Below are 226,979 nucleotides of genomic sequence, written 5' to 3'. Positions count from 1 at the left end.
GCAGCTCGTCACGATCGTCGTCCGGGACTACGACGAGGCGATCCGCTTCTTCGTCGACGCGCTCGGCTTCGACCTCGCCGAGGACTCCCCGGCGTCGACGGACGACGGGCGCCCGAAGCGGTGGGTGGTCGTCCGGCCGCCGGGTGCCGGGACCGGCCTCCTGCTCGCCCGCGCCGACGGCCCGGAGCAGGATGCGGCCGTGGGGAACCAGGTGGCCGGCCGCGTCGGGTTCTTCCTCGAGGTGAGCGACTTCGACGCGGCGCACAGCCGAATGCGCGCCGCCGGCGTCGAGTTCCTGACCGAGCCCCGCGACGAACCGTACGGGCGGGTGGCGGTCTTCCTCGACGTCGCCGGGAACCGGTGGGACCTGCTGTCGCGCTGACAGGCGACGCACAGCCGCCGCACAGGTTCCGTTCCTCGCGTCGAGCGGGTCGGTGCCAGTACCGGAGGCGTGATGGGATTCGAGCGACGGCGCGAGCGCGCGGCGACCTACGAGGCCGCGTCCTGCCCCGGCCCGACGAGGAGGTCGTCGACCAGGGACCGGGACGGCCGTCCGGACGAACGGCACTCTCGTCGGTACCTAGCCGACGAACGTGCCGTTCGTCACGCGAAACGTTCTCGTCCCCACAGGCCTGGGCCACGTCGGGGACGGCCGCCCGCCCGGACACAATATTCGGTATCGACCGGCCATGATCAGCAGGAGTGGTGTGAGGGCGACAGATCTGTCGCCGTGACACCACTCCTGGCGATCGCCCTTCAGGAGTGCGGTCGCGGGGACCTGGGGTGCGCGCAACCGCCGGCCTCCGTGTGATCGAGCCGGCGAACACGTGTCGTCGACGCGCGCATCACGCCACCGGGGGCCGACGCGCCCCTCGGCGTCCGTGACGGCGCGCTCCCGTCCGGGTGATGGATCGTCACGCTCGGTGGTGGCCGTGGCCGAGATCGGCGGCGGGGCCGGGGTGCAGCATTCTCGAAAGAAGGCGTAACCAATCGCGGAGTAATCGACACACACGATAGGAGTAGTCGGTTTGTCTCGCCGCGGTGGCGCTGGATACCTTTTCCGTAGTCAGCGAAGCTCCCCGTTCGTACGCGCTGACTCTGAAGGGAATCGGCTCCGGTCGACCCCGATCCCTCGACAGGAGATGAACTGTGCTGAAGAAGGCTGGAATCGTTGTGGCCGCGGCCGCTGCTGGTCTGCTCGCGGTGAGCCCGCTCGCCTTCGCCGGTGACGGCGACGACGACCACGGCAGCAAGACGAAGGTCGAGGACGTCAACAGCATCGACGGCTCGGCCAGCGGCGGCCTGCTCAACCTGGGCGGCAACAACGTCACCGCTCCGGTCAACGCCTGTGGCAACCACGTGCCGGTGAACGTCCTGGGCGTCCAGGTGCCGCTCAACGGCACCACCGTCCTCGCCGAGCTGTCGGGCGCGGCGAGCGGCCTGATCGGTGGCGAGTCGGAGTCCGAGAGCGAGAACTCCGGCGACAACACGATCGACGACTCCTGCAAGGCGGCAGGCGACGCGGGCGACAGCGCCGAGATCGACGACTGATCTGTCGGGATCGACCGGAACGGCGTCGGGCCTTCGGGCCCGGCGCCGTTCCCGTGTTTCGCCCGCCGGTATCCGTGGACCGGACGGTCGCACACACCTCCCGCACCTGGCACACACGTCCTGGCATGTGTGCGGGGTTGTCGGGATGTGTGCGACGCGTCATGGCGGGTCGCCGTGCTCGAGGTAGACGGTGTCGTCGGCAATGGACCGGAGTGCGGACCGGATGCGCCGGGACAGGCGGGGGATCAGGTGGTCGTCGAAATCGTCCGGGTCCACCCACTGCCAGCGGTCGATCTCCTCGCCGTCGACGGCGATACGACCCTCGTCGGCTCCGAGCGGCCCACAGTCGAACAGGAACAGCAGCTTGTCGCCGTCGCGGTCGTTGGGCGCCCAGTCGACGGCGATGAGGCGTTGCGGCACGCGATCGAGGTCCAGTTCCTCGCGGAGCTCGCGGCGGCACGCCGCGGCCGGGGACTCGCCGGGCTCGACGCAGCCGCCGGGGACCTCCCAGGTGTCCTTGTAGGTCGGGTGCACCAGCAGTACGCGGCCCCGGTCGTCGACGAAGAGCGCTCCGGCGGCGACGCGCGGGGTGGCGACGCCGGCCTCGGGGAATCCCATACCGGCACCGTACGAGCGGTGCGCCTCGGGCCGCACCAGCACAACCCGAGGCGCACCGCCGGTCAGGGCCGGGTGGAGGGATGCGGATCGGGCTCCTCGGCCAGTTCCTTGATCCGCAGCAGGCGCGTCTCCCAGGAGCGGCCGATCCGCTCGAGCTCCCGGGCCAGCGCGCCCAGCCGGGCCCCGACCGCGACGTAGACGACCTCGCGACCGCGCTGCTCGGACTCGACCAGCCCGACCTCGCGCAGCACCTCCAGGTGCTTGCCGATCGCCTGACGGCTCACCGGCAGCACCTTGGCCAGCGCGGACGCCGACATCGGGCCCTCGCCGAGGCGGGTGAGGATCTCCCAGCGCGTCGTGTCACCGAGCGCGGCGCACACGGTGGGAAGGGCGGCGGTCACGGCTGCGTCGTCGGGACGGCCGCGTCCTCCTCGACGAACGCCTTCGCGGCCTCGAGCTCGGTCAGCCAGCCCTTGTCGTTGCCCTCGCGCTCCTTCAGCCACACGGCGGGGTCCTCGGCGAGGCCGGAGAACCCGGTCTCGACGACGCGGAGGGTCACGCCGCCCGCACGCTCGTCGATCCAGAACTCGACCAGCGTGGAGCCCGTCGACTCGCCGCGGGACGGGGTCCCGATCCAGCGGAACGCGGCGTAGCGCGGCTCGTCCAGCTCCACCGTGCGGAACCGGAACTCGCCGAGCGACGGGTGGCGCACCACGGCCACCTCGCCCTCGTAGCGCAGGTCCGGCTCGGCCTCGACCACGCCGTCGTTGATGTACCAGCCGGGCCGGGTGACCAGCTGCCACACCCGCTCGGCCGGGGCGTCGATGTCGATCTGTCGGGCGATGCGGTCGAGCTCGTCCAGCTCCGGCTGGGTGTACGTGGTGGTGTTGTTCACGGCTTCCTCCTCGAGTTTCCTGCAACCAGAGGATTGCACACGGCTGCTTCACGTGCAACCTCGCTGTTGCAGAAATCTGGAGGTTGGCCGCTCAGGGCGCGAACAGGCCGTCGACCAGTACGCCGACGATCCGCCGGCCCTGCTCGCAGCCCCGTCCGGGCACGGGCTGGCACAGCTGGGCGATCGCGTGCAGGAGGTCCTCGGCGTCGATGTCGTCGCGGATCGCGCCCGCGGCTGCGGCGGCGTCGAGCAGTGCGGAGAGGGTGGGGCCGAGCCGTTGCACGAAGTAGTCGGGCAGTCCGGCGAACGCCGGGTCGCCCGAGTGCAGGGCCGAGGCGAGTCCGCGTTTGGTGCCGAGCAGTTCGGTGTAGCGGTCGACCCACCGCCTCAGCGCATCCGCCGGTGTGCAGGTGGCCGCCAGTTCCGGGCCGGCGTCGGCGACGGCGTCGATCCCGCTCTGCACCACGGCCTTCACCAAATCCGAGCGCTGCGGGAAGTGCCGGTACAGCGTGCCGACCCCGACGCCGGCCAGGTCGGTGATCACCTTCGCCGGGGCGTCCACGCCCGCGGTGTCGAAGACGGTCCGTGCGGCCTCGAGTAGGGCGTCGACGTTGCGTCGCGCGTCGGCGCGGGGCCGACGGGGTGCAGGGTGCCGGGTCACCGTGGTAACACCTCCGCTTGCGTAACCGGAAAGCTCTTCCGTATAGTTCCGGAAAGCTATTCCGCTTACGGTACGGCACTCCGGCCGCGCCGACCAGCACGAAGGGGAGAGCTCCCATGCGGTACCGCACCCTCGGACGGACCGGGATCCAGGTCAGTCCCTACGCGCTCGGCGCGCTGATGTTCGCGACCTCCATGGGCAACGACCCCGCGGACTCGGCCCGGGTCATCCACAAGGCGCTCGACGCCGGCATCAACGTCATCGACACCGCCGACGCCTACGGCGACTCCGAGGAGGTGGTCGGCAGAGCGTTGGAGGGGCGCCGGGACGGCGTCGTGCTCGCCACCAAGTTCGGCCGCCCCACCGGGCAGGACCCCAACCACCAGGGGGCCTCGCGACGCTGGATCGTCACGGCCGTCGAGAACTCGCTGCGGCGGCTGCGGACCGATCACATCGACCTCTACCAGCTGCACCGTCCCGACCCCTCCACCGACGTCGAGGAGACCCTCGCCGCGCTGACGGACCTGGTCCGCAGCGGGAAGGTCCGCGCGATCGGCGCCTCCGGGACGCCCGCCCCCGCCATCGTCGAGGCGCAGTGGGTGGCGCAACGGCGCGGCCTCGCGGGGTTCCACACCGAGCAGCCCGTCTACTCGATCCTCAACCGCGGCATCGAGCGCGAGGTCCTGCCCACCACCCAGCGGTTCGGCATGGGCACCCTGGTCTGGGGCCCACTCGGGCAGGGGCTGCTCACCGGCCGCGTCCGTCGCGACCACAACGACCTGAAGCGCGCCGGGCTGGTCCGGCACCTCACCGACGAGCGCCGCCTCGCGGTGGTCGAGGAGCTCGTGCCCCTCGCCGCCGAGGCGGGCCTGCCCATGACCCACCTCGCGATGGCGTTCACCACCGCCCACCCCGGCGTCACCTGCGCGCTCCTCGGGGCGCGGACCGAGCAGCACCTCGACGACCTGCTCGCCGGCGTGGAGGTCACCCTCTCCGACGACGTGCTCGACCGCATCGACGAGATCGTCCCGCCCGGTACCGACGTCGGCGTCCTCGACCAGAGCTACCGGCCGCCTGCCCTCGAGGAGGCGAGCCTGCGACGCCTGCAGGCTCCCATCCGGACGAACGGCACTCTCGTCGGTACCTAGCCGACGAAAGTGCCGTTCGTCATGCGAATCCTGCTTCCGGAGCCCTTAAGCCAGCCGTCCCACCGCGCGCGACCGCAATCGGCAACAGGCTCCGACGGCAGCGGTCACATCGGCGCCTCCCCATCCGTCAACGGCATGACGGACCACAACCGGAGCCTGCAACCGGATGGCGAGTTGCATGCCGCGCGACGGCCGCCGCGCGGGCGTGGAGGACCGGCGAAGGGTGTGATCCGAGGGTGGCGGGCCGGTCGGGGTTCTCTCCGACGTTGGCGATGGCCCGTGAGACGGCGGCTTCGTTCTCGGGATCGAGCGCGGAGCCGGCCTCGCCGACGAGCACGATGCGCGCCCTCGTGCCGACCTGCCCCTTGACTGCGGCCCCGAACGCATTGTTGCTCGCAGTCCAGGAGAGCTGCCCTTGCGCACCGTGCGTTCCAGTGACTCTCGGTGGAGCAGCGGAGGTCGATCGACACGGGCCCCCGTCACCACGAGGGAGATCGATCTCCTGGGGCGGGCTGCCAGCCGCGTTGCTGACGGCACCGTCGACGGGGATGAACGAGCACTCTCGTCGGGAAGTGATCAGCCGTCGGTGGGGCCGCCTCTTCAGAGGCGTTCGACGCGGTCGGCCTGCGGGCCCCGGTCGCTCTGACGCACCGCGTACCGGACCCGGTCACCCTTCTGCAGCGGCTCCGACCCCATGATCACGGACACGTGGACGAAGAGATCGTCGCCGCCTGCGTCCGGGGTGATGAAACCGAAGCCGCGGTCGCCGTCGTAGCGCGCGACGACGCCCTCGCCACCTCGTGCGGGCACGTCCCGCGTCGGCGGCCCTGCGGCCGCGGCAGGTGCCGACCGCTGCGGCGCCGTCTGGGGCTCGGCGCCCCGGACCAGGTGCACGTCGCGGGCCTGCGGGCCCTTGTCTCCACTAGCCACCTCGTAGGCGACGCGGTCGCCCTCCGTGAGCCACGTCAGCCCCTCGGCCAGGGCCCGGGCGTGAACGAAGACGTCCCCGGCGCCGGAGTCGGGGTTGATGAAGCCGAATCCCTTGTCCTCGTCGTACCAGGCCACCGTGCCGTCGGCTCCGTCCGCGGTGCCGGCCGCAGCGGGTAGGCCTGCCCCCGCTCCCAGCGGGATCACGTGCGCGGCCTGCGGGCCGCGCTCGCCCTCGACGACCAGGAAGGCCACCCGCTGCCCCTCGGTGACCACGCCGCCGGTCACGATGGCGGAGCTGTGCACGAAGATGTCGGCGCCGCCGCCGTCGGGCGACGCGAAGCCGTACCCCTTGCCCGGCTCGTACCAGTTGACGGTGCCGAGCAGGCCCACGGCGCTGCCGGTGGCCGCGTCGGCGGTGACGCGAACGCGCAACGCCTGGGGACCGCGGTCGTTCTCGCCGACCTCGAACTCGACGGCCTGGCCCTCGCGGAGCACTTTCGCGCCGCCGTCCCCGACGATCTCGGATGCGTGCACGAACACGTCCGGCGAGCCGTCCTCGGGCGCGAGGAAGCCGAAACCCCGTTCGGCGTCGAACCAACGGACGGTTCCCTGCGGCATCGAAGGCTCCAGGTCGGGAGGGCGGGCACTGGCCCCAGTCTCCCCGACGGACCTCGCGGTCCGTTGCGCCGGGCCCACAGGCGGGCGGTGCGTGGCCAAGGGCGGGCCGTCGGTCCAGCACGGCGGCGTCGGACAGCTCGTCGAGCACGGGTCGGTGCAGGCGGTCCCACACACGCCGGCGTCCTGCCAGGCGCGCAGGCGCGGGCAGGACCTCGCTCCTCCCGCGGGCGCGCCGTCAGGGCCATGTGGCGGCGGTCATACATCGACGGTCGAGAGGCTCGCACCACGTAGCGCCACGAGGCTCTTGATCAAGCGCCGCGCAATGCTCTGACCTGCGTGCCCCCGGCAGGACTCGAACCTGCGACCTAGAGATTAGAAGGCTCTTGCTCTATCCAGCTGAGCTACGAGGGCGGGCGGCCGCAGGCGGCCGTGGCCACGAGCTTAGTGGGCTCCTCCGCGACCCGTGTGGGTGAGCGTCACCTCGCGTTCTGGCCGATCGTCCGGGCCGGCTGAGCGGTCAGGGGGCAGCGATGCGCATGCGGCCTGCCGACGGCCCCGGGGTGGCCGGAGCGCGCTGAACGGCGCGGGCGTCGTCGTCACCGTGAGCCACCGGTGGACGCCAGGTCGCGATCCTGACGATGAGCGCTCGCGCCGGCCGGCCCGGCGAGGCACCGGCAGGTCGGGTGTCCGGGCGACGTGATCGGCGTACGCGGCGCCAGAACCGCACCGCTGCGTCTCTGCGACCGCAGACGCTGATCAAGCCGGTGGCACCGCCGCCCACCCACGTCGTCGGCTGTTCTGCGCACCCGGCCGCCCGCGGTCGGCAACGGGCCATGATCTGCGGTATCGGGTGCTGATGGCTGTGTCCACGACCATGAGCAACCGAAACCGGCAATCATGACCCGGACTCGCCGACGACGAGCCCCTCTTCGCCGCCGGGCTCGCGATGGTCCTCGACGCCCAGCCCGACATGCGAATCCTCTGGCAGGCCGTCGACGGCGCGGACGCGATCCGCCGACACCGGCGTGTGCAACCCGACGTGCTCCTGCTCGACATCCAGATGCCGGGCACCGACGGGCTCGCCGTCACCCGGCAGCTCGTCGCCGGTGGCACGCCCAGCCGGATCGTCGTCCTCACCAGGTTCGACGCTGCCGAGTACGTACGCACCGCCGTCGAGGCCGGCGCCGCCGGGTTCCTCCTGAAGAACACGCCGCCCACCCCGCTCATCGAGGCCATCCGCACCGTCCACCGCGGCGACGCCGTCCTCTCACCGGGCCCACCCGCCGGCTCTTCGCGAGCTACCGCCGCAGGCCACCCGGCAATGAGCAGGCACGGGAGCCAGGAGGTGACCCGCCCGCCGACCTCACCGCGCGGGAACGCGACGTGCTCACACTCGTCGCCGAAGGGCTCACGAACTCCGAGATCTGCGACCGCCTCTGGCTGTTCATGCCCACGGTCAAGACGCACATCGCCAACTCGCGAAGACCCGCTCCCGCGACCGCGTCCAGCTCGTCCTCCACGCCCTCAGGACCGGGGTCGCGACCATCGACGGGTGAGCCGGTCAGAACGTGGCGATCGGGTTGACCGGGCTGCCGGACGTGCCGGCGAAGCGGACCGGCGCAACGGCGAGCTGGAAGTCCCACTGGCCGAGCTCGGCGGCGGTGGTCGCGCACACCTCGAGGTCGCAGTTGTCGAGCAGCCACAGGCCCATCGCGACGAGGCCCACGGCGTGAACCGGCATCAACACGTCGTCGTACCCCGACGGCTGGACGTCCTGGGGCGTGTCGGAGCCGATCAGCGCGACCTCCCGTTCGTGCAGCCACGGCAGGCAGGACGCGTGCCAGCCGGTCTGCGTGAAGCCGTGCGCCACACCGGCCTCGTGGCGGACGCGGCCGTGGCCGGTCCGCAGCAGCACGGCATCGCCGGGCCGCACCCGCACACCCTGGCGACGCTCGGCCTCCTCGAGATCGTCGGGGAACACTCCCTGCCCCGGTTCCAACCACGGCACGTCGCGGACCCGCGCGACGTCCAGCAGGACACCACGCGTGACGATCCCGCTCGCCGCCGCCGTGACGGCCGCCCACGCCGATCCCGTGGCGGGGTCGACCAGCGAGTGCGAGCGCCCGTTGTACATCGTGCCGTCCCAGAAGAGGTGGCAGGGCGAGTCGACGTGGGTGACGGTGTTGCCGTGGAACGAGATGCCGAGCCGCTCGGACGAGAAGCCCCAGCGCCGGTCGGCGTGGAACGCGGCAGGCATGTTCTCGGCGCCCGGCATCTCGGCCGCGCACGGGCACGCCGTCGTCGACCGTTCCATCTCACCCGGCACGGCGATCTCCCAGGCGCACGACACGCTCCTGCCGTGGCGCACGGCCCGCGACGCCGCCAGCCGGACGTCGTCGGTGATGTGGTTCAGCGTGCCGAGCTCGTCGTCGTCACCCCACCGCCCCCAGTTCGACAGCGTGTCGAAGTACCCGAGCACGTCGTCCTGCGTCGGCATCGATCGTCCTGGCGTCATCCCAGCATCGACTCCTCCGGTCACGCGGTTCGAGGCACGCTATAGCAGCCCTCCGCCTCTGACCGATCGGTCAGGTAACCTACCTCTCGGTCAGGGAGGTGGCGATGATCGGCGCACCGGGTCTCACCACGCGCTGCGGCGACGTGCTCGCGGTCGACGACATGCGGGTCGGGGCGATCGCCCTCCGGCGGAGCCGCGATGTCTGAGCGGCCCCGCACGTTCACGGAGGAGGCGCGGCGGCGCCAGATCGTCGAGTGCACGATCGCGCTCGTCGCCGAGCGCGGGCCGGCGGCCGCGTCGCTGTCGGCCATCGCGGCCCGCGCCGGCATCTCGAAGGCGGCCGTGCTCTACCACTTCTCGACGAAGGACGCGGTCCTCGACGCCACCGCCCGCCACGTCATGACCTCGTTCGCCGCGGCGGTGGGGGAGCGGGTCGACGCGGCCGACGGCCCGGAGGCGATGCTCGTCGCGTTCCTCCGCGGCGCCGTCGGCCACCTGCGCGCCCACCCGGCGCAGGTGCGCGTGCTCGTCGAAGGCCTGGTGCGCGACCGGGACGACGCGCGGGAGCTGGCGCCGGGCTCGCCTGCGGGGACGAGCCGCCGGCAGGGCGTGGCGTCGATCCTGGAGGCGGGGCAGCGCGCGGGGGTGTTCCGCGCGTTCGACCCCCACGCGGTCGCGGTGATGATCAACGGTGCCCTGGACGGCCTCGTCGCGGAGTGGGTCGGCGACCAGGGGTTCGACCTGGCCGGGGCGGCCGAGGAACTGGAGCGCTGCGTGCTGCCGGCCGTGCGGGCCGCGCCGTGATCGGGCACTTCGCCGACGCCGCGGCGCAGGCGCGGTTCGACGATGCCTACGCCCGCGCGCTCGCGCGGCTGCCCGAGCCCGCCGCCGTCCACGACGTGCCCACGGCGTTCGGCCGCGTGCGCGTCCGCCGGTTCGGGACCGACGGGCGCGTCCCGCTGCTCCTGCTCCCGGGCCGCTCGGGAAGCACCGCCATGTGGGAGCCGAACCTGGCCGCGTGGGCCGCGGAGCGCAGCGTCCACGCCGTGGACGTGCTCGGCGAGGCCGGCTCCAGCGTGCAGGAGCGACCGATCCGCGACGCCGACGACCAGGCCGCGTGGCTCGCGGCCACCCTCTCCGGGCTCGGGCTGGAGCGGGCGCACCTCGTCGGTGCCTCGTTCGGCGGGTGGCTCGCGGTCAACCTCGCCCTGCGGGACACGAGGGCCATCGCGTCGCTGAGCCTGATCGACCCGGCGTGCGTCTTCGGGCGCATCCCGGTGCGGATGGTCCTCGCGTCGCTCGCCGCGCTCCCGGCGTCGCCGGAGTGGCTGCGCGACCGGATGCTGAGCTGGATCTCCGGCGGCGTGCCGGTCGACGACGAGCCGATCGCGCGGCTGATCGCGACCGCGATGCGGGAGTACCGCCTCGGCGTGCCCCCGCCGGCCTACCCCCGCGACGACGCCCTGCGCGGCCTGCACGTGCCGACGCTCGCGCTGATCGCCGGGCGCAGCCGGGTCCACCACGCGCCACGGGCGCTCGCCCGCGCCCGCCTGCTCCCCGACGTGCAGGCGGAGCTGTGGCCCGCGGCATCCCACGCGATCTCCGGCGAGCGCGCCCGCGAGGTGAACGCGCGGGTGCTGGAGTTCGTGACCGGTGTCGAGGGAAGGTAGGGACCCATGACGACCATCACCGAGGACCTCGTCCTGCTGCTGCTCGACCCCGGGTCCGGACGTGCGGTCGTGGACGGCACCTCGCTCGACCGCGCGATCGGCGGGGCGCTCCTGCTGGACCTCGCGCTGCGCGAGCGGATCTCCGCCGACGGCGACGGCGCGAAGGCGCGGCTGCGCGTCCTCGACCCCGCCCCGACCGGTGACGCGCTGCTCGACGAGGCCGCCTCGCGGCTCGCCGGCAACCCGGTGCGCGCGCAGAAGGCGGTGGAGCGGCTCGCTCGGCGGACCCGCACGCCCGTGCTGGAACGGCTCGTGGAGCGCGGGGTGGTGCGGCGCGAGTCGTCCCGCATCCTCGGTGTCTTCCCGTCCACCACCTGGCCGTCGACGGACGGGGCGGGGAAGGAGCTGCGCGGGCGGATCGCCGCGGTGCTGCGGGACGGGGCGCGGCCCGACCAGCACGTGGCCCTGCTGATCTCGCTGGTGCACGCCGTCAAGGCCGAGCACAAGGTCGTCGACGGGCCGCGGCGGCAGCTGCGCGCCCGCGCCGCGGAGGTCGCGGAGGGCGACTGGGCCGGCGTCGCGGTGCGCAAGGCCGTGCAGGCGGTGCAGACCAGCGTCATGGCCGCGGTGACGGCGTCCACGGTCGCGGCGAGCTCGTCGAGCGGTTCCTGACGCTCAGGGCGTGCGGCTCCAGACGCCTGCGTAGCGCCGTCCCGGTCCGGCGTCCGGGGCGAGGAACCCCGGCAGGGGCGGCAGGTCGACGGCGAGGGGCGCGAGCCGGTCGTGCAGCACCGCGGCGTCGGCCGGGCGGTCGGTCGGGTCCTTGGCGAGCAGGTCCTGCACCAGCCGGTCCAGCGCAGCCGGCGCCGCGGGCAACGGCGCGGGTGGCTCGCGCACCTGCCGCTCGAAGATCGTGAACGCGGTGCCGCCACCGAACAGCTGTACGCCGGTGAGCAACTCGTGCAGCACGCAACCCAGCGCGTACAGGTCGGTGCGGGCGTCGGCCACGCCGTGCTGGATCTGCTCGGGCGCCATGTAGGACGGCGAGCCGAACATCTGGCCCATCCGCGTGAAGCGGACGGCTCCGGCGAGCACCGCCAGCCCGAAGTCGAGCACGACCACACCGCCGTCCGGGCGCAGCATCAGGTTGGACGGGGTGAGATCGCGGTGCACGATCGACAGCTCGTGCGCGGCCGTCAGCACGGCCGCGGCCTGGGCCCCGATCGCGGCCACCCACGCGGGCGGGAGCGGCCCGTGCTCGGCGACGACGTCGGCCACCGTGACGCCGTCGACGAACTGCATCACCTGGAACAACCGGTGCTCGTGCGTCCCCAGGTCGTAGAGGATGGGTGCGCCGGGGTGCTCCAGCCGCGCGAGGATCCGCGCCTCCCGCACGAACCGGCGGCGCTGCTCGTCCGAGCCCGACGGGAGGTGCAGGAACTTGACGGCGACGCGCCGCCCGAGGTGGGTGTCGAGGCCGTGGTGGACCGCGCCCATCCCGCCGCGCCCCACCGGGAGGTCCTCGATCTCGTAGCGATCGGCGATGAGCAACGTCCCCTCCTGCTCCCTCACCCGGGGCGCAGCCAGCCTTCCACGAGCCCCTCACCGCCGAGCCGCAGCAGGGTCTCCGCCCGCTCCGCCGCGGCGCGCGCGGTGTCGGCGGCGTCGAGCAGACCGCGGAACGCCGCACCCAACGCACGCTGCTCGGCGATCGGCAGGAGCCGGACGCGCACCCGCTGGCCGTGCCGGCTGGAGGCGCCGGTCGGCGCGGGCGCCGCGCGGAGGGTGCCGGCGAGGTACTCCGGGTCCAGCTGCTCGGGGTCGAGGCGGTAGGCGGTGAGGCCCGGGCCGAGGACGGCGGCGCGGTCGGCGACCCGGGCCCGGCCCATCGGCGCACCGACGACGTCACCCGGCCGCACCCGCACCCGGCCGGCAGCCGTGCTCGTTCGGCCGGTCGCAACGGTGCCGGTGGCGAGGTCGGAGACGGTCAGCACAGGGACGGTGCCCTCGTCCGCCGCGTCGGCGTCGCGCGCGGCGTGGCGCACGGTCAGCATCCCGCGGCGGGCCAGCTCGCCGACGGTGACGGCTGCGGTCCCCTCGTGCGCGCCGTTGCTGACGCGCAGGTCCGGGGTGCCTGCCGGGGCGTTCGCGAGGAGCTCGGCCACCCGGGGCCCGGCATCGGCCGGTGCCCGGCGGTGCAGGTGCCGCTCGGGGCTGAGGTCGACCTCGTCGTCGAGCAGCTCGACCACTCCGACCGCGCGCGCACCCGTGCCCGTCGGCCGCCCGGAGGCGAAGCGCTCCCACAGCTCCGCCGCGGCGTCCGGCGCGGTGCGGGCGAGCAGGAGCTCGGACGGGACCGGCTCGCCGGGCAGCGGCCTGCGCAGCACCCAGACGTCCGCGGCGCGCGCCTCGTCCTCGATGGTGAGGACGGCGCGCAGCGCGCCGGCGCGCAGCAGGTTGGCCCGGATGCGCCGGCCGGGGCGGCGGGAGGTGACGGCCGCGGGCAACCGCAGCACGACGCGCCCGCCGGGACGCACGCGGGCGAGGCCGTGCTGCACCCAGGCCAGCTCCGGTTCGGTGCGGGGCGGCAGGCCGTGGGCGAACCGCGGGTCACCGACGAGGGCGTCGTGCGGCCAGCCGCGCTCGGTGACGGGCGGCGCGGACACCACCGCGTCGAACTCCGCACCGGCGAACGCGTCGCGACGCAGGGCGTCGCCGAGCGCGACCGGTGCGCTCCGGGCTCCGGCGAGCAGCAGCCGGGAGGCGGCGATGCACGCCGCGGCCGGATCGGTCTCCTGCCCGCGGGCGCCGCCCGCCCCTGCGACCAGCAGCAGGCCACCGGTGCCGCAGGCGGGGTCGACGACGCGGCCGCCGCCGTCGGGCAGCGCGATGCGGGTCATGGCAGTGGCGAGCGCGTCCGACGGCCGGCCCGCCCCGCGCTGGTGGCGGCCGCACAGGTCCTCGAAGGCGGCCGCAGGCCCTGCGGTCGCCGCCACCTCGTCGAGCAGCGCCGCGAGCTCGGGGTCGTCGACCGCGGGGGCGTCCTCGGGCAGGAGCTGCAGGAGGTCCGGTGCGTGCCGGGCGAGCAGGTGGGCGCCGGCGGCGGCGAGCCGGTGCGGGAGGAGCAGCTCGGGGCCGTCGGAGAGCAGGTGCTGCCAGGCCCGGTCGGCGGGCGAGAGCCGGTAGCGCTTCCCGTTGCGGCGCAGCCACGCCTCGACGTCGGCCAGCGCGAACCGGGGGTTCGAGGAGGTCCCGGACACCGGCGCGGGGAAGTCGTCGTAGCGTCTGCGCCAGTTGCTGACGGCAGCGCGGCCGACGCGACCCAGCCGGGCGATGTCACCCGTGCTGACGGTCGTGTCCCCGGCCACGCTGCTGAAACTAGTTCACGACCCCCACCGTTGTGAAGCGTGTTCACAACATGAGAGGGTGGCATCATGTCACCGACGCTGCGCTCCGCGGCCGGCTCCGACGTCGGCCGCCGCAGGGAGACCAACCAGGACTCCGCCGTCACCACCCCGCGGATGCTGGCCGTGGCGGACGGGATGGGCGGGCACGCCCACGGCGAGGTGGCGAGCATGGTCGCCGTCACCGCCCTGCTCGACCTGGATGCGCAGCTGCGCGGCAGCGACCTCGGGGAGCTCGATCTGCTCGCCGCCTTGCGCGGGGCGGTCGAGGACGCGGCGGCCCGGCTCACCGACATGGCGGAGCAGGACCCCGACCTGCGCGGCACGGGCACCACGGTGGTGGCGTTCCTCGTCGACGGCACGCGGATCGGCGTGCTGCACCTCGGCGACTCGCGGGCGTACCTGCTGCGCGACGGCGAGCTGCGCCGGCTCACGCACGACCACACCCTCGTGCAGTCGCTCGTCGACGAGGGCCGGATCTCCGAGGCGGAGGCGGCCACGCACCCGCGTCGCTCCTGGCTGGTGAAGACCCTGCAGGACAGCAGCAGTCCCGAGCCGGACCTGTTCGCGCTCGAGGGCAGTCCCGGTGACCGCTACCTGATCTGCTCCGACGGGGTCACGGCCGTGCTCGCCGACCCGCAGCTGCACGAGGTCCTCGCCGCGGCCGCGGACCCCGCGGCCGCGGTGGCGCAGCTCATCGAGCACGCCAACGCGGGCGGCGGGCCGGACAACATCACCTGCATCGTCGCCGACCTGCTCGAGGACGCCGAGCGCGCCGACGACACTCCCGTGGTCGTCGGCGCCGCGGCCACCACCGACGACTGACGCGCGGCCGGGAGCCTCAGCGGCGCGCGACCAGCCTGCGCAGCGGCACCGGGAGCGTCCGGCCCGGTCCCGCCCGGCGCACGAGTCCCTCCTCGGCCCGCCGGGCGACGGCGTCGGGGAGCTCTGGCCACAGACCCGCGCGCGGGAGGTCGGACGCCAGCGCGCGAGCCGTGCCCGCGTCGGGCAGGGGGAGGGTGAACGCCGCGCGGTCGTCGCCCAGCACGGCGAAGTCCGCCGCGGCGAGCAGCCAGCCCGCGCCGTCCAGCGCCGATCGGTTCGTCCACCCGCCGCGGTGGACGCGGCCGAGGACCGGAGCCCACCGCAGTTCCGCGATCGAGCGCGGGCTCGCCGCCGGGACGACGACGACGAGGGTGCCGCTCGGCCGGAGGACGCGCCGCAGCTCGGCGAAGGCGGTGTCGACGTCGGGCAGCCGGGGGAGGGCGAGGAGCAGCACCGCGCCGTCGACGGCGTCGTCCCGCAGCGGCAGCGCGGTCGGGGTCCCCGTGACCAGCCCGTACCCCGGCACGGACCCGACGCCCACCCAGCGGTCGCCGAACTCGCCGGCCAGCGCCGGGGCGCCGCAGCCGAGCTCGAGCACGCGTCGCGCACCGGCGAGCGGGGACGCGGCCCACGCAGGCGGCCGGCTCCCGTCCGGAGCGGTCGCGGTGCGCAGCAGCCGCACGGCGGCCGCCGGGTCGTCCTCGGCCGGCATCTCCACGGGCGGCAGTCTGGCAGCGCTGCCCCGGCCGCCCGCGGCGAGCATCCGCGCGCTGCGCGAACGGCTTAGCCTGGGAGCATGGCGCACGCGACCGTCGAGCCCGCCCCGCCGCCGCCCGGTCGGCCGACCGCGGGGGTGGCGAGCGTCGCGGGCCTGGGCGCCCTGGTCGCCGTGCTCGTCGCAGGCGGGCTGACAGCCCTGTCGGGAGCCTCGCCCGCCGAGGCGCTGGGGCTGCCCGACCCGGGCGTGCTCACGACCGTGGGCCTGCCCGCGGTGCGCGCGTTCGCCGAGGTCTGCATGGCCCTGACGATCGGCTCGGTGCTGCTCGCGGCGTTCCTCGTGCCCCCGCAGCGGTCGGGCTACCTCGACGTGGCGGGCTACCGGGCACTGCGGGCCGGGTCGTGGACCGCCGCGGGCTGGGCGGCCGGCGCGCTGCTCATGGTGCCGCTGAGCCTGGCGGACACGTTGGGCAGGCCGGTCGGGCAGGTGCTCGATCCGGGGCTCGTCCTGGACCTGCTGCCCCGGGTGGCCGGCGCGACCACGTGGACGTTGACCGCGCTGGTCGCCGTGCTCGTGCTCGTCGGTTGTCGCACCGTCCTCACCTGGGGGTGGACGGTCGTGCTGTTCGCCATCGCGCTCGCGGGCCCGCTGCCCGTGACGTTCACCGGCCACTCGGCGAGCGGCGGAGCGCACGACATCGCCACCGACAGCCTCGTCCTGCACGTCCTCGCGGCCTGCCTCTGGGTCGGCGGGCTGGTCGCGGTGCTGACGCAGGCCGCGGCGCGCGGGCCGGACCGGGCCACCGCGCTGGCGACGGCGGTGCCGCGCTACTCCCGGCTGGCCCTCGCCTGCTGGCTGGTGCTGGCGGTCACGGGCACGGTGAACGCACTGGTCCGGATCCCGTTGTGGGCCCTCGTCGGCTCCACCTACGGCGCGCTCGTGCTGGCCAAGGCGGCCGCACTGGTCGCGCTCGGCGTGCTGGGCGCGGTGCACCGCCGCGCGTCGGTCCCAGCCGCGGCACGGGGTGATGCGGGCGCGCTGCTGCGCCTCGGCGGCGTCGAGGTCCTCCTGATGCTCGCGACGATGGGCCTGGCGGTCGCGCTGGGCCGCACCCCCACCCCGGACACGGGCGCGGGCGTGCCCTCCCGCGTCGAGACGCTGATCGGCTACGACCTCGCGGGGCCGCCCACGCTCGCGCGGCTCGCCCTCGACTGGCGCTTCGACCTGGTCTTCGGCACGGCCGCGCTCGTGCTCGCGGCCGCGTACCTGCTCGGCGTGCGCCGGCTGCGGCGGCGCGGTGACGCGTGGGCGCCGGGCCGCACGGCGGCGTGGCTGCTCGGGTGCGCCACCCTGCTCGTCGCGACGAGCTCCGGCCTGGGGCGCTACGGACCGGCCATGTTCAGCGTGCACATGGGCCAACACATGATCCTCGGGATGCTCACCCCGATCCTGCTGGTGCTCGGCGCCCCGGTGACGCTGGCGCTGCGGGCGCTGCCCGCCACGGGACGCGCCGCGCCTCCGGGGCCGCGCGAGTGGCTGCTCGCGGGCGTGCACTCCCCGCTCGCGCGGTGGCTGACCCACCCGCTCGTGGCGCTGGCGCTGTTCGTCGGGAGCTACTACGCCCTGTACTTCTCGGGTCTGTTCCCCGCTGCGCTGCCCGAGCACTGGGCGCACAAGGTGATGAACCTGCACTTCCTGCTGGTCGGGGCGCTGTTCTTCTGGCCGATCGTCGGTGTCGACCCCGCGCCGCGCCGCCTGCCACCCGCCGCGCGGATGGGCCTGGTGTTCGCGTCGGTGCCGTTCCACGCCTTCTTCGGGGTGGCCGTGATGAGCGCGAACACCGCGTTCGGCGGGGACTTCTACCGGAGCCTGGCCCTGCCCTGGGTGCCCGACGTGCTGCGCGACCAGCAGCTGGGCGGCGGCCTGGCATGGGCTGCGGGCGAGGTGCCGCTCCTGCTGGTGGTCCTCGCACTGCTCGTCCAGTGGTCGCGCCAGGACGAACGGTCGGCGCGACGCGCTGATCGACATGCCGAGACGCACGGCGATGCCGACCTGGATGCCTACAACGCGATGCTCCGCCGCCTGGCGACGGAGAAGGCGCCGTTCGTCGCGGAGGGCGACGAAATCCGCGATGAGGCAGGTCACACGGAAGAGGTGCGTGGAGACGCCGCAGCGCCGGGTGAACGGGGGACGACCGGCGGGACAACAGCGGTCGTCGCAGGTCAGCGGCCGGACGGTGGTGCCGATGAGCGTGCCGGAACCGCCGCGGAGCGCCGACCGTTCGTCGCGCCGAGGGACCGCCGCGACGACGGTGAGTGACATCCAGAGGCGCGTTTGGGCAGGTCAGGGCCACAACGGGGGGCCGGTTTGACGGGCTGTCAACCCCTCGCGTAACTTTCTCGTTGTCAGCGAGACACCGGACAGAACGAAGGCCTCACCGCCTCGGTCAACAGGGCCCGCTGACCGCCCTCCACGGGGGCCCCCGGATCCGCAAGGAGCCGGCGGGTGTACAGTGGAGGAACAAGCCCCAGAAGATGCCTAACGGCAGACGATGGTGTGCGGGTGTCTCTTGAGAGCTCAACAGTGTGTCGAGCTTTATCATGAATTGGTTTATGCCAGTTTGTTTTAGCCGAGACCCCGTCTCGGTTTTGCTAGAGCCAGATTTAGTTGGAGAGTTTGATCCTGGCTCAGGACGAACGCTGGCGGCGTGCTTAACACATGCAAGTCGAGCGGTAAGGCCTCTTCGGGGGTACACGAGCGGCGAACGGGTGAGTAACACGTGGGTGACCTGCCCTCAGCTCTGGGATAAGCCCGGGAAACTGGGTCTAATACCGGATATGACCTGGCCTCGCATGGGGTTGGGTGGAAAGTTTTTCGGCTGGGGATGGGCCCGCGGCCTATCAGCTTGTTGGTGGGGTGATGGCCTACCAAGGCGACGACGGGTAGCCGGCCTGAGAGGGCGACCGGCCACACTGGGACTGAGACACGGCCCAGACTCCTACGGGAGGCAGCAGTGGGGAATATTGCGCAATGGGCGAAAGCCTGACGCAGCGACGCCGCGTGGGGGATGACGGCCTTCGGGTTGTAAACCTCTTTCGACCGGGACGAAGCGTGAGTGACGGTACCGGTAGAAGAAGCACCGGCCAACTACGTGCCAGCAGCCGCGGTAATACGTAGGGTGCGAGCGTTGTCCGGAATTATTGGGCGTAAAGAGCTCGTAGGCGGTGTGTCGCGTCGGTCGTGAAAACTTGGGGCTTAACTCTGAGCTTGCGGTCGATACGGGCATCACTTGAGTTCGGCAGGGGAGACTGGAATTCCTGGTGTAGCGGTGAAATGCGCAGATATCAGGAGGAACACCGGTGGCGAAGGCGGGTCTCTGGGCCGATACTGACGCTGAGGAGCGAAAGCGTGGGGAGCGAACAGGATTAGATACCCTGGTAGTCCACGCCGTAAACGGTGGGCGCTAGGTGTGGGGGCCATTCCACGGTCTCTGTGCCGCAGCTAACGCATTAAGCGCCCCGCCTGGGGAGTACGGCCGCAAGGCTAAAACTCAAAGGAATTGACGGGGGCCCGCACAAGCGGCGGAGCATGTGGATTAATTCGATGCAACGCGAAGAACCTTACCTGGGTTTGACATGCACTAGACGCGTCTAGAGATAGGCGTTCCCTTGTGGCTGGTGTGCAGGTGGTGCATGGCTGTCGTCAGCTCGTGTCGTGAGATGTTGGGTTAAGTCCCGCAACGAGCGCAACCCTCGTTCCATGTTGCCAGCGGGTTATGCCGGGGACTCATGGGAGACTGCCGGGGTCAACTCGGAGGAAGGTGGGGATGACGTCAAGTCATCATGCCCCTTATGTCCAGGGCTTCACACATGCTACAATGGCCAGTACAGAGGGCTGCGAGACCGTGAGGTGGAGCGAATCCCTTAAAGCTGGTCTCAGTTCGGATCGGGGTCTGCAACTCGACCCCGTGAAGTTGGAGTCGCTAGTAATCGCAGATCAGCAACGCTGCGGTGAATACGTTCCCGGGCCTTGTACACACCGCCCGTCACGTCACGAAAGTTGGTAACACCCGAAGCCGATGGCCTAACCCCTTGTGGGAGGGAGTCGTCGAAGGTGGGACTGGCGATTGGGACGAAGTCGTAACAAGGTAGCCGTACCGGAAGGTGCGGCTGGATCACCTCCTTTCTAAGGAGTCCACCGTGTTGGTGGGGTTGACCGGTCTCGAGTGTTGGGGTTGGTTCTCCTTTCTTCGATAAATGTCGCGCCTGCTGGTTGTGGGGTGTGGCGCTGGGTGGAACATAGTGCTGGTTCATGAGTGCTTGGCACGCTGTTGGGTCCTGAGGGGACACTCGTTGTGGGGTGTGTCTTCTGGCTCCTGACCCGGATCGTCTAACGCATTCCTCGTGGGTGTGGTGGTGGTCGGTGGGGGTTGGGGTGTGGTTGTGTGTTGAGTGTTGCATAGTGGATGCGAGCATCTTGTTGTGAACAAGTGTTTAAGGGCACATGGTGGATGTCTAGGCATCAGGAGCCGATGAAGGACGTGGGAGGCCGCGATAGGCCTCGGGGAGCTGTCAACCGAGCTGTGATCCGAGGATGTCCGAATGGGGAAACCCGGCACCCGTCATGGGGTGTCACCGCCAGCTGAATACATAGGCTGTCGGAGGGAACGTGGGGAAGTGAAACATCTCAGTACCCACAGGAAGAGAAAACAACCGTGATTCCGTGAGTAGTGGCGAGCGAAAGCGGATGAGGCTAAACCTTGGTCGTGTCAAGCCGGCAGGCGTTGCGGCTGGGGTGTTGTGGGATTTTCTCGTGGTGGTGCTGCCGCGCTGCCGAGGTCATTGATTCGTGTTAGTGGAAGACTTCTGGAAAGGGTCGCCGTAGCGGGTGAGAGCCCCGTACATGAAAACACGTTTCGTGGTCTGGAGATTGTTCCCGAGTAGCAGCGAGCTCGTGGAATTTGCTGTGAATCTGCCGGGACCACCCGGTAAGCCTAAATACTCCCTGATGACCGATAGCGGACTAGTACCGTGAGGGAAAGATGAAAAGTACCCCGGGAGGGGAGTGAAATAGTACCTGAAACCGTGTGCCTACAAGCCGTCAGAGCCTCTTTGGGGTGATGGCGTGCCTTTTGAAGAATGAGCCTGCGAGTTATGCTTCGTGGCGAGGTTAACCCGTGTGGGGTAGCCGTAGCGAAAGCGAGTCTGAATAGGGCGTCGAGTCGCGGGGTGTAGACCCGAAGCGGAGTGATCTACCCATGGCCAGGGTGAAGCGTCGGTAAGACGTCGTGGAGGCCCGAACCCACCAGGGTTGAAAACCTGGGGGATGAGCTGTGGGTAGGGGTGAAAGGCCAATCAAACTCCGTGATAGCTGGTTCTCCCCGAAATGCATTTAGGTGCAGCGTCGTGTGGTGGATGCCGGAGGTAGAGCACTGGATGGGCTAGGGGGCCGACAAGCTTACTGAACTCAACCAAACTCCGAATGCCGGTATTTCTAGCGCGGCAGTGAGACTGCGGGGGATAAGCTTCGTAGTCGAGAGGGAAACAGCCCAGATCACCGGCTAAGGCCCCTAAGCGTGCGCTAAGTGGGAAAGGATGTGGGATCGCCCAGACAACCAGGAGGTTGGCTTAGAAGCAGCCACCCTTTAAAGAGTGCGTAATAGCTCACTGGTCAAGTGGTCCTGCGCCGACAATGTAGCGGGGCTCAAGCGCACCGCCGAAGCCGTGGCAACATCACATGAGATCCGCTCATGCTCCTCGGGGTGTGGGTGTAGTCGTGGTGTTGGGTAGGGGAGCGTCGTGCATCCGGTGAAGCGGCCGAGTGATCGAGTCGTGGAGGGTGTGCGAGTGAGAATGCAGGCATGAGTAGCGAATGCAGAGTGAGAACCTCTGCCGCCGAATGACCAAGGGTTCCTGGGCCAGGTTAATCCGCCCAGGGTGAGCCGGGACCTAAGGCGAGGCCGACAGGCGTAGTCGATGGACAACGGGTTGATATTCCCGTGCCCGTGATAGTGCGCCCGTGCTGAGGCCGGTGATGCTAACCATCCGAACCCGCTTTCCGGCCTTCGGGCTGGGTTGTCGGGGGAGCGTGGGACCCGATCCGGTAGTAGGCAAGCGATGGGGTGACGCAGGAGGGTAGTCCCGCCAGGCGGTGGTAGTCCTGGTGTAAGCCTGTAGCCCGACATCCAGGTAAATCCGGGTGTCATCAAGGGTGAGAGGTGATGCGTAGCCGATTGAGGCGAAGTAGGATGATCCCATGCTGCCGAGAAAAGCCTCTAGCGAGTGCTGTTGCGGCCCGTACCCTAAACCGACACAGGTGGTCAGGTAGAGAATACCGAGGCGATCGAGTGAACTGTGGTTAAGGAACTCGGCAAAATGCCCCCGTAACTTCGGGAGAAGGGGGGCCGGTTGCTCTGAAGCCCTTCGCGGGCTAGGGGTGGCCGGCCGCAGAGACCAGGCCCAAGCGACTGTTTACTAAAAACACAGGTCCGTGCGAAGTCGCAAGACGATGTATACGGACTGACGCCTGCCCGGTGCTGGAACGTTAAGAGGACCTGTTAGTCCCTTCGGGGGCGAAGCGGAGAATTTAAGCGCCAGTAAACGGCGGTGGTAACTATAACCATCCTAAGGTAGCGAAATTCCTTGTCGGGTAAGTTCCGACCTGCACGAATGGCGTAACGACTTGGGCGCTGTCTCGACCACAGACTCGGCGAAATTGCACTACGAGTAAAGATGCTCGTTACGCGCGGCAGGACGGAAAGACCCCGGGACCTTTACTACAGCTTGGTATTGGTGCTCGGTTCGGCTTGTGTAGGATAGGTGGGAGACTGTGAAGCGGCCACGCTAGTGGTGGTGGAGTCGTTGTTGAAATACCACTCTGGTCGAATTGGGTGTCTCAACCTCGGGCCATGATCTGGTTCAGGGACAGTGCCTGGTGGGTAGTTTAACTGGGGCGGTTGCCTCCCAAAGTGTAACGGAGGCGCCCAAAGGTTCCCTCAGCCTGGTTGGCAATCAGGTGTCGAGTGTAAGTGCACAAGGGAGCTTGACTGTGAGACTGACAGGTCGAGCAGGGACGAAAGTCGGGACTAGTGATCCGGCACCTCCTGGTGGAAGGGGTGTCGCTCAACGGATAAAAGGTACCCCGGGGATAACAGGCTGATCTTGCCCAAGAGTCCATATCGACGGCATGGTTTGGCACCTCGATGTCGGCTCGTCGCATCCTGGGGCTGGAGTAGGTCCCAAGGGTTGGGCTGTTCGCCCATTAAAGCGGTACGCGAGCTGGGTTTAGAACGTCGTGAGACAGTTCGGTCCCTATCCGCCGCGCGCGCAGGAGACTTGAGGAAGGCTGTCCCTAGTACGAGAGGACCGGGACGGACGAACCTCTGGTGTGCCAGTTGTCCCGCCAGGGGCACGGCTGGTTGGCTATGTTCGGAAGGGATAACCGCTGAAGGCATCTAAGCGGGAAGCTCGTTCCAAGATGAGGTCTCCCACCACCTTGCGTGGTTAAGGCCCCCAGCAGACCACTGGGTTGATAGGCCAGAGATGGAAGCCCTGTGAGGGGTGGAGTTGACTGGTACTAATAGGCCGAGGGCTTGTTCATGACGAGTTGTTTGCATCCACTGTGCGACCCTGAGCGCATAATCGCATCCACTATGATTCACATAATTTGATAGTGTTGTCGGTGGTTATGGCGGAGGGGGTACGCCCGGTCCCATCCCGAACCCGGAAGCTAAGCCCTCCAGCGCCGATGGTACTGCACTCGTCAGGGTGTGGGAGAGTAGGTCGCCGCCGACATTCAACGTGTTCAGAGGAGCCCCGCCGAACGGCGGGGCTCCTCTTTTTTGCGTTGTCGGCGCTCCCGCGCCGGGGCTACCGTCGCCGCTGTCCGATGGTTTCCCGAGCAGAGGCAGCACCGTGGCCAAGGCCGTACTCACCCCGCAGGCGGAGGACTTCCCCGCCTGGTACCAGGACGTCATCGCTCGAGCCGAGCTGGCCGAGAGCGGTCCGGCGCGGGGGAGCATGGTGATCCGACCGTGGGGCTACGCGGTGTGGGAGCTCATGCAGGCCGACATGGACCGCCGGATCAAGGCCACCGGGGCCCAGAACGTCGCGTTTCCGATGCTGATCCCGATGAGCTTCCTGGAGAAGGAGAAGCAGCACGTCGAGGGCTTCTCCCCGGAGCTCGCCGTGGTGACCCACGGCGGTGGTGAGGAGCTCGCCGAGCCGCTGGCGCTGCGCCCCACCTCCGAGACGGTCATCAACCACTACTTCGCCAAGTGGGTCCAGTCGCACCGGGACCTGCCGTTGGCGCTGAACCTCTGGAACAACGTGGTCCGTTGGGAGCTGCGGCCCCGCCTGTTCCTGCGCACCACCGAGTTCCTCTGGCAGGAGGGCCACACGGCCCACGCCACCTACGAGGACGCGGTCGAGGAGACCCGGCGCATGCTGGGCGTGTACCGGCGGTTCATGGAGGAGTCGCTGGCGATCTCGGTGGTGGCCGGGGAGAAGTCGCCGGGCGAGCGGTTCGCCGGCGCGGATCACACCTTCACCTGCGAGGCGCTCATGCGTGACGGCAAGGCGCTGCAGATGGGGACGAGCCACAACCTGGGGCACAACTTCGCCCGTGCGTTCGGCATCCAGTACCTCGACCCCGCAGGCGAGCGTCGCCACGCCGCCACGACGTCGTGGGGCACGTCCACCCGGATGATCGGTGGACTGATCATGGTCCACGGCGACGACCACGGGCTGCGGCTGCCGCCGGCCATCGCGCCGCACCAGGTCGTGGTCCTGCAGTTGGACGAGGACGCCGAGGTCGCCGGGTCGGCGAGGCGGATCGAGGCGGAGCTGCGAGGCGCCGGCGTCCGCGCGCACGTCGACGACCGCACCCACACCTCGTTCGGCCGCCGGTCGGTCGACTGGGAGCTGAAGGGCGTCCCGGTCCGGATCGAGGTGGGCGCGCGGGAGGTGGCGTCCGGCCGGGCCACGCTGGTGCGCCGCGACGACCGCAGCAAGAGCGCCGTGCCGCTGGCCGGCGTGGCGGGCGCCGCCGCGGGCCTGCTCGCGGAGATCCAGCAGGCACTGCTGGAGCAGTCGCGCCGCTTCCGGGAGGAGCACACGCAGCCCGTCACCGACTTCGACGAGTTCGCGCAGCGGGTCGGCGGCGGCGGGCTGTTCCTCGCGGCCTGGTCGGGCGCGGAGGAGTCGGAGCGGGTGCTCGGCGAGCGGACCGGCGCCACGATCCGCTGCATCGTCGACGCCGAGCCGCCCGCATCCACCTGCCTGATCACCGGCGAGCCGGCCAGGCACACCGTGCTGATCGGCCGCGCCTATTGAGGGGTTCGGCGGTCGGCCGCGGCCGTGACGGCGGGCGCAAGCCGCTCGATCACCTCGAACTCGCCCGGCCCGGCCGCGGTGGGGAGGGGTGAGACCACGACGTGGTCGGCGCCCGCGGCCACCTGTGCCTGCATGCGGGCCGTCACGGCGTCGACCCCGCCCCACGCGACCACCGCATCGACCAGCCGGTCGTCCAGGTCGCGGATCTGGCGGTCGTCGAACCCCATCCGGGAGAAGGCTGCCGCGTAGCCGCCCACCGTGGACAGGAACCCCAGCGGCCCGCGGGCGGCGGTGCGGGCGGTGTCGGCGTCCTCGTCGAGGACGACCATCTGCTGCACGGCGAGGGTCGGTGTCGCGCCGAGCCGCTCGCGCGCCCACCTCGTGTACTCCGGGTCGACCAGTAGCGTGACGGCGCCTCCGAACCGGTCCCGCGCCAGGTCGAGCTTGCGCGGCCCGAGGGCGGCCAGCAGCCTCCGGGCCCGCGGCGCGGCCGCGCCGGCGTCGAGCTCGTCGAGCGCGTGCTCCACGGCGGCCAGCGCGCCGGTGCGCAGCCGCTGCGGAGCGCCGATGCCGACCACGAGCCGGCCCGGCGCGATCCGCTCCGCCTCCGCGTAGAGCGCGGCGATGTCCGCAGGCCCGTGCAGGTCCAGGGGGATGATCCCGGGGACCACCGCGATGCGCGTGGTCGCGCGCAGAATCCGCAGCAGCGGGTCCAGGCTCTCCAGCTGCCCGCCGGCCACCCAGACCGCCGAGTACCCCAGCTCCTCGGCGGCGGCCGCTTGCGCCTCCAGGGAATCGGTCACGGTCAGCGCCAGGCCGTACCGGCCCAGTCCTTCGATCATCGTTTCGCTCCATCCGTACATCGGTCCGGCCGACCGTAGGAGTTGAAGTCCGCTTCAGGGCAAGTGCCGGCCCGGCCGGGCGGGTCCCCCGTGACAGCTGTCACCGCGGACGGAGGCCACCTGTCAACGCGGGACGTGACCGGCGGGACTACTGCCGGCAGGCCCGGACCGGACACAGTGGTTCCACGACAGGGCACCTGACCGAACGGAAGCGCACATGATCCAAGCTCTCCAGGACTTCACGGCCACGCTGCCGCCGGTGCTGCAGTGGCTGGGGGTGGCGCTCGCCGGTGCCATCCCGTTCGTCGAGTCCTACTTCGGGTCGGTCATCGGCGTCCTCGCCGGGCTCCACCCGGTGGTGGCCGTGACGGCCGCGGTGGTGGGCAACGTCGTCTCGATGGCCGTGCTCGTCCTCGGTGCCCACGGCCTGCGGGGGAAGTTGGCGCGCGGCGGGCGCGCGGAGACGCCCAAGCGGCAGAAGCTGCGCAGGGCCTTCGACCGGTACGGGGTGGCCGGGGTGAGCCTGCTGGGGCAGACGATCCTGCCGAGCCAGGTGACGTCCGCGGCGATGGTGTCGTTCGGCGCCTCCCGCAACGCCGTCCTCTTCTGGCAGGCCGTCTCCATCGTGCTGTGGGGTGTCGCCTTCGGGGTGCTCGCGACGCTCGGGGTGGGGCTGCTCGCGAGCTCGTGATCCCGTGGGGGGAGCGGCGGACGGCCCGGGCGGGGGGATGCCCGGGCCATCCGCCGTACGCGGGGGGGCCTTCACACCGGGAACTCCTCCCCCGTTCGGGGATGCCGCGCAGCGGCGTGTCGCCGTGCGACACCGATGATCACGGGTGCGGGCCGAGCGTCGCGGTGGACACGCAGCGTGACGGTCGGCGGCCGGTGTCCTCGGACCCACTGGTTCTCGATCACGGGGGGTGCCGGTGCGCGACCGCGTTTCCCAGCCTCGCGCGTGCCCAAACACATCGTTTTCGCGCTCCGCGACGGGCTCCACCCGATGGGAGGACAGCCGTGGAATGAGTGACGGGTGCGAGGTTAGCTTTCTGTTTGCCAGTGGCGACCGCTTCGACGTGCTGGCCCCCGTAGGGATCCGGTCGAGGCCGTGCTCACTCATTCAGGAGACGAAGGTGTGGAAGAAGGCTGGAATCGTCGTCGCCGCGAGCTTCGCGGCCGTGCTGGCGTTGGGTCCCGTGGCCTACGCCGATACCCCACCCGAGGGTGTGGACCGCGCTGACGACGCGGAACAGGTCATCACCGGCGACGACGCGCCTCAGGACGGGTTGCTCAACCTCGGCGATCTCAACCTGTTGAACGGCGTGAACGTCTGTCCGGACGTGACGGCGGCCGTCGGGCTGGGCAATGTTCTGGGCATCCTCGGGGCCGGTTCCTCGGATCCGAGTGCCGCGGATGCGCCGCTCAGCTGCGAGACCTCGGCGACCCGCGAGAAATAGGCGCTCGCGCAATTCGTGAGCAGTCCGCGAAACGGCACGCTCGTCCGCGTCATGCGGGGGGCGTGCCGTTTCGCGGACTCATGCGGATCAGCGGTCGCGCCCGGGGATCCAGGCGGCGATCGAGGCACGCCGGCCCCACGCGACGACCGCGGCCAGCACGAAGAGGATGACCGGGCTGACGAGCATCTCGGGTGCGTCGAGCACGACCGCCTGGGTGTAGCCGGCGCCGATCATGAGGCCCATCAGGCCCACCGCCGCGGGGCCGGCCAGCCGCGGGACCATCAGGCCGACTCCGCCCGCCAGCTCGATGGCGCCGACGACGTAGCGGAACCACTGGCCGGCGCCGATGTCGGTGAAGATCGCCACCGCGTACGGGTCGCCCAGGAACTTCGGCGCCGCGGAGGCGACCACGAAGAAGACGCCCACCAGGACCTGCAGGACCCACAGGGCCCGGTGTCCGGCGCGCGAGGTGGGGCGGGTGGTGGCCGGGGCGGCGGGGGAGGCGGTCATCGGTCGTCCTTCCGGGGGTGGTCCGTGCGTTCGAGGAAGGGACCACGCCTCGCAGGAGAACTCATCGCGCCCACCCATCCTTCCGTTGAACGGAAGCACGCCCTGACGCCGCCGGGAACGCCACCGATACTGCCGCGCAACGTCCGGCAGGAAGGTGGGGACATGTCCGCGGATCCATCGACGAATCCGATCGAACCCCGGGAGCGGGGGGCGGGCTGGGTGGCGCCGCTGTGCTGGTCGGCCGTGGCGCTGGAGGGGTTCGACCTCGTGGTGCTGGGCGTCGTCCTCTCCCCGATGCTGCGCGACGGGGTGTGGGGCCTGACGCCGGCGACCGGATCCCTGATCTCGGTGGTCGGCCTGCTCGGCGTGATGGTCGGCGCACTGGCGATCGGCACGATCACCGACATCATCGGCAGGCGGCGCACCATGCTGCTCACCGTCGCCGGGTTCTCGGTGCTCACCCTGCTCTGCGCGTTCGCGCCCGACCCGTGGACGTTCGGCGTGCTGCGCTTCCTCGCCGGTCTCGGGCTCGGCGGGGTGCTGCCGGTGGCGATCGCGCTGGTCAACGAGTACGCCCGGCAGGGCAAGGGCGGCAGCGCCACCACCGTCCTCATGACCGGCTACCACGCAGGCGCGGTGCTGACCGCGCTGCTGGGCATCGTCGTCATCCCGGCGATGGGGTGGCGGGCGATGTTCGTGATCGGGGCGCTCCCGGCGCTCGTGCTGGTGCCGCTGATCGTGCGCCACCTGCCGGAGTCGGCGTCCTTCCTGCGCGAGCAGGCCGGGGGCGGACGCACCGCGCACGAACGCAACCCGGTGACGATCCTGTTCCGCGGCGGGTACCTGCGCGCCACGATCGCGTTCTGGGTGACCTCGTTCATGGGGCTGCTGCTGGTGTACGGGCTGAACACCTGGCTGCCGGAGATCATGCGCTCTGCCGGGTACCCGCTCGGTGCCGCGCTGGCGCTGCTGCTCGTGCTCAACGTCGGCGCGGTCGCAGGCCTGCTCGTCGCCGGACAGGTCGCCAACAGGGTCGGCACGCGGCGCGCGGTGATCGCGTGGTTCGCCGCCGCCGCGCTCTTCCTGGCCCTGCTCAGCGTCCGCCTGCCGGGGATCGGCGTGTACATCAGCGTGCTGCTGGCCGGGGTGTTCGTGTTCAGCGCGCAGGTACTGGTCTACGCGTACGTCAGCCAGCTCTACCCGGCGGCGGCGCGCGGCACCGCGATCGGGGCGGCCAGCGGCGTCGGGCGGCTCGGCGCGATCAGCGGGCCGCTGATCGGCGGGGCCCTGCTCACCGCCGGCATCGCCTACCCGTGGGGCTTCTACATCTTCGCGGCGGTGGCGGCGATCGGCGGGATCGCGGTCGCGGCGGTCGCCGTCAGCGACACGAAGGCCGCGGCATGACGGCGATGAAGGAGGCTGCGTGACACGCACGGTCCGCGACGCGACGTTCGACGTCCTGCGCCGCCACGACCTGACCACGATCTTCGCCAACCCCGGGTCGACGGAGGTCGCGTTCCTCACCGACCTGCCCGACGACCTCACGTTCGTGCTCTCCCTCCACGAGGGTTCGGTCGTCGGCACGGCCACCGGGTTCGCGACCGCGCTGGACCGGCCCGCCCTGGTCAACCTGCACACCACCGCCGGGCTCGGCAACGCGGTCGGCGCACTGGCCACGGCCCGGGTGAACCGGGTGCCGCTCGTGGTGCTGGTGGGCCAGCAGGACCGGCGCCACCTCGCGGCGATGCCGTTCCTGGCCGGTGAGCTGGACGGTCTGGCGGGGCGCTACCCGGTGTGGGTCGGCACGCCCGCGCGGCCGCAGGACGTGCCGGGCGCGGTCGCCCGGGCCTGGCACGAGGCGCGCGACGGCCGCGGCCCCGCCCTGGTGATCGTGCCCAGCGACGACTGGTCCGCGCCGGCCGACGACGCACCGCTGCCGGCACCCGTCGTGCTGCGCCGGGCCGCGTCGGTCGATCCCGCCGCGGTCGACGAGCTCGCCGCGCTGGTCGGCGACGCCGCGGCCCCGGCGCTCGTCGTCGGCGCCGACGCCGACGACGAGGCGGCGTGGGCGGCGCTGGTGCGCCTGGCGGAGCGGCTGCGCTGCCCGGTGTGGCAGGAGTCGTTCGCCGCGCGCGCCGGGTTCCCGCAGGACCACCCGCAGTTCGCCGGGCACCTGCCCGCCGGGCGCGCCCGGTTGCGGCAGGTGCTGGCCGGCCACGACGTCGTGCTCGTCGTGGGCGCGCCGGTGTTCCGCCAGTACCCGTTCGAGCAGGGCCCCTTCGTCGAGCCGGGCACCGCGGTCGCGCTCGTCACCGACGACGTGGAGGACGCGCACCACAGCCCGGCCGACCTCGCCGTGCTCGCGAGCCCGGCCGAGGTCTGCCGCCTGCTCGCCGAGCGCGTTCCCGACCGTCCGGACGCGCCCCTGCCCGCGGTGTCGCGCACGCCCGCGCCGGCGCCGCCCGGGGCGGGCGAGCCGCTGCGGGCCGCGCACGTCATGGCCGCGCTGGCCGCGCGGGTGGCACCCGAGACCGTGGTCGTCGAGGAGACGCCGTCGAGCCGCCCGGACCTGCACCGGCTGCTGCCTGCGCGCCGCCCGCTCGGGTTCCTCAGCGCCGCGATGGGCGGGCTGGGGTTCGCGCTGCCCGCGGCGATCGGGGTGCGGATGGCGTCGCCCGAGCGGCCGGTGGTCGCGGTCGTCGGTGACGGGTCGTCGCTGTACGGGATCCAGGCGCTGTGGAGCGCGGCGCACTACGGCGTGGGGGCGCTGTTCGTCGTGCTCGCCAACGGCCGGTACGCGATCATGGATCGGCTCGCCGAGCAGCGCGGCGGCAAGCCGCCCTGGCCGGCGTTCGAGGAGGTCAGCGTGAGCGGGCTCGCGCAGTCCCTCGGCTGCCCGGCGCGCCGGGTGCTCGACCACGACGCGCTGCTCGCCACCCTCGACGAGGTCGTGCCCACCCTCTCCGCGCGGACCGAGCCGCTGGTGCTGGAGGTCGTGGTCGAGCCCGACCCGACGTTCGCGCCCTGACCCTGGAGTCCCCCACCGCGATGAGTTCGGCCGCCGCGGCCGGTCTCATGGAGGTGACCACCACCGCGCCCGCCGGGCAGTACGCAGACGTCAACGGCCTCCGCCTGTACTACGAGGTGCACGGCCAGGGCCGGCCCCTGGTGCTGCTGCACGGCGGCCTGCACACGATCGACCTGTCGTTCCGCGACCTGATCCCGCTCCTGCGCGGCTCCCACCGGATCATCGGGGTGGAGCTGCAGGGGCACGGCCGCACTGCCGACGTGGAGCGGGAGCCGACCTACCCCGCCATGGCCGACGACGTCGTCGCGTTGCTGGACCACCTCGGTCTCGCGCGCGCCGACGTGCTCGGGTTCAGCCTCGGCGGCCTCGTGGCGCTCGAGATGGCGATGCGCCACCCCGGGCGGGTGGACCGGCTCGTCGCCGCGGCCACGCACTTCCGCCCCGAGGGCTACCACGACCTGAGCGACCCGGCGTCGGTGCGGATGCCCACGCCCGCCGAGTTCGCCGAGATGCGCCAGGAGTACGAGCGGGTGGCGCCCGACCCCGGGCACTTCGACGCCTTCGCGGAGCGGCTCAACGTACTGGTGCACGGCCATCCCGGCTGGTCGGCGGAGGAGCTGGGCAGCATCGCGGCGCCCGTGCTGCTCGTGATCGGCGACACCGACTTCGTCCGCATCGAGCACGCCGCCGAGATGCTCGGGCTCATCCCGCACGCGCAGCTGGCGGTGCTGCCCGCCACCCGCCACACCGAGGTGGTGCAGCGCACCGACGTGCTGGTCCCCGCCCTGACGCGGTTCCTCGAGCGCTAGGTCCGCACCCCGAAGGGCTCGGTCCCGGGTACGAGCGCCACCCGGCCGATCCCGCCGTAGGCGTTGGCGTAGGCGAGGGCGTGGGCGAGGTCGGTGACGCCGTTGGTGCTGCTGCCGTCCAGGAACAGGGTGCTGAGCACGCCGAAGGCGTCGCCGTCCCCGTCGACGTAGCCGCTGCCGGAGTCGCCGGGGCGGCCGGGCGGCACGGTTTCCACCCGGTGGAAGAGCCCGCCGGCGCTCACGCCGAGGCTGCGGCCCTGCTTGACGACGGTGCCGCCGCCCCGGGGCTGGTAGCTGTACACCGGCTCGCCGCGGCGGGTGCCGTCGGTGTCGAGGGCGGTGGGCCCGCCGAACACCGGCACGCTCGGGTTGACGCGCTCCACGTCGGCGGGGTCGAGCTCGACGAGGGCGAAGTCGTTGGAGTAGCAGCGCGCCCCGTCGGTCTCGCCGCGCTCCTGCATCGTGCCCCACGAGGTGTAGGCGAGCCGGCCCGCGGTGCGGGAGCCGTCGTTGCCCTCGATGACGACGTCGGTGCCCAGCGGCAGGGCCGGTTCCTCGCACCCGGACAGGCCCATCGACTCGCCGGACCCGGCGCAGTGCGCGGCGTACCCCAGGTAGGTCGTGTCCCCGCCGCGGAAGACGAACGCCGCCGTGCACGTGCTGACCGCACCGTCGCCGACCGGGCTGAGCATGCGCACACCGGGCGTGATGGCGGCGTCGGCCGCCGGTGCGAACGGGGGCGTGCCGGCGGGGGCCGGCGCTGCCGCCGCGGCCGGTTCCGCGAGCACCGCGAGCACCGCGACGGCGGCGGCGAGCACGGCGGAACGGCAACGGGACACGGCTGCGGAGCGTAGGTCGCGGTTCCCCCGCCCGCCCTCCCAGTAGCGCGAGGGGGTGACACCCGGACGGTGTCGGGGGGTAGCGTGAGCGGTTCGCGGCGTCTGGAAGCCTGGGGTGTGCTCCCCGATCGGAACCCCGGTCGACCGGCGTGAGCGCGACCGAGAGGACCTGCACTGTTGGACGTCCTGGCCGTGTGCGACGCGGTCCTGCGCAGTTCCTGGCTGTTGCCGCTGCTCGTCGTCATGATCGCAGTGGATGCGCCGTTCCCGGTGCTGCCGAGTGAGACCATCCTGATGTCGGCGTCGACCACGGCGTTCGGCGGGTGGAACGCGGGCATGGTCGCCGGGTTGTTCGTCGCCGCCCTGGTCGGCTCGGTGCTGGGTGACCTCGTCGTCTTCTGGCTCGGTCGCTGCTCGCACCGCTTGCTGGCGCGCTCCACCGACGCCGAATGCGCGTTGTCGGCGTGGGTGCGCCGGCACATGCTGCGACGTCCGGGCGTGGCGCTCGTCGGTGCGCGGTTCGTGCCGGGCGGCCGGCTGGTGAGCACGGCGGCCGCCGGCCGGTTCGGCCTGCCGCTGCGCCGCTTCCTGCCGTGGACGGTGGCCAGCTCGGCGGCGTGGAGCACCTACATGCTGCTGGTCGGGCTCGCGCTCGGTCCGCTGACGGGCGGCAACCCGCTGCTCAGCCTGCTGGCCGGGGGCGTGATGGCGCTGCTGACGGCCGCGGGTTTCGCCGTGGTGGGCCGCGTGCGGGCGGCGCGTGCCGAGCCCCCGGTGGCGCCCGAGCTCGTGGCCAGCCGCTGACGCCACTCTAGAACGAGAGCAGTGCTCTTGACTCGGGCGCTGCCGCCTGGTTGACTGGTCCTAGGTCAGAGCGGTGCTCTCGAAAAAGATGGGCGATCTCATGAGTGGGAACCAGCGTTACGTCGAACCCGGCCGCGCCACCGGCCTGTCCAACCGCGTCGTCGGGTGGTTCACCGGCCTCGGGATGAGCGTCTGGGGTTCGCGGATGCTCGCGGTGCGCGGCCGGCGCAGCGGGGAGTGGCGGACCGTGCCGGTCAACCTGCTGACCCACGACGGCGCGCGCTACCTCGTCGCGCCGCGCGGTCACACCCAGTGGGTGCGCAACCTGCGGGCCGCCGGGGGTGCGGGCGAGCTGCGGCTGGGCCGGCGCGCCGAGGCGTTCGGCTCCGACGAGGTCGGCGACGCCGAGAAGCCCGAGATCCTTCGGGCCTACCTGCGGCGCTGGAAGTTCGAGGTCGGGGTGTTCTTCGACGGCGTCGACGCCTCGGCCTCCGACGAGGAGCTGCGCGCCATCGCGCCGGGCTACCCGGTGTTCCGCCTCCGGTGAGCGGCGGGAAGAAGATCAACCGGTGCCGGCGGAGGCTCCCCCTTCCGCCGGCCCCGGTCATCGGGCACAACGGGCGATCCCGGACGGAGATTCGCGGAAATCTCCGAGTCCGTCGAGTGGGCGATCACCATCGGTGATCGGCAACGGCTCGCGGTCACGGCGAGCGGTCGCCGTCGAGCGACGGACGGGCACCATCCGGCGCCGCCGCCTCGGCTCGATCGTGATCGTCGGTGTAGTGCGGGAGCGCGCACCGGCACGATCACGGGAGTCGGCCGGGGACCCCGGTGGTGCGCAGCCGTCGCAGGCGCAGTGCGAGCTGCAGCTCCAAGGCCCGGTCGGGGTTCTGCCAGCCGGTGCCCAGCAGGCTCGCCACCCGGTCCAGCCGCTGCGCGACCGTGTTGACGTGCACGTGCAGCGCGGCGGCGGCGCGGCTCGGGCTCGCGCCGGCCGCGAAGTACGCCTCGAGCGTGCCGAGCAGGTCGGTGCCGCGCTGGGCGTCGTACGCGGCGACGGGCCCCAGCACCCGCTCGAGGTACCCGTCGATCTCGGCGGCGCCGCCGCCCACCAGGCCTGCGAAGCCGAGGTCGCGGGCCGAGCCCGCGGACATCCCGAGCGCGGTGAGCGCGTCGGCGGTGCGGCGGGCGTCGGCGTGGGCGTCGCGCAGGCCGGCCGCGGGCAGCACCGGGCCCGCGGCGCCCACGGTGACGGGCGCGCCGTCGCCGCCGAGGCGGCGGGCCAGGCCGGCCGCCACGGCCGAGGGGGCCCGGCCCGGCACGACCGCGACGACCTCGCCGTGGTGCTCGCCGGCCAGCCCGCGCCCGTCGCCCGCGGCCGCGGCGGCCAACGCGCCGCCGCGCCGCCTGCCCCGGCAGACGGCCACGACGTGCGGGGTCTGCAGGCGCAGCCCCAGCAGCCTCCCCCGCTCGACGAGCGTGGGGTCCAGGTCCGCCGCGGGGCGGGCCAGCAGCTCCGCGAGCAGGTCCGTGCGCACCCGCTGGTCGGCCTCGGCCTCGCGCAGCCGGAACAGCAGCACCAGCGCGGTGACCATCGCGGCGCGCTCGACGGTGCGGACCTGCCCGTCGTCGAGCTCCGGACGGCCGCCGAGGACGAGGGTGCCCAGGCGCTGCCCGACCGCCCGCACGGCGACCGCGCAGACCCCGTCGCTGCTCACGAGGCGCCCGGAGTCGGCCGCCCGCCGCACGGCTGCGGAGTCGGCGGCGCCCTCCGGCACGCCGCCGTGCGCCCCGAGCCGCTGGCCGTCCTCGTCCAGGACGAGCACCCAGCAGGCCAGCAGGTCGCCCAGCGCCGCGGCGATGTCGTCCACGCCGCCGCCGGACAGCACGACGCCCGCGAACCGGTCGTGCGCCGCGGCGGCCTGCTCGATGCCCTCGTGCGCGTTCGACAGCGCGGCCAGCGCACCCGCCGTCTCGGCGGCCCGGCGCGACTGCAGCAGCGAGACGGCGGCCAGCGCCGCCAGCGAACCGAGCAGCGCCACCTCGGCCCGGGCGAACGGGCGGCGGCTGCGGTGCGCCGCGAACAGCACCCCGACGAACTCCCCGTCCACGAGCAGCGGGGTGCCGCAGATCGCGACGAGGCCCTCCTCCTCGACGGCCGCGTCGATCTCGGTGGTGTGCTCGTAGCGCGCGTCGCCCGGGTAGTCGGCCGTCCAGTAGGGGCGCCGGGTCTGCGCCACCAGGCCCCCGAGGCCTGCCCCGAGCGGCAGCCGCAGGGCCTGGAAGCGCGCGGAGACCGACCCGGCCGTCGCGCGCATGAACGTGTCGCCGCGCCGCGCGTCGGCCAGCGTCAGGTAGGCCACGTCGGCGCCGAGCAGGCCGCGGGCGCGGCGCACGATCGTGTCGAGCACACCGGCAGGCTCCGGGTGCGACGCGAGGTCGCGGGCGATGTCCACGAGCGCCGTGAGCTCCGCCTCCCGGCGGCGGTGCGCGTCGATCCCGGCCCGGACGCGCAGCGCGAGCTCGCGGGCGACCGCCCCGGACCCGGGGTCGGCCGCCGCGAGCAACTGCGCCTGCTCGTCGATGCGCTCGGCCGGCGCATCCTGTGCGAGCAGGCGCAGCAGCTCCAGCGCCGTCCGCGACACGGCGGTGATGATGCCACCGTCCTCCGCCGCGCGAGCTCCGGTCAGCGGCTCGTGCCGGGGCTGATCGCGTGGTCCTCGGCGAGGTCGCGCTTGCTGGTCTCGCCGTAGCTGGCCACCGCCACGATGGTCAGCACCGCGCTGAGCGCCACGTACACCGACACGGCGTAGCCGGAGTCGAACGTGGTGTAGAGCCACACTGCGATGAGCGGCGCGATCCCGCCCGCCACGACCGACGCGAGCTGGTAGCCGACCGACACGCCCGAGTAGCGGACCTTCGTGCCGAACAGCTCGGACAGGAACGCCGCCTGCGGCCCGTACATCGCGGCGTGGAACACGAGCCCGCCGACGACCGCGAGCACGGTGAGCGCGAAGTTGCCGGTGTCGACGAGCGCGAAGAACACGAACGCCCATACCCCGACGCCGGCGGCCCCGAGCAGGTAGATCGGCTTGCGGCCGAACCGGTCGGACAGCGCGCCCCAGACGGGAATGACCACCACGTGCACCGCCGCGCCGATGAGCACCGCCCCGAGCACGAACGAGCTGGGCAGGCCGAGCCGCTGCGTCACGTAGCTGGTGATGACGATCGTGAAGACGTAGTAGCAGACGTTCTCGACGAACCGCGCGCCCATCGCCGTGAACACCTCACGCGGGTAGCGGCGGAACACGTCGACGATCGGGACGACCTCCTTCTCGCCGGCCGCGGCGAGCTCGGCGGCGCGGGCCTGGGCGGCCTTGAAGATCGGCGACTCCTCGATCGACAGCCGGATGTAGAGCCCGATCAGCACCAGCACCGCGGAGAGCAGGAACGGGATCCGCCAGCCCCACGACTGGAAGTCCTGCTCGTTCTGCACCGCGGCGAGCAGGAACAGCAGGCCGTTGGCGAGCAGCTGCCCGATCGGGACGCCGGCCTGCGGCCAGCTCGCCCAGTAGCCGCGCCGGGCCGGGTCGCCGTGCTCGGAGACGATGAGCACGGCCCCGCCCCACTCGCCGCCGATCGCGAAGCCCTGCACGAGACGCAGGACGGTCAGCAGCACCGGTGCCGCGAACCCGATGGTCGCGTAGCCGGGCAGCAGCCCGATGGCGAACGTCGCGACGCCCATCCCGACGAGGCTGATCACCAGCAGCTTCTTGCGGCCCAGCTTGTCGCCGTAGTGGCCGAAGACCAACCCGCCGATCGGCCGGGCGACGAACCCGATCGCGAAGGTGCCGAGCGCGAGCAGGGTGCCGACCGCGGGGTCGTCCGACGGGAAGAACACCGCCGGGAACACGACGGCGGCGGCCACGCCGTAGAGGAAGAAGTCGTACCACTCCACGGTGGTGCCCGCCATGCTGGCGGCGACCACCTTGATGATCCCGGCGCGCGATGCCCCGGCGGACTTGTCGGTGACCACGTTGTCTCCCTGTTGTTCCTAGTGGGCGGTCCAGCCGCCGTCCATCGACAGTGACGCGCCGGTGATCGACGCCGACGCCGGGCCGTAGAGCACGGCGGCCAGCTCGGCCACCTCCTCGGGCTCGACCAGCCGCTTCACCGCGGCGGGCGCGAGCATGACCTGCTCCACCACGGCGTCGGCGTCGATGCCGTGGGACCGGGCCTGGTCGGCGATCTGCCGCTCGACGAGCGGCGTGCGCACGTAGGCGGGGTCGAGGCAGTTGCTCGTGACGCCGTGCGCGGCGCCCTCGAGCGCGATGACCTTGGACAGGCCCTCCAGCCCGTGCTTCGCGGCCACGTACGCCGCTTTGAACGGGCTCGCGCGCAGGCCGTGCACGCTCGAGACGTTGACGACCCGGCCCCAGCCCTGCGCGTACATGTGCGGCAGCGCGCGGCGGGCCAGCCGGAACGGCGCCTCCAGCATCACCCGCAGGATCAGCGAGAACCGGTCGGGGTCGAACTCCGGGATCGGGGCGACGTGCTGCAGGCCGGCGTTGTTGACCAGCACGTCGACCTCGGCGGGCAGCGCGTCGACGGCGGCGAGGTCGGACAGGTCGCACGGCACGGCTTCCACACCGGTCGTCGCCCGCGTGAGCTCCGCCAGCCCGGCCTCGTCGCGGTCGACCGCGAGCACGGCGGCACCGTCGGCCGCGAGCCGCCGCGCGAGTGCCGCCCCGATGCCGGACGCGGCCCCGGTGACCAGCGCGCGGCGGCCCGCGAGCGGGGGTGCGGAGGCAGCGGTCATGGTGCAGGACGGTACGACCCACCCGGCCGATCCGACGCGTGTGCAGGCCCCATTGATCCGCGACGGCATATGTGCGGGCTCCACATGGCGGTATCGGGACCGTGCCTGTCTGAGGAGTTGCTAGCCTGATCCTCGGCCGGGGCCGCCCCGCGCGTGCGGAACCGCAGGCCCACGGCGTCGTGGCAGGGCAACCCGGAGGGCGTCGTGGACCTCGTCGGAGGAGGAGGCGGTCGAGCAGTGAGCACCGCGCGACCCGCGGACACCGGACCGGTGCTGCGGGTGCTGGACGTGGACCTCGTGCGCGAGGGCAACCACCTGCTCCGCTCGGTGTCGATCACCGTGCAGCGGGGTGAGCACTGGGCGCTGCTCGGTGCGAACGGGGCGGGCAAGAGCACGCTGCTCGGCCTGATGGGGGCGGTCACGCACCCGACGCGGGGCGAGGTCCACGTGCTGGGCAGGCGCCTCGGCCGCGTCGACGTCCGGGAGCTGCGCTCCTACCTCGGGCACGTCAACCCGCGGCACCCGCTGCAGTCGCCGCTGACGCTGCGGCAGGTCGTCCTCACGGGCGTGACCGGCACCACCGAGCCCGTGCCGCGGCACGCGCCGAGCGGGGAGGAGTTGGCCGAGGCCGACCGGCTGATCGACCTGCTCGGGGTCGGCGCCCGCAGCGAGGCGCGCTGGCCCACCCTCTCGCAGGGCGAGCGGGGCCGCGCGCTGATCGCCCGCGCGCTCATGCCCCGGCCGCGGCTGCTCCTGCTCGACGAGCCCGCCACCGGCCTGGACCTCGCCGCCCGCGAGCAGCTCATCGACAGCCTGGACGTGCTGCGCGCCGAGCACCCGTCGCTCGCGACGGTGCTGGTGACCCACCACCTCGAGGAGCTGCCGGCGAGCACGACGCACGCGATGCTGCTGCGCGCCGGCGAGTGCCTCGCCACCGGGCCGGCCGACGAGGTGCTGACCACCGAGCAGGTCAGCCGGTGCTTCGGGCACCCGATCGCGATCAGCCGGAGCGCCGGGAGGTGGAGCGCGCGCACGCGGCCGGTACCGCTCGCGCAGGCCGGCCAGTAGGACCAGGACCCGCTCAGCCCGCTCGGTACTCCGCCAGCGCCGAGCAGAAGGCCGCCACGTCGGAGCCGTCGTTGTAGTAGTGGAACGACAGCCGCAGGACGTGCCCGCGCGGGCTCGTCACGATCCCGCGCCGCGCCAGCCACCCGGCGAGCCGGTCGGGGTCGGGGTCCACCAGCGCCACCACGGGGCCCCGCGCGCCGGCGTCCGCCGGGAGCCACAACCGCTCGCCGGCTTCGGTCAGCCGCGACGCCGTCTCGTCGACCAGGCCGGCGACGTGCCGTTCCACCGCCGCGGGGTCGGCGCCGGCGAGCACGCGCATGCCCGCGACCGCGCCGTAGGCCGACGGGATCGACGGGGTGCCCACCTCGAAGCGGCGCGCGTCGGCCGGGTGGTCCAGCGACCGGGGATCGAACGAGAACGGGTCGACGCGCCCGAACCAGCCGGTCAGCTGCGGTGCCACGTCGTCACGCACCCCGTCGCGCACGTACAGGAACGCGATGCCGGGCAACCCGAGCAGGTACTTGAGGGCACCGGCGACCAGGTAGTCGCAGTCCAGGGCGCGCACGTCGATCGGGATGACGCCGGCCGCCTGGTAGGCGTCGACGAACACCTTCGCGCCGACCTCGCGGGCCCGAGCGGTCACCTCCGCGACCGGGAGCCGGGCCCCGTTGCGGTAGGAGACGAGGGGGCAGGAGACGAGGGCGGTCCGCTCGTCGACCGCCGCGACGAGGTCCTCGGGCGGCACCCCGCCGTCGCGCTCGGCGACGTGGTGCACCTGCGCGCCGCGCGGTCGTTGGCCGAGCCAGACGTGCGCCACCGACGGGAACTCCATGTCGGTGCAGACGATCCGGCTGCGCCGCGACCAGTCCTGGGTGGACGCCACCTGGTAGGCGCATTCGGAGGCGTTGGACAGCACCGCGACCTCACCGGGCCGGGCCCCGATCGTCTCGGCGAACGCTGCCCTGGCCTCCTCGACCTTGCCGACCCAGCGGTCCCACGGCGCCCCATGGGTCCGCATGCTCCAGAGCAGCTCCTCGGTCTGGGCGACGAGGTCGGTGGACAGCGCGCCCTGGCTGCAGCTGGCCAGGTGGACGGACTCCGTGAGCGCCGGGAACTGGCTGCGGAAAGCGGCGGGGCTGCGCACCCGTTCACTCTAACTAAAAGCTGGGCGGGGTGATGGCCACCAGGAAGACCGTGCGGCGCTCGGTGGGGTTGACGTAGCGGTGCGGGGAGCGGGAGTCGAAGTAGCAGCTGTCGCCCGTCTCGAGATCGTGCCGGGCACTCCCGATCTCCACCAGCAGCTGCCCCGACAGGACGGTCACGCACTCCTCGGACGGGTGGCTCCACGGCTTCGCCGACGACGCCGCGCCCGGCTCGAGCGTGCCCTCCAGCAGCTCCAGCTTCCCGGACCCGGGGGACAGGCGCTGGTAGGAGATCCCGCCGTGCGGCGAGCTGACCTGCATCCGACGGTCCCGGCGCACCACCACGGCATCGGAGTCGGGCTCCGCATCGCGGAAGAGGCTGAACAGCGGCACGTCCAGGACCCGGGCGATCCGGCGCAGGGTCTCCAGGCTCGGGTCGGTCAACCCCCGCTCGACCTGGCTGATCAGACCTGCCGACAGGCCGGTGGAGCGAGCCAGCCCGGTCAGGGTCATGCCCCGGTCGCTGCGCAGTTCGCGGATGCGGATCCCGACCATCCCGGCCTCCTTCGTTGACACCCGGCACGGCCGGTTCTATGTTCGCAGTCCGTTCAGTGGGGGTGAAGGACCGGTGGCCGAGGGGAACCCGATGTCACGTCCCGTCGCTCCACCCCGGCTGCAGTTGCGCGGCGGCGTCGCCGCGCTGTTCGTCCCGTTCCTCGTCATGCTCGCCGGGATCCTGGTCCTCGGCGCGAACGGGCTGGCGCTGCCGGAGGCGTTCTGGCCGATGGTGCTGCTGGGGCTCCTGGTCGGCCTGCTGCTCGCGCGCAGCCAGAAGGAGTACGTCGACGCGTTGATCGCCGGCATCGCGTCCCCGATGCTCGCGGTGATCCTGCTGGCGTGGTTCCTCGCCGGCGTGTTCGGCACGATGCTCAACACGACGGGCGTCATCGAGGGCCTCGTGTGGCTCGCCGTCTCGGTCGGGTTGACCGCGGCGTGGGTGCCGCTGGTGACCTTCCTGTCCGCCGCGGTCCTGTCGCTGTCCACCGGCACCTCCGTGGGCACGATCCTCGCGGTCACCCCGATCCTGTTCCCCGCGGGCTTCGCGATCGGGGCCGACCCGCTGTTCGTGGTCGGCGCGATCATCGGCGGTGCGTTCGTCGGCGACAACCTCGCCCCGGTCTCGGACACCACGATCGTGTCCGCGTACTCGCAGGGCACGGACGTGCCCAAGGTCGTCCGTTCCCGGCTGAAGTACGCCGCCGTCGCCGGGGCGGCGACGCTGGCCGTCTACGTCGTGGTGGGCCTGGCCGGTTCGGGCGGAGCGGGGCGCGGCGACGTGGACGCGGCCCCGGACGGGCTGGTGATGCTGCTCGCGCCCGCGTTGCTGGTCGTGCTGATGGTGCGGCAGTGGCACTTCGTGTCGGCACTGCTGCTGAGCACCGCGTTCGGGCTCGCGCTCGGCCTGGTCACCGGCCTGCTCGGCTGGTCGGACCTGCTCTCGGTCGACGCCTCGACGTTCACCGCGAGCGGCGTGGTGGTCGACGGGATGACCGGGTTCGTCGGCATCGCGGTGTTCACGATCTTCCTGATGGGCATGATCGGCACGTTCCGGGCCGGTGGACTCATCGACTGGCTGATCGTCCGGTCCCGTCGGCTGGCGCGCGGCCCGCGCAGCGCCGAGGTGACCATGTACCTGCTCGCGCTCGGCGTCAACGCGCTCACCACCGCGGGCACCCCCACGATGGTCATGCTCGGCCCGTACGTCCGCCGGCTCGGGCACGCGTTCCGGATCGCGCCGTGGCGGCGGGGCAACGTGCTGGACGCCGCATCGACCACGATCATCGGCATCCTGCCCTACAGCGTGGCCGTGCTCATCCCGTTCGCGCTGGTCGCCGACACCGTGCGGGGCGCGGACCTCGCCGGCTTCGACGCCCTCCACCTGGTCCCCTACGTCGTGTACTGCTGGGCGCTGATGCTGGTGTTCCTCGTCGCCGTGGTGACGGGCTGGGGCCGGGAGTCCATGGACGAGGCCGGCTGGGAGGCGGAGCGCCGGGTGCTCGAGGCCGAGGACCAGGGGGAGCCGACAGCGCCGCCCGCCGCGGAGCGCTGACGGCCGTACCGTGCACGGAACGAGGTAGTTCGCGTCGCGAACTGCTACTCTGCCGCCATGGGTGAACGCCATGACGGCCGCATCGGGGTGGTGGCCGCCCTGGTGCGTTCCGCGTTCTTGGTGAATGCCGTGTACGCCGAGTCGGGCCGGGAGCGCGGCCTCACCCCGCAGCAGGGGCAACTGCTGTGCGTGCTGATGGCGCAGCCGTACGGCATGGGCGAGCTCGGCGCGATGCTCGGGCTGGCCAAGTCGAGCCTCACCGGGCTGGTGGATCGCACCGAGCGCAACGGCCTGGTCCGGCGCGAGCCCGACCCTCGTGACCAGCGCGCCGTCCGTGTCGCGCTCACTGCGCGGGGCAGTGCTCTTGCTGAGGAGTTCTACGTCGAGACCTGCAGGCGGGTCGAGGAGCTGTCGGCGGGCCTCAGTGCCGCCGAGCGCGACACACTGGCCGCCCTGCTCGGCCGCGTGGTGCAGGACAACGAAGTCCCGGTGGTCTTCGTGGAACCGGATGGCGCCTCCCGCCCCGGTTGAAGTTCGTAGTACGAACCAATATAGTTCGTGCAACGAACCAGTGGCGCGTGCCAGGCTGCGCGCCGGACGGGAGACACGACAATGTCCGCACCAGAGGTCGTCTTCGGCTTCGGAGCCCACAGCGACATCGAGGACGGCCCGGAGCTGCTGCGCATGGTCCAGCAGGCCGACCGGGACGGCCTGGACGTCTTCTCGCTGTCCGACCACCCCTACCTCGGCGCGCGCTTGGACGCCTACGCCGCGATCGGGTTCATCCTCGGGCAGACGCAGCGCATCGCGGGTCTGGCCAACGTCACCAACCTGCCGACCCGGCCCGCTCCCGTGCTGGCGCGGACCGTGACGTCGCTGTCGGCGCTCTCGGGCGGGCGCGTCGTGCTCGGCATGGGCGCGGGCGGGCTGTGGGACCGCATCGCCGACATGGGGGCGCCGCGGCTCTCCCCGGCCGACGCCGTGAGCGCCTTCGAGGAGGCGATCGTGCTGATCCGGAAGCTGTCCGGGGGCGGCGAGCCGATCACCTTCGAGGGCCGCCACCACCGGGTGCGCCGGATCGATCCGGCTCCGGTCTCCGCGCCGCCCGTCTGGACGGGGTCCGTCGGACCGAAGTCGCTGGCCGCCACCGGTCGCGTCGCCGACGGCTGGATCCCGGGCCATGCCGCGGACTGGCTCAGCGAGCGGTACCGGGCGTCGCGGCCGGTCGTCGACGACGCGGCGGCCGCAGTGGGGCGCGATCCGGCGGAGGTTCGCACGATCTTCAACTTCCCCGGGCGCATCACCGAGCGCCCGCTCGCCTCGACGCGGGGCGCTGACGGCCGCTGGATCGGCGGTTCCGCCGACCAGTGGGTCGAGGAGCTGACCGGAGCCGTGCGGGAACACGGGGCCTCGGGGTTCATCCTCTTCTCGCCCGACGGCGGAGCGCAGGACCCCGTCTCGCTGGGGCGCTGGGGTGCGGAGATCGTCCCGGCCGTGCGGGAGGCGATCGCGAAGGAGAGCTAGGGCCCCCTCACCCGCGGAACCGGGTCAGAGCCGCCGGTAGCCGGGGTGGATGCCGGGGGTGAGGCCCTGGTCGTCGGCCGGGGGCCCGAAGGCGCTCGAGCTCGCCGCCCGGACCGCCGACATCGTCACGCTTGCCGCGCCCCCGCTCGCGGGGCGCGGACGACCTCGCGGGGATGGCCACGCAGCTGCGGGACGCGGCAGGCGACCGCGCCGACCGCATCGAGATCGCGATGAACCTCTTCGCCGTCGGCGACGAGCTGCCGCCCTGGACGCAGCGCTTCATCGGCGTCGACCACGCGACCCTCGTGGCCCACGACTCGCAGACCCTGCTCCGTGGCACACCGGCCGAGATGGCCGACGAGCTGCAGCGGCGCCGGGACGCCTACGGCGTGAGCTACGTCAGCGTCAACGGCGCGTTCTCCGCGCAGTTCACCCCGGTGGTGGAGCTGCTCGCGGGACGCTGAACGCGGAACGGGGGCGGTGCGTACGCAAGAGCGTCCGCACCACACCTGGAGGAAGGACCCCCGTGCGCCGCACCGCCACCCGGATCGCGACCCTGACGGCCCTCACGACGGCCACCGCGGCGCTCGCCGCGGGCCCGGCCTTCGCGCAGGACGCCGACGTTCCCGAGCCCGGCTCCTTCACCAGCATGTTCACCGCGATGGCGGTGCCCGACACGGTGGTCGGCCCGAACGGGCCCGCCCCCGGCGAGCCCGGCGCGACGGGCACCTTCGACCTGCGGATCAACAGCGACGAGGAGATCATCTGCTACGAGATCACCCTCGACGGCGTCACCCCGCCCTACCAGAGCCCCGCGCGCACCGCCACGCACGTGCACGAGGCCGCCGAGGGCTCGGCGGGTCCGCCGCGGCTCGCGTTCCCGAACCCCGAGGACGACGGCAGCGGCACCATGCGCAGCGAGGGCTGCCTGCAGGGGCCGTTCACCACCGGCGTGATGGCCGACGGCACCGACACCGGCGAGGGCTTCTCCCTGGCGCAGATCGAGGCCGACCCCGCGGCGTTCTTCGCCGACACGCACACCTCCGCCTTCACCGCGGGCGCCGTGCGGGGGCAGCTCACGCGGGTGCCGATGGGCGGGGTCGACACGGGAGCGGGCGGCGCGGCGGGTGACGCCGTGCACCCGGTGCTCGGTGCGGCGCTCCTGGGCGTGGCCGGCACCGCCGCCGCGGGGGTCGCGATCGCGCGCCGGCGTGCCCGCGGCTGACGGGCGAGGGGTCCTGGTGCCGGCGCTCGTCCTGGCCGCCCTCGCGGTGGCCGGCTGCGCGCCGGCACCGGGCGGTCCCGGGACGCCCGCCGGCGCCGTGGCGACGTCCGCACCGACGCCGGTGGCCCCGGGGCGGGCGGTCGTCGCGTCCGACCCGGTCGCCGTCCGGATTCCCGCGGCGGGCGTGGAGTCCGCGCTGCTGCGGCTCGGCATCACCGCCGACGGAGGGGCCGAGGTGCCGCAGGACTACGCCCGTGCCAGCTGGTTCAGCGGCGGTGGGCGGCCCGGCGGGCCCGGCCCGACGGTCCTGCTCGGTCATGTCGACTCCCGCAGCGGTCCGGCCGTGTTCCACCGGCTGCACGCGCTGCGCCCCGGTGACCCGGTCGAGGTGACCACGGCCGACGGTGCGGTGGCGCACTACCGCGTGCAGGGCAGCGAGCAGGTGCCCAAGGACGCCTTCCCGACGTTCGCGGTGTTCGGGGCCACCCCGGACGACGTGCTGCGCCTGGTCACGTGCGCGGGGGAGTTCGACCGCGGCGCGGGCAGCTACAACGACAACCTCGTGGTGCACGCAGTGCCCGCCTGACGCGACCGCGGGCTCACAGCTCCCCGTGCACCACGACGGCGCCCTCGGCGTCGAGGACGTCGAACCCGGTCGCCTGGGCGCGCAGCACCGATGTGTTGAGGTTGCACCGCATCGGCGCGTCCCCGGTGCCCACGAACTCCCCGGCACCCACCCGGCGACCGGCCTCGTCGAGCACCACGACCCGGTAGACGGCGCCGGGTCGGAACCCGCCGGCCTCGAGCGTGATCTCCACGCCCCAGGTGTGCGGCACGACCGTGGCCGACGCCTCGACCCGCGCGTCGAGGGCCTGCACCTGCACCGGTTCGCGGGGCACGTCCGGCGTCGCGCGCGAACCCACCACGAAGCCGGCGCCGCCGGCCAGGACGGCGGCGACCACCACGGCCGCCGCCGCGACGAGCACACCGCGGCGGGGCGCCGGCCTGCGCTCGCCGACGGCCCGCGCCACGATCTGCTCGCCCAGCCGCGGCGGCGGCACCGGCGTGCGGTCGAGCTGGTCGGGGTCCACCCGGCTCAGCGGGCCGACCACGGGCTCGATCTCCGCCAGCTCGGCGCGGCACTCGGCGCAGCCGTCGAGGTGCGCCCGCACCGCCGTCCGCTCCGCGTCGGGCAGCCCGCCCAGCGCGTACGCGCCCAACGACTCGCGCACCCCGCGGTGCTCGTCCCGGTTCACGGCTCCACACCCATCTCGTCCATCGCCAGGCGCAGGGCCTTGAGCCCGTAGAAGACCCTGCTGCGCAGTGTGCCCACCGGGATGCCGAGCTCGGCGGCCACCTCCGCGTACGGGCGGCCCCGCAGGTAGGTCTGCACGATCGCCGTGCGGTGCTCCTCGCGGATGCGGCGCAGCGCCTCCTCCACCAGCCAGGTGTCGACGAGCGCGTGCTCCGCGGCGTCGACGCTCCCGGTGCGCGCGTCGGCCTCCACCTCGCCGACCAGCCCGCGCCGCCACGGGCGCACGGCGACCCGGCGGACCTCGTCGATCACCGCGTTGCGGGCGAGGGCGAACAGCCACACCCGCAGGCTCGCGATCGACGGGTCGTAGGAGTCGGCGCGCCGCCACGCGCGCAGGAACACCTCCTGCACCACGTCCTGCGCCGCGCCGTCGTCGCCGAGCTGCCGCAGCGCGAAGCGGTACAGCTCCGCGCCGTGGGCGGCGTACGCGGCGCGCAGCGCGTGCTCGGAGTCGAGCCCGCGTGGCTCCGCGTCGCGGACCCGCCGCCCTCGCATCCCCCAGCCACCTCCCGACCGTCGTGTCCGGGATGTGTACGTGCGCCGGGGCCGATCCGTTCAGTCGGTGGCGAGCGCGCCGCGCAGGCCGGCGGGGAGCGGCCCGGTGTGCAGCACGCCCAGGCGCTGGGTGGCGCGGGTGAGCGCCACGTAGAGGTCGGCGGCACCACCGTCCAGCATCCGCTGCGGCTCCACGACGAGCACGGAGTCGAACTCGAGCCCCTTCGCCTCGTGCGGTGCGAGCACGACCGCGCCGGGCACGGCAGGCAGCGGCCGAGCGGTGATCACCGCGACCGTGCCGGGACGCGCGGCCTCCGCGGCCGCGGCCTCGTGGACCGCAGCCACCAGCGCGCCCGGTGTCACCTCACGCGACCACGGGGTGACGCCGGTGGAGCGCACGGCCTCCGGCGGGACGTGGCCGGGGTCGTGGGCATCGAGCACCGCCGCGGCCACGGACATGATCTCGGCGGGGGTGCGGTAGCAGACGCGCAGCACGCGGTGCGTCCATCGGCCGGGTGCGTAGCGCTGCGCCAGATCGGCCCACGAGCGGGCGCCGGCCGCCGAGCGGCGCTGGGCGAGGTCGCCCACCACTGTGAACGAGCGCGTCGGGCAGCGCCGCACGAGCACCCGCCACTGCATCTCCGAGAGCTCCTGCGCCTCGTCGACGACCACGTGCCCGTAGACCCACTCCCGGTCCGCACCCGCCCGCTCGGCGACGGTGCGGTGGTCGCGTTCCTCCTGCCGCTGCGCCAGGGCATCCGCGTCGAGCAGGTCGGCGGCGCGGACCTCGTCCTCGTCGGCCGGCTCGGTGTCCAGGATCTGCAGGACCTCCTCGGCGTAGCGTCGCTCGTCCGTGGCGCGCCGTCGCGCGTCGGCGTCCTGCCGCCGGACCGCCGCCGTGGGTCCGAGCAGCTCCGCGGCCTCGTCGAGCAGCGGCACGTCGGACACCGTCCACGCGATGGCATCCGTGCGCAGCAACGCCGATCGGTCGGCGGGGGGCAGGCCCGCTGCGGCCACCGCGACGCGCTCGGGCGCGGTGTAGAGCTGCGCCAGCAGCTGCCGCGGCGTCAGCTCGGGCCACAGCGCGTCCACGGCGGCGTGCACGGCCGGGTGGCCGCGCAGCTCGGCGCGGGCGTCGATACGCAGGTCCGCCGCCAGCTCGGGCGACTCGCGCGGGGCGAGCCAGCCGGCGCCGATCCGGTCGACGGCCTGCTCGGCGAGCGCGTCGAGCAGCGCCGCGGCGAACGTCGCACGGGCCTCGTTGTGGCGCTGCCCGGTGGCGCGGGCGCGCCCGCGCGCGGCCGCGGCGAGCTCGCGGGTGATCTCGACCGTGACGTCGTCGAGCTCCACGGGAACCGGACCCGCGGGCAGCTCCTGGCGGTCGGCCACGGCGGCGGCGAGCACGTCGACCATCGCCAGGGCGCCCTTCACCCGCGCGACCCGCGGCTCCTCCGCGGCGGTCGTCGCGAGGCCGGGCAGCAGCGCGCCCGGCGTCGCGAACACGACGTCGGTCTCCCCGAGCGAGGGCAGCACCGCCGAGATGTGCTCCAGGAACCGCGGGTGCGGACCGACCACCAGGACGCCGCGGCGCGCCAGGTGCGGGTGCGTGTAGAGCAGGTAGGCCACCCGGTGCAGCGCCACCGCCGTCTTCCCGGTGCCCGGCCCGCCCTCGATCACGACGAAGCCGGTGCGGTCGAGGCGGATGACCTCGTCCTGTTCCGCCCGGATCGTCGCGACGATGTCGCGCATCGTGCCGGTGCGGGGTGCCTCGAGGGCCGCGACCAGCGCGGCGTCCGACCCGTCGGCACCGGCGCCCGTCCCGTCGAGGACGTCGTCGTGGGCGTCGAGCACCGCCCGCCCGCGCGTGCGGTAGTGCCGGCGGCGCACCAGCCCGTCCGGGTGCGCCGCCGTGGCCGTGTAGAAGGGCCGCGCGGCGGGTGCGCGCCAGTCGACCAGCAGCGGCTCGAGGTCCTCGTCGAGCAGCCCGATCCGCCCGATGTGGGTGCGCCCGCCGTCGGCGGCGTCCGTCCGGCCGACGCAGAGCCCGTCGGCGCCGCCCCGCAACCGTCCGATCCGGGCGGTCAGCGACCGCACCGCGGCCTCGCGCAACGACCGCTCCCCGGGGGAGCTGCCGGACGCCCGCTACGCCTCGGCGAGCTCGGCCTCGGCGGCCGCCCGCTCGGCGTCCAACCGGTCGTAGAGCCGGGCGACGTACCGGCGGTCCTCGTCCAGATTCGACAATTCGCGACCCCTTCTGGTAGAATTGCGGCAGAGAATGCATTCCACAGAATCTTCGGAATGCAACTCTCCTGTTTACCAGAAGATTCCGGGTCCGAGGTGGGGGATACCCCCGTCCGGGTCGGGGGCGCACCGGCGCGACCCGTGGCGGCACCGGTCGCAGACTCACCGGCATGACCCTCACCGCACCCCGCGCCGTCCCCGCGCCCGAGTCGGTCCGGCTCTCGGTCCTGCTGTGGCTCACCGCCATCGCGGCCGGCGCGGCCGAGGCCCTCGTCTACCTGCTCCTGCCCGAGCCGCCCACGTTCCCGCAGCTCGGGGCCCGGTTCGCGATCTACGCGGTGCTCACCGCGCTGGTGCTGAGCCTGCGCACCGGCCGCAACGCGGCCCGCTGGGCCGTGGCCGTGCTGCTCGGTGGCGTCGGCACCGCGTCGCTCGTGATCGAGCCGGTGTCCTGGCTGCTCGACGGCGGCTCGCCGGCCGCGTTCCTGGCCGGCGCTGACGTGCCCACGCTGCTCGGCGCCGGGCTGCGGGTGGTGCACGTCGTCGCGGTGCTCACCGCACTCGTGCTGATGTTCCGCCCGGCGGCGAACGCCTGGTTCCGCCGCTGAGAACGAACGAGCGGCACTTTCGTCCACCCCTTCGGACGAAAGTGCCGCTCGTACGGAGCGGTCAGCGGGAGGCGCCCGCCCGGCGCTTGTTGTAGATGTCGAACGCCACGGCGACGAGCAGCACGAGGCCCTTCACCACCGACTGGATCGACTGGTCGATGCCCATGAGCTGCATGCCGTTGCTCATCACGGCCATGATCAGGCCGCCGACCATGGCGCCGACGACCGTGCCGACGCCGCCGGTGACGGCCGCGCCGCCGATGAACGCGGCCGCGATCGCGTCGAGCTCGAACATGTTGCCCGCGCCCGGCTGCGCGCCGTTGATCCGGGACGAGTAGATGATCCCGGCGACCGCCGAGAGCAGGCCCATGTTGACGAAGATCCAGAAGTTGACGCTCTTGACCTTGACGCCCGACAGCGTGGCCGCCGAGAGGTTGCCGCCGATGGCGTAGACCTGCCGGCCGAACACCGTGCGCCGCGTGACGAGGCCGTAGGCCATGACCAGCACCGCGAGGATGATCAGCACGACCGGCAGGCCGCGGGCGTGGGCGATCTGCCACGCGAAGTACATGACGACGAGCCCGACGAGGACGACCCGGGCAACGAACAGCGGGAACGACTCGACCGGCTGCTGGTAGGTGATGCGGGCCAGGCGGGTGCGGAACCCGCTCACGGCGTAGCCCGCCACCGCGATCGCGCCGATGAGCAGCGTGAAGGCGTCGAAGCCGTCCCCACCGAGCAGGCCGTTGAGGAAGCCGTTGGCCACCAGCTGGTACTCCCCGGGGAACGGGGAGAGCGAGATGTTGTCCAGCACCCGCAGCGTCAGGCCGCGGAACAGCAGCATGCCGGCCAGCGTCACGATGAACGCCGGGATGCCGACGTAGGCCACCCAGAAGCCGTGCCACGCGCCGACCGCGAGCCCGACGGCGAGCGCGGCGAGGATGCCCGCCCACCACGGCATCCCCTGCTGGATCACCACGACCGCCGAGACGGCGCCGGTGAGGGCCACCACCGACCCGACCGACAGGTCGATGTGCCCAGCGATGATCACGATGACCATGCCGATGGCCAGCACGAGGATGTAGGAGTACTGCAGGACGATGTTCGTGATGTTGATCGGGGAGAGCAGCACCCCGTCGGTGAGGATCGCGAACAGGGCCACGATCGCCACGAAGGCGACGTAGATGCCGCTCTGGCGCAGGTTGCGGGTGAGCAGTGCGCGGATGTCGCTCGTGCCCGTGTGCAGTGCCGCAGACGTCGAGGCGCCCTCGGGCGCCGTGTCCGGGGGCGCGGTCCTGGTCATGCCGCGGACTCCCTCTCCCTGGTCATGAGGGCCATCAGCCCTTCCTGGGTCGCCTCGTCCACCGGCACCTCACCGGTGATCCGGCCGGCGGACAGCGTGTAGATGCGGTCGCAGATGCCGAGCAGCTCCGGCAGCTCGGACGAGATCACGAGCACCGCCTTCCCGGACGCGACGAGGCGGTTGATGATCGTGTAGATCTCGTACTTCGCGCCGACGTCGATGCCGCGGGTGGGCTCGTCGAGGATCAGCACGTCCGGGTCGGTGAACAGCCACTTGGACAGCACGACCTTCTGCTGGTTGCCGCCCGAGAGCTTGCCCACCACGCTCATCACGGTGGGCGCCTTGATGTTCATGTTCCGCCGGCTCTCCTCGGCCACGCGGGTCTCCTCGTTGCCGTTGACCCAGCCGCGGCGCGAGAGCTTGCGCAGGCCGGCCGCGGAGATGTTGCGGCGGATGTCCTCGATGAGGTTGAGGCCGTAGCGCTTGCGGTCCTCGGTGGCGTAGGCGATGCCGTTGTCGATCGCCTCCGCGACGCTGCGGGCGCGCACCTCCTTGCCGTGCATGAACAGCCGTCCGGAGATGTTGCGCCCGTAGGACCGGCCGAAGACGCTCATCGCGAGCTCGGTGCGCCCGGCGCCCATCAGCCCGGCGATCCCGACGACCTCGCCCGCCCGGACCGTGAACCCGGCGCCGTCGACGACCTTGCGCTCCTGCGTGGGGTGCCAGACCGTCCAGTCCTCGACGCGCAGCACCTCCTCGCCCGGGTGCGACTCGCGGTCGGGGTAGAAGCTCTCGAGGTCGCGGCCGACCATGCCGCGGATGATCCGCGCCTGCGTGGCGTCCGGCTCGCTCATGTCCATCGTCTCGACGGTGCGGCCGTCACGGATGACGGTGGTGCGGTCGGCGATGCTGACGATCTCGTTCAGCTTGTGCGAGATCATGATGCAGGTGATGCCGCGGTCGCGCAGCAGCCGCAGCAGGTCGAGCAGGTGCGCCGAGTCGGTGTCGTTGAGCGCGGCGGTCGGCTCGTCGAGGATCAGCAGGCGCACGTCCTTCGACAGGGCCTTCGCGATCTCCACGAGCTGCTGCTTGCCCACGCCGAGCTGGCCGACCGGGGTGACCGGGTTCTCGTCCAGGCCGACCTCGGCCAGCAGTCCGGCGGCGTCGGCGTTCGCGCGGTTCCAGTCGATCAGCCCGCTGCGGCCCCTGCGCTCGTTGCCCAGGAAGATGTTCTCCGCGACCGAGAGGTGGGGCACCAGGGCGAGCTCCTGGTGGATGATCACGATGCCGACGTGCTCGCTGTCGCGGATCCCGGAGAACCGGACGGGTGAGCCGTCGAAGACGATCTCACCGTCGTAGTCGCCGGTCGGGTGGACGCCGGAGAGCACCTTCATCAAGGTGGACTTGCCGGCGCCGTTCTCCCCGCAGATCGCGTGGATCTCGCCACGGCGCACCGCGAGGGTGACGTCCTCCAGCGCGGTGACGCCGGGGAACGTCTTGGTGATGCCGCGCATCTCGAGGATGTGGTCGGCCATGGGGCCTCCTGAGCAGGAGTGGACGATCGCCGGCCGGCCCGGTGGGTGTCACGGGCCGGCCGGCGGGTCGGGGTGGGACGGTCAGCCGGCCTGACCGCTGGCGACCTCTTCGGCCGTCCAGTAGCCCGAGTCGACCAGCGTGGACTGGATGTTGTCCGCGTAGACCGTCTCGATGGGCAGCAGGTAGGACGGGACGACCTTGACGCCGTTGTCGTAGGTCTCGGTGTCGTTGGCCTCCGGCTGGCCCCCGCCGAGGAACGCCTGCGCCGCGGCGACGGCCTGCTCGGCCAGCAGCCGGGTGTCCTTGAAGATCGTGGAGTTCTGCACGCCGTCGGCGATCAGCTTGACCGAGGCGATCTCCGCGTCCTGCCCGGTGACGACCGGGATCGCGTTGTCCGCGCTGCCGTAGCCGGCGTTCTGCAGGGCGGTGATGATGCCCCGCGAGATGCCGTCGTAGGGCGAGAGGACCCCGTCGAGTCGGGAACCGTCGTTGTAGCTGGCGGTGAGCAGGTCCTCCATGCGCTTCTGGGCGGTCTCCTGCTGCCAGCGCAGGATGGCGACCTGCTCGACCGCGGTCTGCCCGCTCTTGACGACGAGCGTGCCGTCGTCGATCTTCGGCTGGAGCACCGACATCGCCCCGTTGAAGAAGAAGCCGGTGTTGTTGTCGTCCAGCGAACCGGCGAACAGCTCGATGTTGAACGGTCCGGTGGCGGTGCCGGGCGAGCCGTCGGGGTTGAGGACCCCGAGACCGGTCAGCAGGGCCGTGCCCTGCTGCACGCCGACCTGGAAGTTGTCGAACGTGACGTAGAAGTCGACGTTCTCGCTCCCGCGGATGAGCCGGTCGTAGGCGATCACCGGGATGTTCGCGTCGGCCGCGGCCTGCAGCTGGCTCGACAGCGCGGTGCCGTCGATCGCGGCGATGATCAGCGCGTCGGCGCCCTGGGTGATCATCTGGTCGACCTGCTGCGACTGCGTCGGGATGTCGTCGTTCGCGTACTGCAGCTCGACCTGGTAGCCGGCCTCCTGCAGCTGCTGGCGGACGTTGTCGCCGTCGGCGATCCAGCGCTCCGAGGTCTGCGTCGGCATCGACACCCCGACGAGGAGCTCCTCGGCCGGCGCATCGGTGCCGGCACCGCCCCCGCCGCCGGCGCCCTCGCCGGCGCAGGCCGCGAGCGTGAGCGCCAGTGCGGCGCCAGCTGCGGCCAATCCGAGCCTTCTCTGCACGTCTCCTCCTCGAGGTGCGAGCTCCCCGATCCGGGTGAGCCTGCGTCCGGGCCCGCTGTGGGCGGGCCTCAATGTGAGCGCTAACAGGGTGCAGCGTCAACCCTTTGGGCGCACGCGGCCGTTACGGTCGGATAACGCCCCCGCAACGCGCTCCGCCGCTGCTGCGGGCGGCGTTCTGCGGACGTCGAACGGTACGACGAGCGGCGGGGCGGGGGTAGGGACGCCCCCGTTCGATCGGGGCGCCCACCGGCCCGATCTCCGCCGCGCCCGCTCAGGCCGCAACCGGGTCGAACCGGTCCAGGCCCTCGAACCGGGCGAAGCCCCGGTCGGCGGTGGCGAGCCGGCCGCCGTCGGACCGGGTCATCGCCGCCGGCCAGGCGTCCGGGACGAGGCTGCCGCGGACCTGTCGGTCGGTGCGCGCGAAGCTCCCTCGACCAAGCTCGTGAAGGTCCGCCCTTCCGCCTGCGCGCGCGCCTTCAGGGCGTCGACGAGCGCGTCGGGGATGTTCTGCCCATCTGCGCCGGGATTCGGGCTGGTGCCGGCCGCGGTCGAGGAGGACCCTCGTGCGCGTCCGGACCTGGAGCACTACTCCCAGGACAGGCACCAAGGACGTTGCGGCGGAGCGAGGGGGACTTCCATGAGGATCGCGGTCTGGATCGTGTCGGTGCTGCTGGCGCTGGCGTTCCTGTTCATCGGTGGGGTGAAGGTGATGATGTCCGCGGCCGATCTGGCGGCGGGGAGCCAAGGGGTGCCCGTGGTGCTCCTCAAGATCGCGGGCTACGCCGAGGTGCTCGGCGCGCTGGGCCTCGTCCTGCCCGCGGCCACGAGGATCCTGCCCGTGCTCACACCCGTGGCGGCGTCCGGGCTCGTGATCACCATGATCGGCGCGACCATCACCAACATCATCATCGCCTTCTACCCGGTCGCGGTGCAGACGGCGGTGCTCGGCCTGCTGGCCGCGTTCGTGGCCTGGGCGAGGTTCGGTCCGGCCGCGATCGCGCCGCGCGGGACGGGGGAACCGAGGCTGGCCGGCGGCGCCTGACGAACGAACGGCACTCTCGTCGCCACCTAGCCGACGAGAGTGCCGTTCGTCAGGGGAATCTCAGACCAACGGGCGGTCTGTGGGGGCGATGGGCTTCGGGAGGACGTCTCGGCCCGTCAGGTACGCGTCCACGCCGGCGGCTGCCGCTCTGCCTTCGGCGATGGCCCAGACGATCAGGCTCTGGCCGCGGCCCATGTCGCCCGCCGAGAACACGCCCTCGACGCTCGTCATGAACTCGCCGTTGCGGGCGACGTTGCCGCGCTGGTCCAGCTCCACTCCCAGGTCGGTGAGCAGCTTGCCCTTCTCCGGCCCGACGAAGCCCATGGCCAGCAGCACGAGCTGGGCGGGCAGCTCCTTCTCGGTGCCCTCGACCGGCTGGAACCGGCCCTCGGCGTCGCGGGAGACCTCGACGATCCGCAGCGCCTTCAGCTTGCCGTCCTCGTCGGCCACGAACTCGGTGGTGTTCACCGAGAACAGCCGTTCGCCGCCCTCCTCGTGCGCGGAGGACACCCGGTAGACCATGGGGTAGGTCGGCCAGGGCATGCCCTCGGTGCGCTTCTCCGGCGGCGTCGGCATGATCTCCAGCTGGGTGACCGACCGCGCGCCCTGGCGGTGCGAGGTGCCCAGGCAGTCGGCGCCGGTGTCGCCACCACCGATGATCACGACGTCCTTGCCCTCGGCCGTGATCGGCGGGGCGTCGATGTCGCCCTGCTGCACGTGGTTGGCCCACGGCAGGAACTCCATCGCCTGGTACACGCCCTCGACCTCGCGGCCCTTCGCGGGCAGGTCGCGCCACGCGGTGGCCCCGCCTGCGAGCACCACGGCATCGAAGTCCGCCCGCAGCTGCTCGGCCGTGATGTCCGTGCCGACGTCGACGGAGGCGCGGAAGTGCGTGCCCTCGTCGCGCATCTGGCGCAGCCGCCGGTCGAGGCGCTTCTTCTCCATCTTGAACTCGGGGATGCCGTAGCGCAGCAGCCCGCCGATGCGGTCGGCGCGCTCGTACACCACGACGTCGTGCCCGACGCGGGTGAGCTGCTGCGCTGCGGCGAGCCCGGCCGGCCCGGACCCGACGACGGCCACCTTCTTGCCGGTCTTGGCGGCCGGGGGTTGCGGGGCGACCCAGCCCTCCTCGAACGCGTGGTCGATGATCTGCAGCTCGACCTGCTTGATGGTCACGGCGTCGCTGTTGATCGCGAGCACGCACGCGGCCTCGCACGGCGCCGGGCACAGCGTCCCGGTGAACTCCGGGAAGTTGTTGGTGGCGTGCAGCCGCTCCACCGCCTCCCGCCAGTCGTGGCGGTAGACCAGGTTGTTCCACTCCGGGATCAGGTTGCCCAGCGGGCAACCCTGGTGGCAGAACGGGATGCCGCAGTCCATGCAGCGGCTGGCCTGGCGCTCCAGCTTCCCGTCCGGGAACTCCTCGTAGACCTCGCGCCAGTCCATCAGCCGCAGCGGGACGGGACGGCGGGTCGGGGCCTCGCGGGGGACCGTCAGGAAGCCCTTGGGGTCAGCCATGTGCCGCCTCCATGATCGCTTCGTCGATGTCGCGGCCGTCGCGCTCGGCCGCGGCGCGGGCCTGCAGCACCCGCTTGTAGTCCTTGGGCATGACCTTGCCGAACCGGTCGACGGCGACGTCCCAGTCGGTGAGCAGGTCGTGCGCGACCGTCGAGCCGGTCTCGGCGTGGTGGCGCTCGACGGTGGCGCGCAGGAACTCGCGGTCGTCCTCGTCGAGCGGGTCGATGTCGACCATCTCGTGGTTGACGCGGTTGCGGGGCAGGTCGAGCAGGTAGGCGACGCCGCCCGACATGCCCGCGGCGAAGTTGCGCCCGATGCCGCCCAGCACCACGACGCGGCCACCGGTCATGTACTCGCAACCGTGGTCGCCCACGCCCTCGACGACGGCCAGCGCGCCCGAGTTGCGCACGCAGAACCGCTCGCCGACGACGCCGCGGATGAACATCTCGCCCGAGGTGGCGCCGTAGCCGATGACGTTGCCGGCGATGACGTTCTCCTCGGCCGCGAAGGGGGCCGCCGGGTCCGGGCGCAGCGTGAGCCGCCCGCCCGAGAGTCCCTTGCCGAAGTAGTCGTTGGTGTCGCCGACCAGGCGCAGCGTGATCCCGGCGGGCACGAACGCGCCGAAGCTCTGCCCGGCCGAGCCGTTGAGCGTGACGTCGATCGTGTTGTCGGGCAGGCCCTCGCCGCCCCACTGCTTCGTGAGCTCGTAGCCGAGCATCGTGCCCACGGTCCGGTTGACGTTGCGCACCGGGAGCTCCAGGTGCACCTTGTCGCCGAACTTGAGGGCGCCCTCCGACAGCTCGATCAGGGTGTTGTCCAGGGCCTTGTCCAGGCCGTGGTCCTGCGCCCGGACGCGGTGGCGGGCCGCGCCCTCGGGCAGCTGCGGGGTGTGGAAGACGGGGGAGAGGTCGAGCCCCTCGGTCTTCCAGTGCCGCACGGCGTCGTCGGTGTCGAGCACCTCCGCGTGCCCGACGGCCTCCTCGATCGACCGGAAGCCCAGCTGCGCCAGGTACTCGCGCACCTCCTGCGCGATGAAGCGCATGAAGTTGACGACGTACTCCGGGCGCCCGTCGAACCGCTTGCGCAGCTCCGGGTTCTGGGTGGCGACGCCGACCGGGCAGGTGTCGAGGTGGCAGACGCGCATCATGATGCAGCCCGACACCACCAGCGGCGCCGTCGCGAAGCCGAACTCCTCGGCTCCGAGCAGCGCGGCGATGACCACGTCACGGCCGGTCTTGAGCTGGCCGTCGGTCTGCACGACGATCCGGTCGCGCAGGCCGTTGGTCAGCAGCGTCTGCTGGGTCTCGGCCAGGCCGAGCTCCCACGGACCGCCTGCGTGCTTGATCGAGGACAGCGGCGATGCACCGGTGCCGCCGTCGTGCCCGGAGATGAGCACGACGTCGGAGTGGGCCTTCGCCACGCCCGCCGCGACCGTGCCGACGCCGACCTGGCTCACGAGCTTGACGTGCACGCGCGCGGTCGGGTTGGCGTTCTTCAGGTCGTGGATGAGCTGCTTGATGTCCTCGATCGAGTAGATGTCGTGGTGCGGCGGGGGCGAGATGAGCCCCACGCCGGGCGTCGAGTACCGCGTCTTCGCGATCCACGGGTAGACCTTGCCGCCCGGCAGCTGCCCGCCCTCGCCCGGCTTGGCGCCCTGCGCGATCTTGATCTGCAGGTCGTCGGCGTTGACGAGGTACTCGCTGGTGACGCCGAACCGCCCGGAGGCGACCTGCTTCACCGCGCTGCGGCGGGAGTCGCCGTTCTTGTCCGGGGTGAAGCGGTCCGGGTCCTCGCCGCCCTCGCCGGTGTTGGACCGGCCGCCGAGCCGGTTCATCGCGATCGCCAGGGTCTCGTGCATCTCCTGGGAGATGGAGCCGTAGGAGATGGCCCCGGTGCCGAAGCGCTTGACGATCTCCTCGACCGGCTCGACCTCGTCGATCGGCACCGGCGGCCGTGCGCCGTCCTTGAACCGGAACAGCCCGCGCAGCGTCATGAGCCGGCCCGCCTGCTCGTCGACGGCGCGCGTGTACTCCTTGAAGATCTCGTAGCGGCCCTGCCGCGTCGAGTGCTGCAGCTTGAACACCGTCTGCGGGTTGAACAGGTGCAGCTCGCCCTCGCGGCGCCACTGGTACTCGCCGCCGACGGGCAGCGAGCGGTGGTTGGCGCGCACCCCGTCGGGCGGGAACGCGCGGCGGTGCGAGCGCAGCACCTCCTCGGCGAGCACGTCGAAGCCGACGCCACCCAGTCGCGAGGTGGTGCCGGTGAAGCAGGTGTCGATGACCTCGTGACCGAGACCGATCGCCTCGAAGATCTGCGCACCGGTGTAGGACGCGACCGTCGAGACACCCATCTTCGACATGGTCTTGCGCACGCCCTTGCCCAGCGCCTTGACCAGGTTCTTCGCCGCCGTCGCCGGGTCCACGCCGGGGATGTCGCCGCGCAGGGCGAGGTCCTCGACGGTGGCCATGGCCAGGTACGGGTTGACGGCCGCGGCGCCGAAGCCGATCAGCAGGGCGATGTGGTGCACCTCGCGGGCGTCGCCGGACTCGACGATCAGGCCGACCCGGGTGCGGGTGCGCTCGCGCACCAGGTGCTGGTGGACCGCACCGGTGAGCAGCAGGGAGGGGATCGGGGCGAGGTCCTTGGTGACGCCGCGGTTGGACAGCACGATCAGCCGGGCGCCGTCCTCGATGGCCTCCGACACCTCGTTGCAGATCTCCTGCAGCCGCCGCGCCAGCCCGGCCCCGCCCTCCGCGACGCGGAACACGCCCATCGCGGTGACCGACACGAAGCCGGGGAACTCCCCGTCGTCGTTGATGTGGGCGATCTTGGCGAGGTCGTCGTTGCCGAGCACCGGGAACGGCACCGAGATCGTCCGGCAGGTGGCGGGGCTCGCGTCCAGCAGGTTCTGCTCGGGCCCGAGCATCGAGCCGAGCGAGGTGACCAGCTCCTCGCGGATGGCGTCCAGGGGCGGGTTGGTGACCTGGGCGAACAGCTGGGTGAAGTAGTCGAACACCTGCCGCGGCCGCTCGGAGAGCGGCGCCAGCGGCGCGTCGTTGCCCATCGAGCCGATCGGCTCGGCACCGGTGCCCGCCATCGGCTTGAGCAGGAGGTTCAGCTCCTCCTCGCTGTAGCCGAACGACTGCAGGCGGAGGTTGAGCGCAGCGTGGCTGGGCACCTCGCGCTCGCGCGGCGCCAGGTCCTCGAGCCGGATCAGGCCGGCGTGCAGCCAGTCGGCGTAGGGGTGCTCGGCCGCCAGCGCGCCCTTGATCTCGGCGTCGTCGATGACGCGGCCGGCCTCGGTGTCCACGAGGAACATGCGGCCCGGCTCGAGCCGGCCCTTGCGCACCACGGCGGACGGCTCGACGTCGAGCACGCCGACCTCCGACGCCAGCACGACGGTGCCGTCCTCGGTGATCCAGTAGCGCGCGGGGCGCAGGCCGTTGCGGTCGAGCACGGCGCCGATCTGGGTGCCGTCGGTGAAGCAGACGAGCGCGGGCCCGTCCCACGGCTCCATCAGGGTGGAGTGGAACTCGTAGAAGGCCCGGCGGGCCGGGTCCATCTCGTCGTGGTTCTCCCACGCCTCGGGGATCATCATCAGCACCGAGTGCGGCAGGCTGCGCCCGCCCAGGTGCAGCAGCTCGAGCACCTCGTCGAAGGTGGCGGAGTCGCTGGCGTCGGGCGTGACGATCGGCGAGAGCCGGGCCAGGTCACCCGGGATGACGTCGGAGGCCAGCAGGGCCTCGCGCGCGGCCATCCAGTTGCGGTTGCCGCGCAGGGTGTTGATCTCGCCGTTGTGCGCGACGTACCGGTACGGGTGCGCCAGCGGCCACGCCGGGAAGGTGTTGGTGGAGAACCGGGAGTGCACGACGGCCAGCGCGCTCGTCACGCGCTCGTCGGACAGGTCCGGGTAGAACGCCTCGACCTGCGGCTCGGCGAGCATCCCCTTGTAGACGATGGTGCGCGGCGACAGGCTCGGGAAGTAGGCGTCGGTGGCGTGCTCGGCGCGCTTGCGCAGGCAGAACGTGCGCCGCTCCAGGGCGAGGCCCGTCTCGTCCTCGGCGCCCGCCACGAACAGCTGGCGGAAGCGCGGCATGGCGGCCAGCGCGGTGGGGCCCAGGTCGGCCTTCTCCGGGTCGACCGGCAGCTCGCGCCACCCCAGCACCCGCAGGCCCTCCTCGGCCGCGAGCCGCTCGATGTGGCCGACGGCGGCCTCGGCCGCACCGGCGTCGGCAGGCAGGAACGCCGTGCCGACCGCGTAGGCACCCTCCGCGGGCAGCGGGAAGTCCACGACGGCCCGGAAGAACTCGTCGGGCACCTGGAGCAGGATTCCCGCACCGTCGCCGGTGTTGGCCTCGGCGCCGCGCGCCCCGCGGTGTTCCATGCGCAGCAGCGCGGTCAGCGCCTTGCGCACGATGCCGTGATCACGCCGCCCCGCCAGGTCGGCGACGAAGGCGACGCCGCAGGCGTCGTGCTCGAACTCCGGGGCGTACAGGCCCTCCGAGGTACCCGCTGGGTTCGCAGCCAAGAGTGCCTCCATGTGGTCGCATCGCCGATGTCGTCCGGCCGAGGCGATCGTGGTGGGTTCGGACGTGGTCGTGCTGGGAAGGGAGTATCGGGGTGGTCCGTCCGCCCCGCCGGTTCTGGCCCGGGTCGAGGTGCGGCGGCAGCACCGTGCGTCCGGGTGTGATGGCCTCGGACACCGGCACGACGACCGGACACCGTCGTGGGGCGTCGGCCGGCAGAGCGCACGGGCGCGAGCGCACGCGTCGGCGGGTGCGGTTTCGCGGGGGACAATGTCGCACGTGGGAGCGGCCCATCGCCAGTACGAGCCGACGTGACCACGGTGACCGGCCTTCAACGCGCGAGATCGACCGTCCGCCGGGTAATGTGTACGGCCGGTTTCGTCCGGGTGACCGGTTCGTCCTGCAGGACCTGCGGCCAGCCTACCGCGCCGTGAGCGCCCGTGCGCTCGGCGTGAGCAGGGCCGCACCCGCTGCGGGGAACCCCGGGGCGAGCGTGATCGGCGCCTCGGTGCGGAACCGGCCACGCGCTGCCGCTCGTGCACCGGTGCGGCGGTCACGGCGACACACTGGGGGGCACACTGGGGGCGTGGACGTGCCCTCCGTGCTCGCCGACGTGGCCGGGCTCGGGCCGTACTTCTCGGTCGGCACGGGGCCTGCGGCCGACGACGAGCGCCCGGTGGCCGACCTGCACCGCGACCCGCAGCCGCTGCGCGAGCGGATCGCGCACGTCCGCGGGGCACTGGGCGGCGACGAGCGGGTGGCGGCCTCGCTCGCGTTCCAGGGACTGGCGGCGCAGCTGGTCTCCCCGCCGTACGCGGCCGCCGTCCTGCACGGGGTCGTCCCGGCCCTGACCCCCGCCGACCTGCGCTGGCGGCGCACCGCGGACGGGGGGTGGGCGCTGCGCAGCGGCACGACCCGATGCGTCCCCGAACTCGCTCCGCTGCTGGACGACCTGCTCGGGCCTCTGGTCGCGGCGGTGCGCGCGCAGGTCCCGGTGTCCGAGCGGCTGTTGTGGGGCAACGCCGCGTCGACGGTGGCGGCCGCGAAACGGCTCGTCACCGTGCAGCGCCCCGCCTCCGCCGCCCGGGCCGCCGAGGTGGCGCGGGCCGTGCTCACCGCGGGGCCGCTGGCGGGCGCGGGGGAGTTCCTGCCGGCCCGTGCCCCCGACCGCGTCTGGACCTTCCGCAGGCGGAGCTGCTGCCTCTACTACCGCGTGCCCGGCGGAGGCCTGTGCGGCGACTGCGTCCTGGGCGACGGACCGGCTAGTCCAGCAGCACGTCCGCCACGGTGACCGTGACCAGCGCGTCGAGACCCGTGTAGGCCCGTACCCCCGCGGCCACCTCGCGCTGCACGGCCTGGGCGAGGTCGCGGCAGTTGTGGCCCAGGCGGGTCACGATGGTCACCCGGACGTCGGCGTCGCCACCGTGCACCGTGGCCGTGACGCCGTCGGCCGGCAGCCAGGAGCGGTCCTGACCGAGCACCGCCCCGGCGATCCCGAGCAGGGCCTGCGCCAGATCGGCGCGCAGCGCGACCACGCCGGGCACCTCCCGCGCGTGCCGGGCCGCCACGCGGGCCACGACGGCGTCCCCCACGTGCATCCGCACCGGCCCGGTCACGGCTCCTCCTCGTCCACGCCGTTCTCGTTCCCGCCGTTCTCGTCCCCGAACAGGTCCACCACGTCGATGTCCACCCGCCGCACGGGCACCCCCAACGCCTGCTCGCCCGCGGTCACGACCATCTGGCGCACCCGCGCGGTGACCGAGGCCAGGTCGACCCCGAAGCGGGCGGCGACCGTGATGCGCACGTCGACGGCGTGCCCGCCCGCGCCGTCCTGCTCGATGCGGCAGCTGCGGGCCCGCAGCCCGCCCATCCCGTCGACGACGCGGCGCAGCACCGCGGCCGCCGCGGGCGTGCCGATCCGCGCCGGCCCGTGCGGCGAGGGGAGCGTCAGCACCTCCTGCCCGCGGAACTCGGTGAGCACCGCGGTCATCACCCGGTCCAGCACGCTGTCGGGCGGGTCGATCTCCTGCGCGGCCATCCGGTGCACCACGGCGTCGAGGCCGCGGGCATCGGCGTGGGCCGCCCTACAGTGCGGGCAGGCGCGCTCGTGCTCGTCCAGCGGCGTGCCCTGCGCGGCCCGGTCCCACAGCCGTGCCGCGTCCCGGCCGCAGGCCAGCGGCGCGACCGGCTCCTCAGGGGTCGCCTCGGGGTTCACCGCCACGGTCGCATCACCTCCGCCAGCTGCACCCGCGCGCGGTGGATCCGCCCGCGTACCGCATCCTCGCTCGCCCCCGCGATCTGGGCGATCTCCGCGTAGCCCAGGCCCTCCAGCTCCCGCAGGACCCAGCAGACCCGCAGCTCGTCGCGCAGGCCACCCACCGCCCGGCGCAGCGCCGCCATCCCCGCGTCGACCTCCGCCGAGCGCTCGGGGGAGTCGGGGGCCGCGGCCTCCCCGACGGCCTCCTCGACGCGCTCGACGGGCAGCGGCCTGCGCTTGCGCAGCATCCCGAGGCAGCGGTTCGTTACCACGCGGTACATCCACGTGGAGAAGGCGGAGTCGCCGCGGAAGTGCCGGATCCGCCGCCAGGCGTCGAGCAGCGCCTCCTGCAGCGCGTCCTCGGCCTCGGTGGCGTCGCCCATCACCCGTACGGCCAGCCGGTACAGCGCGGCCTGGTGGCGCCGGGCGAGCTCCTCGAACGCCCGGACGTCGCCCTCCTGCGCCCGCACCACGAGCGTGGTCTCGTCGAGCTGGGCGGCGGAGGGCGCGGGCGGGCCCGCGGGCACCGCCTCCCGCCGCACGTCCCGGCTCGCCGACACCGCACTCCCGCCGCAACCCGTCCCGATCCGACCCCGCCACGGTAGCCGGGCCGGGCCCCCCGCGAACGGATAACCTGCCGTCGTGCCCGACGTCCCCGACCGCGCCGCGGACGTGGCCGCCGCCGTGCTCGCCCACCCCGACATCGCCCGGCTCGACGGCGGCCCGTTCGGCACGGTCGCGTCGTACCGCCCCGGCCGGCGCCGGCTGCTCGGTGTGCGCATCGGGGCGGGCGACGAGCCCGTCGAGCTCGCCGTCGTGGTGCGGCTGGGCACCCCGCTGCCGCAGCTGGCCGAGGAGCTGGGCGCCGTCGTGCGCGGCGTGCTCGGGCCGGTGCCGGTCGAGGTGACGTTCTCCGACGTCGTGTCCGCTCCCGGCCCGGCAGCGGCCCGCCCGGGCGGGGACCGGCCGGACCCGTAGACTCGCGAGGACGACCGGCCGGACGCCGCACTGGCATCGCGGCCGGGAGCGCCTGCGGGCCCACCTCGCCGCGGCCCGCGCCGCATCCGAGTACGAATTGCACGTCCAGTACCAATGAGGAGTCATCCCACCGTGAAGAGCACCGTCGAGCGGCTGAGCCCGACGCGAGTCCGGATCAACGTCGAGGTGCCCTTCGACGAGCTGAAGCCGGACTTCGACCGGGCCTACAAGAAGATCGCGCAGCAGGTCCGGGTCCCGGGCTTCCGGCCGGGCAAGGTCCCGGCCCGCATCATCGAGGCGCGCCTCGGCCGGGGTGTGGTCCTCGAGGAGGTCGTCAACGGCGCGGTGCCCACGAAGTACACCGAGGCCATCACCTCCGCCGAGGACGTCACGCCCATCGGCCGCCCCGACATCGAGGTCACCGAGATCGCCGACGGCGACAAGCTGGCCTTCAAGGCCGAGGTCGACGTGCGCCCGACGATCGAGCTGCCCGACCTCGACTCGCTCGCCGTCTCGGTGGACGACGTCGCGGTCACCGACGCCGACGTCGAGGAGGAGCTGGAGAACCTCCGGGCCCGCTTCGGCACCCTCACCGGGGTCGACCGCCCCGCCGCGAAGGACGACTTCGTCCTCGTCGACCTCTCGGCCGCCGTCGACGGGAAGCCCGTCGAGGAGGCCTCCACCACCGGTTTCTCCTACCAGGTGGGCCAGGGCGGGCTGATCGACGGCATCGACGAGGCCATCGAGGGGCTGTCCGCGGGCGAGGAGGCCACCTTCACCTCCAAGCTGGTCGCCGGCGAGTTCGCCGACCAGGACGCGGAGATCACCGTGAAGGTCACGGCGGTCAAGGAGCGCCAGCTCCCCGACGCCGACGACGAGTTCGCCCAGCTCGCCAGCGAGTTCGACACCCTCGAGGAGCTCACCGCCGACCTGCGGGAGCGCCTCGGGCGGGTCCGCCGGATGGAGCAGGTCACCCAGGCGCGCGACAAGGTGCTCGACGCGCTCGTCGACGCCACCGAGGTGCCGCTGCCGGAGAGCGTCGTGCAGGCCGAGGTCGACTCCGTCCTCCACGACGCCGTGCACGGCTTCGACCACGACGAGGAGCGCTTCGCCGAGTTCCTGCAGTCGCAGGGCCGCACGCGCGAGGAGTTCGACACCGAGACCCGGGAGAGCGCGGAGAAGTCCGTGCGCACCCGCCTCGTGCTCGACGCGCTGGCCGACCGCGAGCAGACCACCGTGGACGACCAGGAGCTCACCGAGCGCATCGTCTTCCAGGCGCAGCAGTACCAGATGGAGCCGCAGGAGTTCGTCCAGCGGATCCAGCAGGCGGGCCAGCTGGGCGCCGTCTACGCCGACGTGCGCCGCAGCAAGGCGCTCATCTCGGCGGTGCGGGCGGCCACCGTCACGGACGAGTCCGGCACCGAGGTCGACATGTCCGACCTCCTGGGTGACGACGAGCCGGAGTCGGACGAGTCCGCGGAGACCGCCGCCGAGACGGCCGAGGACACGGCCGGGGACGAGCCGGAGCAGGAGCAGCAGGAGAAGGCCTCCACCGGCTCCTGACGCCCGCCGCGGGCGCGCCACGCCCAGAGCGAACAACCAGGCCGTACGGGGCGGTTCGACGACCCGCCCGCGTAGGGTCGAACTCGATGAACACGCGAGCCGAACCAGCAGAAGGCAGGGTGAAGTGAGGCCAGAGGACACCGGCCCGCGTACTGCGGACCGACTCGCCGGAGAGGCGATGCGGCGGGGCAGCGCGCCCACGTCGATGACGCTGTCCGACTCGGTGTACGAGCGGCTGCTGCAGCAGCGGATCATCGTGCTGGGCCAGCAGGTCGACTCGGAGATCTCCAACCGCATCGCCGCGCAGATGCTGCTGCTCGCGGCCGAGGACGCCGAAGCGGACATCTCGCTCTACATCAACTCTCCTGGCGGGTCTGTCCCGGACGGGATGGCCATCTTCGACACGATGCAGTTCATCCCCTGCGACGTGGCCACCTACGGCATGGGCATGGCGGCGTCGATGGGGCAGTTCCTGCTCTCGGCGGGCACGCCCGGCAAGCGGTACGCCCTCCCGCACTGCCAGATCCTGATGCACCAGCCCTCCGCGGGCGTGGGTGGCACCGAGTCCGACATCACCATCCAGGCGGAGCTGTTCCGGCGCCACAAGCGCGAGATGGCCGAGCTCATCGCCGAGCACACCGGCCAGACGGTCGAGCGGATCATGACCGACTTCGACCGGGACCGGTGGTTCTCCGCGCAGGAGGCGCTGGAGTACGGCTTCGTCGACCACGTGGTCTCCCGCGCCGGCCAGCTGCCGGACGCGGGCAGCGAGAACGGGAGCACCCGATGAGTCAGATGTGGGGTGGACGAGCGCCGGAGCCGGCGCAGTCCCGGTACGTGCTGCCGTCCTTCGTCGAGCGCACGAGCTACGGGGTGAAGGAGTCCAACCCGTACAACAAGCTCTTCGAGGAGCGCATCATCTTCCTCGGGGTGCAGATCGACGACGCGTCGGCCAACGACGTCATGGCGCAGCTGCTGTGCCTGGAGTCGGCCGACCCGGACCGCGAGATCAGCATGTACATCAACTCGCCCGGCGGCTCCTTCACGTCGCTGATGGCGATCTACGACACCATGCAGTTCATCCGGCCCGACATCCAGACGGTCTGCCTCGGGCAGGCCGCGTCGGCGGCGGCCGTGCTGCTGGCGGCGGGCACTCCCGGCCGGCGGCTCGCGGTCCAGAACGCGCGCATCCTGATCCACCAGCCCGCCACGGAGGGCTTCTACGGGCAGGTGTCGGACCTGGAGATCCAGGCCGCCGAGATCTCCCGGATGCGCCGGCTGCTGGAGACCACCCTCGCGAAGCACAGCGGTCGCTCGGCGGAGCAGGTGCACGACGACATCGAGCGGGACCGGATCCTGACGGCCGAGGAGGCCAAGGAGTACGGGATCGTCGACGAGATCATCCAGAGCCGCAAGCTCTCCGCTGTCTGACAACTTCTCCTGGCGCGGTCGGTGCCGGGGCCCGCGATGCGGCGCCGGCACCGACCGTCCGCCGACCCGTCGCCGAATCTCCGGTACGTGAAGCTCCCCGGGGAACGCGTCGGACGGGTACCGTCCAGAGGGCGCGCCCCCCGGACCCGCCGGGGCAGCGCAGAATAGGATTTGGGGTCTGCACTCATGGCACGCATCGGCGACGGCGGTGATCTGCTCAAGTGCTCGTTCTGCGGGAAGAGCCAGAAGCAGGTCAAGAAACTGATCGCCGGTCCTGGGGTCTACATCTGCGACGAGTGCATCGATCTCTGCAACGAGATCATCGAGGAGGAGCTGGCCGAGGCCGGTGAGGTCAAGCTCGACGAGCTGCCCAAGCCCGCCGAGATCCACGACTTCCTCGACCAGTACGTCGTCGGCCAGTCGCAGACCAAGCGCACGCTCTCGGTAGCGGTCTACAACCACTACAAGCGCATCCAGGCGGGCGAGCGCCGCGGCGGCGGCGACAACGGCGACGGCATCGAGATCGCCAAGTCCAACATCCTGATGCTCGGCCCCACCGGCTGCGGCAAGACCTACCTCGCGCAGACGCTGGCCAAGCTGCTCAACGTGCCCTTCGCGATCGCCGACGCCACGGCGCTCACCGAGGCCGGCTACGTGGGCGAGGACGTCGAGAACATCCTCCTCAAGCTGATCCAGGCCGCCGACTACGACGTCAAGCGCGCCGAGACGGGCATCATCTACATCGACGAGGTCGACAAGATCGCCCGCAAGTCGGAGAACCCGTCGATCACCCGCGACGTCTCCGGCGAGGGCGTGCAGCAGGCGCTGCTGAAGATCCTGGAGGGCACCACCGCGAGCGTGCCGCCGCAGGGCGGGCGCAAGCACCCCCACCAGGAGTTCATCCAGATCGACACCACCAACGTGCTCTTCATCGTGGCGGGGGCGTTCGCCGGCCTCGAGAAGATCATCGGTGACCGGGTGGGCAAGCGCGGGCTGGGCTTCGGCGCCGAGATCCGCTCGAAGCGCGACCTCGACACGTCCGAGAGCTTCGGCGACACCCTGCCCGAGGACCTCATCAAGTTCGGCCTGATCCCCGAGTTCATCGGCCGCCTGCCGATCGTCGCCTCGGTCACCTCGCTGGACAAGGAAGCCCTGGTCAAGATCCTCACCGAGCCGCGCAACGCCCTGGTGAAGCAGTACCGCAAGCTGTTCGAGATGGACGGCGTGGAGCTGGAGTTCACCGAGGACGCGCTCGAGGCGGTGGCCGACCAGGCCATCCTGCGCGGCACCGGCGCACGTGGCCTGCGGGCGATCATGGAAGAGGTCCTGCTGCCGGTCATGTACGACATCCCGAGCCGCGACGACGTGGCGAAGGTGGTCGTCACGGGGCAGACGGTGCGCAGCAACGTCAACCCCACGATCGTGCCGCGCACCCCGCCCCGCCGGGAGCGCCGCGAACGCTCCGCCTGAGCGGGGCGCACACGAACCACACCCCACGCGACGCCGGCCCGGACGAATGCGGGCCGGCGTCGCTGTCTGCGCGCCCCCGTTCCGGCCATTCGTCGGCCGTTCGTCGACCGTTCGACGGCGGACGTGCCCGCCGGTCGCCTGGTCCGTCCCGCAGTTGCACGTGCACATACCGGGATCTAGGTTCACGCCGACATGTCATGAGGTCGCGAGGGAGCTGCCATGGCCGCCGGGTTCCTGCAACGTGAGCGGATCATCGCGCCGCCGGGATGGAGCAGGTGGCTGGTGCCGCCGGCGGCGCTCTCGATCCACCTCGCGATCGGGCAGGCGTACGCCTGGAGCGTCTTCAAGCTGCCCCTGGCCAACACGATGCTGGAGGGCAACCCGGCGGCCGGCACGCTGACCGCGCTCCCGTTCACCCTCGGCATCGTGATGCTGGGGGTGTCCGCCGCGGTGTTCGGCACGGCCGTCGACCGCAACGGCCCCCGCTGGGCGATGTTCATCGCCACGGTCTGCTTCTCCACCGGCTTCCTGGTGTCGGCGCTCGGCGTGTGGCTCGGCCAGTACTGGATGGTCATCGTCGGGTACGGGGTGATCGGCGGGATCGGCCTGGGCATCGGCTACATCTCGCCGGTGTCCACGCTGATCAAATGGTTCCCGGACCGGCCGGGGATGGCCACCGGGCTGGCGATCATGGGGTTCGGCGGCGGGGCGCTGATCGCGTCGCCGTGGTCGGCGTCGATGCTCAGCGCGTTCGGCGCCACCGGGGACGACGCGCAGGCGAGCGGTATCGCGATGGCCTTCCTCGTCCACGGGCTCGTGTACGCGGTGTTCATGTCGGTCGGGTGGCTGCTCATCCGAGTGCCCGCCGACGACTGGCGGCCCGCGGGCTGGCACCCGGCCGAGGCGAAGACGGGGTCGCTGATCACCACGGCGAACGTGTCGGCGAACAACGCGATCAGGACGCCCCAGTTCTGGCTGCTGTGGGTCGTGCTGTGCTTCAACGTCACGGCCGGGATCGGCATCCTCGAGCGGGCGTCGCCGATCTTCCAGGACTACTTCCCGGACGCGGGCACCCAGATCGCCGCCGCCGCGGCCGGGTTCGTCGCGATCCTCTCGCTCGCGAACATGCTCGGCCGGTTCGTCTGGTCCTCGACGTCGGACCTCATCGGGCGCAAGAACATCTACCGCGTCTACCTCGGTGTCGGTGCCCTGCTCTACCTGCTCATCACGTTGCTGGGCAACGCGAACCAGGCGGTGTTCCTGATCGCGTCGATGCTGATCCTGTCGTTCTACGGCGGGGGCTTCGCGACCGTGCCCGCCTACCTGCGCGACCTGTTCGGCACCTACCAGGTCGGCGCCATCCACGGCCGCCTGCTCACCGCATGGTCCACCGCGGGCGTGCTCGGGCCGGTGATCGTCAACGCGATCGCGGACGCCCAGATCGCGGCCGGGGTGGAGGGCCCGGGCCGCTACACCCTGGCGTTCTCGATCATGATCGGGCTGCTGGTGGTCGGCTTCATCTGCAACGAGCTGATCCGGCCGGTCGACGAGCGCTACCACGAGCCGGCCGAGGCGGTCGCGGACAGGACGGGGGCGAAGGCGGCATGAGCACCAACGCGGAGACGACGGGCACCCGGTCCGGACCGCCGGCCGTCGCGTGGCTGGCCTGGGTCTGGGTGGTCGTGCCGTTCCTGTACGGGCTGTACAAGCTCGTCGAGCGGATCCCGGCGCTGTTCGGGGGATGATCGCGCCGTTCGCGGCGCCAGGCTCCCACCCGGACGAACGGCACTCTCGTCGGTACCTAGCCGACGAAAGTGCCGTTCGTCATGCGCCCACCCGCCTGGCCCGGCGAGCAACAATCTTGGGCTTGTCGTACTAGGGTCCGCGTGTGGCTGAGAGCAGTGATGCGAGCGCCCTGTCCGAGTGGGTCACCGCGGTGGTGCGGGAGCTGGGGCTGGAGGGGTCGCTGGACACCGGCAGCAGCGTCGACATGGTGCTGGACCTGACCTCCGACGTGGCCCACGGCGTCTCCCGCCCCGGCGCTCCGGTCACGGCGTTCCTGGTCGGCGTGGCCGCCGGGCGCGCCGACGACCCGGCGGTCGCGGCGCGCGACTACGCCCAGAAGATCAGCGCGCTGGCCGACGGCTGGCGGAGCGACGCCGAACGCGGCACCGCCGCCAACGACCAGAGCCGCCGGGCCTGACACCAGGAGCCGACCGGACACCCGAACCGGGCGGAGATCGGTCCGATCGGCACAGCAGGGCGGTCGGGGCAACGCTGGTGTGCGTCTCGGTGTGGTGATCGGTCCGAGACGCGCGTCAGCGCGCGGCGCCCCGCGTCCACGTGCGGCTGGGAACGATCAAGCGCGTCGCCGGGCTCGGAGCGGGGTGTCCGTCGCGGTTGGGTCAGCCGGTCATGTCGAGCTCGGCGATGATGCGGCTCGGGCGCAGGCGGACGACGAGCTCGCCGGGCACCCCGTTGCGCTTCCCGAACTCCTCGGCCCGGTCTGCCCCCATGTAGCGCCCACCGATCGCGGTGGCGGTCGCCACGAGGTCGTCGGGGTCGGTCGAGATCGTGGCCGTGCCCTGGACCTGGACGAACGCGAACGGCGGTTCCTCGAGGTCGACGCAGAGCACGAGCCGTGGGTCCCGGGTGATCGCGCGTCCCTTGGCGGTGCCCGCGCCCGTGTTGAACACCAGCTCGTCGCCGGAGAGGACGAACCACACCGGGGCGACCAGGGGGCGCCCGTCCGCGGCGAGGTACCCGACCTTGCCCGTGCGGGTGCCGTGGGTGAGGAACTCGCGGATCTCGGGCGTGATCTCGACCATGTCTGGACTGTAGCGGCGCGTGCACCACGCCCGCACGTGACGTGACCAGGCGGCTGTTCACCCGCGCACCCGCGTTCGTTCACCCGGATGGGTTAGACCGACCGCATGCACTTCCCTCAGTCCGACCGGCGCGCCTTCCTCCGCGTCGCCGCACTCGGCGGCCTGGCGGCCGCACTCCCCCTCGGCACCGCGACGCCGGTGCGCGCGGCGCCCGGCCTCGTGCGGACCGACCGGCCCGTGCTGACCCACGGCGTGCAGTCCGGTGACGTCGTCCGTGGTTCGGGGCTGGTGTGGACGCGCGCCGACCGGCCGTCGCGGATGGTCGTCGAGGTCTCCGACGAGCCCGGGTTCGCGCACGTGCGCCGCGTCGTCGGCCCCGTGCTCACGCCGGACACCGACTTCACCGGGTCCGTGCGCGTGATCGGCGACGGCCGCACCGTGCACTACCGCGTCACCGCGGAGGACCTCGACGGGCGCACGGCGAGCGAACCGGTGACGGGCTCGTTCCGCACGCCGCCCGCGCGGAGCGAGGGCGTGCGGTTCGTCTGGTCCGGCGACGTGGTCGGGCAGGGCTGGGGGATCAACCCCGACCTCGGCGGGATGACCATCTTCCGGGCGATGGCCGAGCGGGACCCGGACTTCTTCCTGCACAGCGGCGACACCGTCTACGCCGACGGCCCGCTCACCGAGACCGTCGCCCTGCCGGACGGCCGCACGTGGCGCAACCTCGTGACGCCCGAGAAGCTCAAGGTGGCCGAGACGCTCGACGAGTTCCGCGGCCAGTACGCCTACAACCTGCTGGACGCGAACCTGCGAGCGTTCGCCGCGGCCGTGCCGCAGGTCAACCAGTGGGACGACCACGAGGTCACGAACAACTGGTACCCCGGCGAGGTGCTCGCCGACGACCGCTACACCGAGAAGCGCGTGGACGTGCTCGCCGAGCGCGCGTTCCGCGCGTACCACGAGTGGGTGCCGCTGGACCCGCGCCGGACCGTCGACGGGCGGGTGCACCGGCGGCTGCCCTACGGCACGCACGCCGAGGTGTTCGTCCTCGACATGCGCACCTACCGCGACGCCAACGGCGCGAACACCGGGGCGCAGGGGCGGATACTGGGGGCGCGGCAGGCGCGGTGGCTGGTGGACGCGCTGGCCTCGTCGCAGGCCACGTGGAAGTTCGTCGCCTCGGACATGCCGATCGGCGTGCACGTGCCCGACGGGAGCGCGTGGGAGGCCGTCGCGAACGGCGTGGCCGGTCCGCCGAGCGGGCGCGAGGCCGAGCTCGCCTGGGTCCTGTCGGAGCTGCGGCGCCGCGGGGTGCGCAACGTGGTCTGGCTGACCGCCGACGTCCACTACACGGCCGCCTACCACTACGGGCCCGAGCGGGCCGGCTTCACCGAGTTCGACCCGTTCTGGGAGTTCGTCTCCGGCCCGCTGCACGCCGGGGCGTTCGGCCCGAACCCGCTGGACCCCACGTTCGGCCCGGAGGCCGTGTTCGAGCAGGCGCCCCCCACGCCGAACACCTCGCCCGCGGACGGGTTCCAGCACTTCGGGGAGGTCGAGATCGCGCCGGACGGCACGCTGCGCGTCGCGCTGCGCGGGCAGGACGGCCAGGAGCTCTGGGCGACCTCGCTCGCAGCCGTGGCGTGATCGCCCTCCCGCGAGGGAGTATCGACGCATGCGGACCGTGTTCGGAGTGGTGCGGTGGGTGCGGGCGCTCGCCGGGCGAACGCCGCTGCGGCGGGCGTGGGCCGAACCGGCCGCGGTGGCGCGCGTGCGGCCCCTCGCGGGTGGACGGCGCCCGCTGCTCGGTGACGGTCTCGGCGAGCAGCGGCGCAGCGGGGTCCGGCTCGACCAGGTCGACGGCACCACGTGCGGCAGCGCCGTCCTGGTCGCGCTCGCGGCCTGGGCGGACCCGGCGGAGATCGTGCGCCTGGACGGGGCGGCCGCGCCGAGCGCGGCCGTGGGTGGAGCCGCGGCCGGGGCGCGAGCGGGCGTCGTCACCGGCTTCGGTGCCCGCTACGACGCCCGCCAGCGGCAGGTGCACCGCCAGTCCACCCGGTTCTGGCCACAGGCGTTGGGCACCAGCCCGTGGGGGATGGTCGGGTGGCTGCGCCGGTACGCCCCGGGTGCCGGCCCCTACCGGGTGCGCCCGGTGGACGACACCTCAGCCGCGGACCTCGCCGACGCCCTCTCGGCGGCCGGGTCGGCGCTCGCCGCGGGGCGGCCGGTGCCGCTGCTGGTCGGTTCGCTGGTGCCGCGCCACTACGCGCTGGCCCTCGGCGTGCTCGACGACGGCCGGTGGCGGGTGTACGAGCCCACGAGCGCCCAGATCCGCGCCCTCGACCTGCGGCTGGTGCGGGAACGGCGCCTGGCGCGGGTGCTCGGGTTCGACCGGCTGCACGCGCTGCTGCTGCCCGTGTGAGCCGGGCGGCCCTCAGCCGGGGCGGCGGGCCAGGTGCGAGTGCCGCCGGCCGTAGAACAGGTAGATCAGCAGGCCGATCGCCAGCCAGACGGCGAACCGGAGCCAGCTGATCAGCTCGAGGTTCAGCATCAGGTAGAAGCACGCCACCGCGGCGAGGATCGGCACGACGGGTGAGAACGGCACCCGGAACGGCCGTTCGAGGTCGGGGCGCGTGCGGCGCAGCACCGGCACCGCGATCGCCACGATGATCATGGCGCTCAGCGCGCCGATCGAGACCATGTCGGCCAGCTCGGAGATCGGCGTGGTCGCCGCGATCAGGGCGACGACGACGGCGCCGATGATCGTCATGCGGTGCGGGGTGCCGAAGCGCGGGTGGACGGTGCCGATCGGCGTCGGCAGCAGGCCGTCGCGGCCCATGGCGAAGCCGATCCGCCCGATGGTCACGAGCTCGACCATCATCACCGACGTGAGCCCGGTGACGGCGCCGAGCGAGATCAGGGCGGCGACCCAGGGCAGGCCCACGCTCTGGAACGCCGCGGCCAGCGGGGCGCCCGTGTCGATCTGGTCGTAGGGCACCATCGCCGTCAGCACGAAGGACACCGCGATGTAGAGCAGCGCGCACACGGCCAGCGCGCCGAGCAGCCCGATCGGCAGGTCGCGGCGCGGGTTCTTCGTCTCCTCGCCGAGGTTCGCCAGCGCTTCGAAGCCCGTGTAGGCGAAGAACACGATGGCGGCCGCGGTGAGCATCCCGCCGACGCCGAAGAGCGTGGCCGGCATGCCGAGCACGCCCTCCACGACCGGCTGGTTGAGCACCGACGCGTCCTCGGCGGCCGGGACGGACGGCGGCACGAACGGCACGAGGTTCGCGACGTCGATGAAGAACAGCCCGACCGCGATGATCAGCACGCAGACCGCGAGCTTGACGGCGACGAGCACGTTGGTCAGCCGCGAGGACTCCCGGATCCCGACCACCGCGACCACGGTGAGCAGACCGATGATCAGAACTGCCCCTATGTTGATCGTCGCGTCCTCGCCGAACAGCTCCTGCGGCAGCCCCAGGAGGTTGGCCAGGTAGCCCGACCAGCTGCGGGAGACCACGGCGAGCCCGAGGCCGAACTCCAGCAGCAGGTCCCATCCGATGATCCACGCGAAGATCTCGCCGAGGGTGGCGAAGGCGTAGGTGTAGGCCGAGCCGGCCGTCGGGACCGAGGACGCGAGCTCGGCGTAGCAGAGGGCGGCCAGGGCGGCGACGACGGCGCCGATCACGAACGACAGGGTCACCGCGGGCCCGGCGTGCTCCTTGGCCTCCACCCCCGCGAGGGTGAAGATGCCGGTCCCGATGATGATCCCGACGCCGAACCCGACGAGGTCGCGCCCGCGCAGCGTCCGTCGGAGGTTCGCGTCCTCGCCGCGTTTCAGGATGTGCTCGACGGGGATCGTCCGCATGACCGACATCTGCAGGACGCTAGCCCGAACGGCCGTGTTCCGCCGGGCTCGCGCCGAACACCCGGCAGAGGCGCCCGCCCCGCCGCTCGTAGACTTTCCCGGGTGACCGACACCCTCCCACCGCGCACCGCCGACCTGCCCGCCCAGTGGAACCCGGGCGAGGTAGAGGGCGTGCTCTACGAGCGGTGGGTCCAGGGCGGCTACTTCGAGGCCGACGCGGAGTCGAACCGCCCGCCGTTCTGCATCGTGATCCCGCCGCCGAACGTCACCGGCAGCCTGCACCTGGGCCACGCCATGGACCACACGCTGATCGACATCCTCACCCGGCGCCGCCGGATGCAGGGCTACGACGCGCTGTGGCTGCCGGGCATGGACCACGCCGGCATCGCCACCCAGAACGTGGTGGAGCGCCGGCTCGCCGCCGAGGGGCGCAGCCGTCACGACCTGGGCCGCGAGGCGTTCGTCGACGAGGTCTGGAAGTGGAAGGCCGAGTCCGGCGGGGCGATCCTGGGCCAGATGCGCCGCCTCGGCGACGGCGTCGACTGGACCCGCGAGCGGTTCACCCTGGACGAGGGCCTGTCCACGGCCGTCCAGACGATCTTCAAGCGGCTCTACGACGACGAGCTGGTCTACCGGGCCGAGCGGATCATCAACTGGTGCCCGCGGTGCCGCACGGCGCTCTCGGACATCGAGGTCGACCACCATGAGGACGAGGGCGAGCTCGTCTCCATCCGCTACGGGGACGGGGACGACTCGGTGGTCGTGGCCACCACCCGCGTCGAGACGATGCTCGGCGACACCGGCGTGGCCGTGCACCCCGACGACGAGCGCTACGCCCACCTGGTCGGCCGCGAGATCGAGCTGCCGATCGTCGGCCGGAAGATCCGGGTGGTCGCCGACGAGCACGTCGACCCGGCGTTCGGCACCGGCGCGGTCAAGGTGACACCCGCGCACGACCCCAACGACTTCGAGATCGGCCGCCGCCACGACCTGCCGATGCCCTCGATCATGGACGAGGGCGCGGTGATCGCCGGGTCCGGCACCCGGTTCGACGGGATGGACCGGTTCGCCGCCCGCGAGGCCGTGCGCGAGGAGCTGCGCGCGCAGGGCCGGATCGTCGCCGAGAAGCGCCCGTACGTCCACTCGGTCGGCCACTGCTCGCGCTGCGACACCGTGGTGGAGCCGCGCCTGTCGCTGCAGTGGTTCGTCAAGGTCGGGCCGCTGGCGAAGGCCGCGGGCGACGCGGTGCGCGACGGCCGCACCACGATCCACCCGAAGGAGCTGGAGAAGCGCTTCTTCGACTGGGTCGACAACATGCACGACTGGACGATCAGCCGGCAGCTGTGGTGGGGCCACCGCATCCCCGTCTGGTACGGGCCCGACGGCGAGGTCGTGTGCGTCGGGCCGGACGACCAGCCGCCGTCGGGGGAGGGCTGGCGCCAGGACGAGGACGTCCTCGACACCTGGTTCTCCTCCGGCCTGTGGCCGATCTCCACGCTGGGCTGGCCGGGCGACACCGCCGACCTGCGGCGCTACTACCCGACGTCCGTGCTGGTCACCGGCTACGACATCCTGTTCTTCTGGGTCGTGCGGATGATGCTGTTCGGCCTCTACGCGATGGACGGCAAGCCGCCGTTCGAGCACGTGTTCCTGCACGGGCTGATCCGCGACCAGTTCGGCAAGAAGATGTCGAAGTCCAAGGGCAACACGATCGACCCGCTGGAGCTCATCGAGAGCTACGGCGCCGACGCCCTGCGGTTCACGATCGCCCGCGGCGCCAACCCGGGCGCGGACATGGCGCTGTCGGAGGAGTGGGTCGCCGGCTCCCGCAACTTCGGCACCAAGCTGTGGAACGCCACCCGGCTCGCGCTGGCCAACGGCGCGTCCCCGGACCTGGACCTGCCCGCCGAGGCCGACCGCACCGACGCCGACCGCTGGGTCCTCGGCCGCCTCGCCGAGGTGAGCGAGCAGACCGACGCGCTGCTCGAGGACTTCCAGTTCGCCAAGGCCACCGAGGGGCTCTACCACTTCACGTGGGACGAGCTGTGCGACTGGTACCTCGAGCTGGCCAAGGTGCAGCTGCGCGACGAGGCCACCGCAGCCGGCACCCGAGCCGTGCTCGGGCACGTCCTCGACGCACTGCTGCGGCTGCTGCACCCGATCAGCCCGTTCGTCACCGAGGTGCTCTGGACGGCGCTCACCGGCCGGGAGACGGTGGTCGTCGCGCCGTGGCCGATGGGGGCCGGTGCGCCGGTCGACGCGGGCGCGAGCGGCCGGCTGGCCGACGTGCAGAAGCTGATCACCGAGGTCCGCCGGTTCCGCACCGAGCAGGGGCTGCCCGACAGCCGCCGCGTCGCCGCCCGGGTCGAGGGCCTGGACGCCGCGGGCCTCGGCGCGCAGGGCCCGGGCGGGGCGGCCGCCGCCCTGCGCGCGCTGGCCCGCCTCGACGACGCGGGCGAGGGCTTCGCGCCCACCGCCACGCTGGACGTCCTGCTCGCGGGCGGGAAGGTCCACGTCGAGATCGACACCTCGGGCGCCATCGACGTGGCGGCCGAGCGCGCCCGCCTGGGCCGCGACATGGCCGCGGCGCAGAAGGAGCTCGACCAGGCCGACAAGAAGCTGGGCAACCCGAAGTTCCTGGAGAAGGCCCCGGCCGATGTCGTCGAGGGCATCCGCACCCGCCGCGAGGCCGCGGTGGCCGAGATCGAGCGCGTGAACGGGCGGCTGGCGGCCCTGCCGAGCGCCTGAGGCACACACTCCCCGGCCCCCGCACACATGTCCGGGCATGTGTGCGGACGGACGCAGGTCTGTGCGGCGGGCCGGAGCGCGGCGGGCGACCGTGCTCCGCGTCTGGGCGGGGTGATCGCCAGGAGTGGTGTGGGGGCGACAGATCCGTCGCGCTCCCACCACCTCTGCTGATCATGGCCGGTCGCGTTCCGTGGAACGCGCCTGTGCACGACCCGGTCGACGTCATGGGTCTTCGGCCGCGTGTTCAGACCCATGGTGTCGATGTCGTCGTGGGATCTCCTGTGGGCGGGCCGTTCCCGGCTCGAGACCGCTGCCTCTGTGCCCCGTGTGCCGGTCATGATCGAGGTGTCGGCGCGTTATCGGGCGTTTTCAACACGGGAACGCGCCGACTTGCTGATCATGAGTCGTGGCCGCCCGGAAATGATCTGCTGGTGCTGGGCAGGACCGTGTCGAAGGGATTCGGGAACGGCACCACAGCCGGATGAGCCGCACCCGGCGGGGACGGGCTCGTCGTGGACCGGCCGGGGCCATGTCGGGGACGGCCGTCAGGGCGACCACGTCACTCGGTGGTTGTGCCCACCCGGCCACTCTCGCCACCCGGGGGTGGGTAGGGCGCCGGGGTGGCTGCGAGTGATGCCTGGAACGGGGGTGGGGCAGTGGTCTCGAGCCGGGAACGGCGCGGCCACGCCAACCCGCCGCACGGGGCGCCACCACGGGTCCCCGATCGGGCGTGCTCACGCCCCCGTGTCGCGGCGCGCCCCCTGATTCGTCGCGCGCCCCCCCCGTCGACGGGGGGCGTGGGGCGCAGACGGGGGGCGTGGGCGGGTGCGCCGGTGGCCGCGGGCCGTCGCTGCTCAGAGGGTGACCTGGACCTCCAGCGGGGTGCGGCGGCGTTCCCGGAGTGTCAGCTCCTGGATGTGGCCGGCCGCGCGGAGGTCGGCCTCGGCGAGGGTGAGCCGGGCCAGGACGACGGGGTCGGCCGTCACGACCGCGCGCCGGACGTCCGTGCGCATCGAGACCTTGGCCTCGGACTTCGCCCGCCGCACGGCGGTGAGCACCTCGGTGGCGGCGGAGAGGACCTCCGCGTCGCCTGCGTCGCGACGCAGGTCCTCGGCGTCGGGCCAGGGGGCCAGGTGCACCGAGCCCTCCTGCCACCAGGACCACACCTCCTCGGTGACGAACGGCAGGATCGGCGCGAACAGGCGCAGGAGCACCGACAGGGCCGTGGTCAGGCCGGCCCGCGCCGATGCCGCGGCCTCGGACCCGTGCTCGCCGTAGGCCCGGGCCTTGACCAGCTCCAGGTGGTCGTCGCAGAAGTGCCAGAAGAAGCGCTCGGTGACCTCCAGCGCGCGGGCGTGGTCGAGCTCGTCCAGCGCCGCGGTGGCGGCCTCGACGGTGCCGGCCAGCTCGGCGAGCAGGGCGCGGTCCAGCGGCGCGGTGACCGGGCCGACCACGGCTCCCGTCGAGAGCGCGAACCGGCTCGCGTTGAGGATCTTGATGGCGAGCCTGCGGCCGATCTTCATCTGGCCGGGGTCGAACGCGGTGTCGGTGCCGGGCCGGGCGCTCGCCGCCCAGTACCGGACGGCGTCGGAGCCGTACTGCTCCAGCAGCGCCATCGGCGTGACGACGTTGCCCTTCGACTTCGACATCTTCTTGCGGTCCGGGTCGAGGATCCAGCCCGACAGCGTGACCTGGCGCCACGGCAGCTCGCCGTGCTCCAGGTGGGAGCGGACGACGGTCGAGAACAGCCAGGTGCGGATGATGTCGTGCGCCTGCGGGCGCAGCGCGAACGGGAAGACCCGGTCGAACAGGTCGTCGTCGGCGCACCAGCCACCCGCGATCTGCGGGGTGAGCGACGAGGTGGCCCAGGTGTCCATCACGTCGGGGTCGCCCGCGAAGCCGCCCGGCACCCCGCGCCGGTCGGCGGTGTACCCGGGCGGGGCGTCGGTGCCCGGGTCGACCGGCAGCGCCGCCTCGTCCGGGACGATCGGGTGGTCGTGGACGGGCTCGCCGCGCTCGTCGAGGGGGTACCAGACGGGGAACGGCACGCCGAAGAACCGCTGGCGGCTCACCAGCCAGTCGCCGTTCAGCCCCTCGACCCAGTTCTCGTAGCGGGCGCGCATGTGCGCCGGGTGCCAGCCCAGCTCGCGCCCGCGCGCCAGCAGTGCCTCCCGCAGGCCGGCGTCGCGGCCGCCGTTGCGCAGGTACCACTGCCGGGTGGTGACGATCTCGAGGGGCTTGTCGCCCTTCTCGTAGAACTTCACCGCGTGCGTGATCCGCTCCGGCTCGCCGACCAGCCGGCCCTGCGTGCGCAGCAGCGCGACCACACGCTCCCGTGCGGTGTGCACGGTGGCCCCGGCCAGCTCCGCGTACGCCGCGCCGTCGACGCCCGCGGGGGCCTCCGGGGCGAACCGGCCGTCGCGGCCGACGACCGCGCGGGTGGGCAGCGCCAGCTCACGCCACCACAGCACGTCGGTGGTGTCGCCGAACGTGCAGACCATGGCGATGCCGGTGCCCTTCTCCGGGTCGGCGGCGCGGTGGGCGAGCACCGGCACCTCCGCCCCGAAGACCGGCGTGCGCGCGTGCGTGCCGATCAGGTCGCGGTAGCGCGCGTCGTCGGGGTGGGCGACCAGCGCGACGCAGGCCGGCAGCAGCTCCGGGCGGGTGGTGGCGATCTCGAGGTCGGTGCCGTCGGCGCGGGTGAACAGCAGCCGGTGGAACGCGGCCGGGCGCTCCCGGTCCTCCAGCTCCGCCTGGGCCACGGCGGTGCGGAAGGTGACGTCCCACAGCGTCGGCGCCTCGGCCAGGTAGGCCTCGCCGCGCGCGAGCCCCCGCAGGAACGCCCGCTGCGCCGCCACCCGGGCGCGCGTGCCGATCGTCCGGTAGGTCATCGACCAGTCGACCGACAGCCCGAGGCGGCGCCAGAGCTCCTCGAACGCGACCTCGTCGGTCGCGGTGAGGCGCTCGCAGAGCGCGATGAAGTTGCGCCGCGACACCGGCACCTGGCGGTCGCCCGGCTTCTCGGCGGGCTCGAACGTGGGGTCGTAGGGCAGCGCGGGGTCGCAGCGCACGCCGAAGTGGTTCTGCACCCGCCGCTCGGTGGGCAGGCCGTTGTCGTCCCAGCCCATCGGGTAGAACACCGCGCGCCCGCGCATCCGCTGGTAGCGCGCGACGACGTCGGTGTGGGTGTAGGAGAACACGTGCCCGACGTGCAGCGACCCGCTCACCGTCGGCGGCGGGGTGTCGATGGCGAAGACGTCCTCGCGCGGCCGCGTGCGGTCGAACCGGTGTACGCCCCGCTCGTCCCATCGGGGAGCCCACTTCGGCTCGAGGCCGTCGATCGTGGGCCGCTCCGGCAGGGTGGGAACGGGCGGTGTCATGGGGCCACGGTAGCCAGGGCGGTCGAGCGGTTTGCCCGCGTCGTGGCTCGTAGACTCGGGCACGTGACAGAGCCCGACGAGCGCCCCGAAGGTGAGGGCGAGGTCCCCACCGCGGAGGACGCCGTGCTCTCGCACGTCCTCGACGCCATCCGCGGCGGCGACACCCCCGACGTGGTGCCCGCGCAGTCCTCCACGGCCGGCTATGCCGAGTTCCTCGCCGTGGAGGCCGAGCTCGACCGACGGTGGCCCGAGACCGTCATGGAGCCCTCCCTCGAGCGGATCAGCGCGCTCGTCGACGTGCTCGGCGAGCCGCACCGCGGCTACCCGGTCGTGCACCTCACCGGCACGAACGGCAAGACCTCCACCGCCCGGATGGTCGACGCCCTGCTCACCGAGGTGGGCCTGCGCACCGGGCGCTACACCAGCCCGCACCTGCAGCGCGCCACCGAGCGGATCAACATCGACAACCGGCCGGTCACGCCGGAGCGCTACGTGCAGGTCTACCGCGACGTCGCGCCGTTCGTCGACCTGATCGACGCGAAGGAGGGCACCCCCCTCTCGAAGTTCGAGGTGCTCACCGCCATGGGCTTCGCGGCCTTCGCGGACGCCCCGGTGGAGGCGGCCGTCGTCGAGGTGGGCATGGGCGGGCGCTGGGACGCCACCAACGTCGTCGACGGCACCGTCGCGGTGGTCACCCCGATCGGGCTCGACCACGCGGAGTACCTCGGCACGGACGTCGTCGGCATCGCCCGGGAGAAGGCCGGGATCATCAAGCCCGGGGCCGTGGCCGTGCTGGCGGCGCAGGACAAGCCCGTGGCCGACGCGCTGCTGGAGCGCTGCGTGGAGGTCGACGCGCAGGTGGCGCGGGAGGGCGTGGAGTTCGGCGTGCGCGAGCGGGAGATCGCGGTCGGCGGGCAGCGCCTCGTGCTGCAGGGCCTCGGCGGCACCTACGACGACATCTTCCTGCCCCTGCACGGCGAGCACCAGGCCAACAACGCCGCGCTAGCGCTCGCGGCCGCGGAGGCGCTCGTCGGCGCCGGACCGCAGCAGCCCCTCGACGCCGACGTCGTCCGCGCGGCGTTCGCCGGCGTCCTCTCCCCAGGTCGGCTGGAGCGGCTCGCGGCCGGCCAGGGCGTGCCCACCGTGCTCACCGACGCCGCCCACAACCCCGCGGGTGCCCGGGCGCTCGCGGCGGCGCTCACCACCGAGTTCCGCTTCACCCGGCTGGTCGGGGTGCTCGGTGTGCTGCGCGACAAGGACGCGCGCGGCATCCTCACCGAGCTGGAACCGGTGCTGCAGGAGGTCGTCGTCACCGCGAGCTCCTCGCCCCGCGCGATGGACGCCGACGAGCTGGGCGCGCTCGCCGTCGAGGTGTTCGGTTCCGGGCGGGTGAGCGTGGAGCCGGTGTTCTCCGAGGCCGTCGAGCAGGCCAGGGAGCTCGCCGAGGAAGGCGGCGAGTCCGGCGTCGGCGTCGTGATCACGGGCTCGGTGGTCACGGCGGGCGAGGCGCGGGCGCTGTTCGGCAAGGAGCCCTCATGACCGCCGACGTGCTTCCTCCCGCGGAGGCGGCGTCATGACGGCCCCGGACCCGATGAAGGGCCTGCGCGGCGTGTTCGCCGCCACGCTGACCCTCGAGGCGATCGTCGTGGCGCTGTCCCTGCTGGTGCTGGCCAAGTTCGGCGAGGGGGCCACTCCGCTGGGCGTCGGCGTGATCACCGCGCTCGCCGTCGCGATGGTCGTGGCCGCCGGGTTGCAGCGGCGCCCGTGGGGCCTGCACCTCGCGCTCGGCCTGCAGGTCGTGATGATCGCCTGCGGGCTGCTCGTGCCGGCGCTCGGCGTGATGGGTGTCGTGTTCGCGCTGGTCTGGGGCGGGCTCCTGCTGCTGCGCCGGGATCTCGCGGGCAAGATGGCCCGCGGCGAGCTGCCGAGCCAGCAGGTCCGCGATCCCTGACGCCGCACGCCGGACGGCCGCCGATACCCTCGTCCGCGTGACTGAACGCACTCTCGTCCTCGTCAAGCCCGACGGCGTGCAGCGCCGCCTGATCGGCGAGGTCCTCTCCCGCATCGAGCGCAAGGGGCTCGGCCTCGTCGCGCTCGAGCTGCGCACCGTCGAGCGCGGCCTCGCCGAGCAGCACTACGCCGAGCACGACGGCAAGCCCTTCTTCGGCGACCTGCTCGAGTTCATCACCTCCGGACCGGTGCTCGCCGCCGTCGTGGAGGGCCCGCGCGCGATCGCCGCGTTCCGCCAGCTCGCGGGCGGCACCGACCCCGTCGAGAAGGCCACGCCGGGCACCATCCGCGGGGACTTCGGCCTGGAGACCCAGTTCAACCTCGTCCACGGCTCCGACTCCACCGAGAGCGCCGCCCGGGAGATCAAGCTCTGGTTCCCGAACCTGTGACCGCGGCGCCCGGCGCGGTGCCGCCGCTCAGCGGCCCGCGCCCGGTGCGCTCGGGTCGTCCGGTGCCACTCGGCTGATCCCGGCCTCGGGCCGCCGCCGCTGCGCGGCCCGCAGCTCGACGGCGTCGTGTGCGCAGAACACCGTGACCTCGTCGGAACGGGTGTGCGCGAGCTCGCGGAGCCGCTCCTGGTTGGCCAGCCGCAGCCCGTGCGCGACCTCCATCCGGCGCTGCATCACCCGCAGCCCCGGCGGGCAGGCGGGGCCGTCCGGGCGCATCTCCCCGTGGAAGAAGTAGGCGTCGCCCGCGTGCAGCAGCCAGCGATCGCCGTCCCGGACGGCGACGCCGGTGTGCCCGACGGTGTGGCCGGTCAGCGGCACCAGCAGCACGTCCGGCGGCAGGCCGGGCAGCTCGCGCACGGCCTGGAAGCCGAACCACTCCTCGCCCCGCGGGTCGTGCGGGCGCCACCGCGGCCCGTGCGCCCACTGCGCCGACGGGTAGCGCTCCCGCTCCCGGGACGAGCGGGCCGTCCGGGCGGCCTCCAGCTCGGTGCGCAGCACGTGCACCTCGGCGTCCGGGAAGTCGCGCAGCCCGCCCGCGTGGTCGAGGTCGAGGTGGGTGAGCACCACGTGGCGCACGTCCGCGGGATCGTGGCCGAGCCGCTCGACCTGGTGGCGCGCGGTCTCCGCCCGGTCGAGCACCGGGCGGGCCATCAGCCGGAACTGCCGGGTCAGGGTCGCGTCCGGGTCCGTCACGTCGCCGGTGCCGAGCCCCGTGTCCACGAGCACGAGCCCGGCCCCGGTCTCGATCAGCAGGCAGTGGCAGACCATCTCCGCCGTCGCGAGGACGGACCCGGTCCCGCTCGCCAGTCGGCCACCCGCCGGGCGCATCGTGCCGCAGTTGAGGTGGTGGACGGTCATCGGATGCTCCGTTCCGCGTCGAGGAGGGCGCGCAGCCGGGCGCGGACCGCGTGCAGGGGGGCGAGGTCGCGGCGGGTGCGGGCGAGCAGCAGGCCGCCCTCGACCGCGGCGACCAGCACCGTCGCGAGCTCCTCCGGCTCGGCGGCGCCTGCGGCCGCCAACCGGGCGGCGACCAGCGCCTCCCAGTCGGCGTAGACCTCCGCGCACGCCGTGCGGATCGGCTCGTTGTCGGCCGCGGCGTCGAGCGCGACCGTCGCGACGGGACAGCCCTCGCGGAAGCCGGAGGCGGCCAGGTGTTCGCCGAGCATCTCGACGACGCGGTCCAGCGCCGCGGCGGGGTCCGGCGTGCTCGCGAGCGCCGCCTCGATCCCGGTGGTCACGTCCGCGCCCGCCTGCCGCACCGACTCGACCGCCAGCTGCTCCTTCCCGCCGGGGAAGTGGAAGTACAGCGAGCCCTTCGGCAGCCCTCCTGCGGCGAGCACCTGGTTCAGCCCGGTGCCGTGGTAGCCCTGCGCGCGGAACAGTGCCGCGGCCGTGCGCAGCGTCCGTGAGCGCGTCTCTCCCCGAGTGGTCACGGCTCGACTATAGAGACCGGTCTAGTGATTATTCGACCCCGGCCGATCCTCCGCGCCTCCCGGCCGCCTGCGGGTGAGCACCACCGCCAGCGCCACCAGCACGAGACCCACCACGAGCAGGCCGAGCAGCGGGCCCAGCTCGGCGTCGAAGATCTCGGCGACGGCCACCGGCACCGCGACGAACAGCCCGGCCGTGCCGATCGCGAGCAGCCACTGCCGGTGTCCGCGCACGCCGAGCACCACCAGCGCGGCGGCGCTCAGCACGCCGACCACCGCCCAGGCCGAGCGTCCCGTCCCCGCCCCGAGCGGCCCGGCGACCACGGCCAGCGCTCCCAGCACCCAGCCGGCGGGCGCGGGCCGGAGCCGCCCGCTCGCCGCCCCCGCGATCCACGCCAGACCCAACACCCACAGCAGCGGGCCGAGGGAGCGGTAGCGGTCGTCGACCAGGCCGACCACGGCGAACAGCGTGGCGGCCGCGGCGGCGAACGCCGCGACGTGCTGCAGCACCTCGGGCCGGAGCCACCACAGGACGGCCGCGAGCGCCAGCGCGCCCGCCGTGGCGAGCACCGCGCTCACATCGAACGGCACACCGAACAGGTCGGACGCCGCGACGCCGACCGTGCCGGAGAGCGCCACCACCGCGACGGCCCACAGGAAGCCGCCGAGCCGGCCCGCGGGGCCGCTGCGCCCGCCCAGCACGCCCCCGGCCGCGAGGACGGCCGCGGTGACCACGGCGAGCAGCAGCACCCGCACCACGGGGCCGAGCTCGTGCCACACCTCCCGGCCGAGCAGGAGCGCCGCCACGACGGCCAGCGCGCCGCCGAGGTAGCCGAGGACCTCCGGCACGACGCTCCGGCGACCCGGCGTGGCCGGTCCGTCCTCGAGCGCGGCGATCGCCTCGGCCTGCGCCCGCGTGACGATGCCCTCGGCCACGGCCCGCGCGAGGGCCGGGTGCAGCGGGGGCGGAGCGTCCGGCACGGCACTCCCTCCGGGTCGGCGTGCGCAGAACGTACCGCCGCCACCGGCGCCCACGTGCACGTTCTCGTGCCGAACCGGCAACATGGGCGGCATGGACGAGCTGGCGGGTGTGCTGGAAGCGGTCGGGCCGCGGCTGCGGACGCTGCGCCGCAACCGGCGGATCACCCTCGCCGACCTGTCGGCGACCACGGGGATCTCCGAGAGCACCCTGTCGCGGCTGGAGAGCGGCCGGCGGCGCGCGAACCTGGAGCTGCTGCTGCCGCTCGCCCGCGCCTACGGGGTGCCCCTCGACGACCTCGTCGGCGCCCCGCCCACCGGGGACCCGCGCGTGCACATGCGGCCGGTGCACCTGCACGGGCGGACGTTCATCCCGCTGACCCGGCGTGCGGGCGGGGTGCAGGCGTACAAAATGATCATCCCGGGGCGCCGGGAGCCGGTGGAGCCCGATCCGCAGACCCACGAGGGCTACGAGTGGCTCTACGTGCTCGACGGACGGCTGCGCATGGTGCTCGGGGAGCAGGACCTGGTCCTGTCCCCCGGCGAGGTGGCCGAGTTCGACACCCACCTCCCGCACTGGTTCGACGCGGCCGGGAGCACCGCGGTGGAGCTGCTGATCCTCTTCGGAAAGCAGGGCGAGCGCGCCCACGTCCGCGCCCGCCCCGCCTGACGTCACCGTCGTGACGCGATCGGGCGGCAGGACGGACTCGGGTGGCTGGCGGCGCGGTTCGGGGCTGACAATGGAGCGATGACGGTCCTCTCCCCGCACGCCACCCGGGCCGACCTGGTCCGGAACATCGCGGTGGCGCTGCTCGCGATCGTCCAGGTCGTGGTGGCCGTGGTCGCAGGCGACGCGGTCGGACCGGTCGCGCGCGAGTACGCGACCCCCCTGCTCGCGGCCGGCTGGACGTTCGCGGTGTGGCTCCCGATCTACGCCGGGTTCCTCGGCTACGCCGCCTACCAGGCGCTGCCCGGGCAGCGTGCCCGGCAGGTCCACCGCCGTACCGGGTGGTGGCTCGCGGCGTCGGCGGTGTTCAACGCCGCGTGGGTACTGGCGTTCGGGGCCGGCTGGCTGCCGCTGGCCGAGCTGCTGATCCTCGCCCTGCTGGTGTGCGTCGCCGTGGCGTACGGGCGGTTCACCCGCACCCCGGCCGATGGCGTCCTGGAACGGGTGCTGGTGCGCGGCACCGTCGCGCTCTACACCGGCTGGGTCAGCCTCGCCACGGCGCTCGGCACCGCCGCCACCGGCGTCTGGATCGGGCTGCCGGGCGCCGGCCCGCTGGCCGTCATCGCGGCGATCGTCGTGCTGTTGGCGGTCACCGCGGTCGTGTCGTGGGCGGTGCTGGCCGGCACGGCCGTCGTCCCGTTGGCCGCCGCCGTGGTGTGGGCGATCGCAGGCACGGCGCTCAACGACCCCCCGGCCGGTGTGGTCGTCGCGGGCGCGGTCGCGATCGTGGTCGTCATCGCGTCGGTGGTGCGGCGGATCACCACCGCGGGCTTCCCGGTCCGGGCGGCATGGGGCTGACACCGCGGCACAGCGTGACCTGCAGGGACCGTTCGCACCCGGGCGTGTGACGGAGCGTGTGACGACGCGGCTACCCTGGACCGACATGACGGCACCGTCGGTTTTCCCGGAGCTCGAGCCGCTGCTCCCACGCGTCTCGAAGCCGGTGCAGTACGTCGGCGGCGAGCTGAACGCGCAGGTGGGTGAGTGGGAGTCCGCCGCCGTGCGGTGGGCGCTCATGTACCCGGACGCGTACGAGGTCGGGCTGCCCAACCAGGGCGTCATGATCCTCTACGAGCTGCTCAACGAGCGCCCCGACGCGCTCGCCGAACGCTGCTACGCGGTCTGGCCGGACCTCGAGGCGCTGATGCGCGAGCACGGCGTCCCCGCGTTCACCGTCGACGGGCACCGGCCGCTCGGCGCGTTCGACCTGATCGGCGTCAGCTTCTCCACCGAGCTCGGCTACACGAACCTGCTCACGGCGCTCGACCTCGCGGGCATCCCGCTGCACGCGGTCGACCGGGACGCCGACCACCCGGTCGTCGTCGCGGGCGGGCACGCGGCGTTCAACCCGGAGCCGATCGCCGACTTCGTCGACGTCGCCGCGATCGGCGACGGCGAGGAGGTCGTCGGCGAGATCACCGACGTCGTGAAGGCGTGGAAGGCCGAGGGACGCCCGGGCGGGCGCCGGGAGCTGCTGCTGCGCCTCGCCGGGGTCGACGGCTGCTACGTGCCCTCGCTCTACGACGTGGGCTACGGCGCCGACGGCGCCATCGCCGCGGTCACGCCGGTCGACGCGCGCGCCCCGCGCACCGTCACCAAGCGCACCACGAGCGACCTGGACGCGTGGCCCTACCCCAAGCAGCCGCTCGTGCCGCTCGCCGAGACGGTCCACGAACGCGCCAGCGTCGAGATCTTCCGCGGCTGCACCCGCGGCTGCCGCTTCTGCCAGGCCGGGATGATCACCCGCCCGGTCCGGGAGCGGACGCTGCGGGGCATCGGCGAGATGGTCGACGCGTCGGTGCGGGCGAGCGGGTTCGACGAGGTCGGGCTGCTGTCGCTGTCCAGCGCCGACCACTCGGAGATCGCCGAGATCACCAAGGGCCTCGCCGACCGCTACGAGGGCACCAACACCTCGCTGTCGCTGCCGAGCACCCGCGTCGACGCGTTCAACATCGACCTGGCCAACGAGATCTCCCGCAACGGCCGCCGCTCGGGGCTCACCTTCGCCCCCGAGGGCGGGTCCGAGCGGATCCGGCGCGTCATCAACAAGATGGTGTCGGAGGAGGACCTGATCCGCACCGTCTCGGAGGCGTTCGCGCAGGGCTGGCGGCAGGTGAAGCTGTACTTCATGTGCGGGTTGCCCACCGAGGAGGACGACGACGTCCTGCAGATCGCGGACATGGCGCACAACGTCATCCGCGCCGGGCGGGAGGCGTCGGGCCGCAACGACGTGCGGTGCACGATCTCGATCGGCGGGTTCGTGCCCAAGCCGCACACGCCGTTCCAGTGGGCCGCGCAGGCACACCCGGACGTCGTCGACGACCGGCTGCGCAAGCTGCGGGCCAAGGTCAACAGCAACCGCAAGCTCGGCCGCAACGTCGGCATGCGCTACCACGACGGGCAGCCGTCGCTGATCGAAGGGCTGCTGGCCCGCGGCGACCGGCGGGTCGGTCGCGTGATCGAACGCGTGTGGCGCGAGGGCGGCCGGTTCGACGGCTGGAGCGAGCACTTCTCCTACCAGCGCTGGGTCGACTCGGCGGCCGCGGAGCTGGAGCCGTTGGGCGTGTCGCTGGAGTGGTTCACCACCCGCGAGCGCGACCGCGACGAGGTGCTGCCCTGGGACCACCTCGACTCCGGGCTGGAGCGCGACTGGCTCTGGGACGACTGGCAGGACGCGCTCGCCGCCCGCGAGCAGGACGACTGCCGCTGGACGCCGTGCTTCGACTGCGGCGTCTGCCCCGCCACGGGCACCGACATCGAGGTCGGCCCGAGCGGCACCACCCTGCTGCCGCTGACGGTCGTGAACCCGCTCAGCGCGGCTCCGCGGGGCGACCGGGCAGCGCCGACCCGGGGGGACGCAGGCGCGGGTGGCTGACGGCACCGGCAACGGCGGCGCCACCGGTCAGCAGCTCGGCATCCGCGTCGCCGACGAGCGCGACGTCGGCGCGCTGGCCCGGCTGCGCCGCGCCTGGCTGGAGGAGCGCACCGGCCACCCCGTGGAGGACCCGGGGTTCGAGGCCGCGTTCGCGCAGTGGTGGCGGGTCGAGCTGCCCCGCCGCACCTTCTGGCTGGCCGAGATCGGCTCGCCGCGCAGCGGCTACACCGCGATCGGCTCGATCAACGTGCTCGAGATCGTGCACATGCCCCGGCCGGGCGCGCGCGGCGGCCGCATCGGGCACGTCGGCAACGCCTTCGTGCTCGCGTCGTTCGCCGACCGCGGCGTGCCCGGGGCGTTGCTCACCGCGGTGGTCGAGCACGCCCGGACCCGCCGCTACCGGCGCCTGCTGCTGGCTCCGACGGCCGGCAGCGCGCCGTTCTACCGGCGCGCCGGCTTCGTCCCCGCGGGCGACGGCTTCCTGGTGCTGGAACCGGAGCCGGCCGGCACGACCCGATAGCGGGCCGGCCAGCTGCGATCGTGCGGCCGACCCACTCCACACAAGGCCCGCTGTGTGTGGAGTGGACAGCCGGTGTGTGGAGTGCTCAGGCGGACTTCTCCGGGCCGATCTCCTCCGCCCCGGGGACGTTCGCACGTTCGGCCGGCCGGCGCTGGAAGTACGCCACGCGCTCCGGTTCGAGCGCCGGTCGCTCGAGGATCATGTCCGCGGCCTTCTCGGCGATCACCATCACGGGGGCGTAGGTGTTCGCGTTCGTGACCTGGGGCATCACGGAGGCGTCGACGACGCGCAGGCCGTCGAGGCCGTGCACGCGCATCGAGTGCGGGTCGACCACGGCCTTGTCGTCGGTGCCCATCCGGCACGAGCCCGAGTAGTGCATGGCCGACTTCGCGTTCGTGACCACCCAGTCCCAGATCTGGTCGTCGGTCTGCACTCCCGCGCCGGGGGCGGCCTCGCCGCCGTCGTAGCGCGCCAGTGCCGGCTGCTTCATGATCTCGCGCGTGACGCGGATGGCGTCGATCCAGTCGCGGCGGTCCTGCTCGGTGGACAGGTAGTTGAACTGGATGGCCGGCGGCGTGCGCCAGTTCCGCGCGGTGGCCCGGATGGTGCCGCGCGAGTCGGAGTTCATCACGCCGACGTGCACCTGGTAGCCGTGCGGGCCGGTGGGCGAGGTCGGGTAGGACTTCGAGGCCAGGGCGAGGAACTGGTACATCAGGTTCGGGAAGGCGAGCCCGTCGTTGCTGCGCGCGAACCCACCCGCGTCCCAGTGGTTGGTGGCGCCGGGGCCGCTGCGCAGGAACAGCCACTGGGCGCCGATCCACGGCGCGTTCTTCAGGTTCGCGGTGGGCTGCAGCGACACCGGCTTCGTGCAGGAGTGCTGGATCTGCACGGCGAGGTGGTCCTGCAGGTTGGCGCCCACCCCGGGCAGGTGGTGGACCACCGGCACGCCCACGGACTCCAGGTGGTCGGCGTCGCCCACGCCGGAGAGCTGCAGCAGGTGCGGGCTCTTGATCGCACCTGCGCACAGGATGGTGTCGCGGCTGCGCACCTGCTGCACGCGCCCGCGCCGGTCGACGTACTCGACGCCCACGGCGCGGTGGCCCTCGAACACGACCCGCGAGACCGTGACGCCGGTGCGGACCGTGAGGTTCGGGCGCCGCAGGGCCGGGCGGAGGTAGGCGCGGGTGGCCGACCAGCGCCGGGAGCGGCGGATGTTGTGGTCGAGGGGGCCGAACCCCTCCTGCCGGAAGCCGTTGACGTCATCGGTGGCGTGGTGCCCGGCCTGCTGGGCGGCCAGCAGGAACGCCTGCTCGAGCGGGTTGCTGGGCCGGGACCGCTGCACGGTGAGCGGGCCCCCGCGCCCCCGGAACGGGCTGCGGGTCTCGGCGTCCTCCATGCGCTTGAAGTAGGGCAGCACGTGGGCGTAGTCCCAGTCCTGCATGCCCGGCGCGGCGGCCCAGCCGTCGTAGTCCATCGGGTTGCCGCGCTGGTAGAGCATCCCGTAGAGGTTGCTGGTGCCGCCGAGCATGCGGCCCGCGGGAAGGTTCATGCGCCGCCCGCGCAGGTGCGGCTCCGGCTCGCTGCGGTAGCGCCAGTCGTAGAAGCTGCGACCACGGGTGAACGCGATGCCCGCCGGCATGCGCACCAGCACGTCCCATGAGTAGTCCGGGCGTCCGCTCTCGAGGACGAGCACGGTGCGCGCCGGGTCGGCGCTCAGCCGGTTCGCCAGGGCCGAACCCGCGGAGCCACCCCCCACGATGACGTGGTCGAAGAATCCATTCATGACGTCCCCCATCGGCGGCAGCTGGTGCACGAACCACTGCGCGGCCAGTCCGGCTGCCGCTCTGCACCGGTTGTCCGTTTCACCCGATCGGGGATGCAATGGCCGTGGCGACGCAGCACGCTACACGGCGCTGAGCGGGCGTTTCCGGCTGGTCGGCAAGGGCTGTTGCACTGGTCGCAGGGGGTGTCGGGTCACGGGCTAACGTGGTGGCGCCGGGCTGCGATAGGACCATCGCGATACACCGGTTGGCTCGTGGGGGGAGTGGTGACGACCGTGCCGTCACGCCCCGGGGACGCCCCGGTGACAGAGCGCGCTCGCTCGCTCGCGCGTGGTGTGGTCGGCGGCTGGCGCGCTCCCCAGCACCGCGACGGGATGGCGCTCGTGCTGAGCTCCGGCATCTCGTCGGTGATCGGGCTCCTGTTCTGGGTGCTCGCCGCGCGGATGTTCGACCCGGCCGTCGTCGGGGTCGGGTCGGCCGCGCTGTCGGCGATGACCTTGCTCGGCTCCGCCGCCCACCTGAACATGGGCAACGCGATGCTGCGCTTCGTGCCGGTCGCCGGCGGCCGCGCCAAGGCGATCGTCATGGGCTGCTTCGCCGTCGGGGCCGGCGTGGGCACGGTGCTCGGCCTCGGGTTCGCGGCCGGCGCCGGGTTCTGGGCCCCGGAGCTCGTCGAGGGTTTCGGCTACCCGGCGCTGATCGGGTTCTTCGCGGTGAGCACGCCGATCTGGACGCTCTTCGTGCTGCAGGACGCGGCGCTCACATCGATCCGCCGGGCGGACCTGGTGCTGGTCGAGAACGCCGTGTTCGCCCTGCTGAAGATCGGCATGCTGGTGCTGGCCGCCGTCCTCGCCGTGCCCGGCGGGATCGCGGTGTCGTGGGTGGTCGCGACCGTGCTCGTCGTGCTCGTGGTCATCGGGTTCCTGGCCCGGGCGCTCCCGTCGGGAGCGGGACGGCCGGGCGAACCGGTCACGGCGCGGGACCTCGCGGGCTTCGTGCGCGCCGACTACGCGGGAAACATCTTCTGGCAGGCGGCCGTCTTCGGGCTGCCACTGGTCGTCATCGCGCTCGCCGGTGCCGAGGGCGCCGCCACCTACGGCGTCATCTGGCAGATCGGCTTCGGGCTGTACCTGGTCGCGATCGGCATGGGCAAGTCGATGGTCACGCACGCCGCCGGTGACCCCACCAAGGCCGAGCGGGCCCGCCGGGGGATGGAGCGGAAGGCGCTGACGCTCATCGTGCCCGCCGCCCTCGTGATCGTCGTGGCGGCGCACCCGCTGCTGTCGCTCTTCGGGCGCGCCTACGCCGAGAGCGGCTCGGTCCTGCTCGTGCTCCTCGCGCTGTCGGCGATCCCGCACGTCGTCACCGCCTCGACGACCTGGGCCGCGCGCATCCACCGCAACGGTGCGGTGCTCGTCGGGCTGCCCGCCGCCACCAGCGTCTGCGTGATCACCGGCACCGTGGTGCTCGTACCGATGATCGGCGTCGCCGGGGCGGGATGGGCGTGGCTCGGCACGCAGAGCGTGGCCGCCGCCGTGATCCTGCTGCTCCGCGCGGGACGCCGGGGCCGCAAGGCGCCTCCGCGCCACCGGGCGACGCCGCCCCCGCGCTGGGCGAGGGCGGGCGGGACCGCCTCCTAGACTCCCCCCATGGCCCGTGTCCGGCCCGGGGAGGCCGCCAACCCCGCTCCGCCCACCGTGCAGCGCATCCGGCTGCGGTTCGCGAAGCGGGGCAGGCTGCGCTTCCTGTCCCACCGCGACGTCGCCCGCAGCTTCGAGCGGGCGGTGCGCCGCGCCGGCCTGCCGGTGGCCCACTCGCACGGGTTCAGTCCGCACCCGCGGCTGTCGTGGGTCGGTGCCGCGCCGACCGGCACGGCCAGCGAGGCCGAGTACGTCGAGCTGGGCCTGACGCGCCCGGTCGAGCCCGCCGCCCTCGTCGCCGCGCTGGACGCCGCGCTGCCCGACGGCCTCGACGTGCTCGCCGCCGCCGTCGCGGAGCCGCCGGCGCTGGCCGACCGGATCGACGCCAGCCGCTGGGTGCTGGAGCTGCCCGGTGTCGAGCCCGCCGCGCTGCGGGCGGCGGTGGCGGCCCTGCTCGCCGAGGAGAGCCTCGTCGTCGAACGCGTCACACCGTCGGGCCGTCGCAAGATCGATGTTCGGGCCGCCGTCGTACGTGCCGACGTGCAGGATCCCGGCTCCGGGGACCCTGCTCCGACGGGTGGTGCCCCAGTCGGGCCCCCCGATCGGGCGGGAGTCTGTGCGATAATGAGCGCGGTCGTGCGGCAGACGACACCCGCCGTTCGACCCGACGACGTGTTGGGTGCACTCGATGTTGTCGCAGGCCTCAAGCTGCCGGCGCCCGCGAAGGCGACGCGGACGGCTCAGGGACTGCTCGACCATCGAGGCGAAGTGGCCGATCCACTCGGCTCTGCCCGGGTCACCACCCAGGGCTGAGCCAGGCGGGTCGGCACCCGGCACGACGCCGAGGAGGGCCGCCCCCACGGGGCGGAGCGAGACCCGAGGATTGCTCGTCGCGCACCGCGCGGTGAGAGAACTGCACGTGCCCCTGCGCGGCCGCCTCCACCAGAGGCGCCCGGGGGCGGAGGAGCTGGATGTCGAATACTGATTCGCCCGCCGGAAGCCCCGGCGGGCCCGCCGCCGTACCCGCCCTGGACGATCTGCCGGAGAGGATGCGGGTGCACGCGCTCGCCAAGAGGCTCGCACGTACCAGCCGCGAGGTCCTCGCGGCGCTGGCCGCACTGGGCATCGAGGTGCGCAGCGCCCAGTCCAGCGTCGAGCGGAAGGTCGCCGAGCAGGTGGCCACCGCGCTGACGGCGCCGCCCGAGCCGGCCCCGTCCGAACCGGCGGCGTCCGAGCCGGCGCCCGCCGGGAGCGAGGCCGCAGGCAGCACCGCGCCCGAACCGGCCGCCGACGAGCCTGCCCCCGGGCCCGCGGCCCCGCTGGCGCCGGTGTTCGCGCCGCCTGCGCCGCTCTTCCAGCCGCCCACGCGGCGCTCGCGCAAGAAGTCCGCCGAGCAGGCGGAGGACGACCGGGCCGCGGCCCCCGTCACCGACACCCCTGACACGCCCGATACCGCGGAGCCCGCTGCGGCTCAGTCCGCGGCCGACGACGACGGTGACGACGACGACGCCTCGGCCCGCCGCCGCCGGCGCCGTGGCCGCCGGGGCCGCGGCCGCGGCCGCGGTGCGGACGGCTCCGACGAGGAGAACGGCGAGGACACGGCCGACGGCGAGGACCGCGTCGGCGAGAACGGCGGCGAGAGCACCGGCGACGCCGCGTCCCGCGAGGAGGACCGCGAGGCCGGGGACGACTCCGGTGACGAGTCCGACTCCGGCACCGACGACTCCGGAGACGACTCCGGGGACGACTCGGACCGCTCCGACGGCGACGCCGGCGGATCGCGGCGCCGCCGCCGCAGGCGCCGCCGCCGGGGTGCAGGCGACGACGGCGCCGACACCGACGACGCCGACCCGCCGAACACCGTCACGAAGGTCCGCGCCCCGCGCGAGCAGCGTGACGACGAGGGCGACGGCGTCCAGAGCGTCCGCGGTTCCACCCGGCTGGAGGCCAAGCGCCAGCGCCGCCGCGACGGGCGCGACGCGGGCAGGCGGCGCGTGCCGATCCTGTCCGAGGCCGAGTTCCTCGCCCGCCGCGAGTCGGTCGACCGCTCGATGGTCGTGCGTGAGCGCGGCGACCGCGTCGAGATCGCGGTGCTCGAGGACGACGTCCTCGTCGAGCACTTCGTCGCAGGCCGGGACGGCGGCTCGATGGTGGGCAACATCTACCTCGGCCGCGTCCAGAACGTGCTGCCGAGCATGGAGGCCGCGTTCGTCGACATCGGCCGCGGCCGCAACGCCGTGCTCTACGCAGGCGAGGTCGACTGGGACGCCGCCGGGCTCGGCGGCAAGCAGCGCCGCATCGAGCAGGCGCTCTCCAGCGGGGACAGCGTGCTCGTGCAGGTCACGAAGGACCCGATCGGGCACAAGGGTGCGCGCCTCACCACGCAGATCAGCCTGGCCGGCCGGTTCCTCGTCTACGTGCCGAGCGGCGGCGCCGCCGGGATCAGCCGCAAGCTGCCCGACGTCGAGCGCAAGCGGCTCAAGGACATGCTCAAGGAGATCGTCCCCAGCGAGGCCGGGGTGATCATCCGGACCGCCTCGGAGGGCGTGAGCCACGAGGCGCTGGAGCGCGACGTGCGTCGCCTGCAGGCCCAGTGGGAGGTCGTCAAGGGCAAGGCCGAGGTCACCGGCCCGCAGAAGCCCAAGGCGCCCACGCTCCTGTACGAGGAGCCGGACCTGCTCATCAAGGTCGTGCGCGACCAGTTCAACGAGGACTTCTCCCGCCTCGTCGTCGAGGGCGATGACGCGTGGGACACCCTGTCCAACTACGTCGGCCACGTCGCGCCGGAGCTCGCCGATCGCATGCACCGCCACGTCGGGGCGAAGGACGTCTTCGCCGAGTATCGGATCGACGACCAGCTGCTCAAGGGGCTCGACCGCAAGGTGTGGCTGCCCTCGGGCGGCACCCTGGTGATCGACCGCACCGAGGCGATGACCGTCATCGACGTCAACACCGGCAAGTTCACCGGCTCCGGCGGCAACCTCGAGGAGACCGTCACCCGCAACAACCTCGAGGCGGCCGAGGAGATCGTGCGCCAGCTGCGGCTGCGCGACATCGGCGGCATCATCGTGATCGACTTCATCGACATGGTGCTCGAGGCCAACCGCGACCTCGTGCTGCGCAGGCTCACCGAGTGCCTGGCCCGCGACCGCACCCGCCACCAGGTGGCCGAGGTCACCTCGCTGGGCCTGGTCCAGATGACGCGCAAGCGCGTGGGCGGCGGGCTGCTGGAGCACTTCTCCACACCGTGCGAGCACTGCCGCGGGCGCGGCGTCGTCGTCAACGCGGAGCCGGAGGTGGGGGCCGGGCACACCACCGCCCGGAACGACCGCCCCGACCGCAACGACCGCCCCGAGCGGGAGGGACGGCGCTCCCGTGGGCGCGGTCGCCGCGACGGGGAGGACCGCAACGGCCACGACGTGCGCAGGACCGAGCCGGTCCCCGCCGACAACGGCTCCGGGGCGAGCGCGCCGAGCGGCGCCGCCCCGACCCGCAACGGCCGCAGCGCCGAGCCGGTCGACGTCGACGCGTCGGTCGACGTGGGTGCGCCCGCACCCGTCGTGACCCCGGCGGTGCTCGACCCCGCAGGGGAGGCCCCGGCCCGGCAGACGCCCGCCGAGGAGGCCCCTGCCGAGCCGCAGGCCCCGAGCGGGCGACGCGTGCGTCGCAGCGCGCGCCGGCCCGCCGGTCCTTCGGCGGTCGAGACCTCGCCGGCGGACGGGCCCGCCGACGTGGCCGCCGACGCCGTCGAGGAGGTCGTCGTCGAGCGTTCGGTCGCGGCCGCGCACTCGCGTCCCGAGCCGGGCGCGGAGGAGCAGGCGGCGGCGGAGAAGGCCGCAGCTGAGAAGGCCGCAGCTGAGAAGGCCGCAGCTGAGAAGGCCGCAGCTGAGAAGGCCGCAGTGGAGGAGAAGGCGGCGGCCGAGAAGGCCTCCGCCGAGGCGGACGCCGCGGCCGGCGACGCCACCGGGAACGGGGTGTCGGAGCAGGCGCAGGCCGACGGCGAGCAGAACGGCCGCACCCGCGGACGTCGCCGGGGCCGCGTCACGCGCACCGCGGGCGCTCCCACCGCCGCGGCGGGGGAGGCCCCGGTCGCCGCCGTGGTCACCGTCGCGAGCACGCCCGAGCCGTCCGCTGCGGCACCGTCCGGCGCGGGGGACTCAGGCCGGCCCGCCGTGCCGGTGGCCGCGCCGCCGCAGCCGGAGCCCGCCCCGGCCGCACGGCCTCGTCGCAGCCGGCGTGCGGCGTCGCGACCGGCGGGTCCGCCCGTCGCCGACGGTGGGAACGACCCGGCATGACCGGCCTGCCGACCCGTCAGCTATCCTGGGAACCCTGCGCCGCGCTCCGAGCAGTCGCGGCCCGCGCAGGGTCCCCCTGTGCAATGACCCCCGAGCTTCAGGAGCAGTGCGTCGATGTACGCGATCGTCAAGACCGGCGGTAAGCAGTACAAGGTGGCCGTCGACGACGTCGTCACCGTCGAGAAGATCAACGGTGACCCCGGCGCCGAGGTGAGCCTCCCCGCAGTGCTCCTGGTGGACGGCGACGACGTCACCACCGACGCCGCAGCGCTCTCGGCCGCCTCGGTCACCGCCACGGTGGTCGAGCACACCAAGGGCCCGAAGATCCGGATCCACAAGTTCAAGAACAAGACCGGGTACCACAAGCGTCAGGGGCACCGTCAGCCCCTGACGAAGGTCCAGGTCACCGGCATCGCGAAGTAGGAGAGGACGACACCATGGCTCACAAGAAGGGTGCGTCCAGCTCGCGCAACGGGCGCGACTCCAACGCACAGCGCCTCGGCGTGAAGCGCTTCGGCGGTCAGGTCGTCAGCGCGGGTGAGATCCTCATCCGCCAGCGCGGCACGAAGTTCCACCCGGGTCTCGGCGTCGGCCGGGGCGGCGACGACACGCTGTTCGCGCTGGTCGAGGGCTCGGTCGAGTTCGGCTACGCGAAGGGCCGCAAGGTCGTCAACGTGGTGCCGGCGCAGGCCTGAGGCCTGCCCCACCCGCAGAACCGGACAACGGCGGGCCGCCCGAGGGGTGGCCCGCCGTTGTCGTTCGAGCGGAGCTCGCGGAGCGAGCAACCGCACTGAGGAGAGTCGATGTCGAAGTTCGTGGATCGCGTGGTGGTGCACGCCACGGCGGGCGCGGGTGGCAACGGCTGCGCCTCGGTGCACCGCGAGAAGTTCAAGCCGCTCGGTGGCCCGGACGGCGGCAACGGCGGGCGCGGCGGATCGGTCGTGCTGGTCGTCGACCAGGGTGTGCACACCCTGCTCGACTTCCACCACCGCCCGCACGCGATGGCCCGCAGCGGCAAGCAGGGGCAGGGCGGGTTCAAGGCGGGCGCCAACGCCGAGGACCTCGAGCTGCGCGTCCCGGACGGCACCGTCGTGTTCGACGCCCGGGGCGCGATCGTCGCCGACCTGGTCGGGGCGGGCACCCGGTTCGTCGCCGCCGAAGGTGGCCGCGGCGGGCTCGGCAACGCGGCGCTGGCGTCGGCGGCCCGCAAGGCACCCGGGTTCGCCCTGCTCGGGGAGCCCGGGGAGAGCCGCGATCTGGTGCTCGAGCTGCGCTCGATGGCCGACGTCGGGCTCGTCGGGTTCCCGTCGGCCGGCAAGTCGTCGCTCGTCGCGGCGCTGTCCGCGGCGCGGCCGAAGATCGCGGACTACCCCTTCACCACGCTCGTGCCGCAGCTCGGCGTGGTGACGACCGGCGAGGACGTGTTCACCGTCGCCGACGTGCCGGGGCTGATCCCGGGAGCGTCCGAGGGGCGGGGGCTCGGGCTCGACTTCCTCCGGCACATCGAGCGCTGCTCGGTGCTGGTGCACGTCGTCGACTGCGCGACGTTCGAGCCGGGTCGCGACCCGGTGTCCGACGTGCAGGCGCTGGAGGACGAGCTCGCCCGCTACACGCCCGCGCTCGGCGGCGAGCTGTCCGACCGGCCGCGGCTGATCGCGCTCAACAAGATCGACGTGCCTGACGCGAAGGACATGGCGGAGCTCGTCGCGGCCGATCTCGCCGAGCGCTTCGGCTGGCCGGTCGTGCCGATCTCCACAGCGTCCCGGCACGGGCTGCGCGAGCTGACGTTCGCGATGGCCGAGCAGGTGCGCGCGCACCGCGACGCCCAGCCGGTGGCCGAGCCGACGCGGATCGTGCTGCGCCCGCAGGCCGTCGACGACTCCGGCTTCACCGTCGAGCCCGACCCGGAGCTGCCGGACGGGTTCATCGTCCGCGGCGCGCGGCCCGAGCGGTGGATCCGGCAGACCGCGTTCGACAACGACGAGGCCGTCGGGTACCTCGCCGACCGGCTGGCCCGGCTCGGCGTCGAGGACGCGCTCGCCGAGGCCGGCGCGCAGCCGGGCTGCCCGGTCACGATCGGCGACGTCACGTTCGACTGGGAGCCGAGCACCCCGTCCGGGGTGGCGGTGATGATGTCCGGGCGCGGCACGGACCGGCGGCTGGAGCAGAGCTCGCGCATCAGTGCCGCGGAGCGCAAGGCCGCCCGCGCCGAGCGGCGCCGGACGCGCACCGACGACGAGCTGTTCGCCGAGGACCCCGAGGACGCATGACTCCGCGCGCACAGCTCGGCGCGGCCCGCCGGGTCGTCGTCAAGGTCGGGTCCTCCTCGCTCACGAGCCTGGACGGCGGGCTCGACCCGCAGCGGCTGCAGGCGCTCGTCGACGCGCTCGCGGCGCGGTGGGCCGCGGGCAGCCAGGTCGTCCTCGTCTCGTCGGGTGCGATCGCGGCCGGGCTCGCCCCGCTCGGGCTCAGCCGCCGCCCGCGTGACCTCGCCACGCAGCAGGCAGCCGCCGCGGTCGGGCAGCTGCAGCTGGCGCAGGCCTACGCGGCGGCGTTCGGCCGGCACCTGCTGCCGATCGGGCAGGTGCTGCTCACCGCCGACGACATGATCCGCCGCGCCCACTACCGCAACGCGCAGCGCACCCTGGAGCGGTTGCTCGGGCTGGGCGTGCTGCCGGTCGTCAACGAGAACGACACGGTGGCCACCGACGAGATCCGGGTGGGGGACAACGACCGGCTCGCCGCCCTGGTGGCGCACCTGATCGGCGCGGACGGGCTGGTGCTGCTCTCCGACGTCGACGGCCTGTACGACGGTGACCCGCGGCTGCCCGGTTCCCGGCTGCTGCCCGAGGTCGAGGCCCCGTCCGATCTGGAGGCGGTGCGGGTGGCCCACGCCCGGGCCGGTTCGCTGGGCACCGGCGGGATGGCCACGAAGATCACGGCGGCCGCGATGGCCGCCGCGGCCGGCATCCCGGTGCTGCTGGCCGCCGCCGAGGACGTCGCCGCGGCGCTCGACGGTGCCGAGCCCGGCCCGAAGGTCGGCACCGCGTTCCGGCCGTCGGGCAGGCGGATGTCGGCACGCCGGTTCTGGCTGCGGCACGCCGCGGACGTGCGCGGGGCGCTCGACCTGGACGCGGGCGCCGTGGCCGCGGTGATCGAACGCCGCCGTTCCCTGCTCGCGGCGGGGATCCACGGGATCTCGGGCGAGTTCGTCGCGGGCGACGTCGTCGACCTGGTCGGGCCCTCCGGCGGGGTCGTGGCGCGCGGTGTGGTCGGCTTCGACGCGGCGGAGCTGCCGTCCCTGATCGGGCGGCGCTCCCGGGACCTGCCCCCTGAGCAGCGCCGTGAGGTCGTGCACGCCGACGACCTCGTCCCGATGCGCGGCGCCTGACCCCGGCCGCTGGCGGTTGTCCGGGCCGGTTCCGGACGCCAGACTCGTCCCGTGGACGCCGCGCGGGCTCGGACCGGGATGGTCGACGCCCTGCGCGACGGCGGACGGGTGTGCTCGCCCGCTGTCGAGGAGGCGTTCCGCGCCGTCCCGCGCCACCTGTTCCTGCCGGGGCTCGGCGTGGCGGAGGCCTACGCGGACGAGGCGGTGGCTGTCCAGTTCGCCGACGGTGTGGCCACGAGCTCGGCGTCGCAGCCGTCGATGATGGCGATCATGCTCGAGCAGCTGGACGTGCGGCCGGGGCAGCGGGTGCTCGAGATCGGGGCCGGCACCGGGTACAACGCGGCGCTGCTGGCCCGGATCGTCGGCCCGACCGGTGCGGTGACGTCGGTCGACATCGACGAGGACCTCGTCGACCGCGCGGCCGTGCACCTCGCCTCGGCGGGCGTCGACGGGGTGGAGCTCGTCGTCGCCGACGGCGCGCTCGGGCACCCGCCGGGAGCGCCGTACGACCGCATCGTGTTGACGGTCGGCAGCGACGACGTGCGCCCGGAGTGGCTGGCGCAGCTCGCGCCGGGCGGCCGGTTGCTCCTCCCGCTGGCCGTGCGCGGCAGCCAGCTCTCGACCGCGCTCGACCTGGGGCCGGACGGGATCCTGCGCAGCCACTCGGTGCGCAGCTGCGCCTTCATCCGGCTGCGCGGAGCCGCGGCGAGCCCGGAGGCCACCACGCGTCTCGACGGGATCGGGGTCGCGCTGCAGGTGCCCGACGACGGCCCGCGCCCGGACGCGGCGGCCGTGGCGGGCGCGCTCGCCGACCCGCGGGGGCACCGGGACTGCACCGCGGCGTTGGGCCCGGTCGACGTGTGGGACGGGTTCGGGTTGTGGCTGGCGCTGACCGAGCCGGGCGCCTGCCGCCTGCTGGCCGTGGAGCCGGAGACCGCGCTGCCCGACGACCTGCTCCCGCTCGGCGCGAGCAGCGGCACGGTGGGCCTGGTCGCGGCCCCCGGCGCGATCCCCGGGGTGGCCGCGGTGGTGCTCGCGGGCGACGACCACAGCCCGCTGCGGGTGCGTGCCTCCGGCCCGAGCGGGGACGCGCTCGCCGACCGGCTGCTCGACGCACTCGCGCACTGGACCGCCGCGGGCCGCCCCGGTGCACCCGACTGGCGGTTCGTCGCGGTTCCCCGCGGCACCGATGTCGACCTGCCCGAGCCCGCGGCGGTCGTGGAGAAGCGCCATTGCCGGCTGCTGGCCGACCTCCCGGACCGCGCTGCCGGCTGACACACCGACAGTGGCGCTCCCACACCGACTGCAGTCGGTGTGCCAGCGCAGATGTCGGTGTGCCGCGAGTCGACTCAGGGGCGGAGGCGCAGGAGCACCTTGCTGCTGCCGGGAGCGGCCGCGGTGCGCAGAGCCTCGGCCGCGTCGTCGAGGTCGAAGCGGTGCGTGACGAGCGGGGCGACGTCGAGGCCGTCCTGCAGGGCGCGCAGCGCGTCGGAGATCTCCTCGACGAACCGGTACGACCCCACCCAGGTGATCTCGCGGGAGACGAGGTCGCCCAGCTGGGCGGGCGCCGGGGAGCCCGGCAGGTTGCCGACCTGAACCAGCGTGCCGCCCCGGGCCGTGGCCCGCAGCACCGCGCCGAGCGCGGCGGGCGCGCCGGAGGCCTCGACGACCAGCTCGACGTCGGACGGGAGCGGCGCGCCGGCCCCGAGGTCGACGGTCTCGTCGGCGCCCATCGCGGCGGCCACGGCCAGCGACGGCGCCGAGAGGTCCGCGGCGATCACGTGCGTGGCGCCGCGGTGCTTCGCGGCGGCGACGACGAGCGCCCCGATCGGGCCGGTGCCGTTGACGAGCACCGTCCGCCCCCGCACGTCCCCCGCGCGGTGCACGGCGTGCAGCGCCACCGCCAGCGGTTCGGCGAGGGCGCCCTGCTCGGTGTCGACGCCGTGGGGCAGCGGCCGGACCTGGTCGGCGGGCACGACCCGGTACTCGCTGAAGCCGCCGTCGGTGTGCGGGTCGAAGGCGGCGGAGCCGAAGTAGCGCACGTGCGGGTGCAGGTTGGTGCGGCCGGCGATCCGGTCCGGCAGCGCGATCTCGCCCACCAGCAGCGCCGGGTGGACGGTCGCCGGCGTGCCCTCGGGCAGGCCCGTCACGCCGGCCCCGACCGCCGCCACCCGCCCGGCGACCTCGTGCCCCAGCACCAGGGGGTGGCGCAGCACCGCGGTGCCGGACGCGCCGCGGGCCCAGTAGCCGAGGTCGGACCCGCAGATGCCGCCCCACTCCATTGCCAGCAGGACCTCGCCCGGACCGGGCGTCGGATCCGGGATGCGGTCGATCCGCACGTCGCCGGGACCGTGCACGACGACGGCCTTCATGCGGCGTCCTCCAGACGGACCAGGTCGCGCCCGCGGGTCTCGGGAGCGAGCAGCGCGCTGACCAGCGTGATCAGCGAGTACACCACCAGCATCGCGGCGATGGGCCACCAGCTGCCGGTGACGGCGGTGAGGGTGGCCGCGAGGACCGGGCCGATGGCGGTGGTCAGGATGCCGCCGACCTCCTTGGCCAGTGCGAGCTGGGTGAAGCGGGTGCGGGACCCGAACAGCTCGGCCATCGTGACGCTCTCCATCGCGAACAGGCCGAGCACGCCGATGTTGAGCGCCAGGACCATGCCGATGACGAGCGCGACGGTGCTGCCACTGGTGATCATCAGCAGCAGCGGGAAGGCGAGCACGGCGGTCAGCGCGCTGAACGCGACGTACACCGGGCGGCGGCCGAAGCGGTCGCCGAGCAGCCCGACCACGGGCACCGTGACGAAGCCGAGCACCGAGCCGTAGACGATCGCGTCGGTCGGGACGGAGCGGTCCACCAGCAGCGTCGTGGCCACGTAGCCGACCAGGAACGTCTGGACGAGGCCCGAGTTGCCGGCCTGGCCGAGGCGCAGCCCGAGCGCCAGGAAGAACGCCCGGCCCTTGCGCTGGCGCAGGCCCGCCTCGAGCACGCTGCCGGCCTGGTCCTCGGCGAGCTCGCTGCGGGACAGGGCCCGGCCGTCGACGACGTCGGGGCGCTCCTCGAAGACCGGGCTCTCCTTCAGGCTGCGGCGCAGCCAGACCGCGAAGATCATGAGCAGGAAGCTGAGCAGGAACGGCAGGCGCCAGCCCCAGGACAGCAACTGCTCCTCGGTGAGGACGGCCAGCAGGATCGCCCAGATCCCGGACGCGGCCAGCGTGCCCGAGTTGGTGCCGAGCGACACCAGGGAGGAGATCAGACCGCGCCGTCGGACCGGCGCGTACTCGGTGAGCATCACGGTGGCGCCCGCGATCTCCGCACCGGCCCCGAAGCCCTGCACCAGGCGCAGCACGACCAGCAGGATCGGGGCCAGGATGCCGATCGTCGCGTACGTCGGCAGGACGCCGATCAACGTGGTCGAGGCGCCCATCAGCAGGATCGTCAGGTACAGCACGCGCTTGCGGCCGATCCGGTCGCCCATCCGGCCGAAGTAGATCGCGCCCGCGAGCCGCGCCACGTACCCGACGCCGTAGGTCGCCATCGCCGCGATGAGCCCGATCGCCGGGCTGACGTCGGGGAAGAAGAGCTGGTTGAAGACGATGGCGGCCGCCAGCGAGTAGAGCTGGAAGTCCATGAACTCCATCGCCGTGCCGAGCCAGCCCGAGGTGGCGGCCTTGGCCAGGTCCCGCGTCGTCCTGGTCGCCGGGCCGGCCGCCCCGGTGGTCGTGCCGTCGGTCATGGTGAGCTCCGTTGGTCTACCTGTCGAGCAGTGCTGGTATACAAGCACCTGTCGAGCAGGGGTCGCAACCGCTACGCTGCGCAGGTGGCCCGTCCGACGTCCCGGACCAACCGCCGCACCGTCTACGAGACGCTGCGTCGCGAGGTCCTCACCCTCGAGCTCCCGCCCGGCGCCGCGCTGTCGGAGAACGAGCTCGCGGCGCGGCTGGGCGTCAGCCGCACGCCGGTGCGGGAGAGCCTGATCCTCCTCGCCGAGGAAGGCCTGGTGCAGGTCTTCCCGCAGGTCGGCTCGTTCGTCTCGCGGGTGGACCCGGCACGCGTCGCCGACGCGCAGTTCCTCCGGGAAGCGGTCGAGCTCGCGTCGCTGGAGGACCTCCCGGCCCACCTGGACCCGGACCTGGTCCGGGAGCTGCGCGAGAACCTCTCCGCGCAACGGCGCCCGGACCTGGACGTCGAGGAGTTCTTCGTCCTCGACGAGGCCTTCCACCACGCCCTGCTGCGCCTGTCCGGCCACGGCAACGCGTGGACCACCGTGGTGGCGGCCAAGGGGCACCTCGACCGGGCCCGCCGGCTCGGGCTGCAGGCCACCGCCCCGCCCGCCTTCACCGACCAGCACGTCGAGATCCTCGACGCCGTGCTGGCCGGTGACGTCGTCGCGGCGCGGACGGCGATGCGCGCCCACCTGCGCGCGGTCTTCGACGACGTCGAGCAGATCCGCGAGCGCGCGCCCGAACTCTTCGCGCGCGATCCGGCCTCGGCGCCGGTGCGCCGCAACGTGGTGGTGTGGGAGTAGCGGACCTGGCGCTGCGGCAGGAATTCGGGCCGATCGGGGCAGCGTACGTGGTGTTCATGATCATCGCGTCGAAGGGCGCCGCCGGCGGCGTCGCTGTCCGTCTCTGGTCCCCGGTTCTGCGGGTGAACGGAACACCAGGGTTGTTCGATCACGGCTGGACAGCTCTGGTGTTCCGTTCACCCGCGAACGGAAGCCTGGTGCGCCGGTTCTCGCATGCGCCCACAGGAGCGCGTCCATGGCCAGGTAGATGTGAGGGTCGCCCGGACCGCCGGGAACAGCGCTCAGGTCGATGTGATCATTCGTCCACAGCATGCCAGGACAGGTGCCCGCGCACCTGGCGCTGCGGCAGCAATTCTGGTCGGTGAAGGCCGGATTGCTGCGGGGACGCCAGAAGCGTCGCGTCCGCTGCGGGCGACCCGGGCCACGTCCGCGAAGGTGGTGTAAGAGATCGACTCCGCGTGATCTTGGTGAAGGTTATGCGGTGAGTGCTTCGGTTGTCACGACCGGCTCGCTGGTGGTGGGGTCGGGTTCGGTGGTGACGATGCGGATGCGGGATTTCGTGAGCAGTTCCAGGCTCATGTAGCGGCGGCCTTCGGTCCATTCGTCGCTTTGCTCGGCCAGCACTGCGCCGACGAGGCGGATCAGGGCTTCGCGGCCGGGGAAGATCCCGACCACGTCGGTGCGGCGGCGGATCTCCTTGTTCAGCCGCTCCTGTGGGTTGTTGGACCAGATCTGGCGCCAGATCTGACGTGGGTAGGCGGTGAAGGCGAGCAGGTCAGCGCGGGCGGCTTCGAGGTGCTCGGCGGCGTCGCGGAACTTGGGCTCGAGGCCGTCGACGACGCGGTCGTACTGGGCTGCCACGGCGTCGGCGTCGGCCTGGTCGAAGATGGTGCGGACCTGGGTGGCCATGTGCGGCTGCGCGCTCTTGGGTACCTGGGTGAGCAGGTTGCGCAGGTAGTGGGTGCGACACCGCTGCCAGGTCGCGCCGGGCAACGCCGACCCGATCGCGGCGACCAGCCCGGAGTGGGCGTCGGAGATGACCAGCTGGACCCCGGACAGGCCGCGGGCGACCAGCCCGCGCAGGAACGCCAACCAGCCGGCGCCGTCCTCGGCGGAGGCCACGTCGAGGCCGAGGATCTCGCGGTGCCCGTCGGCGTTCACCCCGGTCGCCACGAGCGCGTGCACGTTGACCACGCGGCCGTCCTCGCGGACCTTCACGACCAGGGCGTCTACCCAGACGAAGGTGTAGGGCCCTTGGTCGAGGGGCCGCTGGCGGAACGCGGTGACCTGGGCGTCGAGGTGGGTGGCCATCTCCGAGACCTGCGAGCGGGACAGCGACTTGATCCCGAGCTGCTCGGCCAGGCGCTCCACCCGGCGGGTCGAGACACCGAGTAGGTAGGCGGTGGCCACGACGGTGACCAGGGCCTGCTCGGCGCGGCGGCGGTGGGTCAGCAGCCAGTCCGGGAAGTAGGAGCCCTCACGCAGCTTGGGGATCGCGAGCTCGATCGTGCCGGCGCGGGTGTCCCACTCCCGGGGCCGGTAGCCGTTGCGTCGGTTGACCCGCTCTTGGCTGCGCTCGCCCCAGTCGGCGCCGCAGACTCCGTCGGCCTCGGCGGACATCATCGCGTTCGCGAACGAGGCGACCATCTGCCGCAACAAGTCCGGCGACGCGCCCTGCAGCTGCTGCTCCAACAACCCCTCGACATCGATACTGTGCGGTGCGGCCATCGTGGTGATCCTCTCGGTGAGTTCCTTGGTCGGTACTCATCAAGATCACGCGGTGGCCGTCTCAGTTCACGACGCCACGCCGTTCACCAGCGGGGGACTCGTACACCACCTCCGAGGACGCAGCCGCGACCCGACCCGCCGCCCCCACATCTGGCGCCGCAGCAGGAACCTGGCGCGGTCGAGGCCCGATACCTGCCGGAGCGCCAGATCGGCGCGCGGCTCAGCCCTTCTGCGCCAACGCGAACGGCAGCACGGCCGTGGCGCCCGCGTGCCGCAGCAGCCGGGCCGCGACCGTGGCCGTCCAGCCGGTGTCGACGACGTCGTCCACCAGCAGCACCGGACCGGCCGGCATTCCGAACGCGGGCGGCTCGAACGCCGACCAGACGGCGGCGAGGCGCTGGGCGCTGTTGGCGTGCTCCTCGGGGCGCGGGCCGGTGGGGGCGAGGGTGCCGAGCAGCGGCAGCCGCCCGATGTCGGCGATCCGGCGCGCGAGGTGGTCGAGCTGGTGCGGGCGGGTGCGTGAACCCACCCCGACGACCCCGACCGGCCGCTCCTCCCAGCCCCAGCCGGCCAGCACCCGCACGCAGGCGTCGAGGACGTCCTTCGGGACCGGCGCGTCGTCCGGATCGGTGCCGTCGACGAGCTCGCGCAGGCGGGTGCCCCACCCGATGTCGGACAGCCGCCCGATCACCCGGCCGGGAGCGGCCAGCTCGGCGGCCGGGATCCGGCCGGACACCGGCACGCCCAGCTCGGCCATCCCGCTGGGCCACTGCTTGCGGGGCGCGACCTCGATGCCCGGGCGCGTGATGCGCTCCTGGGCCGCGGCGGCCGTGCCGGCGTCGACGTCGGTGCTCCACGCCGGCGTGGTGCACGTGTCGCACCGGCCGCAGCGCTCCGGCGCCGGGTCGTCGAGCTGGCGGCGCAGGAACTGCATGCGGCACTCGGTGGTGCCGATGTAGTCGAGCATCGCCTGCTGCTCCACCTCGCGGGCCTCGGCGATGCGCTGGTGGCGCTCCCGGTCGTAGACCCACTCCTGACCGGTGGTCACCCACCCGCCCTTGACGCGCCGCGCGGCGCCGTCGCTGTCGAGCACCTTGAGCAGCATCTCCAGCCGGGTGCGGGACAGGTCGACGCGCGTCTCGATGGCGGCGGTGGACAGCGGCTCGTCCCCGAGCACGGCCAGCGTCTGGCGCACGAGCGGCTCGGGCGGGAACGCGAGCGAGGCGAAGTAGGCCCAGATGTCGCGGTCCTCCCGGCCGGGCAGCAGCACCACCTCGGCCCGCTCCACGGCGCGCCCGGCGCGGCCGATCTGCTGGTAGTAGGCCACCGGCGACGCCGGCGCACCCAGGTGCACGACGAAGCCGAGGTCGGGCTTGTCGAAGCCCATCCCGAGCGCGCTCGTGGCCACCAGCGCCTTCACGCGGTTGGCGAGCAGGTCGCCCTCAGCCGCGAGGCGCTCCGCGGGGTCGGTCTTGCCGGTGTAGGAGGCGACGGGGTGGCCGCGCTCGCGCAGGAACTCGGCCACCTCCTCGGCCGCGGCGATCGTGAGCGTGTAGACGATGCCGGCGCCGGGCAACGCGTCGAGGTGCTCGGCGAGCCAGCCGAGCCGCTGCGCGGGCGTGGCCAGCCGCACGGCGGACAGGCGCAGGCTCTCGCGGTCGAGCGAGCCGCGCAGCACCAGCGTGTCGCCGGAGTCGTGGCGGCCCAGCCCGAGCTGCTCGGTGACGTCGACGACCACGCGGTCGTTGGCCGTGGCCGTGGTGGCCAGCACCGGGATGCCCGCGGGCAGCTCGGCGATGAGCTGCCGCAGGCGCCGGTAGTCGGGCCGGAAGTCGTGGCCCCAGTCGGACACGCAGTGCGCCTCGTCGACGACCAGCATCCCGGCGCTCGCGGTGAGCCGGGGCAGCACGCGATCGCGGAAGTCGGGGTTGTTCAGCCGCTCCGGGCTGACCAGCAGCACGTCGACCTCGCCCGCGTCGACGGCGGTGTAGGTGCGCTCCCAGTCGCCGGTGTTGGCCGAGTTGACGGTGGCGGCGCGGATGCCGGCGCGCTCGGCGGCGTCGATCTGGTTGCGCATCAGGGCCAGCAGCGGCGAGACGATGACGGTGGGGCCCGCGCCCGCCTCCCGCAGCAGCGCCGTGGCCACGAAGTACACGGCCGACTTGCCCCACCCGGTGCGCTGCACGACGAGTGCGCGCCGCCGCCCTTCGACCAGCGCCTGCACCGCCACCCACTGGTCCTCGCGCAGCCGCGCCCCCGGCCCGGCGAGGGTGGCCAGCACGGTTTCGGCGCGCTCGCGGAGATCGGGCCCGGTAGCAGTGGTCACGTCCCCATGGTGGACGAGGCCGCCGACAGTTCCGAAAGGGGTGTGGAGCCACCCGGACGGGGAACCCCGGACGCATGAGCAGCGCCGCCCGGAAATGGCCCTTCGTGATCAGACGGTGCACCCGGTGCACCCGGGAAGCCGTCGTCGTGGTCGCTGCGGAGAAGGGATCCGGCAGCGTGGCGGCGTGCGCGGAGCACCTGGAGTGGGCGTTCTTCCTGGGCGTCGACGAGTGGAGCGGGCGGCGCCGCGCGGCGTGACCGGCCCGACCCTGGGCGGATCGCCCGTGCACGAGGCAGGATGGCCGGGTGGACGCGCCCCAGGAACCGCTGTTCGGTTCGGTCGACGACGTCGCCGAGCGCCTCGCAGGCGTCGGGTACCTCGCCTCGACCGGCGTGGCCACCACCGTCTACCTCGCCGACCGGCTCGGCAAGCCGCTGCTGGTCGAGGGCCCGGCCGGGGTCGGCAAGACCGAGCTGGCGAAGGCCGTGGCCGCCTGCACCGGCGCCGGGCTCGTGCGGTTGCAGTGCTACGAGGGCATCGACGAGGCGCGTGCGCTCTACGAGTGGAACCACGCCAAGCAGCTGCTGCGGATCACGGCGGGGCAGGGTCACGAGTCCTGGGACGAGACGCGCGACGACGTGTTCTCCGAGGAGTTCCTGCTGCCCCGCCCGCTGCTCACGGCCATCCGGCGCTCCGAGCCCACGGTGCTGCTCGTCGACGAGATGGACAAGGCCGACGTGGAGGTCGAGGGCCTGCTGCTGGAGGTGCTCTCGGACTACCAGGTCAGCGTCCCGGAGATGGGCACGATCACCGCGTCGCGCCGCCCGTTCGCGCTGCTGACCTCGAACTCCACCCGCGAGCTGTCCGAGGCCCTCAAGCGCCGCTGCCTGTTCCTGCACCTCGACTTCCCGGACGCCGACCTGGAGCGGCGCATCGTCCTGAGCCGGGTGCCGGAGCTGCCGGAGGCGCTGGTGGACGCGCTGGTGCGCACCGTCCGCGTGCTGCGCGGCCTGGAGCTGCGCAAGGCCCCGTCGGTCGCCGAGACGATCGACTGGGGCCGCACCCTGCTCGCCCTGGGCATGGACACCCTCGACGACGACACGGTCCGCGCCACCCTCGGAGTGGTGCTCAAGCACCAGTCCGACGCGGTGAAGGCGGTCGCGGAGCTGCGGCTCAACTAGCCGCTGCGGCCGGGGAAGCTGCCGCCCGGCGGGCCTCGTGATCCGTCCGAGTCGCACACGGCGGTGCCGGCGGCAGCGCTCGCGTCCGTCTCGGACCGATCAACCCGCCATGATCGCCGTGAGCAGTACATGATGGTGGCGCATACCGCTCTCACGTGCGGCTGGGGTCGATCACGGGCCCGGCGTCCGGCGGGGGAGCACGGCAGGTGCTGGGAGGAGGGGGGATGGGGCTGGAGATCGAGAGCCGGCCGTCCGACTCGCCCTACGTCGAGCGGGTGTGGCGCAGCCGCAGCACCGGCGTGGACCGGATGACGTCGGTCGCCACGGCGCACTGGGACCTGGTCGTGTGGGAGCAGCGCGGTCGGATGAGCGTGGGTGTGCAGGGTCCGGAGGCGCGGGCGAACACGGCCCCCGTCCCGGAGGAGGCGGTGTTCTTCGGGATCAGCTTCGCGCTCGGCACGTCGATGCCGCACCTCCCCGCCGCCCGGCTCGTCGGTCGCGGTACCGACGTTCCCGCAGCCCTCGCCCGCTCGTTCTGGCTGCACGGCTCCGCGTGGCACCTCCCGGACTACGACAACGCCGAGGCGTTCGTGCGGCGGCTGGCCGACGAGGGCGTGCTGGTCCGGGACCCCGTCGTCGCCGCGGTGCTCGACGGACGGACGCCGGGCGCGTCCGAGCGGACCGTCCAGCGGCGCTTCCTGGCCACGACCGGCCTCACCCGGGGCGCCGTCCGCCAGATCGACCGGGCGCGGCGGGCGGCGGTGCTCGTCCAGGAGGGCGTGCCGACGCCCGAGGTCGTCCACCGGCTCGGGTACTTCGACCACCCCCACCTGGCCCGGTCGTTGTCCCGTTACGTCGGGCGGACGGCCGGTCAGCTGCGCGCCGGGGAGCCGTCCGAGCCGCTGTCGCTCCTGTACAAGACATGATCGCGCCTGCCCCATAACCTTCCGGCGTCCGACAGACGGAGGGGGAGTCACATGCGCAGGGTCGTCTCGAGTCCGTTCATCTCGCTCGACGGTGTGGTGGAGTCGCCGGACCAGTGGCAGTTCGACTTCGACGCCGAGATGGGCGCCGAGATGGAGCGGGCGCTGGCGAACGCCGACACGGTGCTCCTGGGTCGGGTGACCTACACGGAGTGGGCCGGCTACTGGCCGAACGTCGACGAGGGCGAGGACGCGGGGTTCGCGAGCTGGATCAACAACGCGCCCAAGTACGTCGCCTCGACCACGCTGGACAGCGTCGACGAGTGGCAGAACAGCACCCTGATCAAGGGGGACCTGGCCGACGCGGTTCGGGACCTCAAGGCCGGTGAGGGCAAGGACATCTCGGTGGCGGGCAGCCCGGGCCTCGTCCGGTCCCTTGTGGAGCAGGACCTGCTCGACGAGCTGGTGCTGCTGATCCACCCGGTGATCGCGGGCGAGGGCCGCAAGAAGCTGTTCGCCGACGACGCCGCGCTGAAGAAGCTCGAGCTGGTGAGCGCGAAGCCGACCAGCAGCGGGGTGCTGATCGCGACCTACCGGCCGCTGTCCGAGTCGAGTGACTGACCTCGCGAGTTCCAGTCACCTACGCTCATCTCAGGACGAACAGCGCAGCTGGGAGTCCGAGAGCTGAGATACCTGCCAACGAACAAGGGCGGGTGACGATCCCGGCGCAGGTCAGGCGCGCGGCAGGCATCGAGGCAGGCGTGCCGCTGGTCGTCTCCGTGGAGGACGGCCGGGTCGTGCTGGGACCCGCGAGCAGCTCGTCGAGCGGATCCGCCGCGACGTCGCCGCCTCGTGGACCGGAGAGGGGTCGGTGGTCGAGGAGCTCATCGCCGACCGGCGCGCCGAGGCCGCGCGCGACGAGGGGCGATGACCGCGGTCGTCCTGGACACGTCCGCGCTGCCGGCCGGCCTGCACGGCGAGCCGGGGTCCGACGTCGTGCTGCCGCTGCTCGCGACCGCCGTCATGTCCGCCGCCACCTGGTCGGAGACCTGGCAGAAGCTGGACCAGCACGGCGTCGACGCCGACCGGACCGGCAACAGGTTGCGCGCACTCGGGCTGAGGGTCGAACCCGTCACGGAGGCCGACTGGATGTCGACGTGGACATCCGGCTGATCCCCTGAGCGGAGCCCTCGGCGCGGCCGCCGCCGCGGGGCATGATGGGGCGGTGGACGCGACGACGGTGCGCAGCACGGGCCACGGCCTGCCCGGGCACCTGGTCGACTTCGTCGGCGCGCTGCGGCGCCACGGGGTGTCGGTCGGGCCGGGGGAGACGGTCGACGCCGCGCGCGTGCTGGCCGTCCTGGACATGGTGCACCGCGAGCACGTGCGGGAGGGGCTGGCGGCCGCGCTCCTGCGCCGCTCCGGCCAGCGCGAGGTCTTCGACACGCTGTTCGAGCTGTACTTCCCGGCGGCACTCGGCGCAGGCGTGAGCGAGGTCGACGTCCCCCGCGTGGAGGACGCCGAGGACGGACCGGTGGACGTCGACGCGCTGCGCGACGTGCTCGCGGACCTGCTCCGCGCCGGCGACAACGCCGCGCTCGCCGAGCTGGCCCGCGCGGCCGTGGACGCGCTGGGGAGCTCCGGCGCCGCGGGCACCGGGGTGCGCGGCGCGAGCGCGCAGCCGGGCTGGTCGGCCTACCAGGCGCTGCGCGTGCTCTCGCCGGAGACGCTGCTGGCGCAGATCCTCGCCGACCTGCGCGAGGGAGCCGATGACGACTCCGAGTTCGCCGACGAGGTGCGCCGCCGCGAGATCCGCGACCGGATCGCGGCGTTCCGCAAGATGGTCACCGACGAGGTGCGGCGGCGCTCCGCGGAGGTCCGCGGCCGCGATCAGGTGGCGCGTTCGGCGGTGCCGACGCAGACCGAGCAGGTCGAGTTCCTCTCCGCGCACGCCGAGCAGCTGACCCGGCTGCGCCGCACGGTGCACCCGCTGGCGCGGCGGCTGGCGTCGCGGCTCGCCGTGCGGCGTCGCCACGCCAAGCGCGGCGAGCTGGACATGCGCCGCACCCTGCGCCGCTCGATGTCCACCGGCGGGGTGCCGATGCGCCCCGCGTACCGCGCCCGCCGTCCCGGCCGCCCGGAGCTGGTGGTGCTGTGCGACGTCTCCGGCTCGGTCGCGGGGTTCAGCCACTTCACGCTCCTGCTGGTGCAGGCGCTGCGCGAGCAGTTCAGCAAGGTGCGGGTCTTCGCGTTCGTGGAGCGCGCCGACGAGGTCACCCACCTGTTCGACCCCGGAGCGGAGCTGTCGGGGGTGATGCAGCGGGTGCTGCGCGAGGCCGACGTCGTCGCGTTCGACGGGCACAGCGACTACGGCGGCTCGTTCGGCAGCTTCGCCGAGCACTGGGGCGACGCGATCGGGCCGAAGAGCTCGCTGCTGGTGCTGGGCGACGCCCGCACGAACTACCGCGACCCGAACCTCACGGTGCTGAAGCGGCTGGTCGGGCAGGCCCGGCACGCGCACTGGCTCAACCCGGAGCCCCGCCGGCAGTGGGGCAGCGGCGACTCGGCGGCCCTGCGCTACGCCGACGTCCTGCCGATGCACGAGTGCCGCACCGCGGCCCAGCTCGCCGACGTGGTGGAGGCGCTCCTCCCGGTGTGACGCCGGATCCGCGCGCCGCGGGTCGGCGTGATCGCCGGGAGCGCAGCTGGTGGAATGGGCCCGCTGCCGACGCGCGGGAGGGGCGGGGATGGAACCGGAGCTGATCTGGCTGCGGCCGGAGAAGTCCGGCGTCGGGCGCCCCGCGCAGCGCAGCCGGGCGGAGATCACCCAGGTTGCCGTGCGGCTCGCCGACCGGTCCGGGCTCGACGCGGTGTCCATGCGGCAGGTCGCGGGCGAGCTCGGGACCGGCGCGGGGTCGCTGTACCGCTACGTCGACACCCGCGACGACCTGCTCGACCTCATGGCCGACCACGTCGCCGCCGAGTACCGGCTCACCGCGCCGACCGGCGACCCGGTGGCCGACCTGGTCGACCTCGGCCTGCAGGCCCGTGAGATCTACCGCCGCCATCCGTGGCTGATCGACCTGGTTCTGACGCGGCCGGTCATCGGCCCGCACGGTGTCGACGTCACCGAGCACGTCCTCGCCGTGCTCGCCGACCACCCGGCTCCCGGTCCGGACAAGCTCGTCGCCTGGGCGATGCTCACGGCGGTGGTCGCGGCGGCGACCCGCAACGAGCTCTCGGCCGCCGACACCCTGCGCAGCGCCCGGTACGTCGCGCACGTCGTCGCGCGGGGCGAGCACCCGCACCTCGCGGCGCTCGACCTGGCCTCGGCGGCGCCCGGGGACCCGCTCCCCGCAGCGCTCGCGAAGGTGGCGCGCGGGCTGCTGGCGTGATCGGCATCGAACTTGTGTTCGAGTCGGCGTAGCGTGGCGGCATGGCCGCTCCGGACCTCGCCTGGCAGCCCTCGCTGCTCGACGCGCCCGCGCTCGAGCTCGATCGCGCGTTCGGCGCGCTGCGCCGGCGCGAGCTCGCCGAGGGGGCGTGGGTCGACCACGCGCCGGGGTGGTGTCGCGGAGCCGACGTGCTCTTCGGCCGGCTGCTGGGCGAGACCCCGTGGTCGGGGCGGGAGGTGCGGATGTACGACCGCGTCGTCCGCGAACCCCGGCTCACCCACCGCTGGCGCCTGGACGACGGGCCCGCGCCGCCCGCGGAGCTGGGCGAGATGGCCCGCGTGCTGAGCGAGCGCTACGGCGTCGCGTTCACGCAGGTCGGCGTCAACCTCTACCGCGACGGGGCCGACAGCGTCGCCTGGCACGGCGACCGGGTGGCGCGCGAGCTGCCCGAGGCCGTCGTCGCGCTGGTCTCGCTCGGTGCCGGGCGGCCGTTCCGGCTGCGGCGGACGGGCGGTGGCCCGTCCATCGGGTACCTCCCGGGCCCGGGCGACCTGCTGGTCATGGGCGGCTCCTGCCAGCGCACCTGGCAGCACTCGGTGCCCAAGACGCGCGTGGCTCCGCCGCGGATCAGCATCCAGTTCCGCCACGCCTACCCGCGCTAGTCGGCGGCGCGAGCCGTACGGCAGGGTCCTCGCGGCGCCTTCCCCGGGTGGCCATGATCAGACCTTCGGCGCGAGAACGGGCGTTCTCCACCCGGGAACGCGCCGAAGTTCTGATCGTGAGGTCGGCTCGAGCTCGCCGGCCAGGGTGTTCCGAAGGTCTCATCGCGCTCGGCTCCACCACCTTGACCGGGCGGCCAGTCAAGCGCACTATGGAGGCGTCTCCTCACGAGGGAAGGGTGATCGCAATGACCAGGGCATGGCAGCGGTGGCAGGACTGGGCGGCACTGGTGATCGGTGTGCTGACCGCGCTGTCGCCGATCGTGGTCTCCACCGACAGCGCCGCGATGTGGTCGCTGATCGTCTTCGGCGTGTTGATCGCGGCGGCGGCGCTGTGGTCGCTCGCGCAACCGGGCTCGGTGGCCAGTGAGTACGTGCACGCGGTGCTCGGCGCCCTGCTGTTCATCTCGCCGTGGGTGTTCGGCTACGCCGACCTCGCCGGCGCGTCCTGGACGTCCTGGGTCGCGGGTGTGCTGACGGTCGCGGTGGGCCTGGCGGCCCTCCCGTCCGCCAACGCGGAGCACCGGGGGCTGGCCGGCAGCCACTGACGGCGAGCACCGAGTGGCCACGAGCGGCCCTTCCGTCCAGGTTCCTCGGACGGGAGGGCCGCTCGTACAGTGACCGGGGAGGGGTGGAGGAGCACATGGCGGAGACGGCGGCACCGGACGAGCCGGGCGCGCGTGAGCGGATCCTCGCCGCGGCCGAGCAGCTCTTCGCCGAGTCCGGCTTCGACGCCACTCCCACCTCGCGGATCGCCGAGCGCGCCGAGGTGCCGAAGGGCCTCGTCCACTACTACTTCAAGCGCAAGCCGGACCTGCTCTCCGCGCTGGTCGAGCGGCTGCCCGACGACCGGATCGACCCGGACCGCGTCGTGGTTCCCGGCGATGTCGCCGCCAGCCTGCACCGGCTCGTCGACGCCTTCGACCGCGCGCTCGACACGTCCGCCGTGCTGTCGCACCTGCTGTGGCGGGAGGCGGACACGCACCCGGCCGTCCTCGACGCGCTGCAGGCCCGTTTCGACCGGATGGTCGCCCAGATCCGGGCAGTCGTCGCGGCGGCGCGCCCGGACGGCTGCCCCGTCGCGGACGTCGACTGCGCCGCCCAGCTGCTCGCCTCGGCCGTCAGCTACCGGCACTCGGTCGCCCGGCACGCCGACGACGGGCAGGAGGCCATGCACCGCGAGCTCCGATTCCTCGCCGATGCGCTGGCTGCGGGTGCAGGCGCCTGACCTGGCCCCGCCCGTCCGATCGGGCCGTTTAGGCTTCGGTGATGGAGCGCAAGATCGGGGTCATGGGCGGTACGTTCGACCCGATCCACAACGGTCACCTGGTCGCCGCCAGCGAGGTGGCGGACCGGTTCGGGCTCGACGAAGTGATCTTCGTTCCCACCGGGCAGCCGTGGCAGAAGTCCGAGCGCACGGTGAGCAGGCCCGAGGACCGCTACCTGATGACGGTGGTCGCCACGGCGTCCAACCCGATGTTCTCGGTGAGCCGCGTGGACATCGAGCGCCCCGGGCCGACCTACACCGCCGACACGCTCACCGACCTGCACGCCGAACACCCCGACGCCCAGCTGTACTTCATCACCGGCGCCGACGCGCTGGCGCAGATCCTGACCTGGCAGAAGCTGGACGAGCTGTTCCGCCTCGCGCACTTCGTCGGCGTCACGCGCCCCGGATACACCCTCGACGACGACCACCTGCCCGACGGCGCGGTCAGCCTCGTCGAGGTGCCGGCGATGGCGATCTCGTCGACCGACTGCCGGCGCCGCGTCGAGCAGGGCCGCCCGGTCTGGTACCTGGTGCCCGACGGGGTGGTGCAGTACATCTCCAAGCGACGGCTCTACCGGGACTAGTGGCGGGGCTCACTAGCGCAGCGGGGGCACCTTCGCGCTGGTGAGCAGCATCGTGGTGCCGTCGGGCTCCCGCGACACCTCGATCGCGTCCATGCAGGCGTGGATCATCAGCAGGCCCGGCCCCTCGAAGCCGTCGGGCTCGGGTGACCACATCTCGCCACCCGCCACCGCGACGAGGACGCGCCGGCACCCGTCGGGCTCCGCGTACTGCCGCGCCGCCACCCGCACCTCGGCGCCGATCGCCGACGGGTGGGTCTGCTCCACGGCGCTCGTCACCGCCTCGTTCACTGCCATGACGACGTCGTCGATCTCGCGGTCCGGCCAGCGCAAGGCCCGCAACCAGCGGTTGAACCGCTCCCGGACGACCGAGAGCGACACCGGGTCGGCCATGAGGACCATCGAGATGACGTCCTCCGGCGGGCCGGCGCCCGACGGTTCCTGCGCGGTTCCTCCCACCAGCGGCCCGCCGGTCAGGCCGCGACGGCCTCGTCGACGGTGCTGTAGAGCGCGAGCACCTCGTCCAGGCCCATCGTGCGGATCGGCCGGATCACCGGACGCGCCGGGTCGACGACGACCCGCAGCGGAGCGCCCAGCTCCCGGCCGTCGTCGTGGAGCGCGACCAGCAGCCCGAGGCCGGAGGACGACAGGAAGTCGACGCCGGTGAGGTCGAGGACCACCGGAGCCCCCGTCGCCTCGCGCAACGCCGCGCTCCCGGCCTCCATCAGCCGTCCTCCCGTGCTCAGGTCCACCTCGCCGCGCACGGCGAGCACGAGGCACCCGTCCCGGTCGTCACGTTCGATCGTCATCAGCTGCTCGGCCGGCGGCACCCCGCCGAGTGGACCGTTCATGCTGGCGCAGCGTACAGACGCCCCCTGAGGGCTCACCCGGTCGCGGGCCCCCGGTCGGGGAGAGCCCTCGAGCCGACTCCCCCAGCACCCGCCGGGCCAGCGCGACGACGTCCCGCAGCCCGCGCCGGTCGAGCAGCCGCGCCACGTCCCGGGCAGCCGCCTGCGCGACGTCGTTGCTCTCGACGTTCCCGCTCGTGGTCATCGGCCCCCGCAGCCTTCGGACGTCCTGCCGCACTGCTCTTTCCCGTTGCGACCCGCCCGGTAAACCCGCCCGTTCGGGGGCTGGGACACTGGTGTGGAGCAGGTGGGCCGCGCCCACCGGGAAGGGGAACGGTGACGGCGACCGACGAGGCACTCGACCTGGCCCGCGTGGCCGTGGCCGCCGCGGCCGACAAGAAGGCGCAGGACATCGTCGTGCTCGACGTGTCCGACCAGCTCGTGATCACCGACTGCTTCGTGATCGCGTCCGCGCCGAACGAGCGGCAGGTGCAGGCCATCGTCGACGAGGTCGAGGAGCAGCTGCGCCGGCGCGGTGCGAAGCCCACGCGGCGCGAGGGTGCCCGGGAGGGGCGCTGGGTGCTGCTGGACTTCGTCGACGTCGTCGTGCACGTCCAGCACACCGAGGAGCGCGGGTTCTACGGGCTCGACCGGCTGTGGAAGGACTGCCCCCGCGTGGAGTTCCCCGAGGCGGTCGTCGAGGCCTCCACCGATGCGTCCACCGACGGCGCAGGGCCGACCGGGTGAGCCTGCGCAGGCTCGTGCTGCTGCGCCACGGGCAGACCGACTACAACGTCGCGGGCCGCATGCAGGGCCACATCGACTCGCTGCTCACCACCACCGGTGCGGAGCAGGCCACCGCGGTGGCCCCCGAGGTCGCGCGGCTCACCCCGGACCGGCTGATCAGCTCGGACCTCCGCCGCGCCGTCGACACCGCGGACGTCGTCGCCGCGGCCTGCGGGCGTCCCGTCAAGCTCGACCCGCGGCTGCGCGAGACCCACCTCGGCGAGTGGCAGGGACGCACGGTGGCCGAGATCGACGAGGAGTGGCCGGGGGCGATCGCCACGTGGCGGTCGGACGCGGGGTGGGCCCCGCCGGGCGGCGAGTCGCGCGTCGACGTCGTCCGCCGTTCGCTGCCCGTCGTCGAGGAGCTGGACGAGGAGTACGACGGCACCGGACCGGAGAGCACCGTCGTGCTGGTGGCCCACGGAGGGCTGATCGCCGGGCTGGTCTGCGGCCTGCTGGCGCTGCCGGTGTCCAGCTGGCCCGCGATCGGCGGCATGGGCAACTGCCGGTGGGCGGCGCTGGCCCGCCGTGAGGACCACCCGCGCTGGCGGTTGGCCGGGTACAACGTCGGCGCCGGGGGATGACCGGCCGGCCCGTCCTGCTGGTGCTCGGCGACTCGCTGGCCTTCCACGGGCCGCAGCGACCGGAGCCGGCCGACGAGCCGCGGTTGTGGCCGAACGTCGCCGCGGCGGCGCTCGGCGGGCGCGCCGAGATCGCCGCCGGCACGGGCTGGACGGCCCGGCACGCCTGGCACGCCCTGACCTCCGACCCGCGGGTGTGGGCGGTGCTGCCGTCCGTCGAGGCCCTCGTGCTCGGCGTCGGGGGCATGGACACGCTGCCCTCGCCGCTGCCCACCGCGCTGCGGGAGCTGATCCCGGCGGTGCGGCCCGACCCGCTGCGCCGCGTGGTGCGCGGCGCCTACCTGCGCGCGCAGCCGGTGCTGGCGCGCACGTTCGCGGCGGCGCTGCCCGGGGGCGGGCCGGTGGCGCTGCCACCGCGGCTGACCGTGCGGTACCTGCAGCGGTGCTGCGACGCGGTGCGCGCGGTCCGGCCCGGTCTGCCCGTCGTGGCGGTGCTGCCGCCGCCGCACCGGGCCGCGTGCTACTCGTCGGTGCACCCCGGGCGGCCGGCCGCTGAGCGGGCGACCCGCGCGTGGGCGCGGTCCGCAGGCGTGGCGCTGCTCGACCTCCCCGCGCTCGTGGGCGCGCACGTGCTCGGCGGGCACGGCAACCCGGACGGGATGCACTGGGGGTGGGAGGCCCACGCCGCGGTCGGGGCGGCGTGCGCCGGCCTGCTGCGCCCGGGACGAGCGTCGGCCGCCGTGCAGTCCCGCTAGGCTCCGGCGCCGTGCCCGTCGCCGTCGTCACCGACTCCACCGCCTACCTCCCCGAGGGCGTGGCGCAGCAGCGGGGCATCCGCGTGGTGGCGCTCGAGGTCCGGCTGGGGGAGCGGGTCGGCAGGGAGGGCGTCGACATCGACGCCGCCGAGCTGTCCGCGGCGCTCGCCGACCGGCACCTGGAGGTGCAGACCTCCCGGCCGACGCCCGCGGAGTTCGCCGCGTGCTTCCGGGCGGCCCTGGACGGCGGCGCCGACGAGGTCGTGTCGGTGCACCTGTCGCGGGAGCTGTCGGGCACGTGGGACGCGGCGCGGCTGGCGGCCGACGAGGTGGCCCCCGGCCGCGTGCACGTCGTCGACTCCCGGTCCACGGCGATGGGTCTCGGGTTCGCGGTCCTCGCGGCGGCGGACGCGGCGGAGGCGGGGGCCGACGGCGTCGACGTCGTGGCGGCCGCCGAGAGCGTCGCGGCCCGCTGCCGGCTGTTCTTCTCCGTCGACACCCTCGACCGGCTGCGCCGCGGCGGGCGGATCGGTGCCGCGGCCGCGCTCTTCGGCACCGCGCTGGCGGTGAAGCCCCTGCTGCACGTGGCGCAGGGCCGGATCGTGCCGCTGGAGAAGGTCCGGACCTCGGCCCGGGCGGCCCAGCGGCTGGTCGACCTGGCGGCGCGGGCGGCCGGCGACGGTCCCTGCGACCTGGCGGTGCACCACCTCGGCGCGGCGGCGCGTGCGGAGGAGCTGGCGGTCCGGCTCCGAGAGCGGTTGCCGCAGGTGACCCGGTTGCTCGTGTCGGAGGTCGGCGCGGTGATCGGCGCCCACGTCGGGCCCGGGCTGCTCGGGGTGGTCGTGGTGCCGAAGGCCTGAGCCGTTCAGCCGGGCCCGCTCAGCGCCCCCGGCTGCCCACCAGTGGCCAGGTGTCGCCGGTGCGGGCGACCACCGGGCGAACCTTTCGATCTCCTACGCGTCGAGAGCGTGGCGGATCGTGTCGCGCAGCCAGCGCTGGGCCGGGTCGGCGTCGAGGCGGGCGTGCCAGAGCATCCGCATGTCGACCTCCGGCAGGGCTGCCGGGATGGGGAACCAGCGGATGCCGAGCGCCTCGCCGTACCGCTCCGCGAGGCGTTGCGGGACGAGCCCGACGTGACCGCTCGAGGCGACCAGCAGCACCGCGACGGCGAACGTCGGAACGATCGCGGTGACGTGGCGCCCCAGGCCCGCCGCCTCCAGCGCGTCGTCGAGCGGCCCGCGCGCGCGTCCCCGGCGGGACGCCGAGACGTGGGGATACCGGGACAGTTGCGCCAACGTCGGGCGGCGGTGCCGGCCGAGCGGGCTGTCGGCGCGGACGATGCCGACGAGTCGTTCACCGTAGAGCCGGGCCGACCGGATGTCGGGGGCTGCGACGTCGCCCGCGCCGATGTCCAGGTCGATCGACCCGTCGCGCAGCGCCTCGATGCTCTCGCTGCCCTCCGCGACGAAACGGAGCCGCACGCCCGGGGCGACCGCGGCCGTGGCCTCGACCGCCGCCGTCGCCAGGGTCGCGGCGACACCGTCGTTGATGCGGATCGTGAAGGTGCGCTCGAGCTCGGCGACCGCGAGCCCGCGGCCGGCACTGATCAGCGCCGACGCCTCGTCGAGCAGCGACCGCACCCGCGGGGCGGTGCGCAGCGCGAACGGCGTGGGGACCATCCCGCGACCCGCGCGCACCAGGATCGGGTCGCCCGTCGCCCGCCGGAGCCGGCCGAGCGCCCGGCTGGTGGCCGGGATGGACAGGTGGAGGCGCTCGGAGGCCGCCGTGACGCTGCCCTCCCGCAGCAGCGCGTCGAACACCCGCAGGAGGTTGAGGTCGAGCTGCTCCGACATGGTTTGCACCATACGCAAGTCTGCTTTACGGAAGTTGCGTGGCGTGGAGATGGCAGTCGTCCATAGCGTCGGCTCCATGTCCTTGAGAATCTTGGTCCGCGATCATGGCCGCGTCGCGCGACTCAGCCTGTTGCCGATCATGTGCGCCTGTGTCGTACTCGTGGTCGGGATGGTCGCGGCGATCAACCTCGCGGTCCCGATGCTCGCCGCGAGCGCACTGCACCCGAGCGCGTCGGCGCTGGTCTGGATCGTCGACACCTACGTGATCGTCTTCGCCTGCCTGGTGATCCCCGGCGGGGCCGCGGGCGACCGCTTCGGGCGAAAGGGGGTGCTGCTGGCCGGTCTGGTGCTGTTCGCGGCGGGTGCGTTGCTGTCAGCGATCGCCCCGGACGTGGCCGTGCTCCTCGTCGGCCGGGCGGTCACGGGAGTCGGCGCGGCCGCCGTGCTGCCCAACACGCTCGCGGTGCTGCTGCACGCCGTCCCCGTCGAACGCAGGGGCGCGACGATCGCGACGTGGGCGTCGATGACCGGCGTCGGCGGCGTCGTCGGCAACTTCGGTGGCGGTGCCGTCCTGTCCTCCGGGTCGTGGCGCTGGCTGTTCGCCGCCGCCTGCGCGGTCGCGCTGCTGCTCGCCGGGGTCGTGGCACGGGTCGCGCCGGTCTCGTCGCGCCACGACCACCGCCTCGACCCGCTCGGTGCGGCCCTGCTCGTCGGCGCCTCGGTGGCGCTGCTGGTCGGCATCGTCCAGGGCCCGGAGGCGGGCTGGGGCAGCGCGCTCGTCATCGGCGGGTTCGCCTGCTCCGCCGTGCTGTTCACGGCGTGGACGCTCGTCGAGCTGAGGGCCGAGCACCCGCTGCTCGATCCCCGGTTGCTCCGCATCCCGGCACTGCGCAGCGCGTGCCTCGGTATGACGGCGGTCTTCTTCGGGATGTTCGCGCTGTTCTACGTCAACGCCTCGTTCCTGCAGTACGGCATGGGGTTCAGCGTGCTGCAGACCGGTCTCGGGATCCTCCCGCTGACCGTCCCGATCGTCGTCGGCGGGCGGCACGTCGGACGCCTGTCGCAGCGGATCGGTCTCGACTCCACGGTGGCCGTCGCGTTCCTGTGCATCGGCGGCGGGCTGCTCGGCCTGTCCACGAGCGACGCGCAGACCCCCTACGCGGCCTACGCGGCGTGGCTCGTCGTGACCGGGGTCGGGGTGACGCTGGCGCTGCCGACGCTCTCCGGCGTCATCGCGGGCTCACTGCCGCCGGCCCAGGCCGGGGTCGGCACCGGGCTGCAGGCCACCACCCGCGAGTTCGGCAGCGCGCTCGGGGTGGCCGTCATCGGCACGGTGCTCACCGCCCGGTTCGCCGCCGAGCTCCCACCGGACGTCCGCGCGGGCCGCGACCCGCACACCGTGGCCCAGGCCCTCGCCGCGACCACCCCGGACCGCGCCCCCGACGTCGTCGCGGCGTTCGTCACGGCCGTCGACGCCGGCATGCGGCTGATCGGTGTGGCCGTGCTCGTCATCGGCGGGCTCGTCCTGCTGGAGTCGCTGCTGTCCCGGCGGCGGCTCCGCGCCCCGGCGTAACCGACCGGTCACGCCCGACCTCCGCGCAGGAGAAGGAGAATGCACGGGTCGTGGTGCCGAGGGTCGACGGGCCGGGCCGCAGCCTCACACGTGCCGGAGCCGGGCGAGGTGCTCGGCGGGGAACCGCAGCGTGCGGTCGCCCAGGGTCAGGAGCCGGTAGGTGGCGACCGCGGCCTCCTCCAGGTTGGCCGCCCGGCGGAACGCCATCCCGACGTCCGCGCCGAGTGCCGAGCAGCCGTGGTGGGCCAGCACCATGACGTCGTGCTGCTCGGCCTGCTCCGCGGACAGGTCGGCCAGCTCGTCGGAGCCGTTCGGGTGGTAGGGGACGTGCCCTATCGCGCGGACGTAGACGGCGTGGTCGAGCGTGACCAGCCGGATCTCCTCGCCGAGCGCGTCCACGAGCACGGCGTGCTGCGGGTGCAGGTGGACCACGGCGTGCACGTCGGGCCGCCGCTGGTAGGTGCGCCAGTGCAGCTTCCACTCCGAGGAGGGCCGCTCCGCGCCGCCGAGCACCCGCCCGTCGTCGGCGGCGACCGTGCTGAAGTCGTCGGGGGTGAGCCGGTCGAGCCAGGTTCCGGCGGCGGTCACGACGAACCGGTCGCTGCCGGGCAGCCGGGCCGAGAGGTTGCCCCCGCTGGCGAGCGCGAGCCCGCTGCGCACCGCGGACCGGCCCACGTCGGCCAGCTGGTCGTACAGGTCGTCGATGGTGGTGGCCACGCACACTGCTGGTGTCCTCAGCTCGGTCGGGGGACGGGGATCCGGGTGAGCGCGTCCAGCGCCACGTGCATGCCGCGCTCGACCCCGGCGTCGACCACCGCCCGGTGCGGGTCGTACCCGGTGGTGTCCCTGAGCTCGTCGGCGGCGGCACCGTCGATCACCAGCACCCCGCCGCAGGTGAGGCCGCGCAGGGTGCCGAGCACGAGCAGCGCCGAGAGCTCCATCTCGATGGCTCGCACGCCGGCGTCCACGTACATCCGGAGGGGGAGCTCCAGGTGGGCGGGGTAGAACGCCGCCCTCGTCCAGACCAGCCCGCGGTGGTGCGGGGCCCCGTGCTCCGCGGCGGCGGCCGTCAGGGCGAGGACCGCCTCCGGGCTCGAGACCGCCGGGTACTCGGCGGGTACGAGCTGCGCGGTGACCCCGTCGTCGCGGACCGTCGCGTCGGCGATCACCAGGTCACCGTCTTCGATCTCCGGCTGCAGCGCTCCCGCCGTGCCGAGTCTGATGATCGTGCTCACCCCGGCGTCCGCCAGCTCCTGGAACAGGCAGATCGCGCCGGGGCCGCCCACGCCGTGGGAGGACACGAGGACCTCGGTGCCCTTCCAGCGCCCCCGGAAGGTGCGGTACTCGCGGGCGTGGGCCACCTCGGACGCGTCGTCGAGGGCCTTCGCGATGCGCTCGGCCCGGAACGGGTCACCCACGACGAGCGCCCGCCGCGGGCTGCCGGTGCGGGGGATGCGGGTGACCGGGAGCAGGTCGGGGTGGCTCGTCATCGCTGCACCTCGGCGGGGTCGTTGTGGTAGGAGGCCATGTCGTGGGGCGAGAAGCGGCCCCGGTCCGTCACCACGGCGCTGACGAACCGCGGGGGCGTGATGTCGAAGGCGGGGTACAGGCCCGCGACCCTCGTGGAGGCGGTGCGCCTGCCGAGGCAGTGCAGGACCTCGTCCCCGTCGCGGTTCTCGAGCTCGACGGACGCGGCGTCGGGCGCCTGGCGGTCCGGGGCCTGCACGAGCGCGACGTAGGGGACGCCGAAGGTGTGCGCGGACACCGCGATCTGGAGCGTGCCGATCTTGTTGACGACGTGGCCGTCCATCGTGACCCGGTCGGCGGCGGTGACGAACGCGGTGACCTCCCCGCGGCTCATCAGGTGGGCGGCCATGCCGTCGGTGATGAGGCGGGTCGGCACGCCCATCTCCGCGAGGCTCTCCGCCGTCAGCCGGGCTCCCTGCAGGTAGGGCCTGGTCTCGGTGCAGATCGCGTCGATCCGCTTGCCGGAGCGCAGGACCGCGGCCACCGTCTCGGTGAGGTAGGACTCCGCCCAGCAGTGGGTCAGGACGGTCGCGCCGTCCGGGATGAGCGGGGCCGCGTGCTCGCCGAGAGCGCGGCTGCGCGCGAGGTAGCGGTGCCCGGCGTCGAGAGCGCTGTGCTCCACGACGGGAGCGAGGCGTTCCCCCGCGGCCAGAGCGGTCTCGGTGACCTCGAGCAGTTCGGCGACGACGTCGCGGATCTGGTTGTTCGTCGGCCGCGTCGACACGAGCCGGCGCCCGGCCCCGGCCATGAGCTCCCGCCGCTGTTCGACGGTGGCGAGCCGGTCGGCGTCCCGGGCGGCCAGCGCCATCCCGGCGGCGGCCGCGAAGAGCGGCCCGCTGCTCTGGGTGACCATGTCCTCGATGGCCCTGGCCACGTCCTCGTGGTCGCGGCAGGTCACCCACGTCCGTTCGAAGGGGAACACGCGGCGGTCCAGGATGCGGACGGCGTCGTCGTCGAGGAGGACGCTCTGACTGATGAGCGTCGGGACGGGGACGGTCGAGGTCACACCTTCTCCTGGTGGGGTTCCGATGGTCGGGCGGGCAGCAGCCCCCGGCTGCGCAGGCTCGCTGCGACGAGGGCCAGGAGGGTGAGGGCGTAGGGCGCTGCCGAGGCCACCTGCGACGGGAGGCCGAGGCCCTGGAGGCGGAACCCGATCGCCTCCGTCGTCGCGAACAGCAGGCTGGCGAAGAGCACCCCGAACGGCGCGGCCTGGCCGAGCATGACCGCGACGACGGCGACCCAGCCGCGGCCCGCCGTCATGTTCTGGGAGAACAGCACGACGTTCCCGAGGGCGAGCTGCGCCCCGGCAAGGCCGCAGAGCACCCCGCTGGCCAGCACCGCCGCGTGCCGGTAGGTCGCCGGGTTCACGCCGAGGCTGTGGGCGGCCTCCGGCGCTTCGCCGACGCCCTGCAGCCGGAATCCCCAGACGTGGCGCCGGAGGAACAGCGAGAGGATCGGGACCAGCGCCCAGGCGAGGTAGGTGAGCGGGGTCTGCCCGCCGACCGTGGGGAGACCCTGCAGCGCCGGGTCGGTGAAGGTGCCCTGGGTGCCGAAGGTGGTGCGCAGCAGGAACGCCGTGAGCCCGACCGCGAGCAGGTTCAGGGCGATGCCGACGATGATCTCGCCACCGCCGAGCCGGATCGAGGCAACGGACAGCACAGCGGCCGTCGCGGCTCCGGCGAGCACGGCGGCGCCCACCCCGATCCACGCGCTCCCGCCGAACCAGCTCCCTGCGACCGCGGCGAAGGCGCCGATGAGCATGAAGCCCTCGAGGCCCACGTTGAAGACGCCCGCCCGGGCACACAGGGCACCGCCCAGCGCGGCCAGCAGGACCGGGGTGAGGGCGCGCAGGACCGACGAGACGAGCGAGATGTCGATGATGTCGGCGAGCATGGTCAGACCTCGTTCTTCCGGGTTCGCCGACCTGCCACGCCGATGCTCGCCGCGAGGATCACGATCACGACCGCCTGCAGCACCGAGCTCAGCTCGCGGGGGATGTCGGTCGAGCGCTCCATGCCGAACCCGCCGACCTGCAGCGCCGCGAAGAAGACGCCGGCCAGCGCGGCTCCGAGCGGGTTCGCGCGTGCGAGCAGGGCGGCCAGCAGCCCCGTCCACGTGTAGCTCGGGACGATCAGGGCTCCGTCGATGAAGCGGTGCGGGAAGGAGGTCACGAGCATGGCGCCGACCAGGCCGGCGACGGCGCCGCCGCCGACCATCACCCGCGTCACCATGCGGGGGACGTCGACGCCCGCGTACTCGGTGAAGCGCCGGTTGAGCCCGGTGAGCCGCACCTCGTAGCCGAACGGAGTCCTCCGGTCGATCACGACGACGACCGCGACGACGGCCACGACGACCAGCAGGCTCGCGGCCACGCCGAACACCGTCGGCATCCGGTAGGCCTCCCCGAGGGGCGGGGTCTGGGGCAGCCCCGTCCCCGGATCGCGCAGCGGGAACCGGACGAGGTACGAGGCGAGGGCCACGACCGGGTAGGACAGCAACAGCGAGCTGACCAGGAGCGGCACCCCCAGCCGGTTCTCCAGGACGGCGGGAACCGCACCGACGAGCCCGCCGGCCATGGCCCCGGCGGCGAGCGCGACCAGCAGCGACACGGGCATCGGCAGGTCGACCGTGGTGCCCACGACGACCGCCGTGATCCCGCCGGCGACGATCTGCCCCTCGCCGCCGAGGTTCACCACCCCGGCCCGCAACGGGACCGCCACGGCGAGCGCCATGGCCACCACCGGAACCGCGACGGAGATCGTGTTGCGCCACTGGCTCGGGCCGCCGAAGGCTCCGGTCACGATCGCCGCGTAGGCCTCGAGCGGGTTGCCGCCCGCCGCGAGCAGGATGATCGAGCCGACCAGGAGCGACCCCAGCAGGGCGAGCGCGACCGGCGACGACAGGAGCCCGCGGGCCACGGTGCTCGGCGTCACGGTCACCGTTCGCCCTCCCCGCCGGGCGGGCGTGCTCCCGGTGCGATCCCGGACATGGCGAGGCCGACCTCCTCCTCCGTCGCGGTCTCGCGGGGGAGGACCGCGACCACGCGGCCCTCGAACATCACCGCCAGCCGGTCGGCCAGCGCGAAGAGCTCGCTGAGCTCGGCCGAGGTCAGCAGCACGGCGTGACCGGCGTCGCGGTAGGCGCGCAACCGCGCGTGGATGTTCTCGATGGCCCCGATGTCGACGCCGCGCGTCGGCTGGTCGACCAGCAGGACCGGCGCGTCGTGGGCCATCTCGCGCCCGACGATCAGCTTCTGCAGGTTCCCCCCGGACAGCGTCGCGGCGGGGACGGCCGCGGAGCGGACCTTGATGCCGAGGGCGCCGACGATCCTCTCGGCGTGCTGCCGGGCCGCCTTGCGGTCCATCGTCCACCCCCGCCGCAGCGGCGGTTGCCGGTGGAAGCCCATGGAGAGGTTGTCGCCGACCGGCGCGTCGACGGCCGACCCGGTGGCGGCCCTGTCCTCGGGGATGTAGGCGATCCCGGCCCGCCGACGTTGCCCGGCGGAGAGCGGGTCGAGGCTCGTCCCGTCGACCCGGACGCTGCCGCGCTCGGCCCCGCGCAGCCCGGCGATCGCCTCGAGTAGCTCCACCTGACCGTTGCCGGCGACGCCGGCGATGCCCACGATCTCCCCGGACCGCACCTGCAGGGTGACGTCGTCGACCGCAGGCCTGCCGGCGGTGCCGGGCACCGTGAGCCGGTCGACCTCGAGGACGGGTCCGGCCGGCCGGCCGGGGACCCACCGGCCGTCGAGGTCGACCGACCGACCGGTCATGTGCCGGGCGATCTCGTGGGCGTCGGTGTCGGCGGTCGTCAGGCGCGCGACGGTTCGCCCGTCGCGCAGCACGGTGACCGAGTCGCTGATCTCGAGCACCTCGCCCAGCTTGTGGGTGACGATCACGGCGGTGCGTCCGGACGCACGCAGGTTGCGGAGCACGTCGAACAACAGCGCGGTCTCCTGCGGCGTGAGCACGGCGGTCGGCTCGTCGAGGATGAGGACGCGCGCCTCCCGGTAGAGCGCCTTGAGGATCTCGACCCGCTGCCGGACGCCGACCGACAGGGACGCCACGCGCGCCCGGGGATCGACCTGCAACCCGTGGCGCGTGGCGAGGTCGGCGACCTCGCGGTGCGCCGCCGCGCGGTCCAGCACGCCGCGCAGCCGCTGCGGTTCGGCCCGGTACACCACGTTCTCCGCCACCGTCATCGACGGGAACAGCCGGAAGGCCTGGTGCACCATGCCCATCCCGGCGGCGGAGGCGTCGATCGGCGACCGGAACCGGGTGGGCACCCCGCGCACGCGGACCTCGCCCGCGTCCGGGGCGATGAGCCCGTACAGGACGGACATCAGCGTCGACTTGCCGGCGCCGTTCTCCCCGACGAGGGCGTGGATCTCCCCGGGCGCGAGGCGCAGCTCGGCGTGGTCGTTGGCCAGCACCCCGTTCGGGAACCGCTTGACGATGCCGACCATCTCGACCTCGGGCTCGTCCCCCGGCCGGCCCGGGTCGCCGCCCGGTGCGGCGTTCCCCTCACACGCCTGCCGGGTCATCGACTCGCACCTCGCCGCTGACGATCTGGTCGCGCACCCTCGCGAGCTCGGCCTGCACGTCGGGGTGCTGGGCGATGACGCACTGGGTCTGCGCGAGGCCCTCCTCGAGGCCGGTCAGCGTCACGCCGCCCTCGGCCAGCCCGTAGGACACGGTCGTGCCGCCCTGGCCGGCCAGGATCTTCTCGACGCCGTCCGCGGTGACCCGGTCGACCTCCTTGATCACGTTGTCGACGACCTGACCCGGCGCGAGCCCGCACTGGTCGACGTCGACACCGAACGCGGCGAACCCGCTCTGCTTCGCCGCGTCGAAGACGCCCAGGTTGCCCGCGGCGCTCGACGCGATGACCTGGTCGACCGACTGCGCCGCGAGGGACAGCGCCTGCTCCTTGGCCCGGGCGGGGTCGTTGAACGGGCTCGGCCCCCCGACGTAGAGCGGGGTGAACGAGACCTGCGGGTTCACGTGCGCCGCGCCGGCGCCGAAGGGATCGGAGAACCGGCGGATCTGCGGGGTGTCGAGCGCCACCACGGCGCCGACCTTGTTCGTCGTGGTGAGCAGCCCGGCCTCCACCCCGGCGAGGAACGTGGCCTCGTGCTCGCGGAACACGGCGCACGTCACGTTCGGGAACTGCTCGGTGGTGCAGGCGTCGACGAAGAGGAACTGCTGGTCGGGGTTGGCGGTGGCCGCGGCGGCGATCGAGTCGGCGAACTCGAAGCCGACGACCGCGAGGACGTCGGGCTGCTCGGCGACAGCGGCCTCGACCTGCTGCTGGACGGTGGTTGCGTCCTGGCTCTGGAAGACCTTCGAGCTCGCGCCGTGCTGCGCGGCCGCGTCCTCGACGCCCTTCACCGCCAGCTGCAGGAACGGGTTCACACCCACCGGCTCCGGGGTCACCAGGATCAACGACCGGCCGTCGTCGGCGGCGGCGGGCGCCCGGTCGGCGTTGGCGTTGCAGCCGGTGAGAGCGACGGTGCACAGCGCGACGGACGCGACCGCGACGAGGTGACTGCGCGCTGGAGGCATGAACGCTCCTGTAGGTCGTCTGACGACTAGTGTCTGATAAGTTGGCGTCACTATCGGGTAGGCAAGTTGTCGACGTCAAGCTGACGGAGGGCGTGCATGGCGACCAGCCGGCTTCGTGACGCGCGGTCGCTTCCCGTCCAGCTGGCCGACCGGTTGCGTGAGCGCATCAGCAACGGCGACTGGGAGCCGGGCCACCGCCTGCCCTCTGAGCAGCAGCTCGCCGGTGAGTACGGGGTCAGCCGCGCCACCGTGCGCAGCGCGCTGCGCCGCCTCGCCGAGAGCGGCCTCCTGCGCGTGCGGCAGGGCGCCGGCACGTTCGTCACGTCACACGGTGGCGGCATCCGAGCGGGTCTGCAGGACCTCCGCTCGACGAGCCGGATCATCGCCGAGCAGGGCTACACGTGCGAGGTCGTCTACCGCCTTCGCGAACACCGCCTGGCCACGCAGGAGGAGGCCCGGCGCTTCGACAGCACCGGCCCCCTGCGCGTCGTCGCGCTCCAGCGCAGCTTCCTGGCCGACGACGAGGTCGTCGCCTTCGAGCACGACCTCATCAACGCCGAGGCCCTTCCGGACGACGTGGACCCCGACGACATCACCGGGTCGGTGTTCGAGTACCTCGAACCCCACGGTCTCGTCCCGGCCCAGGCCGTCGCCCGCGTCCACGCGGTGCACGACCCGGCGATCGGATGGGGGCCGGGGCAGCCGGACACGCCGCTGTACGTGTGCCTCGACCAGGTGCACTACCTCGTCGGCGGTGAACCGATCTCGTGGTCGCGCACGTGGTTCGTCGAGGACAAGTTCGAGTTCGTCCTGGTGCGCAGCCGCTGACCGCGCCACGCCTGACGAACGGCACTTTCGTCGCTTCCTAACCGACGAAAGTGCCGTTCGTCCGGCGGGTTGGCACGTGATCAGCCCGCGCGGAGCCTGCGGTCCAGCGGCGGGTCGGCGGTGATCGTGACGGGGACGGCGTCGTCGCTGCCGCCGAACAGCGTGCCCCGGTGCTGCACGGCCGCGGCCGCCCACCGCAGCCCGCGGGCGAGGGCGTCCCGTCCGCTGCCGCCTGCGGCGAGGAAGCCGGCGAGCAGCGCGTCTCCCGCACCGACGGTCGACACGATCGGCACCGCGGGCGCCTCGCCGTGCAGCACCCCGGACGAGTCGACGAGGAGCGCGCCGTCCGGGCCGAGGCTGGCCAGCACGGAGCGGACGCCGCGCACCCGCAGCTTCTGGGTGGCCGAGACGACGTCGTCGAAGGTCCGCAGCTCGGTGCCGGTGGCCTCGGCGAGCTCGTCGACGTTCGGTTTGATCACGTCCGGCCCGGCGTCGAGAACGGCGTGCAGCGGGTGGCCCGAGGTGTCGACGGCGACCAGCACCCCGCGCCGGCGCCCCTCCTGCACGAGCGTCGCGTAGAACTCGACGGGCACGCCCGCGGGCAGGCTGCCGCAGCCGGCCAACCAGCGCGCCGTCGTCGCGTGCTCGAGCGCCGTGCTCACCAGATGCGCGACCTCGGCGGTGGTGAGCTCGGGGCCGGCCTCGTTGATCTTGGTGACGGTGCCGTCCGGCTCCACGATGCTGATGTTGCTGCGGATGTCGCCCGCGACCGGTACCGCGTGGAAGGGCAGCCGGGCCGCCCGCAGCATCTGGGTGAGCTGGGCGCCGACCGGCCCGCCGAGCGGGAGCACCGCGGCCGTCGCCACGCCGTGGGTGTTCAGGGCGAGCGCGACGTTGACGCCCTTCCCGCTGGGCTCCGACCAGCTGTCCGTGCTGCGGACCACGGCACCGTGGGGGAGGGCGTCGACGAACACGGTGCGGTCGACGCTCGGGTTGGGGGTCAATGTGACGATCATGCTTGCTCCACGGTCAACCCGGCCGACCGCAGCGCGGCCAGGTCGGGCCCGGGCAACCCGGTGTCGGTGATCAGGACGTCGACGTCGGCGAGCGCGCCGTGCTGGCACAGGCTCACCATCCCGACCTTGCTGTGGTCGGCCAGCAGCACGGTGCGGCGGGCGCACTCGAGCATCAGCCGCTTGATCGCGGCCTCCGCCGGGTCGGGGGTGGTGAGGCCGCGGGTCAGCGAGATGCCGTTGGTGCCGAGGAACGCGATATCGACGTTGATCTCCCGAAGGGCGCGTGCGGCCCACGTGTCGACCTCGGCGAGGGTCGGCCCGCGCACCCGGCCGCCGAGGGTGTAGACGGTCACGTTCGGCTTGGCGACGACGGTCAGCGCGATCGTGAGCGTGTTGGTGAAGACGGTGAGCTCCCGGTCTGCCGGGAGCAGCTCGGCGAGCCGCGACGTGGTCGAACCGGCGTCGAGGAACACCGAGCCGGCGCGCTCCAGGTGGGCCAGCGCGGCGCGGGCGATCCGGCTCTTCTCCTCCGCGTACTCGGTGCGCGCCGCGACGTCCGGCTCGAAGGTGAGGTCGTCGACCGGAAGGGCGCCGCCGTGCACGCGGCGCAGCAGCCCCTGCCGTTCGAGGACGATGAGGTCCTTGCGCAACGTCTCGGCCGTGACCCCGAACTCGGCGGCCAGGTCGGCGGCGTTGACCTGCCCCGTGGCGCGCAGCGCCGCGAGGATGGCCTGCTGCCGCTTCGCGGCGTACCGGTAGGGGCCGGGGCCGTTCCCGGGGCGTCCGCTCACGGACCTCATCGTGCCGGTTCCTCCGCTCCCACGGCGCGTGCCGATCCCGCCGGTCCGCTCAGCACTCGGCCTTGTAGACGGCCTGCTGCACCTCGGGCTGCGCGAAGTTCTCCTGGGTCACCGTGATCGTCCCGGTCGGCACCTCCTTGGTGACCGGCTTGCCCGTCATCGCGGCGACGATCTGCTGCACCGCCGTCGTGCCGATCTCGTAGGGCTGCTGCGCGATGAGCGCCTGCACCTCGCCCTGCTGGAGCTGCTTGACCTGCACCGGGCCCGCGTCGAAGCCGACGACCTTGACCTGGCCGATCTTGCCGGCGTTGCGCAGGCCGGTCGCGGTGCCCTCGGCGGCGAACTGGTTGGTGGCGAAGACGCCCGCCAGGTCGGGGTGCGCGGCCAGGGTCGCGCCGATGATCGACGCCGCCTTCGCCGGGTCGTTGTCGTTGACCTGGGCGCCGATGTAGGTGATCCCGGGGTGCGTCGCGATCTGCTGCTCGAAGCCCTGCTGGCGCGCGTCCGAGGTCGAGGCGCCGGCCTTGAACGCGATCACCAGGACCTTGCCCTGGTCCCCGACGAGCTCGGCGAGGGCGTCGGCGGCGGCCGCACCGCCGGCGCGGTTGTCGGTCGACACCGACGTCGCGGCCAGCTCGGTGTTCTCCAGGGTCGTGTCCACGAGCCCCACGGCGATGCCGTTCTGGTTGGCCTGCAGCAGCGGCGGATACATCGCGACGGTGTCGGTGGGCGCGATGAGCAGCGCAGCCGGCTTCTGCGCCACGACGCCGTTGACGATCGGGGTCTGCAGCGAGGGGTCGAACTGCTGGGGCGCCTGGACGTCGACGGTCATGCCCTGCTCGGCGGCAGCGGCCTGGATGCCGCACTGCATGGTGATGTAGAAGCTGTCGCCCGCCACCCCGGGGACGAAGGCGAGCGACTGGCCCTGGACGCTGTCGCGGACCTCGGGCGCCGCGGCCGTCGCCCCCGACGAGCATGCGGCCGTACCGGCCACGGTGACGGCGGCGAGCGCGCCGAGGATCATCTTCTTGCGCATGGAACGTGCTCCACTCGTGAGGAGGAACTGCGGGGACGGGGGAGGGGTCAGCCGCGGGAGCGGGCCCGGCGGCGGAGCTGGTCGAGGTAGACCGCCGCGATGAGCACGGCGCCGACGGCCACCTGCTGCCAGAACGGCGAGACGCCGAGCACGACGAAGCCGTTCTGCAGCACGGTCGGGATGAACACCCCGATGACCGAGCCGACGACCGTGCCGACGCCGCCGAACAGGCTCGTGCCGCCGATGACGACCGCCGCGATCGTCTGCAGGTTGTCGGTCGAGTGCCCGGCGAGCGTCGTCGTGGCGAAGCGGGCGAGGGACAGGAAGCCGGCGAGCCCGGCCAGCGCGCCGGCGAGGGCGTAGACCTTGATCAGGTGTCGGGCGGTGTCGACACCGGCGCGGCGCAGCGCCTCGGCGTTGGAGCCGATCGCGTAGGTGTAGCGGCCGAAGCGGGTGCCGGCGAGCACGACCCCGGCGACCAGCGCGACCAGGGCGGCGATCACCACGAGCGCGGGGATCCCGGCGACCCGCCCCGACCCGACGTTCAGCACGAGCGTCAGCGGGACCTCGCGCACGTCGATCCCGCCGGTCAGCAGCAGCGCGGAGCCCAGCGACATGCCCAGCGTCCCGAGCGTGACGATCAGCGCCGGGATGCGGGCCTTGGCGACCAGGAACCCGTTGAGCGCGCCCCAGGCCGCCCCGGCGACGAGGCCGCCGAGCAGCCCGAGCAGGATCACGCCGATCCCGTCGCCGCCCAGCGCCTGCATGATCTTCGCGGCGATCACGCCGGAGAACACGAGCACGCCGCTGACGGACAGGTCGATGCCCGCGGTGAGGATGACGTAGGTGGCGCCGACCGCGAGCACCAGCAGGATGGCGGCGTCGGCGGCGATGTTGGCCGCGTTCGCCGGGGTGGCGAAGCTGGTCGGCCGCAGCACGGTGAACGCGGCGACGAGGAGCACGAGCACGCCGAAGATCCGCGTCGCCGGCGCGGCGGCCAGCCGGCGCCAGGTGCTGGTGGTCGCGACGGTGGTCGTCGGCTCGGACTGCGTGGAGAGTGAGGACGTCATCGGGTCTGCTCCTTCACGACGCCGCCGGTCGTCGCGGCGACGAGGTCCTCGACGGTGGTGCCCGCCGTCGGCAGCTGCGCGACGCGCTCGCCGAGGCGCAGCACCTCGACCCGGTCGCACACCTCGAGGACCTGCTGCATGTTGTGGCTGATCAGCACGACTGCGATGCCGGAGTCGCGGACCCGGCGCACGAGGTCGAGCACGCCCTGGGTCTGCACGACGCCGAGGGCCGCGGTCGGCTCGTCGAGGAAGATCACCTTCTGGGCCCACATCGCCGCCCGCGCCACCGCGACGCTCTGGCGCTGACCGCCCGACAGCTCGGCAACCGCGGCCCCGGCGTCCTTGAGCTGCACGTTCAGCCGCACCACCTCGTCGGCGGTGCGCTGCGCCATGGCCCGGTGGTCGAGGAACCCGAGCCGCCCGAGCAGCCCCGGGCGCAGGATCTCCCGGCCGAGGAACAGGTTCGCCGCCGGGTCGAGGTCCGGCGCCAGCGCGAGGTCCTGGTAGACGGTCTCGACGCCCGCGTCGCGGGCGTCCTGCGGGCTGGCGAACTCGCGCGGCGTGCCCTCGACGAGGATCTCGCCCGCGGTGGGCCGGTCGGCACCGGAGAGGATCTTGACGAGGGTGCTCTTCCCGGCGCCGTTGTCCCCGATGAGGCCGACGATCTCGCCCGCGCGGACGCCGAAGTCGGCGCCGCGCAGGGCCTGGACGTGCCCGAAGGTCCGGACGACCCCGCGCGCCTCGAGCAGTAGTTCGGTCATCTTTCCTCCAGCTCAGAGCAGGGACTCGGCGGGCGGCGGCAGCTCGTCGAGATCGGTGAGGACGCCCGCGGCCAGCCCGGCGAGCAGCGCGGCCCCGCGGGCGCCCGCCTCGGTCACCGGCGGTCGTGCGACGGGGCCGAGCACCCGCTCCTTCACCGCGACCAGTGCCTCGCTGCGGGCCCATCCGCCGGCGGCGACCAGCCCGGCGACGGGCCCGGCGGCCCGTGACATCAGCTCGTGCAGCACGCCCGCCTCGGCGGTGATCCGCTCCAGCGCGGCCCGCCACACCTGCGCCGGGCCGACGCCGTCGCCGATCCCGCGCAGGACCACGCCGCGGTCGTCGGTGGCGACCTCGACGGGCGTACCGGCCAGCGCGGTGGCGCGGGGGTCGAGCTCCGCGAGCGCGCCGGAGTCCAGGCCGAGCATGGCCAGGACGCGGGTCAGGGTCAGCCCGCCCTCGGTGCCTCCCAGCAGGCACCACCGGTCGGGCAGGACGTGCCACCCGACCGTGATGCCGCCCGTGGTGAGCGCGGCGACGGCGTCGGCGGGCAGCCCGGGAGCGACGGTGCGCACGAGCGCCTCGGCCGTGCCGCAGGAGTCCAGCTCGTCCCCGATGCCGGCGGCGCCCACCCCGACGGCGGCGGACTGGTGATCGTGCCCGGCCACGGTGAGGGTGGCACCGGCGAGGCGCCCGACCGGCTCGTCGGCCCGTACCCGTCCCCAGGACTCGCCGCCCGCGTGCAGCGGCGGCAGGAGGCTTTCGGTGATGCCGGAGAACCCGAGCGTCTCCGGCCACCAGGTCCGGCTCGCCAGCTGCAGCCAACCGGTGCGCGAGGCGAGCGAGGGCTCGGCGCCCTCGTCCCCGCCGAGGTCACGCACGATCCATTCGGCGACGTTCAGCCGCCGGACCGCCGCCGCGGCGGACGTGGGCCGGTGCCGGTGCAGCCAGCGCTGCTTGGTCAGCGACCACTGGCCCCAGAGCGGAAGCCCGGTCACGGCGGAGAAGCGCTCGCCGCCGATCTCCGCGGCCAGTTCGTCGACCTCGACGCGGTCCCGCCGGTCGTGCCAGGCGATGACCGGGGCCGTGGGCCGGCCGTGCCGGTCGAGCAGCACGCCGGACTCGGCCATGCTCGCGACCCCGAGACCGGCGACCGGGCCGGGTGGGGCGGCGGCGAGGGCCTGCTCGACGGCCGAGCGCGCGGCGGCGGCCAGCTCGACCGCGTCGAGCTCGACGCCGTCGCCGGTGTGGACCCACGGAGTGCGGGAACGGCCACGGGCGACCTCCCGGCCGTCCGCCGTCACGACCACGGCCTTGCTCGACGTCGTGCCGACGTCGAGTCCGACCAGGAGCGGTCCCGTCATGTTCACCTTCGCCCCGTTGCTGGGAAACATCGTGTTCACAAGTTGGATTTGGTGGCATATGGTTGGACTTGCATGGGAGTCTGTCAAGTGGCTCTCCACATCGACCGCCCGCCGACCCGAAGGAGCTGGCCGAATGCCGCTGGTCACCACCGCCGAGCTCGTCGCCGAGGCGCGAGCCGGCGGGCGCGGCGTGGCCGCGTTCAACGTCATCACCCTCGAACACGCCGAGGGGATCGCCGCCGGCGCGGAGGCGGCGGGGACGCCGGTGATCCTGCAGATCAGCGAGAACGCCGTGCGCTACCACGGCGGGAACCTGCTGCCGATCAGTGCCGCGACCGCCGCCGTCGCGCGGGCCGCCGCGGTGCCGGTGTCGGTGCACCTGGACCACGTCGAGGACGGCGACCTGCTGCGCAGCGCCTGCCGGGCCGGGGTGAGCTCGGTGATGTTCGACGCCTCGCGGCTGGACTACGCGGCGAACGTCGCCGCGACCCGCGACGCCGTCGCGTGGGCCCACGCGAACGACGTGTGGCTCGAGGCCGAGCTGGGTGAGGTCGGCGGCAAGGACGGCGCGCACGCGCCCGGGGTGCGGACCGACCCCGGCGAGGCCGCCGCGTTCGTCGCCGAGACCGGTGTCGACGCGCTCGCCGTCGCCGTCGGCAGCTCGCACGCGATGACCAGCCGCACAGCGCGGCTCGACCACGCCCTGATCGAGGCGCTGCGCGCGGCCGTATCGGTGCCCCTGGTGCTGCACGGCTCGTCCGGGGTGCCGGACGAGGAGCTCGGGGCGGCGGTGCGCGCGGGCATCGTCAAGGTCAACATCGGGACCGCCCTGAATGTCGCGTTCACCGGGGCCGTGCGGGAGTGGGTCGAGCACGGGGGTGCCTCGAGCGACCCCCGCAAGTACCTCGCGCGCGCCCGGGACGAGCTCGCCGAGGTCGTCCGGCACATGGTCGCGGTGGTCGGGCAGCATTCTTTCTACGGCGCGTAGAAGGAAGGGTAGCCCCTCGGGCCGACCGTTCCACCCACCGTTCGGCGGGTTGTCCCCGTCGTGGCCCCGCCATCCACAGCTGCGCACGATGCCCCGGCACCGCGCCCGCGCCGCCCTAGCGTCGACCGCATGACGCGCCCCGAACCCCTCCCCCCGCCCCGACGGCTGGCCACGGTTCTGGGCACCCGGTCAGCGCCGCCGCCCGGGCTCGGATCCGACGGGGACCGGGCGCCGCCCCTGGGGGCGGAGACGCCGGCCCGGCGAGCCCGGGGCGACCCGCCCACCGTGCCCCTCCCGCTGGTGATCGGGTCGGCCGCCGTCCGCTCCGACGTCCTCTCGCGCCCGTCGCCGGTGCCCGTCGAGCCGGAGGGAGAGCGGGCCGACGCCGCGCCGGCGGGTCCGCCCCTGCGACCCGCGGCGCGATGGCCGCCGATGCGTCGCGGGCACCCGCATGATCGGGCCGAAGACGCGTTGGGGAACGCGCTGGGTGACGGGCCGGGCGGCTGGGAGGCCGCGCCGTCCGCCGAGCCTCCGGGGCGCGTCCAGTCCGTGCTGCGTCGGCTGGCGCCGGCGGGCTGGCGCGGTGCGCGCGTCGACCCGGGGCGTCCGGGCGCCACCGCGCTCGCGCTCGTGGCCGCGGCGGCCGCCGTCCTGGCTGCGGTGGGTGTCTGGTTCGAACGACCGCGTGCCGAGCCGGTGGCCGATCTGCCCGCGGTCAGCGTGGCCGCCGACGCGGCGCTGCCGTCCGCGGGTGCGCCGCCGTCCGATCCGGCGCCGCCACCCACCGCCACGTCCCCGCAGCCGCCGCCGGCGCCCGTGGTCGTCGCCGTGTCCGGCAAGGTGCACCGGCCGGGCCTGGTGGAGGTCCCCGAGGGTTCCCGGGTGGCCGACGTGCTGGAGGCGGCCGGCGGTGCCCTGCCGGGCACCGACCTCGCCGGGGTCAACCTGGCCCGGCGGGTGACCGACGGCGAGCAGGTCGCGGTGGGCGTGCCACCCGCGCCCGACGCCGCGCCCGCGAGCCCGTCCGGCCCGGGGGCGGCCACGGCGGGTGAGGCGGCACCCGCCGGCCCGGTCGACCTGAACACCGCCACCGCGAGCCAGCTCGACGCCCTGCCCGGGGTCGGCCCGGTCACCGCCCAGCGGATCCTCGACTGGCGCACGGCCAACGGGCGCTTCGCGCGGGTCGAGCAGTTGCGGGAGGTCGACGGCATCGGGGAGCGCCGGTTCGCGCAGCTGCGGGAGCTGGTGAAGGTCTGATGCGCGTCCCGGAGCCGGAATCGCCCCGCCGTCCGCCGGACCTGCGCCTGGTGCCTGCCGCGCTCGCGGTGTGGGCGGTCATGCTGCTCGGGATCGCGGGCGGGTCCGCGGCCGCCGTCCTCGCGCTGGTCGTGTCGGTGCTGCTCGTCGTGGGCGGCGCCGTGGGCGGTGCCCTCGGTGCCGCCGGGCCGGGCGCCCAGGGCGCCCCGGGTGGTGCGCGGTGCCGCGGGGCGGTGTGGGCGGGCCCGGTCCGCGCGGCTGCCGGGTGCGCTGCGGCGGCCGCGCTGGTGGTCACCGCGCACGTCCTGCTGGTCGAGCGGCACCCGCTGCGCGAGCTTGCCGAGCGCGGTGCCGCGGCGGAGCTGCGGGTCGTGGTCACCGACGACCCCCGCCCGATCCGGAGCACGGCCTACGGGCCCGGCGGGGTGAGCATGGTGCTGGTGCCGGCCCGCCTGGAACGCGCGGCGGCCGGCGACGGCAGCTGGGCGGCCGGTGGGCGCGTGCTGCTCATCGCGCCGGCCGCGGAGTGGGCGGTGCTGCTGCCGGGGCAGTCCGCCACCGCCGAGGGGCTGCTCGCCCCGGCCGGTCGCCGTGATCTCACCGTCGCCGTGCTGCGGGTGCGCGGTCCGCCGGGCGAGGTCGGCGCGCCGCCGTGGTGGCAGGACGCCGCGGGCGGGCTGCGGGCCGGGCTGCGTGAGGCGGCGGCGGTGCTGCCGCCCGCGTCCGCCGGGTTGCTCCCCGGGCTGGCCGTCGGCGACACCAGCGGTCTCACCCCGGAGGTCGAGGCCGACTTCCGGGCCGCGGGCCTCACCCACCTGCTGGCCGTCTCGGGGGCCAACCTGGCGATCGTCGCGGGCGCGGTCCTGGCCCTCCTGCGGCTGCTGCGGGCCGATCCGCGGCTCGCGGCCGTCCTCAGCGCGCTCGCCGTACTCGGGTTCGTGGTGCTCGCGCGGCCGTCGCCGAGCGTGGTGCGGGCGGCGGCGATGGCGGCCGTGGTGCTGCTCGCCCTCGCCATGGGCCGCGGCCGTTCCGCGTTGCCGGCGCTGGCGGTCGCCGTGCTCGTGCTGCTGCCGGCCGATCCGGCGCTGGCCGTCGACCCGGGGTTCGCACTGTCCGTGCTCGCCACGGCGGCGCTCGTGCTGCTCGCGCCCGGGTGGTCCGACGCGCTGCAGCGGCGCGGGTTGCCGCGGTGGGCGGCGGAGGCGGTCTGCGTGCCCGCCGCGGCGTTCCTCGCCACCGCCCCGCTGGTCGCCGGGCTGAGCGAGCAGGTCAGCCCGGTCGCGGTGCTCGCGAACCTGCTCGCCGTGCCCGCGGTCGCCCCGGCCACCGTGCTGGGGGTGCTGGCCGCGGTGCTCTCGCCGCTCGGCGCCCCGCTCGCGCAGGCGTGCGCGTGGGCGGCCGGGCCGGCCGTCGGCTGGCTGGTGCTGGTGGCCGACCGATCCGCGGCCGTGCCGGGCGCGGTGCTCGGCTGGCCGGGCGGCGTCGCGGGCGCGCTGCTGCTGGGCGTGCTGGTCCTGGCGCTGCTCATGCTCGGGCGGTCCCCGCGGTGGCGGGCACTGCTGCTCGCCGTGACACTGGGGCTGGCGCTCGTGCTGGTCCCCACGCGCGTCGTCCCGCCCGGGTGGCCGCCCGCGGGGTGGTCGGTGGTGGCCTGCGACGTCGGTCAGGGCGACGCCCTGGTGCTCGCCACCGGCCGACCGGGCTGGGTCGTGCTGGTCGACGCCGGTCCCGACGCCGGCCCGGTCGACGCCTGCCTCGACCGGCTCGGCGTGCAGGGGATCTCGCTGGTCGTGCTCAGCCACCTGCACGCCGACCACGTCGGCGGGCTCGCCGGGGCGCTGCGCGGGCGCGCGGTGGCCGGGGTCGCCGTCGGGCCGGTCCGCGAGCCGCGATGGGCCTTGCGCGAGATCGCGGACGCGGCGGTGGGCGCGGGAGCCCCCGTCGTCGCGCTCGTCGCGGGGAAGCGGCTGGAGTGGCCGGGGCTCGTCCTCGACGTCCTCGGTCCGCGGCACCCGGCCTCGTCGGTCGACGGCGAGGACGGCACCGCGGTCAACGACGGTTCGCTCGTGCTGCGGGCCCGCACCCCGGCCGGCACGGTGCTGCTCACCGGCGACGTCGAGCTCGCCGCGCAGGCCGACCTGCTCGACTCCGGCGCCGACCTGCGCGCCGAGGTGCTCAAGATGCCGCACCACGGCAGCCGCTACACGTCGGTGGAGTTCCTCAACGCGGTGTCCCCGCGCGCGGTGCTGGTGAGCGTCGGTGCCGGTAACCGCTACCGGCACCCCGATCCCGGCCTGATCGGCGGGCTGGAGCGGGCCGGCGCCGCGGTCCGCCGCACCGACCGCACGGGCGATGTCGCTGTGGTCGGCAGCCCCGTTGGCCTCGTGCTCGTCGCCCGCGGCTCACCGCTGCCGGCTCCGCGATGACGACGCCGTCCGAATCAGGCGACGAGCCCCCGGCGGTAGGCGTAGACGACCGCCTGCACCCGGTCGCGCAGGTCGAGCTTGGTGAGGATGCGCGAGACGTAGGTCTTGACCGTCTCGTGGCTGATCACGAGCGCTGCGGCGATCTCGCTGTTGGAGCGGCCGTCCGCGATGAGGCGCAGCACCTCCAGCTCACGCGGGGTGAGCGGCGTGTCGTTCGGCCCGCTCTCCTGCGGCCGGATCCGCGCGGCGTAGCGGCCGACGAGCTGCCGCGTCACCTCGGGGGCGAGCAGCGCGGCGCCCGCGGCGACGGTGCGGATGCCGTGCAGCAGCTGCGCCGGTGGGGCGTCCTTCAGCAGGAAGCCGCTCGCGCCGGCGCGCAGCGCCTCGTACACGTACTCGTCCAGGTTGAACGTCGTCACCACGAGCACCTTCACCGGGCTCGCCACGCCGGCGCCGGCGAGCAGGCGGGTGGCCTCGATCCCGTCGAGGACCGGCATCCGCACGTCCATCACCACGACGTCGGGGTGCAGCCGGCCGGCGAGCTCGACCGCGGCCCGGCCGTCGCCGCACTCGCCGACCACCTCGAGATCGGGCTGCGCGTCGATGATGGTGGCGAACCCGGCGCGGATCAGCGCCTGGTCGTCGCAGACCAGCACGCGCACCGGCGCGGTCACGGCGCGCTCGCCACGGGGATGCGGGCGCGCACCACGAACCCGCCCCCGTCGCGGTGGCCGGCGCTGAACTCGCCGCCGAGCACCCCGACCCGTTCGCGGAGTCCGGCGAGGCCTCGCCCGCTCCCGCCCGGCGACGCGTCCGCCGGTCCCGTGCCGTCGGTCCCGATCTCGACCGCGATCTCCCCGTCGCCGCGCCGCACGGTGACGGTGGTGCTGCTGCCGTGGGCGTGCTTGAGGGCGTTGGTCAGCGACTCCTGCACCACGCGATAGGCGATCATCTCGGCGCTGCCGGTGCCCGCCGGCTGTCCGCCCTCCTCGATGAACTCGACGGGCTGACCGGCCCGGCGGGTCTGCTCCACGAGGTCGTGCAGCTCGCCGGCGGTCGGCGTGCGCGCCCGCGGGCCGTGGCCGGGGTCGAGCAGGTCGAGCAGGTGCCGCAGGTCGGAGATGGCCGTGCGGCCGGTGTCGGTGACGGTCGTCAGGGTCTGGTCGAGGCGGTCGGGGTGGGCGGTGAGGTAGCGCGCCGCCTCGGCCTGCACCACCATCGCGGTCACGTGGTGGGTCACGACGTCGTGCAGCTCGCCGGCGATGCGGGTGCGCTCGGCGGTGCGCGCCGCCTCGGCGACGTGGACGCGGCGCTCCGCCTCGGCGGCCCGCGACTGCCGCAGCCACGTCCCGGCGCCCCAGGCGATGGCCAGTGCCAGGTAGAAGGTGACGTAGCCGGGGACGGTCTCGGGTACGCCGCGCAGGGCCAGCGCGATCGCCGTCAGCACGTACGCGGCGGTGGCCAGTACCGCGGTGGTGCGGCGGTGGTGCTCCAGGTGCGCTGCCGTGCTCAGCAGCGCGACGGGCAGCGCGATCCCGGCGACCGTGTGGTAGCCGAGGACCTGGTCGACCGCGAAGCCGAGGAACACCAGCGCGAGGCAGAGGGCGGGCAGGCGGCGGCGCAGGAGCAGCGGGAGGCACTCGAGGGCGACCACCGCGAGGCTCAACGCGTCCATCGGGCGGCTGGGCAGGTCGCCGATCTGCGTGCCGCTGCTGTTGACCGCCGGTACCAGCGTCGCGGCGGCGAGCAGCAGCGCGAGCGGCGCGTCCCGGACCGGAACGGGCAGCTGCTGCCACCGCTGCGTGAGCTGCCCGATGTCGGTCACGGGGCGAGCGTAGTGAGCGGTGCGCTGCGGGCCCCGCGGCGAGGGACGAGGCGGCCGCGGCGGTGGGCCAGCCAGAGGAACACGACGGTGAGGGCGGCACCGAACAGGACGGCGTGGACGCCGGCTTCGGGGCCGAAGTCGCCGCCGGTGAGCGCCGTGGGCCCGTTCGTGACGGCGCGCAGCAGGCCGTCGGGGGTGTTGTTGCCCGAGACCTCGGTGCCGAAGACGGCGCTCGCGGCGTAGTTCCACCCGAAGTGCAGGCCGATGGGCACCCACAGCGTGCGGGTGGCGGCGTACGCGGCGGCGAGCATCGCGCCGGCCTCGATCGCGATGGCGGTTGCGCCCCAAAGGGTTGAGTGCGGGGTGAACAGGTGGGCCATGCCGAACAGCACAGCGGTGAGGACGAGCGCGGTCCAGGTGCCGGCCCACTGCTCGACGACGCGGAACAGGATGCCCCGGAAGAGCAGCTCCTCGGTGACCGCGGCGGCGGCCATGAACCCGAACAGGGCGACGGCGCCGGCGGGGGAGCCCCAGCCGAGGACCTGGTAGCCGCCGAGGAAGGCGATGTTGAGGATGACCGCGGCGAACAGGCCCACGCCGAGCAGGGTGCCGCGGGCGAGCGCGGAGACGGCGCCGGTGCGGGACAGCTCGTCGGGTGCGCGGCGCTCGGTGCGCCGCACCGCCCACGTGTAGCCCAGCAGGGCCGCCGCGGCGGTGCCGACGCCGATGATCAGCGTGAGTGGTGGGTTCCACGCCACGGCGTTGGCGAGTGCGCTGCCGGCGAGGGCGATGGCCGCGACGACGGCGAGCTGGATGATCAGTCGCATGGGAGTCCTTGTCCGGGGGCCGCGACCGGGGCGTGCGGCGTACCGAGGACGGTAGGGCGCCGCCGGCGCGTGATCGTCACCGTGGAGTGGACATCTGCGGGTAGCTCGCACGGGGGACCGATCGCGCGGGGGTCGCCGCTCCCGGTGCCGTGTCGCTGCCCGGTCCGGGGGGCCCACTCGGCCGCCTGGCGATCTTGCCATCGTGGGTAGGCTCGGCCGGGTGATCTGTCCGAAGTGTCAGAACAGGATGCACACCGTCGACCGCCGCGGCGTGCACATCGAGCAGTGCCAGGGCTGCCGTGGGATCTTCCTCGACCGAGGCGAGCTCGAGCAGATCGCCAACGCCGAGCAGAGCTTCTACGCCGGGCACGCGGGCCCGCCCTCCTACGGCCACGACTCGCCGCCGCCCTACGGCGGCCAGCGCGGGTACGACCCACGCCACCAGGGCGGAAAGCGATACAACGACTCGCCGCCACCGCACGGGCGCCGCTACGGCGACTCGCCGCCGCCACACGGGCGCCGCTACAGCGACTCGCCGCCGCCGCACGGCCACCGCGGGCACAAGAGCCGCGGCGGCTTCCTCGGCGAGCTGTTCGGCTGAGCACGGGCGAGCTCTCCCCGGTCGACCTGCAGATCTGCGTCGGCTGCGGCGCCCGGCCGTCGGTGCCGGTCGTCGCGCCCGACGCCGCGGTCCTGATCTGCGACGAGTGCGGGCACCGGCAGCCGTTCCGGCGACTGCCGCTGTTCGCCCTCACCGGGCCGAGCGGCGGGGGCAAATCGACGGTCGCGCGCCTGCTCCTGCCCGCTCTCGCCGATACGGCGGTCGTCGTCGAGCAGGATGTGCTGTGGACGGCCGGGCTGCAGGACCCGACCGACGACTTCGGCGCCTTCCGCTCGACCTGGCTGCGGATGGCCGCGATGATCCACCAGAGCGGGCGGCCGGTCGTGCTGGTCGGGACGGTCGCGCCGGTGCAGTTCGAGAGCCGCCCGGAGCGGGTGTTCCTCGGCGAGATCCACTACCTGGCGCTCGTGTGCGACCCCGGGGTACTGGCGCCCCGGCTCCGGGCCCGCCCGGCGTGGCGCGGCTGGGACGAGCCGCGCATCGCGGAGACGCTGGACTTCAACGACTGGCTCCGGCGCAACGGCCCCGCGCTGGACCCGCCGGTCGAGCTCCTCGACACCACCGAGCTCCCGCTCGCGGAGACCGCCCATGCGGTGACGCGGTGGATCCGCCGCCACTGGCCGCCGGCCTGACGGCAGCGCACGCTCGCCGCTCGTACGGCAGATCCTCGAAGGACCCAGCTCGCCGGTCATCCCGGTACCTCCTCCGCTCCACCGCCCGATAGTGTGAACGATAACGGTTGTCGTTATTGGGGGCGGGACGGGTGGATCTTGCGCGTAGCGGCGTTGCGGTGGGGTCCGGTGGCACCTCGCCCGCGGAGGGCGCGCTCCGGCCGCGCGGCCGCGGGCCTCTGGTGGCGGGGGTGCTGGTCATGGCCGCGGTGCTGGTCGCCTCGGTGGTGGTGACCATCGGCCTCGGCAGCGCGGTGATCGCGCCGGCCGACACGGCGCGGTACCTGTGGGCCGCGCTGACCGGTGGCCCGATCACGGCGGCCGAGGTGCCGCAGTACCAGATCATCTGGCAGGTCCGCACGCCGCGCGTGCTGCTCGCGGCGGTCGTCGGCGCCGGGCTGGGCGTCGTCGGGGTGGCGGTGCAGGCGTTGGTGCGCAACGCCCTGGCCGACCCGTTCGTGCTCGGGGTCTCCTCGGGGGCCTCGGCGGGCGCCGTCGGCGTGATCGTGTTCGGGGTGCTGGCCGGGCTGGGCGTGCACGCGGTGTCCGTCGGCGCCTTCCTCGGCGCGCTGGGTGCTTCGGTGCTGGTCTACGCCGCGTCCGCGACACGCGCGGGCGTCACCCCGCTGCGGCTCGTCCTCACCGGCATCGCGCTGTCGTTCGGCTTCCAGGCCGTGATGAGCGTGCTGATCTACTTCGCGCCGGACGGCGAGGCCACCAGCACGATCCTGTTCTGGACGATGGGCAGCTTCGGCGCCGCCTCGTGGGACGCGCTGCCGGTCGTCGCGGTCGTCGTCGTCCTCGGGGTGGTGGTGCTGCGGCGCTTCGGCCGGGCGCTGGACGCGATGGCGCTGGGCGACGAGACCGCGGCGAGCCTGGGCGTGGACACCGGGGCAGTCCGCACCGCCCTGTTCGTGCTGACGTCGCTGATGACGGGGGCGATGGTCGCGGTCAGCGGGGCGATCGGGTTCGTGGGGCTGGTCCTGCCGCACGTCGTGCGGCTGGTGGTCGGCGCGGGCCACGCGCGGGTGCTGGTCGTCACCCCGTTCGTCGGGGCGGTCTTCATGGTCTGGGTCGACCTGGTCTCACGTGTCCTCGTGGCGCCGCGCGAGCTGCCGCTGGGGGCCATCACCGCGCTCGTCGGGGTGCCGGTCTTCGTGGTCCTGATGCGGCGGCGGTCCTATCTGTTCGGGGGCCGGTGATGGAGCTCCGCCTGGAGGCGCTCTCGGTCGTCGTCGACGGGAACGCGCTGGTCCGCGAGCTGTCCCTGGACGTCCCCGACGGGCAGGTGGTCGGGCTGGTCGGGCCCAACGGCAGCGGCAAGTCCACCGCACTGCGCTGCGTCTACCGGGCGCTGCGACCCACGGCCGGGGCGGTGCTGGTCGACGGCACGGACGTGGCGACCACGAGCAGGCGGCAGAGCGCGCGGCAGGTGGCGGCGCTGACCCAGGAGGGCGGCGCCGACCTCGACTTCACCGTCGCCGAGACCGTCGCGCTCGGCCGCACGCCGCACAAGCGGGGCAACGAGGCGCTGTCGGCGCGGGAGCGCGCGTTGTGCGAGCGCGTCATGGCCCAGCTCGACGTGGCGCACCTGGCGGGGCGCGGGGTGCTGTCGCTGTCGGGCGGCGAGCGCCAGCGCGTGCTCGCCGCACGCGCCCTGGTGCAGGAGCCGGAGGTGCTCGTCCTCGACGAGCCGACCAACCACCTCGACGTGCGGCACCAGATCGAGCTGCTGTCGCTGCTGCGCGGGTCCGGCGCCACCGTGCTGGTCGTGCTGCACGACCTGAACCTGGCCGCGGCCACCTGCGACCGCATCGGCGTGCTGAGCAGGGGTGCGCTGGTGGCGGCCGGCGCCCCCTGGGAGGTGCTGACGGCCGAGCTGGTGGAACGCGTCTTCGGCGTCGCGGCCACCGTCGTGCCGCACCCGCTGACCGGCGACCCGCAGCTGCTGTACGCGCTCACGCCCACCCCGACCCACGCCGGATCCGCCGGCCCACCGGAAGGAACGCACCTGTGACCGTCCCCCCGACCTGGTGGCGGCGCGCCACGCCCGCCGTGCTCGCGGCGCTCCTGCTCGCCGGCTGCGGCGCCGAGGTGACGCCGGAGGCCGGTGCGCCCGAACCGGTCACCGTGGCGCGCTGCGGCGAGGAGGTGACCTACCAGCGGCCCGAGCGGGCCGTGGTCTACGAGGCGGGCAGCGCCGACAAGCTGTTCGGCCTCGGCCTCACCGACGCCGTGCGCGGCTACGTGATGCCGCCGGCGAACCCGCCGGTGGAGGAGTCGCCGTGGGCGGCGGAGTACGCGCGGGTCGAGCTGCTGAGCCAGGACCTGCTCAACCGCGAGCTGGTGGTCGACGCCGGGGCCGACCTCGTGGTGGCCGGGTGGCGGTCGGGGTTCAGCGAGCAGCGGGGGATCACGCCCGAGATCCTCGACGGCCTCGGCATCCAGAGCTTCATGCACACCGAGAGCTGCTTCAACTACCCCGGCTTCCCGGAGCGCGTCACGCCGTTCGAAGGGCTGTACACCGATCTGGAGCGGCTGGGCCGGATCTTCGGGGTGGAGGAGCGGGCCGCCGCGTACGTCGGCGAGCTGCGGGCCCGGGTCGCCGCGGTCCGGGAGTCGGCGCCGCGGCTCGACCCGCCGCCGTCGGTGTTCCTCTACGACTCCGGCACCGACCGGCCGTTCACCGCAGGCAGCCAGGTGCCGCCGACCGAGATCATCGAGTTCGCCGGGGCGCGCAACATCTTCGCGGACCTCGAGGGGCGCTGGGTCGACGTCGGCTGGGAGGCCGTCGTCGCCGCGCAACCCGAGATCATCGTCATCCTGGACTACCAGGACCAGCCGGCCGAGGAGAAGATCGCTTTCCTGAGGTCGCACCCCGCACTGGCGTCGGTGCCGGCGATCCGGGAGAACCGGTTCCACATGCTGGACTTCAACGAGGCGATCAGCGGGCCGCGGATCGTGGACGGCGCGGAGGGCTTCGCCGAGTACGTGCGCACGTCGTTCCGCCGCTGACGTGGCGCGATCGGTCGTGCGGGAGCGGGAGTTCCTGCGGCTGTGGGTCGGGACCACCGCGTCCGGCCTCGCGACCTGGGCCCTGCCGTTCGTGCTCGGGCTGGCGGTGCTGCACGGCGACCTCGGCGCGGTGGGGCTCGGGATCGTGCTGGCCACCCGGACGGTGGGATTCCTGGCCGCGGTCCCGCTGGCCGGGGTGCTCGCCGACCGCTACTCGCGGCGTGCGGTCGTGCTCTGGTCGGGGCTGGCCGCGGCCGCCGCCAGCCCCCTGATCGCGCTCGGGGTCGGGCGGTCCGTCGGGCTGATGGCCGTGGCCGCGGTGGTGGTCGGGGCGGGGCAGGGCGCCTGCCGGCCCGCGTTCCAGGCCCTCACCGCCGAGGTGGTCGACCCCGACCGCCGCCAGCAGGCCAACGCCGCGATCACCATCGCGGTGCGGTGCAGCGTGTTGCTGGGACCTGCGCTGTCCGCGCTGCTCGCGGGCGTGCTCGGCGTCCCGGCGCTGCTGCTCGGCATCGGGTTGTTCTGGCTCGTGGCCGCGCTCGTGCCGCCCCGTGGTGGCGGCGTCCCGGTGCCGGCGAGCGGCGCGTCGATCGTCGGGGAGTTCGCCGAGGGCTGGCGGGAGGCGTGCCGGCACCCGTGGTTCCTGGCCGGCCTGGGCGCCCTGACGGCGGTGATCGCCACCGGCTACTCGGCCACCGCGGTGGCCCTCCCGCTGGTCGCCCGCGACCGCTACGGCTCGGAAGCGGTGCTGGCGCTGGCCACCACCGGCTACACGGTGGGGGCGCTGCTGGGCGCCCTGCTGATCGCGCGGTGGCGGCCGCGGGCCCAGGGGTGGGCGGCCCTGGCCGGTCTCGCCGTGTACGCCGTCGCGCCGCTGTGCCTGCTGCTGCCGGTGCACCCCGCCGTCCTGGTGCTGGCCTACGTCGCGACCGGTGTGGGGATCGAGCTGTTCAACGTGCCGTGGTTCACCGCCACCCAGCGGGAGGTGGACCCGCGCCTGCTGGCCCGGGTGTCCTCGCTGGACTTCCTGCTCTCCTACGGCCTCGCCCCGCTGGGCCTGGCCCTGATCGCCCCGGCGATCTCGGTGTTCGGGCTCGGCTCGACGCTGGCCGCCTGCGCGCTCGTGTGCCTGCTCGCCCCCGCCGCCGCGGCGCTGGCCCCCGGGGCGCGGACGTTCTCCGTGCGCAGGATCCGCATGACGAACGGCCCTTTCGTCGGCTAGGTACCGACGAAAGGGCCGTTCGTCCGGGCGGGAGAGAGGATCAGCGGGTGACGCATCCGCAGCCCCGCACCCCGCAGCAGCGCAAGCAGGACACCCTCGACCGGCTCCACCAGGACGTGGACGCGTGGGTCGCCACCAGCGACGGCGACGGCCCGTACCTGGTGCCGCTGTCGTTCCTGTGGGACGGCGAGACCCTGCTCATGGCCACCCCGGCGGCCAGCCCGACCGGTCGCAACGCGGCGGCGACCGGCCGGGTGCGGGTCGGGATCGGGCAGACCCGCGACGTCGTGCTCGTCGACGGGACCGTCGAGGTCCTCGCCGAGGTTCCCGACGGGACCGGCGACGCCTTCGCCGCCCGGACCGGCTTCGACCCGCGCCGGCTCGCCGAGCCCTACCCCTGGTTCCGCGTCCGGCCGCAGCGGATCCAGGCGTGGCGGGAGGTCGACGAGCTCGCCGGCCGCGACCTCATGCGGGACGGGCGCTGGCTCGTTCCCTGAGTCAGAGGCCGCGGGCCGCCAGCGCCTCCTGCACCGCCGCGCTGGTGGACGGCACGGTGGCCGTGGGGCCGATCCGGCCGCTCACCGCGTCGAGGGTCTTGAGCCCGTCGCCGGTGATCAGCAGCACGGTCTCGGCGTCCGGGTCGAGCTTCCCGGACTCGATCAGCTTCTTGGCCGTGGCCACGGTGACCCCGCCCGCGGTCTCGGCGAACACGCCTTCGGTGCGCGCGAGCAGCCGGATGCCGTCCACGACCTCCTCGTCGCTGACGTGCGCGAGCGCGCCGCCGGTGCGGCGCACGGCGTCGAGGACGTAGGGGCCGTCGGCCGGGTTGCCGATGGCCAGCGAGCGGGCGATCGTGTCCGGGCGCACCGGCTGCACGACGTCGTGCCCGTCCTCGAACGCCTTCGCCACCGGCGAGCAGCCGGTGGCCTGGGCGCCGAAGACCCGGTACGGGGTCGGCTCGACCAGCCCGAGCTTCCCCAGCTCCGTGAAGCCCTTGTCGACCTTCGTCAGCTGCGAGCCCGACGCCACCGGCACCACGACCTGCTGCGGAAGCCGCCAGCCGAGCTGCTCGGCCACCTCGTAGCCGAGGGTCTTGGAGCCCTCGGCGTAGTAGGGCCGGACGTTGACGTTGACGAACGCCCAGTCCTCGTGCTCGGCCGCGAGCTCGGTGGCGAGCCGGTTGACGTCGTCGTAGTTGCCGTCGACGGCGAGCAGGGTGCCGTCGTACACCGCGGTGGTGAGCACCTTGGCCTGCTCGAGCGACTTGGGGACCAGCACGACCGAGTCCCAGCCGGCGCGCGCGGCCGCGGCGGCCACGGCGTTGGCCAGGTTGCCGGTGGACGGGCAGCACAGCACGGAGAAGCCGAGCTCCCGGGCGGCGGCAAGGGCCACGGCCACGACGCGGTCCTTGAACGAGTGGGTGGGGTTGCCGGTGTCGTCCTTGACCCACAGGGAGCGCACGCCGAGCGCGGCCGCGAGCCGGTCGGCCTTGATCAGGCGGGTGAGGCCGGGCTCGGTGTTGGGGTGGGACTGCACGTGCGAGGGCACGGGGAGCAGGTGGCGGTAGCGCCAGATCGACTTGGGGCCCGCCTCGATCGACTCGCGGGTGACGGTGCCGAAGTCGTAGGCCACCTCGAGCGGGCCGAAGCACTGGGGGCAGGCGAACTCGGCGGCGAGGGGGATCTGGTGGCCGCACTCCCGACAGGACAGCGCGCGCGCCGGTCCGAGGTCGAGGGCCGTGGAGGTCGCGGCGGTGCCAGCAGTCAGGGTCATGAGACGTCTCCTCATCTTCCCCGCGAAGTGCGGGTCGGAATTGGCACCGTGATCGAGCGCAAGAGCGCGCATCGCCGGTTGCCGGGGCTTCGTCGGGCCGTTCCCTCTGCCCCTCTGGATGAGCCATATGCGGTTGTGCCGTCCACCGTACGACACGATCACCGCGCGCCCAAGCTCGTCCGGCGATCTGGGAGCCGGGTCACGGAGTGTCGGTGCCGTGCGCGAGCATGGAGCGCGTGGCCACCCCAGCGCCCCTGCACCTCGTCCTCGGCGAGGAGGAGTTGCTCGTGGAGCGGGCGGTCGAGCAGGTGGTGGCGCAGGTGCGCGTCACCGACCCCGCGGCCGAGGTGCGCCGCGTGCGGGCCGCCGAGCTCACCCCCGCCGATCTCGCCGAGAGCCTGAGCCCGTCCCTGTTCGCGGAGGGCCGGGTGCTCGTCCTGCTCGCCGCGCACGAGGTCGGCAAGGACCTCGGCGCCGCCATCGTCGCGCAGGCGGCCGATCCGGCCGAGGGCATCGTGCTCGTCGTGGTCCACGCCGGTGGTGCCCGCAACAAGGCGCTCGCCGACGCGCTGCGCAAGGCGGGCGCCTCGGTCACCACCTGCAACAAGATCACCAGGATGGACGAGCGGTCCGACTTCGTGCGGGCGGAGGCCCGCCGCGTCGGCGGCAAGATCACCGGCGACGCGATCGGCGTGTTGCTCGAGGCGGTGGGATCGGACCTGCGGGAGTTGGCGGCAGCCACGAGCCAGCTGGTGGCCGACACGGGCGGCACCGTGGACGACCGCGCGGTGCGGCGCTACCACCGGGGCCGGGCCGAGTCGTCCGGGTTCGCGGTGGCCGACCGCGTGGTGGCGGGCGAGCGGGCGGCCGCGCTGGAGGCGCTGCGGTGGGCGCAGCTGCTGGGCGTGCCGTCGGTGCTGATCGCCGACGCCCTCGCCGACGCGTTGCGCACGCTCGCGAAGGTCGGCTCGGCCGGCCGGGGGGATCCCAACCGGCTCGCAGGCACGCTCGGCATGCCGCCCTGGAAGATCCGCAAGGCGCAGCAGCAGGTGCGCGCATGGGGCCCCGAGGCGCTCGCGGAGGCGTTCGACGCCGCCGCGGAGGTCAACGCGGACGTGAAGGGCGCGGCGGCCGACGCCGACTACGCGCTGGAACGCGCCGTCCTGCGGATCTGCGCGGCCCGCGGGCGGCGCTGAACCGGTGAGCGGCCGGGGGCGTCAGCTCTCGCCGGTGGTGCGGGCGTTCTTGATCCAGAGCCCGACCTTGTCGCCGAGGAATGCTCCCCCGATCCCGGCGAGTGCGGCGGGGATCATCATGAGCAGGTCGACGAGCATCGGCAGTTCTCCTCGGCTCCGGGGCGGGCGAGACGGGGGAGCGAACGCGGGGTTGCCCGCCGGCGAACCCTCACTGTCAGGGAGGTGCCGCGCCGTTGTCGACGCGATGTGGCTCATCCCACGTTCGGGTGACCCGGAGAACGGGTAGGGAGGCCGGCCCGGCCCACGCGAAAGCGCCGGCCCGCGATGCGGGCCGGCGCTTCGGAGGAGCGTGGATCTACAGCGCGTCGACGCGCTTGGCCATCGCCGACTTGCGGTTGGCGGCCTGGTTCTTGTGGATGACGCCCTTGCTGGCGGCCTTGTCCAGGGCGCGGGCGGCGCTGCGCTGCAGCTCGGTGGCCTTCTCGGTCTCACCGGCGTCGGCCGCCTCGCGGAACTGGCGCACGGCCGTGCGGACGGCGGACTTGACCGACTTGTTGCGCAGGCGGCGCTTCTCGTTGGTCTTGACCCGCTTGATCTGGGACTTGATGTTGGCCACGCGAATGCCTCGAGTTTCTTCCTGCCGGTGATTGCTCGTTCCGCTCCGCACCGGCGGCGGGATTGCTTCGTTCACGCCGGGCGCTCAGCGATCCATGCTACAGCTCGCCACCTGGGCGGACGAAATCGGCCCTGCTCGAGCTAGCGGTGGGGCGGCACGCGGACCGGGGAACGGGCCGCGCCGCGGCCCGCCGGGCCGGCCCCGTCGTGCCCGGCGCCCGGTGCTGCGGCCCCGCTCACCACGGTGTTGCCGCCGGCGTGCTTGGCGCGGTACATCGCGGCGTCCGCGGCCGCGAGCGCGGCGGACGGCTCGCCGTCGAGCGGGGCGCGCACCACCCCGACCGACATCGTCACCCCCGCGGCGACGTCGGCGGGAAGGGCGGCCACCGCGTCGGCCGCCCGCTGCAGCGCCGCGCACGCCACCGGAAGGGCGGTGGCCGGCATGACGACCACGAACTCGTCGCCGCCGTAGCGGGCGACGAGGTCCTGCGCGCGCAGCGCGGTGCGCAGGCAGGACGCCACCGCCCGCAGCACGGCGTCGCCCGCCGCGTGCGAGCGCGCGTCGTTGACGGCCTTGAAGCCGTCCAGGTCGATCAGCGCCACCGCGCACGGCTGGCTGCCCGCTGCGCTCGTGGCCTCGGCCAGCCGCATGTCGAGCGCGCGCCGGTTGGGCAGCCCGGTGAGCGGGTCCTGCAACGCCTGCGCGGCGACCGCGCCGTGCTCGCGGGCGAGCCGGTGGTGCTCGGAGTGGCTGCGCAGCGCGGTGTGGCGCGCCTCGCGCAGGGCCCACAGCTCGCTCTCCAGCGCGGCCGCGTAGTGCTGCAGCGCCTCGGACGGGGTGCCGCCGCGCGCGATGTGCTCGACCAGCGCGACCTCCCGGTGCAGGGCGAGCGCGAGCACGGCGTCGGAGGTGGCGGCGTGGCGCAGCTCCTCGTGCAGCGGGGCGAGCGCTTCGGCGGCGTCGCCCGCGCGACCGGCGGTGAGCAGGCAGCGGGCGGTGGCGATGGCCAGCACGACCCGGTCCTCGGTGAAGTGCGCCATCGGGTGCAGCGTCCGCAGCATGTCCAGGTGCTCGGGGCCCGGTCGCTGCAGGGCGTAGGCCGCGCCGATCACCGAGCACTCCCGCACGGCCGGGCCGGCCACGACCGACCCGCGCGACATCGCCGGCTGCCAGAGCCGAGCGGCGGCGTGCGCGGTCTGGACGGCGCCCACGAAGCGGGTGGCGGCGGCCGCGTCCCGGCCGCCGCGTTCGAGGCGCAGTGCCCACGACAGCTGCAGGCGCACCCGGTTGAGCTGGTGCACGAGCCGGTCCATCACCGACCCGCTGCTCTCCGCCACCGCCACGGCGCGCTGGGAGACCTCGTCGGCCAGCTCGTGCGAGCCGAGCTTGAGCAGGACGACGACCAGGCCGTTCAGGGTGCGGGAGAGCTGGCGCGACCAGCGGGCCGGGTCCTCGCCCGGCGCGGGCGCGGTGATGTCGGTGAGGATCGCGAATGCGGCAGCGGCGTCGGCGAGCGCGTTCTCCCCGTGGCCGAAGACGGCCGTGCGGTGGGCGCGCAGGGTGGCGGCCTCGCCGAGCCTGCGCGGGTCGCCGTCGAGGTCGGCGAGCTCGATGTACTCCTGCAGGAGCGCCTCGACGTCATCGGCTTCGGCGTCGTCGGCGGTGAGCAGGCGGACCATGAGTCCGATCCGCAGCAGCTCCGAGACCAGCTCCGACGGGCCACGGGTGCGGGCGTGCGCCAGCAGGGCGTCCAACCCGCGGCGCGCCGCCGCCTTGCCGGCGCGGTCGGCGCGCTGCTCGAAGCGGAGCTTGCTGAGGGCGCGGGTGACGATCTGCTCCTCGGTGAGGAGCCCGGCCTCCTGCGCGCAGGTGCACTCCGGCGCGCCCTGGACGAGCGCGCACTCGGGCGCGGTGCCGTTCGTCGACGGCGGGCGCGTCGATGTCACCGCTCGCCCCCTGTGCTGGAGAGAAGGCCGGTCGGGTCGTCCGGTGTGGACGCCGGGGCTGGGGACCCGGCACGCCATCGTCGCACGTCAGCACCCCTCTGAGGAGCAAGGGTGACGATCGCGGCCCCAAGATCCAACGGATGGTGTGTGATCGGCTACGAGCGGTGACCGGCTCCCCGCCCGGCAGAGCCTCACCCGTTCGGACTCGGGTGGGGTGCGGCGTGGGACGATGGGGTTTCCCCGCCCGAGAAGGAACAGAGTGAGCTTCGCCGACCAGACGTTCACCCCGCCGGAGCTGATCCGGAACTTCTGCATCATCGCCCACATCGACCACGGCAAGTCGACGCTGGCCGACCGGATGCTGCAGCTCACCGGCGTGGTCGACGAGCGCCTGATGCGCGCCCAGTACCTCGACCGGATGGACATCGAGCGCGAGCGCGGCATCACGATCAAGGCGCAGAACGTCCGGCTGCCCTGGGGGGTCGGCGGCCAGGACCACGTCCTGCACCTGATCGACACCCCCGGTCACGTCGACTTCACCTACGAGGTCTCCCGCGCGCTGGAGGCCTGCGAGGGCGCGATCCTGCTGGTCGACGCCGCGCAGGGGATCGAGGCGCAGACGCTCGCCAACCTGTACCTGGCGCTGGAGAAGGACCTGACGATCATCCCGGTCCTCAACAAGATCGACCTGCCTGCCGCCGACCCGGACCGCTACGCGGCCGAGATCGCCCACATCGTCGGCTGCGACGCCGACGACGTGCTGCGGGTCTCCGCGAAGACCGGTCTGGGGGTGCGGGAGCTCCTGGACGAGGTCGTGCGCCAGGTGCCGCCGCCGGTGGGCGAGGCGGACGCGCCCGCCCGCGCGATGATCTTCGACTCGGTCTACGACACCTACCGCGGCGTCGTCACCTACATCCGGGTGGTCGACGGGCGGATCACGCCGCGCGAGCGGATCAAGATGATGTCCACCGGCACCACGCACGAGCTGCTCGAGGTCGGCATCGTCTCGCCGGACCCGAAGCCGAGCGTCGGGCTGGGCGTCGGCGAGGTGGGTTACCTGATCACCGGCGTGAAGGACGTGCGCCAGTCGAAGGTCGGCGACACCATCACCAGCCAGCGCCACGGGGCCGCCGAGCCGCTCACCGGCTACCGCGAGCCGCGGCCGATGGTCTACTCCGGCCTCTACCCCGTGGACGGCTCGGACTACCCGGAGCTGCGCGACGCGCTGGACAAGCTGCAGCTCAACGACGCCGCGCTCACCTACGAGCCGGAGACGTCGGCCGCTCTCGGGTTCGGCTTCCGCTGCGGCTTCCTCGGCCTGCTGCACCTGGAGATCACCCGCGACCGGCTGGAGCGCGAGGCCGGGCTGGACCTGATCTCCACCGCGCCGAACGTCGTCTACCGCGTGGTGCTCGACGACGGCTCCGAAATGATCGTCACCAACCCGTCGGACTGGCCGACGGGCAAGGTGGCCGAGGTGCACGAGCCGGTCGTCAAGGTCACGGTGCTGGCGCCGTCGGAGTACATCGGCGCGATCATGGAGCTGTGCCAGAGCCGCCGCGGGCAGCTCGGGGGCATGGACTACCTGTCGGAGAGCCGCGTCGAGCTGCGCTACACGATGCCGCTCGCCGAGATCATCTTCGACTTCTTCGACGCGCTGAAGTCCCGCACCCGCGGCTACGCCTCGCTCGACTACGAGGAGGCGGGCGAGCAGTCGGCCGATCTCGTCAAGGTCGACATCCTGCTGCAGGGCGAGCCGGTGGACGCGTTCAGCGCCATCCGGCACCGGGACCACGCCTACGCCTACGGCACCTCGATGGCCTCGAAGCTGCGCGAGCTGATCCCGCGCCAGCAGTTCGAGGTGCCGATCCAGGCGGCGATCGGCTCGCGCATCATCGCGCGCGAGAACATCCGCGCGATCCGCAAGGACGTGCTCGCCAAGTGCTACGGCGGTGACATCACCCGCAAGCGCAAGCTGCTGGAGAAGCAGAAGGAGGGCAAGAAGCGGATGAAGACCATCGGTCGGGTCGAGGTCCCGCAGGAGGCCTTCGTCGCGGCGCTGTCCACCGAGTCCGCCGCGGACAAGGCGAAGAAGTAGCGGCGGCGCTCGCCATCGAACACGGTGTCGGTTCGGGCCTACGCCCCCGACGCCGAGCTGCTCAGCTCGATCGTCGCGGCGCCGTCGGCGAGCTCCAGCACCCGGATCGTGAGGGTGCCGTCGGGCGTGGTGAAGCGCACGGTCCCGCCGGTACCGGTCACGCCGTACGAGCGCCGGTCGCCCTCCGACACCAGGAACGCCACGGCGTGGGTCCCGATGCCGGTCACGCTCACCGCGCTCTGGCCCGCCCGGCCGTCCAGGGGGATCTCCACCGGTCCGGTCACCCGCAGCGTGCAGCTGCCGTCGCGGCACGCGGCCACGTCGGTGCCGGGCGGCTGCTGGGCCGCCGCAGGCGCGGGCGGCCCCGTGCCGGTCAGCACGAGCGCGGTGAGCAGGGCAGCTGCGGCGATCGGGCGGCGCACGACCCGACGCTAGATCACTCCGGGCGGGGTTGCCGTCGGAATGACCCGGTCGGGGGGCACGATGGGGCCATGAGCGCCGGTCCGTTCCCCGTTGCCACTGCCGTGACGGGAGCCGTCCTGCTCGGCGTGCTGGTCGTCGGCGTCCTCGCCGGGCGGGCGAAGGGCCGGTGGACCCTGCTGGGCGCCGGGGTCCTCGCCATCGTCGTAGTGGGCATCGTCCTCACCGCGGTGTCCGGTGGCCCGGACACCGAGGATCCGGCCGTCGAGCTCGCCGCCCTCTACACCGTCACCGTGCCGTTGATCCTGGCCTACGTCGCCGGGTGGCTCGCCGCGCACGGCACCTGGCTGCGCCGCTTCCTCGTCGTCGGGGTGGCGGCGCTGCTGCTGGCGGCGTTCCCGTACGCCGCGGCCGGCCAGGCCACCGCGGACGCGTTCCTGCGCGGGGGCTGACGGCCCGCTCACAAACCCGGTGTCGGCGCTGCCGCCCGCGGATAGCGTGACCGGCGTGCTGAGCGCCCGGGGGAACGTCGAGTCCGTCAACGTCGCGTACGTGCGCAGCGACCTGGACACCCGGGCCCCGGACGGGCGCACGGGCATCGACAAGCGGCCCGTGGACGGCCCGGTGCTGCTGACGACCGCGGGCGTGCAGGGCGACACCGTGTGTCACACCACGCACCACGGCGGCCCGGACCAGGCCGTCTACGCCTACGCCGCGGAGGACCTGGCGTTCTGGAGCGCCGAGCTCGGGCAGGAGGTCGGGCCCGGCGGGGTGGGGGAGAACCTCACGGTGTCCGGCATCGACTGCAGCGCCGCGGTGCTCGGCGAGCGATGGCAGGTGGGAGCGGCGGTGCTGCAGGTGCGCAGCACCCGCACACCGTGCCGGGTGTTCTCCGCGTTCCGCGGGGTGCCCGACCTCGTGAAGCGGTTCATCGCGGCCGGGCGTCCGGGCGCGTACCTCGCGGTGGAGCGTTCCGGGCCCGTGCAGGCCGGGGACGTCGTGACGGTCCTCGACCGCCCCGGTCACGGTGTGACGGTGGCCGACCTGATGGCGGCCCGCACCGTCGCGCGGGACCGGGTGCCCGTGGTCGCGGACGCCCGCGAGCACATGGGCGCCCGCGACCGGGACTGGCTGGATCGGACCGTCGCGGCGATGCGACGGACGGGGACCGCGGCTCAGGCCTGAGTCGCGGTGGGCCGGTTCGCGAGCGCCTCCAGCAGCTCGGCCAGCTGGGCGCGTTCGGGGGTGTGGGCGGGTCCGAGGGCTTCGCTCGCGCGCCGTTCGACGCGACCGCAGACCCGCTCGACGACGGCGCGCCCGCCGCCTGCGAGGTGGACGAGGACGCGCCTGCGGTCCACGGGGTCCGTGCGACGGTAGGCGAGCTGCGCGGCGACCAGGCGGTCGACGACGCGGGTGGCGGTGGGCGCAGGCAGCGCCGTGTGGGACGCGATCTCGCCCATGCTCCGCCCGCCGCCGCGGGCCAGCATGAGTAGGACGCGCCAGCCGTCCCGGCTGACACCTTCACTGGTGGTGACCGGTGAGAGCGCGGACGCAACCGCGCGGTCCAGCCGGTCGAGCAGCTCGACCAGACCTGTCACTCGCGGCGCCGGGGAGTAGACGCCCCCCGACGCCGTTCGACTTGGTGGCTCAGACACGGTCACACACTGTACGACCTGAGAGGGCCATACGGGGCTTTCAGGATCCAGATTATCCGGACGAACGGCCGATTCACCGCGACGGGCGGCTTCATCGAGTGAATACGATCTTTCCGGACGTGTCTCCGTCGAGCATCGCGCGGAAGCCTTCGGCCGCCCGCTCCATCGGCAGCTCGTGCCCGATCTCGGGCGAGATGCCGGCGTTCTCGACGAAGCGCAGCAGGTCAGCGAGCTCCTGGCGGGTGCCCATGGTCGAACCGAGAACGCGCAGCTGGAGGAAGAACAGCCGCTGGAGGTCGGCACCCGGGTTCGGCCCGCTGGTGGAACCGGAGACGACGATCACCCCGCCGGGCTTGAGGGCGCGCATCGAGTGCGACCACGTGGCGTCACCCACGGTCTCGAACACGGCGTCCACGCGCTCGGGGAGGCGCTCCCCCGAGGGGAAGGTGGCGTGCGCGCCGAGCCGCTCGGCGACCGCCCGCTTCTCGTCGGTGCGGCCGGTGACCCAGACCCGCATACCGGCGGCCCGGCCGAGCTGCACCAGCGCCGTGGACACCCCGCCGGACGCGCCCTGCACGAGCATCGTCTGCCCGGGACGCAGGCCCGACTTCGTGAACAGCATCCGGTAGGCGGTGAGCCACGCGGTGCCCATGACCGACGCCTGCACGGCGGTGAGCCCGGCCGGCTTCGGCACGGCGTTGCGGGCGGGCACCACCACGGTCTCGGCGAAGGTGCCCTGGTGCTTCTCGGTGAGCAGGGTGCGCTTCGGGTCCAGCGTCTCGTCGCCGTCCCACGCGGGGTCACCGATCACCGAGTGCAGCACGACCTCGGTGCCGTCCGGGAGCGTCCCGGCACCGTCGCAGCCGAGGATCATCGGGAACTGGTCGGGTTTGATGCCCACGCCGCGCAGCGTCCAGATGTCGTGCATGTTCAGGCTCGCGGCGGTGACGCGGACGGCGACCCACCCGTCCGGGACGTCGGGCGCGGGACGCTCTCCCACGGTGAGCGAGTCGAGCGGAGCGTCGGCGTTGGGCTCTGCGGCGTAGACGGCGAACATGCCACGGAACCTAGTCCGGGAGACCGTGGCCTACTGTGTGAGGCGTGATACGGGCGGTGGCGGACTGGTGGGACGCGGTCGAGCTGTGGCTCACCCAGCTCCCGTTCGGCTTCCAGGTCCTGCTCGCCGGGTTCGTCCTGGTGCCGCTGTGCTGGGTCGCGGCGGTGACGGTGGACCGGGCGGTCGACGCGGCCGCGGCGCGGCTCGCCGGTCGCGGCCCGCGCCCGTGATCTCGGAAGCGGGATTCGCATGACGAACGGCACTTTCGTCGGCTAGGTACCGACGAGAGTGCCGTTCGTCCGGGTGGGTGCCGTCGCCGCCGCGAGGGCGGGCAGCACGTCGGAGCAGCCGGCGTCCACGCGCACGGCGGCCAGCTCGTCGCCGCGGGTCGCACCGCGATTGACGATCACCACGGGCGTGCCTGCCTTGTGCGCGTACCGGACGAACCGCAGCCCCGACATCACCGTCAACGACGAGCCGGCCACGAGCAGCGCCGCCGCGGCGTCGACCATCGCGTAGGCGCGGGCCACCCGCTCGCGGGGCACGTTCTCGCCGAAGAACACGACGTCCGGCTTGAGCACGCCCTCGCAGTCCGTGCAGCGCGCCGTGCGGAACCCGTCGACGGCGGCCAGTTCGGCGTCACCGTCCGGGGCGGCTTCCACCGCACCGCCGGCCGCCTCGACGAAACCGGGGTTGAGCCGCGAGAGCCGTTCCTGCAGGGCCGCGCGGCTGGTGCGCGCGCCGCACGAGACGCACATGACGTCGGCGATGCGCCCGTGCAGGTCGATCACCGCGCTGCTGCCGGCCGCGCGGTGCAGCCCGTCGACGTTCTGGGTGATCACCCCGTGCAGCGCCCCGCAGTGCTCGAGCGCGGCGAGCGCGCGGTGCCCCGCGTTCGGCTCGGCGTGCGCCATCCGCGCCCATCCGACGTGGCTGCGCGCCCAGTACCGCCGCTGGGCCGGTTCCCCGGAGAGGAACTCCTGGTAGGTCATCGGGGTGCGGCGCGGCGAGCCGGGGCCGCGGTAGTCGGGGATGCCGGAGTCGGTGGACAGGCCCGCGCCGGTGAGGGCGACGAGCGGACGGGCGGCGAGCAGGTCGAGCGCCTGGTCGAGCGCATCCGCCTCCAGCAGGTCCACGGTTTCCAGGCTAGATGATCGATTCCCGGAACGAGGCGCGTGGCGTGCCTCGTCGTCCCCGCCACCCGCGGGAAGCAGGATCCGCATGACGAACGGCACTTTCGTCGGCCAGGTACCGACGAGAGTGCCGTTCGTCCGGGTGGGAGCCTGCACCTTCGGCGCAGGAACGTCGGGTCACGGGCAGCTGTCGCGTTCGTGCAATACCGCCGCCGGCCGGCGCGGAAGGCTCGGGGCATGGATTCGGCAGACCACATGAACCGGAGCATCGAGCTCGCCACCGCCATGATCCGCCACACCGACACCGCGCTCTTCGACGCCCCGTCGCCCTGTGCCGACTACGCGGTGCGCGACGTGGTGAACCACCTCGCGTTCGGCTTCCTGCTGGCCCACCGCTCGGGGGCGCGCGAGCCGTGGGACCCGGCCTGGAGCGCCGCGGACCGCACTCCCTACCTCGTGGGGCTGCCTGCCGAGGAGTGGGCGCGGGCCTGCGACGACGAGGCGGCGGCCGCTGGGCGCGCGTGGGCCGACCCGGCCGCGTGGGAGGGGGAGTCGAGCATGGGTGGCGCAGCGATGCCGGCGGCGCTGATCGGCGTGATGATGACCGCCGAGTTCGCCGTGCACGCGTGGGACCTGGCCGTCGCCACCGGGCGCGCGGTCGAGATCCCCGACGACCTCGGCGCGGTGGTGCTCGAGGGGGTCACCGCGATGGCGCCCGCGGGCCGCGACGGCGGCTGGTTCGGCCCGGAGGTGGTGCTGGCCGCCGACGCGTCACCGTTCGAGCGCGCGCTCGCCGCGTCCGGGCGCGACCCGCGATGGACGCCGTGACCGGGCGGCTCGCCGGGTCCGCGAAGGCGAGTTCGACCGCCACCGATGAGGTGATCGGCGGTTCAGTGCGGTCACCGTCGTCGTGACTGCGGTGAGTGCACCGAACCAGCGATCACTGCGCCCATCGCGGCTTGCGCTTCTCGGCGAACGCGCGCATGCCCTCCTGGCCCTCCTCGCCCGCGAAGAACCGCGCCGACAGCTGCTGCATCTCGGCGAACCGGGCGTCCAGCGGTGCGTCGCCGCGCAGCAGCTCCTTGGTGGCGGCCAGCGCCCCGGGGGCGCCCAGGCGCAGCATCTCGACGTGACGGGTGACCTCGGCGTCGAGGTCGAAGCCCGGCACCGCGCTGTTGACCAGCCCGATCCGGGCCGCCCGGTGCCCGTCGAAGGTCTCGCCGGTGAGGAACAGCTCGTGCGCCGCCCGCGGCAGCAGCCGGGGCAGCACCGTGACGGAGATGACGGCCGGGACCACCCCGATCCGCACCTCGCTGAACGCGAAGGTGGCGTCCTCGGCGACGACCGCGACGTCGCAGGCGGCGACCAGCCCCACCCCGCCCGCGCGCGCCGGGCCGGCGACCCGGGCCAGCACCGGCGTCGGGGAGGTCCAGATGCGCTCCAGGATCGCCGGGAACTCCGCCACGCCCTGGTCGGATGCCGCAGCGCCGCGCGCCTCGGTGAGGTCCATCCCGGAGCAGAAGACCCGCTCGGTGTGCGTCAGCACGATCACCCGGGCCGCCTCGTCGGCGATCGCGGTGTCCAGGTGCGCCAGCAGCTCGCGGCGCAGCTGCGCGGACAGCGCGTTGCGGTTGCGCGGGGAGTCCAGCGTGATCGTCGCGACGCCGCCGGCGACGTCGAGGTGCACCAGCTCGGTCATGCCCGCACGGTAGCCGCCGCCGGCAGCCGCATCAGCCGAACCGGCGGCGCAGGTAGTCGGACGTGGCGTCGTCGGCGGGGAAGAAGCTCTCGATGGCGATCTCGTCGAGCGTCACGTCCAGCGGGGCGCCGAGCACGGCGACCGTGCTGAACATCGTCAGCTCCTGGTCGGGGTGGCGCAGCCGCAGCGGCAGCACGATCCGGTCGCGCGGGTGCGCGGCGGGGTCGAGACCGGCGTCGCGGCAGTAGCCGGTGAGCTCGGTGAGCAGCGCGCGCAGCCCCGTGGACGCCGCGCGCTCGGCCTGGCGGCGCAGCCGCGAGACGAGGTGGGCCGCGTACTCGGGCAGGTCCAGCACGTGCGGGGCGAGGCCGCGCGGGTGCAGGCTGACGCGCAGGACGTTGACCGGAGGGGTGAGCAGCGCGGGGTCGACCAGGTCGGTGAGCAGCGCGACAGCCCGGTTCGCGCCCAGCATGTTCCACTGCCCGTCCACCAGCACGGCCGGGTAGGGCTCGTGGCCGGTCAGGATGCGCTGCAGCGAGCGCTGCACGTCGGTGAGCTCGGTGTCGTCCAGGGCGTGCTGGGTGTAGGCCGGGGCGAAGCCCGCCGCCACCATCAGCTCGTTGCGTCCACGCAGTGGCACGTCCAACTCCTCCGCGAGCAGCAGCACCATGTCCCGGCTGGGGCGCGACCGTCCCGTCTCCAGGAAGCTCAGGTGCCGTGCCGACACCGCGGCCTGGAGGCCGAGGTCCAGCTGCGTGAGCCGGCGTCGCTGCCGCCAGTCGCGCAGCAGGGACCCGAACGTGGTGCCGGTGACGGTCGCGGCGGTCATGGTGGCGACGCTAGCGGTCGCCGCGCCGCCGTTCGATGACCCGGCGGGTAATGGACCGGCGCCGGACGCCGGGCCATCGTGTGGTCATGACCGACGAGCTCACCGCGCAGCTGCACGCCGTCATGCCGTTCACCGCGCTGCTCGGTGCGAGCGCGCTGCGCGTGGCCCCCGACGAGGTGGCGCTGCGGCTGGACTGGGACTCCGGGCGCTGCACCTCGGGCGGGCTGCTGCACGGTGGGGCGCTGATGGCGCTCGCCGACTCCGCGGGCGGCTGGTGCGCCTACCTCAACCTCCCCGAGGGCGCGACCGGCACAGCCACGGTGTCCTCGGCGACGAACTTCCTGCGCCCGGTGACCCGCGGCCACGTCGAGGCGGTGGCGCGCCCGCTGAACCTCGGGCGCACCGTGATCGTGGTGGACACCGAGCTGCGCGACGCCGACGGCCGCCTGGCCGGGCGCGTGACCCAGACGCAGGCGGTGCTGCGGTAGCGATGCCCGGCGGAGGCGACCCCACTCCTGCGGCCCGGCGGCTCACCGCGGGCGATCCGCGCAGCCCGGTGCTGCTGCACGTCCCGCACGCGGGCACGGAGGTTCCGGGGTGGACGCGCGGGCACCTCCTGCTCGACGGCACCGCGCTCGACGCCGAGCTGGCCGCGCTCACCGACCACCGCACCGACGCCCTCGCCACCGCGGCCGCGGGCCGCGCGCGCGTGCGACCGTTCGTCCTGGTGAACCGGGTCTCGCGGTTCGTCGTCGATCCGGAGCGGTTCCCCGACGAGCGGGAGGAGATGGCCGCGGCCGGGATGGCGGCGGTGTACACGCACGGCACCCGGGGTCAGCGGATCCGCGCCGACGACCCGGCCCACCGCGACGCGCTGCTGGTGGCCTACTACCGGCCGTGGGCCGACGCGGTGCACGCCGCCGTGGCGGACCGGCTGGCCGCGACCGGCCGGGCGGTGCTGCTCGACGTGCACTCCTACCCGTCGCGGCCGCTGCCCTACGAGCTGCACGCCGACCGGGCCCGGCCGCGGGTCTGCCTCGGGACCGATCCCGCGCACACGCCGGGGTGGCTGGTCGCGGCCGCCCGCGAGGCGTTCACGGCGGTCGGTCCCACCGCGCTGGACGCTCCGTTCGCGGGCACCTACGTGCCGCTGCCCCACCACGGGCGCGAACCGCGGGTCCTGTCGCTGATGCTGGAGATCCGCCGCGACGTCTACCTCACCGAGCCCGCCGGGCCGTTCTCCCCGGGCGCCGAGGACGTCGTGGCCGCCTTGGCGCGGTTGGTCGACGCCGTCAGCGCCGGGGCGCTGGGTTGAGCGGCGCGGGCGCGGTCCAGGAGAAGCCGTGCCGCAGCCACGCCCATGTCGCGGCCGCGCCGAGCAGGTAGAGGCCGAGCACGACGGCGAGCAGCCCGGCCCGCCCGGCGAGCGCACCGTCCGCGGGACGGGCGACGACGTGCACGAACGCGAACCCGCCGAGGCAGGCGAACAGCGCCCAGAGCGGGGGTGACCAGCGCAGCAGCGCGGCACCGGGCAGGAACGACAGCGGAGCGAGCGCGAGCACGAGGTTCGCCGCGGAGGCCGCGGTGACGGCGGTCAGCGCGGTGCCCGCCGCGGCCGCGCCGAACGAGCCAGGCGTGCCCGCCGCGGCCACCAGCGGCTCGCGCAGGACCCACGCCAGCCCGCCCACGGCGGTCAGCGCCGTGGCGGCGAGCGCGGCGGCCGGGCCCGCCTCGTCGGTGCGCAGCGGCCGGGCCGTCCCGAACGCGACGAGCGTGCCCAGCACGAGCCCCGGCTCCAGCCCCACCGCCCGGGACGCCACCACCCCGACGGCGGCGAGCAGCAGGAAACCCGGGAACGGCGTCAGGTGGCAGCGCACGCCCCACCAGCGCGCCACGTAGAGCAGCTGGGAACCCTGCTGCGCCGCCGTCACGACGACGAACGCGGCCGCCAGACCCACCAGCACCGCCACCGCAGTTCCGTCGAACGGGAACGCGGGCACCAGGAACCCGACCAGCACGGCCCCGGCCGCGGCGGTCACCGCCACGGCGACGGCGAACGTGCCCGCGGCGTCCCGCCCCGCTGCCGGCGGCACCCGCAACCGGGCCAGCAGCACGTCGACGCGGTCGGCGTGGTCCGCCGCCGCCCGGTTCAGCAGGCCGGCCGGCAGCGCAAGCCCGGCGAGCAGCAGCAACGTCAGCACCAGGCTCGGCAGGACCGCGCCGACGTCCCACCGGACCGCTCCCGGCGAGGGCAGCCCGTCGACGAACGCGACGGCGGCGACGTCCGCGGTGCGCTCCGCGGACGTCGGCGGCGTCGCGTCTCGGGCGGGCGGGTCGGCGGACGCGGGTTGCGGTGCGCTCGCGGCCGGGGTGCCGCCGGGCGGGTCGCTCGGTCCGCGCGGCCGCGGCGGGCCGAGCGCGCCGGTCCAGTCCAGGCCGGACCCGGCGCCGTCGACGGCATCGCCGACGCCGGGCAGGACCGCCCGGCCGACCGCCGCGTCGGCTCCCGCGTCACGGGCGGTCTCCCTCGCCTGCGCCGCGACGGGACGTTCCCGCGGCTCGGCCTCGTCGACGCCCGCAGCGGCGAGGTCCGTGTCCCGGTCGTCGGTGTCCTCGTCGCCCCGGGAGCCGGAGTCGTCGCTGGTGTCTCCGTCGCTGGTGACGTCGTCAGCACGGTCCTCGTCAGCGCGGTCCTCGTCAGCACCGTCCTCGTCGGTGCTCTCCTCATCCCCGCTCTCCTCATCCCCGCTCTCCTCGTCCGTGTTCTCCTCGTCCGCGTCTTCCGAGTCCTCCGAGCCGCTCTCGGAATCGTCGCCGGAGTCCCCGTCGGACTCGTCCCCGCCGGGCAGGTGCGGTGGCCAGGGGAGTTCGCGATCGAGGAGGTCACCGGGGGCGAGGAGCGGTGGCAGGTCGGGGAACGGCGGCTCGGTGTCGCACGAGCCGGCTCCGAGCAGGGCGCCGAGTGGGCCGCCGGAGGGGCAGGGCGGATCCGCGGCGCTCGTCCCGTCCGCCCGTTCGTCCGCGGCCAGGGCGGGAGCGGTCAGCGCGACGGCGACCGCGCAGACGGCGGCACCGAGGAGGACGGTACGCACCACAGTGGCACTGCGTACCGTCATGTCCACCCGATCGACGCTTCCTCGCCCGGCTGCCGCCGCCGGAGCTCGCACCCGTCCAACGACCGGACCGGCGGAGGGTCACGATTCACCCGAAAGAGACGACGCGCTCGGCGTGTCGGGGGGGCTTCCTGCTGCACAACGTGTGAGGGATCGGGCGCGGGCGGAGTGGTGTGATCGCCGATTCGGTGCGCTCGGCGCGGTCACAACAGCTCTGCGCGAACCGAACCGGCGATCTCGAGTGGCGTTGCGGTCGAGGAAGCGCACGGGCGCCGGCTCGACCCCGCGGGCCTACGCCGGCGGAACCACTAGTCCCGCGCCGCGGTGGCGGCGGGCTCGGCGAGGACGGCGGCCGCCCGCTCGTCGGCGGTCGTCTGCCGCAGCTTCGCGACGGCCGTGGTGACAGCGGCGACCCACAGCACGACGATCACGAGGTACACCGCGGTGGTGGCGGCGCCGCCGACCTCGAGCGCCCGCAGGATCGTGCGGGTGTTGGTGAGCACGATGATCCCGCCGACCGCGGTGCCGAGCACCGGGGCGGGGACCTTCGTGACCAGCCACGCCGCGAGCGGTGCGGCCAGCACGCCGCCGAGGAGCAGCCCGCCGATCGTCCACGGGTCGAGCACCTCCGCGCCGAGGCCCAGCAGGAAGCCGATGCTGGCGGCGGCGGCGACGAGGAACTCCGAGGTGTCGACCGAGCCGACGACGGTGCGCGGCGCGGTGCGGCCCGCGGTGAGCAGCGCCGGGGTGGCCACCGGGCCCCACCCGCCGCCGCCGGAGGCGTCGACGAACCCGGCGACCAGCCCGAGCGGCGACAGGAACTTCGAGCGGTGCGGCGACACCCGCGCCGTCGACACGCGCGGCGGGCGCACCGAGAACCGCACCAGGATGTAGACGCCGAGCGCGAGCAGGATGCCCGACATGTACGGCGCGGCGTCCTCGGTCGACAGCGCCGACAGCGCGGTGGCGCCCAGGAACGCGCCGATCGCCCCGGGGACGCCGAGGCGCAGGACGAGCCGCCAGTCGACGTTGCCGAAGCGCCAGTGCGAGACGCCTGCGGCGATGGTGGTGCCGACCTCGGCGAGGTGCACCGACGCGCTCGCGGTGGCCGGGTTCGTGCCGGCGAGCAGCAGCAGCGACGTCGACGTGACGCCGTAGGCCATGCCGAGGGCCCCGTCGACGAGCTGGGCGCCGAAGCCCACGAGGGCGAAGACGATGAGGGTGCGCATGCGGGAGCGACTCCTGACGAGGAGGGATCGGGCGGGTCGGCCCGGGCCGCTGTGCGGCGGACGGGGCTGCGGTGAACGCGCGGGAGGGCGAGGAGCTCAGCGACAGAGCTCGTCGAACGCGTGGCAGCGCCGCGAGGGCCAGAACCGTTCCAGGTCCGGCAGGAGGTTCGCGGTCATCGACGCCTCACCCGCGGAGCGGGCGAGGGGCGCGGGGTGCGCGGTCGAGGACACTCCACCATCGTGCGTGGCCACCTCGCCGAGTACAAGCCGGCGTCCGCGCTGCGGGACCGGCCGGCAAATGTCCGGACGTCCGAGAACGCGCAGGTCAGCGCGCCGTGGGCAGGACCGGGCGCGGTGACGTGACCCAGCTCGCTCAGGCGGTGAGGTGGTGCGGGAGCGGCTGCGCGGCCGCCCGCTCGTCGAAGCGGGCGAGTACCGCCCGGGCGACGCCGGGATCCGGGCCCAGCGGCGAGGCCACGGGAACACCCGCCGCCGCCGCATCCCGCTCGATGCGGTCGGGCAGCAGGCCGGGGGCGAGGATCCACTGCGCGACGGCCACCCGCCGCGCCCCGCCGGCACGCAGGGCCGCCACGGCGTCGGGGACGCTGGGCGCGGCCGCCGTCGCGAACGCCGCGCTGCCCCCCGACCAGCCGAAGCGGCGCGTCCAGCCGGCGACGACGTCGGCGACCGCGGCGTTCGCCGGGGCGTGCGAGGAGCCGATGGCGGCGAGCACGACGCCGAGGCCGGGGTCGTGCAGCGGCCCCGCGACCGCCGCGAGGCGGCGCAGCGCGGCGGCGGACAGACCGGCATGGCCGTGCCGGTGACCGGATCCGCGGTCGGCCCCCCGGCCGGGCCGGTTGCCCAGGACCGGGCTGATCGCGATGTCCAGGCCGGGCAGGCGCGCGGCGGCCGTCGCGACCGCGCCCGGCACGTCGACCCGCGCGTGGAAGGCGTGCCCGAGCAGCAGCGGCACGACCACGGCACGCGCGTGCCCGTCGGCCGCCACCCCGTCGAGGACGTCGGGCAGCCGCGGCGCGGAGAGGTCGAGGAACGACAGGCGCACGTCCAGGCCGGGGCGCTGCCGGCGCACCTCGCCGACGAGCTCGGCCACCGTGGCGGCCGAGCGCGGGTCGCGGCTGCCGTGCGCGACGGCCACGAGGGCGGGGGAGGGGGACATGCGCTACGGGGCCACCGTGATCGGCGTGCCGACCAGCCCGGCGGCGAGCGTGTTGCCGGTCGGCGGGTCGATCAGCAGGAAGCTGCCGGTGGCGCGGATGTCGGCGTACTCGTCGAGCGGGAGCGGGTCGGCCGTGCGCAGCGAGGCGTGGGCGATGTCGTTGATCTCCAGCTGCGCGGGCGCGTCGGCCCAGGCCGGCACGTCGGAGTCGAACGACAGCCGCTCGCCGAGAGCGCCGACGATCACCGGCGTGGTGCGGGTGCCGTGCTTGAGCAGCAGCCGGGCGCCCGGACGCAGCGGCTTCTCGGCGAGCCAGCACAGCGTGGCGTCCAGCTCGTCGGTGACCCGCGGCGGGGCGGCGGCCGAGGCGAGCACGTCGCCGCGGGAGATGTCGATGTCGTCGTCGAGCAGCACCGTGATGCTGCGGCCCGCCGTGGCCGACTCCAGCGGGCCGTCGGCCGTCTCCACCGCCGCCACCCGCGTCCGCGCGCCGCCGGGCAGCACCACGACCTCGTCGCCGGGCACGACCGTGCCGGCGGCGACCTGGCCCGCGTAACCGCGGTAGTCGTGCAGGTCCGACCCGCGCGCATCGACACCGGTCCGGGGCCGGATGACGTACTGCACGGCCATCCGGAACGGCGCACCCACCTCGGGCCCCGTGACCGGCACCGACTCCAGGTGCCCCAGCAGGGTCGGCCCGTCGTACCAGGGCGTTCGGGTGGAGCGCTCCACCACGTTGTCCCCGACCAGCGCCGAGACCGGGATCGTGACGACGGCGTCGTCGGCGAAGCCGAGTGAACGGGCCAGCCCGCCGAAGTCCTTGGCGATCGCGTTCAGCACGCCCTCGTCGTAGTCGACCAGGTCGATCTTGTTGATGGCCAGCACCAGCCGCGGGACGCGCAGCAGCGCGAGCACCGCCGCGTGCCGCCGGGTCTGCTCGACCACGCCGTTGCGCGCGTCGACGAGCAGCACGGCCAGCTCCGCCGTGGACGCGCCGGTGACCGTGTTGCGGGTGTACTGCACGTGGCCGGGGGTGTCGGCGAGCACGAACTCGCGCTTCGGCGTGCCGAAGTAGCGGTAGGCGACGTCGATGGTGATGCCCTGCTCGCGCTCGGCGCGCAGGCCGTCGACCAGCAGCGACAGGTCGGGCGTGGACAGGCCCTTGTCGACCGAGGCGCGCTGCACGGCCTCGATCTGGTCGGCGAGCACCGACTTGGTGTCGTAGAGCAGTCGCCCGACCAGCGTCGACTTGCCGTCGTCGACGCTGCCCGCCGTGGCGAACCGCAGGAGGTCTCTGTTGATCGACGAACTCGCGAGCTCGTTCGCGGCTGCCATCAGAAGTACCCCTCGCGCTTGCGGTCCTCCATGGCGGCCTCCGAGAGCCGGTCGTCGGCGCGGGTGGCCCCGCGCTCGGTGAGCCGGGAGGCCGTGACCTCGGCGATGACCTCGTCGAGCGTGGTGGCGGTGGACTCGACGGCGCCGGTGCACGAGCCGTCGCCCACGGTGCGGTAGCGCACGGAGCGCTTCTCGAGCGTCTCGCCCCCGCGCGGGCCGCCCCACGGCCCCTCGGCCAGCCACATGCCGTCGCGGCGGAACACCTCGCGCTCGTGCGCGAAGTAGATCTCCGGCAGGTCGATGCCCTCCCGCTGGATGTAGCGCCAGACGTCGAGCTCGGTCCAGTTCGAGATCGGGAACACCCGCACGTGCTCGCCGGGGGCGTGCCGGCCGTTGTAGAGGTTCCACAGCTCGGGCCGCTGCTTGCGCGGGTCCCAGCGGCCGAAAGCGTCGCGCAGGCTCATGATGCGTTCCTTGGCCCGCGCGCGCTCCTCGTCGCGGCGCCCGCCGCCGAACACGGCGTCGAACCGGTGCTCGACGATGGAGTCGAGCAGCGGCACCGTCTGCAGCGGGTTGCGGGTGCCGTCCGGGCGCTCGGCGAGGCGGCCGTCGTCGATCCAGTCCTGGACGTGCGCGACCTCCAGCCGCAGGCCGAGGCGCTCGACGAGCCGGTCCCGGAAGTCGATGACCTCCGGGTAGTTGTGCCCGGTGTCGACGTGCAGCAGGGCGAACGGCACCGGTGCGGGCGCGAACGCCTTGACGGCCAGGTGCACCAGCAGCGTGGAGTCCTTGCCGCCGGAGAAGAGGATCACCGGGCGGTCGAACTCACCGGCGACCTCGCGGAAGATGTGGATGGACTCGCTCTCCAGGGCGTCGAGGGCATCGAGCGCGGGAGCGACCGGGAGCGGCGTCGGCAGGGTGGCGGTCATGAGACGTGCAGCCCGCACTCGATCTTGCCGGTGCCCGCCCAGCGTCCGGAGCGCTTGTCGGCGCCCGGTGCCGGCTTGGCCGTGCACGGCGCGCAGCCGATCGACGGGTAGCCCTCGGCGACCAGCGGGTTCACCAGGACTCCGTGCTCGTCGATGTAGGCATCCATCTCCTCGTCGCTCCATGCCGCGATCGGGTTGATCTTCACCAGCCCGAACTTCTCGTCGAAGGTGACCAGTGGCGTGCCCGCCCTGGTCGGGGCCTCCACGCGGCGCACCCCGGTGACCCAGGCGTCGTAGCCGGCGAGGGTGTTCTGCAGCGGCGCGACCTTGCGCAGCGCGCAGCACCGGTTCGGCTCGCGGGCGAAGAGGTCCTTGCCGAGCAGCGAGTCCTGCTCGGCAGGAGTGTGCTCCGGCGTCGCGTTGACGATCCGCACGTCGTAGACGGTCTCGACGGCGTCGCGGGTGCCGATCGTCTCGGCGAAGTGGTAGCCGGTGTCGAGGAACAGCACGTCGACGCCCGGCCGGGCCTTCGCCGCGAGCTCCACGAGCACCGCGTCCTGCATGTTCGACGCCACGATCATGCGGTTGTCGAACGTCGCGGCGGCCCAGGCGAGCACCTCCTGCGCCGTCGCGTCCGGGCCGAGCTCGCTGGCGCCGCGCTCGGCGAGCGCACGCAGATCGGTTTCTGTGGCCACGCTCATGAAGAGACCTCCGGGACTCCGATGCCGATCATCTTCAGGGAGAAGGTGCGCAGGCAGGCCGCGCAGTACCAGGCGCCGTGGGACGCCTCGGCGGGTCGCAGGTCCTCCTCGCCGCAGTACGGGCAGTAGAACGGGACCGCTCGCTCGCTCATTTGAGGTCCGCCTCCTCGGCGCGCAGCACCCACTGGGCGAACCGCTCGTCGCCGTCGCGCTGCTCGACGAAGCGGCGCACGAGGCGCTCGACGTACTCGCCCAGCTCGGCGCTGGTGACCTTGAGCCCGCGCAGCTTGCGGCCGAACCCGGCGTCGAGGCCGAGCCCACCGCCCAGGTGCACCTGGAAGCCCTCGACCTGGTTGCCCTCGGCGTCCGGGACGATCATGCCCTTGAGCCCGATGTCGGCCACCTGCGTGCGGGCGCAGGCGTTGGGGCAGCCGTTGAGGTGGATCGAGATCGGCACGTCCGGGTGCACGTCGGCGAGGCGCTTCTCCAGGTCCTCCACCAGCCGGATCGCCCGCTCCTTCGTCTCGACGATCGCGAGCTTGCAGAACTCGATGCCGGTGCACGCCATCGTCGAGCGCCGCCACGGGGACGGCTCGACCTGCAGGCCCAGCGCCCCGAGCTCGGCGGACAGCGAGGCCACGGATCCGTCGGGGACGTCGAGCACGACGACCTTCTGGTACGGCGTGAGGCGCACGCGCCGCGACCCGGCGGCCTCGGCGGCCTTCGCCAGCCCGATCAGCGTGGAGCCCGAGACCCGCCCGGAGGCGGATGCGGCGCCGACGTAGTTGCGGCCGTCCTTCTGCTTGTGCACGCCGATGTGGTCGATGGTCTGCGCGGGGATCTCCGGCGCGGGCCCGTCGGCCAGCTTGCGCCCGAGGTACTCGTCCTCGAGCACCTGGCGGAACTTCTCCACGCCCCAGTCGGCCACCAGGAACTTGATGCGGGCGCGGTGGCGCAGCCTGCGGTAGCCGTAGTCCCGGAAGATCGAGATCACGCCGGCCCACACGTCGGGGACGTCCTCGAGCGCCACCCAGGTGCCGAGCCGTTGCGCGATCTTCGGGTTGGTGGACAGGCCGCCGCCGACCCACAGGTCGAACCCGGGGCCGTGCTCGGGGTGCACGACGCCGACGAACGAGACGTCGTTCACCTCGTGGGCGATGTCCTGCTGGCCCGAGATCGCGGTCTTGAACTTGCGGGGCAGGTTGGAGAACTCCGGGCTGCCGATGTAGCGGTCGAGGATCTCCCGGATCGCCGGGGTGCCGTCGATCGGCTCGTCCGCCGAGATGCCGGCCACCGGGGAGCCGAGGACCACCCGGGGGGTGTCACCGCACGCCTCGGTGGTGAGCAGCCCGACGGCCTCGAGCTTCTGCCAGATCGCCGGCACGTCCTCGATCTCGATCCAGTGGTACTGGATGTTCTGCCGGTCGGTGATGTCCGCGGTGTCGCGGGCGTGGTCCTGGCTGATCTCCCCGACGACCCGCAGCTGGTCGGTGGACAGGGCCCCGCCGTCGATGCGCACGCGCAGCATGAAGTAGCGGTCGTCGAGCTCCTCGGGCTCGAGCGCAGCGGTGCGGCCGCCGTCGATGCCCGGCTTGCGCTGCGTGTAGAGGCCCCACCAGCGCATCCGGCCGCGCAGGTCGGCGGGGTCGATCGAGTCGAACCCCCGCTTGGCGTAGATGTTCTCGATCCGCGCGCGGACGTTGAGGCCGTCGTCGTCGCGCTTGGTGCGCTCGTTCGGGTTCAGGGGTTCGCGGTGGCCCAGCTTCCACTGGCCTTCGCCACGCTTGCGCTTGACAGGGGTGGGGGGCAAGGCGGTGCCTCCGGATCGCAGCACGGCCGCGCCGCGCAGGAGTGGCGGCAGGGCTGGACGTGCTGAGGTGGTGGGGGTCGGGGCGCGAGATCAGCGGGACCGACAGAGCGCGCTGCACACCCGGCGCAGATCCACGTGGCGGCGGGCCACGAGTCGCAGGGTGAGCGCATGCACGTCGTTCAGGGTGCCACGTGTCCGGTCCACGATCCATGGGCGTCCGCATGCTGGGAGCGGGTTCACACGGGTCGGAAGAACCGGCGGGTGGACGGCACCGGCGGCTCCGCGTCGGGTCTTCCCGTGGCCCGGCGCCAGGAGTTCACTGATTGCGCAGGTCCGAGGAGTGCCTAGATCAGGTGGGAGGCGTCATGAGACCGATCGCGCTCCGGGCGGCCGCGTTGTTCGATGGCTCCGGCCGGCGCCTGATCCATGATCCGCTCGTGCTGGTGCGGGACGGCCGGGTGGCCGATGTCGCGATCGGCCCGCGGGCGCCGGTTCCACCGGACGCCGAGCTGGTCGAGCTGCCCGGGGCAACACTGTTGCCCGGGCTGGTGGACACGCATGTGCACCTCGCGTTCGACGCCGGCCCGGACCCGGTCGGCGCGCTGGCCGGCCGGGATGACGAAGGAGTGCTCGCCGCCATGGTCGACGCGGCGCGGGCCCAGGTGCGGGCCGGCGTCACCACGGTGCGCGATCTCGGCGATCGCGGCTACCTGTCGCTGCGGCTGCGCGACGACGCGGTGCCCGGCGGGCCGCTGCCGACGATCGTTGCGGCCGGCCCACCCATCACCACCCCCGGCGGGCACTGCCACTTCCTGGGTGGGGAGGCCGAGGGCGTCGGTGGAGTGCGGGCGGCCGTGCGGGAGCACGTCGAACGGGGCGTGGATGTGATCAAGGTGATGGCCGGAGGGGGGCAGCTGACGCCAGGTTCACTGGCGCACGAGCCGCAGTTCACGGTCGAGGAGCTGCGCGTGATCGTCGACGAGGCGCACCGGTGCGGGCTGCCGGTCACCGCGCACGCGCACGCTCTGGAGGGCATCCGCAACTCGCTGGCCGCCGGGGTCGACGGGATCGAGCATTGCGGCTTCCACACCGTCGACGGCGTGCACGCGCCACCGGACCTCGTGACCGCGCTCGTCGATCGGCGTGTGGCGATCGGGTTCACCGGCGGTATCGCACCGTCGGACGTTCCGCCGCCGCCAGAGATCCTCCGCAGGCTCCCCGCCATCACGGCGTTGTTCACGCGGCTGTGGCAGCTCGGTGCGCTGCTCGTCGTCGGCACCGACGCCGGCATCGCACCCGTGAAGCCGCACGCCACGATGCCGTACGGGATGACGCACCTCGCCTCGCTCGGCGTTCCGGCCGCGGACGTGCTGCGCACGTGCACGGCCACCGCAGCGGAGGTGTGCGGTCTGGGTGATCGCAAGGGGCGCGTGGCGCCCGGCTTCGACGCCGACCTGGTGGCGGTGCAGGGAGACCCGCTCGCCGACCTCGCCGTGATGCACCGCCCGCAGGCGGTCTTCGTCGGAGGGGAGCGGATCGGTTAGCGCCGGGGCGGGCGATCTCCGGTCGACGCGCGGGCCGGCCGGTCGCACGGAACTGGCAGACTGGGACGTCATGCCTGCCGCGCCGCCGTTCGGGATCTACGTCCACGTGCCGTTCTGCGCGGCGCGCTGCGGCTACTGCGACTTCAACACCTACACGGCCTCCGAGCTGGACGGCTCCGGCGCCTCCCCGGACGGGTGGCTCGACGCCGTCCGCCGGGAGCTGGACCTCGCGGTCGACGCGGTCGGGCCGCGGCCGGTCGACACCGTGTTCGTCGGCGGCGGCACCCCGTCGCTGCTGGGCGCCGCCCGCCTCGGCGAGGTGCTGGACGCGGTCCGGCAGGCCTTCGGGCTCGCGCCGGGCGCGGAGGTCACCACCGAGTCGAACCCCGAGTCGACCTCGCCGGAGTTCTTCGCCGGCCTGGCCGAGGCCGGGTTCACGCGCGTGTCGCTGGGCATGCAGTCGGCCGCGCCGCACGTGCTGCGGGTGCTGGAGCGCCGCCACACCCCCGGCCGTGCGGTGGCCGCCGCGCGCGAGGCGCGGGCCGCGGGGCTCGCGCACGTCAACCTGGACCTGATCTACGCCACGCCCGGCGAGACCGACGACGACCTGCGCGCCTCGCTCGACGCGGTGCTCGACGCCGGTGTCGACCACGTCTCGGCGTACTCGCTGATCGTGGAGGACGGCACCGCGCTGGCGCGGCGGGTGAAGCGCGGCGAGCTCCCCGCGCCCGACGACGACGTCGCCGCCGCCCGCTACGAGCTGCTCGACCAGCGCCTCACGGCCGCGGGTTTCCGCTGGTACGAGGTCTCGAACTGGGCGCGGACCGACGACGCCGCCTGCCGGCACAACCTCGGCTACTGGCTCGACGGCGACTGGTGGGGCCTCGGGCCCGGCGCGCACTCGCACCTCGCCGGCGCGCGCTGGTGGAACGTGAAGCACCCGGCGCGGTACGCGGCACTGCTGGCCGCGGGGGAGGCCCCGGAGGCGGACCGCGAGCTGCTCACCGAGGACGAGCGGCACACCGAGCGGGTGATGCTGCGGCTGCGGCTGGCCGACGGACTCCCGCTGGAGCTGCTCGACGCCGCGGGTTCCGCGGCCGCCGCCCGCGCCGCCGCGGACGGGCTGCTCGATCCCGCGGCGCTGACCGCCGGCCGGGCCGTGCTCACCCGGCGGGGCCGCCTGCTCGCCGACGGCGTCGTGCACGCCCTGCTCGCCGGCGTTCCCGCCTGACCCGCGCCTCCGGGCCCTTCACCCGGGGCGTCGCTTCACAGGGGCATCAACGGCTCGCCGGGAAACTCCCCCCGTGCCCCAGATCACCGCGAGCCGACCTGTCGTGATCGCCGTGGTCGCGGTCGTGGTCGCCGCGATCGTCGGCCTCGCCGTCTTCCTCGGTCTCTCGCTGCGCAGCGAACCGTCGACCCCGATCCTGCCGCCCGGGTCGGGCGTCGAGCTCCAGCAGCTGTACGTCAGCCCCGCCGGCGACGACAACACCGGGGACGGGTCGCAGGCCGCCCCGCTGCGGACCATCCAGGCCGCGCTCGACGAGGCGGAGGCCGGCACCGTCGTCAACCTCGCGCCGGGCGAGTACCGCGAGACGTTGACGACCATGCGGGACGGCACGCCGGAAGCGCCGATCACCATCAGGGGCCCGGAGAACGGCACGGACCCCGCCGGGCGCCGCCAGGCCGTGCTCTACGGCACAGGACGCATCGTCAACATCGACCACAACCACTACACGCTCGAAGGCTTCACCATCGACGGGCAGGAGCGGCTCGACGGCGCGCAGCTGCCCACCGACCTCGCCTCGATCGACGCCTTCAAGGCCGGCGTCCAGACGCAGGTCGAGGACAGCAAGCTGATCTACATCGGCTCGGCGGACACGACCCGCGACGTCACCGGCACCACGATCCGCAACATGTTCCTCACCGAGGCCGGCACCGAGTGCGTGCGCCTGCGCAACAACGCGAACGGCAACGCGATCGCCGACTCGGTGATCCAGTACTGCGGCCTTCTGGGCAGGGGCGACGGCGACGGCGAGGACGACGACGACCGGTTCCCGTACCACAACGGCGAGGGCGTCTACATCGGCACGAGCCCGAACTCGGACAGCCAGCCCATGCACGACAACGACACGAGCTCGAACAACGTCGTGACCGGGAACGTCATCCGGACGTTCGGCTCGGAATGCCTCGACGTCAAGGAGAACGCGCACGGCAACGTGTTCGAGGACAACGAATGCTCGGCCAACACGGAGCCGCGCGAGTTCAACGGCAGCAACGTCGAGCTGCGCGGCCACGACAACGTCGTGCGCGGCAACGTGATCGCCGACAGCGCCGGCTGGAACGTGAAGATCCAGAGCGACGACGAGGACGACTACGACAACGGCGGGAACTCCCTCGAGAACAACACGCTGTCGGGATCCGCGGCCGAGCCGGTGCGCATCGGCACGGACGCCCCGCAGGGGGCGTTCTGCGGCAACAGCGTCACCGCGGCCGAGCCGGTGGACGGCACCTCACCCGGGGACATCACCGCGCCCTGCCCCTGATCCGGTGCGCGTCGCCGCGATCACGTCACCGAGCACGGTGCGCAGGCGTTCCCTGCAGCCCGCTCGCGAGGTCGGAGAGAGAGCGGGCCCTGGCGCCGCGACGACTGACGGGCACTTCGCACACCGTGCCTCCACTTCACACAGCGCCCGCCTTGTGCGAAGTGGAGGCTGGATGTGCGAAGTGGCGCGGGTCGGTGATTCGGTCGGCCCGTTCGGCCCGGTCGTCACGGGGCCCGGGGACGTCGACGCGTACATCCGGCTGGCCGGATACACCGGTCGTCAGCCCTGACCCGGGGACCGAGGGGGGCCTGCTGATCGGCTGTGGCGCCGCATACTTGCGGTGTCTCGGAAATCGGCGACGATCTATCGTCCAGGGGTGCTCCCCCGCATCGTGGTCCCGGTCGTCGCCGTACTCGCGATGGGCACGACCGCAGCCTGCTCCGTCGCGGTGCCGGGCGTGCCGACGCCCACCGGTGGTGGATCGCAGCCCGTGGCGCCCGCGGTCGAGCTGGACTACGACGAGGAGACCGCCGCGATCGCACCCGCGTACGCCCGGGCCCGGACGTTCGACATCTGCGCGTTCCACGACATCTCCGCCGCAGAGGAGATCTTCGGGAAACCGGTCGCCGCTCTCCTGCCGACGAGCATCGACATCGCGACCTGCGACCTCGACCTCGGTACCTTCGGCGACGCCTGGGAGATCGATTTCGCCTACACCGAGGGCGGGGCGCGCTTCGGCGAGGAATGGGCGACCGTGCAGGTGGGGGGCCGGACGATCAAACGGGACCCGGAGAGCACGCGCTGCGGGACCTTCGTCCCGTCGGAGGACTCCGACGTGGTGGGTCTCGACATCGAGATCAACGGCCCGGACATCGTGGAGAAGGAGTCCTGCGAACCGCTCGACCGGTACCTCACCGACGTCGTCTTCGCCAGGATGGACCACCCGCCGACTCTGCAGGAAGGGCTCACCGGGCCACGGTCGCCCCTGCTGGGCAAGGACCCGTGCAGTGCCCTCGCCGCGGCCACCGCCGACGTCGAGGGTGATCCGGAGTACCGCCTGCCGGGCGAGGGTGTGGACCGGACCCTCGCGATGGGCGCGCCGTACCGGTGCTCCGGCTCCAACGGGAGCGACATCGTCGACTACGCCGTGAACTTCACCGTCCTCGACGAGGACGAGATCGTGGGTGAGCCGATCGAGATCGGTGGGCTCACCGCGCACCGGGCCGATGACCCACCCGGGCTCAGCGAGTGCGGTTTCGTGATTCCGATGGAGCCGGGCTTCGAAGGCATGAAGGCGGGCGAGTCGGGGATCAAGTACCACACCGGTGTCGAGATCGGCCTGGCCACCTGCGACGACGCCGACATGGCCCGGGCCGAGAAGGTGGTGCAGGACCTTCAGGGGCAGCCGGTCGCGCCCGCACCCAGGCCCGACGCGCAGCGCCTCGGTCGCCTCGGCGGGTAGGCCGGGTCAGTCGTGGGTTCGACGCGGGCTACGTGGGTGTAGACGTGCATGCGCCCGTTGCGCACGAATCCGGCGAGCGTGAGGCCGCATTCGGGTCCGCGGCCGCGCCGGTGCGCATCGGCACGGACGCCCCGCAGGGGGCGTTCTGCGGCAACCGGGTCAGCGCGGCCGAGCCGGTGGACGGCACCTCACCCGGGGACATCACCGCGCCCTGCCCCTGATCCGGTGCGAGTGACGTACTTTGGGACGCCAACGATTGGGGTGCTGATCGTGACCGTCCGTCCGGGTCCGCTGCGCTGGCTCGCCTACTCGTACGGGGCCGGCCTGCCGCCCCGGTACCGCGAGTGGGTGCTGCACGACGTGACCACCCGCACCTGGCAGCTGCGCCACTTCGTGCGCGCCGTGGTGCAGCTCCTGCCGCTGCTGCTGGTGATCTACCTGCTCCTGCCGGGCCCGGCGTGGGTGCGGGGGTGCGCGGCGCTCGGGGGCGCCTTGATCGGGTTGTTCTACTCCGCCGCCTACATGTACGAGTCGGCCGAGCACCGCGCCGTGAAGGCCGGCTATCCCCGGGGCACCGCCGCGCGGACGCGCGAGGAGGGCGACGCGGAAGGCCGCGCCGAACGCGACCAGCGCTACGCCGATCGCTGGCGCCGCGACGACTGACGGGCGCCGCACTTCGCACACCGTGCCCCCACTTCACACAGCGCCCGCCTTGTGCGAAGTGGAGGCTGGATGGGCGAAGTGGCGCGGGTCGGTGATTCGGGCACCGTGGGTGTACACGTTCAGTCTTCCTTCTCTCACGAAGCCTGCGAGGGTCAGGCCGCATTCCTCGGCCAGGTCCGCCGCCAGCGAGGACGGTGCCGAGACCGCCGCCAGGACCGGCACTCCGGCCATCACCGCCTTCTGCGCGAGCTCGAACGACGCGCGTCCGGACACCACGAGCACGTTCCCGCGGGCGGGCACCCGGCCCTGCAGCAGCGCCCAGCCCAGCACCTTGTCCACCGCGTTGTGCCGCCCGACGTCCTCGCGCACCACGAGCGGCGCGCCCTCCGCGGTGAACAGGCCGGCCGCGTGCAGGCCGCCGGTGCGGTCGAACACCCGCTGCTGGTCGCGCAGCACGTCGGGCAGGGCGGCGAGGACCTCCGGCGCCACCCGCACCGGGTCGTCGGCAGGCGAGTGCCGCGACCGCAGCCGCACCGCGTCCAGCGACGCCTTGCCGCACACCCCGCACGACGAGGTCGTGTAGAAGTTGCGCTCCACCCCGGCGTCCGGGGCGGGCACGCCCGCTGCCAGCCCGACGGCGAGCACGTTGTAGGTGTTGCGGCCCGCGGCGTCCCGGGAATCGCAGTAGCGGGCGTCGCGGACGTCCGCGCCACTCCCGATCACGCCCTCGGTGAGCAGGAACCCGTGCGCGAGCTCCACGTCGTGCCCCGGCGTCCGCATCGTGACGGCGAGGGCGCGGCCGTCGACGCGCAGCTCGAGCGGCTCCTCGACGGCGAGGGCGTCCACGCGGCGGGAAGCGCCCCCGGACCCGATCCGCAGGACGGGACGGCGCGCGATCAGCCGCCCCACTGGCCCGCTCCCGGATCGAGCGGGAGCAGGCGGGCGGCGATCGCCGCGGCCGGGCCGGGGTCGACGACGGCCAGCGCGTCGGCGACGGCGGCGCCGCGGAGCATGGCGGCACCGCCGTGGCCGACCGTCTCGACGCCGCCCGGGCGGACCTGCACCGGCACGAGCCGGGTGCGGGTGGCGTGGCGGGCCAGCCCGCCCGGGACGGGCGCCGCGACGAGGGCGGGCAGCGGCGCGCCCCGCAGCCCCGCGAGCACCGGCCCGGCGAGCGTGAGGAACGCGGCGAGCGCGGCGAGCGGGTTGCCGGGCAGGCCCACGACCAGCCGGCCGTCGGCCAGCCGCGCGAGCGACTGGGGGTGCCCGGGCCGGCAGGCCACGCCGTCGACGAGGAGCTCGGCGCCGAGCGCGGCCAGCGCCGCGTGCAGGTGGTCGGCGGGCCCGGCCGCGGAGGATCCGGTGACGACCAGCAGGTCCGCGTCCGCGTCGCGCAGGGCGGCGACCAGCGTCGCCCGCTCGTCCGGCAGCCGGACGCGGGCGGCCACGCGACCGCCCGCCTGTGCCACCAGGCCGGGCAGCATCGGCCCGATCGCGTCGCGCACCCGCCCGGGCCCGGGCCGCCCGGAGGTGACGAGCTCGTCGCCCGTGACCAGCGCGGCGACGCGCGGCCGGGGATGCACCCGCAGCGCGTCCGCACCGAGCGCCGCGGCCAGGCCGAGCACCGGCGGCCGGACGACGGCGCCCGCGGGCACCAGCTCCTCGCGGGCCGCGCACTCCTCGCCGGCCCGCCGGACGTGCCGCCCCGGGGCCACCGCGCCGGTGAGCCGGTCGCCGGTGCGCACGGCGTCCTCGTCGGGCAGTACCGCGTCCGTGGCTGCGGGGAGGGCGGAGCCGGTGACCACCGCCCACGCCTCACCCGCGCGCAGACCCGCAGGCGGGCGTGCGCCGGGGCCGACCGCGCCCAGGACCGTCCACGGGCCCGGCCCGCGCACGGCGTAGCCGTCCATCGCCGACCGGTCCACCGGTGGCAGGTCACCCGCCGCGACCAGCGGCGCGGCGAGCACGGTGCCCGCGGCCTCCGCGAGTGGGAGGCGCACCGGCGGGAGCGGCGCCGCGGCCGCGTGGGCCCGCTCGCGCGCCGCATCCCAAGGCCGTGAGTGGATACGAGTGCTGGAGCACTCGTATCCACTCACGACCGGGCTTGCGAGCCGGCTCATTGCCGGGCCCGCAGCAGCTCGGCCGCGCGCGCAGCCGCCGGGGAGAGCCCGGCGCCACCCGCGTCGACGTGCGCCAGCAGGGCGGCGGTCATCCGCGGCTCCCAGAACGCGCGCAGGTGCGCGGCGATCGCCGCGGCCGCCTCCTGGATCGGGTGGTGCGCGAACTGGACCGCGATCTCGTTGATCATCCGCACGTGCGGTGGGACGGTGGCCGTGCCCATCACTCGCCCGCCGTCGGCACCGGCCGCGTGGCCAGCTCGTCGCGCACCGCGGCCTGCGCGGTCGACAGCGCCACCTGCACCGCCGTGACCTTGTACTCCGGGCAGTTCGTGGCCCAGTCGGAGTTCTCGGTCGTGACCACGTTGGCCCCGGTGACCGGGTGGTGGAACGTCGTGTAGACGACGCCGACGGGCATCCGCTCGGAGACCAGCGCCCGCAGCGTCGTCTGCCCGACCCGGCTGGCGAGGGTGACCATGTCGCCGTCGGTGATGCCGCGGACCTCGGCGTCGTGCGGGTGCACCTCGAGCAGGTCCTCGGGGTGCCACGCGACGTTGGCGGTGCGGCGGGTCTGCGCGCCGACGTTGTACTGCGACAGGATCCGGCCGGTGGTGAGGATCAGCGGGAACTTGCGGGTGCTGCGTTCGGTCGTGGGCACGTAGACCGTCTCCACGAACCGGCCCTTGCCGCGCACGAACCCGTCGGCGTGCATGATCGGCGTGCCCTCGGGGGCGGCCTCGTTGCACGGCCACTGGACGCTGCCCACCCGGTCGAGGTGGGAGAACGAGACCCCGGCGAACGTCGGCGTCGTCAGCGCGATCTCGTCCATGATCTGGCTCGACGAGTCGTAGTGCATCGGGTAGCCCATCGCCTGCGCGATCTCGCAGACGATCTCCCACTCGTGCTTGCCGGTCTTCGGCGCCATCACCGGGCGGACGCGGTTGATGCGGCGCTCGGCGTTGGTGAAGGTGCCGTCCTTCTCCAGGAACGACGTGCCGGGCAGCAGGACGTGCGCGAACTTCGCCGTCTCGTTGACGAACAGGTCCTGCACCACGACGAGGTCGAGCGCGGCCAACGCGGCGTGCACGTGCTGCGTGTTCGGGTCGGACTGGGCGATGTCCTCGCCCTGCACGAACAGCGCCCGGAACGAGCCGTCGAGCGCCGAGTCGAACATGTTCGGGATGCGCAGGCCCGGCTCGGACAGGATCGGCGTGCCCCACAGCTGCTCGTAGATGTCGCGGACGTCGTCGTCGGCCACGTGGCGGTAGCCGGGCAGCTCGTGCGGGAACGAGCCCATGTCGCAGGATCCCTGCACGTTGTTCTGCCCGCGCAGCGGGTTGACGCCGACGCCCTCGCGGCCGATGTTGCCGGTCGCCATCGCGAGGTTCGCCATGCCCATGACCGTGGTCGAGCCCTGGCTGTGCTCGGTGACGCCGAGCCCGTAGTAGATCGCGCCGTTGCCGCCGGTCGCGTACAGCCGGGCCGCGGCGCGGATCTCGGCGGCCGGCACGCCGGTGATCTCCTCCACGGCCTCCGGGCTGTGCTCGGGGCGGGCGATGAAGGCCTCCCACTCCTCGATGCCCTCGCAGCGTTCCTGCACGAACTCGCGGTCGACGAGGCCATCGGTGACGATCACGTGGGACATCGCGTTGATCACCGCGACGTTCGTGCCGGGCGCGAGCGACAGGTGGTGGGCGGCCTCGATGTGCGGTGTCCGGACCAGGTCGATCCGCCGCGGGTCGAGCACGATCAGCTTCGCGCCCTTGCGCAGCCGCTGCTTCATCCGCGACGCGAACACCGGGTGCGCGTCGGTCGGGTTCGCCCCGATCAGCAGGATGACGTCCGCCTTGGCCACCGACTTGAAGTCCTGCGTGCCGGCGGACGTGCCGAAGGTCTGCTTGAGCCCGTAGCCGGTGGGGGAGTGGCAGACCCGCGCGCAGGTGTCGACGTTGTTGTTGCCGAACACCGCCCGCACCATCTTCTGGACGGCGTAGACCTCCTCGTTCGTGGTGCGCGAGGAGGTGATGGCCCCGATCGAGCCGGTGCCGTGCGCGGCCTGGATCTCCCGCAGCCGCCGCGCGGTGAACCCGATGGCCTCCTCCCAGGAGACCTCGCGCCAGTCGTCGGCGATCGACTCGCGCAGCAGCGGAGCCATGACCCGGTCGGGGTGGCTCGCGTAGCCGAACGCGAACCGGCCCTTGACGCACGAGTGGCCCTCGTTCGCGCCGCCGTCCTTGTAGGGCACCATCCGCACGAGCTCGTCGCCGCGCAGCTCGGCCTTGAACGAGCAACCGACCCCGCAGTAGGCGCAGGTGGTGATCACCGAGCGGTTCGGCATGCCGAGCTCGATCACCGACTTCTCCTGCAGCGTGGCCGTCGGGCAGGCCTGCACGCAGGCACCGCAGGACACGCAGTCGGACTCCATGAACGTGCCGCCCGCGCCCGCGGCGACCTTCGAGTCGAACCCGCGCCCGGAGATCGTCAGCGCGATGGTGCCCTGCACCTCGTCGCAGGCCCGCACGCAGCGCGAGCAGGCGATGCACTTGGAGGCGTCGAAGTCGAAGTAGGGGTTGGACGTGTCCTTCGGGGCGTCCATGTGGTTGGCCCCCGCGTCGACGCCGGAGCCGTAGCGCACCTCGCGCAGCCCGGTGACGCCCGCCATGTCCTGCAGCTCGCAGTCGCCGTTCGCCGAGCAGGTGAGGCAGTCGAGCGGGTGGTCGGAGATGTAGAGCTCCATGACGCCGCGGCGCAGCCTGCCCAGCTTCTCGGTCTGCGTGCGCACCACCATCCCGGGCGCCACGGGCGTGGTGCACGACGCCGGGGTGCCGCGGGCGCCGTCGATCTCCACGACGCACAGCCGGCAGGAGCCGAACGCCTCCAGGGAGTCGGTGGCGCACAGCTTGGGGATGTCGAGACCGGCCTCCTTGGCCGCGCGCATCACCGAGGTGCCCGGCGGCACTGCCACCGGGACGCCGTCGATCGTGACCTCGACGGTGGCGGCGCCCTCGCGGGCCGGCGTCCCGAAGTCCGGTTCTTTGAGCAGGCTCATTTCGCGAAGTCCTCCCCGAAGTGCTGCACGGCGCTTCGCACGGGCATGGGGGTCAGCCCGCCCATGGCGCAGAGCGATCCGTCGGTCATGAGCTCGCACAGGTCGTCGAGCAGCACGAGGTTCTTCTCGCGCTCGGTTCCCGCGCGGATGCGGTCGATCGTCTCGACGCCGCGGACGGCGCCGACGCGGCACGGCGTGCACTTGCCGCAGGACTCCTCGGCGCAGAAGGAGAACGCGAACCGGGCCATCGCGGCCATGTCGACCGTGTCGTCGAACACGACCACGCCGCCGTGCCCGAGCATCGCGCCGGCCGCGGCGAACTCCTCGTAGGCCATCGGCAGGTCGAACTTCGACGCCGGCAGGTACGCCCCGAGGGGGCCGCCGACCTGCACCGCTCGCACCGGCCGGCCGGACGCGGTGCCGCCCCCGAGCTCCTCGACCAGCTCGCCGAGCGTCATCCCGAACGGCGTCTCGAAGACGCCGCCGCGGGCGACGTTGCCGCCGAGCTGGAACACGCTGGTGCCCCGCGAGCGGCCGGTGCCGAGCGCGGCGTAGGCCTCGGCGCCGTGCGCGAGGATCGCCGGCACCGACGCCAGCGACAGCACGTTGTTGACCACGGTCGGGCGGCCGAACAGGCCCTCCAGCGCGGGGATCGGCGGTTTCGCCCGCACCTGGCCCCGCTTGCCCTCGAGGCTCTCGAGCATCGAGGTCTCCTCGCCGCAGATGTAGGCGCCCGCGCCCACGCGGACGTGCAGGTCGAAGGTCAGGTCCGAGCCCAGCACCCGCTCGCCGAGCCAGCCGCGCTCCCGGGCCGCCTCGATCGCCGCGGTCAGCGCCTCGACGGCCTCCGGGTACTCGGAGCGCACGTAGACGTAGCCCTCGACGGCGCCGACGGCGTGCGCGGCGATCGTCATGCCCTCGATCAGCGTGAACGGGTCGCCCTCGATCAGCATCCGGTCGGCGAACGTGCCGGAGTCGCCCTCGTCGGCGTTGCAGCAGACGAACTTGACGTCGGCCTGCGCGCCGAGCACCGTGCGCCACTTGATCCCGGTGGGGAACCCGGCGCCGCCGCGGCCCCGCAGCCCGGACTCCACCACCGCCTCGACGACGTCGGACGGGGCGAGCCCGAGCGCCGCCCGCAGGCCGGCGTTCCCGCCGTGGGCCTCGTGGTCGTCGGGCGAGCGCGGGTCGACGATCCCGACGCGGGCGAACGTCACGCGCTGCTGGCGGCGCATCCACGGCAGGTCCTCGACGACGCCAAGGCTCTCGCCCGCCCCCTCGAGCAGGCCCGCGGCGACCAGCCCGTCGACGTCCTCGGGCGCGACCGGCCCGTACCCGACGCGCCCCGCCGGAGTCTCGACCTCGACCAGCGGCTCCAGCCAGAGCATGCCCCGCGAGCCCGTGCGGACCACCTCCGCGCCCGCGGCGGCGATCCGCTCGGCCACCGTGTCCGCGCCGACGGAGCGGGCCGCGGCGTCACGGGGGACGAACACGCGCGCGGTCACCGGGCCTCCCCGAGCAGGGCGTCGAACCGGGCGGGGGTGACGCGGCCGTGCAACCGTCCGTCGACCTGCGCCGCGGGCCCGAGGGCGCAGTTGCCGAGGCAGAAGACCTCGTCGAGGGTGACCGCGCCGTCGGAGGTGGTCTCCCCGAACCCGACGCCGAGCCGACGCCGCGCGTGGGCGCCGAGCGCCTCGGCACCCACGGCGCGGCAGGCCTCGGCCTGGCAGATCCGGACGGTCGTCCGGCCGCCGGGTGCGCTGCGGAAGTCGCGGTAGAAGGTGGCGACGCCGTGCACCTCCGCCACCGCGAGGTTGAGCGCGTCGGCGATCACCGGCACGTCCTGGGCGTCGACGTGGCCCAGCTCGCGCTGGACGGCGTGCAGGATCGGCAGCAGGGGGCCGCGCAGGTCGCGCAGCCCGGTGGCGATCGCGCGCACCCGCTCCACGCGCTCCCCGACGGACGTCGTTGTCATGAGAGCAACTGTCTCGATCTGAGGTAGCTCAGGTCAAAGCAAAGTTCGTGATCTGCCGATAGACCGGGGCTATGACAGTGGTGCCGTAGCATCTGATGCGTGCGCACCACGCTGAACATCGACGAGGACGTGCTCCACGCGGTCCGCGAGCGGGCCCGGCGGGAGAACCGGAGCGCCGGCGAGGTCCTCTCCGAACTGGCACGGCAGGCCCTGACCGAGGGCATTCCGGAGCAGCGCACCTCGGGAGCCCACGGTTTCGACCCGCTGCCGCCGCGCGGGAAGGCGGTGTCGAACGCCCTGATCGATCGGCTCCGTGAGGACGAACCGGAGTGATGCGGGCCCTCCTCGACATCAACGTCCTGCTGGCGCTCCTCGACAGCGATCACGTCGATCATCGGCGGGCTCGGGCCTGGCTCGACGAGGAGATCGACTCGGGATGGGCGTCGTGCGCGATCACGCAGAACGGCTTCGTCCGGATCGTGAGCCAGCCGCGCTACCCGAGCCCGGTACCCCCGGCGCAGGCCGTCCGCCTGCTGCAGCGCGCCTGTGCCACCGACCACCACGAGTTCTGGCCGTGCGACGTCAGCCTCCTGGACGACGCGGTCATCGACCGGAACAAGGTCCACGGCCCGCGGCAGGTGACCGATGCCTACCTGCTGGCCCTCGCCGCGCGGCACGGAGGGCGGTTCGTCACCTTCGACCGCTCCGCGGTGCTCGCGGCCGTACCCGCCGCCACCCCGGAGAACCTCGCCGTGCTGGCCTGAGCGCCTGCGGTCACCCGCCACCTCTCGGCCGCAGGTGGCGGCGGCGCAGCGCGTCGAGCACACCGGGCATGTCCACGTCGACCGCGACGTCGAGCAGGGCGCGCGCGAGCATGGAGACCGGGTCGCGGTCCGGGAGCACCAGGCCGATCCGGTGGCTGCGCGCGGGGGGCTCCATCGGCACGACCCGCATCCCGTCCGGCACCCCGAACATGTGCAGCCACGCGTGCGCGATCACGGTGGACCACCGGTGCGTCGCCACGTGCCCGTACAGCACCGAGACGGCGTCGGCCTCGATCCGCGGAACCGCGGTGACCCCGGCCTGGGCGAAGTTGCGGTCCAGGATCCGGCGGTTCTGCATCACGGGCGGGAGCAGGCACAGCGGCTCGCCCGCCACCTCGGCCCAGCCCACCGACTCCCGGTCGGCCAGCGGCGACCCGGCCGGCGTCAGCAGCAGGTAGCGCTCCGGGTAGAGCGGCACGGTGCGCACGTCACCGAGCGGCTCGCCGTCGATGTAGGTCATGCCCACGTCCAGGTCGAACTCCGCGAGCCGCGACACGATCGCCCGTGAGGACAGCGACTCCAGCGTGACCCGCGTCCCCGGGTGGCGCTCGCAGAACGGCGCGGTGAGCAGGGGCGCGACCGTGAGCGCCGTCGGGATCGCCCCGATGCGCAGCACCCCGGTCAGCCCGCCCGCCATCCGGTCCAGGTCCTGGCGCATCGCGTCGCGGTCGGCGAGCATCCGGTGGGCCCACACCACCACCCGCTCGCCCTCGGGCGTGAAGCCGCCGAAGCGGCGCCCGCGGCGCACGATCTGCACGCCGAGGTCGGACTCCAGGCGGCGCAGCGCCGCCGACAGCGCGGGCTGCGAGACGTGGCAGCTCGCCGCGGCCCGCGCGAAGTGCCCCTCGCGCGCGAGGGCGCTGAGGTACTCGAGTTGGCGCAGCAGCACCGCTCACCCCCGGCGATAGGCGCGGCCGCGGGGCGAGAGCCGGTAGCCCACCTCCAGGCTCTCGGTCAGCCCCAGCTCCTTGAGCTTGCGGACGTCGCGCTTGAACGGCAGCGTCTCACGGCCCATCCGCGCGGCCAGGTCCGGCGCGCGGACGCCGGGCTGCTCCGCGATCAGTGCCAGCACCGCCGCCGTCCACGGGCCGTGGGCCCCGCTGCGGTCCATCCGCGCCAGCCGGGCGTCGATCTCGGCGCGCTCGGCCTGCGACAGCCGCCGCTTCGCCCGCAGCGCCACCCGCGGGTCGGGCCCCGCCAGGCGCACCGCGACCCGGTGCAGCTGCCCGTCGCCCCGTTGCGCCTCCCGCAGCGCCGCGAGGTCGGTGAACCCGGCGGCGCGCGCGTCGTCGGCGGTGAGATCCGCCTCGTCCACCGGCTCGACGGCGGTGAACTCCAGCACGCCGACCGGCGTGCGCTGGCTCCCGCCCGGACGCACCCGCGGCCGCTCCCAGCGCCGGAACAGGACGGTCACCGTGCCGGCGGCGATGGCGTCGAGCACGGGGCGGCGGATCTGCACACGCACATCGTGCATGCGCTGGCACCCGCGCAGAACACATAGACTGGACTCCGACCCACCACCTGACGCGGAGGAGGAGCGCTGCCGTGAACGCCGACGAGCGCCGCTTCGCCGTGCTGCGCGCCATCGTCGCCGACTACGTCAACACCCACGAGCCGGTCGGCTCGAAGATGATCGTCGAGCGGCACAACCTCGGCGTCTCGAGCGCCACGGTCCGCAACGACATGGCGGTGCTGGAGGAGGACGGGCTCATCGCCCAGCCGCACACCAGCGCCGGCCGGGTGCCCACCGACAAGGGCTACCGGCTGTTCGTCGACCGGCTCGCGCAGGTCAAGCCGCTGTCGGGGGCCGAGCGCCGCGCCGTGCAGGCCTTCCTCGAAGGCGCGGTGGACCTCGACGACGTGCTGCGCCGCAGCGTGCGGCTGCTCGCGCAGCTCACCCGCCAGGTGGCCGTCGTCCAGTACCCCACGCTCACGCGCTCCACCGTGCGCCACTGCGAGATCGTCGCGCTCACGCCCGCCCGGCTGATGGTGGTGCTCATCACCGACAGCGGGCGGGTCGAGCAGCGGGTGGTCGACCTCGGCGACGTGGTCGCCGACGACACCGTCGCCCAGGTGCGCCAGCTGGTCAACGGCGCCCTGGTGGGCAGGCCGCTGGCCGCGGCCTCGGCCGCCGTCGCGGAACTGCCGACCACCGCGCCCGCCGAGCTGCGCGACGTGGTGATCGCGGTGTCCACCGTGCTCATCGAGACGCTCGTCGAGCACCCCGAGGAGCGGCTGCTGCTGGGCGGCACCGCCAACCTCACCCGCAACGTCGCCGACTTCCCGCACTCGCTGCGCCAGGTGCTGGAGGCGTTGGAGGAGCAGGTCGTGGTGCTGCGGCTGCTCGCGTCCGCGCAGGACCCGGGCACGGTCACGATCCGCATCGGCGAGGAGAACGAGGCCGAGGAGATGCGCGACACGTCCGTGGTGACGATCGGTTACGGCGGCGGCACCGTGCTGGGCGGGATGGGCGTGGTCGGACCCACGCGGATGGACTACCCGGGCTCGATCGCGGCGGTGCACGCGGTGGCCCGGTACGTGGGTGAGATCCTGGCCGGGCGGTAGGAGCCGCGGCAGACCGAGCGGAAGAGCACGACCGAGCGAGAAGGACCATGGGGAACGCGCACGTGGTACGCGACTACTACGGGATACTGGGCGTCGACAGCGACGCCGGTCCCGACGAGATCAAGCGGGCCTACCGCAGGCTCGCGCGTGAGCTGCACCCCGACGTCAACCCCGATGCGGCCGCGCAGGAGCGCTTCCGCGAGGTGAGCGCGGCCTACGAGGTGCTGTCCGACCCGGAGAAGCGCCGCATCGTCGACCTGGGCGGGGACCCGCTGGGCAACGGCGGTGGCGGCGCGGGCGCGGGCGGGGCCGACCCCTTCAGCGCGTTCGGCTTCGGCGACATCATGGACGCCTTCTTCGGCGGCCAGGGCGGCGGTCGCGGCCGTGGCCCGCGCAGCCGGGTCCAGCCGGGCGCCGACGCCCTGATCCGGATGCAGCTCACGCTCGAGGAGTGCGCCACCGGCGTCACCCGCGACCTCACGGTCGACACGGCGGCGCTCTGCTCGGAGTGCACGGGCTCGGGGTGCGCGCCGGGCAGCACGCCCACGATGTGCGACATCTGCAACGGGCGCGGCGAGGTGCAGAGCGTGCAGCGCTCCTTCCTCGGCCAGGTCGTCACGTCGCGGCCCTGCCCCAACTGCCGCGGCTTCGGCGAGGTCATCCCCGAGCCGTGCCGCCAGTGCGGCGGCGACGGCCGGGTGCGCTCGCGGCGCACGGTCAGCGTCCGCATCCCCGCGGGTGTGGCCGACGGGATGCGCGTGCGGCTGGCCGGGCAGGGTGAGGTCGGGCCCGGCGGCGGGCCGGCGGGCGACCTGTACGTGGAGGTGGAGGAGGAGCAGCACGAGCTGTTCACGCGCGACGGCGCCGACCTGCACTGCAGGGTGCCGCTGCCGATGACGGCCGCAGCCCTGGGCACCACGCTCCCGCTGCCCACCCTCGACGGCACCGAGGAGCTGCACATCGACGCCGGCACGCAGGCAGGCACCGTGATCACGCTGCGCGGCAAGGGGATGCCGCGGCTGCGCTCCACCGGCCGGGTCGACGGCCACGGCGACCTGATGGTCCACGTGGACGTCGCCGTCCCCACGAAGCTCGACGCGAAGCAGACCGAGCTGCTGCGCCAGCTCGCCGAGCTGCGCGGCGAGGAGCAGCCCGACCTCGCGGGCGGCAACCGCAACGGGCACGGCATCTTCTCCCGGCTGCGCGACTCGTTCGGTCGGTGATCGCGGGCGGCGCCGATGAGTTCTGCGCGCCGCGCGGGTCACACCGACATGACGACGGATCGAGCGGCCCACGTCGACGCAGGCGGGGTGCGCACCTGGTACGCGGTGCACGGCAGCGGCGACCCGCTGGTGTACCTGCACGGCGCATTCGGTGACTCCCGGGAGCTCGAGCCGCAGCTCGCCGCCTACACCGACCACTACCGCGTGTACCTGCCCGAGCGGCGCGGCCACGGCCGCAGCCCGGACGTCGAGGGGCCGTTCAGCTTCCCGGTCTTCGCGCGCGACACGATCGCGTTCCTCGAGGCGGTGGTCGACGGACCGGTCGACCTGGTCGGCTACAGCGACGGTGCCACCACGGCCCTGCACGTGGCCCTGGAGCGGCCCGACCTGGTGCGGCGCCTGGTGCTGATCAGCGGGCAGTACCACCAGCGCGGTCTCATCCCCGGCATCCTCGACGACCCCGGGATGTCGGACATGATGGTGGGCTCGCCGATGGCGACGAGCTACGCCGAGGTGTCCCCGGACGGCGCAGCGCACTTCCCGGTGATCGTCGGGAAGATCATCGACATGGCGCTGACCGGGCCCACGCTCGCCGCCGAGCAGCTCGCGGGGGTCACCGCGCGCACGCTGGTGGTCAGCGGCGACGACGACGGCGTGCACCTGGAGCACACGATCGAGCTCTACCGGTCGATCCCCGACTCCGAGTTGGCCGTGGTGCCGGGCACCTCGCACCTGCTCGCCTGGGAGAAGCCGGAGCAGGTGACCGAGCTGGTGCTGCGGTTCCTCACCACCGAACCGGTGCCCACGATCGCCCCGATCCGCAGGGCCCGCTGAGCCGCCGCGCGCCGCCGGGGGAGAGGATCGGGGCGTGAGCCAGAGCAGCACCGCCCCGCTGTTCCTCGTCGACGCTCTCCCACCGGACGACCACGCCGTGCTGGACGGGCCGGAGGGACGCCACGCGGCCACCGTGCGGCGGCTGCGGCCGGGGGAGGCCGTGCAGCTGTCCGACGGTCGCGGCGCGCTCGCCCACGCCGTGGTCGAGTCCGCCGGCCGGGACGTGGTCGAGCTGACCATCGTCCGGCGGACCGCCGTCGCCGCGCCCACCCTGCGGGTGCTGCTCGCGCAGGCGCTGGTGAAGGGCGACCGCGGGGAGCTGGCCGTCGAGCTCGCGACGGAGGCGGGCGTCGACGGGATCCTGCCGTGGCGCGCCGCCCGCTGCGTCGCCCGCTGGGAGGCGGGCCCGCGCGGGGACAAGGCGCTCGCCCGGTGGCGCACCACCGCCCGTGAGGCCGCGAAGCAGGCCCGCAGGCCGTGGCTGCCGGTCGTCGAGGAGCCGGTGACCACGGCCGCGCTCGCCCGTCGGGTGGCGGCCACCGGCGCCGCGCTCGTGCTGCACGAGGCCGCATCCGAGCGCCTCGCGGACGTCCCGCTGCCGTCGGAGGGTGAGCTGCTGCTCGTGGTCGGCCCGGAGGGCGGTGTCACCGGCGAGGAGGTCGACGCGCTGGTCGAGGCGGGCGCGCGGACCGTACGGCTGGGCCCGGAGGTGGTGCGGGCCTCGACGGCGGCGGCGGTGGCCCTCGGCGCGCTCGGTGTGCTGACCGGCCGCTGGGACGCGCGGCCCTGATCTCCCGGGTGGGGCGCGTCCGGTCGGGCGGCGAGCTGTCGTCCGGACGGTCGGACTCGGCGCCGCGCCCCTCGTCATCCGGGTGAGACCGCGGTCGTCCGCGCGTTGCCGCGGGTACCGTCTGCGTGTCCCGGTCCGGCAGGCGGACCGGTCGCGAGCCGCGGGTGTTCGCACCCACGGGGCCGTCGGAGAGTCCCCCCTCGCCCGGCGGAGCCGCGCCGCGGTGGGTGACCCCCCACGTCCACCGCGGCGCGGCGACCCCATCGCTCGCACACCGAGTTCTGCCGTCGCACACCGACTGCAACCGGTGTGGGAGCGCTGATGTCGGTGTGCGAGCGGGGTCAACCGGCAGCGGTCGGGCAGCGAAGACCTGTCATGCTCGTCCCCGTGCCGCGTCGCCACACCCTGCTCGCGATCGCCGCCCTCGCGCTGCCCGCCGTCCTCGGCGCCTGCACGCTCGGGTCGCCTGCCGGCCCCGGGACCCGCCGGATCGACTACGGCCGACACCCCAGCCAGTTCGGCGAGCTGACCCTGCCCGCCGGCCCGCCGCGCGGGGTCGTCGTGGTCGTGCACGGCGGGTTCTGGCGCCAGCGGTACGGCCTGGAGTTGGGTCGCCCGCTCGCGGCCGACCTCGTGGACGCAGGCTTCGCCGCGTGGAACGTCGAGTACCGCCGGGTCGGCGGGGACGGGGGCTGGCCCGCCACGTTCGAGGACGTGGCCGCGGCGGTCGACCTGCTCGCCGGTCCGGTGCAGGAAGCGGCGGGCGGGCAGCTGCCGCTGGACCGGGTCGTCGCCGTCGGGCACTCGGCGGGCGGGCACCTCGGCGTGTGGCTCGCCGCCCGCCCGGGGCTTCCGGACGGCGCGCCCGGCGCGGCGCCCGCCGTGCGGCTCCGGGGTGTGGTGAGCCAGGCCGGCGTGCTCGACCTGGCCGACGCCGAGCAGCGCGGCGTCGGCAGCGGCGCCGCGTCCGACCTGCTGGGCGGCGGGCCGGACGAGGTGCCGGACCGCTACGCCCTCGCCTCGCCGATCGCCCGGCTCCCGCTCGGCGTGCCCGTGGTGTGCGTGCACGGCACCGCCGACGCCAACGTGCCGATCCGGCAGAGCGAGCGGTTCGTGGCGGCGGCAGGCGACGCCGCGGAGCTGGTGACGCTGCCCGGCGCCGACCACTTCGCGGTGATCGACCCGGCGACGCAGGCGTGGCGGGCGTGCCGGGACGGGGTGGAGCGCCTCCTGCAGTGACGAACGGCACTCTCGTCGGTGCCTAGCCGACGAGAGTGCCGTTCGTCAGGCAGACGGGGCTCAGCGCGACGTCGCGTACAGGTCCCGGCGGAACACCTCGCGGATGGACCAGACCGACACGAACGTGACGGCGGACGCGGCCACGATGTAGAGCGAGACCGACCACGCGGCGCCGGTCGCGGCCAGCAACGCCGTCATGATGAACGGGGCGAGCCCGCCGGCGAACACCGACGCGAACTGGTACCCGAGCGAGGCGCCGGAGTAGCGGACGTCGGCGGGGAACATCTCGGCGTACAGGGCGGCCTGCGGCCCGTACATCGTGGCGTGGATCGTGAACCCGATCAGCAGGGCGAGCAGGACCAGCGGCACCGAGCCGGTGTCGATGAGCCAGAACATCGGGAACGCGTAGAGCGCCATCAGCACCGTGCCGGTGAGGTAGAGCCTGCGGCGTCCGTACCGGTCGCTCAGGGCGCCGAACAGCGGGATGGTGACGACCTGAGTGGCCCCCGCGGCCATCACGCACAGCAGCATCTCGGTGCGGCTGAGCCCGATCTCGGTCGTGCCGTAGTCGAGCAGGCCGCTGATGAGGATGTAGAACACGGCGTTGACGACGAAGAACGCGCCCGCGGCCTGCAGGATCTGGCGCCAGTACCTGCGCACGGCGTCGCGCAGCGGGGCCTTGCGCAGCCCGGCGGCCTGCTTCGACGCCGCCGACTCCGCCTGCATGGCGCGGAACACCGGGGTGTCCTCGATCTTCAGCTGGACGTAGATGCCGATCACCACGAGCAGCAGGCCGGTGAGGAACGGCACCCGCCAGCCCCAGGTCACGAACTGCTGCTCCGAGAGGTTCGCCGTGAGCAGCAGGAACAGCAGGTTGCCCGCCACGGCGCCGAAGATCGCGCCGGTCTGGACGAGGCTGCCGTAGAAGCCGCGGCGCTCCACCGGGGCGTGCTCGGTGAGCAGCAGCGCGGCACCGCCCCACTGCGCGCCGACGCCCAGCCCCTGCACGAGCCGCGCGACGACCAGCAGCACCGGCGCCCAGACGCCGATGGTCGCGTATCCGGGCAGCAGGCCGATGGCGGAGGTGGACACGCCCATCACCAGCATCGAGGCGACGAGCGGTGGTTTCCGCCCGAACCGGTCACCGACGTGCCCGGCGATGATCCCCCCGAGCGGGCGGGCGACGAAACCGACGGCGAAGGTCGCGAACGAGGCGAGGGTGCCCGCGACCGGGCTGGCCGTGGGGAAGAACAGCGGGCCGAACACGAGTGCGGCCGCCGTGGCGTAGATGAGGAAGTCGAACCACTCGAGCGCGGTGGCGAACACGGCGGCTGCGGCGAGCCGTCCCATCCGCGTCGGCGGCCGGTGCGGATCGGCGTTCTGCTGGATCATCGGCGATCCCCCGGAGTCAGGTACGAACGATCGTTCATACGCTAGCCGCAGCCCCTCCCGTGTCACAAGGGCGACCGCGTCAGGCCGTGCCGGCGAGCGGCGCCTCGACCAGTGCCAGCGCGTAGCGGGCGTGCAGCTCGGCGAGCTGCCCGCGCGACAGGCGGCCGCCGGGCCGGTACCAGGTGGACACCGACGAGCACAGCGACACGATGCTGCGCGCTGCGTCGGCCGGGTAGGGTGTGCGGAACTCCCCGTCGTCCGCTCCCTGGGCGACGATCTCGGCGAACACCGCCTCGGTGCTGTCGCGGGCCGCGACGAGGCGCTCCCGGTCCGAGCCGGTCAGGTAGCGCACTTCGCTGATCGCCACGACCGCGGCGACCTGGTGGTCGACGACGAACCCGACGTAGGCGCGCACCGCATCGCGCAGTCGGGGACCGGCCGCGTCGCCCGCGTCCGCCACCGCGCGACGCACCCGCGCGTAGAGCTCGTCGTTGGCGCGCCGCAGCACCTCGGCCAGCAGACCGGACTTGGAGGGGAAGTAGTTGTAGAGGTTGGACAGGCTGGTGCCCGCGCCGCGGGCGACGTCGCGCATCGACGCGCCGTTGAACCCCTTGTCGCCGAACGCGGCGAGCGCCGCGTTGAGGATCGCCGCCTCGTTGCGCCGCCCGGTGTCCGCGATGAGGGCGGCGGCCGGGGAACGATCGTTCATATTGCTCAGGCTACCGGGGTTGACGGTGCCCGGGCAGCGATGGTTCTGTCGTTGACAAGAACGTTCGTTCGTCGATGTCGAAGGAGCCGCGGTGACGGACCGGTACTTCGAGGACTTCGCGGTCGGCCAGCGCTTCACGAGCGGGACGCGCACGGTCACCGCGGCCGACCTGGCGGACTTCACGCGCCTCAGCGGCGACGACCATCCGATCCACACCGAGCCGGGCTACCGGGGCGGCGGGGCCCCGGTGCTGCAGGGGCCGTTCGGCCCGGCCGTGGCGATGGGCCTGCTGCAGGGCCTCGGGCTCGCCGGCGACGCCGTGCTCGGCCTGCTCGACACGCACTGGCACTACCGGCGCCCCGTCCACGTCGGTGACGTGCTGCGCCTGGAGATGACGGTGGTGCGCTGCCGCCGCACCCGCCGCGGCGACCGCGGCGTCGTCACCCGGCACATGCGGCTCGTCGACGACGACGGCGCGGTCGTCCAGGAGGGCACCACCGCGGTGCTCCTCGCCGCGCGGGGCGTCGGCCCGGACCCGGTCGCCCGCGACTTCGGCACCGTCGCCTGGGGCGAGGCGCTCACCGGGCGGCTGGGCCCGGCGTTCGCCGAGGCGCTCCCCGGGTGGGACGGCACGATCGGGTTGCGCGCCGGCGACCACGAGGTGCACCTGCGGATCTACCGCGGCACGGTGATCGAGGTGTCCGGCCGGTCGGCGCTCGGGGCCACGTTCACACTGGAGGCCGACGAGCTGACCTGGACCGAACTGGTCGAGTCGGAGCGGAACGACTTCGTGCGCCGCGCGATGGCGGGCGCGTTCGCGGTGCGCGGCAACGGGTACGAGTACCTACGGCTCACCCGCCCGCTGAGCCTGCTCGTCGACGCCGCGCGGGCGCTGGCCCGGGCGGGGGAGGAGGCCGCCGCATGATCGGGGAGACGGTCGAGGCAGCGTACGCCGGGATCGGTGGCTGCACCGCTTTCGTCGAGCAGACGGGCACCGGCACCCCCGTGCTGTGCCTGCACACGGCGGGTCAGAGCGGCGTGCAGTGGCGCCACGTCGCGGGCCCGCTCGCGCGCCGCGGGTACCGCGTGGTCGTGCCGGACCTGCCCGGGCACGGGCGCTCCGAGCCCGCGCCTGCCGGCCCGGTCACGGACCTCGGGGACTACGCCGCCTGGTGCGTCGCGCTGATCGATCGGCTCGGCCTCGAGCGGCCCTTCGTGGTCGGCTGCTCGATCGGCGGCAAGATCGCGCTCGACCTCGCGGCGCGGCTCGGCGACCGGCTCGCCGGCGTCGTCGCGATGGCGGCCGACGCGTGGACGGGCGGCCGGCCGAGCGTCTCCGGCCTGCGCCGCGAGCTTTCGGACGTAGCTGCGCCCAGCCGCACCGACCGCACCCACCTGGGCACGCTCGCCGTCGTCGGGAGTGCGGTGCCGCCCCCGCGCGCCGAGCTGATCGCCACCATGCACCGGCGGGAGGACCCGGCGGTGTCCACCTCCGACCTGATCGGCTGGGCCACCCACGACCTGCGCGACGCGCTGCCGCGCATCGCCTGCCCGACGCACCTCGTGGTGGGGGCGGACGACCTGTGGCTCGACCCCGACGCCGTGCGGTGGGCCGCAGACCGGATCCCGGGCGCCCGGGCGACCGTGCTGGACGGCGTCGGGCACTACCCGATGGAGGAGATCACCGACTTCGCGGCGGTTCTCGACGGCTGGCTCCGCGAGCTCGCGGGAGGTGTCCGATGAGCGCTCCTCGCACCGTGCCCCCGCACCCCGTCGCCACCGGCCCGGTCCCGCGCGACCTGCCGGACCTCGTGCTCCGGCTCGCGCGGGCAGACGCCGCCGCCGTGGTGGCGATCGACAAGGGACCCGACGGGGCGGACCTGCCGATCACCCGTGGTGAGCTGCGGGAACGGATCGCGGCGCTCGCGACGCAGCTGGCCGACGCCGGGATCGGGGCCGGCGACTGCGTGGCGGTCTGGGTGCCGAACTGGAGCGACGCGCTCGTGTGGCAGTTCGCGGTCGCGGCGCGCAACGCGCACGTCATCGGCGTCAACACCCGGTACAACGTGGAGGAGGTCGCGCACGTCCTGCGCCGGGCCCGGCCGCGGGTCGTGGCGCTCGCCCACGGCTTCCACGGGCTCGACCTGCTCGAGCGGCTGCGCGCGGCGGTGGCCCTGGCCGAGGTCGCGCCCCCGGTCGTCGTCCCGGTTCCGGGTCCGGGCGGGCCGTCCGCCGACCCGGCGGCGGTCGACGTCGGTGGCGGGGCCTGGGCGGTGCGGCCGGGCGATGGCCCCGAGCCGGGCCCGTCCGACCCCGACGCGCTCGCCGTCGCGTTCACCACCTCGGGCTCCACCGGCATGCCCAAGCTCGCGGCCCACCGCGGCTCGGGGGTGCTCGCCCACGCCGTGGCCGACGCCGCGGCCATCGGGATCACCGAGGCCGACGCCGTACTCTGCGCGCTGCCCCTGTCCGGCGTGTTCGGCTACAACACCGCGATGGCCGCGCTCGCCGCGGGCGCGGTGTGCATCCTGGAACCGGTGTTCGACGCAGGCTCGGTGCTCGACGACATGGCCGCGCACCGCGTCACGCACGTGGTCGGCGGCGACGACCTGCTGCTGCGGCTGCACGAGGCGTGGCGCGCCCGCCCGCGCGACCTCTCGGCGTGGCGGTGGTGCGGCGTGGCCGACTTCCAGGGCCGCTCCCGCGAGCTGGCGGCCTGGGCGCGGGAGGAGTTCGGCACCGCCACCTCCGGGGTCTACGGCTCGTCCGAGGTCTTCGCCCTCACCTCCTTCTGGCCCCACGACGAGCCTGAGCCGGGGCGCTGGGACGGCGGCGGCCGGGTCGTGCAGCGCGGTATCGAGGTGCGGGTGGCCGACCCCGTCACCGAGGAGGTGCTCGCCCTCGGAGCGGAGGGTGAGCTGCAGTTCAGGGGCCCGAACGTGGTCGACGCCTACCTGGGTGACCCGGACGCGGCGGGCCGGGCGTTCACCGCCGACGGCTGGTTCCACAGCGGCGACCTCGGCGTGCTCGTCGACGACGGCGCGTTCACCTACGTCTGCCGGATGGGCGATGCGCTGCGGCTGCGCGGGTTCCTCGTCGACCCCGCGGAGATCGAGTTCCGGCTCGCGGCGCACCCGCAGGTGCACACGGCCAAGGTCGTGGGCATCGACGGCGCCGACGGGGCCACGCGGGCGATCGCCTTCGTCGTCGGGGAGCCGGACGCCGCGCCCGATCCCGAGGAGCTGCGCGCCTGGTGCGCCGCGGCGCTCGCACGGTTCAAGGTGCCGGACGCGGTGCACGTGGTGGCGGAGATGCCGACGACGACGGGCACCAACGGGACCAAGATCCGGGCGGCGACGCTGCGGGAGTGGGCCCGAGCAGCCGCCTCGTGACGAACGGCACTCTCGTCGGCTAGGCACCGACGAAAGTGCCGTTCGTCGGCGGGTGGCGTGGCGACGAGCGGCGCGCTCGTCCCATAAGTTTGGACGTGACTGCGTCGTCCAACGCCGGGAGGCCCCGTGTCCGTGCTGTCCGATCTGCTCTCGGCCCTCCGGGACCGCACCGTCACGGTCGTCGACCTCACCGCGCCGTTGCACAGCGGCACCCCGGTGCTGTCGCTGCCGGCGCCCTTCGCCAACGCGTCGGCGTTCGGGCTCACCGAGATCAGCCGCTACGACGAGCGCGGCCCGGCCTGGTACTGGAACGACATCACGACCTCCGAGCACACGGGCACGCACTTCGACGCGCCGGTGCACTGGGTGAGCGGCAAGGACGGGGAGGACATCGCGCAGGTGCCGGCGCAGCGGCTGCTCGCGCCCGCTGCGGTGCTCGACCTGTCCGACCGCTGCGCGACGGACCCGGACTTCCTGCTCGAGGTCGACCACGTCCGCGCCTGGGAGGCCGAGCACGGCCCGCTGCCCGAGGGCGGCTGGCTGCTCTACCGCACCGGATGGGACGCCCGCAGCACCGATGCGGAGGCCTTCGCCAACGCGGGCGCGACCCCGGGCATCTCGGTCGAGTGCGCGAAGTGGCTCGCCGAGGAGACGCCGATCCTCGGGCTCGGGGTGGAGACGGTCGGCACCGACGCGGGCGCGGCGCACGGCTTCGACCCGCCGTTCCCGTGCCACAGCTTCCTGCTCGGCGCCGGCAAGTACGGGCTCACCCAGCTGCAGAACCTCGCGCAGCTCCCGCCGACCGGGGCCGTGGTCGTGGCGGGCCCGCTGCCGATCGTCGGCGGGTCGGGCAGCCCGGCCCGGGTGCTGGCGCTGGTGGAGTCCTGAACCGATGATCGTCGCGGAGCTCGTCGGGCGCGCGCTCGCCGACCTGGGCGTCGGCCACGCGTTCGGGGTGGTCGGCAGTGGCAACTTCCACGTCACGAACGCGCTGCGCGCGGCGGGCGTGCCCTACGTCGCGGCGCGGCACGAGGGCGGCGCCGCGACGATGGCCGACGCCTACGCGCGCACGAGCGGCCGCGTCGGCGTGGTCACCCTGCACCAGGGCTGCGGCCTGACCAACGCGCTGACCGGGATCACCGAGGCCGCGAAGAGCCGCACGCCGCTGCTCGTGCTCGCCGCCGACACCGGTGCGGGTGCCGTGCGCTCGAACTTCCACATCGACCAGGACGCGCTGGCCCGCGCGGTCGGGGCGGTGCCCGAGCGGGTGCACGCTCCGGCCACCGCGCTCGCCGACGTCGTGCGTGCATACCGCACGGCCGTCGAGCAGCGCCGCACGGTCGTGCTCAACCTGCCGCTGGACGTGCAGGCCGCGACCGCTCCGGACGACGCCGCGCAGCCCGCCGTGGCGCCGCTGGCCCCGGTGCGCCCCGGCGCGGACGCCGTGGCGGCGCTCGCGGCGCGGGTCGCGGCGGCGCAGCGGCCGGTGTTCGTCGCCGGGCGCGGGGCCCGCGGTGCCCGCGAGGAGCTGCGGGAGCTCGCCGCCGCGTCCGGCGCGCTGCTGGCCACGTCCGCCGTCGCGGCCGGGCTGTTCGCCGATGACGAGTGGTCGCTGGGCATCTCCGGCGGCTTCGCCTCGCCGCTGGCCGCCGAGCTGATCTCCGGCGCCGACCTCGTCGTCGGCTGGGGCTGCGCGCTGAACATGTGGACGATGCGCCACGGCGCGCTGATCGGCCCGGACGCCGCGGTCGTGCAGGTCGACCTGGACGCCGACGCGATCGGCGCGCACCGCCCGGTGGACCTGGGCGTGCTCGGCGACGTCGCGGCCACGGCCGCCGACGTGCGCGCCGCGCTCCCCGGGGAGCGCACCGGCTACCGCACGCCGGAGGTGGCCGCCGCGATCGCCGCGCGCGTCCGCTGGCGCAGCGAGCCCTACGCGGATCTGACCGGTCCGGACGGCATCGACCCGCGCACGCTCTCGACCGCCCTCGACGACCTGCTGCCCGCCGAGCGCACGGTGGCCGTCGACTCCGGCAACTTCATGGGCTACCCCAGCGCCTACCTGCGCGTCCCCGACGCGCAGGGCTACTGCCTCACGCAGGGCTTCCAGTCGATCGGGCTGGGGCTCGCCACCGCGATCGGCGCGGCGTGCGCCCGCCCGGACCGCCTCGCCGTCGCCGCGCTCGGCGACGGCGGCGCGCTGATGGCCGCCGCCGAGCTGGAAACGGTGGTGCGGCTCGGGCTGGCGATGGTCGTGGTGGTCTACGACGACCGCGGCTACGGCGCCGAGGTGCACCACTTCACCGGCGAGGACCACGCCACGGTGGTCTTCCCCGACACCGACATCGCCGCCATCGGCCGCGGCTACGGCTTCGAGGCCGTCACCGTGAACACCCCGGCGGATCTGGAGGCGGTGTCGCGCTGGGTGACCGGCCCGAGGACGGCCCCGCTGCTGGTGCACGCCCGGATCGCCTCGGACGGCGGCGCCTGGTGGCTGGCGGAGGCGTTCCGCGGCCACTGACCGCCGCTACCGACGAGTATCGGTTGCTCATCGTCGTGATCACAGCGATGGGCAACCGATACTCGCGATCATGAGCCGCTCAGGCGGCCGCCGCGGCGATCGCGGCCGTGTCCCAGTAGAACGGCCACACCTCGGTGATCCGCCCGTCCTCCACGCGGACCGTCTGCAGGATCGGGAACTCCAGCTCCCGCCCGGATCGCCGGGCCCTCGCGCGCACCTGCGTTCGCACCACGACGACGTCGCCCGCGGGGTGGAACTCCTGCTCCAGCATCGTGAACGACTCCCACGCCGCGCTCATCGCGACGAAGAACCGCTCCATCCCGGCGTGGCCGCGCCACGTGCCGCCGTAGGGAAGCGCCTCGGCTTGGTGCAGCACCACGTCCGGGGCGAAGAACGGCGCCAGCGGGGCGAAGCTCGCCCGCCCCGGCCCGCCGGCGTCGAGGTACTGCTGCTCGGCGGCGTACATGCCCTCGAGCACCGCCAGTGCGTCATCGGTCATGCCGCCGAGTCTCGGCGGTCAGGCAGCCGGTAGCTGGCGGTGATCAGCCACGACGTCCGCTCACCGGCGGCGGCGGGCCCGGAGGGCGAGGACGGCTCCCACCACCACGAGCGCGATCGCGGCGCCGGCCAGCGCCCACACGGCCGGGGCGATCGCGGTGGTGGTCGCGGCCGCCTCCGGCGTGGCCATGACGTCCGGCTGCGCCGCCCGTTCCGGCGTCGCCTCCGGGGCCCGCCCGCCGCCGAAGGTCGCCGCCCCCTCGGCGTAGCGGGGGCCGGGCTCCGGCGAGCCGGTCACGGACAGGTCGAGCTGGACCGGAATCGGTGCGGCGGTGCCGCCGCTGCGCGTCGCGCCCACCTGCACGGCGATGTAGTACCAGCCGGCGAGGCTCTGGGGCCGGACCGAGACCACGTCGGCGTCGCGGTTGCCGTAGCGGACCGGCACGGTGGTGACCGCCGGGTCGTTCGTCGGCAGCACCTGGCTCGTGCCGGTGTAGGCCGAGAAGTCCGAGTCGATCTCCTCGCGCGTGGGCGTGTAGAGGTGGGTCTCCACCGTTGAGACGTTGTCGAGCCCGCGGCCCGGCGTCTCCGCGAAGCGGACGCGGTAGGCCAGCCCCTGTCCCCAGTCCAGTCGGACGCGGTAGAAGACGAACTCGGCGCGCTGCAGCGTGTCGGTGTAGGTGCCGGTCCCGTCGAGCGTGCCGGCCACGGTGAAGGAGCCACCCCCGGTCACGGGTCGCGGCGTGGTGGCCGGATCGGTGAACTCGGCCTCGGGCAGGACGGCCACCGGTCCGCCGTCGACGACCCCGGGCTCGACACCCACCAGCAGTTCGACCGGCAGCCGCTCCGGCACCCCGGCGGACACCCGCGACCACTCGAGGGCGAAGGTGTAGCGCCCCGCGCCCCTGCACCGGTCGTGGGAACCGCCGGTGTCCTCCTCGGTGGCGCCGTCCCACGTCGTCGCCACGGTGAGCGCGGCCCCGTCGCTGGAGTTGTTCGTCTGCTCGCTCTCGAACTCGTTGCAGTCCTCGCCCGCGTCGCCGTAGGTGCGCAGCTGCAGGCCGTTGAAGTCCTCGAGGACGTCGATGCCCGCCAGGCGCGGGAAGGAGACCGTCGCGGTGAAGTACGCGGTGGCGCCCTGCGGCACGTCGACGGCGTAGTAGCGCTTCTCCTTCTGGCCGATCGTGTCCAGGTGCTGGCCGGGGGCCGCCAGCGGCGCGGCGGCCGGGGTCGCGGTGCCGGTGATCGGCGTGCCCGCCGGGGCGTAGTTGCGCAGCGCCGTCGACGTGACGCGGGGCAGCACCCGTTGCAGGGCGTCGGCGTCGGGCGCGTCGGTATAGGTGCCGCCGGTGGCCTGGGCGACGCAGGACAGTTGCTCCCGGGCCACGTCGTCCACGCCGAAGCCGACGGCGTGGACGACGAGGTCGACGCCCTGCCCGGCGAGGGTGCGCACGACCTCGCACGGCTCCGGTGGGGCGCAGGTGTCCTCGCCGTCGGACACGAGGACCACCGAGCGGGGTCCCTCCTGCGGGAGCGCCTCCGCGGCGACCTGGAGCGACCGGCCGATCGGGGTGTACCCGCGCGGCGTGAGGCCGTCCACCGCGGCGCGCAGGCCCGCCTTGTCGATCGGCTCCGGGTCCTGCAGCACCGTGACGTCCTGGCAGCCCTGCGCGCGTTCGGCCTCGGAGTTGCCGGTGCCGGTGCCGTAGGCGGCGAGTCCGACGGGAGCACCGTCCGGGGCGGCGTCCACCAGCGCCCGCACCGCGCGCTTCGCGGCGTCCATCTTGGTGCCGCCTGCCGGGTCGGCGCCGGTCATCGAGCCCGAGGCGTCGAGGACGACCATGGTCGGTGCGAGCTCGACGCGCTCGGTTCCCTCCTGCCCGTGCGCGGCGGGTGCGGCCAGCAGCGCGCACAGGATCGCGGGCAGCGCGACGAGCGCGGCCCGGCGGGAGATCGACCTTGCAGTGCTCACGGGGCGTCACTCTGTCATCCGTGTGATCGACCCCGATGGGGCACTGCCGAGGAGTACCGGTTGCCCATCGCCGTGATAACCGGGGATGGGCAACCGGCACCCGGGATCTCGCGGTCAGCTCCGGCGGTAACGCAGCGTCACGATCCGGAACGGGCGCAGGTCCACCCGCACGCCGTCCGCCGAGAGGCTCGCCTGCTCGGCCAGCGGCCGCTCGAGCAGGTCGGTCTCGACCACCCCCGAGTGCTCGAAGCCCGCGGTGACCCGCGCCGACGCCCGGCCGCCGTGGGCCTCGTAGAGCCGCACGACCACGTCACCGCTGCCGTCCTCGGCCAGCTTGACGGCCTCGACGACGACGGCCGGGTCGTCCACCGACACCAGCGGGGCGATCTCCGCGCCGCCCGCCACGGTGCGCAGGGGCAGGTTCACGCGGTAGCCCTCCGCCACTGCGTCCGCGATCGTCGCGCCCGGCCGCAGCGACACGCGCATCCGGTGCGCGCCCTGGTCGGCCTGCGGGTCCGGGAACAGCGGCGCGCGCAGCAGCGACAGCCGCACGACCGTGGTCGTGCCGCCGTCCGCGCGGGTGGAGCGTCCGACGTCGTGGCCGTAGGTGGAGTCGTTGGCCACCGCCACGCCGTAGCCGGGCTCCCCGACGTGCACCCAGCGGTGCGCCACCGTCTCGAACCGGGCCGCGTCCCACGAGGTGTTGGTGTGGATCGGGCGGTGCAGGTGGCCGAACTGGATCTCCGAGCCGGCCCGCTCGGCGTGCACGTCCAGGGGGAAGGCGAGCTTGAGCAGCTTCTGGCGCTCGTGCCAGTCGACGTGGGTGTCGATGTCGATCGACGCGGAACCGGCGTCCAGCGACACCACCTGCGTGATCGTCGACGCGCCGACCTTCCGCACGACCCGCACGGCGGCGCGGTGGCGCCCGCGCTCGACGACGGCGAGCTCGGCGACGTCGGTGAGGTCGCGGCCGTGGCGGCGGTAGTGCTCGTCGATGTCCCAGGCGTCCCACTGGGTGGGGGTGTCGCGGTGCAGCTGCAGCAGGTTCGCCGCGTCGCCGGGCGGCACGAGCTCCCGGTCGGCGGTGAGGTCGCGCACCGAGGTGAGCAGCCCCCGCTCGTCGATCACGGCCCGGACGCGGCCGTTCTCCAGCACGGTGCCGCCCGCGGTCTCGGACACGCGGACCTCGTCGGCCGGTGCCGCCGTGGCCCCACCGCCGAGGGCGGGGACGCCGTGGCGCGCGTACGGGCCCGCGTTCACCGCGACCTCGCCGTCCCCCTCACCGGCGAGGGCCGCGAGCGAGCGCGCGATGACGCCTTCCAGCTCCTCGGCGACCTGCGCGTAGTTGCGCTCGGCCTCCTGGTGCACCCAGGCGATCGAGGTGCCGGGGAGGATGTCGTGGAACTGCTGCAGCAGCACCGTGTGCCAGCAGCGCGCCAGCACGTCGGCCGGGTACGCCAGCCCGGTGCGGACGGCCGCGGTGGCCGCCCACAGCTCGGCCTCGCGCAGCAGGTGCTCGCTGCGCCGGTTGCCGCGCTTGGTGCGGGCCTGCGAGGTGTAGGTGCCGCGGTGGAACTCCAGGTACAGCTCGCCCGACCAGACCGGCGGGCGCGGGTACTCGGCCTCCGCCGTGGAGAAGAACTCGGCGGGCGTGGTGATGCGGACCGACGGGGAGCCCTCCAGCGACCTCGTCCGCGCCGCCGCCGCCAGCATCTCCCGGGTCGGCCCGCCGCCGCCGTCGCCCCAGCCGAACGGCACGAGCGAGGTGTTGGCGCGCCCCTTCTCCGCGTACTGGCGCTGCGCGCGGTGCAACTCGTGCTGCGACAGCTCCGAGTTGTAGGTGTCGACCGGCGGGAAGTGGGTGAAGATCTGCGTGCCGTCGATGCCCTCCCATCGGAAGGTGTGGTGGGGCATCACGTTCGTCTCGTTCCACGAGATCTTCTGCGTGAGGAACCACCGTGCGCCGGCCGCCTTGATCAGCTGCGGCAGTGCGGCGGAGTAGCCGAACGAGTCGGGCAGCCACACCTCCTGCGGGTCGACGCCCAGCTGCTCGATGAAGAACCGCTTGCCCGCCACGAACTGGCGGGCCAGCGCCTCGCCGCCGGGCATGTTCGTGTCCGACTCCACCCACATGCCGCCGACGGGCACGAACCGGCCCTCGGCCACCCGCTGCTTGACCCGCTCGAACAGCTCGGGCTGGTGCTCCTGCAGCCACGCGTACTGCTGGGCCGAGGACGCCGCGAAGACGAACTCGTCATCGGTGTCCATCAGGTCCAGCACGTTGGCGAACGTGCGGGCGACCTTGCGGACGGTCTCGCGCACCGGCCACAGCCAGGCCGAGTCGATGTGGGCGTGCCCGACCGCGTGCAGGCGGTGCGCACTCGGCCAGGCGGGAGCGGCCAGCACGTCGGCGAGCTCGGCGCGACCGGCGGCCGCGGTGCCGGTCACGTCGTCGGGGTCGACGACGTCGACGGCCCGTTCCAGCGCGCGCAGCACCTCGGCGCGACGCGGCAGCTCCGCGGGCAGTTCGGCGACGAGGCCCGCGAGCGTCCAGAAGTCCTGGTTCAGCTCCCAGACCACCGTGTCGAGCAGCGCGATGTCGGCGGCCTCGAACCGGTAGATCGGGTCGTCACCGGCGGTGGCGAGGTCGCCCATCGGGGTCGGGGCGTAGGTCCAGTTCTTGGCGACGCCGGGGTTGGAGGCGGCCTCGACGTACAGGTCGACGGCGGAGCCCGGCCCGCCGGCCAGGGGGACGTGGGGGTTCAGCGGCTCGACGGCCGCCACCACGTGCCCGTCGGGGGTGTAGGCGAGCCCTTCGGACTGGAAGCCGGGCTGCGCGCCGGCGAACCCGAGGTCGAGGACGAGTTCGGGGCGGGTGCCGGGCGTCGTCCAGCCGGCCGGGACCGTGCCGGTGACGCGGAACCACACCGTGCCCCACGGTCGGCCCCACGGTGAGCCGACGGCGAACGGCGTGAACTCCTGCCGCACGGCCTCGGCGAAGGGCACCGGCTCGCCGGGCGCCGTCCAGGCCGTGACCTCGACCGGGACGCGCTCGCGGTACAGGGCGGGGTGGAGCCGCTCGCGGACGAACCGCGCGACCCGTTGCAGGACCAGGTTCGAGTCGTCGTGCACGGGATAAATCCAATCTATGGACTAAATCTGTGTCAAGGGCGCCGCCCGAAACGGTGGGCGTCGTGTCGGGGGGAGGCGGTAGCATCGGAGCGGTCCCACCAGCAGAGACAGGAAGCAGGCGGCACACCCCTTGACCCATCCGGATCCCGTCCAGTCCCGCATGGCCGTTCCGGACGCCGCTCTGCTCGCGCTGCTGGGCTCGCGCGACGAGAGCCTGCGTGTCGCGGAGGACATGCTCGAGGCCGACGTGCACGTGCGCGGCAACGAGCTCACCCTCACCGGCACCCCGGCGGACGTGGCCTTCGCGGAGCGCGTCTTCACCGAACTGATCACCCTCGCCGAGCGCGGCCAGCAGGTGTCCGGCGACGCCGTGCGGCGCACCGTCGAGATGCTCGGCGACGGCGAGGCCGACGAGCGCGCGCGCATCGGGGAGTCGCCGGCCGAGGTGCTCTCGCTCGACATCCTGTCGCGGCGCGGCAAGACCATCCGGCCCAAGACGCTGAACCAGAAGCGCTACGTCGACGCGATCGACGCGCACACCGTCGTCTTCGGCATCGGGCCCGCCGGCACCGGCAAGACCTACCTCGCCATGGCCAAGGCCGTGCAGGCGCTGCAGGCGAAGATGGTCAACCGCATCATCCTCACGCGCCCCGCCGTCGAGGCGGGGGAGCGGCTGGGTTACCTGCCCGGCACGCTCTACGAGAAGATCGACCCGTACCTGCGCCCGCTGTACGACGCGCTGCACGACATGATCGACCCCGAGTCGATCCCGAAGCTGATCTCGGCGGGGACGATCGAGATCGCGCCGTTGGCGTACATGCGCGGCCGGACGTTGAACGATGCGTTCATCATCCTCGACGAGGCGCAGAACACCACGCCCGAGCAGATGAAGATGTTCCTCACCCGGCTCGGCTTCGGCTCGAAGATCGTGGTGACCGGCGACATCACGCAGGTCGACCTGCCCGGCGGCACCCGCTCGGGGCTCAACGTCGTGCGCGACATCCTCGGCGCGGTCGACGACGTGCACTTCTCCCCGTTGTCGAGCAGCGACGTGGTGCGCCACCGCCTGGTGGCCGACATCGTCGACGCGTACGCCCGCTGGGACGCCGACAACGAGCGGCCCAACCTGAGGTCGGCGGCGCCGCGCAACGGCCCGCCGCAGGACCAGCGGCGCCGCAACCGCCGCTGAGCGGGCTGGATCCTTCCGAGAAGCACCGGAGCACCGCCGACACGACGCTGACGTGCGCCTCGCAGCGATCACGGGTACGTGATCGCTGCGAGCCGCGCGTCGGCGCGATGTTCGGCGCCGTCACGTACGGCTCGTAACGATCACGTCAGCGCGCGAGGCCGAGCCGCCAGAGCGACACCGTCTCCTGCGCGCGGAGGTGTCGGAGCGGGTCGTCGGGCCGCGGGGTCGGGCTCGGCCGCGCGTCGAGGCGTCCGCGCACCACGAGCCCGGCGCGCCCGAACTGCGCGAGCAGCGCGTCCCGGGTGCGCAGCCCGAGCAGCTCGGCCAGGTCGGAGAGCACGAGCCAGGCCTCGCCGCCCGGGGTGAGGTGGTCGGGCAGCTGCCGGACGATCCGCGCCAGGAGCCGCCCGCCCGGGTCGAACACCCCGGCCTCGAGCGGGGAGTGCGGTGTGCCCGGCAGCCACGGCGGGTTGACGACCACCAGCCCGGCGCGCCCGCGCGGGAACAGGTCGTGCCGGCGGACCTCGACGCGGTCGTCGAGACCGAGGCGGGCGAGGTTCTCGCGCGCGCAGACCACCGCGGCGGGCTGCACGTCCGTGGCCACGACCCGGGCGACGCCGCGCCGGGCCAGCACGGCGGCCAGCACGCCCGTCCCGGTCCCGATGTCGAACGCCAGTCCGGCGTCCGGCAGCGGGGCGCGCGCCACGAGGTCCACGTAGTCGCTGCGCGTCGGCGCGAAGACGCCGTGGTGCGGGTGGATGCGCTCGCCCAGCGCCGGCACCGCGACGCCGCGCTCGCGCCACTGGCGGGCGCCCATCGCCCCGAGCATGGCCTGCAACGGGATGAGGCTGCGCGCGACCGGCGGCCCGAACGCCTCCCGGCAGGCGCGCCGCACGTCGGGGGCGTGCGGGAGCGGGACGCGGTCGTCCGCGTCGAGCTCGATCAGCACCATGCCGAGCACCCGGGCCCGATGCGCCGCAGCCTGCCGGACACGCAGGTACGTCGCGCGCGGGTCACCGTCGTCGCGGATGCCGCGGCGGGCGAGCCGGCGCCGCAGCGCGTCGCGCAGCTGCCGGGCGCCGCGGAAGTCGCCGCGCCACAGCAGCCCGGTGCCGCGGGTGGCGATGCGCAGGGCGGCGTCGGCGGTCAGGTCGTCGGCGACGACGACCTGCACGGCCCGTCGCTCGCCGGGGTCGCGCCACGGCAGGCGGCGCTGCTGGTCGTTCTCCCACCAGGTGACGGTGGCAGGCGGGTGTGGCGGCATCTCTCGGCTCCTCGGGGTGCAGGAGCCGTCCGAGAGCCGTGGTCAGGGCCGTCGACGACGGCTCCGCGCGGTGGAACGGCGCTCCGTCAGATCGACGGAGCGCGCCAGACCACCGCACCCATGAGCACGCCGTGACCCTAGTGCTCCCACTGCCGGACGCACCACACACGTTCGCCGGCTTCGATCACGGCGGCGAGCGGTGTGAGCCGCCCGGCGGTCCTCGCGACCGCGTTCCCGTGCCTCTCGCCGTCGTGATCGCCAGGAGTGGTGCCAGAGCCCCAAGATCTGCCGCTCTGGCACCACTTTCGCTGATCATGGCCGCCCCTGCGTTCCGCGGAACGCTCTTTTCATGATCAGGTAGACGTGAGAGGGATTCGGAGAAGATCCAACCCCGCTCACGTCTATCTGGTCATGAATTCTCCTGTGGGCGCGCCGTTCCCGGCTCGAGACCACTGCCTCACGCCCCGCCCCTGGCGTTCGGCGCAGTCGGCCGGGTTCGCCTGCTCCTGCCCGTCGGCGGGGTGGTCGGGTTGGCAGAACTACCGAATATCCGGGCTGGGTGGGCAGCCGTCCCCGGCGCGGGCCCAGGCCCGTTCCGGACGAGCCCGCTCCTGCTGCGTGCTCGCGCACCTTGCGGTGGTCCCGATCCGCCCCTTTACCGGTGATCATCAGCGGGTTCGAGGCGTGTCCAACTCTCATGATCGGCGGGATCGGGACATGGGCTGCAGGGGTGCGGCTCATGGGCTGCAGGGGTGCGGCTCATGTCCCTGGCCCGCTGATCAAGGCCGTTTCGGAGGGGTTCGAGAACGCCACCACAGCCAGACGAGCGGCACCCGGCCGCCACGGACTCGTCCGGAACAGGCCTGGGCCAGGTCGGGAACGGCCGCCAGAACGACCACAATATTCGTGGCTTGTACCCAACCCAGCCTCGCTCGGCGCGGAGGACGAGCTCGACGCCTGACCCACTGCGCGTGAGACCCGGCTGCCGGGGTGGGGCAGGAGGTCTCGAGCCGGGAACGGCGCGCCCACCGCAACCCGGGCTACGAGGCAGGGCCACGGGGGAGGAGCGTCACCGGATGAGCGCCGCGCACCCCGTCGACGAGAGAAGGGTGCGCGAGCCGACAAGAGGGAGCGTGCCGGTGGTCGGGGGCCGGTCGGTGCACGAACCGGTCGTGGCCGCCGCGCTGAACGGTCAGAGCGGCACGTAGGTGTCCAGCATCGCGTTGCGGAACTTGCCCGTGGGGTCCTGACGGCGGGCGAGGGCCGAGAAGTCGGCCATCCGGGGCCACAGCGCGGCGACGTTCGCCGGGGCGGTGCCGAAGACCTTGCCCCAGTGCGGCCGGGTGCGCAGCGGCTCCAGCGCGTTCTCCAGCGCGGCCACGGCGGGCAGCACGGCGCCGGTGTCGGGTACCCAGGTGAAGTGCAGCGCCGCGGTGTCGCGGCCTTCGGCGGGGGAGAGCCACAGGTCGTCGCCGGCCACCGTGCGGATCTCCGACACCTGCAGCACGGGGGCGACCTTCTCGCGCACGGCGTCGACCGCGCGCAGGGCGTCGAGCAGGGCCGCGCGCGGCACGAAGTACTCCGACTGCAGCTCGTCACCGCTGCTCGGGGTGAACGCGAGCCGGAAGTGCGGCAGCCGCTCGTGCCAGGGGCCGGGCTCGCCGAGCTGGGGTGTGCAGTGCTTCGGGTCGACGCCGGGCACCATGTGCACCGGGGCGGGCGCGCGGGTGGCGCCGAGCAGGCGCACCGGCGGCTCGGGGTCGCTCTCGAGCTGCTTGAGCCACACCTGCTCGAACCCCCGGCCCGCCCAGCGGGTGAACAGGCTGACGCTGTAGGCCGCGTCGAGGGCCTCCTCCGCGTCGTCGAGGGCGAGGCCCTCGTAGACGTACTGCCGGACGCCGAACGCCGGCCGCAGGTCCAGCGTGAGCGCCGTGACGATCCCGACCGCGCCGAGCGCGACGACGGAGCCGGCGAAGTCGGGGTCGCCGCGGCGCACCGTGCGCAGCTCGCCGTCCGCGCCCACCAGCTCGACGGCGGAGACGGCCGTGGCGAGCACGCCGTTGGTCCGCCCCGAGCCGTGGGTGCCCGTGGCGCAGGCTCCGGCGACCGCGATGTGGGGCAGCGAGCCCAGGTTGGGCAGCGCGAACCCGGCCTCGTGCAGCTGCGAGGTGATCTCGCCGTAGCGCAGCCCGCCGGAGACGGTGACGGTGGCGGCGGCCGTGTCGATCTCGCAGACCGGTGGGAGCCGGGTCAGGCGGACGTGGTCACCGGTGGTGTCGGCGATGCGGCTGAACGAGTGCCCCGAGCCCAGGGCCCGCACCCGGTCGCTGCCTGCCACCAGCTCCTGCAGCTGGGCGACCGACGTCGGGTGGTGCACCGTCCGGGAGGAGAAGACGACGTTGCCTGCCCAGTTCGCGGTCACCATGGCCGCGAACCTACCCAGCCGGGGTCACGGTCTACGCTGGTCCTGTCGTCCGGTGTGAATGAGCAGGGGAAACGCGTGTCGATCGAGGTCTGCAACGAGTCCGGCGTACCCGTGGACGAGTCGCTGATCGCCTCCGTGGCGCGCTCGGCGCTCGACGCCATGCACGTCAACCCGGCCGCCGAGCTGTCCATCCTCGCCGTCACCGAAGAGGTCATGAGCGAGCTGCACGAGCGCTGGATGGACGAGCCGGGCCCCACCGACGTCATGTCCTTCCCGATGGACGAGCTGGCCGAGGAGTCGCGGCGCCCGGACGCGCCCGAGACCGGCCCCGCCCTGCTGGGCGACATCGTGCTCTGCCCGGAGTTCGCCAAGGCGCAGGCGCGCAAGGCGGGCCACGGCCTGGCCGACGAGCTGCACCTGCTCACGGTGCACGGCGTGCTGCACCTGCTCGGCTACGACCACGCCGAGCCCGACGAGGAGCGCGAGATGTTCGCGCTGCAGAACAAGCTGCTCGGCGACTGGCAGGCGGCCCGCAGGCAGGCGGCGGCCCAGGCGGCGCAGCACCGCAGCGACTCCGCCGTGCTGGGTACGGCCGGGCTCGAGGACGGCTGAACCTCGTGTCCTCCGCACTGTCGGGCACCCTCCCGCTGATCGTCATCGCCGTCCTGCTGATCCCGCTCGCCGGGTTGTTCGCCGCCGCCGACGCCGCCCTGAACTCGGTGTCGCGTGCGCGGATCGACGCGCTGGTCCGCGCCGGACGGCCCGGGGCGCGCGCGCTCGCCACGGTGGCCGCCGACCGGCCGCGGCACGTCAACCTGCTCCTGCTGCTGCGGCTGGCCGCGGAGACCGCCGCCACCGTGCTGCTGGCGATCGCGCTCATCCAGATCTTCGACCGGGACTGGGCCGGGGGCCTCACCGCGGGCGCGGTCATGCTGGTGGTCAGCTACGTGCTCATCGGCGTGGGCCCGCGCACCCTCGGTCGCCAGCACCCCTACCGCGTCGGCATGCTCGTCGCGGCGCCGGTGCGCGCCCTCGCCACCCTGCTCGGCCCGCTCACCAAGCTGCTGATCCTGGTCGGCAACGCGATCACCCCCGGCCAGGGCTTCCGGCAGGGCCCGTTCTCCTCCGAGGTCGAGCTGCGCGAGCTCGTCGACATGGCCAGCACCAGCGGTGTCGTCGACGAGGACGAGCGGCAGATGATCCACTCGGTGTTCGAGCTGGGTGACACGCTGGTGCGCGGCGTGATGGTGCCGCGCCCGGACGTCGTGTGGACCGAACGGAACACGCCCGTCGACAAGGTGCTGCGCCTGGCGCTCAAGAGCGGCTACTCCCGCATCCCGGTGCTCGGCGAGAGCATCGACGACATCATCGGCGTGGCCTACCTGAAGGACCTCGTCCGCGCGCAGGTCGAGACGCCGGACGCCCCGCTCGTCGAGGTGATGCGCCCCGCGGCGCTCGTGCCCGACACGAAGCGGGTGGACGAGCTGCTCAAGGAGATGCAGGCCGCCCGCAACCACATGGCGATCGTCGTGGACGAGTACGGCGGCACCGCGGGTGTGGTGACGATCGAGGACATCCTCGAGGAGATCGTCGGTGAGATCACCGACGAGTACGACTCCGGGGAGGTGCCCGACGTCGAGGAGCTCGACGGCGGCCGCCTCCGGCTGTCCGCGCGGCTGCCGGCCACCGACCTCGTGGAGCTGTTCGGCGGGCCGGACGGCGAGAACGGCCGCGAGGACGACCTCGCCGAGGTGCTGGAGGCCGCGGACGTCGACACCATCGGCGGCCTGCTCGCCCAGCAGCTCGGGCGGGTGCCGCTGCCGGGCGCGGAGACCGAGGTCGCGGGCCTGCGGATGCTGGCCGAGGGCGGCAAGGACGCCCGCGGCCGGGTGCGGATCTACACGGTGCTGGTGGCGCCCGTCGAGCCGGCCGTCCCGGACGGGGCACCGGCCGAGCGCGCCGACCAGCGGGAGGAGAGCTCGGATGGCCCCACGCGGCCCGCGAGCTCGCCGAAGCGAAGCGGAGGCAGTGACCATGTCCGTTCCGGCTGATCCCGGGGGTCTCGACCCCGAGGACGCCAAGATCGTCACCCTGGCCCGGTCGGCGCGCGCCCGCACCGGCGCCGCCGAGGGGGCCGCGGTGCGCGACACCGACGGGCGCACCTACGCGGCCGCCTCCGTGGCGCTGCCGTCGTTGCAGCTCACGGCCCTGCAGGCGGCGGTGGCGGCCGCCGTGTCGAGTGGGGCGCCCGGGCTCGAGGCGGCCGCCGTCGTCACCGACGCCGCGATGATCGACAGCGGCTCGCTCAACGCGGTGTTCGACCTCGCGCCCGCCGCCCCCGTCCTCCGCGCCGACACCTCCGGCGCCGTCGTCCAGATCCACACCTCGGAGACCGCTTCATGACCTCCAGCACCCCCTCCTACGACGTCGTGGTGGTCGGCGGCGGCATCGTCGGCCTCGCCACCGCCCACGCCGTGGCCCGCACCGGCCGTTCGGTCGCCGTCGTCGAGCGCGAGCCGCGCCTGGCCGCGCACCAGACCGGCAACAACTCCAATGTCATCCACTCCGGGCTGTACTACGCCCCGGGCGGCTACAAGGCGCGCCTCGCGGTGGCCGGGTGCGCCGAGACGATCGCGTTCTGCCGCGAGCACGACCTCCCGCACGAGCGCACCGGCAAGCTGGTCGTCGCCACCGATCCCGAGGAGCTGCCGCGGATGGCGGAGCTCAAGCGGCGCGGTGACGCCAACGGCGTGGAGAACCACGAGCTGGACCAGGCCGGCATGCGCGAGCACGAGCCGCACGTGCGCGGCATCGCCGCCCTCTACGTGCCCTCCACCGGGATCACCGACTACCGGGCGGTCGCGGAGAAGATCGGCGAGCTCGTCGCCAAGGAGGGCGGGGAGATCCACCTGGGCCGCCCGGTCCGCCAGATCCTGCCGCGCGCGTCCGACGTCGTGGTGCGCACCGAGGCGGGCGACCTGCTCGGCAAGCAGGTCGTCGTGTGCGCGGGCCTGCGCTGCGACGAGGTCGCGAAGGCGGCGGGCGTCGACCCCGGCGTGCGGATCGTCCCGTTCCGCGGGGAGTACTCGGGCTTCAGCGACCGCGCCGCCGAGCTGGTCAAGGGCCTGATCTACCCCGTGCCCGACCCGGCGTTCCCGTTCCTGGGGGTGCACGCCACGCGCGGCGTCGACGGCAGCGTGCACGCCGGTCCGAACGCCGTGCTCGCGCTGGCGCGCGAGGGCTACTCCTGGGGCACGGTCAAGCCCAAGGAGTTCCTGGAGACGATCACCTACCCGGGGATGCTGAAGATCGCGAAGAAGCACTGGAAGTACGGCTTCGGCGAGATGCACCGCTCGCTCTCGCGGAGCGCGATGGTCAAGCAGATCCAGCGGATGCTCCCCGACGTGCGCGCCGAGGACCTGCACCGGGCAGGCGCCGGGGTGCGCGCGCAGGCCGTGAAGGCCGACGGCACCCTCGTCGACGACTTCCTGTTCGTCGAGCAGGCCGGTTCCGGCGGGCTGGGTGCCCCGGGCTCGGTGCTGCACGTCCTCAACGCCCCGTCCCCCGCGGCCACCGCCGCGCTGCCGATCGGCCGGGAGATCCTGGAGAAGCTCACCGGCGAGAAGCTCGCCCCGTTGACGGCGTCGTGACCGGCTTCGCGTCCGTGCCGGAGGGCTTCCGGTCCGGCTTCGCCTGCTTCGTGGGCCGGCCCAACGCCGGCAAGTCCACGCTGACCAACGCGCTCATCGGGCAGAAGATCGCGATCACCTCGAGCCGCCCGCAGACCACGCGGCACGCGATCCGGGGGATCCTGCACCGGCCGGACGCGCAGCTCGTCGTCGTCGACACGCCGGGCCTGCACAAGCCGCGCACGCTGCTCGGCAGCCGGCTCAACGACGTGGTCCGCGAGACCTGGGCCGAGGTCGACGTGATCGGCTTCTGCGTGCCGGCCGACCAGCCTGTCGGCCGCGGCGACGAGTTCATCGTGAACGAGCTTCGTTCCGTGGCGAACCGCACGCCGGTGCTGGGCGTCGTCACGAAGACCGACAAGGCGCAGCCCGAGCAGATCGCGGAGCGGCTCACCCAGCTCTCCGGGCTCATGGAGTTCGCCGAGGTCGTGCCCTGCTCGGCGGTGAAGGGCTTCCAGGTCGACGTGCTCGCCGACCTGCTCGTCGCCCGGCTGCCGGAGGGCCCGCCGCTCTACCCGGACGGCGAGCTCACCGACGAGCCGGAGGAGACGCTCGTGGCGGAGCTGATCCGCGAGGCCGCGCTGGAGGGCGTGCGCGACGAGCTGCCGCACTCGATCGCCGTGGTGATCGAGGAAATGGTGCCGCGCGAGGGCCGCCACCCCAAGGCCGACCCGATGCTGAACATCCACGCCAACATCTACGTGGAGCGCTCCAGCCAGAAGGGCATCGTGATCGGCAAGGGCGGGGAGCGGCTGCGCCAGGTGGGCAGCGACTCCCGCCGCCAGATCGAGGCCCTGCTCGGCACGAAGGTCTTCCTGGACCTGCACGTGAAGATCGCAAAAGACTGGCAACGCGACCCGAGGCAGCTCCGCAAACTCGGCTTCTGAGCGCACCACCCCCGCAACGAACGGCACCTTCGTCGGCTAGGTAGCAACGAAAGTGCCGTTCGTCGGTGGGGTGGTGCCCTCAGAGCGTGACCGGGAGCTCCGCCAGGCGCCACGTGCCGCCGTCCGGGGCCCGCCGCGCCCCGCCTGCGAGGGCCAGTTCGGGGAAGCGCTGCAGGAGCGCCGTCAGGGCGACCTGCGTCTGCGCGCGGGCGATCCCGGCGCCCAGGCAGAAGTGCGCCCCGTGGGCGAATCCGAGGTGCCCGGGTGGGCCCGCGGGGCGGCGCAGGTCCAGCACGTCCGGCCCGGCGAACACGCGCGGGTCGCGGTTCGCCGCCGCGATCGCGACGGTCACCGGCTCGCCCGCCGGGATCCGCGTGCCGCCGACCTCCACGTCCTCGGCCGGGAACCGCGGGATCGTCAGCAGCTGCGGGCCGCACCAGCGCATCAGCTCCTCGACGGCCCCGGGCGCGAGGGCGGGGTCGGCGCGCAGCGCGGCGAGCTGGGCGGGGTGGGCCAGCAGCGCCTCCACGGCGTTGGCGACGAGGTTGGCCGGGGTCTGGCCGCCCAGCACCAGCTGCCAGACGAGCGACACGAGCTCGGTGTCGGACAGCCGGTCACCGTCCTCCGCCTGCACCCGGACCAGCTCGGAGATCAGGTCGTCGCCGGGCTCGGCGCGCCGGGCCGCGACGGCCTCGAGCGCCCCGTCGACGATGCCGGGCACGGCCTCGGCGAACGCGGCACCGTTCCCGGTCGCGATGACGGAGCCGAACTCCCGCCAGCGGGGGCGGTCGGCCGCAGGGACTCCGACGAGCTCGCAGATCACCTCGATCGGCAGCGGCCGGGCGACCGTCGTGACCAGGTCCACCGGCCCGCTCGCGGCCTCGTGCTCCAGGTCGTCGAGCAGCGCGTGGACGATCCGCCCGATCCACGGCCGTGCCGCCGCGGCGCGCCGCGCGGTGAACGCGGGCGCCACGAGCCTGCGCAGCCGCGTGTGCTGCGGCCCCTCCAGCTCGCCCATCGACCGCAGGTAGGGCCGGCAACGCTCGGGGACGTCGGGACGCAGCGCGTAGCTGTCGGGGCCGAGTGCGAACCGCGGGTCGGTGAGCACCGCCCGCGCCTCGGCGTGGCGCGTCACGGCCCACATCGGGAAGCCGGGCACGAGCAGCCGCGCGACCGGGCCGGCCTCCCGGGCGCGGTCGTAGGCCGGGAACGGGTCGTGCAGCACTGCGGGGTCGGCGAGGTCGATCTCGGGCGGCACGTGGTCCTCCACTTGGGATGGTGAAACCAGATGTTCTTATCATCTGGATGGTCACGGTATCCTCCATCCGGCGAGGCGGGCAAGGCCGGGAGGGCACGGATGGCGCGGCGGACGAGGGCCGAGATGCAGGAGCACAACCGTGCCCGCGTGCTGGCCGCCGCGCGCCAGGAGTTCGCCGAGCGCGGCTTCCGGGACGCGAAGATCGACGTGATCGCCGAGAGCGCCGAGCTCACGCGCGGGGCCGTCTACTCCAACTTCCCGGGCAAGCGCGCCCTGTTCTTCGCGGTGCTGGCCGACCTCGCCGAGCGTGCGCCCGTGGGGCAGGCCGACGGCGTCGCCCCGACCGTGCGGGCCGCGCTGGGCGCGTTCGCCCGGGCCCGGCTCGCCCGGCTCCCGCTCGCCGCGGAGGTCGACGGGCTGGACCGGCTGGGCGCCGACCTCGTGTCGGAGGTGCTCGCCGACGAGCGGACGCGCGAGCCCTACGCGCAGCTGACGGAGCTGACGGCGGTGCTGCTCGGCCTCGCGCTCGAAGGGCTGGAGCCGGGGGCGCGCCGGGTCCGCGTCGCCCGCGCGGCGCTGACGGCGCTGCACGGGGCCGGCCAGCTCGCCGTGGTCGCGCCGGGGTTCGCCGACCCGTTCGACCTCGCGGCCGCCTGCGCGCAGCTCGCCGACCTGGACCTGGACGACACCTGGGCGCCCCCGCACCTGCCCTACGTCGCGCGGGCGCGTCCCACCGCCGGTCCGTGGACGCCGCCGGCCGCGACCGACGCGCTGCGCGGCGCTCCCGCCGACCTCACCGCCGACGGCGTGGTGGCCGTCCTCGGTCTGCACCGGGTCGCGGCCGTCGAGGAGGCGGTGCGGGCCGCGCCGCGGGACGCGACCGTCACGGCCGTGGTCGTCAGCAGCGAGCCCGCGGAGCTGCTGCCGCTCGCCCGGCTGGTCGTCGCCGAGCTGCGCCGCGACCTGCGCGCCGCCGTGCCCGCCGCCGCCTGGCCGCGGTTGCGGGTCGTCGTCGACCCGACCGGGGCGGTGGCCGCCGCGGCGGGGGAGCGCGCGGTCAGCGACGGCACCGAGGCCGCGGTGCGCGTGGCGGGCGGCCGGATCGTCGCCCGCGCCGACGGACGGGGCGCGTGCCACGCCGCCGCCTCGACCCGCGAGCCGTAGGCTGGCGCGCGATGAGCCTCTACCGCGACACCGGGCTGGTGCTGCGGGTGCAGAAGCTCGGCGAGGCCGACCGCATCGTCACGCTGCTCACCCGCCACCGCGGGAAGGTGCGTGCCGTGGCCAAGGGGGTGCGGCGCACGCGGTCGCGCTGGGGGGCCCGGCTGGAGCCGTTCAACCACGTCGACGTGCAGTGCTACACGGGCAGATCCCTCGACGTCGTCACCCAGGCCCAGACGGTCGACGCCTTCGGTGCGGGCATCCTCGGCGACTACGCGCGCTACACCTCCGGCTGCGCGATCCTGGAGACCGCCGACCGGCTCGTCGCCGAGGAGGGCGAGCCCGCGCTGCGCGTCTACCTGCTGCTCGTCGGCGCGATCCGGGCGCTCGCCGACGGGGAGCGCGACGCCTCGCTGGTGCTGGACGCGTTCCTGCTGCGCGCCATGACCCACGCCGGCTGGGCGCCCGCGATCAGCGAGTGCGCGCGGTGCGCCGAGCCCGGCCCGCACCCGGCGTTCAACATCGCCGCCGGGGGTGCCGTGTGCCCCCGCTGCCGCCCGCCCGGCTCGGTCATGCCGTCGCGGGAGACGTTCGCGCTGCTCGACGCCCTGCTGCACGGCGACTGGAACGCCGCGGACGGCGCCGCCCCCGCCACCCGTCGCGACACGAGCGGCCTCGTGGCCGCGCACCTGCAGTGGCACCTGGAGCGGCAGCTGCGGTCGCTGCCGCTGGTGGAGCGGGTGATCGCCGATCGGGTGCGCTCACCGACGTCGGGGCCGCAGTGAGTGCACCGAACCGGCGATCACCCCGTCACGAACCCAGGTACCGCAGCACCGCCAGCACCCGGCGGCTGTAACCGGCCGTCTCCGGGATGCCCAGCTTCCCGAGGATCGACGCCACGTGCTTCTCCACGGCGCTGACCGACATCCGCAGCCGCTCGGCGGTGCCTGCGTTGGTGAGCCCCTCGGCCATGGCGTCGAGCACGTCGCGCTCGCGCGGGGTGAGCCGGGAGAGCGGGTCGGTGCGGCGGCCCGCGGCGAGCAGCTGGCGCACCACCTCGGGGTCGAACGCCGCGCCGCCCGCCCCGACCCGCTCCAGCGCGTCCAGGAACTCCCCGACCTGCGCGACCCGGTCCTTGAGCAGGTAGCCGACGCGGCCGCCGTCGCCGCCGATCAGCTGCGCGGTGTGCCGGCGCTCCACGTACTGCGACAGCACGAGCACGCCCACCTCCGGCCAGCGCCGCCGGATCTCCAGCGCGGCGACCACACCTTCGTCGCTGTGCGTGGGAGGCATCCGGACGTCGGCGACGACGACGTCGGGCTGCTCCTGCTCGACGGCCCCGAGCAGGGCGCGCGCGTCCCCGACGGCGGCGAGCACCTCGTGGCCCTCGTCGACGAGCAGGCGGACCAGGCCCTCGCGCAGCAGGGCCGAGTCCTCGGCGATGGTCACGCGCACGGGAGCTCCGTCTCGACGGTGGTCGGCCCGCCCGGCGGGCTGTGGACGCGGAACGTGCCGTCGGCGGCATCGACCCGGCGGGCGAGCCCCGCCAGCCCGCCGCCGGTCGGGTCGGCGCCGCCCCGGCCGTCGTCGCGGACGCTCACCCGCAGCAGACCGTCCGCGGCCCGCACCGAGACGTCGACGCCGAGCGCGCCCGAGTGCTTCGCCGCGTTCGTCACCGCCTCGCTGACGACGAACCAGGCAACGGCGCGGACGTCGGCGGGCGGTTCGGAAGGCAGCTCGCAGCGGATGCGGACCGGCAGCGGCGCGCGCTCGGCCACCGACTCCAGCGCGGTGGCCAGGCCGCCGGTGTCCAGTGCCGCGGGGTAGACCCGCCACGACACGTCCCTCAGCTCCACGAGCGCGCGTTGCGCCGCCTCGTGGGCCTGCACGACGAGGGCGTCGGCGCGTTCGGGGTGGCGCCGCGCCCGCCCGAGCAGCATGCCCAGCGCCACCAGCTGCTGCTGGACGCCGTCGTGCAGGTCGCGTTCGATGCGGCGGCGCTCGTCGTCGACGGCGGCGACCACGGCGTCGCGGGTGCGGGCGAGCTCCTCGACGCGCCGTGCGAGCCGTTCCTCCCGGGACGGTGCGAGCAGCCGGGTCCGCAGCAGGCGTTCCCACCGCGCGACCCCGGCCGCGCCGGCAAGGGCGAGGTAGAGCAGTACGGCGCCGGGCACGCTGTAGTAGGCGACGACCGCACCGGTGATCACTTCTTCTGTGTCCTCGCCGAGCCAGCGGGTGCCGGTGGCCCACGACCACAGGATCGTCGCCGCGTACCACGTGCCGAGGCCGAGCAGGGCCAGCACGGCCCCGCCCAGCAGGCCGGCGGGGATCCGGGCCGCGAGGTAGCGCAGGGCGCGCGCCGGCGACGCGGCGGCGGGCCCGCCGGTGCCGCCCAGCAGCACCGTGACGCGGCGGCGTTCGAGCGCCGCGAGCCGGACGCCGAGCCGCTCGGCGGCGGGCCGCAGTGCAGGCACCAGCAGGGCGACGGCGACCGGGAGCGCGAGCAGCAGGTGCGCGGCGGCGGAGGCGGCGCCGAGGACGAGACCGGCCCCGGTCCGCGTCCAGGCGCGCACGATCCCCACGGGGTGAAGGCTACTGCGGCGCGCGATCACGCCCGGAGCACGCGCACCCCCTGCTCCTCGAACCGCTCGACGACGTCGTCGGGAGCGCCGGAGTCGGTGACGAGGGTGTGCATCTCGTGCACGTGGCAGATGCGGGCGAAGGCGCGCTTGTCGAGCTTCGAGCTGTCGGCGACCACGACGACCTGCCGCGCGTGGCCCGCCATCAGACGGTTGATGCTCGCCTCGCCCTCGTGGTGGGCGCTGGCGCCGTGGCGGGAGTGCAGCCCGTCCACCCCGAGGAAGACCATGTCGAGGGTCAGCTCGTCGAGCACGCGCCCGACCAGGGGGCCGATGAGCTCGTAGGACTGGTGGCGGGCGACGCCGCCGGTGACGACCACCTTGATGTGCGGGCGCACGGTCAGGTCGGCCGCGATGTTGAGCGCGTTCGTCACGACGGTGACCTCGCCCGCGCCGCCCGCGGCGGCGTCGCTGCGCACGGCGAGGGCCCTGGCGACCTCGGTGGTGGTGGTCCCGCCGTTCATGCCCAGCACCGCGCCCGGCCCGACGAGCCCCGCGGCGACCTCGGCGATGCGCTGCTTCTCCTCGGCGCGCCGCGCGGTCTTGTAGCGCAGCGGGAGGTCGTAGGCCACGTTCCCGGCGATCGCGCCGCCGTGGGTCCGCACGAGCAGTTGCTGCTGGGCGAGGTGGTCGAGGTCGCGCCGGATCGTCGCGGGGGACACGCCGAGCGCGGTGGCCGCGTCGTCGACCTCGATGCGCTCCTGCTCCGCGAGCAGCCCGAGCAGCGCGGTGAGGCGCTCGTGCCGGGTCATCGTGGTCCTCCCTGGGCAGTGCTGGCCCGCAGAGCGTAGCGGTGCTCGTCTCTGTTCGTTTGCCTCTTGATTCGCGCATATAAGTGCACATAGGGTGCGGTCGAGCGACAGGGCACACCAGCGGAGGTCGACGTGCACGTGAAGCCAGGGCGCCGGTCTCCGGTGCGTGCACTGGCCGTGGCTGCGGCGGCGGCGCTCGGCCTCGCCGGATGCGCGAGCGAACCGGCGGACGAGGTGGTGACCATCGAGTTCGCGGCGTGGGTTCCCGGCATCGAGCGGGTCGTGCAGCTCTACAACGACACCCACGACCACATCGAGGTCGATTACCGACCCATCCCCAGCGGCGACCAGGCCAAGATCTCGACCGCCATCGACGCGGGCACCGGCCCCGACGTCACGCAGATCAGCCAGTACAAGGTGCCGGACTACGCGATCAGCGGCCGGGCCGCGCCGATCGGCGCGTACGTCGGTGACGCGGCGCAGCGGTTCCCGCAGGCCGCCTGGAGCACCGTCGCCTACGGCGGTGAGGTGTACGGGGTGCCGCAGGACCTCGGCCCGATGGTGCTGTACTACCGCGCCGACCTCTTCGAGCGGTACGGGCTCGCGGTGCCCCGCACCTGGGAGGAGTTCCGGCAGACCGCGGCCCAGGTGCGGCAGGTCGCGCCCGAGGCCCACCTCACGGCCGTCCCGCCCAACGACCCCACCTGGTGGCAGGGGCTGCTGTGGCAGTCCGGCACGGCGTGGTCGGGGATCGAGGGGCAGTCGTGGGTCGCGGCGATCGACTCGCCACCCTCGCAGCGGGTGGCGCAGTACTGGCAGTCGATGCTCGACGAGGACCTCGTGGTGCCCGAGCAGGGGCTGAGCCCGGCGTTCTGGAACGCCACCCAGCAGGACCGCATCCTCGCCATCCCGCACGCCAACTGGTTCGCCGAGTTCCTGGCCACGAACGTCGCCGACCAGGAGGGCCGGTGGGCCGTCGCGCCGCTGCCCACCTGGGAGGGTTCCGACGCCACGGGGGACACCGGGGGCAGCGCCAACATCGTGTCGTCCGCCTCGGAGCACCCGCGGGAGGCGGCCGAGTTCCTGGTGTGGATGAACACGGACCCGGGCAGCCTGGCGATCCTCATCGAGACCGCCGGGCTGCTGCCCGCCGCCACCGCGGGCCTCGAGCTGTCCGCCGCGGCACCCGGCGTCGCCTAC

Annotated in this window: 211 protein-coding genes, 1 tRNA gene, 3 rRNA genes, 3 pseudogenes and 1 riboswitch (2 of these 219 cut by a window edge); of the genes and pseudogenes, 122 read left to right on the top strand and 96 right to left on the bottom strand. The window is 73.7% G+C overall.

The window, feature by feature from the left end:
• Both FB558_RS26660 and FB558_RS26655 read left to right on the top strand, forming a co-directional pair.
• A protein-coding gene (locus FB558_RS26660) for a VOC family protein (protein WP_142057946.1) crosses the window boundary here: on the top strand, positions 1-382 show its 3' portion. Its footprint begins 20 nt before the window's first position; only the last 382 of its 402 coding nucleotides appear in the window; its start codon lies beyond the left edge, outside the window; its stop codon occupies positions 380-382.
• A 767-nt stretch (positions 383-1,149) separates the two neighbouring features.
• A complete protein-coding gene (locus tag FB558_RS26655; RefSeq protein ID WP_142057945.1) occupies positions 1,150-1,551 on the top strand; it encodes a hypothetical protein in 402 nt (133 codons plus the stop codon).
• 159 nt (positions 1,552-1,710) lie between these two features.
• Here the strand turns inward: FB558_RS26655 and FB558_RS26650 are convergent, their stop codons facing one another.
• From FB558_RS26650 to FB558_RS26635, 4 genes are all read right to left on the bottom strand, one after another.
• The gene (locus FB558_RS26650; protein ID WP_142057943.1) at positions 1,711-2,169 is read right to left on the bottom strand and encodes an NUDIX domain-containing protein; all 459 of its coding nucleotides are present in this window, start codon (positions 2,167-2,169) and stop codon (positions 1,711-1,713) included.
• Between the two features lie 62 nt (positions 2,170-2,231).
• Positions 2,232-2,570: an ArsR/SmtB family transcription factor gene (locus tag FB558_RS26645; protein ID WP_142057941.1), complete on the bottom strand. Its 339-nt coding sequence runs from the start codon at positions 2,568-2,570 to the stop codon at positions 2,232-2,234.
• A complete protein-coding gene (locus FB558_RS26640) occupies positions 2,567-3,064 on the bottom strand; it encodes an SRPBCC domain-containing protein (protein ID WP_170231536.1) in 498 nt (165 codons plus the stop codon). The genes FB558_RS26645 and FB558_RS26640 overlap by 4 nt, the downstream gene beginning before the upstream one ends.
• Before the next feature lie 91 nt (positions 3,065-3,155).
• Positions 3,156-3,725, bottom strand: a complete 570-nt coding sequence (locus FB558_RS26635) for a TetR/AcrR family transcriptional regulator (protein WP_142057939.1) — start codon at positions 3,723-3,725, stop codon at positions 3,156-3,158.
• Positions 3,726-3,841: 116 nt separating this feature from the next.
• Here FB558_RS26635 and FB558_RS26630 point away from each other — a divergent pair, with 116 nt between their 5' ends.
• The gene (locus tag FB558_RS26630) at positions 3,842-4,873 is read left to right on the top strand and encodes an aldo/keto reductase (RefSeq protein ID WP_142057937.1); all 1,032 of its coding nucleotides are present in this window, start codon (positions 3,842-3,844) and stop codon (positions 4,871-4,873) included.
• A 600-nt stretch (positions 4,874-5,473) separates the two neighbouring features.
• Here FB558_RS26630 and FB558_RS45785 read toward each other — a convergent pair.
• Together FB558_RS45785 and FB558_RS26620 are read right to left on the bottom strand one after the other, a co-directional pair.
• Positions 5,474-6,421, bottom strand: a complete 948-nt coding sequence (locus FB558_RS45785; RefSeq protein ID WP_142057935.1) for a cold-shock protein — start codon at positions 6,419-6,421, stop codon at positions 5,474-5,476.
• A gap of 337 nt (positions 6,422-6,758) precedes the next feature.
• Positions 6,759-6,832 (bottom strand) — tRNA-Arg (locus FB558_RS26620).
• A gap of 535 nt (positions 6,833-7,367) precedes the next feature.
• Here FB558_RS26620 and FB558_RS44770 point away from each other — a divergent pair.
• Together FB558_RS44770 and FB558_RS44765 are read left to right on the top strand one after the other, a co-directional pair.
• A pseudogene (locus FB558_RS44770) lies at positions 7,368-7,601 on the top strand (response regulator); the annotation flags it as partial.
• Between the two features lie 194 nt (positions 7,602-7,795).
• Positions 7,796-8,005 (top strand): annotated as a pseudogene (locus tag FB558_RS44765) (LuxR C-terminal-related transcriptional regulator); the annotation flags it as partial.
• On the opposite strand, the gene FB558_RS26610 reads toward FB558_RS44765, so the two are convergent.
• Complete coding sequence (locus FB558_RS26610) at positions 7,983-8,918, bottom strand: cyclase family protein (protein WP_142057933.1); 936 nt, start codon at positions 8,916-8,918, stop codon at positions 7,983-7,985. The pseudogene FB558_RS44765 and the gene FB558_RS26610 overlap by 23 nt on opposite strands.
• Before the next feature lie 216 nt (positions 8,919-9,134).
• Here FB558_RS26610 and FB558_RS26605 point away from each other — a divergent pair, with 216 nt between their 5' ends.
• The 3 genes from FB558_RS26605 to FB558_RS26595 are packed head-to-tail and all read left to right on the top strand — an operon-like array spanning position 9,135 to position 11,278.
• Positions 9,135-9,740: a TetR/AcrR family transcriptional regulator gene (locus tag FB558_RS26605; RefSeq protein ID WP_142057931.1), complete on the top strand. Its 606-nt coding sequence runs from the start codon at positions 9,135-9,137 to the stop codon at positions 9,738-9,740.
• The gene (locus FB558_RS26600) at positions 9,737-10,606 is read left to right on the top strand and encodes an alpha/beta fold hydrolase (protein ID WP_142057929.1); all 870 of its coding nucleotides are present in this window, start codon (positions 9,737-9,739) and stop codon (positions 10,604-10,606) included. Before FB558_RS26605 ends, FB558_RS26600 begins: the two co-directional genes overlap by 4 nt.
• A 6-nt stretch (positions 10,607-10,612) precedes the next feature.
• Positions 10,613-11,278, top strand: coding sequence for a GOLPH3/VPS74 family protein (locus FB558_RS26595; RefSeq protein ID WP_142057927.1), 666 nt, complete (start codon positions 10,613-10,615; stop codon positions 11,276-11,278).
• Positions 11,279-11,281: 3 nt separating this feature from the next.
• Here the strand turns inward: FB558_RS26595 and FB558_RS26590 are convergent, their stop codons facing one another.
• Together FB558_RS26590 and FB558_RS26585 are read right to left on the bottom strand one after the other, a co-directional pair.
• Entirely contained in the window at positions 11,282-12,157 is an 876-nt protein-coding gene (locus FB558_RS26590) for a serine/threonine-protein kinase (protein ID WP_142057925.1), read from the bottom strand.
• Positions 12,158-12,174: 17 nt separating this feature from the next.
• Positions 12,175-13,974, bottom strand: coding sequence for an N-6 DNA methylase (locus FB558_RS26585; RefSeq protein WP_142057923.1), 1,800 nt, complete (start codon positions 13,972-13,974; stop codon positions 12,175-12,177).
• Between the two features lie 66 nt (positions 13,975-14,040).
• Here FB558_RS26585 and FB558_RS26580 point away from each other — a divergent pair, with 66 nt between their 5' ends.
• Positions 14,041-14,835, top strand: coding sequence for a PP2C family protein-serine/threonine phosphatase (locus FB558_RS26580; protein WP_142057921.1), 795 nt, complete (start codon positions 14,041-14,043; stop codon positions 14,833-14,835).
• A gap of 16 nt (positions 14,836-14,851) precedes the next feature.
• Here the strand turns inward: FB558_RS26580 and FB558_RS26575 are convergent, their stop codons facing one another.
• Positions 14,852-15,547, bottom strand: coding sequence for a methyltransferase domain-containing protein (locus tag FB558_RS26575; RefSeq protein WP_246106840.1), 696 nt, complete (start codon positions 15,545-15,547; stop codon positions 14,852-14,854).
• Between the two features lie 84 nt (positions 15,548-15,631).
• Between FB558_RS26575 and FB558_RS26570 the strand changes: the two genes are divergently transcribed.
• From FB558_RS26570 to proS, 5 genes are all read left to right on the top strand, one after another.
• The gene (locus FB558_RS26570) at positions 15,632-17,872 is read left to right on the top strand and encodes a bifunctional copper resistance protein CopD/cytochrome c oxidase assembly protein (RefSeq protein ID WP_142057917.1); all 2,241 of its coding nucleotides are present in this window, start codon (positions 15,632-15,634) and stop codon (positions 17,870-17,872) included.
• A gap of 345 nt (positions 17,873-18,217) precedes the next feature.
• A 16S ribosomal RNA gene (locus tag FB558_RS26565) occupies positions 18,218-19,738 on the top strand.
• Between the two features lie 298 nt (positions 19,739-20,036).
• Positions 20,037-23,152, top strand: a 23S ribosomal RNA gene (locus FB558_RS26560).
• 77 nt (positions 23,153-23,229) lie between these two features.
• A 5S ribosomal RNA gene (gene rrf, locus FB558_RS26555) occupies positions 23,230-23,346 on the top strand.
• The 16S, 23S and 5S rRNA genes sit together here, the layout of an rRNA operon.
• Positions 23,347-23,466: 120 nt before the next feature.
• Positions 23,467-24,885, top strand: a complete 1,419-nt coding sequence (proS, locus tag FB558_RS26550) for a proline--tRNA ligase (RefSeq protein WP_142057915.1) — start codon at positions 23,467-23,469, stop codon at positions 24,883-24,885.
• On the opposite strand, the gene FB558_RS26545 is transcribed toward proS, so the two are convergent.
• The gene (locus FB558_RS26545) at positions 24,879-25,727 is read right to left on the bottom strand and encodes a TIGR03620 family F420-dependent LLM class oxidoreductase (RefSeq protein ID WP_211366858.1); all 849 of its coding nucleotides are present in this window, start codon (positions 25,725-25,727) and stop codon (positions 24,879-24,881) included. The genes proS and FB558_RS26545 overlap by 7 nt on opposite strands.
• 217 nt (positions 25,728-25,944) lie before the next feature.
• On the opposite strand from FB558_RS26545, the gene FB558_RS26540 reads away from it, so the two are divergent.
• On the top strand, positions 25,945-26,418 hold the full coding sequence (locus FB558_RS26540; protein WP_142057911.1) for a hypothetical protein: 474 nt from the start codon (positions 25,945-25,947) through the stop codon (positions 26,416-26,418).
• A 439-nt stretch (positions 26,419-26,857) separates the two neighbouring features.
• A complete protein-coding gene (locus tag FB558_RS26535; protein ID WP_142057909.1) occupies positions 26,858-27,181 on the top strand; it encodes a hypothetical protein in 324 nt (107 codons plus the stop codon).
• A gap of 87 nt (positions 27,182-27,268) precedes the next feature.
• On the opposite strand, the gene FB558_RS26530 is transcribed toward FB558_RS26535, so the two are convergent.
• On the bottom strand, positions 27,269-27,691 hold the full coding sequence (locus tag FB558_RS26530; protein WP_142057907.1) for a DoxX family protein: 423 nt from the start codon (positions 27,689-27,691) through the stop codon (positions 27,269-27,271).
• Between the two features lie 162 nt (positions 27,692-27,853).
• Here FB558_RS26530 and FB558_RS26525 point away from each other — a divergent pair, with 162 nt between their 5' ends.
• The 3 genes from FB558_RS26525 to FB558_RS26515 are packed head-to-tail and all read left to right on the top strand — an operon-like array spanning position 27,854 to position 31,528.
• Complete coding sequence (locus FB558_RS26525) at positions 27,854-29,095, top strand: MFS transporter (protein ID WP_142057904.1); 1,242 nt, start codon at positions 27,854-27,856, stop codon at positions 29,093-29,095.
• A 19-nt stretch (positions 29,096-29,114) separates the two neighbouring features.
• A complete protein-coding gene (locus tag FB558_RS26520) occupies positions 29,115-30,719 on the top strand; it encodes a thiamine pyrophosphate-dependent enzyme (RefSeq protein ID WP_142057902.1) in 1,605 nt (534 codons plus the stop codon).
• 20 nt (positions 30,720-30,739) lie between these two features.
• A complete protein-coding gene (locus tag FB558_RS26515) occupies positions 30,740-31,528 on the top strand; it encodes an alpha/beta fold hydrolase (protein ID WP_211366857.1) in 789 nt (262 codons plus the stop codon).
• Here the strand turns inward: FB558_RS26515 and FB558_RS26510 are convergent.
• Entirely contained in the window at positions 31,525-32,367 is an 843-nt protein-coding gene (locus FB558_RS26510) for a serine protease (RefSeq protein WP_246106762.1), read from the bottom strand. The two genes, FB558_RS26515 and FB558_RS26510, sit on opposite strands and share 4 nt — an antisense overlap.
• Before the next feature lie 177 nt (positions 32,368-32,544).
• On the opposite strand from FB558_RS26510, the gene FB558_RS26505 reads away from it, so the two are divergent.
• Together FB558_RS26505 and FB558_RS26500 are read left to right on the top strand one after the other, a co-directional pair.
• A complete protein-coding gene (locus FB558_RS26505) occupies positions 32,545-33,171 on the top strand; it encodes a DedA family protein (RefSeq protein ID WP_142057900.1) in 627 nt (208 codons plus the stop codon).
• Positions 33,172-33,271: 100 nt separating this feature from the next.
• A complete protein-coding gene (locus tag FB558_RS26500; RefSeq protein WP_142057898.1) occupies positions 33,272-33,718 on the top strand; it encodes a nitroreductase/quinone reductase family protein in 447 nt (148 codons plus the stop codon).
• Positions 33,719-33,977: 259 nt separating this feature from the next.
• Here FB558_RS26500 and FB558_RS26495 read toward each other — a convergent pair whose 3' ends face one another.
• The 3 genes from FB558_RS26495 to FB558_RS26485 are packed head-to-tail and all read right to left on the bottom strand — an operon-like array spanning position 33,978 to position 37,990.
• Positions 33,978-35,816: a helix-turn-helix domain-containing protein gene (locus FB558_RS26495; RefSeq protein ID WP_170231534.1), complete on the bottom strand. Its 1,839-nt coding sequence runs from the start codon at positions 35,814-35,816 to the stop codon at positions 33,978-33,980.
• A 41-nt stretch (positions 35,817-35,857) separates the two neighbouring features.
• Positions 35,858-37,207 carry an MFS transporter gene (locus tag FB558_RS26490; RefSeq protein ID WP_342787505.1) on the bottom strand — a complete coding sequence of 450 codons (1,350 nt, stop codon included), beginning with the start codon at positions 37,205-37,207 and terminating at the stop codon, positions 35,858-35,860.
• Between the two features lie 18 nt (positions 37,208-37,225).
• Positions 37,226-37,990 carry a 3-hydroxybutyrate dehydrogenase gene (locus tag FB558_RS26485; RefSeq protein WP_142057896.1) on the bottom strand — a complete coding sequence of 255 codons (765 nt, stop codon included), beginning with the start codon at positions 37,988-37,990 and terminating at the stop codon, positions 37,226-37,228.
• A gap of 237 nt (positions 37,991-38,227) precedes the next feature.
• Between FB558_RS26485 and FB558_RS26480 the strand changes: the two genes are divergently transcribed.
• The gene (locus FB558_RS26480; protein WP_142057894.1) at positions 38,228-39,058 is read left to right on the top strand and encodes an ABC transporter ATP-binding protein; all 831 of its coding nucleotides are present in this window, start codon (positions 38,228-38,230) and stop codon (positions 39,056-39,058) included.
• 13 nt (positions 39,059-39,071) lie between these two features.
• Here the strand turns inward: FB558_RS26480 and FB558_RS26475 are convergent, their stop codons facing one another.
• Together FB558_RS26475 and FB558_RS26470 are read right to left on the bottom strand one after the other, a co-directional pair.
• Positions 39,072-40,202 (bottom strand): aminotransferase class V-fold PLP-dependent enzyme, encoded by a 1,131-nt coding sequence (locus FB558_RS26475; RefSeq protein ID WP_142057892.1) that lies wholly within the window; start codon positions 40,200-40,202, stop codon positions 39,072-39,074.
• Positions 40,203-40,215: 13 nt separating this feature from the next.
• The gene (locus FB558_RS26470) at positions 40,216-40,755 is read right to left on the bottom strand and encodes a helix-turn-helix domain-containing protein (RefSeq protein WP_142057890.1); all 540 of its coding nucleotides are present in this window, start codon (positions 40,753-40,755) and stop codon (positions 40,216-40,218) included.
• A 91-nt stretch (positions 40,756-40,846) separates the two neighbouring features.
• On the opposite strand from FB558_RS26470, the gene FB558_RS26465 reads away from it, so the two are divergent.
• The 6 genes from FB558_RS26465 to FB558_RS26440 all read left to right on the top strand — a co-directional run bounded on the left by FB558_RS26465 (position 40,847) and on the right by FB558_RS26440 (position 45,645).
• Complete coding sequence (locus FB558_RS26465; RefSeq protein WP_170231533.1) at positions 40,847-42,310, top strand: Na+/H+ antiporter NhaC family protein; 1,464 nt, start codon at positions 40,847-40,849, stop codon at positions 42,308-42,310.
• A 57-nt stretch (positions 42,311-42,367) separates the two neighbouring features.
• Positions 42,368-42,841, top strand: a complete 474-nt coding sequence (locus tag FB558_RS26460) for a MarR family winged helix-turn-helix transcriptional regulator (RefSeq protein ID WP_142057886.1) — start codon at positions 42,368-42,370, stop codon at positions 42,839-42,841.
• A gap of 81 nt (positions 42,842-42,922) precedes the next feature.
• The gene (locus FB558_RS26455) at positions 42,923-43,834 is read left to right on the top strand and encodes an LLM class flavin-dependent oxidoreductase (protein WP_142057884.1); all 912 of its coding nucleotides are present in this window, start codon (positions 42,923-42,925) and stop codon (positions 43,832-43,834) included.
• A gap of 131 nt (positions 43,835-43,965) precedes the next feature.
• Positions 43,966-44,298: a hypothetical protein gene (locus FB558_RS26450; RefSeq protein ID WP_142057882.1), complete on the top strand. Its 333-nt coding sequence runs from the start codon at positions 43,966-43,968 to the stop codon at positions 44,296-44,298.
• Positions 44,299-44,360: 62 nt separating this feature from the next.
• Positions 44,361-45,059, top strand: coding sequence for a CHRD domain-containing protein (locus FB558_RS26445; protein WP_211366856.1), 699 nt, complete (start codon positions 44,361-44,363; stop codon positions 45,057-45,059).
• 16 nt (positions 45,060-45,075) lie between these two features.
• Entirely contained in the window at positions 45,076-45,645 is a 570-nt protein-coding gene (locus FB558_RS26440; protein WP_246106761.1) for a class F sortase, read from the top strand.
• Positions 45,646-45,658: 13 nt separating this feature from the next.
• On the opposite strand, the gene FB558_RS26435 is transcribed toward FB558_RS26440, so the two are convergent.
• From FB558_RS26435 to FB558_RS26425, 3 genes are read right to left on the bottom strand one after another with little or no spacing between them, the layout of a single operon-like run.
• A complete protein-coding gene (locus FB558_RS26435) occupies positions 45,659-46,315 on the bottom strand; it encodes an anti-sigma factor family protein (protein ID WP_142057880.1) in 657 nt (218 codons plus the stop codon).
• Complete coding sequence (locus FB558_RS26430) at positions 46,312-46,869, bottom strand: sigma-70 family RNA polymerase sigma factor (RefSeq protein WP_142057879.1); 558 nt, start codon at positions 46,867-46,869, stop codon at positions 46,312-46,314. The genes FB558_RS26435 and FB558_RS26430 overlap by 4 nt, the downstream gene beginning before the upstream one ends.
• Positions 46,870-46,929: 60 nt before the next feature.
• Positions 46,930-48,978 carry an AAA family ATPase gene (locus tag FB558_RS26425; protein WP_342787504.1) on the bottom strand — a complete coding sequence of 683 codons (2,049 nt, stop codon included), beginning with the start codon at positions 48,976-48,978 and terminating at the stop codon, positions 46,930-46,932.
• Between the two features lie 302 nt (positions 48,979-49,280).
• Here FB558_RS26425 and FB558_RS26420 point away from each other — a divergent pair, with 302 nt between their 5' ends.
• Positions 49,281-49,718 carry a hypothetical protein gene (locus tag FB558_RS26420; protein ID WP_142057877.1) on the top strand — a complete coding sequence of 146 codons (438 nt, stop codon included), beginning with the start codon at positions 49,281-49,283 and terminating at the stop codon, positions 49,716-49,718.
• A gap of 61 nt (positions 49,719-49,779) precedes the next feature.
• Here the strand turns inward: FB558_RS26420 and mmsB are convergent, their stop codons facing one another.
• The 3 genes from mmsB to chvE form a co-directional block, all read right to left on the bottom strand.
• A complete protein-coding gene (mmsB, locus tag FB558_RS26415; protein WP_142057875.1) occupies positions 49,780-51,021 on the bottom strand; it encodes a multiple monosaccharide ABC transporter permease in 1,242 nt (413 codons plus the stop codon).
• Positions 51,018-52,556, bottom strand: a complete 1,539-nt coding sequence (gene mmsA / locus FB558_RS26410; RefSeq protein ID WP_142057873.1) for a multiple monosaccharide ABC transporter ATP-binding protein — start codon at positions 52,554-52,556, stop codon at positions 51,018-51,020. The genes mmsB and mmsA overlap by 4 nt, the downstream gene beginning before the upstream one ends.
• Positions 52,557-52,637: 81 nt before the next feature.
• Positions 52,638-53,780, bottom strand: coding sequence for a multiple monosaccharide ABC transporter substrate-binding protein (chvE, locus tag FB558_RS26405; protein WP_142057871.1), 1,143 nt, complete (start codon positions 53,778-53,780; stop codon positions 52,638-52,640).
• A 637-nt stretch (positions 53,781-54,417) separates the two neighbouring features.
• Here chvE and FB558_RS26395 point away from each other — a divergent pair.
• Positions 54,418-54,822, top strand: coding sequence for a DoxX family protein (locus FB558_RS26395; RefSeq protein WP_142057867.1), 405 nt, complete (start codon positions 54,418-54,420; stop codon positions 54,820-54,822).
• Positions 54,823-54,882: 60 nt separating this feature from the next.
• Here FB558_RS26395 and FB558_RS26390 read toward each other — a convergent pair whose 3' ends face one another.
• Both FB558_RS26390 and gltB read right to left on the bottom strand, forming a co-directional pair.
• Entirely contained in the window at positions 54,883-56,337 is a 1,455-nt protein-coding gene (locus FB558_RS26390) for a glutamate synthase subunit beta (protein ID WP_142057865.1), read from the bottom strand.
• Positions 56,330-60,877, bottom strand: coding sequence for a glutamate synthase large subunit (gltB, locus tag FB558_RS26385; RefSeq protein WP_142057863.1), 4,548 nt, complete (start codon positions 60,875-60,877; stop codon positions 56,330-56,332). The genes FB558_RS26390 and gltB overlap by 8 nt, the downstream gene beginning before the upstream one ends.
• A 572-nt stretch (positions 60,878-61,449) precedes the next feature.
• On the opposite strand from gltB, the gene FB558_RS43430 reads away from it, so the two are divergent.
• Entirely contained in the window at positions 61,450-62,154 is a 705-nt protein-coding gene (locus tag FB558_RS43430) for a (2Fe-2S)-binding protein (RefSeq protein WP_170231531.1), read from the top strand.
• Here FB558_RS43430 and FB558_RS26375 read toward each other — a convergent pair.
• From FB558_RS26375 to FB558_RS26365, 3 genes are read right to left on the bottom strand one after another with little or no spacing between them, the layout of a single operon-like run.
• On the bottom strand, positions 62,126-62,479 hold the full coding sequence (locus FB558_RS26375; RefSeq protein WP_246106759.1) for an Asp23/Gls24 family envelope stress response protein: 354 nt from the start codon (positions 62,477-62,479) through the stop codon (positions 62,126-62,128). The genes FB558_RS43430 and FB558_RS26375 overlap by 29 nt on opposite strands.
• On the bottom strand, positions 62,476-63,084 hold the full coding sequence (locus FB558_RS26370) for an Asp23/Gls24 family envelope stress response protein (RefSeq protein WP_246106758.1): 609 nt from the start codon (positions 63,082-63,084) through the stop codon (positions 62,476-62,478). The genes FB558_RS26375 and FB558_RS26370 overlap by 4 nt, the downstream gene beginning before the upstream one ends.
• A complete protein-coding gene (locus FB558_RS26365) occupies positions 63,075-63,680 on the bottom strand; it encodes an RNA polymerase sigma factor (protein WP_246106757.1) in 606 nt (201 codons plus the stop codon). Before FB558_RS26365 ends, FB558_RS26370 begins: the two co-directional genes overlap by 10 nt.
• Positions 63,681-63,762: 82 nt before the next feature.
• On the opposite strand from FB558_RS26365, the gene FB558_RS26360 reads away from it, so the two are divergent.
• The 8 genes from FB558_RS26360 (at position 63,763) to FB558_RS26330 (ending at position 70,765) form a co-directional block, all read left to right on the top strand.
• Positions 63,763-64,098, top strand: coding sequence for a hypothetical protein (locus FB558_RS26360; RefSeq protein ID WP_142057861.1), 336 nt, complete (start codon positions 63,763-63,765; stop codon positions 64,096-64,098).
• Positions 64,099-64,230: 132 nt separating this feature from the next.
• Complete coding sequence (tig, locus tag FB558_RS26355) at positions 64,231-65,661, top strand: trigger factor (RefSeq protein WP_142057859.1); 1,431 nt, start codon at positions 64,231-64,233, stop codon at positions 65,659-65,661.
• A gap of 178 nt (positions 65,662-65,839) precedes the next feature.
• Positions 65,840-66,451, top strand: a complete 612-nt coding sequence (locus FB558_RS26350; protein WP_142057857.1) for a ClpP family protease — start codon at positions 65,840-65,842, stop codon at positions 66,449-66,451.
• A complete protein-coding gene (locus FB558_RS26345) occupies positions 66,448-67,092 on the top strand; it encodes an ATP-dependent Clp protease proteolytic subunit (protein WP_142057855.1) in 645 nt (214 codons plus the stop codon). Before FB558_RS26350 ends, FB558_RS26345 begins: the two co-directional genes overlap by 4 nt.
• 186 nt (positions 67,093-67,278) lie before the next feature.
• A complete protein-coding gene (gene clpX, locus FB558_RS26340; protein ID WP_142057853.1) occupies positions 67,279-68,562 on the top strand; it encodes an ATP-dependent Clp protease ATP-binding subunit ClpX in 1,284 nt (427 codons plus the stop codon).
• Between the two features lie 219 nt (positions 68,563-68,781).
• Positions 68,782-70,170, top strand: coding sequence for an OFA family MFS transporter (locus tag FB558_RS26335; protein WP_142057851.1), 1,389 nt, complete (start codon positions 68,782-68,784; stop codon positions 70,168-70,170).
• On the top strand, positions 70,167-70,307 hold the full coding sequence (locus FB558_RS43425) for an MFS transporter small subunit (protein WP_170231529.1): 141 nt from the start codon (positions 70,167-70,169) through the stop codon (positions 70,305-70,307). Before FB558_RS26335 ends, FB558_RS43425 begins: the two co-directional genes overlap by 4 nt.
• Before the next feature lie 143 nt (positions 70,308-70,450).
• Entirely contained in the window at positions 70,451-70,765 is a 315-nt protein-coding gene (locus FB558_RS26330; protein WP_211366855.1) for a DUF6457 domain-containing protein, read from the top strand.
• A 202-nt stretch (positions 70,766-70,967) separates the two neighbouring features.
• On the opposite strand, the gene FB558_RS26325 is transcribed toward FB558_RS26330, so the two are convergent.
• A complete protein-coding gene (locus tag FB558_RS26325; RefSeq protein ID WP_142057849.1) occupies positions 70,968-71,390 on the bottom strand; it encodes a PPOX class F420-dependent oxidoreductase in 423 nt (140 codons plus the stop codon).
• Positions 71,391-71,495: 105 nt separating this feature from the next.
• On the opposite strand from FB558_RS26325, the gene FB558_RS26320 reads away from it, so the two are divergent.
• Both FB558_RS26320 and FB558_RS26315 read left to right on the top strand, forming a co-directional pair.
• Positions 71,496-73,037 (top strand): alkaline phosphatase D family protein, encoded by a 1,542-nt coding sequence (locus tag FB558_RS26320; protein WP_142057847.1) that lies wholly within the window; start codon positions 71,496-71,498, stop codon positions 73,035-73,037.
• Between the two features lie 28 nt (positions 73,038-73,065).
• Complete coding sequence (locus FB558_RS26315) at positions 73,066-73,812, top strand: hypothetical protein (RefSeq protein WP_142057845.1); 747 nt, start codon at positions 73,066-73,068, stop codon at positions 73,810-73,812.
• A gap of 12 nt (positions 73,813-73,824) precedes the next feature.
• Here the strand turns inward: FB558_RS26315 and FB558_RS26310 are convergent, their stop codons facing one another.
• Positions 73,825-75,267, bottom strand: coding sequence for an amino acid permease (locus FB558_RS26310; RefSeq protein ID WP_142057843.1), 1,443 nt, complete (start codon positions 75,265-75,267; stop codon positions 73,825-73,827).
• A gap of 93 nt (positions 75,268-75,360) precedes the next feature.
• Here FB558_RS26310 and FB558_RS26305 point away from each other — a divergent pair, with 93 nt between their 5' ends.
• A complete protein-coding gene (locus FB558_RS26305) occupies positions 75,361-78,006 on the top strand; it encodes a valine--tRNA ligase (protein WP_142057841.1) in 2,646 nt (881 codons plus the stop codon).
• An 854-nt stretch (positions 78,007-78,860) separates the two neighbouring features.
• Here FB558_RS26305 and valS read toward each other — a convergent pair.
• The gene (gene valS / locus FB558_RS26300; protein ID WP_142057839.1) at positions 78,861-81,386 is read right to left on the bottom strand and encodes a valine--tRNA ligase; all 2,526 of its coding nucleotides are present in this window, start codon (positions 81,384-81,386) and stop codon (positions 78,861-78,863) included.
• 63 nt (positions 81,387-81,449) lie between these two features.
• Between valS and FB558_RS26295 the strand changes: the two genes are divergently transcribed.
• From FB558_RS26295 to ndk, 3 genes are read left to right on the top strand one after another with little or no spacing between them, the layout of a single operon-like run.
• Positions 81,450-82,925 carry a bifunctional folylpolyglutamate synthase/dihydrofolate synthase gene (locus FB558_RS26295; protein ID WP_425468076.1) on the top strand — a complete coding sequence of 492 codons (1,476 nt, stop codon included), beginning with the start codon at positions 81,450-81,452 and terminating at the stop codon, positions 82,923-82,925.
• Positions 82,926-82,959: 34 nt separating this feature from the next.
• Positions 82,960-83,337 carry a DUF4233 domain-containing protein gene (locus FB558_RS26290; RefSeq protein WP_142057836.1) on the top strand — a complete coding sequence of 126 codons (378 nt, stop codon included), beginning with the start codon at positions 82,960-82,962 and terminating at the stop codon, positions 83,335-83,337.
• Positions 83,338-83,374: 37 nt separating this feature from the next.
• Positions 83,375-83,785 carry a nucleoside-diphosphate kinase gene (gene ndk, locus FB558_RS26285; protein WP_142057834.1) on the top strand — a complete coding sequence of 137 codons (411 nt, stop codon included), beginning with the start codon at positions 83,375-83,377 and terminating at the stop codon, positions 83,783-83,785.
• A 27-nt stretch (positions 83,786-83,812) separates the two neighbouring features.
• Here the strand turns inward: ndk and FB558_RS26280 are convergent, their stop codons facing one another.
• From FB558_RS26280 to FB558_RS26270, 3 genes are read right to left on the bottom strand one after another with little or no spacing between them, the layout of a single operon-like run.
• Positions 83,813-84,703, bottom strand: coding sequence for an MBL fold metallo-hydrolase (locus FB558_RS26280; RefSeq protein ID WP_142057832.1), 891 nt, complete (start codon positions 84,701-84,703; stop codon positions 83,813-83,815).
• Complete coding sequence (locus FB558_RS26275; RefSeq protein ID WP_142057830.1) at positions 84,700-85,278, bottom strand: TetR/AcrR family transcriptional regulator; 579 nt, start codon at positions 85,276-85,278, stop codon at positions 84,700-84,702. The genes FB558_RS26280 and FB558_RS26275 overlap by 4 nt, the downstream gene beginning before the upstream one ends.
• Before the next feature lie 21 nt (positions 85,279-85,299).
• Positions 85,300-86,256 (bottom strand): DUF2157 domain-containing protein, encoded by a 957-nt coding sequence (locus FB558_RS26270; RefSeq protein WP_170231528.1) that lies wholly within the window; start codon positions 86,254-86,256, stop codon positions 85,300-85,302.
• Between the two features lie 91 nt (positions 86,257-86,347).
• On the opposite strand from FB558_RS26270, the gene FB558_RS26265 reads away from it, so the two are divergent.
• From FB558_RS26265 to FB558_RS26250, 4 genes are all read left to right on the top strand, one after another.
• Positions 86,348-86,923: a helix-turn-helix domain-containing protein gene (locus tag FB558_RS26265; RefSeq protein WP_142057826.1), complete on the top strand. Its 576-nt coding sequence runs from the start codon at positions 86,348-86,350 to the stop codon at positions 86,921-86,923.
• Between the two features lie 78 nt (positions 86,924-87,001).
• Positions 87,002-87,778: a tryptophan-rich sensory protein gene (locus FB558_RS26260; RefSeq protein ID WP_142057824.1), complete on the top strand. Its 777-nt coding sequence runs from the start codon at positions 87,002-87,004 to the stop codon at positions 87,776-87,778.
• 85 nt (positions 87,779-87,863) lie between these two features.
• Complete coding sequence (locus FB558_RS26255; protein WP_142057822.1) at positions 87,864-89,855, top strand: TIGR03960 family B12-binding radical SAM protein; 1,992 nt, start codon at positions 87,864-87,866, stop codon at positions 89,853-89,855.
• On the top strand, positions 89,848-90,375 hold the full coding sequence (locus FB558_RS26250; RefSeq protein WP_142057820.1) for a GNAT family N-acetyltransferase: 528 nt from the start codon (positions 89,848-89,850) through the stop codon (positions 90,373-90,375). Before FB558_RS26255 ends, FB558_RS26250 begins: the two co-directional genes overlap by 8 nt.
• 85 nt (positions 90,376-90,460) lie before the next feature.
• Here FB558_RS26250 and FB558_RS26245 read toward each other — a convergent pair whose 3' ends face one another.
• On the bottom strand, positions 90,461-92,158 hold the full coding sequence (locus FB558_RS26245) for a choline dehydrogenase (protein WP_142057818.1): 1,698 nt from the start codon (positions 92,156-92,158) through the stop codon (positions 90,461-90,463).
• 300 nt (positions 92,159-92,458) lie between these two features.
• On the opposite strand from FB558_RS26245, the gene FB558_RS26240 reads away from it, so the two are divergent.
• From FB558_RS26240 to fxlM, 8 genes are all read left to right on the top strand, one after another.
• The gene (locus tag FB558_RS26240; protein WP_142057816.1) at positions 92,459-93,796 is read left to right on the top strand and encodes a lipopolysaccharide biosynthesis protein; all 1,338 of its coding nucleotides are present in this window, start codon (positions 92,459-92,461) and stop codon (positions 93,794-93,796) included.
• 9 nt (positions 93,797-93,805) lie between these two features.
• A complete protein-coding gene (locus FB558_RS26235; RefSeq protein ID WP_211366853.1) occupies positions 93,806-94,609 on the top strand; it encodes a TIGR03936 family radical SAM-associated protein in 804 nt (267 codons plus the stop codon).
• Positions 94,610-94,767: 158 nt separating this feature from the next.
• Positions 94,768-98,091 (top strand): translation initiation factor IF-2 N-terminal domain-containing protein, encoded by a 3,324-nt coding sequence (locus FB558_RS26230; protein ID WP_142057814.1) that lies wholly within the window; start codon positions 94,768-94,770, stop codon positions 98,089-98,091.
• Positions 98,092-98,205: 114 nt separating this feature from the next.
• Positions 98,206-98,514, top strand: a complete 309-nt coding sequence (gene rplU, locus FB558_RS26225; protein ID WP_142057812.1) for a 50S ribosomal protein L21 — start codon at positions 98,206-98,208, stop codon at positions 98,512-98,514.
• A 14-nt stretch (positions 98,515-98,528) separates the two neighbouring features.
• The gene (gene rpmA / locus FB558_RS26220; RefSeq protein ID WP_142057810.1) at positions 98,529-98,786 is read left to right on the top strand and encodes a 50S ribosomal protein L27; all 258 of its coding nucleotides are present in this window, start codon (positions 98,529-98,531) and stop codon (positions 98,784-98,786) included.
• Positions 98,787-98,894: 108 nt separating this feature from the next.
• A complete protein-coding gene (gene obgE / locus FB558_RS26215) occupies positions 98,895-100,361 on the top strand; it encodes a GTPase ObgE (RefSeq protein ID WP_142057808.1) in 1,467 nt (488 codons plus the stop codon).
• Positions 100,358-101,482 (top strand): glutamate 5-kinase, encoded by a 1,125-nt coding sequence (gene proB, locus FB558_RS26210; RefSeq protein WP_142057806.1) that lies wholly within the window; start codon positions 100,358-100,360, stop codon positions 101,480-101,482. The genes obgE and proB overlap by 4 nt, the downstream gene beginning before the upstream one ends.
• A 51-nt stretch (positions 101,483-101,533) precedes the next feature.
• Positions 101,534-102,757, top strand: a complete 1,224-nt coding sequence (gene fxlM / locus FB558_RS26205) for a methyltransferase, FxLD system (protein WP_246106756.1) — start codon at positions 101,534-101,536, stop codon at positions 102,755-102,757.
• A 74-nt stretch (positions 102,758-102,831) separates the two neighbouring features.
• On the opposite strand, the gene FB558_RS26200 is transcribed toward fxlM, so the two are convergent.
• Positions 102,832-103,854: an L-idonate 5-dehydrogenase gene (locus tag FB558_RS26200; RefSeq protein ID WP_142057804.1), complete on the bottom strand. Its 1,023-nt coding sequence runs from the start codon at positions 103,852-103,854 to the stop codon at positions 102,832-102,834.
• Positions 103,851-105,224 (bottom strand): MFS transporter, encoded by a 1,374-nt coding sequence (locus tag FB558_RS26195; protein ID WP_142057802.1) that lies wholly within the window; start codon positions 105,222-105,224, stop codon positions 103,851-103,853. The genes FB558_RS26200 and FB558_RS26195 overlap by 4 nt, the downstream gene beginning before the upstream one ends.
• Before the next feature lie 84 nt (positions 105,225-105,308).
• Here FB558_RS26195 and FB558_RS26190 point away from each other — a divergent pair, with 84 nt between their 5' ends.
• Positions 105,309-106,016, top strand: coding sequence for a GntR family transcriptional regulator (locus tag FB558_RS26190; RefSeq protein WP_142057800.1), 708 nt, complete (start codon positions 105,309-105,311; stop codon positions 106,014-106,016).
• 474 nt (positions 106,017-106,490) lie between these two features.
• Here the strand turns inward: FB558_RS26190 and FB558_RS26185 are convergent, their stop codons facing one another.
• Entirely contained in the window at positions 106,491-107,744 is a 1,254-nt protein-coding gene (locus FB558_RS26185; protein ID WP_142057479.1) for an IS256 family transposase, read from the bottom strand.
• 220 nt (positions 107,745-107,964) lie between these two features.
• Entirely contained in the window at positions 107,965-110,070 is a 2,106-nt protein-coding gene (locus FB558_RS26180) for a RecQ family ATP-dependent DNA helicase (protein ID WP_142057798.1), read from the bottom strand.
• 74 nt (positions 110,071-110,144) lie between these two features.
• On the opposite strand from FB558_RS26180, the gene FB558_RS26175 reads away from it, so the two are divergent.
• The 12 genes and pseudogenes from FB558_RS26175 (at position 110,145) to nadD (ending at position 118,142) form a co-directional block, all read left to right on the top strand.
• A complete protein-coding gene (locus FB558_RS26175; protein ID WP_142057796.1) occupies positions 110,145-110,327 on the top strand; it encodes a hypothetical protein in 183 nt (60 codons plus the stop codon).
• 48 nt (positions 110,328-110,375) lie between these two features.
• Positions 110,376-111,251, top strand: a complete 876-nt coding sequence (locus FB558_RS26170) for an AAA family ATPase (protein ID WP_142057794.1) — start codon at positions 110,376-110,378, stop codon at positions 111,249-111,251.
• Between the two features lie 224 nt (positions 111,252-111,475).
• Positions 111,476-112,177: a helix-turn-helix domain-containing protein gene (locus FB558_RS26165; RefSeq protein ID WP_142057792.1), complete on the top strand. Its 702-nt coding sequence runs from the start codon at positions 111,476-111,478 to the stop codon at positions 112,175-112,177.
• A 51-nt stretch (positions 112,178-112,228) separates the two neighbouring features.
• Complete coding sequence (locus FB558_RS26160; protein ID WP_142057790.1) at positions 112,229-112,795, top strand: dihydrofolate reductase family protein; 567 nt, start codon at positions 112,229-112,231, stop codon at positions 112,793-112,795.
• Between the two features lie 92 nt (positions 112,796-112,887).
• A pseudogene (locus tag FB558_RS44760) lies at positions 112,888-112,938 on the top strand (hypothetical protein); the annotation flags it as partial.
• Positions 112,939-113,101: 163 nt separating this feature from the next.
• Complete coding sequence (locus FB558_RS26150; RefSeq protein ID WP_142057788.1) at positions 113,102-113,347, top strand: PIN domain-containing protein; 246 nt, start codon at positions 113,102-113,104, stop codon at positions 113,345-113,347.
• Positions 113,348-113,399: 52 nt separating this feature from the next.
• Positions 113,400-114,833, top strand: coding sequence for a vWA domain-containing protein (locus FB558_RS26145; protein ID WP_142057786.1), 1,434 nt, complete (start codon positions 113,400-113,402; stop codon positions 114,831-114,833).
• Between the two features lie 88 nt (positions 114,834-114,921).
• Positions 114,922-115,569, top strand: coding sequence for a TetR/AcrR family transcriptional regulator (locus FB558_RS26140; protein WP_142057784.1), 648 nt, complete (start codon positions 114,922-114,924; stop codon positions 115,567-115,569).
• A 41-nt stretch (positions 115,570-115,610) separates the two neighbouring features.
• Complete coding sequence (locus tag FB558_RS26135; RefSeq protein ID WP_142057782.1) at positions 115,611-116,231, top strand: alpha-ketoglutarate-dependent dioxygenase AlkB; 621 nt, start codon at positions 115,611-115,613, stop codon at positions 116,229-116,231.
• A 245-nt stretch (positions 116,232-116,476) separates the two neighbouring features.
• Positions 116,477-116,836, top strand: coding sequence for an SPW repeat protein (locus tag FB558_RS26130; RefSeq protein ID WP_142057780.1), 360 nt, complete (start codon positions 116,477-116,479; stop codon positions 116,834-116,836).
• 95 nt (positions 116,837-116,931) lie between these two features.
• The gene (locus FB558_RS26125; protein ID WP_142057778.1) at positions 116,932-117,516 is read left to right on the top strand and encodes a TetR/AcrR family transcriptional regulator; all 585 of its coding nucleotides are present in this window, start codon (positions 116,932-116,934) and stop codon (positions 117,514-117,516) included.
• A 41-nt stretch (positions 117,517-117,557) separates the two neighbouring features.
• Positions 117,558-118,142, top strand: coding sequence for a nicotinate-nucleotide adenylyltransferase (gene nadD, locus FB558_RS26120; protein ID WP_142057776.1), 585 nt, complete (start codon positions 117,558-117,560; stop codon positions 118,140-118,142).
• A 12-nt stretch (positions 118,143-118,154) separates the two neighbouring features.
• Here nadD and FB558_RS26115 read toward each other — a convergent pair whose 3' ends face one another.
• Both FB558_RS26115 and FB558_RS26110 read right to left on the bottom strand, forming a co-directional pair.
• Positions 118,155-118,598 (bottom strand): ATP-binding protein, encoded by a 444-nt coding sequence (locus FB558_RS26115; protein WP_142057774.1) that lies wholly within the window; start codon positions 118,596-118,598, stop codon positions 118,155-118,157.
• 14 nt (positions 118,599-118,612) lie between these two features.
• Positions 118,613-118,990, bottom strand: coding sequence for an STAS domain-containing protein (locus tag FB558_RS26110; protein WP_211366852.1), 378 nt, complete (start codon positions 118,988-118,990; stop codon positions 118,613-118,615).
• A 333-nt stretch (positions 118,991-119,323) separates the two neighbouring features.
• Between FB558_RS26110 and rsfS the strand changes: the two genes are divergently transcribed.
• Genes rsfS through FB558_RS26090 form a run of 4 tightly spaced genes read left to right on the top strand, consistent with a single transcriptional unit; the run spans position 119,324 to position 121,969 of the window.
• Positions 119,324-119,734 (top strand): ribosome silencing factor, encoded by a 411-nt coding sequence (gene rsfS / locus FB558_RS26105; protein WP_142057772.1) that lies wholly within the window; start codon positions 119,324-119,326, stop codon positions 119,732-119,734.
• A complete protein-coding gene (locus FB558_RS26100) occupies positions 119,731-120,357 on the top strand; it encodes a histidine phosphatase family protein (RefSeq protein ID WP_142057770.1) in 627 nt (208 codons plus the stop codon). The genes rsfS and FB558_RS26100 overlap by 4 nt, the downstream gene beginning before the upstream one ends.
• On the top strand, positions 120,354-121,109 hold the full coding sequence (gene octT / locus FB558_RS26095) for a diglucosylglycerate octanoyltransferase (protein ID WP_142057768.1): 756 nt from the start codon (positions 120,354-120,356) through the stop codon (positions 121,107-121,109). The genes FB558_RS26100 and octT overlap by 4 nt, the downstream gene beginning before the upstream one ends.
• An 11-nt stretch (positions 121,110-121,120) precedes the next feature.
• On the top strand, positions 121,121-121,969 hold the full coding sequence (locus tag FB558_RS26090; RefSeq protein WP_142057766.1) for a DegV family protein: 849 nt from the start codon (positions 121,121-121,123) through the stop codon (positions 121,967-121,969).
• A 93-nt stretch (positions 121,970-122,062) separates the two neighbouring features.
• Here FB558_RS26090 and FB558_RS26085 read toward each other — a convergent pair whose 3' ends face one another.
• The gene (locus FB558_RS26085) at positions 122,063-122,962 is read right to left on the bottom strand and encodes a LysR family transcriptional regulator (protein WP_142057765.1); all 900 of its coding nucleotides are present in this window, start codon (positions 122,960-122,962) and stop codon (positions 122,063-122,065) included.
• Between the two features lie 139 nt (positions 122,963-123,101).
• On the opposite strand from FB558_RS26085, the gene FB558_RS26080 reads away from it, so the two are divergent.
• Positions 123,102-124,535, top strand: coding sequence for an MFS transporter (locus FB558_RS26080; RefSeq protein ID WP_142059107.1), 1,434 nt, complete (start codon positions 123,102-123,104; stop codon positions 124,533-124,535).
• An 84-nt stretch (positions 124,536-124,619) separates the two neighbouring features.
• On the opposite strand, the gene FB558_RS26075 is transcribed toward FB558_RS26080, so the two are convergent.
• Genes FB558_RS26075 through FB558_RS26045 form a run of 7 tightly spaced genes read right to left on the bottom strand, consistent with a single transcriptional unit; the run spans position 124,620 to position 131,626 of the window.
• Positions 124,620-125,252: a class II aldolase/adducin family protein gene (locus FB558_RS26075; RefSeq protein WP_246106755.1), complete on the bottom strand. Its 633-nt coding sequence runs from the start codon at positions 125,250-125,252 to the stop codon at positions 124,620-124,622.
• A 17-nt stretch (positions 125,253-125,269) separates the two neighbouring features.
• Positions 125,270-126,025 carry a nucleoside phosphorylase gene (locus FB558_RS26070; RefSeq protein ID WP_142057763.1) on the bottom strand — a complete coding sequence of 252 codons (756 nt, stop codon included), beginning with the start codon at positions 126,023-126,025 and terminating at the stop codon, positions 125,270-125,272.
• Positions 126,022-127,068, bottom strand: a complete 1,047-nt coding sequence (locus tag FB558_RS26065; RefSeq protein ID WP_142057761.1) for a s-methyl-5-thioribose-1-phosphate isomerase — start codon at positions 127,066-127,068, stop codon at positions 126,022-126,024. The genes FB558_RS26070 and FB558_RS26065 overlap by 4 nt, the downstream gene beginning before the upstream one ends.
• On the bottom strand, positions 127,065-127,955 hold the full coding sequence (locus tag FB558_RS26060; protein ID WP_246106754.1) for an ABC transporter permease: 891 nt from the start codon (positions 127,953-127,955) through the stop codon (positions 127,065-127,067). Before FB558_RS26060 ends, FB558_RS26065 begins: the two co-directional genes overlap by 4 nt.
• A gap of 2 nt (positions 127,956-127,957) precedes the next feature.
• The gene (locus FB558_RS26055) at positions 127,958-129,001 is read right to left on the bottom strand and encodes an ABC transporter permease (protein WP_246106753.1); all 1,044 of its coding nucleotides are present in this window, start codon (positions 128,999-129,001) and stop codon (positions 127,958-127,960) included.
• Positions 128,998-130,605 carry an ABC transporter ATP-binding protein gene (locus FB558_RS26050; protein WP_142057759.1) on the bottom strand — a complete coding sequence of 536 codons (1,608 nt, stop codon included), beginning with the start codon at positions 130,603-130,605 and terminating at the stop codon, positions 128,998-129,000. Before FB558_RS26050 ends, FB558_RS26055 begins: the two co-directional genes overlap by 4 nt.
• Positions 130,586-131,626 carry a BMP family ABC transporter substrate-binding protein gene (locus FB558_RS26045; RefSeq protein WP_142057757.1) on the bottom strand — a complete coding sequence of 347 codons (1,041 nt, stop codon included), beginning with the start codon at positions 131,624-131,626 and terminating at the stop codon, positions 130,586-130,588. Before FB558_RS26045 ends, FB558_RS26050 begins: the two co-directional genes overlap by 20 nt.
• Positions 131,627-131,722: 96 nt before the next feature.
• On the opposite strand from FB558_RS26045, the gene FB558_RS26040 reads away from it, so the two are divergent.
• On the top strand, positions 131,723-132,454 hold the full coding sequence (locus FB558_RS26040; protein WP_142057755.1) for a GntR family transcriptional regulator: 732 nt from the start codon (positions 131,723-131,725) through the stop codon (positions 132,452-132,454).
• Between the two features lie 80 nt (positions 132,455-132,534).
• Here the strand turns inward: FB558_RS26040 and FB558_RS26035 are convergent, their stop codons facing one another.
• The 6 genes from FB558_RS26035 to FB558_RS26010 are packed head-to-tail and all read right to left on the bottom strand — an operon-like array spanning position 132,535 to position 138,499.
• Positions 132,535-133,470, bottom strand: a complete 936-nt coding sequence (locus tag FB558_RS26035; RefSeq protein WP_142057753.1) for a 1-phosphofructokinase family hexose kinase — start codon at positions 133,468-133,470, stop codon at positions 132,535-132,537.
• Positions 133,467-134,261, bottom strand: coding sequence for a DeoR/GlpR family DNA-binding transcription regulator (locus tag FB558_RS26030; RefSeq protein ID WP_246106752.1), 795 nt, complete (start codon positions 134,259-134,261; stop codon positions 133,467-133,469). Before FB558_RS26030 ends, FB558_RS26035 begins: the two co-directional genes overlap by 4 nt.
• 58 nt (positions 134,262-134,319) lie before the next feature.
• A complete protein-coding gene (locus FB558_RS26025; RefSeq protein ID WP_142057749.1) occupies positions 134,320-135,306 on the bottom strand; it encodes an ABC transporter substrate-binding protein in 987 nt (328 codons plus the stop codon).
• A 47-nt stretch (positions 135,307-135,353) separates the two neighbouring features.
• Positions 135,354-136,376 carry an ABC transporter permease gene (locus FB558_RS26020; protein ID WP_142057747.1) on the bottom strand — a complete coding sequence of 341 codons (1,023 nt, stop codon included), beginning with the start codon at positions 136,374-136,376 and terminating at the stop codon, positions 135,354-135,356.
• Positions 136,373-137,137 carry an ATP-binding cassette domain-containing protein gene (locus FB558_RS26015; RefSeq protein WP_142057745.1) on the bottom strand — a complete coding sequence of 255 codons (765 nt, stop codon included), beginning with the start codon at positions 137,135-137,137 and terminating at the stop codon, positions 136,373-136,375. Before FB558_RS26015 ends, FB558_RS26020 begins: the two co-directional genes overlap by 4 nt.
• Before the next feature lie 12 nt (positions 137,138-137,149).
• Positions 137,150-138,499 (bottom strand): FGGY-family carbohydrate kinase, encoded by a 1,350-nt coding sequence (locus tag FB558_RS26010; protein ID WP_170231527.1) that lies wholly within the window; start codon positions 138,497-138,499, stop codon positions 137,150-137,152.
• A gap of 133 nt (positions 138,500-138,632) precedes the next feature.
• Here FB558_RS26010 and FB558_RS26005 point away from each other — a divergent pair, with 133 nt between their 5' ends.
• The 3 genes from FB558_RS26005 to FB558_RS25995 all read left to right on the top strand — a co-directional run bounded on the left by FB558_RS26005 (position 138,633) and on the right by FB558_RS25995 (position 143,170).
• On the top strand, positions 138,633-139,487 hold the full coding sequence (locus FB558_RS26005; protein ID WP_142057741.1) for a class II fructose-bisphosphate aldolase: 855 nt from the start codon (positions 138,633-138,635) through the stop codon (positions 139,485-139,487).
• A 129-nt stretch (positions 139,488-139,616) separates the two neighbouring features.
• Entirely contained in the window at positions 139,617-140,744 is a 1,128-nt protein-coding gene (locus tag FB558_RS26000; protein WP_246106751.1) for a ComEA family DNA-binding protein, read from the top strand.
• A complete protein-coding gene (locus tag FB558_RS25995) occupies positions 140,744-143,170 on the top strand; it encodes a ComEC/Rec2 family competence protein (protein ID WP_142057739.1) in 2,427 nt (808 codons plus the stop codon). The genes FB558_RS26000 and FB558_RS25995 overlap by 1 nt, the downstream gene beginning before the upstream one ends.
• A 14-nt stretch (positions 143,171-143,184) precedes the next feature.
• Here FB558_RS25995 and FB558_RS25990 read toward each other — a convergent pair whose 3' ends face one another.
• The 3 genes from FB558_RS25990 to FB558_RS25980 are packed head-to-tail and all read right to left on the bottom strand — an operon-like array spanning position 143,185 to position 145,822.
• Complete coding sequence (locus tag FB558_RS25990; RefSeq protein WP_142057737.1) at positions 143,185-143,844, bottom strand: response regulator; 660 nt, start codon at positions 143,842-143,844, stop codon at positions 143,185-143,187.
• The gene (locus FB558_RS25985; protein ID WP_142057735.1) at positions 143,841-144,995 is read right to left on the bottom strand and encodes a sensor histidine kinase; all 1,155 of its coding nucleotides are present in this window, start codon (positions 144,993-144,995) and stop codon (positions 143,841-143,843) included. The genes FB558_RS25990 and FB558_RS25985 overlap by 4 nt, the downstream gene beginning before the upstream one ends.
• Positions 144,992-145,822, bottom strand: coding sequence for a CPBP family intramembrane glutamic endopeptidase (locus FB558_RS25980; protein ID WP_142057734.1), 831 nt, complete (start codon positions 145,820-145,822; stop codon positions 144,992-144,994). The genes FB558_RS25985 and FB558_RS25980 overlap by 4 nt, the downstream gene beginning before the upstream one ends.
• Before the next feature lie 202 nt (positions 145,823-146,024).
• Here FB558_RS25980 and FB558_RS25975 point away from each other — a divergent pair, with 202 nt between their 5' ends.
• The 7 genes from FB558_RS25975 (at position 146,025) to FB558_RS25945 (ending at position 151,849) form a co-directional block, all read left to right on the top strand.
• The gene (locus FB558_RS25975; protein WP_342787501.1) at positions 146,025-146,423 is read left to right on the top strand and encodes a TFIIB-type zinc ribbon-containing protein; all 399 of its coding nucleotides are present in this window, start codon (positions 146,025-146,027) and stop codon (positions 146,421-146,423) included.
• 62 nt (positions 146,424-146,485) lie between these two features.
• Positions 146,486-147,076, top strand: a complete 591-nt coding sequence (locus tag FB558_RS25970) for an AAA family ATPase (protein WP_246106749.1) — start codon at positions 146,486-146,488, stop codon at positions 147,074-147,076.
• A 239-nt stretch (positions 147,077-147,315) separates the two neighbouring features.
• Positions 147,316-148,317: a FecCD family ABC transporter permease gene (locus FB558_RS25965; protein ID WP_142059097.1), complete on the top strand. Its 1,002-nt coding sequence runs from the start codon at positions 147,316-147,318 to the stop codon at positions 148,315-148,317.
• Positions 148,317-149,132 carry an ABC transporter ATP-binding protein gene (locus FB558_RS25960; RefSeq protein WP_142057730.1) on the top strand — a complete coding sequence of 272 codons (816 nt, stop codon included), beginning with the start codon at positions 148,317-148,319 and terminating at the stop codon, positions 149,130-149,132. The genes FB558_RS25965 and FB558_RS25960 overlap by 1 nt, the downstream gene beginning before the upstream one ends.
• Entirely contained in the window at positions 149,129-150,130 is a 1,002-nt protein-coding gene (locus tag FB558_RS25955) for an ABC transporter substrate-binding protein (protein ID WP_142057728.1), read from the top strand. The genes FB558_RS25960 and FB558_RS25955 overlap by 4 nt, the downstream gene beginning before the upstream one ends.
• Position 150,131: 1 nt before the next feature.
• A complete protein-coding gene (locus FB558_RS25950; protein WP_142057727.1) occupies positions 150,132-151,352 on the top strand; it encodes an MFS transporter in 1,221 nt (406 codons plus the stop codon).
• Between the two features lie 47 nt (positions 151,353-151,399).
• Positions 151,400-151,849 (top strand): pyridoxamine 5'-phosphate oxidase family protein, encoded by a 450-nt coding sequence (locus FB558_RS25945; RefSeq protein ID WP_142057725.1) that lies wholly within the window; start codon positions 151,400-151,402, stop codon positions 151,847-151,849.
• 1 nt (position 151,850) lies between these two features.
• On the opposite strand, the gene thrC is transcribed toward FB558_RS25945, so the two are convergent.
• Complete coding sequence (gene thrC, locus FB558_RS25940) at positions 151,851-153,125, bottom strand: threonine synthase (RefSeq protein WP_142057723.1); 1,275 nt, start codon at positions 153,123-153,125, stop codon at positions 151,851-151,853.
• An 8-nt stretch (positions 153,126-153,133) separates the two neighbouring features.
• A riboswitch (SAM riboswitch) is annotated at positions 153,134-153,250 on the bottom strand.
• A gap of 111 nt (positions 153,251-153,361) precedes the next feature.
• On the opposite strand from thrC, the gene holA reads away from it, so the two are divergent.
• Positions 153,362-154,321 carry a DNA polymerase III subunit delta gene (gene holA, locus FB558_RS25935; RefSeq protein WP_425468074.1) on the top strand — a complete coding sequence of 320 codons (960 nt, stop codon included), beginning with the start codon at positions 153,362-153,364 and terminating at the stop codon, positions 154,319-154,321.
• Positions 154,322-154,676: 355 nt separating this feature from the next.
• Here the strand turns inward: holA and rpsT are convergent, their stop codons facing one another.
• Together rpsT and FB558_RS25925 are read right to left on the bottom strand one after the other, a co-directional pair.
• Complete coding sequence (rpsT, locus tag FB558_RS25930) at positions 154,677-154,937, bottom strand: 30S ribosomal protein S20 (RefSeq protein ID WP_142057721.1); 261 nt, start codon at positions 154,935-154,937, stop codon at positions 154,677-154,679.
• A 140-nt stretch (positions 154,938-155,077) separates the two neighbouring features.
• A complete protein-coding gene (locus FB558_RS25925) occupies positions 155,078-156,883 on the bottom strand; it encodes a GGDEF domain-containing protein (RefSeq protein WP_142057719.1) in 1,806 nt (601 codons plus the stop codon).
• A 259-nt stretch (positions 156,884-157,142) separates the two neighbouring features.
• On the opposite strand from FB558_RS25925, the gene lepA reads away from it, so the two are divergent.
• Complete coding sequence (gene lepA / locus FB558_RS25920; protein ID WP_211366850.1) at positions 157,143-158,981, top strand: translation elongation factor 4; 1,839 nt, start codon at positions 157,143-157,145, stop codon at positions 158,979-158,981.
• Between the two features lie 38 nt (positions 158,982-159,019).
• Here lepA and FB558_RS25915 read toward each other — a convergent pair whose 3' ends face one another.
• On the bottom strand, positions 159,020-159,403 hold the full coding sequence (locus FB558_RS25915) for a hypothetical protein (RefSeq protein ID WP_142057713.1): 384 nt from the start codon (positions 159,401-159,403) through the stop codon (positions 159,020-159,022).
• Between the two features lie 69 nt (positions 159,404-159,472).
• Between FB558_RS25915 and FB558_RS25910 the strand changes: the two genes are divergently transcribed.
• Both FB558_RS25910 and FB558_RS25905 read left to right on the top strand, forming a co-directional pair.
• Positions 159,473-159,853, top strand: coding sequence for a hypothetical protein (locus tag FB558_RS25910; protein WP_142057711.1), 381 nt, complete (start codon positions 159,473-159,475; stop codon positions 159,851-159,853).
• Positions 159,854-159,908: 55 nt separating this feature from the next.
• Positions 159,909-160,586, top strand: a complete 678-nt coding sequence (locus tag FB558_RS25905; protein WP_211366849.1) for an MOSC domain-containing protein — start codon at positions 159,909-159,911, stop codon at positions 160,584-160,586.
• On the opposite strand, the gene FB558_RS25900 is transcribed toward FB558_RS25905, so the two are convergent.
• The gene (locus FB558_RS25900; protein ID WP_211366848.1) at positions 160,577-161,056 is read right to left on the bottom strand and encodes a MarR family winged helix-turn-helix transcriptional regulator; all 480 of its coding nucleotides are present in this window, start codon (positions 161,054-161,056) and stop codon (positions 160,577-160,579) included. The two genes, FB558_RS25905 and FB558_RS25900, sit on opposite strands and share 10 nt — an antisense overlap.
• A gap of 91 nt (positions 161,057-161,147) precedes the next feature.
• Complete coding sequence (locus tag FB558_RS25895) at positions 161,148-162,113, bottom strand: quinone oxidoreductase family protein (protein WP_142057707.1); 966 nt, start codon at positions 162,111-162,113, stop codon at positions 161,148-161,150.
• A gap of 44 nt (positions 162,114-162,157) precedes the next feature.
• Between FB558_RS25895 and FB558_RS25890 the strand changes: the two genes are divergently transcribed.
• Positions 162,158-162,343 (top strand): hypothetical protein, encoded by a 186-nt coding sequence (locus tag FB558_RS25890; RefSeq protein ID WP_142057705.1) that lies wholly within the window; start codon positions 162,158-162,160, stop codon positions 162,341-162,343.
• Positions 162,344-162,385: 42 nt separating this feature from the next.
• Here FB558_RS25890 and FB558_RS25885 read toward each other — a convergent pair whose 3' ends face one another.
• The gene (locus FB558_RS25885) at positions 162,386-163,249 is read right to left on the bottom strand and encodes an NAD-dependent protein deacetylase (protein ID WP_425468073.1); all 864 of its coding nucleotides are present in this window, start codon (positions 163,247-163,249) and stop codon (positions 162,386-162,388) included.
• A gap of 252 nt (positions 163,250-163,501) precedes the next feature.
• Here FB558_RS25885 and FB558_RS25880 point away from each other — a divergent pair, with 252 nt between their 5' ends.
• Complete coding sequence (locus FB558_RS25880) at positions 163,502-164,074, top strand: TIGR03086 family metal-binding protein (RefSeq protein ID WP_211366847.1); 573 nt, start codon at positions 163,502-163,504, stop codon at positions 164,072-164,074.
• A 112-nt stretch (positions 164,075-164,186) separates the two neighbouring features.
• On the opposite strand, the gene FB558_RS25875 is transcribed toward FB558_RS25880, so the two are convergent.
• Together FB558_RS25875 and FB558_RS25870 are read right to left on the bottom strand one after the other, a co-directional pair.
• A complete protein-coding gene (locus FB558_RS25875; RefSeq protein ID WP_142057699.1) occupies positions 164,187-164,945 on the bottom strand; it encodes an enoyl-CoA hydratase-related protein in 759 nt (252 codons plus the stop codon).
• 31 nt (positions 164,946-164,976) lie between these two features.
• Positions 164,977-165,774 (bottom strand): helix-turn-helix domain-containing protein, encoded by a 798-nt coding sequence (locus tag FB558_RS25870; protein WP_142057697.1) that lies wholly within the window; start codon positions 165,772-165,774, stop codon positions 164,977-164,979.
• An 86-nt stretch (positions 165,775-165,860) separates the two neighbouring features.
• Here FB558_RS25870 and FB558_RS25865 point away from each other — a divergent pair, with 86 nt between their 5' ends.
• Together FB558_RS25865 and FB558_RS25860 are read left to right on the top strand one after the other, a co-directional pair.
• Positions 165,861-166,262, top strand: coding sequence for a PaaI family thioesterase (locus tag FB558_RS25865; RefSeq protein WP_142057695.1), 402 nt, complete (start codon positions 165,861-165,863; stop codon positions 166,260-166,262).
• A 2-nt stretch (positions 166,263-166,264) separates the two neighbouring features.
• Positions 166,265-167,089, top strand: a complete 825-nt coding sequence (locus FB558_RS25860) for an N-formylglutamate amidohydrolase (protein ID WP_142057693.1) — start codon at positions 166,265-166,267, stop codon at positions 167,087-167,089.
• Here FB558_RS25860 and FB558_RS25855 read toward each other — a convergent pair.
• From FB558_RS25855 to FB558_RS45290, 3 genes are all read right to left on the bottom strand, one after another.
• Positions 167,067-168,866 (bottom strand): hypothetical protein, encoded by a 1,800-nt coding sequence (locus FB558_RS25855; protein ID WP_142057691.1) that lies wholly within the window; start codon positions 168,864-168,866, stop codon positions 167,067-167,069. The two genes, FB558_RS25860 and FB558_RS25855, sit on opposite strands and share 23 nt — an antisense overlap.
• A gap of 329 nt (positions 168,867-169,195) precedes the next feature.
• Complete coding sequence (locus tag FB558_RS25850; protein WP_142057689.1) at positions 169,196-170,116, bottom strand: sulfite exporter TauE/SafE family protein; 921 nt, start codon at positions 170,114-170,116, stop codon at positions 169,196-169,198.
• A 96-nt stretch (positions 170,117-170,212) separates the two neighbouring features.
• Positions 170,213-170,347 (bottom strand): hypothetical protein, encoded by a 135-nt coding sequence (locus tag FB558_RS45290; protein ID WP_281288683.1) that lies wholly within the window; start codon positions 170,345-170,347, stop codon positions 170,213-170,215.
• 9 nt (positions 170,348-170,356) lie between these two features.
• Here FB558_RS45290 and FB558_RS45285 point away from each other — a divergent pair, with 9 nt between their 5' ends.
• Positions 170,357-170,479, top strand: a complete 123-nt coding sequence (locus tag FB558_RS45285; protein ID WP_281288682.1) for a hypothetical protein — start codon at positions 170,357-170,359, stop codon at positions 170,477-170,479.
• 10 nt (positions 170,480-170,489) lie between these two features.
• On the opposite strand, the gene FB558_RS25845 is transcribed toward FB558_RS45285, so the two are convergent.
• The 6 genes from FB558_RS25845 to FB558_RS25825 are packed head-to-tail and all read right to left on the bottom strand — an operon-like array spanning position 170,490 to position 176,068.
• The gene (locus FB558_RS25845) at positions 170,490-171,293 is read right to left on the bottom strand and encodes a sirohydrochlorin chelatase (RefSeq protein ID WP_142057687.1); all 804 of its coding nucleotides are present in this window, start codon (positions 171,291-171,293) and stop codon (positions 170,490-170,492) included.
• 3 nt (positions 171,294-171,296) lie between these two features.
• A complete protein-coding gene (locus FB558_RS25840) occupies positions 171,297-172,628 on the bottom strand; it encodes a sulfate adenylyltransferase subunit 1 (RefSeq protein WP_142057685.1) in 1,332 nt (443 codons plus the stop codon).
• Positions 172,628-173,557: a sulfate adenylyltransferase subunit CysD gene (gene cysD / locus FB558_RS25835; RefSeq protein WP_142057683.1), complete on the bottom strand. Its 930-nt coding sequence runs from the start codon at positions 173,555-173,557 to the stop codon at positions 172,628-172,630. The genes FB558_RS25840 and cysD overlap by 1 nt, the downstream gene beginning before the upstream one ends.
• Positions 173,554-174,258, bottom strand: a complete 705-nt coding sequence (locus FB558_RS25830) for a phosphoadenylyl-sulfate reductase (protein WP_142057681.1) — start codon at positions 174,256-174,258, stop codon at positions 173,554-173,556. The genes cysD and FB558_RS25830 overlap by 4 nt, the downstream gene beginning before the upstream one ends.
• Entirely contained in the window at positions 174,255-174,410 is a 156-nt protein-coding gene (locus tag FB558_RS43420; protein WP_170231525.1) for a PDDEXK family nuclease, read from the bottom strand. Before FB558_RS43420 ends, FB558_RS25830 begins: the two co-directional genes overlap by 4 nt.
• Positions 174,407-176,068 (bottom strand): nitrite/sulfite reductase, encoded by a 1,662-nt coding sequence (locus FB558_RS25825; RefSeq protein WP_211366846.1) that lies wholly within the window; start codon positions 176,066-176,068, stop codon positions 174,407-174,409. Before FB558_RS25825 ends, FB558_RS43420 begins: the two co-directional genes overlap by 4 nt.
• Positions 176,069-176,433: 365 nt before the next feature.
• Here FB558_RS25825 and FB558_RS25820 point away from each other — a divergent pair, with 365 nt between their 5' ends.
• The 6 genes from FB558_RS25820 to FB558_RS44750 all read left to right on the top strand — a co-directional run bounded on the left by FB558_RS25820 (position 176,434) and on the right by FB558_RS44750 (position 182,283).
• Positions 176,434-177,612, top strand: coding sequence for an amidohydrolase family protein (locus tag FB558_RS25820; RefSeq protein ID WP_142057677.1), 1,179 nt, complete (start codon positions 176,434-176,436; stop codon positions 177,610-177,612).
• Between the two features lie 70 nt (positions 177,613-177,682).
• Complete coding sequence (gene hemW / locus FB558_RS25815) at positions 177,683-178,843, top strand: radical SAM family heme chaperone HemW (RefSeq protein WP_142057675.1); 1,161 nt, start codon at positions 177,683-177,685, stop codon at positions 178,841-178,843.
• A gap of 73 nt (positions 178,844-178,916) precedes the next feature.
• Entirely contained in the window at positions 178,917-180,158 is a 1,242-nt protein-coding gene (locus tag FB558_RS25810) for a right-handed parallel beta-helix repeat-containing protein (protein WP_142057673.1), read from the top strand.
• Positions 180,159-180,534: 376 nt separating this feature from the next.
• Positions 180,535-181,620, top strand: a complete 1,086-nt coding sequence (locus tag FB558_RS25805) for a hypothetical protein (protein ID WP_142057671.1) — start codon at positions 180,535-180,537, stop codon at positions 181,618-181,620.
• Between the two features lie 44 nt (positions 181,621-181,664).
• On the top strand, positions 181,665-181,841 hold the full coding sequence (locus tag FB558_RS44755) for a hypothetical protein (RefSeq protein WP_246106748.1): 177 nt from the start codon (positions 181,665-181,667) through the stop codon (positions 181,839-181,841).
• A gap of 49 nt (positions 181,842-181,890) precedes the next feature.
• Positions 181,891-182,283, top strand: coding sequence for a DUF5313 family protein (locus tag FB558_RS44750; protein ID WP_246106747.1), 393 nt, complete (start codon positions 181,891-181,893; stop codon positions 182,281-182,283).
• A 33-nt stretch (positions 182,284-182,316) separates the two neighbouring features.
• Here FB558_RS44750 and fdhD read toward each other — a convergent pair whose 3' ends face one another.
• From fdhD to FB558_RS25770, 6 genes are read right to left on the bottom strand one after another with little or no spacing between them, the layout of a single operon-like run.
• Positions 182,317-183,192, bottom strand: a complete 876-nt coding sequence (gene fdhD / locus FB558_RS25795; RefSeq protein WP_142057668.1) for a formate dehydrogenase accessory sulfurtransferase FdhD — start codon at positions 183,190-183,192, stop codon at positions 182,317-182,319.
• Positions 183,180-184,403: a molybdopterin molybdotransferase MoeA gene (locus tag FB558_RS25790; RefSeq protein WP_142057666.1), complete on the bottom strand. Its 1,224-nt coding sequence runs from the start codon at positions 184,401-184,403 to the stop codon at positions 183,180-183,182. Before FB558_RS25790 ends, fdhD begins: the two co-directional genes overlap by 13 nt.
• Positions 184,400-184,624 (bottom strand): formate dehydrogenase subunit delta, encoded by a 225-nt coding sequence (locus tag FB558_RS25785; protein WP_142057664.1) that lies wholly within the window; start codon positions 184,622-184,624, stop codon positions 184,400-184,402. Before FB558_RS25785 ends, FB558_RS25790 begins: the two co-directional genes overlap by 4 nt.
• Positions 184,624-187,449: a formate dehydrogenase subunit alpha gene (gene fdhF, locus FB558_RS25780; RefSeq protein ID WP_142057662.1), complete on the bottom strand. Its 2,826-nt coding sequence runs from the start codon at positions 187,447-187,449 to the stop codon at positions 184,624-184,626. Before fdhF ends, FB558_RS25785 begins: the two co-directional genes overlap by 1 nt.
• Positions 187,446-188,954: a formate dehydrogenase beta subunit gene (locus FB558_RS25775; RefSeq protein ID WP_142057660.1), complete on the bottom strand. Its 1,509-nt coding sequence runs from the start codon at positions 188,952-188,954 to the stop codon at positions 187,446-187,448. The genes fdhF and FB558_RS25775 overlap by 4 nt, the downstream gene beginning before the upstream one ends.
• Positions 188,951-189,424: a formate dehydrogenase subunit gamma gene (locus FB558_RS25770; RefSeq protein ID WP_142057658.1), complete on the bottom strand. Its 474-nt coding sequence runs from the start codon at positions 189,422-189,424 to the stop codon at positions 188,951-188,953. The genes FB558_RS25775 and FB558_RS25770 overlap by 4 nt, the downstream gene beginning before the upstream one ends.
• A gap of 99 nt (positions 189,425-189,523) precedes the next feature.
• On the opposite strand from FB558_RS25770, the gene FB558_RS25765 reads away from it, so the two are divergent.
• Both FB558_RS25765 and FB558_RS25760 read left to right on the top strand, forming a co-directional pair.
• Complete coding sequence (locus FB558_RS25765; RefSeq protein ID WP_142057657.1) at positions 189,524-189,757, top strand: ribbon-helix-helix protein, CopG family; 234 nt, start codon at positions 189,524-189,526, stop codon at positions 189,755-189,757.
• Positions 189,757-190,188, top strand: a complete 432-nt coding sequence (locus tag FB558_RS25760) for a TA system VapC family ribonuclease toxin (RefSeq protein ID WP_142057655.1) — start codon at positions 189,757-189,759, stop codon at positions 190,186-190,188. Before FB558_RS25765 ends, FB558_RS25760 begins: the two co-directional genes overlap by 1 nt.
• A gap of 10 nt (positions 190,189-190,198) precedes the next feature.
• On the opposite strand, the gene FB558_RS25755 is transcribed toward FB558_RS25760, so the two are convergent.
• Together FB558_RS25755 and FB558_RS25750 are read right to left on the bottom strand one after the other, a co-directional pair.
• Positions 190,199-191,137, bottom strand: coding sequence for a LysR family transcriptional regulator (locus FB558_RS25755; protein ID WP_142057653.1), 939 nt, complete (start codon positions 191,135-191,137; stop codon positions 190,199-190,201).
• A 3-nt stretch (positions 191,138-191,140) separates the two neighbouring features.
• Complete coding sequence (locus FB558_RS25750) at positions 191,141-191,722, bottom strand: ASCH domain-containing protein (protein WP_142057651.1); 582 nt, start codon at positions 191,720-191,722, stop codon at positions 191,141-191,143.
• Between the two features lie 71 nt (positions 191,723-191,793).
• Here FB558_RS25750 and hrcA point away from each other — a divergent pair, with 71 nt between their 5' ends.
• The 5 genes from hrcA (at position 191,794) to FB558_RS25725 (ending at position 196,899) form a co-directional block, all read left to right on the top strand.
• A complete protein-coding gene (gene hrcA, locus FB558_RS25745) occupies positions 191,794-192,813 on the top strand; it encodes a heat-inducible transcriptional repressor HrcA (RefSeq protein WP_142057649.1) in 1,020 nt (339 codons plus the stop codon).
• A gap of 62 nt (positions 192,814-192,875) precedes the next feature.
• Entirely contained in the window at positions 192,876-194,036 is a 1,161-nt protein-coding gene (gene dnaJ / locus FB558_RS25740) for a molecular chaperone DnaJ (RefSeq protein ID WP_142059091.1), read from the top strand.
• A 48-nt stretch (positions 194,037-194,084) separates the two neighbouring features.
• Positions 194,085-194,870 (top strand): alpha/beta fold hydrolase, encoded by a 786-nt coding sequence (locus FB558_RS25735; RefSeq protein WP_142057647.1) that lies wholly within the window; start codon positions 194,085-194,087, stop codon positions 194,868-194,870.
• 34 nt (positions 194,871-194,904) lie between these two features.
• Entirely contained in the window at positions 194,905-195,660 is a 756-nt protein-coding gene (locus tag FB558_RS25730; RefSeq protein WP_211366843.1) for a 16S rRNA (uracil(1498)-N(3))-methyltransferase, read from the top strand.
• A gap of 375 nt (positions 195,661-196,035) precedes the next feature.
• A complete protein-coding gene (locus FB558_RS25725) occupies positions 196,036-196,899 on the top strand; it encodes an alpha/beta hydrolase family protein (protein WP_142057645.1) in 864 nt (287 codons plus the stop codon).
• A gap of 60 nt (positions 196,900-196,959) precedes the next feature.
• Here FB558_RS25725 and FB558_RS25720 read toward each other — a convergent pair whose 3' ends face one another.
• The gene (locus FB558_RS25720; protein ID WP_142057643.1) at positions 196,960-198,291 is read right to left on the bottom strand and encodes an MFS transporter; all 1,332 of its coding nucleotides are present in this window, start codon (positions 198,289-198,291) and stop codon (positions 196,960-196,962) included.
• Between the two features lie 79 nt (positions 198,292-198,370).
• Positions 198,371-199,000, bottom strand: coding sequence for a TetR/AcrR family transcriptional regulator (locus tag FB558_RS25715; RefSeq protein WP_142057641.1), 630 nt, complete (start codon positions 198,998-199,000; stop codon positions 198,371-198,373).
• A gap of 91 nt (positions 199,001-199,091) precedes the next feature.
• Here FB558_RS25715 and FB558_RS25710 point away from each other — a divergent pair, with 91 nt between their 5' ends.
• The 5 genes from FB558_RS25710 (at position 199,092) to FB558_RS25690 (ending at position 204,913) form a co-directional block, all read left to right on the top strand.
• On the top strand, positions 199,092-199,925 hold the full coding sequence (locus FB558_RS25710; RefSeq protein ID WP_142057639.1) for a MaoC/PaaZ C-terminal domain-containing protein: 834 nt from the start codon (positions 199,092-199,094) through the stop codon (positions 199,923-199,925).
• Positions 199,922-200,743, top strand: a complete 822-nt coding sequence (locus tag FB558_RS25705; RefSeq protein WP_142057637.1) for an alpha/beta fold hydrolase — start codon at positions 199,922-199,924, stop codon at positions 200,741-200,743. Before FB558_RS25710 ends, FB558_RS25705 begins: the two co-directional genes overlap by 4 nt.
• Positions 200,740-202,392: an AMP-binding protein gene (locus FB558_RS25700; protein ID WP_142057635.1), complete on the top strand. Its 1,653-nt coding sequence runs from the start codon at positions 200,740-200,742 to the stop codon at positions 202,390-202,392. The genes FB558_RS25705 and FB558_RS25700 overlap by 4 nt, the downstream gene beginning before the upstream one ends.
• 126 nt (positions 202,393-202,518) lie before the next feature.
• Positions 202,519-203,280, top strand: a complete 762-nt coding sequence (locus tag FB558_RS25695) for a cyclase family protein (protein WP_142057633.1) — start codon at positions 202,519-202,521, stop codon at positions 203,278-203,280.
• Positions 203,281-203,284: 4 nt separating this feature from the next.
• A complete protein-coding gene (locus tag FB558_RS25690; RefSeq protein WP_142057631.1) occupies positions 203,285-204,913 on the top strand; it encodes a thiamine pyrophosphate-binding protein in 1,629 nt (542 codons plus the stop codon).
• A 79-nt stretch (positions 204,914-204,992) separates the two neighbouring features.
• Here the strand turns inward: FB558_RS25690 and FB558_RS25685 are convergent, their stop codons facing one another.
• From FB558_RS25685 to FB558_RS25675, 3 genes are all read right to left on the bottom strand, one after another.
• On the bottom strand, positions 204,993-205,412 hold the full coding sequence (locus FB558_RS25685; RefSeq protein ID WP_246106745.1) for a nuclear transport factor 2 family protein: 420 nt from the start codon (positions 205,410-205,412) through the stop codon (positions 204,993-204,995).
• 60 nt (positions 205,413-205,472) lie between these two features.
• Positions 205,473-207,383 (bottom strand): vWA domain-containing protein, encoded by a 1,911-nt coding sequence (locus tag FB558_RS25680; RefSeq protein ID WP_211366842.1) that lies wholly within the window; start codon positions 207,381-207,383, stop codon positions 205,473-205,475.
• Between the two features lie 114 nt (positions 207,384-207,497).
• The gene (locus FB558_RS25675) at positions 207,498-210,515 is read right to left on the bottom strand and encodes an alpha-mannosidase (RefSeq protein WP_142057629.1); all 3,018 of its coding nucleotides are present in this window, start codon (positions 210,513-210,515) and stop codon (positions 207,498-207,500) included.
• A 130-nt stretch (positions 210,516-210,645) separates the two neighbouring features.
• Between FB558_RS25675 and FB558_RS25670 the strand changes: the two genes are divergently transcribed.
• On the top strand, positions 210,646-211,704 hold the full coding sequence (locus tag FB558_RS25670) for a PhoH family protein (RefSeq protein ID WP_246106744.1): 1,059 nt from the start codon (positions 210,646-210,648) through the stop codon (positions 211,702-211,704).
• 145 nt (positions 211,705-211,849) lie between these two features.
• On the opposite strand, the gene FB558_RS25665 is transcribed toward FB558_RS25670, so the two are convergent.
• Positions 211,850-212,968, bottom strand: a complete 1,119-nt coding sequence (locus FB558_RS25665) for a methyltransferase (RefSeq protein ID WP_142057625.1) — start codon at positions 212,966-212,968, stop codon at positions 211,850-211,852.
• A 1,192-nt stretch (positions 212,969-214,160) separates the two neighbouring features.
• Positions 214,161-215,393 carry a D-arabinono-1,4-lactone oxidase gene (locus FB558_RS25660; RefSeq protein WP_142057623.1) on the bottom strand — a complete coding sequence of 411 codons (1,233 nt, stop codon included), beginning with the start codon at positions 215,391-215,393 and terminating at the stop codon, positions 214,161-214,163.
• 75 nt (positions 215,394-215,468) lie between these two features.
• Here FB558_RS25660 and ybeY point away from each other — a divergent pair, with 75 nt between their 5' ends.
• From ybeY to era, 5 genes are read left to right on the top strand one after another with little or no spacing between them, the layout of a single operon-like run.
• Positions 215,469-216,005 carry an rRNA maturation RNase YbeY gene (gene ybeY, locus FB558_RS25655; RefSeq protein ID WP_142057621.1) on the top strand — a complete coding sequence of 179 codons (537 nt, stop codon included), beginning with the start codon at positions 215,469-215,471 and terminating at the stop codon, positions 216,003-216,005.
• Between the two features lie 5 nt (positions 216,006-216,010).
• Positions 216,011-217,444, top strand: coding sequence for a hemolysin family protein (locus tag FB558_RS25650; RefSeq protein ID WP_246106743.1), 1,434 nt, complete (start codon positions 216,011-216,013; stop codon positions 217,442-217,444).
• A complete protein-coding gene (locus tag FB558_RS25645) occupies positions 217,428-217,796 on the top strand; it encodes a cytidine deaminase (RefSeq protein ID WP_142057619.1) in 369 nt (122 codons plus the stop codon). Before FB558_RS25650 ends, FB558_RS25645 begins: the two co-directional genes overlap by 17 nt.
• Positions 217,793-219,043 carry an L-2-hydroxyglutarate oxidase gene (lhgO, locus tag FB558_RS25640; protein ID WP_142057617.1) on the top strand — a complete coding sequence of 417 codons (1,251 nt, stop codon included), beginning with the start codon at positions 217,793-217,795 and terminating at the stop codon, positions 219,041-219,043. The genes FB558_RS25645 and lhgO overlap by 4 nt, the downstream gene beginning before the upstream one ends.
• Complete coding sequence (gene era, locus FB558_RS25635; protein WP_211366841.1) at positions 219,040-219,969, top strand: GTPase Era; 930 nt, start codon at positions 219,040-219,042, stop codon at positions 219,967-219,969. The genes lhgO and era overlap by 4 nt, the downstream gene beginning before the upstream one ends.
• Positions 219,970-220,048: 79 nt before the next feature.
• On the opposite strand, the gene FB558_RS25630 is transcribed toward era, so the two are convergent.
• Positions 220,049-221,227, bottom strand: a complete 1,179-nt coding sequence (locus tag FB558_RS25630) for a cytochrome P450 family protein (RefSeq protein WP_142057615.1) — start codon at positions 221,225-221,227, stop codon at positions 220,049-220,051.
• 99 nt (positions 221,228-221,326) lie between these two features.
• Between FB558_RS25630 and FB558_RS25625 the strand changes: the two genes are divergently transcribed.
• Positions 221,327-222,391: a TetR/AcrR family transcriptional regulator gene (locus tag FB558_RS25625; protein ID WP_142057613.1), complete on the top strand. Its 1,065-nt coding sequence runs from the start codon at positions 221,327-221,329 to the stop codon at positions 222,389-222,391.
• Positions 222,392-222,402: 11 nt separating this feature from the next.
• The gene (gene recO / locus FB558_RS25620; protein WP_142057611.1) at positions 222,403-223,173 is read left to right on the top strand and encodes a DNA repair protein RecO; all 771 of its coding nucleotides are present in this window, start codon (positions 222,403-222,405) and stop codon (positions 223,171-223,173) included.
• Between the two features lie 25 nt (positions 223,174-223,198).
• On the opposite strand, the gene FB558_RS25615 is transcribed toward recO, so the two are convergent.
• From FB558_RS25615 to FB558_RS25605, 3 genes are read right to left on the bottom strand one after another with little or no spacing between them, the layout of a single operon-like run.
• Complete coding sequence (locus FB558_RS25615; RefSeq protein ID WP_142057609.1) at positions 223,199-223,843, bottom strand: response regulator; 645 nt, start codon at positions 223,841-223,843, stop codon at positions 223,199-223,201.
• Complete coding sequence (locus FB558_RS25610) at positions 223,834-224,970, bottom strand: sensor histidine kinase (RefSeq protein ID WP_142057607.1); 1,137 nt, start codon at positions 224,968-224,970, stop codon at positions 223,834-223,836. Before FB558_RS25610 ends, FB558_RS25615 begins: the two co-directional genes overlap by 10 nt.
• A gap of 26 nt (positions 224,971-224,996) precedes the next feature.
• The gene (locus FB558_RS25605; RefSeq protein WP_142057605.1) at positions 224,997-225,779 is read right to left on the bottom strand and encodes a DeoR/GlpR family DNA-binding transcription regulator; all 783 of its coding nucleotides are present in this window, start codon (positions 225,777-225,779) and stop codon (positions 224,997-224,999) included.
• A gap of 132 nt (positions 225,780-225,911) precedes the next feature.
• Between FB558_RS25605 and FB558_RS25600 the strand changes: the two genes are divergently transcribed.
• Positions 225,912-226,979, top strand: the 5' portion of a protein-coding gene (locus FB558_RS25600; RefSeq protein ID WP_142057603.1) for an extracellular solute-binding protein. Its footprint extends 222 nt past the window's final position; only the first 1,068 of its 1,290 coding nucleotides appear in the window; its start codon is at positions 225,912-225,914; the stop codon falls past the right edge of the window.

It is taken from the genome of Pseudonocardia kunmingensis (genome assembly GCF_006716445.1).
Lineage (GTDB): Bacteria > Actinomycetota > Actinomycetes > Mycobacteriales > Pseudonocardiaceae > Pseudonocardia > Pseudonocardia kunmingensis.
This window is presented reverse-complemented; position numbering and strand designations above follow the sequence as displayed.

Coding starts and splice junctions, on each gene's coding strand:
- FB558_RS25980 (WP_142057734.1), bottom strand. CDS start 145,822: ATGCGACTGATCATCCAGCTCGCCGTCGTCGCGGCCATCGCCCTCGCC.
- FB558_RS25665 (WP_142057625.1), bottom strand. CDS start 212,968: ATGCCGCCACACCCGCCTGCCACCGTCACCTGGTGGGAGAACGACCAG.
- FB558_RS26045 (WP_142057757.1), bottom strand. CDS start 131,626: ATGCCTCCAGCGCGCAGTCACCTCGTCGCGGTCGCGTCCGTCGCGCTG.
- FB558_RS26185 (WP_142057479.1), bottom strand. CDS start 107,744: ATGGCCGCACCGCACAGTATCGATGTCGAGGGGTTGTTGGAGCAGCAG.
- FB558_RS25790 (WP_142057666.1), bottom strand. CDS start 184,403: ATGAGCCGGCTCGCAAGCCCGGTCGTGAGTGGATACGAGTGCTCCAGC.
- FB558_RS26455 (WP_142057884.1), top strand. CDS start 42,923: ATGTCCGCACCAGAGGTCGTCTTCGGCTTCGGAGCCCACAGCGACATC.
- FB558_RS25895 (WP_142057707.1), bottom strand. CDS start 162,113: ATGTTCGCCGTCTACGCCGCAGAGCCCAACGCCGACGCTCCGCTCGAC.
- FB558_RS26140 (WP_142057784.1), top strand. CDS start 114,922: ATGGAACCGGAGCTGATCTGGCTGCGGCCGGAGAAGTCCGGCGTCGGG.
- FB558_RS26545 (WP_211366858.1), bottom strand. CDS start 25,727: ATGATCGAAGGACTGGGCCGGTACGGCCTGGCGCTGACCGTGACCGAT.
- lhgO (WP_142057617.1), top strand. CDS start 217,793: ATGACCTCCAGCACCCCCTCCTACGACGTCGTGGTGGTCGGCGGCGGC.
- FB558_RS25910 (WP_142057711.1), top strand. CDS start 159,473: ATGAGCGCCGGTCCGTTCCCCGTTGCCACTGCCGTGACGGGAGCCGTC.
- FB558_RS25965 (WP_142059097.1), top strand. CDS start 147,316: ATGGCCGCGGTGCTGGTCGCCTCGGTGGTGGTGACCATCGGCCTCGGC.
- fdhF (WP_142057662.1), bottom strand. CDS start 187,449: ATGAGCCTGCTCAAAGAACCGGACTTCGGGACGCCGGCCCGCGAGGGC.
- FB558_RS26260 (WP_142057824.1), top strand. CDS start 87,002: ATGACGGTCCTCTCCCCGCACGCCACCCGGGCCGACCTGGTCCGGAAC.
- FB558_RS26025 (WP_142057749.1), bottom strand. CDS start 135,306: ATGCGCAAGAAGATGATCCTCGGCGCGCTCGCCGCCGTCACCGTGGCC.
- FB558_RS26135 (WP_142057782.1), top strand. CDS start 115,611: ATGGCCGCTCCGGACCTCGCCTGGCAGCCCTCGCTGCTCGACGCGCCC.
- FB558_RS26175 (WP_142057796.1), top strand. CDS start 110,145: ATGAGCAGCGCCGCCCGGAAATGGCCCTTCGTGATCAGACGGTGCACC.
- FB558_RS26235 (WP_211366853.1), top strand. CDS start 93,806: ATGGCCCGTGTCCGGCCCGGGGAGGCCGCCAACCCCGCTCCGCCCACC.
- FB558_RS25785 (WP_142057664.1), bottom strand. CDS start 184,624: ATGGGCACGGCCACCGTCCCACCGCACGTGCGGATGATCAACGAGATC.
- FB558_RS43425 (WP_170231529.1), top strand. CDS start 70,167: ATGAGCACCAACGCGGAGACGACGGGCACCCGGTCCGGACCGCCGGCC.
- FB558_RS25875 (WP_142057699.1), bottom strand. CDS start 164,945: ATGACCGAGCTGGTGCACCTCGACGTCGCCGGCGGCGTCGCGACGATC.
- rplU (WP_142057812.1), top strand. CDS start 98,206: ATGTACGCGATCGTCAAGACCGGCGGTAAGCAGTACAAGGTGGCCGTC.
- proB (WP_142057806.1), top strand. CDS start 100,358: ATGACTCCGCGCGCACAGCTCGGCGCGGCCCGCCGGGTCGTCGTCAAG.
- FB558_RS26390 (WP_142057865.1), bottom strand. CDS start 56,337: ATGGCTGACCCCAAGGGCTTCCTGACGGTCCCCCGCGAGGCCCCGACC.
- FB558_RS25735 (WP_142057647.1), top strand. CDS start 194,085: ATGACGACGGATCGAGCGGCCCACGTCGACGCAGGCGGGGTGCGCACC.
- FB558_RS26080 (WP_142059107.1), top strand. CDS start 123,102: ATGTGCGCCTGTGTCGTACTCGTGGTCGGGATGGTCGCGGCGATCAAC.
- FB558_RS25715 (WP_142057641.1), bottom strand. CDS start 199,000: ATGAACGATCGTTCCCCGGCCGCCGCCCTCATCGCGGACACCGGGCGG.
- FB558_RS25660 (WP_142057623.1), bottom strand. CDS start 215,393: ATGGTGACCGCGAACTGGGCAGGCAACGTCGTCTTCTCCTCCCGGACG.
- FB558_RS43420 (WP_170231525.1), bottom strand. CDS start 174,410: ATGAGCGAGCGAGCGGTCCCGTTCTACTGCCCGTACTGCGGCGAGGAG.
- FB558_RS26050 (WP_142057759.1), bottom strand. CDS start 130,605: ATGACCCGGCAGGCGTGTGAGGGGAACGCCGCACCGGGCGGCGACCCG.
- FB558_RS26230 (WP_142057814.1), top strand. CDS start 94,768: ATGTCGAATACTGATTCGCCCGCCGGAAGCCCCGGCGGGCCCGCCGCC.
- clpX (WP_142057853.1), top strand. CDS start 67,279: ATGGCACGCATCGGCGACGGCGGTGATCTGCTCAAGTGCTCGTTCTGC.
- FB558_RS26005 (WP_142057741.1), top strand. CDS start 138,633: ATGCCGCTGGTCACCACCGCCGAGCTCGTCGCCGAGGCGCGAGCCGGC.
- FB558_RS26280 (WP_142057832.1), bottom strand. CDS start 84,703: ATGACCGTCCACCACCTCAACTGCGGCACGATGCGCCCGGCGGGTGGC.
- FB558_RS26515 (WP_211366857.1), top strand. CDS start 30,740: ATGAGTTCGGCCGCCGCGGCCGGTCTCATGGAGGTGACCACCACCGCG.
- FB558_RS26525 (WP_142057904.1), top strand. CDS start 27,854: ATGTCCGCGGATCCATCGACGAATCCGATCGAACCCCGGGAGCGGGGG.
- FB558_RS25960 (WP_142057730.1), top strand. CDS start 148,317: ATGGAGCTCCGCCTGGAGGCGCTCTCGGTCGTCGTCGACGGGAACGCG.
- FB558_RS26430 (WP_142057879.1), bottom strand. CDS start 46,869: ATGCGAGGGCGGCGGGTCCGCGACGCGGAGCCACGCGGGCTCGACTCC.
- FB558_RS25995 (WP_142057739.1), top strand. CDS start 140,744: ATGCGCGTCCCGGAGCCGGAATCGCCCCGCCGTCCGCCGGACCTGCGC.
- cysD (WP_142057683.1), bottom strand. CDS start 173,557: ATGACCGCCACCCTGCCGACGCCGCTCCCGGTCGCTCCCGCGCTCGAT.
- FB558_RS26485 (WP_142057896.1), bottom strand. CDS start 37,990: ATGACCGCTGCCTCCGCACCCCCGCTCGCGGGCCGCCGCGCGCTGGTC.
- FB558_RS26540 (WP_142057911.1), top strand. CDS start 25,945: ATGATCCAAGCTCTCCAGGACTTCACGGCCACGCTGCCGCCGGTGCTG.
- FB558_RS25645 (WP_142057619.1), top strand. CDS start 217,428: ATGTCCGTTCCGGCTGATCCCGGGGGTCTCGACCCCGAGGACGCCAAG.
- FB558_RS25880 (WP_211366847.1), top strand. CDS start 163,502: ATGAACCGGAGCATCGAGCTCGCCACCGCCATGATCCGCCACACCGAC.
- FB558_RS25625 (WP_142057613.1), top strand. CDS start 221,327: ATGGCGCGGCGGACGAGGGCCGAGATGCAGGAGCACAACCGTGCCCGC.
- FB558_RS25725 (WP_142057645.1), top strand. CDS start 196,036: ATGCTCGTCCCCGTGCCGCGTCGCCACACCCTGCTCGCGATCGCCGCC.
- FB558_RS26605 (WP_142057931.1), top strand. CDS start 9,135: ATGTCTGAGCGGCCCCGCACGTTCACGGAGGAGGCGCGGCGGCGCCAG.
- FB558_RS26310 (WP_142057843.1), bottom strand. CDS start 75,267: ATGTCGGTCATGCGGACGATCCCCGTCGAGCACATCCTGAAACGCGGC.
- FB558_RS26395 (WP_142057867.1), top strand. CDS start 54,418: ATGAGGATCGCGGTCTGGATCGTGTCGGTGCTGCTGGCGCTGGCGTTC.
- FB558_RS25770 (WP_142057658.1), bottom strand. CDS start 189,424: ATGACAACGACGTCCGTCGGGGAGCGCGTGGAGCGGGTGCGCGCGATC.
- mmsB (WP_142057875.1), bottom strand. CDS start 51,021: ATGACCAGGACCGCGCCCCCGGACACGGCGCCCGAGGGCGCCTCGACG.
- FB558_RS25860 (WP_142057693.1), top strand. CDS start 166,265: ATGCCCGGCGGAGGCGACCCCACTCCTGCGGCCCGGCGGCTCACCGCG.
- FB558_RS26110 (WP_211366852.1), bottom strand. CDS start 118,990: ATGAACGGTCCACTCGGCGGGGTGCCGCCGGCCGAGCAGCTGATGACG.
- FB558_RS45785 (WP_142057935.1), bottom strand. CDS start 6,421: ATGCCGCAGGGAACCGTCCGTTGGTTCGACGCCGAACGGGGTTTCGGC.
- FB558_RS26255 (WP_142057822.1), top strand. CDS start 87,864: ATGACGGCACCGTCGGTTTTCCCGGAGCTCGAGCCGCTGCTCCCACGC.
- FB558_RS26200 (WP_142057804.1), bottom strand. CDS start 103,854: ATGAAGGCCGTCGTCGTGCACGGTCCCGGCGACGTGCGGATCGACCGC.
- FB558_RS25760 (WP_142057655.1), top strand. CDS start 189,757: ATGCGGGCCCTCCTCGACATCAACGTCCTGCTGGCGCTCCTCGACAGC.
- FB558_RS25850 (WP_142057689.1), bottom strand. CDS start 170,116: ATGCGCACCCTCATCGTCTTCGCCCTCGTGGGCTTCGGCGCCCAGCTC.
- FB558_RS26470 (WP_142057890.1), bottom strand. CDS start 40,755: ATGGTCGGGATCCGCATCCGCGAACTGCGCAGCGACCGGGGCATGACC.
- FB558_RS26125 (WP_142057778.1), top strand. CDS start 116,932: ATGGCGGAGACGGCGGCACCGGACGAGCCGGGCGCGCGTGAGCGGATC.
- FB558_RS25700 (WP_142057635.1), top strand. CDS start 200,740: ATGAGCGCTCCTCGCACCGTGCCCCCGCACCCCGTCGCCACCGGCCCG.
- FB558_RS26420 (WP_142057877.1), top strand. CDS start 49,281: ATGACCCTCACCGCACCCCGCGCCGTCCCCGCGCCCGAGTCGGTCCGG.
- FB558_RS26345 (WP_142057855.1), top strand. CDS start 66,448: ATGAGTCAGATGTGGGGTGGACGAGCGCCGGAGCCGGCGCAGTCCCGG.
- FB558_RS25840 (WP_142057685.1), bottom strand. CDS start 172,628: ATGGCAGCCGCGAACGAGCTCGCGAGTTCGTCGATCAACAGAGACCTC.
- FB558_RS26465 (WP_170231533.1), top strand. CDS start 40,847: ATGTCACGTCCCGTCGCTCCACCCCGGCTGCAGTTGCGCGGCGGCGTC.
- FB558_RS26630 (WP_142057937.1), top strand. CDS start 3,842: ATGCGGTACCGCACCCTCGGACGGACCGGGATCCAGGTCAGTCCCTAC.
- FB558_RS26085 (WP_142057765.1), bottom strand. CDS start 122,962: ATGTCGGAGCAGCTCGACCTCAACCTCCTGCGGGTGTTCGACGCGCTG.
- FB558_RS25870 (WP_142057697.1), bottom strand. CDS start 165,774: ATGACCGCCGCGACCGTCACCGGCACCACGTTCGGGTCCCTGCTGCGC.
- FB558_RS25865 (WP_142057695.1), top strand. CDS start 165,861: ATGACCGACGAGCTCACCGCGCAGCTGCACGCCGTCATGCCGTTCACC.
- valS (WP_142057839.1), bottom strand. CDS start 81,386: ATGACACCGCCCGTTCCCACCCTGCCGGAGCGGCCCACGATCGACGGC.
- FB558_RS25690 (WP_142057631.1), top strand. CDS start 203,285: ATGATCGTCGCGGAGCTCGTCGGGCGCGCGCTCGCCGACCTGGGCGTC.
- FB558_RS26575 (WP_246106840.1), bottom strand. CDS start 15,547: ATGCCGGCCGAGGACGACCCGGCGGCCGCCGTGCGGCTGCTGCGCACC.
- FB558_RS26290 (WP_142057836.1), top strand. CDS start 82,960: ATGACGGCCCCGGACCCGATGAAGGGCCTGCGCGGCGTGTTCGCCGCC.
- FB558_RS26195 (WP_142057802.1), bottom strand. CDS start 105,224: ATGACCGACGGCACGACCACCGGGGCGGCCGGCCCGGCGACCAGGACG.
- FB558_RS26010 (WP_170231527.1), bottom strand. CDS start 138,499: ATGACGGGACCGCTCCTGGTCGGACTCGACGTCGGCACGACGTCGAGC.
- thrC (WP_142057723.1), bottom strand. CDS start 153,125: ATGACCCTGACTGCTGGCACCGCCGCGACCTCCACGGCCCTCGACCTC.
- rpmA (WP_142057810.1), top strand. CDS start 98,529: ATGGCTCACAAGAAGGGTGCGTCCAGCTCGCGCAACGGGCGCGACTCC.
- FB558_RS26040 (WP_142057755.1), top strand. CDS start 131,723: ATGGCGACCAGCCGGCTTCGTGACGCGCGGTCGCTTCCCGTCCAGCTG.
- FB558_RS26570 (WP_142057917.1), top strand. CDS start 15,632: ATGGCGCACGCGACCGTCGAGCCCGCCCCGCCGCCGCCCGGTCGGCCG.
- FB558_RS26580 (WP_142057921.1), top strand. CDS start 14,041: ATGTCACCGACGCTGCGCTCCGCGGCCGGCTCCGACGTCGGCCGCCGC.
- FB558_RS26335 (WP_142057851.1), top strand. CDS start 68,782: ATGGCCGCCGGGTTCCTGCAACGTGAGCGGATCATCGCGCCGCCGGGA.
- FB558_RS26150 (WP_142057788.1), top strand. CDS start 113,102: ATGACCGCGGTCGTCCTGGACACGTCCGCGCTGCCGGCCGGCCTGCAC.
- FB558_RS26160 (WP_142057790.1), top strand. CDS start 112,229: ATGCGCAGGGTCGTCTCGAGTCCGTTCATCTCGCTCGACGGTGTGGTG.
- FB558_RS25685 (WP_246106745.1), bottom strand. CDS start 205,412: ATGACCGATGACGCACTGGCGGTGCTCGAGGGCATGTACGCCGCCGAG.
- FB558_RS26130 (WP_142057780.1), top strand. CDS start 116,477: ATGACCAGGGCATGGCAGCGGTGGCAGGACTGGGCGGCACTGGTGATC.
- FB558_RS26165 (WP_142057792.1), top strand. CDS start 111,476: ATGGGGCTGGAGATCGAGAGCCGGCCGTCCGACTCGCCCTACGTCGAG.
- FB558_RS25605 (WP_142057605.1), bottom strand. CDS start 225,779: ATGACCCGGCACGAGCGCCTCACCGCGCTGCTCGGGCTGCTCGCGGAG.
- FB558_RS25845 (WP_142057687.1), bottom strand. CDS start 171,293: ATGTCCCCCTCCCCCGCCCTCGTGGCCGTCGCGCACGGCAGCCGCGAC.
- FB558_RS26015 (WP_142057745.1), bottom strand. CDS start 137,137: ATGACCGAACTACTGCTCGAGGCGCGCGGGGTCGTCCGGACCTTCGGG.
- FB558_RS26460 (WP_142057886.1), top strand. CDS start 42,368: ATGGGTGAACGCCATGACGGCCGCATCGGGGTGGTGGCCGCCCTGGTG.
- FB558_RS26530 (WP_142057907.1), bottom strand. CDS start 27,691: ATGACCGCCTCCCCCGCCGCCCCGGCCACCACCCGCCCCACCTCGCGC.
- FB558_RS25830 (WP_142057681.1), bottom strand. CDS start 174,258: ATGAGCGTGGCCACAGAAACCGATCTGCGTGCGCTCGCCGAGCGCGGC.
- gltB (WP_142057863.1), bottom strand. CDS start 60,877: ATGGAGGCACTCTTGGCTGCGAACCCAGCGGGTACCTCGGAGGGCCTG.
- FB558_RS26320 (WP_142057847.1), top strand. CDS start 71,496: ATGCACTTCCCTCAGTCCGACCGGCGCGCCTTCCTCCGCGTCGCCGCA.
- FB558_RS26060 (WP_246106754.1), bottom strand. CDS start 127,955: ATGCTCGCCGACATCATCGACATCTCGCTCGTCTCGTCGGTCCTGCGC.
- FB558_RS25705 (WP_142057637.1), top strand. CDS start 199,922: ATGATCGGGGAGACGGTCGAGGCAGCGTACGCCGGGATCGGTGGCTGC.
- hemW (WP_142057675.1), top strand. CDS start 177,683: ATGCCTGCCGCGCCGCCGTTCGGGATCTACGTCCACGTGCCGTTCTGC.
- FB558_RS26020 (WP_142057747.1), bottom strand. CDS start 136,376: ATGACGTCCTCACTCTCCACGCAGTCCGAGCCGACGACCACCGTCGCG.
- FB558_RS26610 (WP_142057933.1), bottom strand. CDS start 8,918: ATGCCGACGCAGGACGACGTGCTCGGGTACTTCGACACGCTGTCGAAC.
- FB558_RS26000 (WP_246106751.1), top strand. CDS start 139,617: ATGACGCGCCCCGAACCCCTCCCCCCGCCCCGACGGCTGGCCACGGTT.
- FB558_RS25820 (WP_142057677.1), top strand. CDS start 176,434: ATGAGACCGATCGCGCTCCGGGCGGCCGCGTTGTTCGATGGCTCCGGC.
- octT (WP_142057768.1), top strand. CDS start 120,354: ATGACCGGCCGGCCCGTCCTGCTGGTGCTCGGCGACTCGCTGGCCTTC.
- mmsA (WP_142057873.1), bottom strand. CDS start 52,556: ATGGCCGACCACATCCTCGAGATGCGCGGCATCACCAAGACGTTCCCC.
- nadD (WP_142057776.1), top strand. CDS start 117,558: ATGGAGCGCAAGATCGGGGTCATGGGCGGTACGTTCGACCCGATCCAC.
- FB558_RS26035 (WP_142057753.1), bottom strand. CDS start 133,470: ATGATCGTCACATTGACCCCCAACCCGAGCGTCGACCGCACCGTGTTC.
- FB558_RS26325 (WP_142057849.1), bottom strand. CDS start 71,390: ATGGTCGAGATCACGCCCGAGATCCGCGAGTTCCTCACCCACGGCACC.
- FB558_RS26350 (WP_142057857.1), top strand. CDS start 65,840: ATGCGGCGGGGCAGCGCGCCCACGTCGATGACGCTGTCCGACTCGGTG.
- FB558_RS26245 (WP_142057818.1), bottom strand. CDS start 92,158: ATGAATGGATTCTTCGACCACGTCATCGTGGGGGGTGGCTCCGCGGGT.
- FB558_RS26265 (WP_142057826.1), top strand. CDS start 86,348: ATGGACGAGCTGGCGGGTGTGCTGGAAGCGGTCGGGCCGCGGCTGCGG.
- FB558_RS26315 (WP_142057845.1), top strand. CDS start 73,066: ATGCGGACCGTGTTCGGAGTGGTGCGGTGGGTGCGGGCGCTCGCCGGG.
- FB558_RS26070 (WP_142057763.1), bottom strand. CDS start 126,025: ATGACGAGCCACCCCGACCTGCTCCCGGTCACCCGCATCCCCCGCACC.
- FB558_RS26500 (WP_142057898.1), top strand. CDS start 33,272: ATGAGTGGGAACCAGCGTTACGTCGAACCCGGCCGCGCCACCGGCCTG.
- FB558_RS25720 (WP_142057643.1), bottom strand. CDS start 198,291: ATGATCCAGCAGAACGCCGATCCGCACCGGCCGCCGACGCGGATGGGA.
- recO (WP_142057611.1), top strand. CDS start 222,403: ATGAGCCTCTACCGCGACACCGGGCTGGTGCTGCGGGTGCAGAAGCTC.
- FB558_RS26650 (WP_142057943.1), bottom strand. CDS start 2,169: ATGGGATTCCCCGAGGCCGGCGTCGCCACCCCGCGCGTCGCCGCCGGA.
- FB558_RS25750 (WP_142057651.1), bottom strand. CDS start 191,722: ATGCACGATGTGCGTGTGCAGATCCGCCGCCCCGTGCTCGACGCCATC.
- obgE (WP_142057808.1), top strand. CDS start 98,895: ATGTCGAAGTTCGTGGATCGCGTGGTGGTGCACGCCACGGCGGGCGCG.
- FB558_RS26595 (WP_142057927.1), top strand. CDS start 10,613: ATGACGACCATCACCGAGGACCTCGTCCTGCTGCTGCTCGACCCCGGG.